Annotated in this window: 161 protein-coding genes, 6 tRNA genes, 1 other RNA gene and 2 pseudogenes (1 of these 170 cut by a window edge); 57 read left to right on the top strand and 113 right to left on the bottom strand. The window is 37.3% G+C overall.

All coding sequences use genetic code 11. The features are described from left to right. The 3 genes from ABN212_RS05980 to ABN212_RS05970 all read right to left on the bottom strand — a co-directional run bounded on the left by ABN212_RS05980 (position 1) and on the right by ABN212_RS05970 (position 311). Positions 1-76 (bottom strand) — tRNA-Val (locus tag ABN212_RS05980). 43 nt (positions 77-119) lie between these two features. Next, positions 120-195 (bottom strand) — tRNA-Val (locus ABN212_RS05975). Positions 196-235: 40 nt separating this feature from the next. Continuing rightward, positions 236-311: transfer RNA gene (locus ABN212_RS05970), tRNA-Val, on the bottom strand. 319 nt (positions 312-630) lie between these two features. On the opposite strand from ABN212_RS05970, the gene gltX reads away from it, so the two are divergent. From gltX to ABN212_RS05955, 3 genes are all read left to right on the top strand, one after another. Beyond that, positions 631-2,049: a glutamate--tRNA ligase gene (gltX, locus tag ABN212_RS05965; protein WP_109370941.1), complete on the top strand. Its 1,419-nt coding sequence runs from the start codon at positions 631-633 to the stop codon at positions 2,047-2,049. A gap of 157 nt (positions 2,050-2,206) precedes the next feature. Then, positions 2,207-2,282, top strand: a tRNA-Ala gene (locus ABN212_RS05960). Between the two features lie 27 nt (positions 2,283-2,309). Next, positions 2,310-2,385: transfer RNA gene (locus tag ABN212_RS05955), tRNA-Ala, on the top strand. Between the two features lie 261 nt (positions 2,386-2,646). Here the strand turns inward: ABN212_RS05955 and ABN212_RS05950 are convergent. The 4 genes from ABN212_RS05950 to zipA form a co-directional block, all read right to left on the bottom strand. Further along, positions 2,647-2,862: a DUF3820 family protein gene (locus ABN212_RS05950; protein WP_023581656.1), complete on the bottom strand. Its 216-nt coding sequence runs from the start codon at positions 2,860-2,862 to the stop codon at positions 2,647-2,649. A gap of 166 nt (positions 2,863-3,028) precedes the next feature. Continuing rightward, complete coding sequence (locus tag ABN212_RS05945; RefSeq protein WP_099073755.1) at positions 3,029-4,213, bottom strand: NupC/NupG family nucleoside CNT transporter; 1,185 nt, start codon at positions 4,211-4,213, stop codon at positions 3,029-3,031. Between the two features lie 228 nt (positions 4,214-4,441). Then, positions 4,442-6,469: an NAD-dependent DNA ligase LigA gene (ligA, locus tag ABN212_RS05940; RefSeq protein ID WP_349442992.1), complete on the bottom strand. Its 2,028-nt coding sequence runs from the start codon at positions 6,467-6,469 to the stop codon at positions 4,442-4,444. 58 nt (positions 6,470-6,527) lie between these two features. Beyond that, positions 6,528-7,553, bottom strand: a complete 1,026-nt coding sequence (gene zipA, locus ABN212_RS05935; RefSeq protein ID WP_432807462.1) for a cell division protein ZipA — start codon at positions 7,551-7,553, stop codon at positions 6,528-6,530. 226 nt (positions 7,554-7,779) lie between these two features. Here zipA and cysZ point away from each other — a divergent pair, with 226 nt between their 5' ends. Then, positions 7,780-8,550 carry a sulfate transporter CysZ gene (gene cysZ, locus ABN212_RS05930; RefSeq protein ID WP_198619742.1) on the top strand — a complete coding sequence of 257 codons (771 nt, stop codon included), beginning with the start codon at positions 7,780-7,782 and terminating at the stop codon, positions 8,548-8,550. Between the two features lie 117 nt (positions 8,551-8,667). On the opposite strand, the gene ABN212_RS05925 is transcribed toward cysZ, so the two are convergent. Continuing rightward, positions 8,668-9,198, bottom strand: coding sequence for a hypothetical protein (locus ABN212_RS05925; protein ID WP_232797507.1), 531 nt, complete (start codon positions 9,196-9,198; stop codon positions 8,668-8,670). 235 nt (positions 9,199-9,433) lie between these two features. Here ABN212_RS05925 and cysK point away from each other — a divergent pair, with 235 nt between their 5' ends. The 4 genes from cysK to crr all read left to right on the top strand — a co-directional run bounded on the left by cysK (position 9,434) and on the right by crr (position 13,399). Next, positions 9,434-10,387, top strand: coding sequence for a cysteine synthase A (cysK, locus tag ABN212_RS05920; protein WP_349442990.1), 954 nt, complete (start codon positions 9,434-9,436; stop codon positions 10,385-10,387). Between the two features lie 330 nt (positions 10,388-10,717). Next, positions 10,718-10,975 (top strand): phosphocarrier protein Hpr, encoded by a 258-nt coding sequence (ptsH, locus tag ABN212_RS05915; protein ID WP_006533407.1) that lies wholly within the window; start codon positions 10,718-10,720, stop codon positions 10,973-10,975. Between the two features lie 137 nt (positions 10,976-11,112). Continuing rightward, on the top strand, positions 11,113-12,840 hold the full coding sequence (gene ptsI / locus ABN212_RS05910) for a phosphoenolpyruvate-protein phosphotransferase PtsI (RefSeq protein ID WP_198619741.1): 1,728 nt from the start codon (positions 11,113-11,115) through the stop codon (positions 12,838-12,840). Positions 12,841-12,889: 49 nt separating this feature from the next. Beyond that, positions 12,890-13,399 (top strand): PTS glucose transporter subunit IIA, encoded by a 510-nt coding sequence (gene crr / locus ABN212_RS05905; RefSeq protein WP_036935451.1) that lies wholly within the window; start codon positions 12,890-12,892, stop codon positions 13,397-13,399. Between the two features lie 215 nt (positions 13,400-13,614). On the opposite strand, the gene cysM is transcribed toward crr, so the two are convergent. The 8 genes from cysM to ABN212_RS05865 all read right to left on the bottom strand — a co-directional run bounded on the left by cysM (position 13,615) and on the right by ABN212_RS05865 (position 21,160). Then, entirely contained in the window at positions 13,615-14,499 is an 885-nt protein-coding gene (cysM, locus tag ABN212_RS05900; RefSeq protein ID WP_349442989.1) for a cysteine synthase CysM, read from the bottom strand. Between the two features lie 174 nt (positions 14,500-14,673). Beyond that, positions 14,674-15,762, bottom strand: coding sequence for a sulfate/thiosulfate ABC transporter ATP-binding protein CysA (cysA, locus tag ABN212_RS05895; protein WP_198619739.1), 1,089 nt, complete (start codon positions 15,760-15,762; stop codon positions 14,674-14,676). Between the two features lie 32 nt (positions 15,763-15,794). Then, positions 15,795-16,637: a sulfate/thiosulfate ABC transporter permease CysW gene (gene cysW / locus ABN212_RS05890; protein ID WP_196534097.1), complete on the bottom strand. Its 843-nt coding sequence runs from the start codon at positions 16,635-16,637 to the stop codon at positions 15,795-15,797. After that, positions 16,637-17,470: a sulfate/thiosulfate ABC transporter permease CysT gene (gene cysT / locus ABN212_RS05885; RefSeq protein WP_072068681.1), complete on the bottom strand. Its 834-nt coding sequence runs from the start codon at positions 17,468-17,470 to the stop codon at positions 16,637-16,639. The genes cysW and cysT overlap by 1 nt, the downstream gene beginning before the upstream one ends. Continuing rightward, complete coding sequence (gene cysP, locus ABN212_RS05880) at positions 17,470-18,489, bottom strand: thiosulfate ABC transporter substrate-binding protein CysP (RefSeq protein ID WP_349442988.1); 1,020 nt, start codon at positions 18,487-18,489, stop codon at positions 17,470-17,472. The genes cysT and cysP overlap by 1 nt, the downstream gene beginning before the upstream one ends. Positions 18,490-18,725: 236 nt before the next feature. Continuing rightward, a complete protein-coding gene (locus ABN212_RS05875) occupies positions 18,726-19,622 on the bottom strand; it encodes a Dyp-type peroxidase (protein ID WP_109370951.1) in 897 nt (298 codons plus the stop codon). A gap of 153 nt (positions 19,623-19,775) precedes the next feature. Next, positions 19,776-20,372: an RpoE-regulated lipoprotein gene (locus ABN212_RS05870; protein ID WP_232797508.1), complete on the bottom strand. Its 597-nt coding sequence runs from the start codon at positions 20,370-20,372 to the stop codon at positions 19,776-19,778. 350 nt (positions 20,373-20,722) lie between these two features. Continuing rightward, entirely contained in the window at positions 20,723-21,160 is a 438-nt protein-coding gene (locus ABN212_RS05865; protein WP_109371471.1) for a GNAT family acetyltransferase, read from the bottom strand. Positions 21,161-21,293: 133 nt separating this feature from the next. Here ABN212_RS05865 and hemF point away from each other — a divergent pair, with 133 nt between their 5' ends. Further along, the gene (gene hemF, locus ABN212_RS05860) at positions 21,294-22,202 is read left to right on the top strand and encodes an oxygen-dependent coproporphyrinogen oxidase (RefSeq protein ID WP_198619736.1); all 909 of its coding nucleotides are present in this window, start codon (positions 21,294-21,296) and stop codon (positions 22,200-22,202) included. An 89-nt stretch (positions 22,203-22,291) separates the two neighbouring features. On the opposite strand, the gene ABN212_RS05855 is transcribed toward hemF, so the two are convergent. Continuing rightward, the gene (locus tag ABN212_RS05855; RefSeq protein ID WP_232797509.1) at positions 22,292-22,639 is read right to left on the bottom strand and encodes a hypothetical protein; all 348 of its coding nucleotides are present in this window, start codon (positions 22,637-22,639) and stop codon (positions 22,292-22,294) included. 306 nt (positions 22,640-22,945) lie between these two features. Here ABN212_RS05855 and ABN212_RS05850 point away from each other — a divergent pair, with 306 nt between their 5' ends. Further along, complete coding sequence (locus tag ABN212_RS05850) at positions 22,946-23,860, top strand: Gfo/Idh/MocA family protein (RefSeq protein WP_349442987.1); 915 nt, start codon at positions 22,946-22,948, stop codon at positions 23,858-23,860. Positions 23,861-23,930: 70 nt separating this feature from the next. Here ABN212_RS05850 and der read toward each other — a convergent pair whose 3' ends face one another. From der to trmJ, 22 genes are all read right to left on the bottom strand, one after another. Further along, positions 23,931-25,421 (bottom strand): ribosome biogenesis GTPase Der, encoded by a 1,491-nt coding sequence (gene der, locus ABN212_RS05845; protein WP_098942308.1) that lies wholly within the window; start codon positions 25,419-25,421, stop codon positions 23,931-23,933. A 119-nt stretch (positions 25,422-25,540) separates the two neighbouring features. Beyond that, positions 25,541-26,713 (bottom strand): outer membrane protein assembly factor BamB, encoded by a 1,173-nt coding sequence (gene bamB, locus ABN212_RS05840; protein WP_109370955.1) that lies wholly within the window; start codon positions 26,711-26,713, stop codon positions 25,541-25,543. A 14-nt stretch (positions 26,714-26,727) separates the two neighbouring features. Continuing rightward, the gene (locus ABN212_RS05835) at positions 26,728-27,348 is read right to left on the bottom strand and encodes a YfgM family protein (protein WP_109370956.1); all 621 of its coding nucleotides are present in this window, start codon (positions 27,346-27,348) and stop codon (positions 26,728-26,730) included. Positions 27,349-27,358: 10 nt separating this feature from the next. Further along, positions 27,359-28,642 (bottom strand): histidine--tRNA ligase, encoded by a 1,284-nt coding sequence (gene hisS, locus ABN212_RS05830; protein WP_036912557.1) that lies wholly within the window; start codon positions 28,640-28,642, stop codon positions 27,359-27,361. 122 nt (positions 28,643-28,764) lie between these two features. Then, complete coding sequence (gene ispG / locus ABN212_RS05825) at positions 28,765-29,886, bottom strand: flavodoxin-dependent (E)-4-hydroxy-3-methylbut-2-enyl-diphosphate synthase (protein WP_196534106.1); 1,122 nt, start codon at positions 29,884-29,886, stop codon at positions 28,765-28,767. A 47-nt stretch (positions 29,887-29,933) separates the two neighbouring features. Next, the gene (gene rodZ / locus ABN212_RS05820; RefSeq protein WP_198619734.1) at positions 29,934-30,917 is read right to left on the bottom strand and encodes a cytoskeleton protein RodZ; all 984 of its coding nucleotides are present in this window, start codon (positions 30,915-30,917) and stop codon (positions 29,934-29,936) included. A 76-nt stretch (positions 30,918-30,993) separates the two neighbouring features. After that, a complete protein-coding gene (locus tag ABN212_RS05815; RefSeq protein ID WP_198619733.1) occupies positions 30,994-31,428 on the bottom strand; it encodes a hypothetical protein in 435 nt (144 codons plus the stop codon). An 88-nt stretch (positions 31,429-31,516) separates the two neighbouring features. Continuing rightward, positions 31,517-32,698 (bottom strand): bifunctional tRNA (adenosine(37)-C2)-methyltransferase TrmG/ribosomal RNA large subunit methyltransferase RlmN, encoded by a 1,182-nt coding sequence (locus ABN212_RS05810; protein WP_023581631.1) that lies wholly within the window; start codon positions 32,696-32,698, stop codon positions 31,517-31,519. Between the two features lie 155 nt (positions 32,699-32,853). Then, a complete protein-coding gene (ndk, locus tag ABN212_RS05805; protein WP_023581630.1) occupies positions 32,854-33,279 on the bottom strand; it encodes a nucleoside-diphosphate kinase in 426 nt (141 codons plus the stop codon). A 343-nt stretch (positions 33,280-33,622) separates the two neighbouring features. Continuing rightward, the gene (gene pbpC, locus ABN212_RS05800) at positions 33,623-35,944 is read right to left on the bottom strand and encodes a peptidoglycan glycosyltransferase PbpC (RefSeq protein WP_198632666.1); all 2,322 of its coding nucleotides are present in this window, start codon (positions 35,942-35,944) and stop codon (positions 33,623-33,625) included. A gap of 48 nt (positions 35,945-35,992) precedes the next feature. Next, positions 35,993-41,086: an alpha-2-macroglobulin gene (locus ABN212_RS05795; RefSeq protein WP_198632667.1), complete on the bottom strand. Its 5,094-nt coding sequence runs from the start codon at positions 41,084-41,086 to the stop codon at positions 35,993-35,995. A 288-nt stretch (positions 41,087-41,374) separates the two neighbouring features. After that, a complete protein-coding gene (locus tag ABN212_RS05790; protein WP_349442986.1) occupies positions 41,375-41,800 on the bottom strand; it encodes an enhanced serine sensitivity protein SseB C-terminal domain-containing protein in 426 nt (141 codons plus the stop codon). Positions 41,801-41,827: 27 nt separating this feature from the next. Further along, entirely contained in the window at positions 41,828-43,123 is a 1,296-nt protein-coding gene (gene pepB / locus ABN212_RS05785; protein WP_109370964.1) for an aminopeptidase PepB, read from the bottom strand. A gap of 280 nt (positions 43,124-43,403) precedes the next feature. Beyond that, positions 43,404-43,598 (bottom strand): Fe-S cluster assembly protein IscX, encoded by a 195-nt coding sequence (gene iscX, locus ABN212_RS05780; RefSeq protein ID WP_006533441.1) that lies wholly within the window; start codon positions 43,596-43,598, stop codon positions 43,404-43,406. A gap of 15 nt (positions 43,599-43,613) precedes the next feature. Next, entirely contained in the window at positions 43,614-43,949 is a 336-nt protein-coding gene (gene fdx / locus ABN212_RS05775) for an ISC system 2Fe-2S type ferredoxin (RefSeq protein WP_198619730.1), read from the bottom strand. A gap of 2 nt (positions 43,950-43,951) precedes the next feature. After that, the gene (hscA, locus tag ABN212_RS05770; RefSeq protein WP_349442985.1) at positions 43,952-45,802 is read right to left on the bottom strand and encodes a Fe-S protein assembly chaperone HscA; all 1,851 of its coding nucleotides are present in this window, start codon (positions 45,800-45,802) and stop codon (positions 43,952-43,954) included. Between the two features lie 11 nt (positions 45,803-45,813). Beyond that, positions 45,814-46,335 (bottom strand): co-chaperone HscB, encoded by a 522-nt coding sequence (gene hscB / locus ABN212_RS05765; RefSeq protein WP_349442984.1) that lies wholly within the window; start codon positions 46,333-46,335, stop codon positions 45,814-45,816. A 48-nt stretch (positions 46,336-46,383) separates the two neighbouring features. Beyond that, on the bottom strand, positions 46,384-46,707 hold the full coding sequence (gene iscA / locus ABN212_RS05760; RefSeq protein ID WP_006533446.1) for an iron-sulfur cluster assembly protein IscA: 324 nt from the start codon (positions 46,705-46,707) through the stop codon (positions 46,384-46,386). Between the two features lie 89 nt (positions 46,708-46,796). Continuing rightward, positions 46,797-47,183 carry a Fe-S cluster assembly scaffold IscU gene (iscU, locus tag ABN212_RS05755; RefSeq protein ID WP_006533447.1) on the bottom strand — a complete coding sequence of 129 codons (387 nt, stop codon included), beginning with the start codon at positions 47,181-47,183 and terminating at the stop codon, positions 46,797-46,799. Between the two features lie 24 nt (positions 47,184-47,207). Then, on the bottom strand, positions 47,208-48,422 hold the full coding sequence (locus ABN212_RS05750; RefSeq protein WP_100158398.1) for an IscS subfamily cysteine desulfurase: 1,215 nt from the start codon (positions 48,420-48,422) through the stop codon (positions 47,208-47,210). Positions 48,423-48,490: 68 nt separating this feature from the next. Continuing rightward, positions 48,491-48,985 (bottom strand): Fe-S cluster assembly transcriptional regulator IscR, encoded by a 495-nt coding sequence (iscR, locus tag ABN212_RS05745; protein ID WP_006533450.1) that lies wholly within the window; start codon positions 48,983-48,985, stop codon positions 48,491-48,493. 131 nt (positions 48,986-49,116) lie between these two features. After that, positions 49,117-49,845 carry a tRNA (cytosine(32)/uridine(32)-2'-O)-methyltransferase TrmJ gene (gene trmJ, locus ABN212_RS05740; protein WP_109370966.1) on the bottom strand — a complete coding sequence of 243 codons (729 nt, stop codon included), beginning with the start codon at positions 49,843-49,845 and terminating at the stop codon, positions 49,117-49,119. A gap of 124 nt (positions 49,846-49,969) precedes the next feature. Between trmJ and suhB the strand changes: the two genes are divergently transcribed. Continuing rightward, the gene (gene suhB, locus ABN212_RS05735) at positions 49,970-50,773 is read left to right on the top strand and encodes an inositol-1-monophosphatase (RefSeq protein ID WP_023581619.1); all 804 of its coding nucleotides are present in this window, start codon (positions 49,970-49,972) and stop codon (positions 50,771-50,773) included. A gap of 86 nt (positions 50,774-50,859) precedes the next feature. On the opposite strand, the gene ABN212_RS05730 is transcribed toward suhB, so the two are convergent. After that, positions 50,860-52,014: a 3-phenylpropionate MFS transporter gene (locus ABN212_RS05730; RefSeq protein WP_196569567.1), complete on the bottom strand. Its 1,155-nt coding sequence runs from the start codon at positions 52,012-52,014 to the stop codon at positions 50,860-50,862. Positions 52,015-52,106: 92 nt separating this feature from the next. Next, positions 52,107-53,360: a serine hydroxymethyltransferase gene (glyA, locus tag ABN212_RS05725; protein ID WP_088495048.1), complete on the bottom strand. Its 1,254-nt coding sequence runs from the start codon at positions 53,358-53,360 to the stop codon at positions 52,107-52,109. A 366-nt stretch (positions 53,361-53,726) separates the two neighbouring features. On the opposite strand from glyA, the gene hmpA reads away from it, so the two are divergent. Next, the gene (gene hmpA, locus ABN212_RS05720) at positions 53,727-54,926 is read left to right on the top strand and encodes an NO-inducible flavohemoprotein (protein WP_349442983.1); all 1,200 of its coding nucleotides are present in this window, start codon (positions 53,727-53,729) and stop codon (positions 54,924-54,926) included. Between the two features lie 95 nt (positions 54,927-55,021). On the opposite strand, the gene ABN212_RS05715 is transcribed toward hmpA, so the two are convergent. The 7 genes from ABN212_RS05715 to purL all read right to left on the bottom strand — a co-directional run bounded on the left by ABN212_RS05715 (position 55,022) and on the right by purL (position 66,400). Continuing rightward, positions 55,022-55,669, bottom strand: a complete 648-nt coding sequence (locus tag ABN212_RS05715) for a hypothetical protein (RefSeq protein ID WP_198619728.1) — start codon at positions 55,667-55,669, stop codon at positions 55,022-55,024. A 265-nt stretch (positions 55,670-55,934) separates the two neighbouring features. Beyond that, entirely contained in the window at positions 55,935-56,273 is a 339-nt protein-coding gene (glnB, locus tag ABN212_RS05710; RefSeq protein WP_006533462.1) for a nitrogen regulatory protein P-II, read from the bottom strand. 15 nt (positions 56,274-56,288) lie between these two features. Further along, positions 56,289-57,905, bottom strand: coding sequence for an NAD+ synthase (locus ABN212_RS05705; protein ID WP_349442982.1), 1,617 nt, complete (start codon positions 57,903-57,905; stop codon positions 56,289-56,291). A gap of 73 nt (positions 57,906-57,978) precedes the next feature. Further along, complete coding sequence (glrR, locus tag ABN212_RS05700; protein ID WP_023581612.1) at positions 57,979-59,316, bottom strand: two-component system response regulator GlrR; 1,338 nt, start codon at positions 59,314-59,316, stop codon at positions 57,979-57,981. Between the two features lie 11 nt (positions 59,317-59,327). Next, positions 59,328-60,371: a two-component system QseEF-associated lipoprotein QseG gene (qseG, locus tag ABN212_RS05695; protein ID WP_349442981.1), complete on the bottom strand. Its 1,044-nt coding sequence runs from the start codon at positions 60,369-60,371 to the stop codon at positions 59,328-59,330. Beyond that, positions 60,371-61,819 (bottom strand): sensor histidine kinase, encoded by a 1,449-nt coding sequence (locus ABN212_RS05690; RefSeq protein WP_196534119.1) that lies wholly within the window; start codon positions 61,817-61,819, stop codon positions 60,371-60,373. Before ABN212_RS05690 ends, qseG begins: the two co-directional genes overlap by 1 nt. A 690-nt stretch (positions 61,820-62,509) precedes the next feature. After that, complete coding sequence (gene purL / locus ABN212_RS05685; protein WP_198632670.1) at positions 62,510-66,400, bottom strand: phosphoribosylformylglycinamidine synthase; 3,891 nt, start codon at positions 66,398-66,400, stop codon at positions 62,510-62,512. Positions 66,401-66,664: 264 nt separating this feature from the next. Between purL and mltF the strand changes: the two genes are divergently transcribed. The 6 genes from mltF (at position 66,665) to ABN212_RS05655 (ending at position 74,601) form a co-directional block, all read left to right on the top strand. Continuing rightward, complete coding sequence (gene mltF, locus ABN212_RS05680; RefSeq protein ID WP_109370972.1) at positions 66,665-68,137, top strand: membrane-bound lytic murein transglycosylase MltF; 1,473 nt, start codon at positions 66,665-66,667, stop codon at positions 68,135-68,137. A gap of 811 nt (positions 68,138-68,948) precedes the next feature. Then, positions 68,949-69,497: a fimbrial protein gene (locus ABN212_RS05675; protein WP_109370973.1), complete on the top strand. Its 549-nt coding sequence runs from the start codon at positions 68,949-68,951 to the stop codon at positions 69,495-69,497. Positions 69,498-69,675: 178 nt separating this feature from the next. Continuing rightward, a complete protein-coding gene (locus ABN212_RS05670) occupies positions 69,676-72,162 on the top strand; it encodes a fimbria/pilus outer membrane usher protein (protein ID WP_349442980.1) in 2,487 nt (828 codons plus the stop codon). A 30-nt stretch (positions 72,163-72,192) separates the two neighbouring features. Continuing rightward, entirely contained in the window at positions 72,193-72,957 is a 765-nt protein-coding gene (locus ABN212_RS05665) for a fimbrial biogenesis chaperone (protein ID WP_198619724.1), read from the top strand. A 25-nt stretch (positions 72,958-72,982) separates the two neighbouring features. Next, positions 72,983-74,053 carry a fimbrial protein gene (locus ABN212_RS05660; protein WP_198619723.1) on the top strand — a complete coding sequence of 357 codons (1,071 nt, stop codon included), beginning with the start codon at positions 72,983-72,985 and terminating at the stop codon, positions 74,051-74,053. Beyond that, positions 74,053-74,601: a fimbrial protein gene (locus tag ABN212_RS05655; RefSeq protein ID WP_109370977.1), complete on the top strand. Its 549-nt coding sequence runs from the start codon at positions 74,053-74,055 to the stop codon at positions 74,599-74,601. The genes ABN212_RS05660 and ABN212_RS05655 overlap by 1 nt, the downstream gene beginning before the upstream one ends. A 7-nt stretch (positions 74,602-74,608) precedes the next feature. Here the strand turns inward: ABN212_RS05655 and tadA are convergent, their stop codons facing one another. Beyond that, the gene (gene tadA / locus ABN212_RS05650; protein ID WP_196735119.1) at positions 74,609-75,139 is read right to left on the bottom strand and encodes a tRNA adenosine(34) deaminase TadA; all 531 of its coding nucleotides are present in this window, start codon (positions 75,137-75,139) and stop codon (positions 74,609-74,611) included. A 107-nt stretch (positions 75,140-75,246) separates the two neighbouring features. Further along, positions 75,247-75,882, bottom strand: a complete 636-nt coding sequence (locus ABN212_RS05645; protein ID WP_198619722.1) for a LysE family translocator — start codon at positions 75,880-75,882, stop codon at positions 75,247-75,249. A gap of 206 nt (positions 75,883-76,088) precedes the next feature. Between ABN212_RS05645 and ABN212_RS05640 the strand changes: the two genes are divergently transcribed. The 3 genes from ABN212_RS05640 (at position 76,089) to ABN212_RS05630 (ending at position 77,221) form a co-directional block, all read left to right on the top strand. Beyond that, a complete protein-coding gene (locus tag ABN212_RS05640) occupies positions 76,089-76,406 on the top strand; it encodes a type II toxin-antitoxin system RelE/ParE family toxin (RefSeq protein ID WP_115350077.1) in 318 nt (105 codons plus the stop codon). A 3-nt stretch (positions 76,407-76,409) separates the two neighbouring features. Beyond that, positions 76,410-76,718, top strand: coding sequence for an addiction module antidote protein (locus tag ABN212_RS05635; protein ID WP_196569581.1), 309 nt, complete (start codon positions 76,410-76,412; stop codon positions 76,716-76,718). A gap of 242 nt (positions 76,719-76,960) precedes the next feature. Then, positions 76,961-77,221 carry a YfhL family 4Fe-4S dicluster ferredoxin gene (locus ABN212_RS05630; RefSeq protein ID WP_198619721.1) on the top strand — a complete coding sequence of 87 codons (261 nt, stop codon included), beginning with the start codon at positions 76,961-76,963 and terminating at the stop codon, positions 77,219-77,221. Between the two features lie 40 nt (positions 77,222-77,261). Here the strand turns inward: ABN212_RS05630 and acpS are convergent, their stop codons facing one another. From acpS to trmN, 12 genes are all read right to left on the bottom strand, one after another. After that, positions 77,262-77,642: a holo-ACP synthase gene (gene acpS / locus ABN212_RS05625; protein WP_069367826.1), complete on the bottom strand. Its 381-nt coding sequence runs from the start codon at positions 77,640-77,642 to the stop codon at positions 77,262-77,264. After that, a complete protein-coding gene (gene pdxJ / locus ABN212_RS05620) occupies positions 77,642-78,373 on the bottom strand; it encodes a pyridoxine 5'-phosphate synthase (protein ID WP_075673670.1) in 732 nt (243 codons plus the stop codon). The genes acpS and pdxJ overlap by 1 nt, the downstream gene beginning before the upstream one ends. A gap of 69 nt (positions 78,374-78,442) precedes the next feature. Continuing rightward, a complete protein-coding gene (recO, locus tag ABN212_RS05615; RefSeq protein WP_099073674.1) occupies positions 78,443-79,183 on the bottom strand; it encodes a DNA repair protein RecO in 741 nt (246 codons plus the stop codon). Positions 79,184-79,192: 9 nt separating this feature from the next. Continuing rightward, positions 79,193-80,101, bottom strand: coding sequence for a GTPase Era (gene era, locus ABN212_RS05610; RefSeq protein WP_023581601.1), 909 nt, complete (start codon positions 80,099-80,101; stop codon positions 79,193-79,195). Then, positions 80,098-80,778 carry a ribonuclease III gene (gene rnc, locus ABN212_RS05605; protein ID WP_075673668.1) on the bottom strand — a complete coding sequence of 227 codons (681 nt, stop codon included), beginning with the start codon at positions 80,776-80,778 and terminating at the stop codon, positions 80,098-80,100. Before rnc ends, era begins: the two co-directional genes overlap by 4 nt. A gap of 195 nt (positions 80,779-80,973) precedes the next feature. Further along, positions 80,974-81,945, bottom strand: coding sequence for a signal peptidase I (lepB, locus tag ABN212_RS05600; protein ID WP_198619720.1), 972 nt, complete (start codon positions 81,943-81,945; stop codon positions 80,974-80,976). Positions 81,946-81,959: 14 nt separating this feature from the next. Continuing rightward, entirely contained in the window at positions 81,960-83,756 is a 1,797-nt protein-coding gene (gene lepA / locus ABN212_RS05595; protein WP_109370984.1) for a translation elongation factor 4, read from the bottom strand. A 301-nt stretch (positions 83,757-84,057) separates the two neighbouring features. Beyond that, a complete protein-coding gene (gene rseC, locus ABN212_RS05590; RefSeq protein WP_165122850.1) occupies positions 84,058-84,522 on the bottom strand; it encodes a SoxR-reducing system protein RseC in 465 nt (154 codons plus the stop codon). Between the two features lie 13 nt (positions 84,523-84,535). Further along, a complete protein-coding gene (rseB, locus tag ABN212_RS05585; protein ID WP_198619718.1) occupies positions 84,536-85,504 on the bottom strand; it encodes a sigma-E factor regulatory protein RseB in 969 nt (322 codons plus the stop codon). 44 nt (positions 85,505-85,548) lie between these two features. Next, positions 85,549-86,175, bottom strand: a complete 627-nt coding sequence (gene rseA / locus ABN212_RS05580; RefSeq protein ID WP_232797511.1) for an anti-sigma-E factor RseA — start codon at positions 86,173-86,175, stop codon at positions 85,549-85,551. A gap of 38 nt (positions 86,176-86,213) precedes the next feature. Next, positions 86,214-86,792 (bottom strand): RNA polymerase sigma factor RpoE, encoded by a 579-nt coding sequence (gene rpoE / locus ABN212_RS05575; protein WP_006533574.1) that lies wholly within the window; start codon positions 86,790-86,792, stop codon positions 86,214-86,216. Between the two features lie 296 nt (positions 86,793-87,088). Continuing rightward, entirely contained in the window at positions 87,089-87,844 is a 756-nt protein-coding gene (gene trmN / locus ABN212_RS05570) for a tRNA(1)(Val) (adenine(37)-N(6))-methyltransferase TrmN (protein WP_198625827.1), read from the bottom strand. Positions 87,845-88,108: 264 nt separating this feature from the next. Between trmN and srmB the strand changes: the two genes are divergently transcribed. Next, positions 88,109-89,473 carry an ATP-dependent RNA helicase SrmB gene (srmB, locus tag ABN212_RS05565; RefSeq protein ID WP_232805398.1) on the top strand — a complete coding sequence of 455 codons (1,365 nt, stop codon included), beginning with the start codon at positions 88,109-88,111 and terminating at the stop codon, positions 89,471-89,473. 137 nt (positions 89,474-89,610) lie between these two features. On the opposite strand, the gene grcA is transcribed toward srmB, so the two are convergent. Continuing rightward, complete coding sequence (grcA, locus tag ABN212_RS05560; protein WP_023581591.1) at positions 89,611-89,994, bottom strand: autonomous glycyl radical cofactor GrcA; 384 nt, start codon at positions 89,992-89,994, stop codon at positions 89,611-89,613. Positions 89,995-90,328: 334 nt separating this feature from the next. Between grcA and ung the strand changes: the two genes are divergently transcribed. Continuing rightward, complete coding sequence (ung, locus tag ABN212_RS05555) at positions 90,329-91,009, top strand: uracil-DNA glycosylase (protein ID WP_196534132.1); 681 nt, start codon at positions 90,329-90,331, stop codon at positions 91,007-91,009. 118 nt (positions 91,010-91,127) lie between these two features. On the opposite strand, the gene grpE is transcribed toward ung, so the two are convergent. Continuing rightward, positions 91,128-91,739 carry a nucleotide exchange factor GrpE gene (gene grpE / locus ABN212_RS05550; protein WP_160230558.1) on the bottom strand — a complete coding sequence of 204 codons (612 nt, stop codon included), beginning with the start codon at positions 91,737-91,739 and terminating at the stop codon, positions 91,128-91,130. Between the two features lie 100 nt (positions 91,740-91,839). Here grpE and nadK point away from each other — a divergent pair, with 100 nt between their 5' ends. The 3 genes from nadK to bamE all read left to right on the top strand — a co-directional run bounded on the left by nadK (position 91,840) and on the right by bamE (position 94,964). Next, positions 91,840-92,739 (top strand): NAD(+) kinase, encoded by a 900-nt coding sequence (gene nadK, locus ABN212_RS05545; protein WP_109370993.1) that lies wholly within the window; start codon positions 91,840-91,842, stop codon positions 92,737-92,739. An 87-nt stretch (positions 92,740-92,826) separates the two neighbouring features. After that, positions 92,827-94,488, top strand: a complete 1,662-nt coding sequence (recN, locus tag ABN212_RS05540) for a DNA repair protein RecN (RefSeq protein WP_349442979.1) — start codon at positions 92,827-92,829, stop codon at positions 94,486-94,488. A 113-nt stretch (positions 94,489-94,601) separates the two neighbouring features. Continuing rightward, positions 94,602-94,964, top strand: coding sequence for an outer membrane protein assembly factor BamE (gene bamE, locus ABN212_RS05535; RefSeq protein ID WP_198619714.1), 363 nt, complete (start codon positions 94,602-94,604; stop codon positions 94,962-94,964). 205 nt (positions 94,965-95,169) lie between these two features. Here the strand turns inward: bamE and ABN212_RS05530 are convergent, their stop codons facing one another. Next, positions 95,170-95,463 (bottom strand): RnfH family protein, encoded by a 294-nt coding sequence (locus ABN212_RS05530; protein ID WP_349442978.1) that lies wholly within the window; start codon positions 95,461-95,463, stop codon positions 95,170-95,172. After that, on the bottom strand, positions 95,456-95,890 hold the full coding sequence (locus ABN212_RS05525) for an SRPBCC family protein (protein ID WP_006533588.1): 435 nt from the start codon (positions 95,888-95,890) through the stop codon (positions 95,456-95,458). The genes ABN212_RS05530 and ABN212_RS05525 overlap by 8 nt, the downstream gene beginning before the upstream one ends. Before the next feature lie 155 nt (positions 95,891-96,045). Between ABN212_RS05525 and smpB the strand changes: the two genes are divergently transcribed. From smpB to ABN212_RS05510, 3 genes are all read left to right on the top strand, one after another. After that, on the top strand, positions 96,046-96,528 hold the full coding sequence (gene smpB / locus ABN212_RS05520) for an SsrA-binding protein SmpB (RefSeq protein ID WP_109370996.1): 483 nt from the start codon (positions 96,046-96,048) through the stop codon (positions 96,526-96,528). 59 nt (positions 96,529-96,587) lie between these two features. After that, positions 96,588-96,954: a transfer-messenger RNA gene (ssrA, locus tag ABN212_RS05515) on the top strand. 236 nt (positions 96,955-97,190) lie between these two features. Further along, positions 97,191-97,415, top strand: a complete 225-nt coding sequence (locus ABN212_RS05510) for a hypothetical protein (RefSeq protein ID WP_311747474.1) — start codon at positions 97,191-97,193, stop codon at positions 97,413-97,415. Positions 97,416-97,949: 534 nt separating this feature from the next. Here the strand turns inward: ABN212_RS05510 and ABN212_RS05505 are convergent. From ABN212_RS05505 to ABN212_RS05485, 5 genes are all read right to left on the bottom strand, one after another. Beyond that, the gene (locus ABN212_RS05505; RefSeq protein ID WP_311747475.1) at positions 97,950-98,558 is read right to left on the bottom strand and encodes a BRO-N domain-containing protein; all 609 of its coding nucleotides are present in this window, start codon (positions 98,556-98,558) and stop codon (positions 97,950-97,952) included. A 320-nt stretch (positions 98,559-98,878) separates the two neighbouring features. Next, positions 98,879-100,525: a hypothetical protein gene (locus tag ABN212_RS05500; protein ID WP_349442977.1), complete on the bottom strand. Its 1,647-nt coding sequence runs from the start codon at positions 100,523-100,525 to the stop codon at positions 98,879-98,881. Continuing rightward, positions 100,522-101,115 (bottom strand): hypothetical protein, encoded by a 594-nt coding sequence (locus ABN212_RS05495; protein WP_349442976.1) that lies wholly within the window; start codon positions 101,113-101,115, stop codon positions 100,522-100,524. The genes ABN212_RS05500 and ABN212_RS05495 overlap by 4 nt, the downstream gene beginning before the upstream one ends. A 368-nt stretch (positions 101,116-101,483) precedes the next feature. Next, the gene (locus ABN212_RS05490; protein ID WP_198619710.1) at positions 101,484-101,843 is read right to left on the bottom strand and encodes a hypothetical protein; all 360 of its coding nucleotides are present in this window, start codon (positions 101,841-101,843) and stop codon (positions 101,484-101,486) included. Between the two features lie 32 nt (positions 101,844-101,875). Beyond that, on the bottom strand, positions 101,876-102,046 hold the full coding sequence (locus ABN212_RS05485) for a hypothetical protein (protein ID WP_156171085.1): 171 nt from the start codon (positions 102,044-102,046) through the stop codon (positions 101,876-101,878). A gap of 107 nt (positions 102,047-102,153) precedes the next feature. On the opposite strand from ABN212_RS05485, the gene ABN212_RS05480 reads away from it, so the two are divergent. From ABN212_RS05480 to ABN212_RS05470, 3 genes and pseudogenes are all read left to right on the top strand, one after another. After that, on the top strand, positions 102,154-102,465 hold the full coding sequence (locus ABN212_RS05480) for a helix-turn-helix domain-containing protein (protein ID WP_198619709.1): 312 nt from the start codon (positions 102,154-102,156) through the stop codon (positions 102,463-102,465). Between the two features lie 460 nt (positions 102,466-102,925). Beyond that, positions 102,926-104,065 carry a DNA cytosine methyltransferase gene (locus ABN212_RS05475; protein WP_198619708.1) on the top strand — a complete coding sequence of 380 codons (1,140 nt, stop codon included), beginning with the start codon at positions 102,926-102,928 and terminating at the stop codon, positions 104,063-104,065. Beyond that, positions 104,016-105,077: pseudogene (locus ABN212_RS05470) on the top strand (restriction endonuclease). The gene ABN212_RS05475 and the pseudogene ABN212_RS05470 overlap by 50 nt, the downstream one beginning before the upstream one ends. 302 nt (positions 105,078-105,379) lie before the next feature. Here ABN212_RS05470 and ABN212_RS18860 read toward each other — a convergent pair. Then, entirely contained in the window at positions 105,380-107,587 is a 2,208-nt protein-coding gene (locus tag ABN212_RS18860; protein ID WP_409339351.1) for an SEC-C metal-binding domain-containing protein, read from the bottom strand. Between the two features lie 1,068 nt (positions 107,588-108,655). On the opposite strand from ABN212_RS18860, the gene hprR reads away from it, so the two are divergent. The 4 genes from hprR to ABN212_RS05440 all read left to right on the top strand — a co-directional run bounded on the left by hprR (position 108,656) and on the right by ABN212_RS05440 (position 112,411). Further along, positions 108,656-109,348: a response regulator transcription factor HprR gene (hprR, locus tag ABN212_RS05455; RefSeq protein WP_099074890.1), complete on the top strand. Its 693-nt coding sequence runs from the start codon at positions 108,656-108,658 to the stop codon at positions 109,346-109,348. Continuing rightward, positions 109,323-110,681: a heavy metal sensor histidine kinase gene (locus ABN212_RS05450; protein ID WP_198632673.1), complete on the top strand. Its 1,359-nt coding sequence runs from the start codon at positions 109,323-109,325 to the stop codon at positions 110,679-110,681. Before hprR ends, ABN212_RS05450 begins: the two co-directional genes overlap by 26 nt. 108 nt (positions 110,682-110,789) lie before the next feature. After that, positions 110,790-111,800, top strand: a complete 1,011-nt coding sequence (gene msrP / locus ABN212_RS05445; RefSeq protein WP_098942268.1) for a protein-methionine-sulfoxide reductase catalytic subunit MsrP — start codon at positions 110,790-110,792, stop codon at positions 111,798-111,800. Then, positions 111,800-112,411, top strand: a complete 612-nt coding sequence (locus tag ABN212_RS05440) for a protein-methionine-sulfoxide reductase heme-binding subunit MsrQ (protein WP_311747478.1) — start codon at positions 111,800-111,802, stop codon at positions 112,409-112,411. Before msrP ends, ABN212_RS05440 begins: the two co-directional genes overlap by 1 nt. 113 nt (positions 112,412-112,524) lie before the next feature. On the opposite strand, the gene ABN212_RS05435 is transcribed toward ABN212_RS05440, so the two are convergent. The 4 genes and pseudogenes from ABN212_RS05435 to ABN212_RS05420 form a co-directional block, all read right to left on the bottom strand. Beyond that, positions 112,525-114,762, bottom strand: coding sequence for a TonB-dependent hemoglobin/transferrin/lactoferrin family receptor (locus ABN212_RS05435; protein WP_196534134.1), 2,238 nt, complete (start codon positions 114,760-114,762; stop codon positions 112,525-112,527). 174 nt (positions 114,763-114,936) lie between these two features. Further along, positions 114,937-115,026 (bottom strand): annotated as a pseudogene (locus ABN212_RS05430) (hypothetical protein); the annotation flags it as partial. Between the two features lie 773 nt (positions 115,027-115,799). Beyond that, positions 115,800-116,687, bottom strand: coding sequence for a PhzF family phenazine biosynthesis protein (locus tag ABN212_RS05425; RefSeq protein WP_198619705.1), 888 nt, complete (start codon positions 116,685-116,687; stop codon positions 115,800-115,802). 67 nt (positions 116,688-116,754) lie between these two features. Further along, positions 116,755-117,336 (bottom strand): histidine phosphatase family protein, encoded by a 582-nt coding sequence (locus tag ABN212_RS05420; RefSeq protein WP_198619704.1) that lies wholly within the window; start codon positions 117,334-117,336, stop codon positions 116,755-116,757. 506 nt (positions 117,337-117,842) lie between these two features. On the opposite strand from ABN212_RS05420, the gene ABN212_RS05415 reads away from it, so the two are divergent. Then, positions 117,843-119,393, top strand: a complete 1,551-nt coding sequence (locus ABN212_RS05415) for a methyl-accepting chemotaxis protein (RefSeq protein ID WP_198632675.1) — start codon at positions 117,843-117,845, stop codon at positions 119,391-119,393. Positions 119,394-119,502: 109 nt separating this feature from the next. On the opposite strand, the gene ABN212_RS05410 is transcribed toward ABN212_RS05415, so the two are convergent. The 3 genes from ABN212_RS05410 to ABN212_RS05400 all read right to left on the bottom strand — a co-directional run bounded on the left by ABN212_RS05410 (position 119,503) and on the right by ABN212_RS05400 (position 121,875). Continuing rightward, a complete protein-coding gene (locus ABN212_RS05410) occupies positions 119,503-120,081 on the bottom strand; it encodes an NAD(P)H-dependent oxidoreductase (protein ID WP_198619702.1) in 579 nt (192 codons plus the stop codon). 357 nt (positions 120,082-120,438) lie between these two features. Beyond that, positions 120,439-121,338: a DNA-binding transcriptional regulator YafC gene (gene yafC / locus ABN212_RS05405; RefSeq protein ID WP_349442975.1), complete on the bottom strand. Its 900-nt coding sequence runs from the start codon at positions 121,336-121,338 to the stop codon at positions 120,439-120,441. 246 nt (positions 121,339-121,584) lie between these two features. Then, positions 121,585-121,875: a putative quinol monooxygenase gene (locus tag ABN212_RS05400; protein WP_196533439.1), complete on the bottom strand. Its 291-nt coding sequence runs from the start codon at positions 121,873-121,875 to the stop codon at positions 121,585-121,587. A gap of 299 nt (positions 121,876-122,174) precedes the next feature. On the opposite strand from ABN212_RS05400, the gene ABN212_RS05395 reads away from it, so the two are divergent. The 5 genes from ABN212_RS05395 to ABN212_RS05375 all read left to right on the top strand — a co-directional run bounded on the left by ABN212_RS05395 (position 122,175) and on the right by ABN212_RS05375 (position 129,602). Continuing rightward, positions 122,175-123,335, top strand: coding sequence for an MFS transporter (locus ABN212_RS05395; protein WP_198619700.1), 1,161 nt, complete (start codon positions 122,175-122,177; stop codon positions 123,333-123,335). 1,761 nt (positions 123,336-125,096) lie between these two features. Then, entirely contained in the window at positions 125,097-126,623 is a 1,527-nt protein-coding gene (locus tag ABN212_RS05390; protein ID WP_196533437.1) for an L-lactate permease, read from the top strand. A gap of 119 nt (positions 126,624-126,742) precedes the next feature. Next, positions 126,743-127,462: a (Fe-S)-binding protein gene (locus tag ABN212_RS05385; protein WP_099659343.1), complete on the top strand. Its 720-nt coding sequence runs from the start codon at positions 126,743-126,745 to the stop codon at positions 127,460-127,462. Positions 127,463-127,474: 12 nt separating this feature from the next. Continuing rightward, positions 127,475-128,896 (top strand): LutB/LldF family L-lactate oxidation iron-sulfur protein, encoded by a 1,422-nt coding sequence (locus ABN212_RS05380; RefSeq protein ID WP_198620775.1) that lies wholly within the window; start codon positions 127,475-127,477, stop codon positions 128,894-128,896. A 1-nt stretch (position 128,897) separates the two neighbouring features. Then, positions 128,898-129,602, top strand: a complete 705-nt coding sequence (locus ABN212_RS05375) for a LutC/YkgG family protein (RefSeq protein ID WP_198620776.1) — start codon at positions 128,898-128,900, stop codon at positions 129,600-129,602. Positions 129,603-129,725: 123 nt separating this feature from the next. Here the strand turns inward: ABN212_RS05375 and umoC are convergent, their stop codons facing one another. Continuing rightward, positions 129,726-130,130, bottom strand: coding sequence for a lysozyme inhibitor LprI family protein (umoC, locus tag ABN212_RS05370; protein ID WP_100159051.1), 405 nt, complete (start codon positions 130,128-130,130; stop codon positions 129,726-129,728). A gap of 398 nt (positions 130,131-130,528) precedes the next feature. Between umoC and ABN212_RS05365 the strand changes: the two genes are divergently transcribed. Together ABN212_RS05365 and ABN212_RS05360 are read left to right on the top strand one after the other, a co-directional pair. Then, the gene (locus ABN212_RS05365; protein ID WP_075670926.1) at positions 130,529-130,873 is read left to right on the top strand and encodes a DMT family protein; all 345 of its coding nucleotides are present in this window, start codon (positions 130,529-130,531) and stop codon (positions 130,871-130,873) included. A gap of 406 nt (positions 130,874-131,279) precedes the next feature. Then, complete coding sequence (locus ABN212_RS05360) at positions 131,280-131,663, top strand: YkgJ family cysteine cluster protein (RefSeq protein WP_109371014.1); 384 nt, start codon at positions 131,280-131,282, stop codon at positions 131,661-131,663. 476 nt (positions 131,664-132,139) lie between these two features. Here ABN212_RS05360 and ABN212_RS05355 read toward each other — a convergent pair whose 3' ends face one another. From ABN212_RS05355 to galE, 10 genes are all read right to left on the bottom strand, one after another. Beyond that, positions 132,140-132,718: a DUF1287 domain-containing protein gene (locus ABN212_RS05355; protein ID WP_232797532.1), complete on the bottom strand. Its 579-nt coding sequence runs from the start codon at positions 132,716-132,718 to the stop codon at positions 132,140-132,142. A gap of 228 nt (positions 132,719-132,946) precedes the next feature. Beyond that, positions 132,947-134,113 carry an MFS transporter gene (locus tag ABN212_RS05350; RefSeq protein WP_109371020.1) on the bottom strand — a complete coding sequence of 389 codons (1,167 nt, stop codon included), beginning with the start codon at positions 134,111-134,113 and terminating at the stop codon, positions 132,947-132,949. Between the two features lie 398 nt (positions 134,114-134,511). Further along, positions 134,512-135,369 (bottom strand): alpha/beta hydrolase, encoded by an 858-nt coding sequence (locus ABN212_RS05345; RefSeq protein WP_232797514.1) that lies wholly within the window; start codon positions 135,367-135,369, stop codon positions 134,512-134,514. A gap of 113 nt (positions 135,370-135,482) precedes the next feature. Continuing rightward, positions 135,483-137,519, bottom strand: coding sequence for an IreA family TonB-dependent siderophore receptor (locus ABN212_RS05340; RefSeq protein WP_198620778.1), 2,037 nt, complete (start codon positions 137,517-137,519; stop codon positions 135,483-135,485). 257 nt (positions 137,520-137,776) lie between these two features. Continuing rightward, entirely contained in the window at positions 137,777-139,411 is a 1,635-nt protein-coding gene (locus ABN212_RS05335; protein ID WP_198629858.1) for a sodium/sugar symporter, read from the bottom strand. 322 nt (positions 139,412-139,733) lie between these two features. Continuing rightward, positions 139,734-140,744 carry a substrate-binding domain-containing protein gene (locus ABN212_RS05330; RefSeq protein WP_198620780.1) on the bottom strand — a complete coding sequence of 337 codons (1,011 nt, stop codon included), beginning with the start codon at positions 140,742-140,744 and terminating at the stop codon, positions 139,734-139,736. Positions 140,745-140,927: 183 nt separating this feature from the next. Beyond that, positions 140,928-141,998, bottom strand: a complete 1,071-nt coding sequence (gene galM, locus ABN212_RS05325) for a galactose-1-epimerase (protein WP_198620781.1) — start codon at positions 141,996-141,998, stop codon at positions 140,928-140,930. Beyond that, positions 141,998-143,158 carry a galactokinase gene (gene galK, locus ABN212_RS05320; protein WP_198620782.1) on the bottom strand — a complete coding sequence of 387 codons (1,161 nt, stop codon included), beginning with the start codon at positions 143,156-143,158 and terminating at the stop codon, positions 141,998-142,000. The genes galM and galK overlap by 1 nt, the downstream gene beginning before the upstream one ends. 258 nt (positions 143,159-143,416) lie before the next feature. Continuing rightward, positions 143,417-144,472, bottom strand: a complete 1,056-nt coding sequence (locus ABN212_RS05315) for a UDP-glucose--hexose-1-phosphate uridylyltransferase (protein ID WP_349442974.1) — start codon at positions 144,470-144,472, stop codon at positions 143,417-143,419. 45 nt (positions 144,473-144,517) lie between these two features. Next, positions 144,518-145,534, bottom strand: coding sequence for a UDP-glucose 4-epimerase GalE (gene galE, locus ABN212_RS05310; protein WP_198620784.1), 1,017 nt, complete (start codon positions 145,532-145,534; stop codon positions 144,518-144,520). A 585-nt stretch (positions 145,535-146,119) separates the two neighbouring features. Here galE and ghrB point away from each other — a divergent pair. Further along, complete coding sequence (gene ghrB, locus ABN212_RS05305) at positions 146,120-147,079, top strand: glyoxylate/hydroxypyruvate reductase GhrB (protein ID WP_349442973.1); 960 nt, start codon at positions 146,120-146,122, stop codon at positions 147,077-147,079. A gap of 82 nt (positions 147,080-147,161) precedes the next feature. On the opposite strand, the gene ABN212_RS05300 is transcribed toward ghrB, so the two are convergent. Beyond that, positions 147,162-148,076, bottom strand: a complete 915-nt coding sequence (locus ABN212_RS05300) for a cation diffusion facilitator family transporter (RefSeq protein ID WP_349442972.1) — start codon at positions 148,074-148,076, stop codon at positions 147,162-147,164. A gap of 534 nt (positions 148,077-148,610) precedes the next feature. Between ABN212_RS05300 and ABN212_RS05295 the strand changes: the two genes are divergently transcribed. Then, a complete protein-coding gene (locus ABN212_RS05295; protein ID WP_151435692.1) occupies positions 148,611-149,048 on the top strand; it encodes a universal stress protein in 438 nt (145 codons plus the stop codon). Between the two features lie 88 nt (positions 149,049-149,136). On the opposite strand, the gene eco is transcribed toward ABN212_RS05295, so the two are convergent. Further along, positions 149,137-149,628 (bottom strand): serine protease inhibitor ecotin, encoded by a 492-nt coding sequence (eco, locus tag ABN212_RS05290; protein WP_255311068.1) that lies wholly within the window; start codon positions 149,626-149,628, stop codon positions 149,137-149,139. 252 nt (positions 149,629-149,880) lie between these two features. Here eco and ABN212_RS05285 point away from each other — a divergent pair, with 252 nt between their 5' ends. Both ABN212_RS05285 and ABN212_RS05280 read left to right on the top strand, forming a co-directional pair. Beyond that, the gene (locus tag ABN212_RS05285; protein ID WP_023581560.1) at positions 149,881-150,096 is read left to right on the top strand and encodes a DUF465 domain-containing protein; all 216 of its coding nucleotides are present in this window, start codon (positions 149,881-149,883) and stop codon (positions 150,094-150,096) included. A gap of 110 nt (positions 150,097-150,206) precedes the next feature. Continuing rightward, entirely contained in the window at positions 150,207-150,446 is a 240-nt protein-coding gene (locus ABN212_RS05280; RefSeq protein ID WP_023581559.1) for a YecH family metal-binding protein, read from the top strand. A 121-nt stretch (positions 150,447-150,567) separates the two neighbouring features. On the opposite strand, the gene ABN212_RS05275 is transcribed toward ABN212_RS05280, so the two are convergent. Then, a complete protein-coding gene (locus ABN212_RS05275; RefSeq protein ID WP_036934877.1) occupies positions 150,568-150,813 on the bottom strand; it encodes a DinI-like family protein in 246 nt (81 codons plus the stop codon). A 178-nt stretch (positions 150,814-150,991) separates the two neighbouring features. Between ABN212_RS05275 and ABN212_RS05270 the strand changes: the two genes are divergently transcribed. Continuing rightward, positions 150,992-151,342 (top strand): nitrous oxide-stimulated promoter family protein, encoded by a 351-nt coding sequence (locus ABN212_RS05270; RefSeq protein ID WP_098942243.1) that lies wholly within the window; start codon positions 150,992-150,994, stop codon positions 151,340-151,342. Here ABN212_RS05270 and ABN212_RS05265 read toward each other — a convergent pair. Then, positions 151,320-151,877 (bottom strand): GNAT family N-acetyltransferase, encoded by a 558-nt coding sequence (locus ABN212_RS05265; protein WP_349442971.1) that lies wholly within the window; start codon positions 151,875-151,877, stop codon positions 151,320-151,322. The two genes, ABN212_RS05270 and ABN212_RS05265, sit on opposite strands and share 23 nt — an antisense overlap. An 81-nt stretch (positions 151,878-151,958) precedes the next feature. After that, positions 151,959-152,474, bottom strand: a complete 516-nt coding sequence (locus tag ABN212_RS05260) for a bactofilin family protein (protein WP_232805401.1) — start codon at positions 152,472-152,474, stop codon at positions 151,959-151,961. A 1,165-nt stretch (positions 152,475-153,639) separates the two neighbouring features. On the opposite strand from ABN212_RS05260, the gene ABN212_RS05255 reads away from it, so the two are divergent. Together ABN212_RS05255 and ABN212_RS05250 are read left to right on the top strand one after the other, a co-directional pair. Continuing rightward, the gene (locus ABN212_RS05255) at positions 153,640-154,476 is read left to right on the top strand and encodes a helix-turn-helix transcriptional regulator (protein WP_198620787.1); all 837 of its coding nucleotides are present in this window, start codon (positions 153,640-153,642) and stop codon (positions 154,474-154,476) included. Positions 154,477-154,560: 84 nt separating this feature from the next. Then, a complete protein-coding gene (locus ABN212_RS05250) occupies positions 154,561-155,436 on the top strand; it encodes a T3SS regulon anti-activator ExsD domain-containing protein (RefSeq protein ID WP_311747484.1) in 876 nt (291 codons plus the stop codon). A gap of 59 nt (positions 155,437-155,495) precedes the next feature. Here ABN212_RS05250 and ABN212_RS05245 read toward each other — a convergent pair whose 3' ends face one another. Together ABN212_RS05245 and ABN212_RS05240 are read right to left on the bottom strand one after the other, a co-directional pair. Next, on the bottom strand, positions 155,496-158,198 hold the full coding sequence (locus tag ABN212_RS05245) for a sugar transporter (RefSeq protein ID WP_311747485.1): 2,703 nt from the start codon (positions 158,196-158,198) through the stop codon (positions 155,496-155,498). A gap of 5 nt (positions 158,199-158,203) precedes the next feature. After that, on the bottom strand, positions 158,204-158,695 hold the full coding sequence (locus ABN212_RS05240) for a hypothetical protein (RefSeq protein WP_232797516.1): 492 nt from the start codon (positions 158,693-158,695) through the stop codon (positions 158,204-158,206). A gap of 438 nt (positions 158,696-159,133) precedes the next feature. Between ABN212_RS05240 and ABN212_RS05235 the strand changes: the two genes are divergently transcribed. The 3 genes from ABN212_RS05235 to ABN212_RS05225 all read left to right on the top strand — a co-directional run bounded on the left by ABN212_RS05235 (position 159,134) and on the right by ABN212_RS05225 (position 160,906). Continuing rightward, positions 159,134-159,682, top strand: a complete 549-nt coding sequence (locus tag ABN212_RS05235) for an NADPH-dependent FMN reductase (RefSeq protein WP_198620791.1) — start codon at positions 159,134-159,136, stop codon at positions 159,680-159,682. 501 nt (positions 159,683-160,183) lie between these two features. Beyond that, positions 160,184-160,393, top strand: coding sequence for a sigma-S stabilization anti-adapter protein IraP (locus tag ABN212_RS05230; protein ID WP_109371058.1), 210 nt, complete (start codon positions 160,184-160,186; stop codon positions 160,391-160,393). Between the two features lie 309 nt (positions 160,394-160,702). Next, positions 160,703-160,906 (top strand): hypothetical protein, encoded by a 204-nt coding sequence (locus ABN212_RS05225; protein WP_198620792.1) that lies wholly within the window; start codon positions 160,703-160,705, stop codon positions 160,904-160,906. A 396-nt stretch (positions 160,907-161,302) separates the two neighbouring features. Here the strand turns inward: ABN212_RS05225 and ABN212_RS05220 are convergent, their stop codons facing one another. The 9 genes from ABN212_RS05220 to xerD form a co-directional block, all read right to left on the bottom strand. After that, the gene (locus ABN212_RS05220) at positions 161,303-162,853 is read right to left on the bottom strand and encodes a methyl-accepting chemotaxis protein (RefSeq protein ID WP_198620793.1); all 1,551 of its coding nucleotides are present in this window, start codon (positions 162,851-162,853) and stop codon (positions 161,303-161,305) included. A gap of 347 nt (positions 162,854-163,200) precedes the next feature. After that, entirely contained in the window at positions 163,201-163,602 is a 402-nt protein-coding gene (locus ABN212_RS05215; protein WP_232797517.1) for a GNAT family N-acetyltransferase, read from the bottom strand. A gap of 204 nt (positions 163,603-163,806) precedes the next feature. Continuing rightward, on the bottom strand, positions 163,807-163,965 hold the full coding sequence (locus ABN212_RS05210; RefSeq protein WP_196554920.1) for a hypothetical protein: 159 nt from the start codon (positions 163,963-163,965) through the stop codon (positions 163,807-163,809). A 112-nt stretch (positions 163,966-164,077) separates the two neighbouring features. Next, a tRNA-Gly gene (locus tag ABN212_RS05205) sits at positions 164,078-164,151 on the bottom strand. A gap of 207 nt (positions 164,152-164,358) precedes the next feature. Next, positions 164,359-165,873: a lysine--tRNA ligase gene (gene lysS / locus ABN212_RS05200; RefSeq protein WP_198620795.1), complete on the bottom strand. Its 1,515-nt coding sequence runs from the start codon at positions 165,871-165,873 to the stop codon at positions 164,359-164,361. An 8-nt stretch (positions 165,874-165,881) separates the two neighbouring features. Then, positions 165,882-166,980, bottom strand: a protein-coding gene (prfB, locus tag ABN212_RS05195; protein WP_109371064.1) for a peptide chain release factor 2 whose coding sequence is annotated in 2 segments (ribosomal slippage) — positions 165,882-166,904 and positions 166,906-166,980 — 1,098 coding nt in all. Because the reading frame shifts where the segments join, the coding sequence is not laid out codon by codon here. Positions 166,981-167,151: 171 nt separating this feature from the next. Then, positions 167,152-168,885 carry a single-stranded-DNA-specific exonuclease RecJ gene (gene recJ, locus ABN212_RS05190; RefSeq protein ID WP_198620797.1) on the bottom strand — a complete coding sequence of 578 codons (1,734 nt, stop codon included), beginning with the start codon at positions 168,883-168,885 and terminating at the stop codon, positions 167,152-167,154. Between the two features lie 9 nt (positions 168,886-168,894). Next, positions 168,895-169,602, bottom strand: a complete 708-nt coding sequence (dsbC, locus tag ABN212_RS05185; protein ID WP_196533415.1) for a bifunctional protein-disulfide isomerase/oxidoreductase DsbC — start codon at positions 169,600-169,602, stop codon at positions 168,895-168,897. Positions 169,603-169,635: 33 nt separating this feature from the next. Further along, positions 169,636-170,574 carry a site-specific tyrosine recombinase XerD gene (gene xerD, locus ABN212_RS05180; RefSeq protein WP_198632510.1) on the bottom strand — a complete coding sequence of 313 codons (939 nt, stop codon included), beginning with the start codon at positions 170,572-170,574 and terminating at the stop codon, positions 169,636-169,638. Positions 170,575-170,682: 108 nt separating this feature from the next. On the opposite strand from xerD, the gene fldB reads away from it, so the two are divergent. Beyond that, a complete protein-coding gene (fldB, locus tag ABN212_RS05175) occupies positions 170,683-171,201 on the top strand; it encodes a flavodoxin FldB (protein ID WP_088495999.1) in 519 nt (172 codons plus the stop codon). Positions 171,202-171,217: 16 nt separating this feature from the next. On the opposite strand, the gene ABN212_RS05170 is transcribed toward fldB, so the two are convergent. Together ABN212_RS05170 and sdhE are read right to left on the bottom strand one after the other, a co-directional pair. Continuing rightward, entirely contained in the window at positions 171,218-171,625 is a 408-nt protein-coding gene (locus ABN212_RS05170; protein WP_198620799.1) for a protein YgfX, read from the bottom strand. A 481-nt stretch (positions 171,626-172,106) separates the two neighbouring features. After that, on the bottom strand, positions 172,107-172,382 hold the full coding sequence (gene sdhE, locus ABN212_RS05165) for an FAD assembly factor SdhE (RefSeq protein ID WP_036913402.1): 276 nt from the start codon (positions 172,380-172,382) through the stop codon (positions 172,107-172,109). Between the two features lie 264 nt (positions 172,383-172,646). Here sdhE and ygfZ point away from each other — a divergent pair, with 264 nt between their 5' ends. Together ygfZ and ABN212_RS05155 are read left to right on the top strand one after the other, a co-directional pair. Further along, complete coding sequence (gene ygfZ / locus ABN212_RS05160) at positions 172,647-173,633, top strand: tRNA-modifying protein YgfZ (protein WP_198620800.1); 987 nt, start codon at positions 172,647-172,649, stop codon at positions 173,631-173,633. A gap of 31 nt (positions 173,634-173,664) precedes the next feature. Further along, positions 173,665-174,267, top strand: coding sequence for an HD domain-containing protein (locus ABN212_RS05155; protein ID WP_198620801.1), 603 nt, complete (start codon positions 173,665-173,667; stop codon positions 174,265-174,267). Between the two features lie 90 nt (positions 174,268-174,357). Here the strand turns inward: ABN212_RS05155 and gcvP are convergent, their stop codons facing one another. The 5 genes from gcvP to ubiH form a co-directional block, all read right to left on the bottom strand. After that, positions 174,358-177,234: an aminomethyl-transferring glycine dehydrogenase gene (gene gcvP, locus ABN212_RS05150; protein ID WP_198629866.1), complete on the bottom strand. Its 2,877-nt coding sequence runs from the start codon at positions 177,232-177,234 to the stop codon at positions 174,358-174,360. A gap of 133 nt (positions 177,235-177,367) precedes the next feature. After that, complete coding sequence (gcvH, locus tag ABN212_RS05145) at positions 177,368-177,760, bottom strand: glycine cleavage system protein GcvH (protein WP_100159082.1); 393 nt, start codon at positions 177,758-177,760, stop codon at positions 177,368-177,370. Between the two features lie 34 nt (positions 177,761-177,794). Continuing rightward, positions 177,795-178,889 carry a glycine cleavage system aminomethyltransferase GcvT gene (gene gcvT / locus ABN212_RS05140; protein WP_196570298.1) on the bottom strand — a complete coding sequence of 365 codons (1,095 nt, stop codon included), beginning with the start codon at positions 178,887-178,889 and terminating at the stop codon, positions 177,795-177,797. Between the two features lie 414 nt (positions 178,890-179,303). After that, positions 179,304-180,539, bottom strand: coding sequence for an FAD-dependent 2-octaprenylphenol hydroxylase (gene ubiI, locus ABN212_RS05135; protein WP_109371080.1), 1,236 nt, complete (start codon positions 180,537-180,539; stop codon positions 179,304-179,306). A gap of 69 nt (positions 180,540-180,608) precedes the next feature. After that, on the bottom strand, positions 180,609-181,697 hold the 3' portion of the coding sequence (ubiH, locus tag ABN212_RS05130) for a 2-octaprenyl-6-methoxyphenyl hydroxylase (protein WP_198620802.1). 84 nt of this gene lie beyond the right edge of the window; the window shows 1,089 of its 1,173 coding nt (coding positions 85-1,173); the start codon falls outside the window, past its right edge; it ends in the stop codon at positions 180,609-180,611.

The raw sequence follows: 181,697 nt of genomic DNA, 5'->3' as shown, positions 1-181,697 counted from the left end.
TGGTGGGCGGTATTGGGCTCGAACCAACGACCTCCTCCTTGTAAGGGAGATGCTCTACCAACTGAGCTAACCGCCCACTTCATGATGACTAAATTCTCACTACCACGCTTTAATGTAATTGGTGGGCGGTATTGGGCTCGAACCAACGACCTCCTCCTTGTAAGGGAGATGCTCTACCAACTGAGCTAACCGCCCAATTACACTAAATCATACAACTTATCACAACGAAAAATAATGGTGGGCGGTATTGGGCTCGAACCAACGACCTCCTCCTTGTAAGGGAGATGCTCTACCAACTGAGCTAACCGCCCGTCGTGATGGGGTGCATTATAGGGATACTGCGCTATGAGTCAACGATTTTTATCAGTTTTTTATCGTGAAAATGATCGTTCGTTTTATTTTTAGTCAAGATGCTTTTTTTAGCACCATAAGTGACACAGCAATTAATCAAAGTAATCCTACGGATACTCTTCGTCAAACAAAAAATCATCAATTTGAAAAATTTATCTCTGTTAAAAGCTTAATGCCATTGAGGAATTAGCATCCAGTGATAAAATAAGGCAACCATTTCGTTTTTTTGATAATCACGATTACTTATCTATATAAGTAAGACGTACAAAGGCAATCCCAATGAGTAAAATAAAAACCCGTTTTGCACCAAGTCCTACTGGCTATCTACATGTTGGTGGTGCGCGTACCGCACTTTATTCCTGGTTATATAGCCGTCACAATAAGGGCGAATTTGTACTGCGTATAGAAGACACCGACTTAGAACGCTCTACACAGCCAGCCATCGATGCAATCATGGACGGTATGAATTGGTTAAATCTGAATTGGGATGAAGGTCCTTATTATCAGACTAAACGCTTCGATCGCTATAACCAAGTGATTGATCAAATGTTATCTGCGGGTACTGCATACCGTTGCTATTGTTCTAAAGAGCGTTTAGAACAACTACGCGAAGATCAAATGGCGAAAGGTGAAAAACCTCGTTACGATGGTTGTTGCCGTGGCGGTAACCATAATCACAGCGCTGATGAGCCTCATGTTGTGCGTTTCTTAAACCCACAAGAAGGTTCTGTTATTTTTGATGACAAAATTCGTGGCCCGATAGAATTTAGTAACCAAGAGCTTGACGATCTGATTATTCGCCGTACTGATGGCTCTCCAACTTATAACTTCTGTGTTGTTATTGATGACTGGGATATGGAAATCACTCACGTTATTCGTGGTGAAGATCATATCAATAACACACCTCGCCAAATCAATATTCTCAAAGCATTAGGTGCGCCTGTACCTGAATATGCTCACGTATCAATGATTTTAGGTGACGATGGTAAAAAACTATCTAAACGTTATAACGCAGTCAGCGTAATGCAATATCGTGATGACGGCTATTTACCAGAAGCACTATTAAACTACTTAGTACGTTTAGGCTGGTCCCACGGTGACCAAGAGATCTTTACTATTGATGAAATGATTGAACACTTCACTTTAGAAGCTATCAGTAAATCAGCAAGTGCATTTAATACTGATAAATTACTTTGGTTAAACCATCATTACATCAATACACTGCCAGCAGAGAAAGTTGCAGTTCATTTAGATTGGCATATCAAACAACAAAATATTGATACCAGTAATGGTCCATCATTGGTTGAACTGATCAAATTATTAGGCGAACGTTGCAAAACATTAAAAGAGATGGCTGAAAGTTGCCATTACTTCTATGTTGATTTCGAAACCTTTGAAGAAGCTGCCGCGAAAAAACATTTACGCCCAGTAGCTCGTCAACCATTAGAAGTTGTTCGTGATAAGTTATCAGCAATTACAGAGTGGACGGCTGAAAATGTTCACCAAGCCATTCAAGATACTGCTGATGAATTAGAAGTGGGTATGGGTAAAGTGGGCATGCCATTACGAGTTGCTGTAACAGGTGCAGGTCAATCTCCTGGCTTAGATGTTACCGTTCACGCTATTGGTAAAACGCGTAGCATTGCACGTATTAATAAAGCATTAGACTTTATTACTGAAAGAGAAAACCAAGCTTAATTGCCACGTTAATCTTGCTTATTAAGAAAGATACATTCCTAAAATGGGGAATGTATCTTTTTTTTGTACTCTTTTTCAGCAATCAATAAATAATGTGAGATTAACTGATTGACAGTATTGTGCTTGTTGCCTATTATCAAGCCCGTTCCAGTATGTTGGGGCTATAGCTCAGTTGGGAGAGCGCTTGCATGGCATGCAAGAGGTCAGCGGTTCGATCCCGCTTAGCTCCACCAATATACTTCTAGAACAATCTAATATGTGGGGTTATAGCTCAGTTGGGAGAGCGCTTGCATGGCATGCAAGAGGTCAACGGTTCGATCCCGTTTAGCTCCACCAGAATTTTAAGATCCTGAAGAGAAATCTTCGGGATTTTTTGTTTTCTACTCCCTCTACTTTTTAATATTGCGGGTAAGCCCATATTCAAGCCATAAAAAATGAATGGCCCGATAATATTAACTTTAGTTAACATAATTCATGAGATGGCATATTTATGAAAAAGAGTGAATTAGAAAATGTATTGTCATTATTTATTGCATTAAGCCAAAAAATTATTAATGCATTACCACCTGAAAAATCAGGTATAAACAATAATTAGCATCACCGCTTTAATGGCTTTAATAACCCTTCTAGACCTTCAATTTTAATTGCTAAGGTCATCTCCATAAGTTGACCAAGCTTACCTTCAGGAAACTCGCCTTTCTTTGCAAACCACAATAAATATTCTTCAGGTAAATCAACCAACATACGCCCTTTGTACTTACCAAATGGCATTTGAGTGTTTGCTATATCGATAAGATGCTGTTTCTCTAGCATGTTTTCTACCACGTTGTCATTGAAGGAATAGAACCGATTATAGGGCAATTTAAAGATAAAAAAAGCAGTACCCAAAGGTACTGCTTTATTTTCTGTTACTTGATTAACAAGTGACGCTGTTTACATTGTTATTTTATTCACATGCTATCTGTTTTATCTTCAGAGATTAAACAAACAGACCTGCGATAGCGGCTGATAAGAAGCTTACTAATGTAGAGCCGAACAGTAATTTCAGACCGAAACGAGAAACAACGTTACCTTGTACTTCATTCAGACCTTTAATCGCACCTGCTACAATCCCGATTGAAGAGAAGTTAGCAAATGAGACTAAGAATACAGATAAGATCCCCACAGAGCGTGGTGTTAACTCAGAAGCGATATCTTGTAAGCTACCCATTGCAACGAATTCATTAGACACTAATTTTGTTGCCATCACACTACCAACACGTAATGCATCTTGTTCTGGCACACCAATTACCCATGCTAATGGATAGAAAACGTAACCTAAACAATCTTGGAAGCTGATACCAAAAATCATGCTGAAAATCGCATTCACAGCAGCGATTAATGCAATGAAACCAATCAACATTGCAGCAACGATTAATGCAACTTTGAAACCCGCTAAGATGTATTCACCTAACATCTCAAAGAAGCTTTGGCCTTCATGCAGACTACCCATTTGAATATCTTCTTCATTTTCAACAGAATATGGGTTAATCACAGAAAGAACGATAAATGTACTGAACATATTCAGTACCAGAGCAGCAACAACGTATTTTGGATCTAACATTGTCATGTATGCACCAACAATTGACATAGATACTGTCGACATTGCTGTTGCAGCCATAGTGTACATACGACGCTGAGACATTTTGCCTAATACATCTTTATAGGCAATAAAGTTCTCTGATTGGCCAAGAACCAGTGAGCTCACCGCGTTGAATGATTCCAGTTTCCCCATACCGTTCACTTTAGAAAGCACAGTACCGATAATGCGGATCACGAAAGGTAATACTTTGATATGTTGAAGAATACCAATTAATGCAGAAATAAAGATAATTGGACATAAAACATTCAAGAAGAAGAATGCTAAACCACCTTTCATCATGCCACCGAATACAAACTCAGTACCCTGTGCGGCGTAGCCTAATAAGTGATCAAATAATCCAGCGAAGCCACGAACAAAGCCTTCACCAACATCAGAGTTGAGGAAGAACCATGCTAATGCGATTTCAATAACTAATAACTGCACGATATAACGCAGACGGATCCCTTTGCGGTTGTTACTCGCAACGAATGCTAATGCGCCAATAACGGCGAGTGCTAAAACGAAGTGAATGATAGAGGACATGCATGCTCCAAAAATAAAAATAAATCTTGTAGAGCATTTTATGTAACGCGTAACATTACGATGTGACTACTGTCACAATCTCATGAAACCGCATACACACTATTTATTAAATAAGATAGGTTGATCACACTTTGAAAGTTACTTAAGAAACATTAAATGTGAATTTAGCTTAAGTGAAAATGCCACTGAGAAGATTTCCCCAGTAGCATTTATTAAATATTAGGATGATTATTTCGATTGATCAAGTAATCGTATCATTTCATCTTCATCGATAACAGTTATCCCTAATTCGTTAGCTTTCACTAACTTAGAGCCTGCTGCTTCACCCGCAATGACCATGTCAGTTTTTTTAGAAACACTTCCACTTACTTTTGCGCCTAACGCCATTAATCTGTCTTTTGCTTCATCACGCGTTAACTGTGCAAGTGACCCAGTTAACACAACGGTTTTACCCGCAAAAGGATTATCACCCGCTTCATGAGTCACAATAACAGGCGCTTGCCATGTAATACCGGCATCATTGATCAATTGATCTATAACCGTTCTATTGTGTTCCTCTTGGAAGAAATTAACGACATGTTTAGCGACGACATCACCCACATCAGGGACTAATTTTAGCGCTTCTACATCTGCATTTCGTAATTCATCAAGGGTTGAGAAATGTGTTGTCAATCCACTTGCTGTTGCTTCACCGACTTCTCGAATACCAAGTGCATAAATAAAACGTGCAAATGTCGTTGATTTAGCCTTATCTAAAGCAGTGATCAATTTTTTAGCTGATTTTTCACCCATTCTCTCTAAACCAGATAGAATTTTTTCATCTAAACGGAAGAGATCTGCTGGTGTTTTGACATATTCTTTCTCAACCAGTTGGTCGATAATTTTATCGCCCATTCCATCGACATCCATAGCTCGACGTGAAACAAAATGTTTAAGTGCTTCTTTACGTTGCGCTCCACAAATTAAGCCACCAGTACAACGAGCAACCGCTTCGCCTTCAATGCGCTCAATATCAGAATCACAAATAGGACAATGTGTCGGAAAGACAATTTCTTTAGCATCATCAGGGCGCTTTTCTTCAATCACACTGACAACCTGAGGAATAACATCACCAGCTCGACGAATAACGACCGTATCGCCAATGCGTATTCCTAAGCGTTCAATTTCATCAGCATTGTGTAACGTTGCATTACTCACAACAACACCTGCAACTTGAACAGGATCTAAACGTGCAACAGGTGTAATCGCTCCAGTGCGCCCTACTTGGAATTCGACATCTTTGATAATCGTCATTTGCTCTTGAGCTTGGAATTTATAAGCAATAGCCCAGCGTGGTGCTCTTGATACGAAACCCAGTTCCTCTTGCAATGCAATATCATCAACCTTGATAACAACCCCATCAATATCAAAACCTAAATTGGGGCGAACTTCTTCTACATGGTGATAAAAATCAAGTACTGCTTTGCTACCAGTGCAAAGTTTTACAGCATCGCTAACAGGCAACCCCCACTTTTTAAATTGTTGTAGGCGCTCATAGTGACTTGTAGGTAATTCGCCACCTTCAAGTACACCGACACCATAACAGAAAAAGGTTAATGGACGTTTTGCTGTAATACGAGGATCAAGCTGTCTTAATGAACCAGCTGCGGCATTGCGAGGATTAGCAAAAACTTTTCCGCCTGTGCGGCGCGCTTCTTCGTTTAAATATTCAAAGCCTTTTTCATTCATAAAGACTTCGCCACGAATTTCAATACGAGCAGGAATATCTTCACCATATAAACGCAGTGGAATAGCTTTGATTGTTCTCACATTCTCAGTGATATTTTCCCCTGTTGTGCCATCACCACGCGTTGCAGCTTGTACTAATACTCCATTTTCATAAAGTAAACTCACTGCCAATCCATCTAATTTTAATTCACAACAGAAAGTGATCTCTTCACTATTTTTTAAACGATCACGTAAACGCTTATCAAAAGCCAGATAGCTTGTTTCATCAAAAGCATTATCTAAGGAGAGCATCGGAATTTCATGTCTCACTTGCTCAAATGCCGTTAGGGGTAAAGCACCAACTCGCTGTGTAGGCGAATCAGAGGTAATTAATTCAGGGTGTTCAGCTTCTAATGCTTTTAGCTCATTCATTAAGCGATCGTATTCAGCATCAGGTATTTCAGGTGCGTCCATGACATGATAGAGATATTCATGGTGACGTAGAGTAACGCGAAGTTTATCAATTTTTTGTTGAGTGTTTTTATTCATGATTATCACCAAAGAAGAAAAACCCCCGCAAGCGGGGGCTTTTTTTACAGATATAAAGCTATTGATTTAAATCCAGCGTCCTGCGAATTCTAGATTTATAAAGCTCGATTTTTTGTGGCGTTAAGAGTTTGCGTTCATCATCCAGCACAACACCACCTACATCAGATGCTATTCGTTGAGCCGTAAGTAACATCAATTTAAAGTTTTGATTAGCATCACCATAAGATGGCACCATCATAAACATCGATACACCTGGTGTCGTTAATTCAGCCATCGTATCAATGTTAAATGTTCCTGGTTTCACCATATTCGCTAAACTAAACAACACAGGCCCATTGGCTGTTGGGTTGAGATGTCGATGGAAAATATTCATTTCGCCAAACTGGAATCCAGCTTGAATGATACTTTGCATCAACACTTCACCATCCAGCATTTGACCATGATGTGCACTTACGTTTAGAACAATAACCAGCTCTTTCTCTGCTTCTGTTGCTTGCGGAGCAGATTCAACTTTTGGCTCTTCAGCCGGAGCATGATGCGAAGCCTCAGTTTCAACAGGAGTCACATGAGCCGTTGTCTCTGAAATTGAAGGCTCAAAACTCGCTGATGGGCTTACTGTATTAACGTGTGATTTTATTTCACTCGCAACATTAACCACAGGAGCTTTTTTTGGCTCATCCCTAACAATCGGTACAGGCTCATTTTCAATAACATCAAAAACACCAAGACTTGGCTCTTGCTGTAATGAAGTGTCGTGAGAATTCCCTTTTGTTTGGTTTTCAGACATTAATGGATCTCTATCTACCACTGAAATTTCAGGTTCATGTAGAGGCTCCGATTTTATCGGTGGCTCACTCTCCCGCTTTTCAGTAGAGGATAAAGTTGATGTCTGATGACTAACCTCAGCATATTGTGGTTCGTCATCGTTCTCATCTGACTGATAATTCTGTTTCTGACGTTTTACTGGGCGATTACGGAAAAGCTTAGAACGCTCTTTTCGACCAATCCATAAGCCGTGTAATAACAAAGCTATGATTAAAATCGCACCAACAACGATTAATATCAGACGCAAATTTTGCTGCATCATTTCTATCTCTGTTGTCTTGAGGTTTAATAGCCACGTTGGCAAATATTACTTTTTACTAAGAGTATTTGCCAATGCTCATAAGTGCAAGCCAATACTTAATTTTCTTGTCACAAAGATACACACTTCAATCTCTTATGCGCGTTTTTTAGACAATTCATGACTAGTAAGGCTGATTATCTCCCTATATGATACTAGCTTGCCCTCATTGGAGAGAATAGGAAGTATGACAAATTTGACAGAAACGAATAAAAATTTAAATGGATTTCATTATTTTGCTCTTGGTTGGCGTTTAATTACACGCAAAGGGCTGAAGCGTTTTGTTATCTTACCCTTACTTGCCAACATTATTATTCTCGGAAGCGCTTTTTGGTGGTTATATGGTCAAATTGATGGCATGGTCAATTGGATGATGGAAAAAATTCCTGATTGGTTACAGTGGTTGAGTTATTTGATCTGGCCATTATCCGTTATTTTTATCTTATTAGTGTTCACTTATTTCTTTAGCACCTTAGCCAACATTATTGCTTCTCCGTTTAATGGATTATTGGCTGAAAAATTAGAAGGCCAAATAACTGGCATTGCCCCACCAGATACGGGTGTTGCAGGTATATTGAAAGATGTTCCACGTATTTTAAAGCGTGAGTTAACTAAAATAGCTTATTATTTACCTCGCGCTATTGTTTTGTTATTGCTCTATTTTATTCCTGCTATCGGACAAACCGTTGCGCCTGTTTTATGGTTTGCTTTTGGTGCTTGGATGATGGCAATTCAATATAATGACTTTCCATTTGATAACCATAAAATTTCATTTGCAGAGATGAAATCTTCGCTTAAACAGGATAAATGGAATAATCTTCAATTTGGTATGATTATTAATATTTTTACCATGATCCCTATTCTAAATTTAGTCATCATGCCAGTTGCGATCTGTGGTGCAACAGCAATGTGGTGCGATCGTTATCGTAAACAACATGTGCAAGATGGGCAGTGGTAAACCTAATTTAGCGACATATCGATAAATATAAAAAAACCCCGTTTTATTCTTCTTAGACGGGGTTTTATTTTATGGTTTTTCTAAAATGTGATTTAGCTTATTTTGTTATTAACCAGACTACTCAATTAATGAACGAATATAATCTTTCGTTTCTTCTCTATCCATCGGCTCACGCTCATTAATACCCATTTCAAAGATATTTAATGCGCCATCTAGTTTTTCAATAATCTCTTCATCATCTCGAATGCAGAGAATATAAGCATTTTCAAACGGTGTAAGATCGACCAATCGTAACCCTTTTTCTGTCAAAAAGTGGTTAATATATTCCAAATAAGGTAGTTCATAAGGCAACATATAAGGATCTACACTCACCTCATCCCAGTCAATATTTTCAACTTGAGATAAAATCAACGCACTCGGTGATTCAGGCAAAGAGATGTGCTCTAACGATTTTAGATCAGGAATATCACCGAAATATTCTGTCCACTCCACATAGTCCATTAATCCTTGAGCTGAGAGTGATTCATATAGCCAATTAAGGACATCTTCTTGAGCATCTGACTCGGGTAAATTTTCACGCAAAGCTTGCGCATCTAATTCAGGTACGGCGAGTTCAAGCGCACTAATCAACTCTTCAATGGTTTCCATTATGACCCCTGTATTTGCAGTAAATGTGGTTAAAAATAGATTATCAGCCATCAATATACTGTACATCTCTTGATTTATTAATTTGTGAATCGTCTCACTGACTCTTGATTAGAACCTTTTGGAATAAAAAGAGAAAAAAGTTATAAGTATATTCATAAAGCTTATTTCCATCTTTAGCTTGATGGCGTATGGTAATTTCATCTGACCTTATAAAAATTATGTACCGAGGATAAAAATGAGCAAGATTTTCGAAGACAACTCGCAAACTATTGGGCACACTCCCTTAATTCGCTTAAAACATTTCGGAAATGGCAACATTCTGGCTAAAGTGGAATCTCGTAACCCAAGCTTCAGTGTAAAATGCCGTATCGGTGCCAACATGATTTGGGATGCAGAAAAAAAAGGCATTCTTAAAGAAGGCGTTGAGCTTGTAGAACCTACCAGTGGTAATACTGGGATTGCTCTGGCTTATGTTGCAGCAGCTCGTGGCTACAAATTAACACTGACGATGCCAGATACCATGAGTGTAGAACGCCGTAAATTACTCAAAGCATTAGGTGCTAATTTAGTGCTGACTGAAGGCGCAAAAGGCATGAAAGGTGCCATTGATAAAGCCAATGAAATTCGTGATAGCGAGCCTAAGCGTTACCTTTTACTACAACAATTTAGTAATCCAGCTAACCCTGAAATTCATGAAAAAACCACAGGTCCTGAAATCTGGAATGATACTGATGGTGAAGTAGGTGCTGTTATTGCTGGCGTCGGCACTGGTGGTACTATTACGGGTATTGGTCGCTATTTGAAAAAGACACAAGGTAAAGCGGTAACAATGGTTGCTGTTGAACCAGTAGGCTCCCCTGTTATAACTCAAGCTCTCGCAGGTGAAGAAATAAAACCGGGTCCACATAAAATCCAAGGTATCGGAGCTGGCTTTATTCCTGAAAACCTAGATTTATCGTTACTGGATCGTGTTATTCAAATCACTAACGAAGAAGCCTTTGATACTGCTCGTGAACTGATGACTAAAGAAGGTATTCTTGCGGGTATTTCTTCAGGTGCAGCTATTGCAGCTGCAGTAAAACTCGCAAAAGAACCAGAATTTGCAAATAAAGAAATTGTGGTTATTTTACCTTCTTCAGGTGAACGTTATTTAAGCACTCCACTTTTTGCTGACATTTCTGACAGCTAAATCGCGTCATCTCAATTGTAAAATATTTATTAAAAAAGCACCTCAATGGTGCTTTTTTTGTGGTAGAGATCAAAGTTTGTTATCCAGACAGGTGATTTATTTCTTCGAGTTTAGTATTTAATCAATTAATTATTTCGAAGGTCGAAATTAATCAGAAAATAACCGAGATGACAAAACGAACTCTTTTATCTTTCTGAACACTATTTTTATCAGATGACGCTTTACGGCTTAATATTATCTGATATTGCTACGCAAAGCAGGACAAATTCATCTACACTTACTAAGTCCTGACTTAATGTGAACAATTGAGTTATAAAAGGAAAAAATCCTATGTACCAGCAAGAAGTTACTATTACAGCACCAAACGGCTTACATACTCGTCCTGCGGCACAATTTGTAAAAGAAGCCAAAACATTTTCTTCTGATATCACGCTTATCTCTAGCGGTAAATCTGCCAGCGCTAAGAGCCTTTTCAAATTACAAACTTTAGGCTTAACCCAAGGTACTGTTGTAACTATCTCTGCTGAAGGCGAAGATGAAAAACAAGCTGTTGAAGCATTGGTAAAATTAATGGCGGAATTAGAGTAATTCGCAATTAAGCATTAACGCACTATTTATTCCCCTGAAACCATTCAGGGGAGTTAATTTCAATGATGATTTTAAAACAACAGTATTTTGCAATCCTATTCTTTTAAGATTATCACCAGCAAGTCGTAGGATAAATTATGATTTCAGGAATTTTAGCGTCACCCGGTATCGCATTTGGTCAAACCCTTCTCCTCAAAGAAGAACCTATCATCATTAGCCAACGTAAGATCCAAAGTGATGAAATTGAAAATCAAATCGAACGCTTTAAAGACGGTCGTAACAAATCTGCACAACAACTAGAAATTATTAAAGAGCGTGCTGAAAAGAACCTTGGTGCGGATAAAGCCGAAATCTTTGAAGGCCATATCATGTTGCTAGAAGATGAAGAGTTAGAACAAGAAATTGTTACTCTTATCAAAAGTGACAAAAAAACCGCTGAAGCTGCGGTTCAATCTGTTATTGAAGATCAAGCAACCGCATTAGAAGCGTTAGATGACGAATATCTAAAAGAACGTGCAGCTGACGTTCGTGATATTGGAAAACGCTTAATGCGCAATATCTTAGAGATGCCAATTATCGATTTAAGTGCTATCTCAGAAAAAGTTATTTTAGTTGCAACTGACCTTACCCCTTCTGAAACTGCGCAATTAAGCTTAGACAACGTATTAGGTTTTATCACTGACTTAGGTGGCAGAACATCTCACACATCTATCATGGCTCGTTCATTAGAAATTCCAGCTATCGTGGGAACATCTAATGCGACACAAACAATTAAAAAAGACGATTATCTTGTTCTTGATGCGATTAATAACAAAATCATTATTAATCCATCAGATGAGGAACTCGAAGCATTAAAAGCTATCAAAGAAGAGTATCTACACGAAAAAGAAGAATTAGCAAAACTCAAAGACTTACCTGCTATTACACTTGATGGGCATCAAGTCGAAGTTTGCGCTAATATTGGTACAGTTCGAGATGTTGCTGGTGCTGAACGTAACGGTGCTGAAGGTGTTGGTCTGTATCGTACAGAGTTCTTATTTATGGATAGAGACTCTTTACCAACAGAAGATGAGCAATTCCAAGCCTATAAAGCGGTAGCTGAAGCTGTAGGAAGCCCAGCGGTCATTATTCGTACTATGGATATTGGTGGCGATAAAGACTTACCTTACATGAACCTACCAAAAGAAGAGAACCCATTCTTAGGCTGGCGTGCAATTCGTATTTGTCTTGACCGTAAAGAGATCCTTCATCCACAATTACGTGCTATCTTAAGAGCATCTGCTTTTGGTAAACTACGCATTATGTTTCCAATGATTATCTCTGTTGAAGAGATCCGTGCATTGAAAGCAGAACTTGAAATACTGAAAAGCCAGCTTCGTGAAGAAAAGAAAGCTTTTGATGAATCTATTGAAGTCGGTGTGATGGTAGAAACCCCAGCCGCAGCAGTGATGGCTCGTCATATGGCAAAAGAAGTTGACTTTTTTAGTATTGGGACTAACGATCTAACACAATATACTCTGGCTGTAGACCGTGGAAATGAGCTGATATCTCATCTATATAATCCAATGTCACCTGCAGTACTCAACCTGATAAAACAGGTGATTGATGCATCACATGCTGAAGGTAAATGGACTGGAATGTGTGGTGAACTTGCTGGAGATGAACGAGCAACATTGCTCCTTCTCGGCATGGGATTAGATGAGTTTAGTATGAGTGCGATTTCAATTCCTCGCATCAAAAAAGTGATCCGTAATGCGAATTACGATGATGCAAGAGCACTAGCAGAGCAAGCACTTGCTCAGCCAACTGCAAAAGAATTGATGGACTTAGTAGAAACTTTTACTAAAGAAAAGACACTATGCTAATCGCATTAGCCAGAGCCCGGTCCCAACTACAATAATTAGGAGAAGATTCATGGGTCTGTTTGATAAATTAAAATCACTGGTTTCAGAGGAAAAGAAAGGCAGTGGCACGATTGATATTGTTGCACCACTTTCTGGTGAAATCGTCAATATCGAAGATGTTCCTGATGTTGTTTTCGCTGAAAAAATCGTAGGTGACGGTATTGCTATCAAACCTGCTGGTAATAAAATTGTTGCGCCAGTCGATGGTACTATCGGTAAAATTTTCGAGACTAACCATGCTTTCTCTATTGAGTCTGACAACGGTATCGAGTTGTTTGTCCACTTCGGTATCGACACTGTTGAACTGAAAGGTGAAGGGTTTAAACGTATCGCTGAAGAAGGTCAGCAAGTAAAAGTAGGTGATACGATTTTAGAATTTGACTTAGCTGTATTAGAAGAAAAAGCAAAATCAGTTCTAACTCCGGTTGTTATCTCTAATATGGATGAAATTCAAGGTTTAACCAAAATGACAGGCCCAGTTACTGTTGGTGAAACCGTTATTATTCAGATTAAAAAATAATCTTCTGTGATGTTCTCTATTTAAACCGCCACCAATAATGTGGCGGTTTTTTATATTTAAAAAACACAAACTAAAAACTACTCTAACTCATTCGACGATGTTCTTACTCTAAATAATTCAAGGTGTAGCTAGGCGACAAGTGAATAAGTCCCTAGGAGCATACATTAGTATGTGACTAGGGTGAATGAACGCAGTCAACAACGCTATAACTTGAATTATGACGAGAAAACGCCCGTAGATAAATAACGATCACCCCTATCACACACAATCGCAACAATCACCGCACCAGGATTCTCTTTTGCAACGCGCAGAGCGCCAGCAACAGCCCCTCCAGAACTTACGCCACAGAAGATACCCTCTTGGCTAGCTAAAAGGCGCATCGTCTCTTCTGCTTCGATTTGAGACATATCTATCACACTATCCACCAGCTCTTTTTTAAAGATACCCGGCAAGTAAGCTGGTGACCAACGACGAATACCTGGAATTTGGCTTTTTTCTTCAGGCTGAAGGCCTATCACTTGCACACTATTAGATTGTGTTTTTAAGTAACTTCCCACACCTGTGATTGTACCCGTTGTTCCCATACTCGAAACAAAATGCGTAATACGACCTTGTGTTTGTTGCCAAATTTCAGGGCCTGTTGACATAAAATGTGCTCTTGGATTATCGGGGTTATTAAATTGGTCTAATACCTTACCTTCGCCCTGTTGTTCCATTTGTTGTGCGAGATCTCGCGCACCTTCCATACCGATTTCACGACTCACTAAAATCAATTCTGCGCCATAAGCTTGCATTGATGCTTGACGCTCTTTACTCATATTCTCAGGCATTAGCAGCTTTAAACGGTAACCTTTTACCGCCGCAATCATCGCTAAGGCAATCCCCGTATTACCACTGGTTGCTTCAATCAACGTATCACCTGGCTTTATTTCACCGCGTAATTCCGCTTGTTCAATCATCGATAATGCAGCTCTGTCTTTTACTGAACCTGCGGGATTATTACCTTCAAGCTTAACCCATATTTCAGCGTCTACCTCTTGTGTAAGTCGTTGTAGTTTTACTAATGGTGTATTACCAATAAATTGTTCTAACCCTGCCACAATAAGTCCCTGCTCATTTGTTTGTCTGTATTAATGAAGAAATCACATTTAACTTATTAACGCAATAACATTAACGTTAATTCGATAAGTCTCTACACTTTCGTAAAAACCAAAACACCCACGCTAAAAATAAGCATGGGTGAGAAATAATAAAAGGCTATGCTATTAATAAAATTAAGCGGTATAAGCTAACGATACTGTATTTAAGGGAGTATCTCCCGTATATAAACGGGCTTGAGCACCTCCCATATAATAGGTATTTCCTTTTGCTGGCGCCGAAGAAATATCATTCCAAATTGCAGTAATAGGTGTTTCACTCCATCCTAATGGCTGTAAAATTAACTGCCAATAATGCCCTTTGGGTGATACCTCAATAACCTTAACGGGTAATCTGCAAACACTATTGGCATGTGCACTTAATGCAATTTCCCACGGACGTAAGAACACATCTACCGAACCTTGATAAAGCGGTGTCACAGATAATGGCAAGTGATATCCCCCGATCTGTAATTGAGCGCCATTAATTTCACCTTTTAGGTGGTTCACATCACCTAAAAATTCTAAAACAAAGCGACTTTTTGGTGATTGCCACACTTCTTGTGGTGTTCCTACTTGCTCTATTTTGCCATTTCCCATAATCACAATGCGATCAGCTACTTCCATCGCTTCTTGTTGATCATGAGTGACGAAGACACTGGTAAATTTAAGCTCTTCATGCAATTCACGTAACCAACGGCGTAATTCGGTTCTCACCTTGGCATCTAAAGCACCAAAAGGCTCATCTAATAACAAAATTTGAGGTTCAACGGCCAATGCTCTTGCTAAGGCTACACGCTGTTTCTGTCCGCCTGACAATTGTGCAGGATAACGTTGAGCTAAATGAGGCAATTGGATCATCTCTAATAACTGCTCAACTTTTTTATGAATTGCGTCTTTGCTAGGGCGCTCACGACGGGGCAATACGGTTAAACCAAAAGCGATATTCTCAAATACGGTCATATGACGAAACAATGCATAATGCTGAAAAACAAAACCGACTTTGCGATCTCTCGCATGTAATCGGCTAACATCCTGCCCTTCGAAACGAATACTTCCTTGGGTTTGATGTTCAAGACCTGCAATAATACGTAAAAGTGTCGTTTTCCCCGATCCTGAAGGCCCTAACAGCGCCACCATTTCACCTGAAGCCACATCAAGACTGACATCATGCAACACTTCAGTGCGATCAAAATATTTTGTGACACTATTAATTTCAATACTCATATTTTGCCTCTACTTTTGTGTAAATAATGATGTCATTGCTGACGAGCTAAGTGCCATTGCAATGCACTTTTAAACATTAAAGTGAATATTGCCATCATGGCGAGTAATGCAGCCGCCGTAAATGCACCAACGGTATTGTAATCTTGATGAAGTAATTCCACTTGTAACGGTAGTGAATAGGTTTCGCCACGAATAGCACCAGACACCACAGAAACCGCACCAAATTCACCAATTGCTCTAGCATTCGTTAATACAACACCATAGAGCAATGCCCAGCGAATATTAGGCAACGTCACTCGCCAAAACATCTTCCAACCACTCGCTCCTAATAACACGGCGGCTTCATCTTCTTGGCTACCTTGGCTCATCATCACTGGCACCAGTTCTCTGACTACGAAAGGGCAAGTGACAAACACCGTAACTAATACCATTCCCGGCCATGAGAACATAAGCTGGATATCAAATTGCGATAACCACTGCCCAGCCCAGCCATTACTACCGTAAAAAAGCAGATAAAGTAATCCAGCAACCACTGGAGATACTGCAAATGGAATATCTATCAACGTCATTAACAGTTGACGCCCCGGAAAACGAAAGCGCGTGACAAGCCATGCCATACTGACACCGAACAACATATTGACAGGTACAGTGATTAGCGCGATGAGAACCGTTAACCAGACAGCATGTAACATATCGCTGTCTAATAAATTCTCAGTAAATATTTCAACGCCTTTTGAAAACGCGGTCATAAAGATCCACGCAATAGGCACAACTAAAAATAAAATGGATAACACAACGCCAGTAAAGATTAACCCCCACTTTACCCAATCAATTTGGCGACGATATACCGAGCGTTGTTGCATAATATCTGACATCAATGCCCCCTTAACCGTTGACCAAATCGGCTTTGTAATCCATTAATTGAAAACAGTAAGACTAATGAAACAAGTAAAATTACAGAAGCAACGGCACTTGCCGCAGGATAATCAAATTCTTGCAATCGAATAAAAATCATCAAAGAAACGACTTCTGTTTGCCATGCAATATTGCCAGCAATAAAAATAACGGCGCCAAACTCACCTAAACTGCGCGTAAAAGAGAGCGCGGTTCCCGCTATTAGTGCCGGTGATAACTCAGGTAATACAACCTTACGAAAAGTCTGCCAACGACTCGCTCCTAGCGTCTCAGCCGCTTCTTCATACTCAGGGCCTAACTCTTCAAGAACTGGCTGAACCGTTCTTACAACAAAAGGTAAACTGGTAAAAGCCATAGCAACGGCAATGCCAATCCATGTATTAATGACTTTTATATCAAATTTATCCAATACAAAACCGTACCAGCCTTGTGTTGAAAAAAGCGTTGCGAGTGTCAAACCAGCAACAGCCGTAGGTAAAGCGAAAGGCAAATCCATTAAACCATCAAGCAGTTGTCTACCTGGAAAACGGTAACGAGTAATGATCCACGCAAGCAACATACCGAAAATAGCATTAAAAATGCTGGCAACTGCCGCCGCTAATAGCGTGACTTTATAAGCGGCCACAATTTGTGGATGCGTGATTACTGCCCAATATTGAGCCCAACTCATATCAGAAAGTTGCACAACCAGCGCACTCATTGGTAACAGTAAGATCAAGCAGGTATAAAACAGTGTTCCACCTAAACTTAATCCAAATCCCGGTAAAACCCGTTTGCTGGTTGTGGTAAACATTATTGACGTCCTTGCGCTAATAACTTGTCAAGCATGCCATCTGTCGTGAAATGTGTTTTCATCACGTTATTCCAGTCACCAAATACTTCTTCAACCGTAAATAGTGACGTTTCTGGGAACTGTGCTATTTTTTCAGCCATGACCGCTTTATCATTTACGCGATAATTAAATTGCGTGATGATCTCTTGTGCTCTCGGGCTGTATAAATAGTTTAGATAAGCTTTTGCCAGTGCTTCGGTGTCGTTACGTTGAACATTTTTATCAATCCAAGCGACTGGAAATTCAGCTAAAATATCAACAGGTGGCACAATGGCTTGATATTCATCTTCACCATATTGTTGACGAATATTATTAACTTCAGATTCAAAGCTTATTAATACATCTCCGAGTCCACGTTCAATAAAAGAAGTCGTTGCACCACGGCCTCCTGTATCAAACACCTCAACATTCTTGAGGAATTTCTTCATCGCTTCTTGTGTTTTCTCATCGTTACCATAAGCTTTTTCAAAAGCGCCCCACGCGGCTAAATAGGTATAGCGACCATTACCCGATGTTTTAGGATTAGGGAAAACCACTTTGACATCTTCACGGGTTAAATCTTCCCATGAAGTAATGTTCTTGGGATTTCCTTTGCGTACTAAATACGCCATGGTGGAATAATAAGGTGAACTATTATTAGGAAGACGTTGTTGCCAATCAGCAGGAATTAATTTGCCTTTATCATGCAAAATTTGCACATCGGTAACTTGGTTATAGGTCACTACATCCGCAGGTAAACCTTGCAATATTGCAAGTGCTTGCTTAGAAGAGCCTGCATGTGATTGTTTGATGGTGACTTTATCGTCAGGATGTTGTGCATCCCATTGCGTTTTAAAGTCGCTGTTTAGCTGTGTGAATAACTCTCTGGCGATATCATAAGAGCTATTAAGTAATTGAGCCGCCCCTGCATAACTACTAACCACCAAAGACAATGCTGCGGTTGCTTGTAATGCAAAGGTTCTGATCATGTTTTTCTTCATTAAAAGTACCCATCATTGTAAGTTTTATTCTAATGGTTACTCTATCGACTTTATTTATAACAGTGTAGTTAGCTTTTGTTATTTGATATAACTATAAGATATTAAAAATGAATAAAACTCAGGCTAATTAATTAAATTTGCATCAATTACTCTTTATATGAAAAAAATTCAGACAAAAATGCCCGCTTTTAAAGCAGGCATTTCATTAATAAAGCGTATTTAACACTAGATAATAATCACAGTGATTTTAATACTTCATAAGAAGGAGCGAAGTAATAACTTCCCGTTACAGGTTTACTCATACGTAATAGGTCATCATGTTTGCCGTCTAATTCACCAAACATGCTCAATAGTTGCTGCTCGATGTTATATAAACGACCACAGTAAGCTAAGAAATATAAACCATGTTTACCGCTTGCAGTACCGTAAGGCAGGCTGTGGCGTAAAATTGCTAGCTCTTCACCATCTTCTTCAATCACAACACGAGAAACATGAGATGTCACATTACGCTCAGATTCATCAAGTTCAACACTGTCTTTTTTAGTGCGACCGATCATTTTTTCTTGGTCTGATTCACTAAAACGAGCCCATTTTTTCAGGTTATGCTCATAACGTTGCACTAAAACATAACTACCACCAGCATCAATGCCGTCATTAATTAGTGCAACACCATAACGTTCATCATCCTGTGGATTTTCTGTGCCATCAATGAAACCACTTAAATCGCGCTCTTCTATCCAACGGAAACCATGAATTTCTTCTTCAACTTTGATTGCATCACCAAAAGCAGCAATTGCGGCTTGTGCTAGTGAGAAATTCACATCATGACGCATAGATTGGATATGAATAAGAAGATCGCGCTGTGTTGCAGGCGCTAAACCTTTACCTAGAGGGCGAAAAGGTTTGAGCTCTGGTGCGCTATTTTCATCGGAAAGTTTTTTCCAGAGATCAGAACCAAATGCAACAACTGCGCCTAGTGATGCATCAGGAAATTGCTTTTGTAAATCAGATAATGATTGCATGAATTTCTGACATCCTTCACGCAGAGCCTCTAATTCACCGACAACCATTGCTTCGATAAAAAGACCAAATTTACTATGTGCGACTAAAATGCCACTTTGTGCATGAGACATATTGCTTTCCTAATCAATAATCAAAACACCTAGAATGATGTTAATTATATCGAATATTTTTTTCTGAAGATTTGCCTTTTAACAAAAATCGGACAGTCTGATTATAAAATCTTCCTTGTTTTATAAGGAATAGCATAAGGAATAGCGTGAAGGCTATTTGTTCTGCCAAATAATTTGCGTTAACGTCCAGTTAGATAGAACTTCATCAGGTGGCATTAATCCATCAGGACCATCCCATTGACCACTAAAGACATAACTCACCGATTTAGCTTCTGTGGATTGACATAAAATAGTTCTCTGTTTTTCATCTTTAGAACCTTTGCTGCACACACCAAATGCTTTTTTATAGATATCTTTAAATGGTGTACCCATCGTTGTACCCCAATCTGTCGTAGCCTTGGCATCAAAGACTTCTATTTTCTCAACAGTGCCTTTTTCTTTGCCATAGAAAGCTACTTGAACTTTATTATCTTCAAGCGCTTGGACTACAACAATAATATCGCTACCTTGCATCTCCATGCCTTCACGATAATTGAAGCTACTCCCTAGCTCATTTTTTATTTCACTTTCTGCTATTTTGGTTGAGCTGGTAATATTTCCTAATCCATTGGCAGAAATTGTTAACGTATCATTTGAAAACCAATTCATCGGATTTAGTGCAGAAAAAGACATTCCTCCCATGGATGAACAGCCACTTAATAGCAAAACACTTGTGCTTAAACACAAGGGTAACCAAAACTTAGGCATCATTTATTTCTCCATTAAACTTTTTCGTCACACATTAAAATAGATATTGAGGTTATTAAGTACACCTTATCTTACTCTTTGTATCGTCTCAATCATCAGACTAAAACTGTCGCAATAAGTCAGCATAACAAAATATTTACTGATTTGATCTTAGATAACCACATGAAAAGAAAGCCTAGTTACGACCATCAACATAACATTTTGTTCCACAGAAAAGGCAATATCAGATTTTACGCATAAAATAAGAAGTACAAATGTAAGAATAGAAACAAAGAAAAAAGAGATAAGCATAAAGGGAAGAATAGAAAGGGAAGAGAAATAACCCCTAAAGATATCAGGGGTTTTAAACACAATTAAAGATCAAAATCCTGATCAACAATTAATCGTTTAGTATAAGTTGTGCTTTCTTGGTTTTGATCTTCATACAATAACTTCTCAAACATACAAATTGTTGCATCATTTTCTTCTGGTACAACTAATGTAATTTGAGGACACCCTTTCGCGATCAGCTTTTTCTCTAACCGAGAGATCAATGCATTCGCAATGCCTCTTCCTCGAAAATCTGGATGAACACCTAAATAGTATAAAGAACCACGATGACCATCATAGCCCCCCATCACACTACCCACGAGTTCACCCGCGACTTCGGCGATCAGAAACAAATCTGGTGAGTGGTTTATTTTTCTTTCAATATCAATTTCAGGATCGTTATCAGGCGATATCAAATCGCAACGCTCCCAAAGTGTAATAATTGCCTCAAAATCATCTTGGCGAAATACACGTATTTCCATGGTTTTGCCCATTATCGGTCACATAAATCTGAATTTATTATCGCTTGTTTAGTTTATGAATCAACTTGAAAATGAGAACATAGACAATATGGAGTTCTATTTTTAATAAATATGATAAAAATTGTAGGTTATTATGAATTTGCCTGATATTCATCGCGTTAAAGAATTTTTCTTATCACTACAAGATACGATTTGTCGCTCTCTTGAAAACATAGACCAAAAAGCCACTTTTCAGCAAGATAACTGGGAAAGAAAAGAAGGAGGCGGTGGTCGTACTCGCGTTTTAACCAATGGCGCTCTTTTTGAACAAGCTGGCGTCAATTTCTCGCATGTTTATGGCGACACATTACCGAAATCTGCCACTGCACATCGCCCTGAATTAGCAGGACGTCGTTTTCAAGCAATGGGTGTTTCATTAGTAATTCATCCTCTTAATCCTTATATTCCAACTTCTCATGCTAACGTGCGTTTTTTTATTGCTGAAAAAGAGGGAGAAGATCCTGTTTGGTGGTTTGGTGGTGGCTTTGACTTAACACCTTATTATGGGTTTGAAGAAGATGTTATTCATTGGCATAAAGTAGCTAAATCGGTTTGTACTCCTTTTAGTGAAGATTATTACCCTCGTTATAAAAAATGGTGTGATGATTATTTTTATATTAAACACCGCAATGAACCTCGTGGTGTAGGTGGCCTTTTCTTTGATGATTTAAATACTCCAGATTTTGACCATTGTTTCGAATTTGTCCAACAGGTTGGGCTTGGTTATCTTGATGCCTATTTGCCTATTGTTGAAAAGCGCAAATCAATGCCTTGGGGAGAGCGTGAACGCCAGTTCCAACTCTATCGCCGTGGCCGCTATGTTGAATTCAATTTAGTGTGGGATAGAGGTACATTATTTGGCTTACAAAGCGGCGGAAGAACAGAGTCCATTTTAATGTCGATGCCTCCCTTAGTCCGTTTTCAGTACAATTACTCGCCCGAACCGAATACCCCAGAAGCAAAGTTATACAGTGACTTTTTGATCCAAAAAGAGTGGGTATAAAATACTTCATTCATTGAGAGTAAAGCCACATTAAAAATGTGGCTTTACTAGAATCAAACGAGAAGTTTAATAACAAATATTTCCTAAAATCAATTAAACAAAAAAGCCAGTAAACCTGTCACTTTATTTTTGTTTTCCCACCCTTCTGCTCTCATACAGGTATTGAAATAGTCTTTACGTTCCCATTCATTAGCATCGGAAGGAAGAGATGCTCCTGCGCCTGAATTAGGAATATCTTTACCATTTATACTCATAGGAGCAAAAGAAGGCTGGCTTGAAGCCACATATCTCGCGGGATATCGCGCTTTAGCTTCTTGCATACACATATTCTTAGCAATATCTAACGGTGATGGATTTGTAGTTTTTGCTTCCCATTTTTCAGGTGTTGCACATGCAGAAAGCGTAAAAATTGATGCAATGATGATCGTTTTTTTCAAAGTAATAGCTCATTAAGACGAATGGGAATCAATTGCATTTTAGCTATTTTTTTAAAGAAATAATTAATTTTTTATGAAGCTTAATCTCATTGAATAATTATTGAGCATAAAAAACGACAAATTAAATGTTAAATAAGCTGTGACACCTCATTTAAGACAGTGATATCTATTTTTCATAATTTATCTCACTAAAATATATCAAAGCTCCCATCATGCAAGTATGTTGAAAAAATATAAAATTGAAAAATTTATCATTTTTCTTGTCTTAAACTAATCATGCGATCTAAGAAATAAGGAAGGTAAATAATGAGAAAATTACGTATTGGTATGGTCGGTTTAGGATCAATTGCACAAAAAGTTTATCTACCTATTTTAAGTAAAGCTTCTAAGTGGGAATTTATAGGCGCATTTTCACCTAATCAGGAAAAAGGGAATATAATTTGTGCCACTTATCGTATCCCTTTATTCACTAGCTTAAGTGCTTTAGCTCAACAGTGTGATGCGATATTTGTACATAGTACAACTTCAAGTCATTTCGAAGTTATAGACTATTTATTAAACGCAGGTGTACATGTTTATGTTGATAAACCCTTAACAGAACATATTCACCAATCTGAGGCACTTATTGAGCTTGCTGCCAAGAAAAATAAAAAAATCATGGTGGGTTTTAATCGCCGCTTTGCCCCCTTTTATCATCAGTTGAAACAAAATATTACCCACCTTTCTTCTTTAAGAATTGATAAACATCGATGTGATAGTGTCGGCCCTAAAGAGACTCGTTTTACCTTGTTTGATGACTATTTACATGTTGTTGATACGGCACTTTGGTTAGCAGGTTCAAACGCTAAATTATTAAGTGGTAGTATTATCCAAACAAAAGAAAATGCACTTTTTTATGCTGAACATCATTTAAAAATCAACGATTGCTGGATAACAACATCAATGCACAGAAAAGCAGGAAGCCAGCAAGAGCAGATTATTGCCGTTGATGAAGATGCAATCCATCAAATTACAAATATGAATTTATGGCGCAGTGAAAGCAGAAGTAGGCTCACTGAAAAACATCCAGAAAATTGGGACCCCATTTTATTACAACGAGGTTTTATTGGGGCGGTGGAACACTTTATTGAATGTGTTACGAATAATACAGAGCCATCGACAAGTGGAGAGCAAGCCATTGTTGCTCAACTCATGATAGAAAAAATGTTAGCTAATCAATAAATTCCAGGTATAAAAAAACTGAGTTCATTATAAATTGAACTCAGTTTTTATTTTTTGACGTTAAATTAACTTATTTCGATTTCTTCAAATGTGACATTAAACGCTTACGTTTACGCAACTGAGATTGTGTTAATTTATTTTTCTTATCCGCATAAGGGTTTTCACCCTCTTTAAATTGAATACGGATTGGCGTACCCATCACTTGCAGAGTACGGCGGAAATAGTTCATCAAATAGCGCTTATAGCTATCTGGTAAATCAGTGACCTGATTACCATGAATAACTACAACAGGTGGATTATAACCACCAGCATGTGCATATTTCATTTTTACACGACGTCCACGAACAATTGGTGGCTGATGATCATCTTCTGCCATCTTCATGATGCGAGTTAGCATAGAAGTTCCTACGCGACGCGTTGCACAGACATAGGCTTCTTGAATTGATTCAAAAAGATTACCCACGCCACTACCATGTAATGCAGAAATAAAGTGAACACGCGCAAAGTCAACAAAGCCTAGTTTAAGATCAAGCATGGCTTTTACTTGTTCGCGATCGTCTTGTGTCATGCCATCCCATTTATTAACAGCAATGACTAATGAACGACCTGCATTCAAGATATAACCTAATAATGAAAGATCCTGATCTGAAATACCTTCACGGGCATCAATAACCAGCAATGCAACGTTAGAGTCTTCAATGGCTTGTAATGTTTTGATAACAGAGAATTTTTCTACTGTTTCTTTTACTTTACCACGTTTACGAACACCCGCTGTATCGATGATGATATATTCTTTTTCATCACGTTCCATTGGAATATAGATACTGTCACGGGTTGTACCTGGCATATCGTAAACAACCACACGATCTTCACCAAGCATACGGTTTGTCAATGTTGATTTACCGACATTAGGACGACCAACAATCGCTAATTTTACCGGTAATGTAGAAGGATCAAAGTCGTCTTCTTCCTCTTCTAACGCTTGTGCTTCTTGTTCTGCTTCTAATGCAGCCCAATAAGCCGCATTTTCTTCTTCTTCAGTCAGCTCTAGCTCTTCTTCCACTACTTTACCCGTAATTGGTAAGAGTGCTTGTTCAATCAATTGAGCAACACCACGACCATGAGATGCAGCAATTGGGAAGATTTCGCCTAATCCTAAAGAGTAAAAATCAGCTAATGCAGTATCAATATCGATACCGTCAGTTTTATTCGCAACTAAATACGTTTTTTTCTCAACACCACGAAGGTGTTTTGCAATACCTTGGTCTGCTGGCATCAAGCCCGCACGAGCATCAACTAAAAACAGTACGATATCGGCTTCTTGAATAGCCTGTAGCGATTGTGATGCCATATGGGTTTCAACACCCTCTTCAGCACCATCAATACCACCGGTATCAATAATAATAAATTCTTCGCCTTCTAACTCTGCTCGACCATATTTACGGTCACGGGTGAGGCCTGGAAAATCGGCAACTAAAGCGTCTCTTGTGCGTGTTAGTCGATTAAATAACGTGGATTTACCCACGTTAGGGCGCCCTACTAAGGCAATAACGGGTATCATTTTTTGATGCCTCATAAAAATACAATCACAAACCTGATTGTATTTTACATGTAATTACTAAAAAGACGAAACGGCTCCTTTAAAGGAGCCGTAAAATAAATAGATTTGTCAGCAATTAATTACCGACTATAAAGATAAAGCTTACCGTCGCGAGCTTGGATCATCAGTTTATCTTGTACCGCTTGAGGGCGACTTAATAAGCCTGAACTGTTCACTTGGTTTTGTGCAATAAATTTACCTGTATTGGTATCAATCCAATGGAGATAACCTTCTGCATCACCAACCACTAAATAACCATCAAAAATAGCCGGAGCAGTTAAATTGCGATGCAATAAATCTTCTTGTGTCCATAATGTCACACCATCAGATTTACGAACAGATAAAACTCTGTCATTTTGGTCAACAAGGTAAAGATTATCACCCAACAGCACCATATCATTGACTGAGCCTAACTCACGTTTCCAAAGAATTTGTCCAGAACGCATATCAAGGCTAACTAAATTACCGTTATACGCCATTGCGTAAACAGTATTTTCATCAATAATCGGTGTGATATCCACATCATTTAATCGGCTAATTTCAGTAGAGCCTTTAATTTGTGAAATATTTTGTTGCCAAATCAACTGCCCTTGAGAAAGAACAACTGCACTGACACGGCCATTATCTGCACCAATAATAGCTGCGCCATAAGCAACAGCAGGTGCAGACTCGCCACGAAGAGATAATGATGGAGTATCTAAGTTAATAGTCCAAGAAATCTCACCACTTAACAAGTCGAGTCCTTGCAACATACCATTACTGGTATGAATAAGTACTAAACCATCACTAACAACAGGTTTTGAAATGGCTTCACCAGCAACATCTGCTTCCCAATCAATGGAGCCATCTTCAGTGTTCAGTGCGTATACTTTCGCTTTTTCAGTTCCCACAAAAACGCGAGTGCCTGAAACTGTTAACCCACCAGAAAGTAATGCGGACTCATTGGATGAAAGAAAACCTGTTTTAATAGAGAGATCTTGCGACCAAAGCTCTTTACCTGTTTCTACATCTAATGCTTTCACTAAACCATGGCGATCAGCGACATAAACAACTGCGCCATCCCATGTTGGTGACAAGTGAGAATAGTATTTACCAATACCATTTCCAACTGATTTGTCCCAAACAGCTCTAGGTGTAAATTGGCTTTGCACCTCAGGCAATGGAGACATTGTCACATTATCCTGTTCACTAGAACATCCTGCCAACAAAGCAGATGCTAGTAGACCAACCAGGAGAGTTTTACGCAGTTGCATGTCTGAAGATCCCTTTAATTGGATAAATTATTGAGTTTAAGTTCAACCAGTGAGCGAATAGCACCCGCATTTTCATCAGTTAATGCGCTACGATAAGCGGTTGTAGCACCCGTGTTATCGCCTTTTTTCGCTAAGACATCGCCACGGATATAATTTTTCATTCCATTCCATGCTTTGCCTTTCACTTGCTCTAACGAAACTAAAGCAGCATCTGTTTTATCTAATGCTAATTGTACACGAGCTAAACGAAGATTAAGCATATCTGCAAATGCGTCATTTTTTACTTTTGCCACAGCATTCGTTAGATGGCGTTCACCACTGACTAAATCATTAGCATCAATAGCGATTTGGGCTAGCTCTAATGAAGCTAAAGCGCCATAAATATCATTCGTTTCAGTAACAAATTTTTCAGCTAATGCAATATTTTCAGGCGTAGGCTTAGCAAGTGCCTCGCTGACTGTTGCAAAAGCACCTGCACTTTCTTGCAGACGATTTGTTTGATGTGATTGCCAATATTTCCAACCAAACACACCACCAAAACCAATAACAGCGGCTAAAACGATAGTTAAACCGTAGTTTTTAAAGAACTGTTTAATTGCATCAACTTGTTCGTTTTCGGTGCTATAAACTTCCACAAGTCTCTCCTTAACCTAATAACAGAGTCAATTGCTGAGCGAGCTCATTGCGAGCAACGATTGTTTGTTCCCCTGAACGCAAATCTTTCACTGCAACAGTACCGGCATTAATTTCATCTTCGCCTAAAATCAGAGCAATTTTAGCGCCTTGTTTATCAGCACGCCCTAACTGCTTTTTAAAGTTACCATTACCATGATTCGTCATTAAACGTAATGTTGGTAATTGATCACGAATTTCTTCAGCCAGCATTAATGCTGCGCTTTGACTCTTTTCGCCAAATGAAGCAAGGTAAACATCAGCGACATTAGTATCTGCAACAAATTCAGGGTTAACCGCTTGAACTAATAAGATCATGCGTTCCATCCCCATAGCAAAACCAACTGCTGGTGTTGGGTGTCCACCAAGTTGCTTCACAAGGCCATCGTAACGGCCGCCCGCACACACGGTTCCCTGTGAACCTAATGCGCTAGTTACCCACTCAAAAACAGTACGGTTATAATAGTCTAAACCACGAACTAAACGCTGATTAACACGATATGTAATACCGACAGCATCCAATAAAGCACAAAGACCATCAAAGTGCGCTCTTGATTCGTCATCAAGATAATCGAAAAGTTCAGGCGCATCATTCAATAAAGTCTGAATTTCTGGATTTTTTGAGTCTAAAACACGTAATGGGTTAGAATACATACGACGTTTGCAGTCTTCATCTAACTTATCTACGTGCTGCTCTAAGAAAGCAACTAACGCTTCACGATATTTAGCACGCGCTTCTAATGAACCAATAGAGTTAAGTTCTAATGTTACGTGTTCTGCAATACCTAACGCTTTCCACCAACGCGCAGTTAGCATAATTAATTCCGCATCAATATCTGGGCCTTGTAGACCAAAGACCTCTGCACCTAACTGGTGGAATTGACGATAACGACCTTTTTGAGGGCGCTCATAACGGAACATTGGTCCTAAATACCATAAACGTTGTTCTTGGTTATAAAGCAAACCATGCTCGATACCCGCACGAACACAACCTGCTGTGTTTTCTGGGCGTAATGTCAGACTTTGAGCATCTTCGCCACGATCGGTAAAAGTATACATTTCTTTTTCAACAACATCGGTCACTTCACCAATTGCTCGCTGAAATAGAGGGGTATGCTCTACGATAGGTGTTCTGATTTCACTAAAGCCGTAACCCGCTAAAATTTGTTTTAGCGTATTTTCAATTTTCTGCCATACACGAGTGTCAGCAGGTAGATAGTCGTTCATACCACGAATGGCTTGGATTTTTTGTGCCACTTTTCTTCTCTAATAGTTATTAATTGATTGTTAGGCTGATTATAGAAGCGAAATCAATCAGTATTCAATGTGAAATCAATAGTAAAACTGGCTCATTGATTAATGAGCCAGTTTTTTGAGTATTATTTGTCCAGCTGATTTATATTTATACGCATACTATCATCAAGCATTGATGCTTTAGCTCGAATTTTCGCTTCTAATAAATCAATCATATTAACGTTATCAAGACGCTCTTTTTGTCTCACACCATCTTCATAAAAACCACTTCGTGTTTTAGCGCCAGTTACACCTAGCGTTGAAACTTCAGCTTCGCCTGGTCCATTAACAACACAACCAATAATAGAAACATCCATAGGTGTGATGATATCTTCCAAACGTTGCTCTAATTCGTTGACTGTTCCAATAACATCAAATTCTTGACGAGAACACGTTGGGCAAGCAATAAAGTTAATTCCGCGAGAACGAATACGTAAGGATTTGAGAATATCAAAACCGACTTTAACTTCTTCAACCGGATCTGCAGCTAATGAGATCCTTAATGTATCGCCGATACCTTCTGATAATAAGATCCCAAGACCAATCGCAGATTTAACAGATCCCGCTCTTGCACCACCCGCTTCGGTGATCCCAAGATGCAATGGTTGATCTATTTTTTTTGCTAGCAAACGGTAAGAATCAACAGCAAGGAAAACATCAGAAGCTTTTACACTGACTTTAAATTGTTCAAAATTCAGCTTATCAAGGATATCCACATGGCGCATCGCCGATTCAACTAACGCCTCAGGTGTTGGCTCTCCGTATTTCTCTTGAATATCTTTCTCAAGTGAACCGCCGTTTACGCCAATACGAATAGGAATATTGTTGTGACGGGCGCAATCAACAACTTGGCGAATGCGTTCTTCACTACCAATATTACCTGGATTGATACGTAAACAATCAACACCATATTCAGCGACTTTTAATGCGATACGGTAGTCAAAATGAATATCAGCGACTAAAGGCACATTAACTTGTTGCTTAATTAATTTGAATGCTTCCGCAGCATCCATTGTGGGTACAGAAACTCGAACAATATCCACCCCTACACGTTCCAGAGATTTTATCTGGCGAACAGTCGCTTCTACGTCTGTTGTTCGTGTATTCGTCATCGACTGTACCGCGATAGGAGCGCCATCGCCAACAGGTACATTGCCCACATAAATTCGTGTCGATTTGCGACGAATAATAGGTGATTCTTTATGCATTGATTAATTCTCCCATGCTTCCATGCTTGCTCAAAGGTGTAGTCAGATTAAGCGCTCGGTACTGTTATTTTCGCTATTTTCCCAGTAAAACGGCTTAAATCAACAGATTCACCATTAAACTGTAAGCGAGTAACAGAAGGTGCGCCTATTTTTAGTTTATAAGGTTGCTCACCATCAAATTCCAAACGATCACCCGCTTTCTTAATACCATTAAATAAGACTTTATTTTGAGCATTACGAACTTCTAACCAACATTCACCATCAAACATAAGAACCAATTGATTCGCAATAGCAGGAGCTTCCGATGAAGTAGATTCTTGCGTTGAATTTGCTCGAGAAGTTGTTGATGTTGTTAGTGGTGAGACTGGTAATGGAACCGTTCTCACTTCTGTTGGTACTGGTACTGTTGGTGCTGGTGACGTCGTTTCAGCCGTTGGTGATGTAGCGACATTATTCGCCTGATTATCAACTAATGGCGACGCAGGTACTTGTAAATTATCACCTTCAGATGTTGACGTATTATCTAAGGTTGCTAAAGGAGAATCTATCGTGTTGGTGTTTTCTTGTGTACTATTTTGCCCTACGTCTTGAGATGCCATAGAGACTAATTCTTGTTGATCCGCCTGATGACCTTGCCACCACCAAACACCTACTAATGCAATCATAACAATCAAAATCACCCAAGTGATTTTCATCAGCCAACCTTCACGTTTTTTATGACGTTTGCCTAATGAGTAATTTTGTGTGGTTGTCATTCTAATTTGTTTAACAGGCGCTTGTTGGTCGATAAAACCAAGGATGTCTTTTTCAGGAACACCAACGAGCTTGGCATAAGAACGCATATATCCGCGTAAAAATGTGGGTGCAATATCAGAAGAAACAGAATCTGTTTCAATGTCGCGCACTGTTGATAACTTCAAACAAAGTCGATCAGCAACAGTTTGTTGTGTTAGCCCTACTTTTTCTCGTGCCTGACGTAAAAGTTGACCTGCTGTTAATTTCACTTCTTCGGTTTTGTTTTCAGTATTCATTAGCAATCTAGGCACTGTGGCTATTGGATGTTTAACATTGATGAACTCGCAAAAGCACAAAGTACCTTAACGTATATCACCGCGAATTTTTTGATATTTTATTATCACTTTGCTGACAGACCAAATAATCTGGCGGTATATCCTCAATTAACACACTATTATTGTTTAATAGTTTTTGTTCACAAAGGAAATTACCATAAAGCCTTAATACATTAACATTTACTGGCTTCGAGTTCATCGCTAATTTGTAATAATCTAACGCTTGAATAGAATTTCCTAATAACTGCGATGTTAATGCCATTCCTAAATTTGCATCAGGATGATTTGGCATCACTGATAACACTTTTTGGAAATGATATTGCGCTATTTGATATTGTCTTTCAGCTAAATAAGCATCACCTAATTGTAAACGTGTAGACACTGCAACACGTTCTTGATTGGCTGATGATTGACAACCAAGTGTCAATAGCATCAAGCCAATAGTTATAACTACTGATGATATCCTTATCATCGTTTTATTCCTCAAATATATTCATCCTTGTTCTCTCTACATTGTAATTATGTAATACACTTCACAAAGAAAGAGATATCCAACTGTATCAGACTGCTTTTACTGAAATTAGTTCACCTTGTTGGCGTTTTTTCAGTGTACGTTTTGTACGGTCAATAACATCACCTGCTAATTGTCCACAAGCCGCATCAATATCATCGCCACGGGTTTTACGTACAATCGTCGTAAAGCCATATTCCATTAATACTTTAGAGAAACGGTCAATACGGCTATTAGAACTACGTCCATATGGCGCACCTGGGAACGGGTTCCATGGAATTAAGTTAATTTTACACGGCGTGTCTTTTAAAAGCTCAGCTAATTGGTGTGCTTGGTCTGTGCTGTCATTAATATGATCAAGCATGACATATTCAATAGTCACTCGCCCTTGGTTCGCGTTTGATTTAGCAATATAACGGCGAACACCTTCAAGAAACATTTCAATATTGTATTTCTTGTTAATTGGAACGATTTCATCACGAATTTCATCAGTTGGTGCATGCAATGAAATAGCTAAAGCCACGTCCACAGCATCACCTAATTTATCTAATGCAGGTACAACACCTGATGTAGAGACAGTGACACGACGTTTAGATAAACCAAAACCAAAATCATCCATCATGATTTCAAGTGCTGGAATAACATTATTTAAATTTAGTAATGGCTCACCCATTCCCATCATCACGACATTAGTAATAGGACGACGGCCTGTCTCTTTTAATGAGCCGATAATTTTAGCTGCACGCCAAACTTGCCCAATAATTTCAGACACTTTCAAGTTACGGTTAAAACCTTGCTGTGCAGTTGAACAGAACTTGCACTCTAAAGCACAACCCACTTGTGAAGAAACACATAATGTTGCGCGATCATCTTCTGGAATGTACACAGTTTCTACTTGTTGATCGCCAACTTTAATTGCCCACTTAATCGTGCCATCTGTTGAACGTTGTTCTTCAGAAACTTCAGGTGCTTTAATTTCAGCAATTTCTTTTAATTTATTGCGTAACACCTTGTTGATATCTGTCATTTGATCAAAATCGTCATAACAGTAGTGGTACATCCACTTCATAATTTGGTCAGCACGGAAAGGTTTTTCGCCCATAGAGACAAAAAGCTCACGCATCTGTTTACGATTTAAATCTAACAGATTAATTTTAGTTTTTTGATTCACAGTATTTTCTTTAGAAACAGCGACAGAAGCGCTTGGCGCTGGAGTGGTAGATTGGGTCATGACATTGCCTCGTTGTTACACTATGCGGCCTGCATTAGCATTGATGCTAATGGGATACTTATATATTTGTATAATAAACAATAATAAAAAACGCCCTGTTAATTATCAAACAGGGCGTCGCATTGTACTGTTTTTCGCGTAGAGATGCTAATAAATTAGCGCGCGCAAACTTCGTTTTCAGTGAAGAAGTATGCGATTTCACGAGCAGCAGAAGCTTCTGAATCTGAACCGTGTACCGCGTTTTCAGTAAAGCTATCAGCGTAGTCAGCACGTAATGTACCTGCTAATGCGTTGTCTGGGTTAGTTGCGCCCATCAGATCACGGTGACGTTGAATCGCATTTTCACCTTCTAACACTTGAACCATGATTGGACCAGAAGTCATAAATTCAACTAGACCGTCAAAGAAAGGGCGGCCTTTGTGTTCTTCATAAAAGCCTTCAGCTTGTTCGCGCGTTAAATGCAACATTTTAGCGCCAATGATGCTAAAACCTGCACTTTCAAAACGGTGATAGATAGCGCCGATAACATTTTTTTTCACTGCGTTTGGTTTGATAATAGAAAATGTGCGCTGAATAGCCATGTCTTACCTCTAAATTATTTTATTAATGATAACTTTTGTTATTTCTTTTATCGCAGATCATGGAAAAACGAATCAAAAACCGCATTCCCTGCAAAAAATAGGGCTCGATTATAGGAGGATAAAAATAAATTGCACAGATTGAATATCCTTTTTTTTAAGAAACTGTGGCAAAAAAGTTATAAATTATCGATCTAATCACATTTTTGACGTATTCCATGTTCAAACTTGAAAATAAAAATAAAAAAGAACCGAAATGACACTCGATAAATAGTCTAATTATCTTTATTAAAAAACCTATTTTAGTGAAAAATCTCTCAGTTCTCATTTATTCCATTGATTTAGTTTAACGAAATATAAAATTAACCATATCCGTTTGACCACTTAGATCAAGCACAGAAAGTTGATATTTACCTCGTTTCTCTAATAAATAAGAGAATGTTTCTCCGTTTTCTGTTTTACCTATTTGCTCACCATTTAAAAACCACCATTGCATACCACTTCCTCCTTGCGTAGAAACTGTTATTTCGAGATTAGTTTCACCAGGTAATGGCCTTAATAAATCACCCGCACGAATACCCGAGATAAACAAGGGAATAATATCTTCTTTAATTGGTGGGCAAGTTTCAGAAATCGGTGGCAGTCGTTTTACTCTGCGCTCTTTTTCAGGCAACCATGCTTCTAATGCTATCGGCCATAAAGCAATATCTTTTAACTCTGCATTAGGACAATTAGGCCCAGTGCGTTTACCTTCATCATCTAACCAAATTTTTTCGTTGATCCCCAAAATACCTTCTTGGCTATCATTCAATAAAGTTGGTGGAATAGTGTTATCTAAGATCCAGCTTCGACGACTAACTCGACAGTTACTATCTTCTTTAGGTAATGCCTTACCTGTCGGCCAACAGATTGTTGCTGCTGTTACACTATTAGGACGTAAATCAGTAGGTGGTCTTTGTTTATTTTGATAGAAATAGCCAGTTAATAAGTTATTGACCTGATTCATAATAGGGACAGCCGTTGCAAAGCCAAATTGCCCTGCAACAGGTGTTCCATCAGGTCTGCCCACCCAAACACCAATGGTGTAGCGAGCATTCACACCGATAGACCACGCATCCCGATAGCCATAACTTGTCCCTGTTTTCCAAGCTAAAGGAACAACGGGTGAAATTGCACTATCTGGGCGAGGTCTGGCTTCTCCGGCTAATATGCGTCTGACAATCCATGCCGCGCCTTGTGACATCAACACTCGGTTTTCTATTATTTGTTCCGGCTTAAAACGCAACGGTGCTGTTTTTCCTTGCCTTGCTAATGCACTGAAGGCGGAAACGAGCTCATCCATTCGTGTTGCAGTTCCTCCTAAGATCAGCGCTAAATTTGGCTCTGAACCATAAGGAAAGCGCATTTCAAGATGGTTATGACGCAATTTCGCTGCAAATTTCTTTGCACCATACACTTCGATAAGTTGTACTGCTGGCAAATTCAAAGAACGACTTAGTGCTTCACTGGCACTGACCGCACCATTAAAATCAGAGTCAAAATTACCAGGACGATAATTATCAAATCGACGAGGAACATCTTGTAAGAGTGATTCTGCATGAATAAGCCCTTCATCTAATGCGAGTGCATAAATAAATGGCTTTAATGTTGAACCTGGCGAACGCCATGCGCTAATCATATCGACATGACCAAAGCGCGAATTGTCATTAAAATCAGCAGAACCAACATACCCTTTCACACTCATATCCGTATGATCAACAACTAGGATGGCTAAGGATGTTTTATCCGCTAATTGATACTTCCATTGATTCGCAATATCTTCGAGTTGTCGTTGAATATTGATATCAATCGTGGTGGTAATAACAGGCTCTCGCTTTTCGTTATACATACGGCGAGCCAGCAGTGGTGCTAATTGCGGTGTTTGCCTTGGCGCTAATAAAACCTGCTCTTCTTTGATTTCATCAACTTTTTCTTGTGGCCATATTTGATACTCAGCCAATCTATCTAATACTTTATCTCTGGCAGCTTGAGCACGTTCAGGATATCTATCTGGTCGTAAACGACTTGGTGCTTGTGGCAATACAGCCATTAATGTCGCCTCTCCCGCAGATAAATCAGCGGGTGATTTGCCTAAATAAGCCCAACTTGCAGCACCAATGCCCTCTAACGTACCGCCAAAGGGTGCTCTATTGAGGTAAATTTCCAGAATTTCATCTTTTGAGTAATACCACTCTAATTGCAAGGTGCGCCAAAGCTGTTTGATTTTTCCCCCTAAAGTACGGGAGTGAGGATCAATAAGGCGAGCCACTTGCATTGATAATGTGCTTCCGCCTGACACAATTCTTCCTGAACTTAGATCTTGCCACGCCGCACGTAATATCGCCATCGGGTTAACACCAGGATGCTGATAAAACCAGCGATCTTCATAAGTGATTAAAGCTTCTAAATATTCAGGAGAGACATCAGCGAGTTTGACATGATAACGCCATACCCCTTCTTTATCGGCAAAGCGCCAAAGAGGAGTACCATCTTGCGCTGTAACAATCGTCGCAATTTGAGGTTCAGGATCAGGGAGAGGCCAAATTTTATCTGCGATCCAGACTAAAATTGGCGTTGTTAGCAAAAAAATAATGATAACAGCAATAAGCCGTTTATATCCTAGTTTCATTCAATCACTCAAAGGAAAAAGCCCTTTCCGAAGAAAGGGCTACAAGATTTAAGGAACAACGTCAATCTTGGTTTCTGTTGATCCTATTGCACGCCAATAAGGCACATACATGGATTCAACTTGTGGTGGTGGTACTTGATAGTTACCTGGTGTTACAGCTCTTGCTAAATAGAGCAATGTCGTAGGGCGATATTTATCAACAGAGATAGCAGCAACAAAGCGATCATCTCGATACTCAAGATGTTTGATATTCGCTTGTCCCATATCGTCGATAAATTCCTGCAAGTCTGCAGCACTATCACTTAAGCTTGCACTACTTGATGCTAAGTTTTGGTTTTCGATTTCAAGACCAGCTGGTAATAAATCAACAACTAATGCATCAGGTACGTCTCTATCAGCAGAAACTTCCAGTTTAACCACCAGCATTTCACCACTTTGTAAGCGATTAGGATGAACGCGGTTTCCTTTCAAATCATAATAACTGCGATGGATATTTAATATATTACTATAAGGAGCAGGAGCCACTTTAGGATAGCCCACGATATTCATACGAGAATAAATCGCGGCACCACCACGATTATTTAGCTCTAAGCCTTCTTGTAATTGTGCTGATGTTAATGTCTCATTGACTGCACGATCGCTACTGATTGCGGGAACTTGACGATTAACAGCAACTTCCCAAGGCTGTTCTGCCATATTAATAAAGAAGCGCCCAGCAAGGTATAACGAGTTACTTTCTTGGGTTGAGAACCATTCACGGCTTGTTAAGTTATCAGATAGTGTCATCACACTTGCATCACGAGATTGTGTTTCAAGGTTATTTTCACTTAACAATGCAATAATTAATGCTTGGTCACGAATGGTGCTACCGTAGTCGCCCAATCCATAATTATATTTACGCGTTGTTGTCACACCTTCAGCAATCAAGCTTTCAGCGCGGCTGCCATCCCCCATCAGTTTTAATGCGATACCTAACTGAACTAAGGCTAAACCACTTCCTGCTTGATTACGCTCAAGATAGAGACGACGTAATTCACCTAAAGGTGCTTTTTGCTGATTAGCTAATACTAACGCGGCATAAGCCCTTGCTGAGAAACGTGCTGCATCTTGATTAACCGCATATTCATAGTTAACTAAGCTTTTATCTTGTAAATAACGTAATAAACGATCATTCGCACGTTTTAATGAATCAGTTGGAACTGAATAACCTTGTTGTGACGCACGGAATAAGAAGTCAGTCGCATAAGCGGTTAACCAATATTCTTCACGTCCCCCCTGATCCCATAAAGAGAATCCGCCTTCTGACTTTTGCATCGTCAGCAGATGAGCAATACCTTTATCAATAGCCGCTTTTCTATCAGCATCAGTTTGCGTTTTAATTCCCAACTGTTTCAACTCTTTTTCTGTTGAATACAGTGAAGGATAAAGCCCGCTGACTGTTTGTTCTAAGCAACCATAAGGATAAGCAAATAGCTCTCTAACATAACGCGCCACTTGTAACGGAGGACGGCTTGTTAGTAATAACTCACCTTCAAGCGTTGAGCTATTAAAGCGACTTAAAATTTCTGATGGTAAGCGCCAAGTATCACCATCTTGCAATGTGCTTGCATAATGAATAGTTTCTGCTGGGAATGCAGGGCGAACACCAATATTCCATGTATTGTGATAAGGTTTAATCTCTTCACCTGGTACTTTAATACCATAAATAGACAGTGAGAATTCCCCCTGACCAAAGCCATGTTTCGCTTTTACTGGGATTTGAATTTGAGTACGTTCACCTTTCGTTAGCGAGACAGTTTTGCTTTCAGCGCCACCTAACCCCACCAACCCTGAAGCGGTATAATTTAAGGTAATAGATTGTGCATCATCTGTCAGATTGGTTAAATCTAACGATAAAAGTGCATTATCACCACCAGCCATAAAGCGAGGTAATGAAAGCTGAGTCACTAAAGGTGCAGCAATAACAACTTTACCTTCCTGACTACCAAATTTATCCGCAGTCCAAGCTTGCGCCATTAAACGAACTTCACCATTAAACTCTGGAATAGGCAAAGAAACTTCGCCCTCACCTTGAGCATTTAATTTTACAGGAGCTGTTTGTTGAGCAATAATTTGCACATCAGTTAATGGCTTTTTGCCACCACGAGATAATGCGGCAGCTTCACCACCATCACCACCAAAACGCAAGTTAGCTAAACGACCTTGCCCTTCAATTAATTGACCGTAAACATCATATTGGTCAATGCTATAACGTTTACGACCAAAGAAGGCATCGTAAGGATCAGGGGTTTTATACTCTGTGATATTCAATACACCAGTATCAACCGCAGAAACTAATACATTAATATTTTCAGGTAATGGCTGACCAGCAACTGGATTCGCTTTAATACGAATTTTTAAATCTTGGTTAGGGCGAATTTTTTCAGGTGCATCAAGTGAAATATCAATCCGACGGTTTTTATCCTGTAATGGTAAATGCAAAATACCCACAGCACGTTTTACTGTCGCTTGTTTTGAAGTATCTCCTGGTCTTACAACAACAGAAGTCAGATAGAGATCGTGTCTTGCCCACTCTTTATTAATAGGCACTTCAACATCAAGCCCTTTTTCTGGTACATCAATTTCCTGCCACCATAAAGGTCCATTACTTGATTCAAGTAACACATAACCTTTACCCGGATGAGGTGCAACAATGTTTAACTTAACTTTTTCGCCCGGTAAATAACCATCTTTATCCAGTTTCAATTTAACTTGGTCTGGTCTTACCGCGCCTGTTCCACCAGTGTTATCCATCCAAGAATAACCTGCCCAGAAACGTAGGCTACTAACTAATTCTGTTTTAGGATCAACAACTTCAATACGATAAGAGCCCCACTCAACAGGGAATGCCACTTTTGCGGTGCCATCTTTCGCAATCTTAATTGTTTGCTCATCCATTTGCAGATCTTTTTCGTTATAGCCAGATTCCCAGCCATTCGAACTAGACCAACGCCAGTAATAATCATGGCGTTCATAGATAAACTTCACTTTCAGATCATTAGCAGGTAGTTTTTTGCCGTCTTGGTCTGTATAGACAATTTCAAATTCAGCCATTGAGTTTTCATCAACGCTATAACCTGATTTATATTTGTCTGTACGATAATCGTAGACTTCTTTTTTAGGAAAGACAGGACGAATACCCGCAAGATGAGTGGCAGGCCAAACTGCTTGTTGATAACGACGAGTAACAGGACGTCCACCCGCTTCAAGTAAGCTTGCTTGTAGAATAATATTGATAGGTGATTTCAACTCAGCGTAGCGTTCACTATCAACACTTAACTCACCTTCACCATCAGAGTCTAAATTAAGTTCAAACTCATCCAGTAGACGGCTGAAGTTTTCATCTTTTACAGTACCAAATTCATATCCAGGTAATTTACTGACAGCTTCACGAGAGGCTTTTAAGAAGACTTGCCCTTGTAAGCGATTATCGGCAGCTGGTGCGCCATAAAGATAGCGACCCTTAATGTCAAAATAAGCGTCATTACCACTCAATAAAATGCCTTTCTTACCAGTGATTTCTAATGCCATACGTTCTGGCATAAAATCTTCGACCTGAAACTCATAGAAACGAGGTGTACCATCGCCTACATCAAAACGTAAGGTACGTGTACCAGTATTTTCATCCGCAGGAATAACTAATTTTAATTGGTAAAGCCCCTTTTCAGGTTGCCAAACAAAACTACGAGACACTTGCCCGTCTGTTTTAAGCAGATCGACTTTAACAGGTTGCTCTTTAATAGGATTACCATCACCGTCACGTAGCAATGCGTTAACGATCAATGTTTCACCGGGACGATAGAGATCACGTGGGCCGAAAGCAAAAAACTGTTTGCTATAACCTTGTGGGCCACCAATATCAAATTCAGACAGATCAAGCGCAGGTTTACGCAAGTCAATCATACTGGTTTGCCCATCACGAATAGCCATTAATAAACGTGCTTTATCACTTTTCTCAAGTGTGGCATGCCCTTGGCTATCTGTCTGTGCTTTAGAAATCAATCCACCTTTTTCATCTAATAGGCGAATTTCTACTTTATCTAATGCAGAACCATTTTTAAGTGATTGGGTAAAGATATCTAACGTATCAAGATAACTGTGCATCGACAGTCCGATATCACTAAATGTAAATACCGTTGCTGGCACCGTATAAGAATACTTACCCGCTTGTTGCATAACCGCAATGTAGGCACCCTCTTTTTTCAGGGCATCTATTGATTTTAGCGGTAACAACACGTTTTCACGGGTATTTGTTTCTGTGTTTAATTCAAAGCGACCGGTATAAACCAGATCAGCTTGAGATAAAAACTCATCTGATTCCCAATAGTTAATATTAGAACGGCTTTCCCATTGCGTTAAGAATTGGGCTAATTGCTCATCTTTAACACGGAAAAAGTTTACGTCAACTTGCCCCACATTTAACGCAATGATGGGTAGACCTTCAGCCGCTTCAAGTGGCAGTAACGATCCTTTACTGGTAAAGCCAACAGATGGGAAAATTTCTTCTGTTGTTAGTTTCTGGCTAAAAGGTGTCGTTAATGTACGTTCATTAATACCTTTTATTTTTTCATCAATAGTTAAATTTAATTCTGTTGATGGTGGTAAATGACGGAAACGTAGTTCCATTAGGTTATCAGATAGCTCCCACGCACCTTCTAATTTCCCTTTTTTGGTATCAACAAGATGAATAACATCATCAAACTTTTGGTCAGGATCAAGCGGTACAGAGAAAGTCACAACCATTGTGCTCGCACCATCACGCTGTAATTCTGATGCATCTAATACGGTGACTTCTTTTCCAGCAAAACGCATTGCCAACTCATCACGGACTTCTTTACTTTTTAATGCAGTTTCGTTATTCGTTTTTGTTGTAACTGCTGGTTTTTCGCTTATTTGAGTTGCAGTACCTGATGTGCTCTGAGCGGTATCTTTTTGCTCTGTCACTTGTGTATTTTGCGTCTTATCAGCAGATGATGTGTTTTCATCCGTTTTATCATCACAACCTGTAAGAGCCAATGCTGATGCCAATACAACAGCAAGAGAGCTCCAACGATAGCCTCTCTTTTCTGTATATTGTCTAAATTGGTTTTGGTTCATATCCATTTCCTTTAATTCAACCCCTGAATAATGCGATGTTCTATGCAGGCAGAGATAATATATGTATTTTTTTATACTAATAAGATAAAGAATAACTTAATAAGCTATCTTTTACCGCGTAAGACGAAATAAATTACAACACAAAGTCGTCTTATTTTTACTTTAAAAACAAAGCCTAGCTAAAACAAAGCGTTATATAAAAATGCAAACAATTTGCTAATTTAGTCAATTTTCTATTATAAGATAAAAAAAAGCGATATCTGATGAGATATCGCCTAAATTTAGAGGGCTGTATTAACTATCCAAATTAACTATTGGGATGCCTTTTCTTAAGAATCCCCCTAGTTTGCGTTGATAAAAAGGTGATACATGGTGGATCATAAAATGACTCACGCCTTTTTCATCTTTATTCACAAAGCAAAAATCTAGAGATTGTCCTTCTTCTAAATATTCAAAAGCCGATTCAGCCGCTTGTGGGAGTATCTGCATGATCACATCTTCTTCACCCGTTATTTCTAAACCAATAAGATAAAATGACTCTTCATCATCTTGCTCCTGAGCATTAACAATAAAGGCGCGGCGGATCGGTTTATGTTCACCAAAAAACTCGCTAAGCGCGGTTATTAATTTTTCAGGTTGTGGCTCTAGAACACTCAACTTTAAAGAAGAACCTTCAACAGAAACAATTTCTTGTGTCTCAAATTGTTCAGATACACCCATTACAAACTCCAAATCAAATAACGTTTATTATTTTGCTTTTGCTAATAACAAATTCGCGATAGAACGTACACCGTAACCCGTAGCACCTGCCGCCCATTGCTCTACAGAAGATTTTCTGTACGTTGCTGAACAGTCGATATGTACCCAACCTTTTTTGTAGTTAGTGACAAAGTGCGATAAGAATGCAGCCGCAGTACTTGCACCTGCAGTATGAGAAGGTGCTGCGATATTATTTAAATCAGCGAAGCTAGAAGGTAATTGACTACGATGGAAATCCGCTAATGGTAGACGCCAGAACAATTCATTTTCTTGTTCAGCGCTAGTCAGTAGCTCTGCTGCTAATTTATCATCAAAACTTAATACAGAGTGGTAGTCATTACCTACTGCAACTTTAGCTGCACCCGTTAATGTTGCTGCATCGATAATCAGCTCTGGTGCAATATTGCTTGCATCAATTAAACCATCAGCTAAAACTAAACGGCCTTCAGCATCTGTATTCATGATTTCAACTGATTTGCCATTACGGTAACGAATAATATCACCTAATTTAAAGGCATTACCGCTGACCATATTATCTGCGATGCAGAGCAGTAGTTTTACGCGTTTATTTAAACCACGAGTAACCGCTAATGCTAAAGCACCTGCTAAGGTTGCTGCACCACCCATATCGGCTTTCATTGAATTCATGGATGATGAAGGTTTGATGCTATAACCACCTGAGTCAAAAGTAATACCTTTGCCGACTAAACAAGCAAATACAGGGGCATTGCTATCTTTTGTTGGATTGAAATCTAATGCTAAATAGACAGGATCACGAGAAGAGCCTCGTCCTACTGTATAAATACCGGCATAGTTTTGATCGCGCAGATCAACACCTTTGGTAATCTTATAGCTAATATCTTCTTTATCAAGACCACAGAACAGATCAACTGTGCGTTGTGCTAGTTGTTCAGGCCCTAATTCTTCAGCTGGTGTATTGATGGTATCTCTAACCCAATCAACGATGCGAATACGTGATTCTAGTTCGTGTTTATCTGCATCCTTTAATTGTGGCCATTCGATTGAACGAGCGCCTTTAGGTGCTCTAAATCCTAACCAGAAAGCCCAACTACGTTCTAAATCCCAGCCTTCGCCAACAAGTGCAACATTACGAATACCTTGGCCATCAACTTTACGTCCACCACGCTGAATAGCGCCTAAACGGTTTTCTTCCGTTAAGTGGATTGTCATGCCGGTTTCGCTAGTGCTAATTAGTGCTTTTTCACCCCAACATGCAGCAGCAGGTTCATTTGACAGCATGATAGGCATAATTTGTTTATTCATTTATTGTCTCACTTATTATTACTGGTGGCAGTTAACCTATTCAGACTACCAGATATTTACCGTTTAGCGTGATCAATTTACTGCAAAAACAAAGAGGTCACCATTATCATCCAGTGATCTTACGTATTTACATGATATTCCTCGAAGAAGATCGCACAATAAAATCCCCATACTTCCCTCTTTATGGTTATTTTTAAATCACTGATAAAGCAAAGTGAGAAAGGCCATAATGCAAAAAGACCAGCAATTAGCTAGTCTTTTAAATTTACGATGTCAGCAATTATTCAAATTCATCAAGCCAAACAAGTAAAATAGCCTCAAGAATTTTTTCATTGGATTTCTGTGGATCATCATCAAAATCTTCTAAATCACAAATCCACTGATGCATATCAGTAAAGCGTACCGTTTTAGGATCAGTGTCAGGGTAAAGATCAAATAATGCTTCCCCTATTTCACGCGTGTCACTCCATTTCATGCTCGGCTCCTAAAATTAATGCTCTCTTGCGTGATTAATCGAATATTTAGGGATCTCAACAACTAAATCTTCGTCAGTCACTTTTGCTTGGCAACTCAAGCGGCTTTCTGGCTCTAAACCCCATGCTTTATCTAACATGTCGTCTTCAAGCTCAGAGCTCTCTTCTAGTGAATCAAAACCTTCACGCACTACACAGTGACAAGTTGTACATGCACAAGACATTTCACAAGCATGTTCAATCTCAATGCCGTTGCGTAATGCAACATCTAGAATAGACTCACCTTCTGTTGCCTCAACAACAGCACCTTCAGGGCACAGTGTGCTATGGGGTAAAAATACAATTTTAGGCATAGTTATATCTCATCCACAGAATGACCTGCCAACGCTTGTCGAATAGATGAATCCATACGACGCGCTGCAAAATCCTGAGTTTGCTTATCCAGTAGTTTAATCGCGTTTTCAATAGCAACAGGATCTGTTCCTTCAACGCTCTCTATTAAGGTATCTACAACTTTGTCGATAGCCATTTTCTCATCTTCATTTAACAGATGAGCATCTTCTTCTAATGCTGCAGTTAAACTTTCTAACACGCGAGCTGCTTCGACTTTTTGCTCGGCTAAACGGCGAGCTTGTAAATCTTCTTGGGCATTTTCCATCGAAGATTGGATCATCTTAGCGATTTCAGTATCACTAAGACCATAAGACGGTTTGACTTGTACTGAGGCTTCAACACCCGTTGATTTTTCCATTGCACTGACACTGAGTAAACCATCAGCATCAACTTGGAAAGTGACACGAATATGTGCGCCACCCGCAGCCATTGGAGGAATTCCACGTAATGTGAAACGTGCTAAAGAACGACAATCACTCACCATTTCACGTTCACCTTGAACAACGTGAACACTCATTGCCGTTTGACCATCTTTGAATGTCGTAAATTCTTGCGCTCGGGCAACAGGAATAGTGGTATTGCGAGGGATCACTTTTTCAACTAATCCGCCCATTGTTTCAAGACCAAGAGAAAGTGGAATAACATCTAGCAATAGCATTTCGCTATCCGGTTTATTGCCCACCAAAATATCAGCTTGGATTGAAGCACCAATGGCAACCACTTTATCTGGATCGATAGAGGTTAACGGTTCTCGTTTAAAATAATCACCCACCATTTGACGAACTAATGGCACTCGTGTTGAACCACCAACCATAACCACTTCTAGAACTTCATCTATTTCAACATCCGCGTCTTTTAATGCACGGCGAACAGATAATAATGTACGTTTCACTAATGATTGAATTAATGATTCAAACTCAGCACGAGTGATCTCACCTTTCCATCCATTAATGTTGATATCTGCAACATCGTTATCACTCAATGCAATTTTGGTTTCTGATGCAACATCTAGTAATTGACGTTGTAATACAGCATCTTTTTGATGTCCAAAACCAGCACGTTCTCTTATCCAGTCTGCCAGCATCATATCAAAATCATCGCCACCTAAGGCAGTATCACCGCCAGTCGCTAAGACTTCAAAAACGCCTTTAGTTAAACGCAGAACAGAGATATCAAAAGTACCACCACCTAAATCATAAACAACGATGGTGCCTTCTTTTCCTGAATCTAGACCATAAGCAATAGCTGCCGCTGTTGGTTCATTTAATAAACGTAGAACATGTAAACCCGCACGACGAGCCGCTTCTTTTGTGCCTTGACGTTGAGCATCATCAAAATAAGCAGGCACAGTAACAACAACACCATCAAGTTCGCCACCTAATGATTGTATCGCGCGCTCTGCTAATGTTTTTAATATGTCAGAGGAGACTTGGATAGGATCGACAATACCTGCTGCGGTTTTAATTAATGGCAGATCGTTGTCATTTTCATGAAAATGATAAGGAAGGTTTGGATAACGGCTTGTCACATCACTCAGTGAGCGACCCACCATTCTTTTTATTGAGCTTATCGTGTTAGCAGGATCTTTTTCTGCTTCTTTTTTAGCATTCCAACCAACATTGATATTATCAACTTGATACTGCACAACAGATGGCAATAAATAGCGACCGTCGCTGTCTGAAAGCGCTTCGGCTTGCCCACTACGTACAGTGGCAACTAATGAGTGTGTCGTACCTAAATCAATACCCGCTGCAAGTCGGCGCTGGTGCGGTGCAGGCGTTTGACCCGGTTCACTAATTTGTAATAATGACATAACTATTTCCCTTAAAAACCATCAAACAAGCGTTCTTCAAGTTGCTCTACTTGCTCTTTTAATTTTGCGAGAAAACGCAATTTTCTCACATTATCTGCAGCAATATCCCAAGTTTGATTATCTAACGTTTTGACCATTTCATCATGGCGTACTGTGTACATTTTTTCTAAACGCGCAGAAAAATCGGCTAACAAACTTTCGGCTTCAGCACTGTGTTCGATGTTATCCAGCTCTTCACGTAATGTGAGTTGCTCCATTAAAAATGCAGTATCGTGCATCGTTCGTTGCTCATTAGCAATATCGATACCGTGTAATGAGAGCATGTATTCAGCTCTTGAGAGTGGATTTTTTAAGGTCTGATAAGCCTGATTGATGGTTGAAGCAAGCGAGATTGCTTGAGCCTGTTCTTTTTCAGACTGACCTGCAAAACGATCTGGGTGATATTGACGCTGCATATCTTGATAACGTGTAGCAAGTTGCTGTTTATCAATATCAAAACGATTAGGCATGCCTAATAGTGTGAAATAGTCCATACATCTACTCTTGGATTAATTAACGTTAATACTGTGTTTTAACACAAATTACACAGTGAAGCTCTCACCACAACCACACTCATTCGATACATTTGGGTTGTTAAATTTAAAGCCTTCGTTTAATCCTTCTTTGACGAAATCAAGCTCTGTTCCATCTAAATAGACCATGCTTTTACCATCAACGATAACTTTCACACCTTTGTCTTCAAAAACAGTATCTTCGTCATTGATGACATCAGCAAACTCAAGAACATAAGCCATTCCAGAACAACCAGATGTTCTTACGCCTAAACGCAAACCTTCACCTTTTCCACGATTAGATAGGAAAGAGCGAACTCGATTAGCGGCGGATTCTGTAAGGGAAATTGACATGGCACACCTCACTCATAAAGAACGAAAGCGGATACTGAAAAAAAGTTTCAGCATCCGCCAATATTTTATTTTTTTATTATAAAAGACAATTACTTGCCTTGGCGTTTGCTTTTATAGTCTGCAATCGCTGCTTTTATTGCATCTTCTGCAAGAATTGAACAGTGAATTTTCACTGGTGGTAATTCTAATTCTTCTGCAATTGCTGTGTTCTTAATAGATTCGGCTTCATCTAATGTTTTGCCTTTCATCCATTCTGTTACCAGTGAACTTGATGCAATTGCTGAACCACAACCATAAGTTTTAAAACGCGCATCTTCAATTACGCCATTATCGTCAACTTTGATTTGCAGTTTCATAACGTCACCACAAGCAGGTGCGCCAACCATACCACTCCCTACAGTAGGGTCATTATTATCAAATGATCCCACATTACGAGGGTTTTCATAATGATCAATTACTTTTTCGCTGTAAGCCATGATTTAACTCCTGAAAACGTCTGATTAATGGTGAGACCATTCGATGCTGTTGATATCAACACCTTGTTTATGCATATCCCAAAGTGGCGAAAGATCACGTAAGCGACCAATGGCACTGTGGATTTGTTCAATTGCATAATCTATTTCTTCTTCAGTGGTGAAACGACCCAGAGAGAAGCGAATAGAACTGTGTGCAAGTTCATCAGTTAAACCTAAAGCACGCAATACATAAGAAGGTTCTAAACTAGCTGAAGTACAGGCAGAGCCTGAAGATACAGCAAGATCTTTCAGTGCCATCATTAATGATTCGCCTTCAACATAGTTGAAGCTCACATTAAGAATATTTGGCGCAGTATGTTCTAAAGAACCGTTGATATAAACTTCTTCGATATCTTTAATGCCATTCCATAAACGTAAACGTAATTCGTTTAAGCGTTTAGTTTCATCAGCCATTTCTTCTTTCAAAATACGGTAAGCTTCGCCCATACCTACAATTTGGTGAACGGCTAATGTACCTGAACGCATACCACGCTCATGTCCGCCACCATGCATTTGAGCTTCTAAACGAATGCGTGGTTTACGACGAACATAAAGCGCACCAATACCCATAGGGCCGTAAACTTTATGCGCAGAAAGAGAAAGTAAATCAACTTTTAACTTAGAGAGATCAATCGGTAGTTTACCCACGCTTTGTGTTGCATCTACGTGGTAAACAATACCTTTGCTACGGCATAATTCACCGATAGCAGCAATATCTTGAACAACACCAATTTCGTTATTTACATGCATGATAGAAACTAAAATAGTGTCTTCACGCATCGCTTCTTCAAGCTCTTTCAGGTCAATCAGACCATCACTTTTTGGTGCTAAATAAGTCACTTCAAAACCTTCACGCTCAAGTTGACGACAAGTGTCTAAAATGGCTTTATGTTCAGTTTTTGAAGTGATGATGTGCTTACCTTTTTTCTGGTAAAAGTTAGCAACACCTTTTAGTGCGAGGTTATCAGCTTCAGTTGCGCCTGATGTGAATACGATTTCACGAGGATCTGCACCGATTAAATCAGCAATCTGATTACGTGCAATATCGATAGCTTCTTCTGCTTGCCAACCAAAACGGTGTGAACGAGAGGCTGGGTTACCAAAAATGCCATCAATAGTCAGGCATTGCATCATTTTTTCAGCAACTCGTGGATCAACGGGAGTGGTTGCCGAATAATCTAGATAAATGGGTAATTTCATTGCTCACTAACTCCAAAGACGACGGATCTTCTTTAATAATTTTGTTTTTGCCTACCTAGAGATCGCCGTTAAACTCGCATATTAACAATGGTTTCTTGTAAACGACCATTGATAGCATGGCGTTTTTCATTGTCTTGACGATCGGCGACATCCATAACCTCTTCGTTATTGACTAACTCTTCAAGGCTGATACTGCTTAGGAAACTGGTTATACGATCACTTAAATCACGCCACAAAGTATGAGTCAGGCAACGATCGCCACCTTGACAACCTTCTTTGTTACCCTGACAACGGGTAGCATCGACAGATTCATCAACCGCAGAAATAACTTGAGCAACAAAAATTTGCCCTGCATCACGACCTAATAAATAGCCGCCACCAGGACCACGAACACTTGCGACTAATTCATTTTTGCGCAAACGTGAGAAAAGCTGCTCAAGATAAGAAAGGGAAATCCCTTGACGCTCTGAAATATCAGCGAGGGGGACAGGGCCTTGCTGTGAATGCAATGCAACATCAAGCATTGCAGTAACTGCGTAACGCCCTTTTGATGTCAGTCTCATAACAAATACTCCGTGGTGAACAATAATCAAATTGTGTCATTCCCGAGTAATTTAGTCAACTATTTATCCGAGTGTTTTAGTCAAGTATTATACTCAGCCCAAAGTTGACTTAAGTTAATCAACTTTGCCCTCTATTTCTTAGCCCATTTCTCAACTGACGTCAGAATACCACGTAAGATATGAAGCTCTTGTGTTTCTGGGCGCGCACGCGTAAATAGACGGCGTAAACGGCTCATCACTTGTCCCGGATGTTTAGGGCGAATAAAGCCAGATTCATTAAGCACCTGTTCTAAGTGAACGTAAAAACGTTCTATATCATCAGCTGGTGGATAATCAATCTCTGATGGGTTATTTTCCTCTTGTTTTTCTTCTTGGGCAAGTGCTGCCATACGAATTTCATAACTAACAAGCTGAACAGCCATTGCTAAATTTAAAGAACCATATTCTGGATTAGTCGGAACATACAGATGAAAATCACATTTTTGTAATTCTTCATTGGTTAAACCTGTGCGTTCACGACCAAAAATAATAGCAACAGGCTTATTTTTAGCTTCCATGACACAGCGCTCACCACATTCACGCGGTGCAAGCATTGGCCAAGAAAGTGTACGGCTACGGGCACTTGTTCCTATGACTAAACCACAGCCTTCAATCGCTTCATCGATACTATTAACAATATGTGCATTGCCAATAACATCACTTGCACCCGCGGATAGGGCAATAGAATGCGAATCTGGTTTTTCTTTTGGATTAACAAAATAAAGATTGGTTAATCCCATAGTTTTCATAGCTCGAGCTGTAGAGCCCATATTGCCTGTATGCGAGGTTTCTACAAGGATGATGCGAATATTTTCTAACATTGATTTCTTGTTAATTGCTTTGTGATCTATCTATTTTATCACAATTGTAGCCAGAAACACGAATGCCTGTTATACTCTGGCACGTTTTTTATCCCCGTTCTTTAACATCTTGTGGAAGATAACCATGCATCCGATGCTGAATATTGCCATACGTGCCGCACGTAAGGCTGGTAATTTAATCGCCAAAAATTACGAAAATCCTGAATCTGTAGAAACTAATCAGAAAGGTACCAATGATTTTGTCACTAACGTTGACCGTGACGCAGAACAAGCAATCATTGAAATCATCCGTAAATCTTATCCAAAACACACCATTATTACGGAAGAAAGTGGCGAGTTACTCGGTGAAGATCACGACATACAATGGGTTATTGATCCACTTGATGGCACGACTAACTTCATTAAACGTCTTCCACACTTCTCTGTTTCTATTGCTGTACGCATTAAAGGCCGTACTGAAGTGGCTGTTGTTTACGATCCTATGCGTAACGAATTATTCTCAGCCGTTCGTGGTCAAGGCGCACAATTAAATGGTTATCGTCTGCGTGGCTCTAATGCTCGCGATTTAGACGGTGCTGTTCTTGCGACTGGTTTTCCATTCAAAAGCAAGCAACATTCAGCTGCTTACATGAACATGTTAGGCAAACTGTTTGTACCTTGTGCTGATTTCCGTCGCACAGGCTCAGCGGCATTAGATTTAGCTTATGTTGCCGCAGGTCGTGTTGATGGTTTCTTTGAGATTGGCTTAAAACCTTGGGATTTCTTAGGTGGCGAATTAATCGCTCGTGAAGCAGGTGCTATCGTTTCTGACTTTACAGGTAACCATGGCTACCTACAAACAGGTAATATTGTTGCAGGTAACCCTCGTGTTGTCAGAGCATTATTAGCTGAAATTCGTAGCGAATTAACAGATGCATTAAAACGTTAATTTCGTTGATACGAATAAAAAATATAAACGAAAAAGACCATAATATTATGGTCTTTTTTATTGCACTTTTTCTTATGTAGAACAAGTTAACTATTTTGAGGTTTAACTTGAGGTCTTATAAACATCGCAGGAATAGTTAATGCCGCCATTAACCAGAAAATTAATGATTCTTGATTTGGCAGTTTCTCATATAGCCAACCTGATACTATCGTCATAATCGCAATACTTCCTCCCATTGCTAAAGCAGAATAAACGGCTTGCAGGCGAATAATTTCATGCTCTTGACGCGCACTAATAAAGCGCATAGCGGCTAAATGGCACACTGTAAACGTACCACTATGTAAGATTTGAACAACAATAAGCGCAGGTAATGCGGTAAAACTCCCCATTAATCCCCAACGTAAAAATCCAGCAAAAGCAGAAAGCAAAAGTAAATTTCTTGCGCTCCAACGACGGAATAAACGATGGCTCAGCATAAAAACAACTACCTCTGAAACCACACCTAATGACCAAAGATAGCCGATTGTTGCAGTGTCATACCCTGCTTTTTCCCAATAAAGTGCGCTAAAACCGTAATAAGCTGCGTGTGCGCCTTGCAGTAAAGAGACACATAACAGAAAACGCCAAACTGGCCCATCTGAAATGAGTTTCATAAAGGACACATTGCTGTGTTCTGCTTTTTTTACTTTACCCTGTGGCATAACTTTAGGGCGGAGCATAGATGTCAGGAATAGAGCAAAAGTACTGGCAATCAATCCATAAAGAATAATGGGATGCCCAAAAGCATCAATTAAAACACCTAGCAATGATGAGCTAATAATAAAAGCGATTGAACCCCAAACGCGAATTTTTCCATAATCAAAAGGAAACTGTTTTTGCCACGTTCCCGCTAGGGAATCCCCTAAAGGCACCATTGGTGAAAAGAAAACGTTAAATCCTGTCATTACAAAGAATAACCATGCCCAATGGCTACCCATCATAAATGCAACAGTAAAAAGTAATGAGAGAAAAGCAAATAATCTCAATGCAGTGATAAGTTTTGACGGATCCTTTACCGCAGGCGTTAAAATTAGGCTACCAACAAAACGTGCAGTTAAACCTACACCTAATAACAGACCTATCATTGCCGGATCGACACCCTCTCCTTTTAGCCATATGGACCAAAAAGGTAAAAAAATGCCGTATGAAAAGAAATAAGTAAAATAATCTAAGGCAAGCCACAATGTTGATGGAATAACCATCCAATCCCCCATTTTTAAGATGCAAAAAAACCCGCCAAGAACAAGTTCTCGAAGCGGGCTTGTACAACGGGTTTTATTATATCGTTACAAACTTATGCGTAAACTGGAAATTTAGCGCAGATATCCAAGACTTTTTGTTTCACTTTCTCAATGTTCGCTTCATCATTGATATTATCAAGGACATCACACATCCAACCGGCTAATTCACGAGCTTCCGCTTCTTTAAAACCACGACGTGTAATCGCTGGAGAACCGATACGAACACCAGAAGTGACAAATGGGCTACGTGGATCATTTGGTACGCTGTTTTTGTTAACAGTGATATTTGCACGACCCAGTGCAGCATCTGCATCTTTACCTGTAATATCTTTATCGACTAAATCTAATAAAAACAGGTGGTTTTCAGTTCCGCCAGACACTACTTTATAACCGCGATCTAAGAAAACTTCTACCATTGCTTTCGAGTTTTTCGCAACTTGTTGCTGATAAACTTTAAATTCTGGCTCCATAGCTTCTTTTAATGCAACCGCTTTACCTGCAATAACATGCATTAAAGGGCCACCTTGAGAGCCAGGGAATACAGCAGAGTTCAGTTTTTTATAAAACTCTTCGTCGCCACCTTTAGCAAGGATAAGACCACCACGTGGACCCGCTAAAGTTTTGTGGGTTGTTGTTGTAACAACATGTGCATGAGGAACTGGGTTAGGATAAACACCCGCTGCAACCATACCTGCTACGTGTGCCATATCAACAAATAAGAATGCACCAATGCTATCTGCAATTTCGCGCATTTTAGCCCAATCAACCAGACCAGAATAAGCAGAGAAACCACCGATGATCATTTTTGGTTGATGTTTTTTAGCCTGAATAGCGATATCTTCGTAATCAATTTTACCTGATTCATCAATACCATAAGGTACGATATTATACAGTTTACCAGAAAAGTTAACTGGTGAACCATGAGTTAAGTGACCGCCTTGCGCTAGGTTCATACCTAAAACGGTATCACCTGGTTTTAATAATGCCATATAGACAGCGGCATTCGCTTGAGAGCCTGAGTGAGGCTGTACGTTAGCGTAATCTGCACCAAATAATGCTTTTGCACGATCGATAGCCAGTTGCTCTACAACATCCACATACTCACAACCACCGTAGTAACGTTTACCCGGATAGCCTTCAGCATATTTATTTGTCAGCTGAGATCCCTGCGCCTGCATAACACGAGGGCTGGTATAGTTTTCAGAAGCAATAAGTTCGATGTGCTCTTCTTGACGAGTCACTTCACCTTCCATTGCATTCCATAATTCTGGATCGTAATCAGCAATATTCATTTCACGTTTTAACATTCACATCTCCTGACTCAGCTAACTTCACTAAAGACAAACTCCCATGCGGGAGAAAGAATGGCATACAGTGTAAACTCTTTTTCTTCATTGAGATAGCCCCTAATGAAAAAATACGCAATCGTTTGCCATCCAACTATAACAGCATATTATTACTTTTTAACAACCTCATTTTATCCTGTACTTATTCCTCTTTTTGAGGTGCATCTCGCCTTATTTTGCAAACACCCCGCATCATTCTCTAAGAATTGAGATTTTTTGTTAAAAAATAAAAACAGAGATTTACAAAATACTCAAAAAGAGATAAGTTGCATATAAAATGCAATTTATAAAAATTCACAATAAACTGAAAATTTTTCAGGAGCAATTATGTTAGATGCACAAACTATCGCGACAATTAAATCAACAATTCCCCTCATTGCTAAAACAGGCCCTGCGTTAACTGCCCATTTTTATGATCGAATGTTTTCTCGCCACCCAGAATTAAAAGATATTTTCACCATGAGCCATCAAAGCAGTGGTGCGCAACGTGAAGCCTTATTTAATGCAATATGCGCTTATGCGACGAATATTGAAAACTTAGCCACTATTTTGCCTGTCGTTGAAAAAATTGCACAAAAACACACCAGTTTAAATATTCTTCCTGAACACTATCCCATCGTCGGTGAAAATTTATTAGCAACAATTGATGAGATGTTTAGTCCTGGGCAAGAAGTGCTAGATGCTTGGGGGGAGGCTTATCAAATATTGGCTGATGTCTTTATCAATCGCGAAGAACAAATTTATCAACAAAAAGAACAAACAAATGGAGGTTGGAGAGGATTACGAAACTTTAAAGTTAAACATAAAGTAAAACAAAGTGATGTAATTACCAGTTTTGAATTAGAGCCTGAAGATGGACTTGCGGTTACTCCTTATCAAGCAGGGCAATATTTAAGCCTTTATATCCGTGATGAACATCTTGAAAACCAAGAAATACGTCAATATTCATTAACTCACTCTTCAAATAATAAAACCTATCGCATCGCAGTAAAACGCGAAGATAAAGGTATTTTATCGAATTTTCTGCATGACCATATTCAAGAAGGTGATACTTTACACGTCGCCGCACCAGGGGGCGATTTCTATTTAGATGTGTCACCAACAACACCTGTAACCTTAATTTCAGCAGGTGTGGGTTTAACGCCAATGCTATCTATGTTACACACACTTTCAGCTCATAAAGCTAATATCAATTGGTTACATGCGGCTGAACATGGTGGTGTTCATGCTTTTAAAGATGAAGTTAATCAAGTCGGTAATCAACTTTCACATTATCAACAAGCGATATGGTATCGCACGCCACGAGCGGAAGACGTGCAAAATAAAGATTATCAATTCGAAGGCTTAATGACATTAAAACAAGTTGAAGATTGGTTAACTATTCCTGATATGCATTTCTATTTTTGTGGTCCATTACCTTTTATGCAATCTGTTGCTAAGCAACTTATTGAATTAGGTATTAATAGTGACAAACTTCATTATGAATGTTTTGGTCCTCATGCTGTTATTACACAAGATTTACAATAAAAATACTTTCATTAAAGTTCGATTTTAAATTGAATAAAAAAAACGCTGATAGAGTTATATTTATCGGCGTTTTTATTAGCTATTTCACTGCCTTTTTATGATCGATATTTATTTTCAATCGCCGCAGGAATAACATGCTCTTTAGCAGAAAGACCATACCAAATAACACTAATTAAACAAAGCGTATAACCAAATAATTCACTGCCCTCTTCCACCATGTTTTTAACAGCACGGTTATAATCCTCACCCAATAATTTATGCCAAAGTATTCCCATGCCAAATAAACGAGAGAACAGTAAAACACATAATAAACCAGCAACTAACATTCCATGGCTTGGATGAGTAATAAAGTGAATTAAGCCTTTTAACGTTCTTTTGCCTTCTCTAATTGCAATAGCAATACAAATAAACGTAACCGTTAGAGCAAACCAAACCCAAGAGCCGTGTGCAATCTGATCAAATACACCATCTAACTCACGAATTAAAATACATAGAAAAAAGCCCAGAATAAGTGTGAATGCTCCCTGTTGTTCACATCCTTGGCACGCTTTAACAAAAAAGAATAAACAGATAATGGCAACGATAATTTCTTGACCTAATTCAGTTACCGACGTTTCAGAAATACCATTATCAAGAACCAAAATATCAAGAAAAATAAATCCCGTAGTGATAGCGATTAACACTGCTGCACATAAAAATAAAGCGAGACGCTTTAATAAATAATTAAACACTATTTTGCCCATACCTTAATGATTTTTTAATATTGATGATAATAACTTTCCTTAAAAGTTATTGAATAACATTTTGTGCCTTAAAGTTTATAAAAAATAGTAAAATAAATTGCTCAGTATCATCAATAGACTTGTATAAGATATAAATAGCATTATAGGCAAAACATTAAAAAATTAATTATGCGCAAAAAAAGAAAAAGCCCGATATCTTGATTAAAAAATATCGGGCTTTAATAAAAATGAAAAATATAATTATTTGGCTTAAATTAATTAATAACTAAATAGCCTCTTCGTCTTGTTCGCCAGTACGAATACGAATAACGCGATTCACATCAAAGACAAAAATCTTACCATCACCAATTTTACCTGTTTGTGCCGTTGTCATAATTGTATCTACACAGGTTTCAACAATTTCATCAGAGACAACAATTTCAATCTTCACTTTAGGTAAAAAATCGACCATGTATTCAGCACCGCGGTAAAGCTCAGTATGCCCTTTTTGGCGACCAAAGCCTTTCACTTCTGTTACAGTCATTCCCGTGATACCCACTTCGCCGAGCGCTTCTCTTACATCATCTAATTTAAACGGCTTAATTATCGCTTCAATTTTTTTCATCGTATTATCCTGCTATTACCAGTTGTGGCGACCAAAACCGCTTGTAATTGGGTATCTGCGATCTTTACCAAAATTACGACTTGTAATACGTGGCCCTACAGGGGCTTGACGTCGCTTGTATTCATTAATATCGACTAATTTTATCACTTTACGGACTGTCGCTTCATCAAATCCTGCTGCAACTAAATCAGATACAGATTTATCTTGCTCAACATAACCTTCAAGAATAGCATCCAGAATGTCATAAGGAGGTAAATTATCTTGGTCTGTTTGCCCCGGTGCAAGTTCTGCTGATGGTGGTCTATCAATAACACGCTGAGGAATAGCAGGTGAAAGTGTATTACGATATTTAGAAAGCTCGAAAACTAATGTTTTAGGTACATCTTTTAGTACATCAAAACCACCCGCCATATCGCCATACAATGTGGAATACCCCACTGCTGATTCACTTTTATTGCTTGTGGTTAACACTAAACGACGGCGTTTATTCGACATTGCCATCAAAATAACAGCGCGGCAACGTGCTTGTAGATTTTCTTCTGTGGTATCTGCGGCAGTATCTTTAAACATAGGCGCAAGCTGAGCCATAAAAACATCAAACATAGGTTCAATAGAAACCGTATCAAACTCAACACCTAATAAATCAGCCTGTTCTTTTGCGTCATGAATGCTCATTTCTGAAGTATAACGAAATGGCATCATAACAGCCTGAACACTCTCTTTGCCTAAGGCATCAGCTGCGATAGCAACTGTTAGTCCAGAGTCAATACCACCAGATAACCCTAGAATTGCCCCTTTAAAGCCGTTTTTAATTACATAATCACGCGTTGCAAGCACTAACGCTTGATAAACTTGCGCTAAAGGCGAAAGTTCCGGAGCAGGATCTGCCATCGGAATAATATTTAATTCATCGAACTCAACGATAGTGGTTTGTTCATCAAATGCAGCTAGACGATGCGTAATAGTACCGCGTTCATCAAATACTTTTGAACAACCATCAAATACCAACTCATCTTGGCCACCAATTTGGTTAAGATAAATCACGGGAAGATGTGTTCTTTGGCAATGTTCTTTAATTAGCTGTGTACGAACATGAGGTTTTTCACGGTTATAAGGTGATGCATTAATAGATAGAACAAGATCAGCACCCGCTTGTTTTAATGCATCGATAGGCTCATTGATCCAGATATCTTCACAAATTAACAAGCCTAAGTGGTAACCTTTAAATGGCACCACACAGCGCTCATTTCCTTGTTGGAAATAACGCTTTTCATCAAACACACCATAATTAGGCAATTGCTGTTTGAAATAACGCGCTTGTAATTCACCTTTATAGAAAAATGAAAGTGCGTTGTAAATTTTGCCGTTTTGCCACCAAGGATGCCCAACAACAATCGCCGTTTTTTTACTTGCTTGTTCTAAACGCGTAAGTTGTGTTTCACAACGCTGTTGGAAATCAGGACGAAATAGCAGATCTTCAGGAGAGTAACCGCATAAAGCCAACTCAGAAAACATGACCAAATCGGTATCTTCTTGTGCTTTTACGGTAGATAACATGCGTTCGCAGTTACCTTCAATATCGCCAACAACCCAATTAAGTTGAGCCATGGTGAGTTTTAGTTTACGACTCATAAAAATTAGTCTCTCCGCTATCTTCCGCATAAAAGGAAAGTTAGTTTAAAAATATATTCGTTATCTGAAAAGGTTATTCTTTAAAATCATTCGCATCTAGCTCATGACGAGATAACAATTTATAAAACTCAGTTCGATTGCGCCCAGCCATACGTGCGGCTTGGGTCACATTGCCTTTTGTCATTTGCAAAAGCTTTCTCAAATAGGTCATTTCAAAATGCCCTCTCGCTTCTGCAAATGTGGGCAGTGCCGTATTTTCACCTTGTAATGCCTGTGTTACAAGCGCTTCACTGATCACAGGTGCTGTTGTTAACGCAACACATTGCTCAATAACGTTAACCAATTGACGCACATTACCCGGCCAACTTGCTGTCATTAAGCATTTCATCGCATCGGTTGAAAAACTTCGAACAAAAGGTTTATGGCGTTTAGCAGACTCTCTCAATAAGTGATTAGCAAGAATAGGAATATCTTCTGCTCTCTCACTTAATGTCGGAATACGTAAGTTAACCACATTTAAACGATAGAACAGATCTTCTCGAAATTCATTACGTTCCATCGCTTTAGGTAAATCACGATGCGTTGCAGAAAGAATTCGTACATCAATATCAATATCTCGATTACTGCCTAATGGGCGAACTTTTCGCTCTTGTAAAACACGTAATAACTTAACTTGCAATGCCATTGGCATATCGCCAATTTCATCTAAAAATAATGTGCCGCCTTCAGCTGCCTGAAATAGACCTTCACGGCTACTCACCGCGCCTGTAAAAGCGCCTTTCGCATGGCCAAATAATTCAGACTCTAGAAGTTGCTCAGGTAAAGCACCACAGTTAATGGCAATAAAAGGTTTTTTCGCTCTAGGGCTTGCGCGATGGATAGCTTGAGCAAGGACTTCTTTACCCGTACCACTTTGGCCATTGATAAGTACACTGACATCAGATTGGGCGACTAGCTTTGCTTGCTCTAATAAACGTAACATTTGCGGGCTACGTGTCACGATATCTTTTGACCACTCTTCATCTGAAACAATAGTCACAAGCTCAAGTGCTTCATCAATCGCTTTATAAAGTGCGTCTCTATCAACGGGTTTGGTTAAAAAGCTAAATACGCCTTGCTGAGTTGCGGCCACTGCATCAGGAATAGAGCCATGAGCCGTAAGAATGATAACGGGCATGCCCGGCTGCTGACGTTGTATTTCAGCAAACAGCGCCATACCATCCATTTCATCCATTCGGAGATCACTAATAACAAGGTCTATTTTTTCTTTTAAGAGAAGTTTTAGTGCTTCTTGTCCACTTTCAGCGGTGAAGATATGAAAACCCTCACTTGTTAATCGCATACCAAGTAACTTTAATAACCCAGGATCGTCATCGACAAGTAAAAGATTTGCTGATTTATGGCCAGCCATGCACATTCTCCTTATTTAGAACCTGCTTCAGTCGGTTTTGAGCCTTGTGTGTCAGTATCTGTTTTGACAGGTTCTGGTTTTACCGCCTCAGTTTTCGTAGATTCGGTTTTTGTAGATTCTGGTTTGGAAGGCTCTGGTTTAACCACTATTGCAGGCGGTTGTTTTTCCTCACCTTTTGACTTCTCTGTTATCGATTGCGTCGAAACGGGTTTTTCATTCGTTTTTTCAACTGCTGGTTTTTCAGCAACAGGTTTCTCTGCATTCACTTTTTCTGTTTCCGTTACGCTCTCAGCTAAATCTTCATTTTGCGATAGCGAATCAACAGAGCCACTCTGTTTTCTATTCGATAACTGCCGTTCAATTTGGGTAAGGCTTTCAAGCTTTTTCAGGGTGACACTCAGTTCATTCTGTAACGCATTATTCTCTTTTCTTAGTGCATCAATTCTATTATCTGTATCTGTGATTAAACGGCGATAACGACTCTTTTCTTCTGCTAAAGAGAGAATAAGCGTTTGGTTCTCAATCCATGTTGATAATAGAACTCGCATAGAACTTGGAAATTGTAATTGATAGCTTTCTAATAATACTAATTGTGTTCGACGATCGGCAATCGTCATTCCAGCACGCTCTAATAGAATACTTTTATAAAATGCATCATCCCAACCAGTGACGACAACACTGCTGGCTTGGCGTTGTGCTTCGGTCGTCATTATGCGGTTTGTACATTCAATGGCACGTAACCAATAAAGCGCGTTATTGATGCCTTCATCATAAAATGAGCTTAATGTTTTACATTCAGCCCAACGATAATCAATCGTTTTTTGCTTAACAACGGGGATTTCTGGCTCAGGCTCTTGTGTCTCAGTGAGCGACTTTGGTGTACACCCTGAAAGAACCAGTGGAAACATAATAAACAAGAAACACTGCTTCCAATTTAATGCAATTTTTCTAGTTGATGCAGGGGCCATAGATAACAATTCAATACCAAGCATCTTCTTATTTATTTTTTTATACTCATGATGAGGAGATGCTTGTTTTTGTGACCTGATTTGCATTATTTAATCTCAGAAAGTAGCGGTAATTCAATACGAAAACAGACATCGGCATAGTCAGAAGGAACAACACTTAGTTCACCTTCCATTCTTTTGATACAGTCATGAGCAATACTTAAACCTAAACCACTTCCTTTGACAGCCCCTTTGCGTAGCAAAGATCCTTGGAAAAAGGGTTCAAAAATCATTTTTTGTTCAGATTCAGGAATAGGTGTTCCTTTATTGGCTATATCAATAACTATTTTCTGTTCAACTTGATAACTAGAGATCCAGATATTACCTGATTCAGCACCATAGTGCACCGCATTCGAGTAGAGATTGTCGATAACTCGCGATAATAACGTCGCTTCTGCTCGACATGTGGTTAGATTAAGTGAAATTATCGTTTTAATATCTTTTGCTCTCGCGGGTAAACTGTGGGCTAATACCACATCATTTACTAAATCAGTCAAGTTAATTTCTTCGATTTGTTGAGGAACTTCAGAAAGTTTGCGATTGTAATCAAGTAGTTGTTCAATTAATAACTGTAACTGCTTACTGCTATTATCGAGAATTGAAACGACTTCTTTTTGATCAAGAGTTAAAGGGCCCGCAACTTCATCAGCTAATAATTCCGTACCTTCTCGCATACTCGCTAACGGTGTTTTTAACTCATGAGAAATATGACGCAAAAATTCATGTCGTTGTGACTCAAGCCATGCTAAACGCTCACTTAACCAAATAATACGTTGTGCTAATGAACGAAGTTCTCGTGGCCCTTGAAAAGTATCTAAATTATTACTCAGTGTTCGACCTTCACCTAATCGATTGATCATCTTCTCAATCCCTTTAACAGGGCCAATAATCATTCGAGTAAATAGCGCAATGAGGATCAAACTGAAAACAAAAACGATAAGACTTTGCCAACCAAAATAGCGCCCTTTCTCAGCGATTGCCATTTGAAGTTGTTCACCACGGCTAAAAATAATCTCTTTAGTTAATACAACGATACGGTTATTGGCATAAGAGAATTGCTCTAAAGCTTGTTGCATCTCTTTTGTGGGTTCACTGCTTTCACATTGAATCGATTTTAGTTTTTCAAGTGAGGTATTAAGTACATCGGCTTCTTTAGATGCCGAAAGAGGAATAATGGTTTGCTGTAATGTTGAGAAGAGTTTGGTGTATTGCTGGTAGCGTTGCTGATACATATCATCATCAGTTTTATCTCTTAAAACACAATACCGACGATAGTTTCCTTCCATTTCAATCGCAAGATTTCGCATTACTTCACTGCGTTCAGTATCTGCGAGTGCATTTTTATTGGTAATAGCAGCCTGATTACTTAATTGATCGAGACTTTGATAAGCCTGATAAGCAAGCACAAGTAAAGGTAATAGCACCATCCAAAATGCCATTATCACGAGCTGTCTTAAAGAACGGGGGAAAACACGCCACTTTTTCAATGAAATCATCTCAACACCTATTAGAGTAATGCGATGCTACATGACTTGATAACAAGAAAAAAGTCCGACATTGGGAAAATTAGGTAAGAGAACAAACACAAACGAGGAAATGCGACAGGCTCTAGAAGTGGGAGAGCGGAATATCTTATTGAGATATTCCGCTCGTCAATATTTCATCTCTTTTTTCTCTAAAAGAGAATGAAGGTGGTGCCTCACTCCACGTGTCGCCCTGTGTTTGATAAGGTCCGAAGACGAGTATCATGATGTTGGACGGTAGGCACCTTACTCTGGCGTCATTCCTGGCTTATGTGGTATGTTCCCACCCATATTGTGGACCGACATAAAAAGTTGAATGAGCAACTGATTTATATGATGCACAAGGCGTGCCAACTTTTCAAAAAATCTTCTAACAAACTGAAAATAAACAAAAAATAAAAATACCTCTCTGATATTTTATTTATAACTCTTTTTTATCTAGTTATAAAACAACCAAGCTGTCTCCATATCCAGACAGAGTTACCCTAAATTTAATAATTACTTATATTTCAATAAATTAAATGTCGCCAAAAAGAGACAAGCAAACTAGTAAGTGTCGCCGTTTTTACACAACAAAAAATAATTCTTTTATTATCAATAAAATAAAGCCTCTAACAATGTAGAGGCTTTATGTATTTATCTCTAAGATAATATTACATTTGATTAATCAAATTGTTTTCTTGCATTGCGGAATAAACGCATCCAAGGGCTGTCTTCACCCCAATTATCTGGATGCCAAGAATTACTGACTGTTCTAAACACACGTTCTGGGTGAGGCATCATAATGGTTGAGCGACCATCTTTTGTAGTGACAGCCGTGATCCCTTTTACAGAGCCATTAGGATTTAATGGATATTGTTCTGTTGGATTACCGTAGTGATCCACAAAACGTAATCCCACTAAATTTTGTGCTTCTAGTTGTGCTAGTTGCTCAGCATTACGGAATTCAGCAAAACCCTCACCATGAGAAACTGCGATAGGCATTTGTGAACCCACCATACCTTGTAGTAATAATGATGGGCTTTCTGTCACTTTCACTAAACTAAAGCGCGCTTCAAAACGCTCAGAACGATTGCGAACAAAACGAGGCCACAAATCTGCACCTGGAATAAGTTCTGATAATGTCGACATCATTTGGCAACCATTACAGACCCCGAGAGATAAGGTATCTTGACGTTCAAAGAATTGAGCAAATTCATCGCGTAAGCGAGAATTAAATAAGATGGACTTCGCCCAGCCTTCCCCCGCACCTAATACGTCACCGTAAGAGAATCCACCACAAGCCACCAGCACATCAAAATCACTGAGTGAACGTCGTGATGAATGTAAGTCACTCATATGAACGTCGATAGCATCAAAACCAGCCCTGTCAAAAGCAGCCGCCATTTCAACATGAGAGTTAACACCTTGCTCTCTTAAAACTGCAATACGAGGGCGACTCCCTGTTGCAATATAAGGTGCAGCAATATCTTCATTTGGATCAAAGGTTAACTTCACATTTAACCCAGGATCGTTGAGATCTTGTTTTGCTTGATGCTCTTCATCCGCACACTCTGGATTATCACGTAAGCGTTGCATTTGCCATGTTGTTTCTGCCCACCAAAGACGCAATGTGCTGCGTTTTTCGTTGTAAACTTCCGTTTCACGGCTTTGGATAATAATGGCATCATTTTCTGTTGCTTGACCTAAATAATGTAAACAATCCGATAAACCATATTCGGCAAATAATGCTTCGACAACTTCTTGATGTTCAGCACGAATTTGGATCACACCACCGAGCTCTTCATTAAAGAGTCCAGCTAAAATATCTTCATCATAAGCACTGATATCAACGTGTAAGCCACAATGGCCTGTAAATGCCATTTCTGCAAGAGTGACAAATAACCCACCATCAGAGCGATCGTGATAGGCCAACAATTTGCCTTCATTGACCAATTGTTGCATCACATTGAAGAACTGTTTCAACTGTTCAACATCTCGAAGATCAGCCGCTTTTTGACCTAATTGGCGATAAACTTGCGCTAGTGCCGTTGCACCTAATGCATTATGACCATTACCCAAATCAATTAAATACAAGCGGTTTCCAGCTTGTGTTGATAATTCAGGCGTCACTGTTTTACGCACATCTTCAACACGAGAGAATGCTGTAATAACTAAAGATAGTGGAGAAGTAACCTCTTTGGTTTTCCCATCTTTATCTTGCCAGCGCGTCTTCATTGACATCGAATCTTTGCCCACAGGAATAGTAATACCTAGCTTTGGACATAACTCTTCACCAATGGCTTTCACTGCGTCATATAAACCTGCATCTTCACCCGGATGACCTGCTGCTGACATCCAGTTAGCCGAAAGCTTAATGCGATTAAGTGCTTCTACATCACAACCCGCCATATTTGTTAGTGCTTCACCGACAGCCATACGTGCAGATGCAGCAAAATCTAACAGCGCGATAGGTGCTCGTTCACCAATAGACATCGCTTCGCCATAATAGCTATCTAATGTTGCTGTGGTAACGGCACAATTGGCAACAGGAATTTGCCAAGGCCCGACCATTTGATCACGCGCAACCATTCCCGTTACAGTACGGTCACCAATGGTAATTAAGAAGGTTTTTTCAGCAATGGCTGGTAAATGAAGAACACGATAGACGGCATCTTTTAAATCGATATCTTTACGGGAGAGATACTCACCTTCTGTTTTAAGTGATTTTACATCACGCAACATTTTAGGTGCTTTACCTAATAATATGTCTAATGGCATATCAATCGGCTTATTATCAAAGTGTGTATCATTGAGCACTAATTCACGCTCTTGCGTTGCTTCACCGATCACAGCATAAGGTGCTCTTTCACGCTGACATAACGCATCAAAAAGAGGCATTTTTTCAGGCGATACCGCCAATACATAACGCTCTTGAGATTCATTACACCAGATCTCAAGTGGGCTCATACCAGGTTCATCATTAAGAACATCACGTAATTCAAAACGACCACCACGACCACCATCATTAACTAATTCAGGCATTGCATTAGAAAGACCACCAGCACCAACATCATGAATAAATAAGATCGGGTTATCGTCACCTAATTGCCAGCAACGGTCGATAACTTCTTGGCAACGACGTTCCATTTCTGGGTTATCACGCTGAACAGAGGCGAAATCTAAATCAGCATCTGATTGACCTGATGTCATAGAAGAAGCGGCACCACCACCAAGACCGATGTTCATAGAGGGTCCACCAAGTACAATTAACTTAGCGCCAACAGTGATTTCGCCTTTTTGTACGTGATCTTCACGAATATTACCGATACCCCCAGCTAACATGATGGGTTTATGGTAACCGCGAATTTCAACACCATTGTGGCTATTTACTTGTTCTTCATAGGTTCTGAAATAACCTAATAATGCCGGACGACCGAATTCATTATTAAATGCCGCACCACCTAGTGGACCTTCAGTCATGATGTCTAATGCATTAACAATACGCTCTGGTTTGCCAAAATCTTCTTCCCAAGGCTGTTCAAATCCCGGAATACGTAAGTTAGAAACCGAAAATCCAACTAGACCAGCTTTAGGTTTTGCACCGCGCCCCGTTGCGCCTTCATCTCGAATTTCACCGCCTGAACCCGTTGCAGCCCCTGGCCAAGGTGAAATTGCTGTTGGGTGGTTATGTGTTTCTACTTTCATCAAGATATGTACGGGCTCTTGATGATAGTGATAATGCCCTTTTTCTGTATCAGGATAAAAACGCCCCGCCACAGAGCCTTCCATTACTGCCGCATTATCTTTATAAGCTGACATGACATAATCAGGCGTTTGCTCAAACGTATTTTTAATCATTTTAAATAATGATTTATCTTGAGCTTTACCATCAATTATCCAATCAGCATTAAATATTTTGTGGCGACAGTGTTCAGAGTTAGCTTGTGCAAACATATAAAGCTCAACATCTGTTGGATTACGCTGTAAGCGGTTAAAAGCATCGACTAAGTAATCAACTTCATCGTCTGCCAGCGCTAATCCCATTTCGATATTCGCTTTTACTAGTGCATCTTTGCCTTTTGCAAGCACATCAATCGTTTTTAGTGGTGCTGGCGTTTGCTCGGCAAAAAGTGCATTTACATCTTGATAATTTAAGAAGATGGTTTCCATCATTCGATCATGAATAAAACCATAAAGCTGTTGCCACTGATTGTCTGTCATCGTATCGCACTCAATAAAGTAGGCGATACCACGTTCAATTCGGACAACCTTGGCTAAACCACAGTTATGTGCAATATCTGTCGCTTTAGAAGACCAAGGTGAAATTGTTCCCGGGCGAGGTGTAACAACTCGCATTTCCCCAACAGGCTCATGTTCTGTTAATGAAGGTCCATAATGCAGTAGTTGACGTAATTTAGTTTGATCATCTTCAGATAACTGCCCTTCCACTTTCGCGAAATGGACAAATTCCGCGTATATACCTTGTACAGGAAGATCATTTTCCTGACATAGAGTGAGTAATTTATTAATACGAAACGCGGATAAAGCGGGGGAGCCACGCAGGATTTCCATAGTATTGAGTTCTCTCTTTTAGCAGCTAACCTGACCAATCATTCAGGGGAAACGCGCCTAGTATAATAGAATAACCGCCCAGACGAAACCGTTTGCGTGAACAAAATAACGGCATTTAACTTAGAGTGTTTTAATGATTAATTGGTGTAATCAAGTTGCGTCTTGCCAATATGTTAAGCAAAATGCTCGATTACTGGAAATTTATCCATGTTAAAATGACGATTTTACACACAACAATAAACAACGTTAACGAGAACCAACCTATTGAATAATATAAGGATAAACTATTTCGTTATCGTTATCATAGCGCTCTTTTCAGCGGCTATTATCGCGTTGAATATTACATGGCCAGATAGGCAAAAAGCGCAGATAAATAAGATTTTATCTCGTGGTGAGTTAAGAATTAGTACGATACCTTCACCATTGATAACGATGAACGATAAAAAGGACCCCGTAGGTTTCGATTATGAATTAGTGAAACGCTTTGCAGATTACCTAGGCGTGAAACTTGTCGTTAATATGCGGACAAATATCAACCAAATGTTTGATGATCTGGAGAATAATAAAGCTGACTTTATCGCCGCCGGATTACTTTATAATAAAGAGAGATTAGATACGACACGCAGTGGCCCTGCTTATTTTTCAGTTTCTCAACAGCTGATTTACCGTAAAGGGACATTAAGACCACGTAGTTTTGATTCGTTAGATGGGCGGCTTGTTGTCACTGCTGGCTCAGCTCATGCAAGTTTATTGCGAACATTAAAAGAGACGCAATACCCCGAGCTTGAATGGGAAGAATCAGATAATCAGACGACCTCGCAACTGCTAGAAGCATTATCAGAAGGTAAAATAACCTATGTTTTAGCAGATTCCATCAGTGTTGCAGTACAACAACGCATTCATCCTAATGTTGCCGTAGGGTTTGAAGTCACTGAAAGCCGTCCACTAACGTGGTATTTGCCAGATGGTGAAGATAATAGCTTATATGCAGCGATGCTCGATTACTTTAATCAATTATCTCAAGAAGATGTGTTAGCAAGACTTGAAGAAAAATATTTTGGCCATGTAGGTACATTTGATTACTTCGATACTATCTCTTTTATTACAGCGATAGATTCTATTTTGCCAAACTATCAACCTCTTTTTGAAAAGTATGCAGATACTTTCGATTGGCGGTTATTGGCAGCTATGGCATGGCAAGAATCACATTGGGACCCTCATGCTACATCACCAACTGGAGTTAGAGGATTGATGATGTTAACTCGCCCTACTGCATCAAGTATGGGCGTTACTGACAGGCTTGATCCCGAAGAGAGTGTTCGAGGAGGAGCACAATATCTTAAGCATCTCCTTTCGCGCTTACCAGATTCTATTCCAGAAGATGAAAAAATTTGGTTTGCATTGGCAGCATATAATATGGGATTTGGTCATATGCTTGATGCCAGAAGGCTTACGGAGCAACAAAATGCCGATCCTGATAGTTGGCTAGATGTAAAATCAAGATTACCTCTACTTAGCCAAAAGAAATATTATGCAGACCTCCCTTATGGCTATGCCAGAGGCCATGAGGCTTATCGCTACGTTGAAAACATTCGACGATATCAACTTAGCCTTGTCGGTTACCTTCAAGCCAAAGAGAGCAAAAATAAAATATTATCTAAAGATAAAGAGAATGATAACGATGAAGAGCAAGAAAGCTCATCATTATCATTGACTCAAGATATGGCTTATCAATAATTTTTGTACTTAAAAACAGCCTATTAAACAACATAGCCTCTTTTATAGAGGCTTATTTATTTCATTTCTACTATTCAAAAATCACTCCAACCAATTAAAGCAATCCCTAAATTAATATTTTCTTAATATTAAAAATTGTTACATTTTGTCATGCCATTTTTTACCCAAAATAGGGAAAATTCATGTGTTAAAAAATGTAACACTCATTAGCCAAAACACTCACCCAATGAGTAAACTGTGTTTAAAATGATCCAATTAGTCATTTTAAGACTATCAGAATAGGTGAAACATAAGAAAAAATTAACTTAAATACGTAGGAATTATCTCATGTGTTATTATTCATTTTATGATTGTTATTTTTGGAGAAACTTTTTTCACGATAAAAATTAACCTAAAGGTGTCATTATTAACATCTAACTTATTGAATTATATACATTGCGATAATCTATAATTGATTTTATTAATTTTTCTAACCTAATGTTAATAACATTACTTTTTGTAAAGTTAAAATAATGTTAATTGCATTGTCTATTAAATTTATCTGCCTGATAAACTTTTTCACCCATAAATTGAGTAATAAAAAGAATAAACCTACATAAAACTCTATTAATATGGAATAGGCAAGATTAAATATGAAAATTGAGTAAATCAACAAAATGTTATATCAAATAGAATGCCTTTGTTGATATCATATAAACCAGTCATTATTCGAAACAACTCGAAATATAATGCAAATCAATTTTTATATTCCGACACTAATATTATTTTTCTATAAATAATAATACGCACGATCTTCAAGGGATTATCTATAATGAAACTGAGTAAAATTGCTTTAGCTGCTGCTTTAGTATTTGGTATTAATTCTGTTGCAACTGCTGAAACTTCTGCACCAAAAGTTGGCGCAACTAAAGGCGAAATTCAATTAAAAGGTGAAATTGTTAATTCAGCTTGTGGATTAGCAGCTTCTTCAAGTCCTGTTATTGTTGATTTCAGTGAAATCCCAACTTCTGCATTAGCAAATATGCAGAAAGCAGGTAACGTTAAAAAAGATATCGAATTACAAGACTGTGATACTACCGTAGCAAAAACAGCTACTGTTAGCTATACACCAAGTGTTGTTAATGCAACAAATAAAGACTTAGCATCTTTCGTATCTGGCTCAGCTTCTGGTGCAGGTATCGGCTTAATGGATGCTGGCAGCAAATCAGTAAAATGGAACACAGCAACAACACCAGTACAATTAGTTAATGGTGTTTCTAAGATCCCATTCGTTGCTTACGTTCAAGCTGAATCAGCAGACGCAACTGTAACTCCAGGTGAATTCCAAGCCGTAATCAACTTCCAAGTTGATTATCAGTAATCGTTTTATTTATTTAAATTAATTAAATAATAAATTAATTACTGCATTAACGCAGGGGACTTCCTCTGCGTTAAATTTGATAAAACACTTCAATTTAATAAGAATAAAATAAAAAGTAATAAAATAAATATTCATTATTTAATTACTTTTTATTTTATTAATAATTAGGCGTTTATTCATGTTAATTTCTTTTTTTCACAGCACAATATGGAAAAACATTTGTGCCATTTTGCTATTGTGCTTAGCGCTTTTCGCTCAAGCCGAGCCTGATGATTCTGTGGAATTTAACATTCATATGCTAGATGCCGAAGACAGAGATAATGTCGATTTATCTCGTTTTGCAACCTCTAACTACATTATTCCGGGTATGTACTACTTAGATATCCGTATAAATGGTCGTGACTTCCCTCGCCAAAACATTAATTATGTTGAAGTAAAACCCAATTACTCCATCGCTTGTATTGACCCTACTCTTCTAAAAAAGTTAACAGTTAACGAAGAAAATCAAAAATTTATCGAAGAAATCTCACCAGATTGTTTCAATATTAGTCAATTACCAGGTATCTCTATCAAAAATGATGGCGGTATTCTCGATATTGTTATGCCTCGCTCACTAATGAAATATGAAGATGCGGATTGGACACCACCTGAATTGTGGGACCCAGGTGTATCTGGGTTATTAGTTGACTATACCCTAACAGGTACATCAACTCGCCCAAATCAAGGCAATAATAACAACTCATTAACAGGATATGGGCAAGCTGGAATTAACCTTGGTGAATGGCGACTACGTGCTGAATATCAAGGAAACTATTCATCTGAATATTCATCAAATAATAGCTTTGATTGGAATCAGATATACGCCTATAAACCATTACCTAGCCTAGCTGCAAAATTAACGCTTGGTGAAACTTATTTAAACTCTCAAGTTTTTGATAGTTTTCGTTTTACAGGTGCCAATATACAAAGTGATGAAAGAATGTTGCCCCCTTCTTTGCAAGGTTATGCACCTGAAATTCATGGCATCGCAAACACTAATGCCAAAGTGACTGTAACGCAAAACGGTCGCTTAATTTATGAAACTACGGTACCTGCGGGCCCTTTTGCTATTAAACATTTACAAGATACAGTACAAGGCCAATTAAATGTCAGAGTCGAAGAGCAAAACGGTAAAGTAAGCGAATTCCAAGTACAAACAGCCAATCTACCTTATATGACTCGCCCAGGCTCAGTGCGTTATAACACATCAATGGGTCAGTCGTCGCTCAACAACCATAAAATGCAAGGCCCTGTTTTTTATCAAGGCGATTTTTCATGGGGTATGAACAACACATGGTCGCTGTATGGTGGGGTTTTGTTGACAGCTAAAGATTACAATGCGTGGTCATTAGGTTTAGGTCACGATATAGGGCGTTTAGGTACGCTTTCAGGTGATATTACTCAGTCTTATAGCAAAACCTATGATAATGAAAATATCAATGGGATGTCATTCAAACTGAACTACGCTAAAACCTTTGATGAGTACCATAGTACGATTACTTTTGCGGGTTATCGCTTTTCAGAGAAAACATTCCGATCTTTCTCTCAATATATGGATGAGCGTTACAACGATATTAATAACAATGGTTATGAAAAAGAGATGTATACCATTACAGGTAACAAAACTTTTTGGGCTGATGATATTGAAAAATCGACAACACTTTATCTCTCTTATCGACACCAAAACTATTGGGATAAAAAGACACAAGAACAGTATGGTGTTACGGTAAGCCGTAATTTTTCTATTATGGGTATAGAGCAGATTAATACTAACTTATCTGCCTTCCGTACTCAGCATAAAGATAATACTGATGACAGTATTTCTTTTAATATTTCAGTTCCATTAGGAAGTGGTAAAAGCATTGGTTATAGCTTGCAAGACAGTAACGGAAAAGTGAACCAAATGGCCTCTTATTCTGATAATAGCAATTATAATAATCTATGGCGTGTCCGTGCAGGTTTAAGCTCAGACAATAAAGCCAATACTGATGGTTATTATCAACACCGTTCGCAATATGCAGAAATTAATGCCAATGCGAGCTATCAACAAGATAATTATGTTGCACTAGGTGCAACAGTTAAAGGCGGATTTACTGCAACACGCCACGGCGCTGCATTACATAGCAGTAGCATGACATCAAGTACTGCTCGCATGATGGTTGATACTGATGGCGTTGCAGGCGTACCATTTAATAATCAAAGCACAACGACAAACCTATTCGGTATTGGGGTATTAACTGACTTAACTAGTTATAACAATGTTGATGCTCGTATTGATGTTGATAAAATGGATTCAGATATTGAAACACACAAAGCCATTACTTCTGCCACATTAACTGAAGGCGCAATTGGCTACTATAAATTCCCTGTTCGCCAAGGTGAGCGCCTAATGGCCATCTTACAAACAGTCGATCAAAAACACCCACCATTTGGTGCCGAAATCACCAATAAAAACGGTGAAAATATGGGAATGGTGATGGAAGATGGTTTAGTTTATATCGCCGGTGTTAACCTTAATGAATCATTAAACGTGATCTGGGGTGGTAAAACCCAGTGTACGATTACAATCCCAGCTGCAATTAACGATCCACTAAAACATGAATTGTTATTATGTCAGGGATTTTAATGAATAAAATGAATTACTAGAGATAATTGTATGAACTCATTCAACACACTTAAAACGCTTTTTTGTGGCTCATTAATTGCACTTAGCATTGTGAGTACGACTCAAGCGGGCGTGTCATTAGATAGAACTCGCATTGTACTAATGGGCAACGAAAACTCAGCTAGCGTAAACCTAAAAAATACTAGCCCTGATATTCCTTTCTTAGCACAATCATGGGTTGAAAATGAACACGGACAAAAAATCGCTTCTCCTTTAGTCGCATTGCCACCTTTACAGCGTCTTGATGGTGATCAAAAAGGCGTGGTTAGAATTACCAAAACAGCAGAAATTGGTCTTTTGCCACAAGATAGAGAATCACTGTTTTATTTAAATGTGCGTGAAATTCCACCAGCACCAAAACAAGCTAACGTGTTGCAAATGGCAATGCAGTCTCGCATTAAATTATTCTACCGCCCAACAGCCATTATTCCTGAAAAGCCAGGCATGGTTTGGCAAGATCAATTAGTGTTTAAAAAACAAGGCAATCAATTTATTGCAGAAAATCCGACACCTTATTACATCACAATTATCGGGCTTTCTAATAAGTTGAATGGTGAGGATAGCGATAAGTTAACTACCTTCCCTGGTTTAATGGTTGCGCCTAAAGCATCACTGGAAATTCCAGTTAAAAGCAGTAACGTCAATCAATTTTACATGATGTATGTAAATGATTACGGCGGACATCCAGAATTAAAATTTGCTTGCCAACAAAATAGCTGTAAAGCAGCACCTAAAGAACAACAACCCAAATATTAATTAACTTGACGCCGGTAGGAATAAAATGAAATTAACAACAGCAAATTTTTATTTCAATACGCTAAAATTACTTTTTACTGGCGCAATGTTATGTACTCCAGTTGTGGCATCTGCTTATATTCATGGTGAAGTTCGCACTGTTGGAGGCCCTAATATTTTTAGAGTTGCATTAAATAACGCAACATTTCCTAATAACCGACCTGGCGAAACGGCCACAGTAAACTTTTCTTTGCCTGACAGATATTTAGCAACGGTTTATTGTCCTAAAGATCCTTTAGTTCCGAATTCTCGCACTTATTATATGGCAAATTCTGACCTACGCTATTTAGGCAATAATTACTATGAACTGAATGAATATGTCGATGTTCAGATCAAGTTTTCTATTTGGGGTCCTGAATCACTTCCTACTGTTCCTTTTATTGAAAAACCGAACAATCGAAATGGGCAACAAGGCTGCAGTGTCCCTGAATCACCAAAACCCAACATGTCATCAGGAAGTAGTGGTGTATTAGTCTTTCGCTTGAAAAAACCGATTATTAATGGGGTTTCATTAACAGGACAAGCTGTAGCTCAAATGTATGCACGTGTAGGTAATGGCTTATATCAAGAATATGGCCCTGAGCCAATTTCAAAATTAGTGATTAGTTCAGGAATATTAACCACGGAAGATAGATGTACATTTAATAATGGCTCTCCAATTACCTTTGATTTTGGCAATGTCGGTAATACCTCTGACTATTTAAATGGTCAAAACTACAAGATCACGCGCAATATTCCCATCAAGTGTGAAGGTGGTAGTTTTACTAACCCTAACAGTAGAATTATGTTCAAAATTCAAACTGGGAGCTCAGGTATCGCTAGTTTTAACCCTAATTATCTTGGCACAACAGGACCTGTAGATAGAACTAATTTAGGTATTGTTTTAAGAGACAAATCAGGAGCGATTGTGCCACCTAATCAATATTTTTCTGTCGGGAAACTGAATAATTTTAAAGGAAACTGGGAAGTCACAGCAGCTCCTATCGCAAAAACAGGTAGCAAAATTACAGAAGGTGAATTTTCAGCACATGCCACATTAGTTGCGGAGTTTATGTAATGGAAAACCCAATAACAAAATCTGCTATTTCTCTTTTATTATTACTTTCACCTTCCGCTTTTGCTGTGACCGAGCTTATTGGTGGTGATATGGAATTTAAAGGTGTTGTGGTTGCACATGGTTGTACTATTGTTGCTGGTGATGAAAATAAAGTAATTGATTTCAAACAGATATCAGCAAAAGATCTCTATACTTTTCAAAAAAGTGAACCTGTTGCTTTTAGTATTAGTTTAGAAAATTGCAGTCAGGATATTTATAAAAGCGTCACGATTACGTTAGATGGGAAAGAGCATCCTACAATGCCCGATCACCTTGCTGTTGTTGGCACAGGATCTGAAGATCCTAAAAGTATCGGGATTGTATTTACAGATGTTCAACGCAATGTTATTCAATTAAAAAAGCCGAGCTCAACTCGACTTCTTAATAATAAACGTATTCAGTTTAATTTTATGACATATGTTGAGGCATCACCCTCTGCACTGAAAAATCAAACATTGCTCACTGGCCCATTCCAAGCACAAGCAACGTATACCCTTAATTATCAGTAAACAGGTATTATTCTTTTATGGCTGGTTCAGTATTGATTATAACTGGACTGGTTTTTTGCTTTTTAAGTTGTTTCTTTTCAGCCCTTCTCATTTTAAAAAATTGGCTTAAAAGCTGTGAACACTCCTCACCTAATACACCTGATGTTATCTCAACTTTATGGTTCATTCCGGGGTGCTGTAAAATATCAATAAATGAACCAGCTGCACCTGTTTTTAAATCTGAGGCGCCATAAACTACGCGTTTTACCCGACTATGCACAATCGCTCCTGCACACATCACACAAGGTTCTAGGGTAATATAAAGAGTTGCATCGAGTAGACGATAATTTTGTAAATGCTTTCCCCCTTTGCGTAATGCCATAATTTCTGCATGTGCAGTGGGGTCGTTATCGATAATTGAATGATTCCATCCTTTAGCAATGATTTTATTATCAACGACTAATACTGCGCCCACTGGTATTTCACCGATTTCTTGTGCTTTTTGCGCTTGCTCAATCGCTTTATGCATCCAATAAATATCATCTTTAACTTTATTCACAAGGATATCTCTTCATGATCATATAGCGGGATATTGTACCCTGTTTTCTATTGATAACTAAAGAGATTGTCTTGAATTGTTTATGACAAAGATAGCAAGATGAAACTTTAGTTTACGCGCGCTTCTGTGGCTAATTTGATAGCTAAAGCCCCTAAGATTGTTGCCATAAACCAACGTTGAATGAGTGCCCAACGAGGCCTTTGCATAAAGAACCCTGCAATAGAGCCAGCGGCAATAACAATCAATGCATTTACTGCGATGCTAATAATAATTTGAATACTCCCTAACACTAATGATTGATTTAAAACGCTGCCATTTTGAATGCTAATAAATTGAGGCAACAGTGATAAATACATCAATGCAATCTTAGGATTCAATAGATTGGTAACAAACCCCATAACAAAGAGCTTTGTTGTATTACCTGAAAGCAATTTTTTGGGATGAAAGATAGAACGCCCACCAGGTTTAATAGATTGCCAAGCTATATAAAAAAGGTAAATCGCACCACAAATCTTCAACGCATCATAAGCATAAGGTACAGCCATAAAAATGGCCGTAATACCAAATGCCGCTAATAACATATAAAAAATATAGCCGACAGCCACACCGATTAGTGAAATAAATCCGGCTTTTTTCCCTTGAGAGATTGAACGTGAAATCAGGTAAATCATATTAGGACCTGGAGTTAATACTAATCCCAAAGATAAAAGCGCAAACGTCCACATATTAAACAGTGTTGGCATAGAATACCCCTTATGTTATTGCATTATTTAACATCAATAACAGAGTATTAGGTGTGCGGAATACCACAAAACATACTCTTTATAATTAATATTTACTCGCTTCTACCTAGGATTTTTGATTTTTATATATATTACTGATAAATTATCGTAGCTTATAAGCTACAAATATAGTTGTTGATTCGTAGCTTTTAAGCTACATTTTGCCAATGAAAACGATCAAACATTACTTAACAATAGATGGCAAAGACTTATATGCTGACTATTTCAAAAAAATACGCGATCCTGTTGCTAAAGCAAAAATTGCATCAAGAGTAAATAGAATGGCAAGTGAGCATTTTGGCGATCATAAACCTTGCCGTGATAGTGTTTGGGAATTACGAATTGATCAAGGAGCTGGATATCGGGTTTACTATAGTTTAATCGATGGCGAAATTATATTGCTACTTCTAGCTGGAGATAAGCGAACTCAGGATACTGATATTAATAAAGCTATCCTATGTCTAAAAGATTATTTGAAGAGGTAGATTATGCCAAATTCTCGTTTGCATGATGATGCAATGGTCGAAATTTTACGTGAAGACCCCGATTTTGCTAAAGCTTATTTACATCAAGCCTTCCTTGATATAGATGAAGATGGTGGGCAAGAAGCTTTTCTTATGGCATTACGCCATGTCGTAGAAGCCCGTGGAGGCATGGCAACCATTGCAAAAAAAGCAGGTGTTTCACGTGAAACACTTTACCGAACACTATCACCAACAGGTAACCCTACATTAAAAACACTACGCCATGTCATTAATGCTACTGGTTTTCATTTCTCCTCATTGGCAAGCGCTTAATATTTTATTTATATAATCTGATAAGCCATTTGAGTGATGTTACTTTAGGAAATGTCATATAAATGGTAATCTTACCCTCCCTTGCTTATCTCTCATCAAGCAAGAAGATTTGGGCGATATCCCCATTTGAATGATAAAACGCTATTTTATCGGATATAGCTACATAAAACTGATAGATGGTAACATATAAGTGCAAGATATAAGTTACTGAAATTTAATAATTTATATATTAAGTGACTGATATGGCTTTACTAATTACGAAGAAATGCATCAACTGTGATATGTGTGAACCCGAATGTCCTAATGATGCTATTTCAATGGGGGATGAAATTTATGAAATTAATCCTGATCTTTGCACTGAATGCGTAGGACATTACGATAAACCGACTTGCCAATCGGTTTGTCCGATTACTAACACGATCATCACTGATCCTACTCATACTGAATCTCAAGATGAATTATGGGAAAAATTTGTGTTGATCCACCATGCAGATAAGCTCTAAACCTTAGTCAATGATTTTGTGGGTGATAAATCTAAGAGAGCTATTTTTCTAAAATAACTGTCGCACAGGCATAACGCTGTTCATCAGCAAGTGTTACGTGAATAGAGTTTATCCCCGCTTTCTCTGCCATCTCTTTTGCAACCGCTAAAAAATGCAGTGTAGGTTTGCCTAACTCATCATTACGCACTTCAAAATGATTAAAAGCCAATCCTAAACGGATCCCTGTTCCTAATGCTTTTGCCGCCGCCTCTTTTACTGCAAACCGTTTAGCTAAAAAGCGTATTGGCTGTTTATGGGATTGATAGATTTCCCATTCGGTATCAGTAAGAATGCGACGAGCAAGGCGTTCACCAGAACGCCCTATAATATCTTCGATACGCGATATCTCGACGATATCCATACCTAAGCCAACAATAGCCATTAGCGACGCGCTTCTCGCATTAAGCGTTTCATTTCTTCAACCGCTGGTGCTAATCCACTAAATACGGCTCTACCAATAATTGCATGACCAATATTCAGTTCATAAAGTTCAGGTAATGCGGCAATACGTTGTACGTTGTGGTAATGCAAACCATGTCCCGCATTCACTTTTAAGCCTTTAGATGCGGCGTAAGTCACTGCATCACGAATACGGACAAACTCTTTTTCTTGAGCCATTTCATCTTCAGCGTCAGCATAAGCACCAGTGTGGATCTCAATAAAAGGTGCACCAACACGATCGGCTGCGTTAATTTGCTCATGGTCAGGGTCAATAAACAGAGAAACTTTGATACCCGCTAAAGATAAGCGTTTAATTGCATCAGCAACTTTTGCTTCATTGCCAACAACGTCTAAACCACCTTCCGTTGTCACTTCTTGGCGTTTTTCAGGTACTAAGCAGCAAAAATCAGGCTGAGTTTGACAAGCTATCTCAATCATCTCTTCAGTAACTGCCATTTCCAGATTTAATCTTGTCTGAACCGTTTGGCTTATCAACATTAAATCGCGATCAGTGATATGACGCCTATCTTCACGTAAATGGATAGTAATACCATCAGCACCAGCTTGTTCTGCAATAAAAGCCGCTTGAACAGGATCGGGATACGTTGTGCCTCGGGCATTACGAAGGGTGGCGATATGGTCAATATTAACGCCAAGTAGAATATCAGACATGCTCTTCTCCTGAAAAATAACGTTGCATTACCTTAGTTTACACATTCCATAGAGAAGAAAAAGACAATATTACTGTTCTGCCATCAATGCTCTTTTCTTTGGGGATTTTTTAATAGCAAATTGTCTAAAAAGTTCTCTACTTTTTAATGGTTTTCCGCCTAAATAGGGCTTCAATGCCATTCGAGTAAACCTTTTCGCCGCTTTTAATGTTTCAACAGTAGGAAATTCGCGACTGGCTAAGGATTTTAATTCAAATCCCGTAAAACTATTATGATCAACCACTAAACTCGCAATAAAACCTTTTTCTTCCCGATAACGATAGGTCATCGAATCTGAAACAGGCTCTCCACTTCCGGCACAATGCAGAAAATCTAATCCATAGCCAAGTTGTGTTAATAACGCAAGTTCAAAGCGTCTTAGTGCCGCTTCGGGTGTGGTATCGCTAGCAGCAAGAATTTGCAAACAGGAGAGGTATTCAAAAAAAAGTACACTATAAGACGTACCATTTTCTAAAACGCGAGACAATAACTCATTAAGATACAAGCCACTGTATAGTACAGAGCCTGTCAGTGGTAATGCTAAAGAGATAGGTTCAGCATCACGAAGTGTTTTAACTTCTCCTCGCCCACTCCAACGAATGAGCAAAGGAGTAAAAGGTTGAAGTGCCCCTTTTAAGGGTGAACGACGGCCTCGCGCACCTTTTGACAATATGCGTACTCGCCCTTCATTTTCAGTGAAAAAATCGAGTAATAAACTCGTTTCACTGTAAGGTCGAGCATGGATAACGAATGCACGTTGCCAGCCATCCACTTCAGTTACCTACTTTAAATCGTCCACATAGCCAAGGCTACGTAAAGCACGTTCATCATCAGCCCAGCCCGCTTTGACTTTCACCCAAAGTTCTAAGTGAACTTTGTTTTCAAATAAGTCTTCCATATCCATACGGGCTTCAGTACCAATTTTCTTGATTTTCGCACCTTTATTACCAATAACCATTTTCTTCTGGCCTTCACGTTCAACCAGAATTAATCCGTGGATATCATAGCCACCACGCTCATTGGTAACGAATTGCTCAATTTCAACAGTGACAGAATAAGGTAATTCTTCACCTAAAAAGCGCATCAATTTTTCACGAATAATTTCTGATGCCATAAAACGCTGAGAGCGATCAGTAATATAATCTTCAGGGAAATGATGAGTCGCTTCTGGTAAACATTTACGTACGATTTTCGCTATCGTATCTATATTCATGTCTTTTTCAGCACTAATTGGCACAACATCAAGAAAATCCATTTGTTGGCTTAAAAAGCCAATATGTGGAAGTAACTTGGTTTTATCAGTCACGTTATCCACTTTATTAATTGCTAATAAAACAGGGCAACGTAATGATTTTAATTTATTTAACACCATTTCGTCATCAGGCGTCCAATTGGTGCCTTCAACAACGAAAATAACCAATTCAACATCACCAATTGAACTGCTTGCTGCGCGATTCATTAGTCTGTTGATTGCTCGCTTTTCTTCGATATGCAAGCCCGGTGTATCCACATAAATCGCTTGGTAAGCACCATCTGTATCAATACCCATGATACGGTGACGCGTAGTTTGCGGTTTACGTGATGTAATAGAAACTTTCTGCCCCAGTAATTGGTTCAGTAGTGTTGATTTTCCCACATTTGGGCGACCGACTATCGCAATAAATCCGCAATAGGTTTGTTCTTCGCTCATTCAAGCTCCAGTTGTATTAATGCCTGTTCAGCAGCGGCCTGTTCAGCTTTACGACGGCTTGTACCCATCCCTTTGACAGGTTGTTCGATACCGCTTATCTGACAATGGATCGTAAACTCTTGATCATGGGCTTCGCCACGAACCTGTACCACAATATAAGAAGGTAATGGTAAATGACGGCCTTGCAGATACTCTTGCAAACGAGTTTTAGGATCTTTTTGCTTATCGCCTGGACTAATTTCAGCCAAACGATTCTCATACCAGTTTAAAATAATTTTTTCGATATTTTGAATATCACTATCGAGGAAAATTGCACCAATTAAAGCTTCCACCGTATCCGCTAAAATTGATTCGCGACGAAAGCCACCGCTTTTTAATTCCCCTGGGCCTAAACGTAGACATTCACCTAATTCAAATTCACGCGCTAATTCAGCGAGTGTATTTCCACGAACAAGTGTTGCTCTCATTCGGCTCATATCACCTTCATCAACACGAGGAAAGCGATGATAAAGTGCGTTAGCAATTACATAGCTTAGAATTGAATCACCTAAAAATTCTAAACGTTCATTATGTTTACTGCTGGCACTGCGATGCGTTAAAGCCTGTAGTAATAATTCATTTTGCGTAAAAGTATAGCCCAGTTTCTTTTGTAACTGGTTTATTAATAAAGTATTCATGTGCGATCAATTTCCATAACTTAATTTGAAGCACACGCAACAAATCTGTTTAAGACAACGAGAAATTATCGAGTTGGATAACAGAACTGTTGCGTTTGCACTGGCTCCTGTCAATAACAGGAGCCAATCATATTTAAAGAAGCGACACATTCTACACTTAGATAAGAAGGAATGCTGTCGCTATTTTGTTAATAATTACTTAATGCCACCGATACGGCTAAAACGAACGCCTGTTGGCCATTCATTCTCTACTTTTTCAAAGCTCATCCAAATTGTTGTCGCTTTACCTACTAAATTTTTCTCAGGAACAAAGCCCCAGAAGCGACTATCTGAACTACCGTCTCGATTATCACCCATCATAAAGTAATGACCTTCAGGAACAATCCACGTACCGACAGGTAATCCAGGTTGGATAAACTCAGGCATCGTCATATCACCAGGTATTGTCATAATACGGTGAGAGACTTTATCAATAGTTTCTACTCTTTCTTCTTCACGTAATTGAGTTGCTGTTGAAATAGGCTCCTCAATTGGAATAGATTTCATACCATTAATACGCTGACCACCCGGTACATTTTGTAATAATAACGTCCATTCACTTGGATAAGCAGTACCATAATTTACTGATATTTCCTCATTACAAATGGCTTTATCACAATTTGGATAGATATGAAGTTTTTTCGACACCATATCATAAACAATTTTATCGCCCGGTAATCCAATAACACGTTTAATAAAGTCAGTAGAAGGATCACGAGGATATTTAAATACAGCGATATCGCCTCGTTTAGGTTTCCCTGTATTAATTAACGTGGTTTGTGTAATTGGATCTTTTAATCCATAAGCAAACTTTTCAACCAAGATAAAATCACCAACCAACAAAGTTGGCATCATGGAGCGAGAAGGTATTTGAAACGGCTCATACACAAATGAACGCAGAACCAAAACAATAATCAAAACTGGGAATAAAGAGCCTAATGTCTCTGCCCAGCTTGGTTTATTAATTGATTTTGCTAACTCTTGCTGATCCTCGGTCCCTTGCGTCATCTCTTGAAGACGCTTTAGTTTTGCTTTTCGGGCTGGCTTGAGCTTAAAGCGCTCAATTCCCCAAAAAACTCCCGTTATTAGCGTTGCCAGTGTTAGGATCAAGGCAAACGTGTTAGCCATGTTTTCTCCTTAAATTATTTATCTTTACCAACATGAAGAATGGCTAAAAACGCTTCTTGTGGTAGCTCTACGTTACCAATTTGCTTCATACGTTTTTTACCATCTTTCTGTTTCTGTAACAGTTTTTTCTTACGGCTAACGTCACCGCCATAACATTTGGCTAATACGTTTTTACGTAACTGTTTAACAGTTGAACGAGCAATAATATGGTTACCAATTGCCGCTTGGATAGCGATATCAAACTGTTGGCGTGGAATAAATTCTTTCATTTTTTCCACCAGCTCACGACCACGATAAGGTGCATTATCGTTATGTGTAATCAATGCTAAAGCATCAACGCGATCACCATTAATCAAGACATCGACACGTACCATGTTAGAGCCTTGGAAACGAATAAAGTTATAGTCTAAAGAAGCATAACCGCGTGATGTTGATTTTAAACGGTCAAAGAAATCTAATACTACTTCAGCCATCGGAATTTCATAAGTTAATGAAACCTGATTACCATGATAGACCATATTGGTTTGAACGCCGCGTTTTTCGATACATAAAGTAATTACGTTACCTAAGTATTCTTGCGGTAATAACATATGACATTCAGCAATAGGTTCTCTGATTTCTTCGATATTATTCAGTGGTGGTAATTTAGACGGGCTATCCACTAACACAATATCACCGTTAGTCATTTCAACTTCATAAACTACGGTTGGAGCTGTTGTGATCAGGTCGAGGTCATATTCACGTTCTAAACGTTCTTGAATAATCTCCATATGAAGAAGACCCAAGAAACCACAACGGAAACCGAAACCTAACGCTGTTGAGCTTTCTGGCTCATAGAATAATGAAGCATCGTTCAGGCTTAATTTGCCTAATGCATCACGGAATGATTCATAGTCGTCAGAGCTAATTGGGAATAAACCCGCATAAACTTGTGGCTTAACTTTTTTAAAGCCAGGCAATGGCTTATCTGCTGGTTTTTGCGCTGCTGTTAAAGTATCCCCAACAGGTGCACCTAAAATATCTTTAATACCACAAACAACCCAGCCTACTTCACCACAATTAAGCGTGGTTGTATCAATTTGTTTTGGCGTAAAAATACCAATACGGTCAATGTTATAAACCTGTCCCGTACTCATTACCTTGATTTTATCGTTTTTGCTGACTTTACCGTTTTTAACACGGATCAGTGAAACAACACCAAGGTAATTATCAAACCAAGAGTCAATAATCAGTGCTTGTAATGGAGCGTCTGCATCACCTTCAGGTGCTGGAATTTCTTTAACAAGACGTTCGATAACTTCTTTAACACCAATACCTGTTTTTGCAGAGCAACGCACTGCATCTGTGGCATCGATGCCCACAATGTCTTCAATCTCTTCAGCAACACGCTCAGGCTCTGCTGCTGGTAAGTCTATTTTATTTAAAACAGGAACGACGGTGAGATCCATATCCATCGCGGTATAGCAGTTTGCTAATGTTTGCGCTTCAACCCCTTGCCCAGCATCTACGACCAATAACGCGCCTTCACACGCAGCGAGTGAACGAGATACTTCATAAGAGAAGTCAACGTGTCCTGGGGTATCGATAAAGTTAAGCTGATAAACTTCACCGTCATCAGCGGTGTAATTCAAGGTTACGCTTTGCGCTTTGATTGTAATACCACGTTCACGCTCAAGATCCATAGAATCAAGAACCTGCGCAGCCATTTCACGATCTGATAAGCCACCACAAATTTGAATAATTCGATCTGATAACGTCGATTTACCGTGGTCAATATGTGCGATAATGGAAAAGTTACGTATGTTTTTCATTCTGAAATTATTTTTCTCTATTGCTTTGCTCTATAAATCTGGCTTTGGCGTCATTCATGGACACAAAGCGAAAACTCTATATTGCAGGAGTTATTATTGATGACGCATTCTACACACTAGAGACATTATACTCAAAGAAACGTTCATCAAACACAAACATTTATGCTAAGACTTGCATTTATTTGTAATTTTTTGCGGGTAATTTCCAGATATAGAAACGTGTTAATTTAAGATAGATATTATTACAAAAGCAGCATGACAAGAATAATGGGGCAGATGCCCCATTATTTTAATCAACTCATTATTCTTGAAATTGAACTTTAAGTTCATGAGGTGGAAGCCCTATTTGCAATACAATAGGTTCAAAACCTTCATCTTTGCTCCACCAAGTCGCCACTTTTTTGGCAAATAAAAAACCAAGAGCACCACCCACAAGTCCACTGCAAAAAATAGCAAATTCACTCGAAAGCCAAAGGCTCGCAATGCCTGCGACAATAAATAAGCCAATAAGTGGCGTTAAATACACTAGCATTGCGGAAAGAAGTAGATTATTTTCAGGAATACCGACTTCCACTTTTTGCCCTTCAACTAAAGGTTGTGCAACGGGAAGTTCGAGTTGATGAACTGTCTCTGGCCCTATTTTATTTAATAAATAAGAGCCACACGCAGCGCGAGCTTGGCAACTACCACAGCCAGAAGAAGATCCGTAGCGTAATAACGCCCGTCCTTCATGCCAATGTATAACTGTTGCCCACTCTTTAACCATAACTTATACCCTTTTACTTTTTCGTAAATACAACACTATTAACTATTGCTTGTGCCGTAGGAAATGGTAGCTGACCAATAAAGGTAATTTCATTACCTTCTTTGTCATAGGTATAAATTGTATTACGACCATACCTCAACATTTTATCGCGTTCGGGCGAATTAACGTGTTGACCACTTTTATTAACATAAATAGAGAAGTCAAATAATCCATCACTAAATAAAATAGACTGACTAAACTCAGTCTCAGAAATTTGATGATTACTGCGTTTTACCTCTTTAAAACCTTCAGGCAATTGGCTAACCGACCAGTTATAAACCAAGGGCTTAGCTTTTGGTACAAGTAATAAAGGTGGCATATTGACGGTACGTAACGAATTAAGTTCTGCTCCGACTTCACTCCCTTCATTAACTGTAATCACTCGAAATTGTTCAATGATGTCATTATTCTTATCTAGTAGATCGACTCTTAAAGGTAGATATCTTTCTTCATCTATAAACAAGACATAATCATAACGGTCATTATTTTTTGATAGCACGCGAACAACTCGGCTTGGAATATCACCAATATGCGTTCTACCTGCATCAATAAAATTATAATAACCTGATAATTCATTGAAATCTTGGTAAATGATAGAAGGGATATAATCAACGATATGATCATTTCTTAAGCTGAAAGCATCTAAGCCTGGCTCAAAATAGCTGATCTCATCACCACGTTGAACTATTTCACGGCGAGTACTATCCATTTGCATTAATTGTGCAAGCGGTTTGCCATCGATAAGAGTGTGGCGGTAGCGAATAGGAACAATACCTTGAGAATTGATATTGATAAAAGATAATTCATAGGTAGAGCTTTGACTTGTCTGACCCATCTTTTGCAACAAAGCCTCGACACTACCTGTTTGAGGTTGCGCCAAGGCTTGTATCGGCATTGACAGGCTGCCCACCAGCAATAAGGTGGATAACCATGATTTTTTCATTACGACTATTTCATTCCCACACGTTATTTATACATTCACATCTATTACTGTGCAGCTACGGGTTGAGTTTCACCTTGAGCGCTAACTGGCGCTTCATTTTGTGGTGCATTATAAATGCGACGATCTAACTCATACTGTTGCAACATTAATCCAAGGCGCTGATTACGCTCTTGTAAACGTGTTTGCTGGTCTTTACCTAAAGTATCATTTTGAAGATTTAAGCTTACTGGTGAACCTGAACCCATAATAGGTTGAGTATTAAATACAGGTGTATCTACTTGGAAATCTTCAGAACCACTTTTTCCATTATATTGCTGAACACCAACAATAACAGCTAATGAAACACAAGCCGCGACACCGATTTGAGTTAACTGACTTGCCCAAGGACGTAACGTTTGTAAGAAAGAGTGCTGACGCCATTGTGATGGCGCAGGTTGCTGCTCTTGTTGTTGTTCAGGACTTATGCGAACAGGTTCATTCTCTAAAGCGAGCGCAACGCGACTTGCGATATCGAAGTGGACTACTTCACCTACATCACCACGCATTGTGTCACGAATTAAATGGTAGCGTTGCCATGTCTCTTTCATGGAGTCATCACGAGCAATTGTACCCATTAATTCTTTATCAAGAACTTCGCCATCCATAAATGCAGAAAGTTTTTCTTTTTGCATGTAAAAGTACCCTTCAGTCAATGATGGTTCACCCACAATTAAAACTCTTGTATTAATGGTTGAACCTTATTATCAATAGCTTCTCGCGCCCTAAAAATACGTGAACGTACTGTTCCGACAGGGCAATCCATAATGACCGCTATCTCTTCATAGCTTAGCCCGTCAAGTTCCCGAAGTGTAATAGCAACCCTTAAATCTTCAGGTAATGACTCTATGGTGTGAAAAACCACTCTCCGTAACTCTTCAGACAACATTAAATTCTCAGGGTTCGAAATTTCTTTTAGTGCATTGGGTGATTCGAAATTTTCAACATCACTCGCATCTAAATCATTCGAAGGCGGACGTCGCCCCTGTGCGACCAGATAATTTTTTGCTGTATTCACAGCAATGCGATAAAGCCATGTATAAAAAGCACTATCTCCACGGAAAGAACCGATGGCACGATAAGCTTTAATAAAGGCTTCTTGCGAAACATCTGGTACATCGCCCTGTGGTACATAACGGGAAATCAGGCTTGCTACCTTGTGTTGATAGCGGATAACCAGCAAATTAAAGGCTTTCTGGTCACCATTTTGTACCTTTTCAACCAACATTTGGTCCGTTAACTGCTCGCTCATTAGAGATGGACTCTCCCGAAGTCAAGCTTCGCACTATTTTTAAATGACTCCGTCATATTTACTCTCGTTATTCCTTCTCGTTTTTATGAGCTACAAGACTTAGAGCGCAAAAATAGTATGAAGTTCAATTCAATCATTATTTTAAGAGATGAATCACAAAAAAATCATCATGATGATCACCCAACCAAAATGCAATCTGCCAATAAAAAAACGATAACACAATGATATTATTTGAATATATACGATTACTTACAACAATATATATTATCTTAAACAAGATATTATTAAATATAGATTTAATAATATAAATAAAAGTCAGTCACCCAAGATTGGAACTTGTCGGTATAATGCCCTTCATTATTACGAATAATAAGTTCATCTATACTACATGCAACACTGCCTTGATTTTGTCTTTGAAATGCTAACAAAACTCGATGATAAGGCTTATCTGCACTGTCTTTAATATTAACGCGTTTCGCAACATTCCACTCTTTTTTTTCTGCAATTTCAATAAATTGCTCACCAATAGAATAAGGTAATACAACACAGAACAAACCATCTTCGGTGATAAGTGATTGCGCACTATCCAGTAATCCCTCATGCGTTAAAGTTTTGGTATAACGCGCTTGCTCACGAACATCATTACGACAAGCAATTGCTGGCTCAAAATAAGGAGGATTACTAACAATCAAATCATACTTATTTTGCGTTTGCTCTGCATAATGATGAATATCACTATGATGGATATGAATAAATGAATGCCATTGTGACTCCTGAGCATTTTCCGTCGCTTGTAATGCGGCTTTCTCATCAAGTTCAATGCCATCAATACACTCAATTTTAGTCGCTCGTTGAGCTAGCATTAATGCAATTAGTCCACTTCCTGTACCAATATCAAGTGCTCTTTTTACATTATCGATAGGCGCCCAAGCCCCTAATAAAACACCATCTGTACCCACTTTCATTTCACACTTATCATGAGCAACAAAAAATTGTTTAAATGTAAAACCACCTTTGCGTAATCCTGCTTTTTTCACTTTCTTTTGATTCATCTATTGGCTCTATTGATTTGTACAGCAATCTCTTTTTTATTGCTTATCAATCATGTCACGGAAAAAGAGATATATGATAAGATAACGTTTCTACAACCCCTATCTTAACATTAAACTATTTGTATACGATGCACGCTTATTTAGATTAAGCCTAAAAACAACGAATACCTTCGTCTATCGGTAATATATAATGTGATAGCGGTAAATCCTCTGGCTTTTAGCGGGGGATAATGTCAAAATCCGCGCCCTAAACAGAGGTATACAATGACAGCCACGACATTTTCCAGTCTTGAACTTGATGAAAGTTTATTGACCGCATTAGAAGAAAAAGGATATCAACGTCCTACAGCTATTCAAGCAGATGCAATTCCTGCTGCAATGGATGGACGCGATATTTTAGGCTCTGCGCCAACAGGCACAGGGAAAACTGCGGCCTTTTTGCTTCCGGCAATTCAACACTTGCTTGATTATCCACGTAAAAAATCAGGCCCGCCGCGTATTCTTATCCTGACACCAACACGCGAACTTGCTATGCAAGTTGCCGAGCAGGCAAAAGAATTATGTGCGCACACACATTTAGATATCGCCACAATCACGGGCGGTGTTGCTTATATGAATCACGCTGAAGTCTTCAGTGAGAACCAAGATATCGTTGTTGCGACAACAGGTCGTTTATTACAGTACATCAAAGAAGAAAATTTTGACTGCCGCGCAGTGGAAATGCTGATTTTAGATGAAGCAGACCGTATGTTAGATATGGGTTTCGCTAACGATATCGAAACTATTGCAGGCGAAACTCGCTGGCGCAAACAGACATTACTGTTCTCTGCAACACTGGAAGGTAATGCGGTTATTGATTTTGCACAGCGCATCCTCAACGAACCTGTTGAGCTTAATGCCGATCCTTCTCGCCGTGAACGTAAAAAAATTCAGCAGTTCTATTATCATGCTGATAATCTTGAACATAAAACAGCGTTACTTGCTGCATTACTTAAGCAAGACGATGTTAAAAAATCGATTGTCTTTGTTCGTAAAAGAGAGCGTGTAAGAGAGCTTGTCACTGCGTTAGAAAAACAAGGTATTAAATGCAGCTACCTTGAAGGTGAAATGGCGCAAACACAGCGTAACGATGCAATCAAACGTTTAGAATCAGGCAAAATGAATGTGCTTGTTGCCACAGACGTTGCTTCTCGTGGTCTTGATCTAGATGATATCACACACGTTTTCAACTTTGACTTACCTCGTACTGCGGATGTTTACTTGCATCGTATTGGTCGAACAGGACGTGCGGGCCGTAAAGGTATCGCAATTTCATTAGTTGAAGCTCATGATCACCCATTATTAGGGAAAATTGGCCGTTACGTTCAAGAGCCAATTAAATATCGTGTTGTTGCTGAACTACGTCCAGAAACCAAAGCACCAAGCCTGAAAGCAACATTCAAACCTTCTAAAAAAGTACTTGCTAAACGCAAAGCGAAAAAAGAAGAAGAGAAAAAAGCAGTTAAAGAAAAAGTGCGAACTCGCGATCGTAAAAATATTGGTAAACGTCGCAAAGCAGTTGCTGAACATACAGAAAAAAATGTTGCACCTACTGCACCAGTAAAAGAAACGAATACTAATAACGAATAATCTGTGCTCTTTCTGAACCTATAAAAAAACCGTAGCTATATAATATAGTTACGGTTTTTTATTTTTTTCTTTTGTATAGAAAAAAAGCCCGATATTTTCATATCGAGCTTATTATTAACTTATTACTTTAGTGAAAATTACAGACTTTCTGTGAAAGTACGAGTAATAACATCACGTTGTTGTTCTGGAGTCAGTGAGTTAAAACGCACAGCATAACCAGAAACACGAATAGTTAATTGAGGATATTTCTCAGGATTGTTAACAGCATCTTCCAGTGTTTCACGGCTTAATACGTTAACGTTAAGGTGTTGACCACCTTCTACACGAACAACCGGTTTAGATTCTACAGGCACTTCACGATATTCGATATTGCCTAACTCTTTACGGTTAATCACTTGGCCTTCTTCAAAACCTTTTTTAGCACAGATGCAACGAGCTTCGCCGTTTTCATCATCTAATAACCAGAAAGAGTGTAATAAATCGTCGTTATCAGCTTTAGTAATTTGGATACCAGTAATCATTTCGACCTCCAATTTGGGCACAAAATCAAATTCCAATCTCATATCAGAACTTGGGTATTTGGTCTAACCAATGTTTCTGTCTACTTATATACCAGTATAAATGGCGCCATTCTTTGATAAATATCAACAAAATTCATAAGCACTTTATCCAAGAGGGTGCAAAGTGTTGTTTTAAATCAATAATCATTCATCACTGATTTGCAATTTTTTTTGTAAATTTTCAAATAAAAGTTGATGGCTCAATTAATTTTTATTTTTAGCCCGTAATATTTTCATTCCCTTGATGAAATCGGTAAGCTTAGACACTATAAGATATCAACAAGGATTTTAGGTTATGACTACACCATTAACTTGGCATGATGTGATAGGCGCTGAAAAAGAAAAGCCTTACTTTCATCAAATTATGTTTCAAGTCGCACAACAAAGAGCCGCTGGTAAAATTGTTTATCCTCCTCAAGAAGATATTTTTAATGCTTTTCGTTTTACGCCTTTTGATAATGTGAATGTAGTTATTTTGGGGCAAGATCCTTATCACGGCCCTAATCAAGCACATGGACTCTCTTTTTCAGTACGACCAGGCGTGCCAGCACCACCTTCATTAGTCAATATGTATAAAGAACTAGAAAAAGAATACCCTGATTTTAAACGCCCTAACCACGGCTATTTAGAAAGCTGGGCAAAACAAGGTGTTTTATTACTTAATACCGTATTGACGGTAGAGAAAGGCCAAGCACATTCTCACGCTAACTATGGTTGGGAGATCTTTACTGACGCAGTAATCGAACAGATCAATCAGCGTAGAGATGGGGTTATTTTCTTACTTTGGGGCGCTCATGCTCAGAAAAAAGGACGTTTTATTGATACAAATAAACACGTTATTTTAAAAGCACCTCATCCATCCCCGCTTTCTGCTCATAGAGGCTTTTTAGGTTGTGGTCATTTTAAACAAGCCAACGATATTTTACAGCAGCAAGGCCGCAAACCAATCAATTGGCATCTTGATCCCATTGAATAAAATTCCCCTATAAAACATAAAACCGCACAATAACAAGAATATTGAATAATCTTCGTATTGTGCGGTTTACTTTATCTACATGTAATAACTCATGTGATAACGAATGTTTTAATCAATGTTATTTAGAAACGATAACCATAGCTGGGCGCAGTAAACGGCCGTTTAAGGTGTATCCTTTTTGCATAACATCAACAACATGATTAGAGTCATGTGCTGGGCTATCAATTAATGTCATCGCTTGGTGAACTTCAGGGTTAAATACCACATTTTTTTCTTCAACCACTTCAATGCCAAATTTATGAACAGCATCTAAGAATGATTTCAGCGTTAACTCTAACCCTTCAATCATAGGTTTTAGCGATTCATTTTCATGATCAGCCGCAGATAAAGCACGCTCTAAATTATCAAGTACAGGCAGTAACTCATTAGAAAATTTCTCAAGCGCAAATTTATGTGCTTTCTCAACATCTTGTTGAGTACGGCGACGAATGTTCTCAACTTCAGCTTGAGCGCGGATCATTGCTTCACGCTCTGTCTTTTGAGATTGCTCAAGTTGTTTTTCAAGAGAATCAACACGCGCTAATGCTTCCACTAATTCAGCTTGAGCATTAAAGTCCGCTTGTGCTTCTTCGGTCATTGTTGGCTCTTGAGACTCATTCATTGCAGATCCCATTCCTTCTTTTTCTTTTGAGGCTTGCTCTTCATGTACATTTTGTTCTTTACTACTCATGAACATCTCCGCGTAGTTTTGGTATTCATCTTCATATTTAGTTTATTATGGGGATCAATAAACGGGTTTCAAGGAATTGGCGCAAAACGAGGGTAAAAAAATGCCAGATAATACCGTAACAGAAGAAAAACACTTTAAATGCATTGGCATTGTCGGCCATCCCCGTCATCCTGAAGCAATTTCAACGCATGAAATGCTCTATCATTGGCTATTGGCTCAAGGTTATGACGTTATTATTGATACACAAGTTGCTCAAGAACTAAAACTAGAAAATGCACAAACAGGTGATTTAACACAAGTGGGCAAAGTTGCTGATCTTGTCATTGTTGTTGGTGGTGATGGCAATATGCTTGGCGCTGCGCGCGTTTTATCTCGCTATAACATTAAAGTAATTGGCGTTAACCGAGGTAATTTAGGTTTTCTTACCGATCTCGACCCTGATAATGCCTTACAGCAATTAACCAATGTGTTAGCTGGGCACTATCATGAAGAAAAGCGTTTTTTACTTGAAGCACGCGTCTATGCTGAAGGTCAAAGAAATCGCATTGGTACAGCAATCAATGAAGTCGTGCTTCATCCTGGCAAAGTTGCTCATATGATCGAGTTTGAAGTTTACATTGATGATCGTTTTGCTTTCTCTCAACGTTCTGATGGCTTAATTATCGCAACACCAACAGGATCAACGGCCTATTCACTCTCTGCCGGTGGTCCTATTTTAACACCCAATCTTGATGCTATTGCGCTTGTGCCTATGTTTCCACATACCTTGTCAGCACGCCCTTTAGTTATCAGCAGTGATAGCCAAATTCGCTTAAAATTCTCACAAACAAATATCGATTATGAAGTCAGTTGCGATAGCCAATTAGTGTTACCCATTAAAGAAGGTGATGAAGTTATTATTAAGAGAAGTCGTCAAAAACTCAATTTAGTTCATCCGACTGATTACAATTATTTTAATACGCTCAGCTCAAAATTAGGTTGGTCGAAAAAAATGTTTTAATTTTTGTGCCTCACTACTTTACTGTATAAAAAACCAGTTTATACTGTATGTAATTACAGATATGTTTTTATACACAGGAGAGGCACTATGCTGACTCAATTAACCATTAGTCATTTTGCCATAGTCCGTGAACTTGAAATCGATTTTTCTGGTGGCATGACCACCATTACAGGCGAAACTGGCGCAGGTAAGTCTATTGCAATTGATGCACTAGGTTTATGTTTAGGTAACCGTGGTGATGCCAATATGGTGCGCCCAGGTGCAACTAGAGCCGATTTATGTGCACGATTCTCACTCTCTGACACGCCATCAGCACAACGTTGGCTTGAAGAACATCATCTTGATGATCATAATGAATGCCTATTAAGAAGAACTATCTCTGCTGATGGGCGTTCTCGTGGTTTTATCAACGGCACTTCCGTACCACTTTCACAATTAAGAGAGCTTGGTTCTTTACTTATCCAGATCCATGGACAACATGCTCACCAACAACTTCTAGAGCCTCGCTATCAAAAACAACTGCTTGATATCTATGCCCATGAACCGGCTTTATTAAAAAGCATGAAGTCGGCTTATCAAACATGGCATCAAAGTTACCAAACTTTAGCCGCTTTTCAACAACTCTCTTTAGAACGAGAAGCAAGACAGCAACTGGTTGATTACCATTTAAAAGAACTCAATGAATTTCAACCAGTACAAGGCGAATACCCAGAATTAGATCAAGAATATAAACGTCTTTCTAACTGCGGGCAATTTTTGACTTTAAGCCAAAATAGCTTACAAATTTTAAGCGATAACGAAGAGCAAAATATTTTAAGTATGCTCAATGTGGCTAAACATGAAATTGCTGAACTGACCTCTATGGAAAGTCAGTTCAATTCACTATTAGAGATGCTGGAAGAAGCTACTATTCAAATTAGTGAAGTGAGTGATGAACTTCGTCATTATAGCGATCGCTTAGAGATGGATCCTAATCGCTTATTTGAAGTTGAAAAACGCATGTCTAAGTACATTAGTTTGTCACGTAAACATCGCGTTGCACCTGAAGAATTATACGATCTTCATCAGCAATTAATTGAAGAAAAAAATGCCCTACTTCGTCAAAATGATGATTGTGACGCTTTAATAGAACAAGTTAAAGCTGACCATTTAATTGCATTAGATGTCGCAAAACAGTTACATCAGGTTCGCCAGCAGTATGCGAATGAATTAAGCCAGCTTATCACCAACAGTATGCATCAATTATCAATGCCTCATGGCTATTTTACTGTTGATACTCATTTTGATGATAGCTCACTGCAAATCGATGGTGCCACAAAAGTTGAATTTAATGTCACTACAAACCCAGGACAACCGCATCAAGCCCTTTCTAAAGTTGCTTCTGGTGGTGAATTATCACGTATTGCACTTGCAATCCAAGTGATCACGGCGAAGAAAATGGATACGCCTGCTCTTATTTTCGATGAAGTTGATGTTGGTATCAGTGGTCCTACTGCTGCTATTGTGGGTAAATTATTACGCGAATTGGGTGAATCAACTCAAGTAATGTGTGTCACTCACTTACCTCAAGTCGCGGGTTGTGGTCATCAACACTATTTTGTCAATAAAGAGACAAATGGTGAAGAAACTGAAACAACCATGAAACTATTATCGAAAAAAGAACGTCTACAAGAGCTAGCTCGTTTATTAGCAGGTAGTGAAGTCACCAAAAATACCTTAGCAAATGCGAAAGATTTGTTGGCTGCATAACGATTAACAAACTTTTATTGATATTTAGGGTCATAGGCAGAGTGTGAAAGGTTTTCAATTGCTGCGTTGTCGATTATCATCGTCACTATGACCCTAAAAGGAATGTAATAACCATGCGTTTTAAACTGTTAAAAGTTGCCGCCTTATCTTTAGTCGTAATGACTTCAGGTTGCTCTATGTTCGAGAGACTGGTTTATCACCCAGATATCAATCAGGGAAATTATTTAACGCCAGCCGAAGTCGCAAAAGTTCAGCAAGGAATGACACAGCAGCAAGTTCAATTTGCCCTTGGTACGCCAATGCTAAAAGATCCTTTCGGAAGCCAGACTTGGTATTATGTTTTCCGTGAAGAGCCTGGTCATCAGAAAGTACGTCAAGAGACTCTTACCCTGACTTTTGATAGCAATGGCATACTGACTAAGATTGATAAACAAGGCAATATGCCTAACTTCTCAGCACCTGAAACAAAATCGTAATGCGATAACAGCGCTAAGAAAGCTTAGTTTTGTATAGATTGGCAAAAACGGATTGCACCCCATACGTTAGATTTGACGTTGGGGTGTGTTTTTATAAAGAGAAATTGCTTTATAACAGTGTTGTCTTGTATTGTGTCTGTCTGTAATCAAACGGCCTATCAATGCAATATATGATGCTCACCCCTATTGGGCAAAAAGCATAATATTAATCTGCTTTTTGTCGTGCTTTCTCAGCACGTTTACGACGCATTTCTTTAGGATCGGCAATTAAAGGTCGATAAATTTCAACTCTATCACCGTCTCGCACATTATCGCTTAACTTTGCTGGTCGACTATAAATACCCACTTTATTCTTAGTCAAATCAATATCATTACAAATCGTTAAGATATTTGAAGCAATAATGGCTTGTTCAACAGTATCCCCTAATGTTACTTCCACAGGGATAAGGTACTGTTTGTCAGGTAACGCATAGGTTACCTCTACCCATATTTTAGTCACGATAGATCTCTTTCGCTCTGTGAGTAAACGCCTGCACCATATTGTTCGTTAAATCCTTAAAAATACGACCAAAGGCTAACTCAATTAATTTATTGGTAAACTCAAAGTCTAGCTGAAACTCTATCTTACACGCATTATCATCAAGTGCGGTAAACACCCATCCCCCAGTTAATTTACGAAAGGGACCATCAACAAGACGCATATCCACACGTTCATTTGTCTTTAAAAAATTATGGGTAGTAAATGTTTTACTGATCCCTGCTTTAGAGACATTTATTGATGCAATCATTTCTTCTGGTGTGCTTTTGATCAGTTTACTTCCAACGCATCCTGGTAGAAAATCAGGATAAGTAAGAACATCATTAACCAGTTTAAACATTTGCTCTGTACTAAAAGGGACAAGAGCAGATCGACTAATCTGAGGCATAGTTATTCCTGTACGACAACACTGCGCGGATCATATCATTGAACAGTGACTAATTAAAAATCTAATGGAATATAGCTTAAGTTTTATGCAATTGAAAAGAAAACAGTCGGTTAAATGATTTCTTTCTATTGCTCATACAGTATAATGTGGACATTATGACAAAGAAAAAATCACACAAACCTGGTTCTGCGACCATTGCGTTAAACAAACGTGCTCGCCATGAATATTTCATCGAAGATGAGATAGAAGCGGGCTTGGCGCTCCAAGGCTGGGAAGTTAAATCACTGCGAGCCGGTAAAGCAAACATCAGTGATAGCTATGTTATCATGCGTGATGGCGAAGCTTATCTTTTTGGTGCAACTATTACTCCTTTAAATGTTGCATCAAGCCATGTCGTTTGTGATCCGACACGTACCCGTAAACTATTATTAAAACAGCGTGAACTTGATAACCTTTATGGTCAAATCAACCGTGATGGTTATACCGTTGTTGCACTTTCTCTTTATTGGAAAAACGCTTGGTGCAAAATCAAAATTGGTGTTGCAAAAGGTAAAAAAGATCACGATAAACGTGAAACCATTAAAGATCGTGAGTGGAAATTAGACAAAGCACGTATTATGAAAAATGCTAACCGCTAAATTGCGTTAAGTACTAGCAATGACAAGTATTTTTCTGATATACTCGCTGTCAACAACTTGGGGCTGATTCTGGATTCGACGGGATTTGCGAAACCCAAGGTGCATGCCGAGGGGCGGTTGGCCTCGTAAAAAGCCGCAAAAAAGATAGTCGCAAACGACAATCAATATAAAGCACTAGCAGCTTAATAACCTGCTTTGAGCCCTCTCTCCCTAGCTTCCGCTCTTAAGACGGGGATAAAGAGAGGTCAAACCCAAAAGAGATCGCGTGGATGCCTAGCTTGGGGTTGAAGCGTTAAACTTAATCAAGCTAGCTTATTCATGGCGCGTCTGTCCGCAGTGGGTAAGTGAAATTAAAGATAGACTAAGCATGTAGTACCGAGGATGTAGAAATTTCGGACGCGGGTTCAACTCCCGCCAGCTCCACCAAATAAAACAAGGGGTTACGTGAAAACGTAGCCCCCTTAATTTTTAGAATGTCCACATTACGTCCACACAGAAAATCTTCACATCGATATCAGTTACTGTTTCATTTCCGTTCTAACAAATATTATTTAATTCTTCTTAAGTAATCTATTTTCTTTTGTTGGCAAATTGAAATATCATTTTTATACTTATAGCAAAAGACTTATTTAATTATTCAAAAATAAACTGAGGATAGGATAATGAGAAAAGTTATTATTATTAAATCAGATAGCACAACAGAAACCATGATGGTCGATAAAGAGATCACCGCACTGGCAATACCTGATATTACTTTAGTTCCTAAAGATATTAGAGTAAGACCTATTGAAGAATTTCTATATAAAGATAAATTGTATTTTTTCGTGCGTGATTGTGAGCTAGTCAGTGATGATAGAGTTTTATGTGTTATTTCTGGCATCGACTAAATTTTCTGAATCATTTCAATTTCAAAAATCTATAACTCACTGAAAAATAAATATTCTCTAAAATGCTCTCGCGTAAAATGTGGATCATCAATCCCACGTAAAGTATGAAATTTCTTTTACTATCAATGCATTAAGTTTTTATCGAGATCCTTTTTCTATCCCTCAAACTGAAATAACCTGAAATCTTTTACAATCATTTCAGTTTGACGCCTACGCAAAGAACCCAATCCCCGCGCGCCCTCACGATATGTTTTGTAAAAATTTCAAACTGAAATATTTTTTTGATCTAAATTGTGCAGGCGGGTGCGGATTAGTGCGTTTTACGTGGTGAATGATTTTATTTCGTGGGGATTATGCGCCCGCAGTCGCACGCTATCGATGCGATCCATTTTGAGCTATGCAGGGGATGTATTATGAGAATTGAACGCCTTAGAATGGCGTAGAGATGGGAATTTATAGGTACAAAAAAGCCAACTGGTAAGGTTGGCCTTTTACGATTTGATATTCTCATTCAACTAACATTAGTAATATAGACTAATCAGATAATAACTCAATCAAAGCTAATCGTTTTTTATATGATAGTTTATCTAAAACCCCTTTATTATCTCTTTCTATTTTATCTTTTAACTCAATGTAGTATGAGAAATTTAAATCATATTTTAAAGCATCTTGCTGACAAGCATGGCTATTACATATAGCGATTATTTCAGTGTGATGTCTATGATGCTGATGTATTTTTATTACTTCTAAGGGTTTATGGCAACAAGGGCAAGAAAGGGGAATATTCGTGGTTATATTTCGTTTTGATAATTGATACCCACCTGTTTTACGAATAGATGGTAATACCTCGTTTGTAACCCACTTTCTAAACCTGTGAGCAATAGAACCATTTTTAATGGCATCACGGCAACGTAGTATCAATGTATACATTCCAGACTCATTGATAATATTGACCTTCCCTTGACGCCCTAAGTTTAACTTAGACCGTTCGTCATCATCTAAAGATTTTAATGACATTGTAGGATTACTTAGATTTAGAGCACTACAAACATCTTCCGCTACAAACCACGGCATGTCTTTTATTGTTAGTGTTCTTATTGAAAATGATTCAAAAGCGAATGGTACAACAGAATATTTAGCCATTACTGACCCCTTGTATTTTTTTGAGATTTTGATGTCACCATAAAATGGTGTCAGGAGGCTCAAAACGGCTACAAGAGACCGCGGACTTATTTCCCTTTCGGGTGTTGTATTCGTCGCCCTCCCGACATTATTCGGGGTATGGTCGCGCAATGCGCCCACTAAATGATAGGCATAAAAAATCCAACACTGACGGGGTTGGTCTGACCGCTTGTATGAGGTTTTGAGTCCTCGTGAGTAAGACAATAATTAATAATGATTTAAAGGTCAACAAGATAATATAAAAAAGCCCGCAATCGCGGGCAAGGATGGTAACAATTTTATCACCCAATGACAGGTGAATACTTCTGCTTAAGTCCTGTTGATTTAGTGCCTGTGTTGCTAATGGCTGAGGCATTTAATGGACTGCCCGTGTTGTTATGAGTATGGTTTGCCGTGAGTGTAGCCAACTCATTCACCACATCTAGCGTATCTAACATGCACTGCATCACATTCAATTGTTCATTACCCAAATAAACAACGGGTGCCATGATTTTTTGCATCGCGCCTGCAATACTCGAACGCACTGCCCCGATTTTTTCCTCCAGTTTCTGACCAACATCAATCGTCATATTTTGCCCCACAGCAATAACTCTATTGGCTTGCGTCGCTTGGCTAAAGTCACCTTCAGCAATTTGCATAATGGCACCCGCCATTAACGTGCTTGTGCCAATGACTGTCGTTTTATCGGTAGCTTGTACAGTGGTTTCTCTGGCGATAACGGTGCGATTTTCCGTATTAGTTTTCACCTCACGATGCATCGACTCTTCAATGATTTTTTGGTCAGTTTGCCGATGCCATGTGCCGTCCTGCGTAACCCGTTGTGATACCTCTTGACGTTGCTGTTGCAGTTGTTCGCCTGGCTTAATATCGGGCAAGGTATTGCCATGACTTAACACTTGACGAATAAAGGGCTTATCTGCACGGCCATTTTCAAATGCAATTTCAACCATTGAACCCACAGGCGGATATTGAAACATCCCCGACTCATTGCCTGCCATCGGCAACGGTAACGGCACCGCGTGATAAACGGGTGCCACATCATTGCCGTCGGCATCAACCATTTGCACATCAACCGCATATTTTGGTCTGAATGGATCAGAAATATCCCCCGCGGTAGTATTTTCGGTGGGTGCTTCAACACGGGCAAATTTCGGCAAGTGCAATCCTGCCGAAAGCTCGGGGTAAGCATTATCAATGTGTTGCTGGGCTATGGTGCGGTTTTCGGCTCGCCCTGTAATCGCATCGGGGCTGATCCACGTTAACGTCATATTGTCGTTATCCAGCGCCACACGCTCTAAGCGTTTATCATTCACTTTCACACCAGGGCGTAAACTTTGCACCATCGGGATGGTCATTTGATTACCGGCACGTTGTTCAGAAGAAAACTGATTGTCTATTTCAATCTCTTTATCTTTCCAAAATGAATCATTCCAGCTTCCTACGAACACGTCACCGTCTGGCGTTTGATACCAAACATAATCGGGAATATTGAAGACTTTTCCCAGGCTATTTAATAATTGATAACCCGTACCGTTATGAGTGTAATGTGGAATAGGGGTATTCACATATTCGGCATCCGGTAACACAAAATGTAATCCGCTGTGCTCTTTTAGATAATCGGTGATCTGTTTTAAGGTGGGATGCTGAAAAGAGCATGGCCACATTCTGTCGAATACGCCAACCAATTCGCGCACGAACAATTTTTGAAAACCATTTTGTGACGGTTGCGAGCGCTCCACGTAACCCGTGAAATACCGTAATAGTAAATCCGTGTAGCCAATATCAAGACGCACCAATTTACCTGTGTAATCAGTATCGGTTTTAGCAGTAATAAATCCACGTCCACATTGGGATAATTCCAGCACCATTTTCACGTCAACAAGGTGCGTTTCATCACCCGATAAATAAAGTCGATTAATTGATTTCATTTAAATACCCCACCGAGTCCGTCGTTAATTGGTTTTAACACTTCTTTTTCAAACCGACTCAATTCCTGCTCTTGTTCTGGCGTTCCTTCGCCATTGGCTTTTGGCTTATCACTCATACTTTGTATTTTGGCTTTAACTTGCCCTGCTGAACGACTTTCGCGTTTTTCGGGCACCGATAAATGCTCACGTAAGGTAAAGGTGACTTGCCAGGCTTGTTTACCGTCCATCTTTGACGCATCAATGCCGTTAGTGAATGTGCCAAGACGAAAATTAATCGCGCTAGCCATGCAGTTGGCGACACGGTAGCGTTTTAGTAGTCCGTTATCTTTGGCTTCTGCCAAGGCAAATAAACGGGTTAGCGTTTTTTCTTCGGTGAAAGGAATCGTGCCCGTGATGCGTAGCTCTTTGGGTTTAATCCCCTGCTCACTGTTTACCGTGCTTGATGACTGCCCCGACTGGTCTTTGTCTTGATACATCATCGAGGGTGTGACGGTCAGGTTTTTTAATAAGATAGCTTCACCATCCAGCGCCAACGTAATGATTTGACTGACTTGAGGTGTGTTATTTTCGTTGAGTGGTGTCTGTGTCATGCATCATTCCTTTGATTGCATCATTTACTTGTTTACAAAGAGGTTATGTTTTTGACTCTCAAAAAACTTGGAAATCAGTTATTCTGTCCAGTAATTTTTTTGAGTTGTTCTTAAGCTATGAAAAGTATGATGGAACGAGTAGAACAGTTTTTGGGCGAACAATTTCAAAGATAGGAATAGGTAAATCTATACTATTTGGCAATCCACCAAATAGATTTAGAGCTTTTAAATTAAAACCACTAGATGAGGCAAGATTAATATTCGCAACGAATGTACTAAATAATGTTAATTACAATTGGAATTAAAAACTCACTATATGGGATTTATTATTGCATAGCATATATTATAAATCCCATTGGAACAGCGCATTAAATATCATAATCCATTGCTAAATATGCTCCAACAAGTGATGGTAAACAATATAAAGCAGCGATTCTTTCTCCTAGCTGCCAATTAAAAATAAATAAGCCAGCTAACACGACGATACCAATATAGAACAATATTTTACCTACTCTTTCTTTGTTACTTGGTGCTATTAGTTTTCCTACAGAAACAAACGTAGCCCCCATCACCACAGAAGTAGCCAGCTCTATATAGAAAGGTAATGGTTCTTCCCCCCTGTAATTAAAAAAACCTATATTTGTTAGAACTCTCAACAGTACAGGCAAAGCTATAGCTGATACAAAAGCTATAGGAAGGAGCCCTACCCATCTAAAAAAATTATTCATTTAGTGACATCTCCATATAAAAGCTATAATTATCAATCCTCTGATTTATTTTCATCAGGAACGCCATAACACCTAACAAAACTTCCTGATACAGCCGCTGAAATTGGGTCGGCATCCGCAATACAGCTTTGCCCTTTATCATTTGTATAGCTAATGCACCCGCTTAACATTATGGCGACAATAGTTAATAGTAACGGTTTCATGTAAAACTCCTTATAAATTATTACACTCATACAATACTACGTTATTCGTAGTATCCAGAGCAAGCTAAAACTACGATTCTCGTAACTCCATATTACTGAGAGTTATTATGAATCCTATTGAAAATCACAAAGATATCTTTTGCAGACGCTTAAAAGAAGCCAGATTAGCTGCTGGGTTATCACAAAAGAACTTAGGTATCGCAGCGGGAATCGACGAGTTTGTAGCTAGTACACGTATCAATCGTTATGAAAAAGGTGTTCATGAGGTAGATATTGGCACGGCTCAAAAGTTAGCTGATGTGCTAGATATCCCGTTAGCTTATTTTTATGCTCAAGATGACCAGTTAGCTTGTCTGATTAAATGTTTTCACAAACTGCCAAGAGCACTACAAGAAGAACTCATATTAAAAATAAAATAGTAATACAACCTTAATTTAATTAGATAGCGCCATCTATATAGCGATTCTGTTAAAATTTCAGTGTTCCTCCCCCCTCTCCTCTCTCGGATTGACTTTGCTGGTTTTCGCTTTTCATTTAGTAGCTGTAAAGAGTTTTTAACAACGAAACAGTGCAAAAGATCATATTGGGGCGATGATTCATCACTCAAAAAATTATCTTCCTTATACCACATCGTATATTGAATTCTCATTTAGCATAGGAATATCTATAGTTTATAATCCTTAATTAAATAAGTGATAAATAGTGTTTAAAAAACATATGATTAAATAAAATTCTTATCATCTAATTTCGCTATTTTACTCTTTTTATTTTTTACTAATATACCGCCATAGCTAATCCGAGATCCGTTGCAATAGCCCCCTCATCTGTTAAGATATGGTGGAATTTCCGCATAACCCAATGATTGATAATAGGTAAAAAATGTCCACACTTAAACCCGCCATCTTCTCTTTCTTTTCTGGCTCTGGATTCTTAGACCTTGGCTTTGAAAATTCTGGCTACGAAGTGGTTTTTGTGAATGAATATCACCCGCCATTTATGGATGCTTACAAACACTCTCGAAAGGTTATGAACAAAGCTATACCTCGCTTTGGCTATGCTGAAAAGAGTATCGAGACAATCGATCATAAACACTTGAAAGATTCAATTAAAACTCTAAAAAAAGAACACAGACTTGTCGGTTTCATTGGAGGACCTCCTTGCCCAGACTTTTCAGTTGCAGGTAAGAATAAAGGGCGCGATGGAGAAAACGGTAAGCTATCTCAAAGCTATATAAATATTATTGTAGAGATGAAACCTGATTTCTTCTTATTTGAGAACGTCAAGGGGTTATATCGCACACTTAAACACCGAGAATTTTTTGAGCATCTAAAAGAACAGTTGGTAACTGCTGGTTATAACCTACATGAAAAATTAATAAATTCAATTGAATATAGTGCACCACAAGATCGAGAGCGCATCATTTTGCTCGGTTTCAAAAGTAAAGAATTATCTAAGAACTTTATCTGGAGCGGTAGAACTTACCCAGATCGTAGTGCTTTTGAATATAAATGGCCGACAACTAATGAATTTGCCGAAAATTCAATATTGGATATACCCAAGCATCTTCCTGAAGAGCTAACAGTTGATTACTGGTTTACTAAAAATGATGTTTCTGCACATGTAAATTCAAAACATGTATTCACTCCCAGAGCAGGATTAACTCGCTTCAAAACTGTTGAAGAAGGTGACGACAGTAAAAAATCTTACAAGCGCCTCCATCGTTGGAGGTATTCCCCAACGGCAGCTTATGGTAATAATGAAGTACACTTACATCCATATAAACCGCGCAGAATAACGGTTGCAGAAGCACTTGCTATTCAATCTCTACCAAAAGAATTTGAACTACCTAGTTATATGACCCTTTCAAACATGTTCAAAACTGTTGGTAATGGTGTCCCTTATCTTGCCGCATTAGGAATAGCAGCATCTATATTAGAGCATTTAGGAATAAAAGATGAATTTAACAGCAATGAATCTGGTGAATGCAATAGCGAACCTACCCAAAAACAGGCAATTTGATTATGTAAATGGCAGAAATGCTGGCAAAATAGTTATCGACTCGATTACTCAACCAGAAGGTCCTATTCGTATAAAACGTTTCAACCCAACAAAGGGAGAAACGTTAAAAGCCGCTCGAACAGAAAGTATATCTAGTCAAATGATTTGGCGTCTAGCAAATGCGATTCAAGAGGATTCCCCGATCAATTTAGATCGAGTATTTGGTGCAAGCTATAATACCCGTTCCGTTATTGAAAGTTTACTTGCTCATACTCCTCTATTTTACTAGTGTAAACTTGACCGTTTAGAAGTTATTAATACTAAACAAACAATCACTAAAGGTCACAAACATCTTATCTATTTACCTAATTCACCACATGAAAACGGAATTCTTTCTGAATATAAAACTAATATTGTTATTTCGGAGATGAAAACTGAAGTTATTTACCAAAGTGTTGATTTAGATACCATCCGCGCAGTTGATGGGTTATCGATTGAAGAAAAAAGAAGACATGCGCAGATCCAAATAGCATTAGTAAAAATTGGTAACTACTTAGGCTATAGAACATGGGTTGCAGCAAATGATCGAGGGCTTAAGTATAACGGAAAAGCTATTGCGCAAATGGATGGTGTAATCGATAGCCTTTCCAATGAAAAGGTCTTAAGTTCATACAGTGAAGCTATCAATGGCGCAAAATTAATAGACTGTATATGGTTCAGAAATGGTAAGTTAATGCCAGCAGTAATGGAAATTGAACACAGTACTGGAATAATAAGTGGCTTAACTCGTATGAAAAATTTTTGTGATTATGCCCCCCGCTTACAAGATATCAGATGGACAATTGTTGCTCCTGATGAATATCGAGCAAAAGTTATTGAATTTGCAAATAGACCACAATTTCGCGAGTTAGATGCAAAATTTTTTCCTTACTCGGCAGTAGAAGAATTATATTCTCTTTGTGAACGCCGTAAGCCAAAAGGAATTACAGATCAGTTTCTTGATTCATTTATGGAAAATTGTGTAACTCACTAACCACTAATTTAAGAATCATGCCGAGTTAATCTCGGCTATTTTAATCTTCATGATAAAAAATAGCTCCTTTTAACTTGAGCTGATTACATATGATATTTTTTCATTTTATATCACAATAATCGCCAACAAAAAATCATCATATCTTATTGATTCTACTTCTGTATGTAGCCAGCTGTTATCAGTAGATTACTCTTATGCAAATGCAAAAGCCCAAGAAACAACAAAAACAATATAGAATCAGCCCCTCATTGATGAAGAAGCCCATAACCTGATGAATTATTATTACTAAATCTAAGTTAAATTTATAAGGCGCAACAGCGTTTATATTTCTTACCACTACCGCATGAACATGGTTCATTTCTTCCAATTTTATTTCGTTTTATTTGCGGTTTTTCACCAAACGAAAACGTTTTTGCATCTTTTATATGATTACTCGACGAAATAGGTTTTAAACTAGCCGTTAGTCTGTCCATTCTATCCGATTGTTTCCACTTACTTTCATGATATGAAGCAAATCGGAGTTTACCTTTAGTTGGACTAATACAGCATCCTACCCAATTCTCTGCTTGGGTTGTATATTTTCTTTTTTCACAATGTGCAACCAGTTTGTTATAGGCCGTATCATTATCATCTTCATTGCAGTGAATAGTTAAACCCGTTTTTTCCTTTAGCAAGGGAAGAGTTATATCATGGTGTTGATTATCTATTTTAAACTGAGCAATCATCTTTGAAATCGCGTCATTGAGTAGATCTATACTTTCACCATCCAATGATAAAAGGTGTAATCCTAGTTTCTGAAGACAAAAATCTGCTGAAAACTCAATATCATTGATAATATCACCAACAAAACCTTTTTTGTGAGAAGTTATAAACCCCTCAGGTGTTTTCTCTCCATCGTAACCATCCCTTCTGGCTAACATTGCTAATTCAAGATCTGTAGATATATCATCATCAAGCATAACTAATGTCGATTCTTCCCCAAAATATAAGTTTTGCATGATGTAAGCTGAAAGAATTACTAGCTCATGATTAGAAAGAATTGAATCACCATAGTCACTCCGTTTAACAAGATAGTCTAAGACTCGTAAAGGTGATGGCAGCATTTCGGTAATCATATCTATTAAAAACACATCCATTACATAAGGATGTTTTATTACATTAGTCGTTTGATATTGAAGAAAATGTCGAGCTTGAGCAGCAAGAGCAGGAAAATAGTCTGATACTATACAAATAGGTAATATCGTCTTGAAATTAGATTGAATTTTAACTTCATTGCCAAATTCATTTTTAAAAATACACCCTTCTTTTTGTAGTAGTTGGCTACATAAATAAGCTTGATCATAGGCATCTTGAATTGCTTTTTTAAAATCTCCTTCTAATTGTTTACTATTACCCTTACGAGCCTCGATAGTGAGTTTTTTAGACTTAGCTTGTACGACTATCGCAAAAACGCCGAATGTGACCAAAACATCAATTTCACCTGCTTTATTTTTACCATCGAAAATATCAATATTGGTTAAAACATTATCGTCACCAAACACTAGAGCTAAGCGTTCAGCTGTAAAGTTTTCTGTAAAAGCACCTCGATGCTTACTTGCTATAACCTTATATGTTCTGTCTTCGTTAAACCAAAAAAATGGGCTTTCATAAAGTGCCTCCCATAAGCTGTAACCTTGAAAACTGACGAATGCCCCCTCTACAGTTTTTATTATTGGAAACGCATTTTTATGATTAAAATCATCCACAGATTTAAAACAGCTCATTCCGTCTTCGGGCTTAGCTGATAACGCCGCAATCACAGCCTCTACAACCTTTTCATTTAAACTACTTTGTGCCACGACTTCAGAAATAGTAAACATGAACATAGGCAAATGATATGGCAATGGCAGGAACTTTACTGAAGATACTAATTGATTGGCTTTCTCTAGTTGAATTTGTTCTATGGCCGAAATAACTTCAGCTGCTTGAGAAACGTTAAAGCCTTTATTTGCTTCAATCCAACCATCATCAAGAGAATAGCGACGTTTGGCTAAGTCCCTATATTGATGCTTGAAAACTCCATCCCCGCCATAAAAGATAGCTTCTCGCATAAAATAATTTTTATCGCTACTTGGAATTACTTCTCGAATAAATTCACTAAAACTAGGGATGTCATTACTATTTTTAGGATCAAATTTTTTCAACAATAGAGCACTGTCTAATGGCGGGCAAAAACTATAATGTAGCTCTTCAAAAAGTTGCCAGACACGATCTGCTATTTTTTTTAATTCTTCTAATTCTAATTGCCTATTATTAAATCCACTTTTACACGCTAAACCAATAAGTGTTGAAAGCTCAGTTCTGGATAAACGCGTCCGATCAAATGCTTGTGCAAATGATTCCTTATCCAATTTTTCACCTGAAAAGTGAATAAAGGTATCTTTCCAACAGAAAAATGCTACAACTTCCCAAAAACCTTCTACACAACTAAGTTTCTCTAGTTCATCAAAAATTTCTTGCTCGGTTCTCATAATATTCACTATTATTCAAGATTGTTTATACTCAACTTAACACACTCTAAGTTGCATCAACTAGCAACAAATCTTGCTTCGCGACTTAACTATTGATTATCCCATAATAAAGTTAGTCATGTAGTTAGTGATAATAATTTACTATCTCTATTAATAATGTCATACGATTAATAGCTAGATTGTATGTTGTATTTTTCTAAAAAATTTTAACCCACTTCTTTCCTATTTACCCAAGGTATTAGCTAGGTACTCAAAAGTCACTAGTCCAGACCCTACCCCCTATGTGAAATTTTATTACTACATTAAATGTGACACTAAAATTACTCTTGTCATAAAGTGTGACTCAAAAAAGTAATCTAACATATTGATATTAAATAGCATAACGTGAGTGACACTTGTGACGCATATTTTTATTTAATACATTATTTTTATTTGCATGCTTCTTGGGTTGCTAAATACTTAGATATAACCACATCTATTACTCCAGCTTAATGGCACTCATCAATTACTCAATTTAATAAATATTCATTAAATACAGATAAATACACAACCAATTCAGACTCCGCCAGCTTGGGTCAGTGATAGGACAACGGTTTCAAAAACAAGAAGTTAGCGAAATCATCAAGACTACACACTGACAACAAAAGGACTATAAATGACACGCAAATGACACGCGGATCATTTAAAGTATAGAAAAGCTCACTTAGGTGGGCTTTTTTAGTTTCAATGACCAAGCAAATACATTCTTCCTCTTCAACTTTTATAGCATATTCATCATAAATTATTGCTAAACCCTAGCCGCATACATATAAGTTTTACAATTTTTTCTTAAGAATGAAAATACAAAAACGAGTGAATCTACTGACATAAAAAATTTCTGGAATAAAATTAGTTACTTACTCTTTTACATAAAAGCTATTTAATAACAATGTTATGAATCTCTAAAATCTATTATTACAAGGTCATTTTTAGTAAAAACTATCATATTTAATTAGCTCTATTAATCCTATATATGACTGGTTTAAAATAATACAAAATACCTATTCTAAAGAGTTTAAGAGGATCATAATGAAAATACTCTTAATTGAAGATCACGAAAAAACAGCCAATTGGGTTAAAAAAGGGCTAGAAGAAGCTGGATATACTATTGATATTACGAATGATGGTCGTGATGGCCTCTATTTAGCATTAGAAAATGATTACAAATTGATTATTCTTGATATCATGCTTCCCGGAATGAACGGTTGGAATATTTTAAAAATATTACGCACATCAAAGTCAGTCCCTGTGATTTGTTTAACAGCAAGGGATGCTATAGATGACCGAGTTAAAGGATTAGAATTAGGTGCAAACGATTATTTAGTAAAACCTTTCTCATTTTCAGAATTATTGGCAAGGGTCAAAAATCAATTAAGAGTTCAAAAAAATATTTCAACAATTATTGAAATTGCTGACTTAAAAATCAATTTATCTCGTCATGAAGTGGAGCGTAATAATATACAGATCCCAATGACTCGCCAAGAATATTCTTTATTACTTTTTTTTGCTTTACATATTAATGAAATATTACCAAGGACATTAATTGCAAGCGAGATTTGGGGAATTAACTTTGATAGTGATACTAATATTGTAGATGTTGCTATCCGTCGTTTACGAAAAAAAATTGATGATGGATTTGAAATCAAATTAATCGAAACGGTTAGAGGAATGGGATATAGGTTAAATGGAGTCAATAATGAAAACAAAATCACTGAGATTTAAAATTATCTTTTTATTTATCATATTGATGATTGCAAATGCAGGTTTTATGTCTTTAACGCTTTATCAATCGCTTAAAAATGAATTAATATCTCGTGATAATAACTTACTTGTAAATCGTGCAGACCAATTAGTAAAGTTAATTAATAGTGGAATTGATATCAAAACATTACCTATCTATTTTCAACGTATGATGGATATGCAACAAGATATTATTTATATTACGGATGCTAATAATAAAATTTTAGTTGATACTAATTCAGATATTTTATTTGCAGATCATCTAAAAACCACTGATACAAAGAATATAGATTTAAACATGATTACCTCCTGGGAAACAGAATCAGGTATTCCTGTTTCGGCTATTAACTTTACAATAGAATCACCAATAGGTGTGCTAAATGTAGTGATTGCCAAAGCATCCTTTGTGCGCATCAGTATGCTAAGCGAATATTTAAGTAAAATATTGATTATCTCATTAGCTTCTATTTTATTTATGGGAATATTAAGTTTTTGGTTAATTAAACATGGATTGAGGGATATCCGTTTTCTTAGCCAAATTACGGCTAAAACAGACATACATACTCTTAGCCAAACCATAAATATCTCACAACTTCCCAATGAACTGAAAAGTTTAGGTGACTCATTAAATATAATGAGAAAAAGGTTAAAAAATGATTTTGTAAAGCTAACTCAATTAGCCGATGACTTGGCTCATGAACTCAGAACCCCCATTAACGCTATAAAAGTTCAAAATGAAATTATGTTACAACGCTCTCGTAGCGTAGAAGAATATGAATCAATTATTATTAGTAATATTGAAGAACTGGATAAACTTGCAAAAATAATTGAAAATATTTTATTTATCGCTCGTGCTGAAAATAAAAATATCATTTTAAATAGAGAAAGCTTGGATTTATCGGATCTAATTGATGAAATTTATAACCTATTTTCATTTTATGCAGAAGAAAAACAGATTACCTTATTAAAAGAGCCTACAACATTAACAGTTAGTGCAGATCACTTACTTTTTACTCGCATATTAATGAACCTCATATCAAATGCAATTAAATATTCTCCCGCTAATACACAAGTCGTCACTCAATGTAAAAAAGAAAAAAATCAGTTACTGATTTGTATCAGTAATATTGGTGATGAATTGAATCAACATGAACAAATATTTACTCGTTTTTGGCGTGGTGATAATGCAAGAACAACAGATGGAAATGGCTTAGGCTTATCAATTGTGCAAGCGATTATGACATTACATGAGGGTAAAGTCAGTTACGAGCGTATTGGAAAACATAATGTATTTATTTTAACCTTTCCATGCTAATTACGCGATATGACAAAATTGTCATCTTTTTGTCAGCTTTTTTATAAAACATCTCTGCATAATTAATTTATCAATCAAATATCTTCTTAATTATGTAGAGGTAACATCATGAAAAAAAACAGGAAAAATAACCTATCAGAAATTACACCTGAATCTGTTTTTATGATGAAACGACGTAATTTACTAAAATTATTAGGCATCGGCGCTGCTGGAATAGCGGTTTCATCCACTGTAAAAGCCGATTTATTTTCATGGCTTACTGAAGATAACAAACCAACAACACCAAAATCATCCCGTAAAGAATTACAATTTATTCAACCTGAAGAATATCAATCTTCATTACAATTAACTCATGAAGATAAGGTAATTGGATATAACAATTTCTATGAATTTGGCCTTAATAAATCCGATCCTGCTAAGTATGCACACACAATGAAAACAGAAGAATGGACATTAACTATTGATGGTGAAGTTAATCGCCCACTTACTTTAAACTTAGACGATATTAATCATAAATTTCAATTAGAAGAACGTATCTATCGTATGCGTTGTGTTGAAGCATGGTCGATGGTCATTCCCTGGGTCGGTTTTCCATTAGCGAGCTTACTTTCTTTGGTTGAGCCCAATAGTCGTGCAAAATATGTTGCCTTTGAAACGCGTTATGCACCACAGGAGATGCGCGGACAAGATAGTCGCTTCATTGGCGGCGGTTTACAATACCCGTATGTCGAGGGATTAAGACTCGATGAAGCGATGAATCCACTCACATTATTGGCGACAGGGGTATATGGAAAATCCTTGCCAAACCAAAATGGTGCACCTATTCGCCTTGTTGTTCCGTGGAAATATGGATTTAAGGGGATCAAATCCATTGTCAAAATTCGTTTAACTGAGTCAATCCCACCAACAACGTGGAATCTTTCAGCACCGCATGAATATGGTTTTTATGCAAATGTTAATCCAGATGTTAGCCATCCTCGTTGGTCACAAGCAACAGAACGCTTTATAGGCACAGGTGGATTAGGTCAAGTTACAAGACAACCAACATTATTGTTCAATGGCTATGGCGACCAAGTCGCACATTTATATAAAGATTTAGATTTGCGGAGAAATTTTTAATGCAACCAATATATGGAATAAAAGTTAAGTTATTAAAAACCATATTCCATCTTATTGGTTTATTGGCTTTCACTTGGCTTATTTATACAATTTATACGCAAAATTTCAGCGCAGATCCTTCAAAAGATATTCAGCATTTTACTGGAATTACAACGTTACGTTTATTAATTATATTAGCTCTGATCCCTATGGTTGCCTTTTACTTAAAATTAAACACATTATTTCAAGTAAGAAAACTATTAGGATTATGGTGTTTTTTTTGGGCTAATTTACATTTAGCAAGTTATCTGCTACTTGAAATAGGTTGGGGAAATATTACTTTCTTTTTTAGCGAAGTTTTTTCCCGTATTTATCTTATTATAGGCGCTTTATGTTGGATAATTTTATTATTGATGGCTATAAGTTCATTTGATTGGTTAAAAAATAAATTTAATCAAGAATGGAAAAGAATACATAATCTGTTTTATCCACTCTTATTATTAGTCTGTATTCATTATTTTTTATCATTAAAATCGCCAACACCAGAGCCTATTATTTATCTAATTATTATTGGATTAACTTACCTTTTTCGCTTTTGGCAACAGAAAAAAAACAAATCAACTAATATATAAAATAGCCTACCCACCAATTTAATTCTAATATTATATAAATGATCTTGTTAAAGCCTCATTTAAGAGGCTTTAACAAATTGTAATAAACTAAATAGTTGCCTATCAATTCAGTATTAGAAATACAATGATATATCCATAGAAAAATTACGCCCAGGAGCAGTAAAACGTTGTAAACCAAGACGATCACGATCTATTTGATTTGTTGTACCAAATTCTGGCAGACTTCTTAATGCATCCCAAGTACTATATTTTCTATTAAATAAATTAAAAACCCCAGCACGTAATACAATATTTTTATTTACATTATAGTAAGCTGTTGTGTCAAATATAGTATAAGAATCACTAAGATATGGCCATTCACGACCATTCCGTATTGCTTGATTACCTTCTTTTCGTGCTGAATAAGTCATAAATATCCCTGCACCATATTTTTTATCCGCATTATCATAAGATAAGGAAGAAACCCATTTAAAAGGTTGTACAGAAAGTAATGAATCTCCAGAAGCATCTTTTCCGCGTGTATAATTAAATGTATTACGCAATATATATGTATTATCTAAGCCGAATATTTTAGAAAGCCGAATTTCATTCGTTAGCTCAAAACCATAAACGTATGCTGAGGCAACATTACTATATTGAAGATGATTTTGTGGTAATGTTGGCTTATTCCAATAACTATCGCCCATATTAGGATCATACCACGGATTAGGAACTTGTTTTTCGCTCTGCTTAAGATCAATAAAGTTATTGTATTTAGTATAATATACATTTACTTTATTAAATAATTTATCATTATTATAACTTAATGATATTTCATTACTTAATCCTTTTTCTTGCTTTAAATTAGGGTTAGGCTCTAAGCGATTACGAGCATCATTACCTCCATAATCAAAATAAAGCTCTTGAGCTGTTGGAATACGAAAACCCTGCCCAATTTTATATTGGAAAGTATAATTTGGTGTTATGTTATAACTGGTTGATAATGCCAAAGATAAAGCCTGATAATGATTATCAGTGAGATCGCTATCTTTCGCTAAAGATAATTTAGCATTATCTGTATGATGAGAAACATTATCATATCTACTGCCTAAAACTACATTTAATTTGTCATCAAACATTTTTATTTCATCAACAAAAGCAATACTAATATCTTGAGTATATACAGGTCTGATGATGCTATAATTAGATTGATAAGGAACTTTAGGCTTTCCTAGATATTTAGTATCTATATTTTTATTGTTAAGTGTTTTTGTAGAATATGAAGTTCGTAGTGCTAATGAGTGCGTTGTATTAAATAAAGATAATGGCATTAATACTATTTCATTATTAATAAACCTACCATATTGAATGATATTCCTACTATTTTCTTCAAAAATATCATAATAATGACCATTATAATGTTCATCAAACGTAGAGCTAAATGCTTTTTGTTCTATTTTTTGCCAATTAAAGCTTGTCGTCATACTGTCAATATATCTTTCTGGAGTCCACGTATCAGAGAGTGTATATCTAATTCTTTTTGATAAATCATCACCAGTACGATAATAGGAAGAAAATAAGTACCAAGATTTTTCATCTGTATATGTTTTACCCTCACTGTATTCAAAAGTAGCACCTATTTTATGGTTTTGAATACCTAATAGATTAATTTTTGATAGTAAAGAATGACGCGTTTTTTCTTGAGGATCTGGTGTTCCCCTAGCAGAACCGAATATATCATTTTCATGTTTATAATTATTAGTTTCATGCCCATTACGATAAACATATAAGAGCATCCCTTCTACATCTTGTTGGGAAGTTGCAATACCTATCGTTTGCATTTTTTCATTATTTTTAGAAGTATAAACACTACGAGAAACAAATCCCCAATTACCTTCACTAATCAAATCAGCAGGATCTTTAGTAACGTATTTTACAGCCCCTCCTAATGCTCCACTACCTGAAAATATAGAATCAGCACCCTTAGATATAATTACAGACTTTAAATGTTCTGTTTCGATATCATTCATACTTCCATTAAAATAACCATAACCTTTATAAATGGTATTATCGAAGGTTTCTGCTTGAGGGATATCATCAACCTGTATAGCAACACGATCTTTATCAACACCTCTTATTGCATATCCATTATTACCAAAACGTCCTTCGGATGAGACACCGACACCAGGAAGATGGCGAACAATATCTTCCATGCTAAATATTAAATTTTTTTCCAATTGTTCTGAATTTAATGTTTTTTCATTAATTTTTTCTTCTTTTTTTTCAATCACATAAAGAACATCTTCAGATATAGCTTTATTATTAAAAAAAACTATCGAGGTAACAACTAGATAGAGTAACGTTTTTTTCATAAACACTCCTTAATTAATGTATTGAATGATAATTATAATCATTATCATTCAATTCAATAAAAGGAATTGTAATACAATTGAAAATTTAGTTGTTTTATCTAATTAATAACAAATTAATTATATTTATGTTTACATATATTAATTTAAATGCATTCTTTAAGAATAAAAAAGCACAAAATCATAAGTTGCAGTCTTAACCTCAATTGCCTCTTCCATACCTTTAATAATTAAATCAGCTAATTCACTCCAACTCATATGGCGTAGCCATTATATATCGCCATTACTTTTAACTATCTGTTTATGTTGTTTTATGAAAATCACTGGTAAGCCTATTACAAACGTCAAGATATGTCTGATAAACGGGCTTATCATCGAACAACTCTCTATCACCATCATTGAAACCATCAATCTCATTACTTGCGAAAAGGAGAGAACTGGTAATCAACAATATATACCCCCATAGACCCTGTTTTTACTGTTACCCATACTGTTCCTTGGTTTTCGATTTTGAATTGCTAATACAAAGTAATTTCCACCGTTCTGTAGAAATTTCTTTTATCCATATACCGTAGTCACATCGGCCAAATTGGTTAGTGCTAAAGCCCGGTGATGTGATCTCATATTCAGTTTGAATATCAAAATACCCACAATGATATTTCTTTATGGCAGAAAAATAGGTACTGCAAAGGTAATGTAACGACATCTAAAGCTAATGTCACAGGAAGTAATACTCGGGCAATTTTTTCCCCAAACGAGTTTAATTTAGTATGATTAATTTAACACAACTCACCAAACTAGATTTACGTTGGAACAACTTCACCAAAGAACCATCAATAATAAAAAAATTAAGAAATAATGGATGTATTGTTTTTATATAAAATTAACTAATTAATTATATATCTATTCTCGACTATAAAAATAATTTTCCAGTGCTTCTTCCTATTTTAGGATAGATACACTGGATTTATTTTATAGCTAGGATCAAATCGGATTTCAATTTTAAATAAGTTTTCGAAATTAAAAATCTTTTATTTTCTCTAAAGAGTAATAATCTTCGTGCCTATCATTGTCGCTTTTCCACCTACTCTCACTCGACTAATCGTATTTTCTGTTGAATCAATAATAACGTGAATAAGAGAGGAACATTGCATTGCACGCCCTTGCTCTAATAAAAAATGTGTTTGATGAGGGAAAACATGCTTAACAAGATAGCAGCCTAAAGCGCCACTAGAACTCCCTGTCGCAGATTCTTCATTGATGCCATATAAAGGTGCAAAATTACGGCAATGAGCAGTAATTTCTTTATCTTGACTAAGTTCAAAAACATGAAAACCGATAGTATTAAATTCACGGCTTAAGTTTGCAATCGCTTCAAAATTAGGTTTTAGCGTATCTAATTTCCCAAATTGTACAGGGATCAAAATATCAGGTAGTCCCGTTGAAAATATCTCAATGGGTAAGCCTGTTTCTGAAATAGTTTCGCAATTTATTCCCAGTGCTGCAGCCACTGCATCGATATTTGGAGCTTGACGTGAAACAGGTAGTGTTTGCTCCATAACGATATTTTCAGCATTAATTGCGACACTTAGAATACCTGCTTTCGTTTTTTGTGTGTAATGACCAGAAGCCAATAAGTTGAGTGAAGATAAAGTGAAAAATACCGCTAATGTCGCATGACCGCAAAAATCGACCTCACCTTCAGGAGTGAAAAAATCAACCTTAAAATCCGTCTCTTCACCTTGATAAACAAAAGCTGTTTCAGAAAATCCGACTTCTTTAGCGATGGTAATTTTCTGTTCATCACTTAATTTAGGAGGATTAAGTACCACGCCAGCAGGATTGCCACCTTTATTATTTCGAGTAAATGAGTTTATAAGGTGTACTTTGATCTCGTGCTCTACTGAGCGTATAGCTTCATTTTGCATATATTTCCCGCATTGCTTCGAATAGCATTAAATCTGTGTGTAAAAATAGAGTGTTATAAAATACGCATTAATTAGGGCAAACTTCTGACACGCCATCTAGCCCTTGTTGTCTTTGTTCAAATACGACGTTTTTTTTATCCCCTTCTCGGATAATTTTTAAGATATAAATACTATCAAAATCACTACTTTTCCATTTAGGAATTAATTTAGGATCGCCTCCCTCTTGTTTCATAATATCTCGCGCAACCTTGGTTAAATTATCATGCTCCCAGGCAATAAAAATAACCGAGTTTTCATACTGTCGACTTAACAGTTCCTCTCGTAATGCTTTTATCTCTTTAGCGTGATATTGAAGATGAATAGGCAATGAGGTTTTAATAGCGATAGGTGAAATCGTTTGGAGTGAACGCAATGAATTCCCTAACTTACTCTGTTTAGGTGCCGCGGCGAATAATGCATCAGGTTTGCCAAATTGATTTATAAGCACATCGGGTAGGGCTAATGCTCTATTTAACCCTTTACAGGTCAGTTGCCCACTATCATTATCAGGTTTTTCACCATGTCTTATAAAAACCAGTGTTTGATCGGAATACGCCATATGACTAAATCCTAGAATAAATACGCTCAAAAATATAAATACACTGCGCATACAGCGTTACCTTTAAGTCAATTGAGTATAAGAAATATGGGAAATTAAAACACATCTAATATTAACCATAAACTCACTGAGTTTAAGTCACTCAGTCTATCATAGCCAAAAGTGTTTCAGCGGTGAGCAAATCTTAGATAGCGCATATTTAGCCACTTTTATACTCTATTGACCTTTATTCTACCTTCTAAACGCCTCAAAACTAATTAACAAATATTAAAATCAATCAAACAATTGTTAACAAAAAATAAAGGATTTTTTTAATTTTTCATTACTTTACACCCAATTTTATAAAGCTAAATGAAACTTAAATACTCAGTACATTTAGATAAAAAATGGAAGAGATCTCTTTTTAATAGAAAAAATAATGTATTAAAAATCAATACAAGCCTTTTTATCTCCCTCTATTTAGTTTAATGACTAAAGTTCTTCCTCTGCTTACCGATACTGTTTGTTCTTAAATAAGTTACCAATACTTATTAATTATTATTTATCCAGGGTTAAGCATGTTCTTTAAAAACTTTAAAATTCGTACAAAGTTAACCATCGCATTTACAACTTTTGTGATGCTAATTATGTTGGGTTCCAGTTTCGCATTAATGGGTTTAAATAGTGCGAATCAAGATATTCATGATGTCGTTGATGATATCTATCCAGCCACAGTCAGAGCCAACTTACTGATTAATAATTTCAATGAATTTATTATATTTCAGCAACTTACTATGCTTGATGAGCAAGGAAGTTTAGCGGCTGAGCAAGAGAGCAAAAAAGCAGAGATCACCGCTAAAGTTGCGCAATTACTGAAAGAATTAGACGAAACCACACACGATGCTGAATCAAAAAAAATCTTAGCTGAGGTTTATGAGATCCGTCAGCAATATATAAACTCTCAAAACTTTGTGGTGAAGGCATTTAATGAAAATAACAAACACGCCGCTGTCAATGAACTGATCACAAAAACTTCCGCTATTCAGTTAAAGTATCGCGATAAAATATTAGAGTTTATCAAATTACAAGACAAAAAAATGGAAGAGGCAGGTGACGCTGTTGAACGTGATTTTATTGAGAAAAGGATCTTTTTAGTCTTATTAACCCTCATCAGTATTATTGTGGGTAGTATTTTAGGATGGTTTATTACTAAAGGCATTACTCTTCCATTAGAGAAAGCAATAAATTTTGCTAAAGCGATTGCCAATGGTGATTTAACACAAGAAGTGAATATTGATTATCATGATGAAGCAGGAATATTATTACAAGCCCTTGCTGAAATGAAAACGCACCTATTAGAAGTTGTTCAAAATGTACAAAACAGCGCTGAAAATATTTCGTCAGCAGCAGAGCAAATTACAGCTGGTAGCCAAAATTTAGCAGCAAGAACAGAAGAACAAGCAACATCAGTAGAAGAAACGGCAAGCTCAATGGAGCAAATGACATCAACTGTTAAAAACACCGCAGATCATACTCATGATGCGATTAATGTTGCTGAAAAAACTGAAATCGCCGTACATCATAATGGCGAAATAATGCTTCAGCTAACTGAAAAAATGAGAGCCATTAATAGCTCATCATCTCAAATGACAGATATTATTAACTTAATTAATGCCATTGCATTCCAAACTAATATTCTTGCACTAAATGCCGCTGTTGAAGCCGCTAGAGCGGGTGAACATGGTAAAGGTTTTGCAGTTGTTGCTGGTGAAGTCAGACTACTGGCACAAAAAAGTGCAGACTCCGCTAATGATATACGCACTCTTATCGATAATTCATCAACTCAAACACAAGAAGGAATGGAATTAGTTGAACAAGCCGGCTCACAAATCCAAAAAATGATCGCTGATGTCGAAGAGATCAGTGCGCTATTGCGTGAAATTGGGCAGGCAAGTAATGAACAAAGTGATGGTATATCGCAAATCAATAACGCTATAAGTCAGCTTGATTCAACAACTCAACAGAATGCGGGATTAGTTGAGGAATCGGTAGCTGCTGCAAGTTCACTTAATGAACAAGCACTTAATCTGAATAAATTAGTGAATTACTTTCAGATTAAAAGTATCTAATATTTAGTTGAATAAGTTTATTGAAAAAATAAAGGTCACTAGTCTTCTATCATAGTGACCTTTAAACGTGTTTTATGTATGTTCCAAACGGCTATACGAATAAATAAACTCAACCAAAGACGTGAGTTAAATGTGCTTTATATTCAGCAATATCATTCTCAACCGTTGGCTCTTTAATAACATCATTGACCATAAAAGTCGGTAATTGAGATAATCCTAAAAATTGTTGTGACTTGTGGAAAGCGAAATAAACACCATCAACACCTCTGCCATCAAAAAAATTACCAAATTCATTAAAGGCTTCAACAGGCGCATTCCACGTTACAGAGATCATGTATTTCTTACCTTGTAACAGCCCCCCTGTACCGTATTGCTTTTTAGGATCACGACGCGTACGCCCATCGTTCTCATATAACTTGCCATGACCAAATGTATACACATCATCCATATATTTTTTTACTTTCCACGGCATCATCATCCACCAGCCAGGCATTTGATAAATAATGGTGTCTGCCCATAGAAATTTCTCGATTTCGTCGTCAATATCATAGCCATCTTCTATTTGGGTTTCTTTAACGCTATGACCTAATGTAACTAAATGCTCAGCAGCAACATCATGTAGTGTACGGTTTAATTGACCAGCAGAATGACCGAAGTTTTGACCACCATTAATCAATAAAATATTCATGCCAACTCCTAAATTTTCTCTTGCGATACGTTTAATAGAGTTAATTTAACAGGAAATAAAAAAATTCGCACACAACATCAAAATCTATAGAAAATTAAAATTCAGGATTATTTTCTTATTATTAAAAATTAACAAAGATAATTAAGAATAAAAAACCAAAATAGACCACTTTTACGATTGGGTATATTAATAATAGAGATTATTGCTTTTTAGGCAAAAGTCTATTGTTGCTCAGGCTATTTTGTTAAACCGTTGGCTGTTATAACATTAATAAGAATATCTTCTAATCTGATAGGATCGTCTTACTATCACACTAAGATAAACTGTAAGAAATTAAGGACATTAGTGCGCTAAAAGTTACAGCTTTAATGTGTCAGATAAATATTGAGTTAAACTATCAATAAAAACGCGGATACGTTGGCTCACCACGCGATCACTATAATAAACAGCATGAAAAGGTAATGGTATAGATTGTAATTTATCGCTAAATAGCTCAACTAGTTTGCCTTCTTGAATATCTTTATTCACCATAAAATCAGATAAACAAGCAATCCCTTCACCACTCACGCATAATTGCCTTAATGTTTCGCCACTGTTTGAAGATATCCCTTCTGTTACCGTAATTAATGCATTTTTTTCGATTTCTAAAGGCCATGTATTTAATGAAACTGGCTCAGTAAATGTTAAACAAGTATGTTCGCTCAATGCTTGCGCTGTTGTCGGAATTCCTTTTCGCTCTATATATTTTGGCGAAGCAATAATTTTACGATAGCTATTAAATAAAGGGCGAGCACGTAAACTTGAGTCTGTTAAATGGCCAACTCGTATGGCCACATCCACTTTACGCTCAATTAAATTCACAAAAGTTTCTGATGAGACTAATGACAAAATAATATCAGGGTATTGTTGGCGAAAAATAGAAATAAAAGGGATCAACAAATGTAATACAACAGGAGTTGCCGCATCGATACGCAGTAAACCTTTAGGTGAATTTTGTGTGCCATATAACTCATTTTCAGCGGCTTGCATTTCCTGCAAAATAACTTTCATTCGCTGAAAATAAAGTTCACCTTCTACGGTAAGATCAATTTGGCGGGTCGTTCTATTCAGTAAATTAACACCTAATTTATCTTCTAATTTCTTCACTGTTCGGCTGACGGCTGAATTAGCCAGATTCAGTTTATCAGCTGCTTTTGTAAAGCTTTTATGTTCAACAACTTCAACGAATACTCTCGCTTCTTCTGACGTTGCTTTCATACAATAAGTCCCAGTGCTATTAGGTAGTATATTGGGATTTAAGGATACGGACATTTTTTTATTATTGCAATTAAGTTAATAATCAGGGGAGAATAGTGAGTTATTGTAAATAGTGTGAATGGTATAAATAAGCGTTACTACTTAAAAAATAAGCAGATATACATAATGTACATCTGCTTAAATCATGGTTTAAACATAAAATTTTTATTTAAAATAATAAGACACATTAACGGAGGGTAAATAAAATCAGGCTAATTTTTCAATAAATTTGATATCTAATAATTCAATTTTATCTTTTAGGTTTTCAACAAACGCTTTCATATGTGCTGTTTCATTGTGTTTATCGATAGCGCTCTGGTTTTCCCATATTTCAAAGAAAATAAAGGTTCTTGGTTGAGTGGTATCCTTATGAAGTTCATACTGGATACATCCTTCATCTTTATGGCTTGGTTTTATCATTGCTTTGCAAGCAGATAACACTTCATTTTCATGATTTTCTTTTGCCACAATTGTGGCAATTAATCTGACATTATTCATATGAAATCCTATATTCCAACATAAGTGTAAATGACAAATAAATAACAACCTGAAATTACTCTAGCATAATTCTTTATTTCATTATTTACATTTAGGCAAAAATAAGTTGCTGAGATTGTTATTGTCATAATGATTATTATTTTTATTAAAAAGCAATTCAATAATATAAACACCACAATCATTATTGCCATTAAAGCAATAGTCTATTGTTTTTTTCATTATTTATTGCATTTTTTTACTTCATTACACTAGCACCCTATTAAATTTCAAATTTATTATTCACCTTATTAGGATGCGCTATGAAAACCTTTCTCCCTTTATTAGCTCTGGCTACTGGGGCATTTGCAATAGGAGCCTCTGAATTTACACCAATGGGATTACTACCTAATATTGCTTCAGGGCTAGATATCTCGATCACAACAGCAGGTGGCCTCATTACAGGTTATGCTGTCGGTGTTATGGTTGGCGCTCCTATTATGACATTGGGCTTAGGTCGATTAACAAAACGACATGCTTTAATTTTCCTATTATTGCTCTTTATTGCAGGCAATTTATTCGCCTCACAATCTGATAGCTATTGGGGATTAATGGTTGCAAGGCTAATAACGAGTCTTAATCATGGTGCTTTTTTTGGTATTGGATCAGTAGTAGCCGCAAGTCTTGTTGAAAAACATAAACAAGCTGCTGCCGTTGCCGCTATGTTTATGGGATTAACTCTTTCAAACTTGATCGGTGTTCCTTTTATTACTTGGATTGGTCAAGTTTATGGCTGGCGTTTAGCCTTTGTTCTTATTTCTGGATTAGGTGTTGTGACACTGATGGGTTTATTAATGCTGCTCCCTACGATCCCTAAAGGAAACAAGCCTAATATCAAGTATGAATTAAAAGTACTCACTCGTTTACCTGTTGTGTTAGCACTACTGACTACCGTATTTGGCGCCTCTGCTCTTTTTGCTCTTTATACATACATCGCCCCTTTCCTTATTAATATTGTTCATATCAGCGAAAGCGATGTCGCAATGCTACTTGTTGTGATTGGATTAGGATTTACCGTAGGTAATTACTTAGGGGGTAAGTTATCGGCAAAAGGAATTGATAGAACATTAGTGATGTTTTTTATATTACTGATTTTATCAATGATCCTTTTACCCTTAGTTTCAAATCATTTGTTCTTAACGATTATCACTCTTTTTATTTGGAGTGTGGCGAGCTTCGCCCTTGTTCCACCACTGCAAATAAAAACAATGCAGATAGCCCATGATGCGCCGGGTTTAGTTTCATCAGTAAATATCGGTGCATTTAATTTAGGCAACGCTATTGGAGCCGTTATTGGCGGAGTTGCTTTAAAATACAGTTACAACATTGTCCCTTTAAGTGCGGCCTTAGTTGGGATCATTGGTTTATTACTGGTTTTTGCTCAATATAAAGTGAAAAGAGAACCACAAAGAAGCTTGGCTTAGTCTTTAACGCCCTATTCATACTCACTAAAAAATGAACCTAGTTCACACTTTGGTTCTTTTTTTTCATGTGTAACAACGTCGACAATAAAATGTAAACAATTTTACCAATATCAGACAAACTGTTTGTTTTTGCCAACTTATTTCAACGTTTATGGATGGCGTCAAATGTTAAATCCTAAAACATCGCTAACATAATCGCTGATTTCCATTATCAAAACAGAGCTATTTAATGATGAAAATAATCTTTTCACTATTAATACTCCCATAATAATCTCAGGATAATGTCACTTATTGTGAGATAAGCTTATAGAGCTAAAACAGGCAGCAACACATTTACACACTAAAGAAAATATTCCGTTAGAGATTATTACGTAGCTGAATCGAAAATAATTATCTGTAAACTCACTTTTCAATCACCTTTTTTACTTTGAATATTTGTATGACAATTATCTAGATGAAATTAATATTTCACCTAAAAATGAGACTATTACTTCAAAAATATTTCATATCTTATCTTTGTTCTATAACAGTCAACTTAAACACTTTTAAAAAGGTAAGAAATCCCCTTAAATAAATATTTTCCTATTATTAAATAGAATTTATTTCACGTTTTCTTATTTATAAAGAATAAAAAAAATAGACTTTTTACTTTTATCAATACGATCAAGATCACTTCAATCATATCTTTAATTGAGGAACATTAGGAAGAACCATTCTCATTTATTATTTACTTTTCTTATCATGGTTCCATTATCCCACTGATTTGTATTACAATTAAATATAGTTTGAAAGCGAGTAATTGTGCGCCTCTGGATACAAAAAGAAGTTAATCATTGATGAGAAAATCATATTAAAGTCCATTTAAACAGTTAATATAATAATATTAATTTTGTATAATTAAAATTATTATATTAAGAATAAATAAAAACAAATCAATGATAACAATTTATTTTCACACTAGATAAAAATAGATATAAATTAGAAATAAAAAAATAAATATATTTTAATAAATAAAAAACACGTAAAGAATAGGCAAGAAATAAAAAAAAACAAAATAAAGAAAACACTAAACATTAAAACAAGATAGAAAAAACAAAATAAAATATTAAAAATACAAAGTAAAATATTATTGATAATGAAATAAAGTATTATAAAAATAAAAAAACGATAATTTAAATTATTAAGACAACAAAATTTATAACAATAAAATATCGAAATAAAAAATTTTTAGTTTATTTGTTAATAAAATAGGTAAAAAAGTAATTCATTAATTTAATTTATGTTTATTTTGGGGGTTGATGGTCTTTTTTTACCCTAAAAATGGCATTTTAGACTTCAATTTATCTTTTTATTACATAGCTAAAACCATCAATATCGTTCTTTTTTTCATCAAAAACCAATTTTACAACAACATTAGCAATGCAATTACATTGATGAGCGTCAAAAAACACGACAATTAACAAGCAAATAATGAGAAAAAAGGAATTTTTTTATATTTGTCACACAATTGATTTTATTCTATTACATATCAATAAATATTCCCTACAATAGCCAACTAATCTAACCTGACAATTTCCTAAGTGATGATATCTTTCATTGTTTAGGTTAGTAACTATCTTTTTTTATTTATGATTTATCGTTTCAGCAAAGTAGAGCATTAATAAAACCTAGTACCCTACACAATTATATAATGACCAACTTATAGGTTTGCCAACGCAGTTATAAACGATAACAATTGCAAACTTAAGGATAAAAATAATCATGTCAGACTATCTATCATTCTTATTAGGCATTGTGCCTTTAGCGGTTTTGATTTTTATGATTTTAAAAATGAAATCAGCCGTTCACCATGCCGTGCTTGTATCTTTAGTGATAACTGTTGCACTTGCTATTTTCCATTGGAACAACACCATTCAATTTGCTTCAGTCTCTGTCCTTTATGGCGCAGTTAAAGGATTGTGGCCAATCATCATCGTTATTCTTGCTGCCATTTATAGCTATAACTTAATGCTAAAAACAGGTGGCATGGATGTCCTTAAAGATGTACTGGCTGGCATAAGTGATGATAAGCGAGTGCAAGTTCTGCTTATCTCATGGTGTTTTGGTGGCTTTCTTGAAGCTGTTGCGGGTTATGGTACTGCGGTTGCCATTCCTATCGGTATTTTAATTGCACTTGGATTTGATCCTTTTAAAGCAGCAGTTGCCTCTTTAGTTGCCAATACAGTTCCTACTGCTTTTGGTGCAGTCGGTATTCCAGTTTCAATTTTGGCGCAAAATACTGGGCTTGATGTATTAGTACTGAGTAAAACGATTATTATTCAGTTGGGATTATTTAATATCGTATTGCCTTTTGTCATCGTTGCCATTGCTGGTGGCGGAATTAAAGCGATTAAAGGTGTCGGATTTATTACCTTAATGTGTGGTATCAGTACACTGATCCCTCAATATATCGTTGCAGCTAATTTAGGTGCTGAATTACCAGCGTTTGCAGGTAGCTTAGTCAGCTTAATTGTGGTTATTTTCCTTGCTAAACGCATGAAAAATAGTGGTGATAAACAGAAAAATGTCAAAAAACATACTGGCAAAGAGTTGTTAGTAGCAAGTTCTATTTATCTGTTTACTTTTATATTTATTTTAGCGTGTTCACCTTTATTCCCTACGCTCCAAAGCATGGCGAGTGCGATTTCCACAAAGATCCCATTTGTATTAAGTGAAACACAAACGGAATATCAAACCATTGCTTGGTTAAGTACACCGGGGGTATTAATTATTCTCGCCAGCTTTGTGGGGGGAACCATTCAAGGCGCAAGTATTTCAACACTTATCTCTGTTCTGGTTAAAACGACTATCCAACTGAAAAACTCAATTATTGCCATCACAGCAATCGTAGCGATGGCAACTGTCATGGATTTCAGTGGCATGATTGGCAGTATCGCTGAAACCTTAGTCGATTTCACAGGTGCAGGATTTATCTTTATTGCCCCAGTGATCGGTGCGTTAGGAACGTTCGTAACAGGTAGTGACACCAACTCTAACGTACTGTTTGGTAAGTTACAAACCAGTGCAGCCGCTAAACTTAATATTGACCCATTCATTCTGGCCGCTGCCAATACCTCTGGTGCAACGGGCGGTAAAATGATTTCACCTCAAAGTATCGCCATTGCTGTTTCAGCGACAAAAATGGATGGCCAAAGCAGTGCCATTATGCGTGAAACCTTAAAATACTGTATTGCCTACATTGTTATTCTTGGGGCGAAGATCGGTATTATTTATCATCTAATGAACTAATTAATAAGGAGAAGTGAGCGTGTTTATTCCATTCACTTCTCCTCTTATAACGAAGCAATAAAAGAATTTTATCTTTAGTAAAAATAATAACATCTGAGCGATGTTTTGGAGTTCGATTAATGAAAGTTAATTTTTATGCGACCTGTCTTGGTGATGTGCTGAAAGCAGATTCAGCCCGAGACACCGTCTTGTTACTTGAAAAATTAGGCTGCGAAGTCTTATTTCAGGAACGCCAAGGTTGCTGTGGTCAGCCTGCGCTTAATAGCGGTTATGTTAATAACGCAAAACCCGCCATGAAATCGTTAATTGAAACATTGGAAGTGAACGACTATCCCATTATTTCACCCGCAGGCTCCTGTACTTATGCCATTAAAGGTTACCCAACTTATCTTGCTGATGAACCACAATGGGCATTACGGGCACAAGGTGTTGCCGATCGCCTTATTGATTTAACCAGCTTTATTGTTAACACCCTTGGTGTTGTCGATGTTGGGGCTCGTCTGCCAGGTAAAGCGGTTTATCACCCATCTTGCAGTTTAACCAGAAAATTAGGTGTCGTAAGTGAGCCTTTAACGCTGTTAAAACATGTTGAAGGTCTTGAAATGTTACCTTTTGCAAACTCAGAAACCTGCTGTGGCTTTGGGGGAACTTTCTCCGTGAAGATGTCTGAAATTTCAGGCGAAATGGTGACTGAAAAAGTCAAACATATTATGGATGTGAGTCCTGATTATGTCATTGGTGCCGATACAAGCTGCTTAATCAACATTCAAGGTCGTTTAAGTCGTGAAAAACGTCCTGTAAAAGTGTTGCATATTGCACAAGTTTTAATGAGCCAATAAGGGAGCCTGCTTATGTCTATCAAAACCAGTGATATAGATTTCAGACCTCGTCTAGAACATGAAATGAAAGACACAATCATGCGTAATGCGGTTGTTATGGCGCAAGAACGCATTGGGGCTAACCGTCAAATCATGGTGAAGGAGCTAGGTAATTGGGAAGAGTGGCGTGATCGCGCTGAACAAATCCGTAACCATGTTCTTGAAAACTTAGATGCTTATCTCTATCAATTATCCGAAAAAGTGACTGAAAACGGAGGCCATGTTTATTTTGCTAAAACAGCAGAAGATGCCTCTCGTTATATTTGTGAAGTTGCCAAAAAGAAAAATGCGAAGAAGATTGTAAAATCTAAATCGATGGTCACCGAAGAAATTGGGATGAATAAAGCCTTACAAAATGAAGGCATTGAAATCATCGAAACTGACCTTGGTGAATATATTCTTCAGTTAGATAATGATCCACCGTCTCATATCGTGGTTCCAGCGATCCACAAAGATCGTTATCAAATTCGCAAAGTCTTAAATGAAAAACTCAATTATGAAGGCAGTGAAACGCCAGAAGATATGACGCTTTTCATTAGACAACGTATAAGACAAGATTTCCTTTCTGCTGATATTGGTATCACTGGCTGTAACTTTGCCGTGGCTGAAACAGGTACTGTCTGTTTAGTCACCAATGAAGGTAATGCAAGAATGACCACAACACTACCTAAAACCCATATAGCGGTTATGGGTATGGAACGTGTGGCTCCTACCTTTGAAGAAGTTGATCCGTTGATAACCATGTTATGTCGTAGTGCCGTTGGCTCACGTTTAACCAGTTATAACACTTGGGTGACAGGTCCACGTGAAGCAGGCAATGTTGATGGCCCTGAAGAGTTCCATTTAGTAATTGTCGATAATGGTCGTTCTGAAATTTTAGGCTCACAATTTAAAGATATTTTACGTTGTATTCGTTGTGGTGCTTGCCTAAATACATGCCCTGCTTATCGTAATATTGGTGGTCATGCTTATGGATCAATTTATCCTGGTCCAATTGGTGCGGTAATTTCACCATTATTAGGGGGTTATAAAGATTTCCACGATCTCCCTTATGCATGTTCGCTATGTAACGCTTGTAATGTAGTTTGCCCAGTCAAAATTCCTTTAGCACAACTGATTTTAAAACATCGCCGTGTGATGGCAGAAACAGGCCTTACACCAAAAGCAGAACGTCGAGTGACAGGTATGTTTAACTACCTCAATTCACACCCTGCCCTTTGGAAAGTGGGTATGAATGTCGGTGCAAAAATGGCGGGATTAATGATCAAAAATGGTTCTACACCAATCAAAATTAGTGTTCTTAATGATTGGATGGAATCACGTGATCTCCCTAAACCAGATGGTTATAGCTTCCGTAGTTGGTTTAAACGCCATAAAGCAGAAGGAAAAAAATAATATGTTAAACGAACAAAATCGTAATGAATTTCTGCAAACTATTGCTGAAAAATTAGGACGTCCTATTGCGCATAAGCCACAGCCGCAGCCTACACCAGTGAATGATTTGGCGAAAACACGCTTAACTAATTTAACTCAAGATGAACTGTGCAAAGAGTTTACGGACTTTGCACAGACTCAAATGGTGAAATGTGTTGTTAGCAAACCGAATGAAGTTATTAATAGCCTAATTGAGCTATGTGAAAGTTATGATTGTAAAGGCTCGGTGGTAATAAGTGGTGATGAGCGTTTAGATGCACTTGGCATCACAAAAGCGGTTAGCGAAAAATACGAAACTTATATTTGGGATCCTACACTTGGGCGTGAAAATATTGTTCATGCTGAACGCTCTCAAATCGGAATTGTTTTTGCTGAAGCGGGATTAACGGAATCTGGTGGAATTGTTTTATTTTCGTCTCCAGAGAAAGGACGTGCCGTGAGTTTATTACCTGAAACCTCAATTGTGATCCTACGTAAAAGCGATATTTTGCCTCGTGTGGCTCAAATTGCTGAGCGTTTACATAAGATGGCTCAAGAAGGTGTGAGAATGCCGTCTTGTATCAATTTAATTGGTGGTGCAAGTTCCACTGCTGACATTGAATTGATTAAAGTATGGGGGGTTCATGGCCCTGTTCATGCAGCTTATCTTATTATTGAAGATTGCTAATTCAAGATAAAATAACGTTAAAACGATAACAAAATAGCTAACAGTCAGAGTCGATCATCGACGCCTAAATCAAACCCAAAAGATAAGTTAATGGCTTTTGGGTTTTTCTCTATTATTTACCAATTAATTATTTAATAAAACTTTTGCTCTCCATTGATTTAATTTTATTTCACATGCGAGTAAAACATCTCCTGCCCCAGAACCGCCCATTAATAATGCGGATTGTCGTTGACATTCAGCGCTTCTAAATTGAATAAAATGCTGCTGAGAACTGGCTAATGCATCAATGGCACTTTTCGCTGCAACAGAATCAGTATCTTCAAGATCACTCTTACTTTTGTCATAAATGACATTCATTTGCTGTTCTGTCAGTTTTAACTCATCCAATAAACAAGCTTGCACAGCGGTTCTTGGCTCGTTTGCGGTCACTTCATAACATTTCGCTAAAGGATCGTATTTACCTTGTGCTGAAGAAAAAAAGCTCACTGTAAGTAAACTACAAGAGATCAGAAATAAACTTATCTTCACGCGAATTCCTTATAGATATTTATAATAAAATTTATGTTTAACATAATGTATAAAATAACTAATATCATATCTATTAGTGCGAATAGCTTCATTTTAGGACATATCGCATCTTACTTGATAAATTTAAATTTCAATCGATTAATAATAAGAAAATATTATTTAACACAATATCAATAGATTGAAATTCAGCCAATAATTTTAAAAATAGCCATTTACTACTTTAACTTTGCATTTAATTGATAAAATAACAAACTTTCTTATATCGAAAAAAGTCTGCCATTTTAGTTTTCACTATTTTTTTTCTTAGCATAGCAATAGAAAACCCTCTTTTTTTGCAGTAATCTCATACTATTCTTATTGGCAATTTTTGCCTAAAAACGACCAGTGGTACCACTAATATGTTCTACAAATTTACCCCTATTATTCTTCTTATAATTTCCAACGTTTTTATGACATTTGCTTGGTATGGACATCTAAAATATGGCAATAAACCCCTTATTGTTGTCATTATTTTAAGCTGGTTGATTGCATTTGTTGAATACTGCTTTGCTGTACCCGCAAATCGCATTGGTCATAATTATTACAGTGCAGCAGAATTAAAAACCATACAAGAAGTGATCACATTAACTATTTTCGCTATTTTTTCTGTCACTTACTTGGGAGAAAATTTTACATTAAATCATTTTATTGGTTTTCTTTTAATTGGTGCAGGTGCTTTATTTATTTTTAAAGGCCCTTTTTAGAAAAACCGATTAGTAGATATCATTAGCTCATTTTTACAGCATGTTATCTACGCTTATTTTGTTATCGCCTTATCAAAACTGATAAGGCTTTTTTTATTCGAAATCTCATTTTCTGATTACTTTTAATACTATTTATAGTGTGATTTTTACGGAGGATTAAATAACATCATCACTTACCATTAAGTTATATAGTCTACTCAGATTTTTTTTCCAAAATAATAGTCTGTTTTGTAATAAAAATATTCTATATATAGAAACATTTCTCTTGAAAAATATTTTTCATTCGGCGCATAATGATTGCTCTAAGAGAAGCATCGTTTCTCTGTCTTTTTTTGCCTCTCTTAAACTACCGCACCCTTAAAACGTGCGTTTTGTCACTTTAACGTCAGATAAAATGGTATCTGGTATGAGCAAACATTCTAACGATTTTATTTATATGCAGGATAATCCCTGTATGCATTGTGGTGCTTGTTGCGCCTATTTTAGAGTTTCGTTCTATTGGGCTGAAATGGTAAGTGGTGGCGGTGTGGTTCCAGATGAATTAACAGAACCATTAACGCCTTTTCTCTCTTGCATGAAAGGAACAAATTCTAAAAAACCACGCTGTGACAAACTGATTGGTGAAGTTGGAGAGTGTGTAAGCTGTTCTATCTACGAACAACGTCCTTCTCCTTGTCGTGAGTTTCAACAATCTTGGGTAAATGGCATTCCTAATGAAGCTTGTGATCGTGCGAGAGCGGCTTATGGTTTACCGCCATTAACTCATATCACCTTACCTCACAGCGCGTAAGACATCAGAGGGGTTAAGCCCCTCCTGATTATTTAGTAATACCCAACACGCTTTTTTATAAAAAATAAAATAACAGTGCAAAAAATTGTTATTAAATAATACGTTAGTTTGACTTTATTTTTAAATAACCTAGTATATAAGGTAATGAATTAATAACGTGTGTTTAGCGAGGTTTTTTATTTAAAAATAGCGATATATTTGGAGGGTATTATGATCAGTAGCTCTTTTTTTATCCTTTTCCTTTCTTTTATCTGTTCTACTGCTGTCGTTAGTATGTTACTCGGTGGCTTAGAGGAATGATTATGAATATTTCTGATGAAAATATTCTTCCCCAGAAATAATGCCCATACTTTACATAAAATCAGTATGGGCATTATTTTACTTGTCGTTTAAATTCTAGATTTATTTTTCCTGTTATTATTTTTATTCTATTTTTTATAAAAAACCAGATACCCAAACTTTCCTCGTTTATCTATTTAGTAAGTAAAATGCCCCGTTATTTTCCATGAAAATAAGACATCCTCTGCGACTTGTCCAAACCCAATATTATGCATAACTAGATAGCGTTGGTTATCCCCGCTTTTCTTATTTACTACAATTCCAATATGAGGCCGCCCATTATCTAAACGCCAGCTAACAATATCGCCTGGCACATAATCTTCGGCATTTTTTGTAATCGGTTTTACTTTTCCTTTTCGTGTGAAAAAGACCTCTAAATTGGGAACTCTACGGTGATCAATATTCGTATCGGGTTTATTCAATCCCCACATTCGTTTACTTGGGTAAGCAGAAAAATTTGCTTTAATATCTTCATGTAATAATTTTTGTAAATCGATATCAATCCCACGATAACTACGAATAATCACATCACTACAGACTCCTTTATAAGCAGGCACGTCCCCCATTGGGTAGTCTATTTTACGATAATCAGAGTCGTAAAATACGGCTCTTGGTAAGTTAGCCGCATACTCCACCAGCTTTTTATTTTGTTCTGAAGTTAGCGCTTGTGCACTTGAAAAGGGAGTAATGAGTAAGAGTAAAACAGTAATTCCCATTATTTTCACTGTATGTTCTCCATGAAAAAGTTAAATCCATTATTTAAGAAAGAAATAACATTATCTGTTTATACTGATAAAGCACAGCATAAAAATATCAGGGAAGTCTTAATTCGTTTTTAGAGCCGTTTTTAGAGTAGAGATAAAAAAACCGAGCCACCTTTAGGGTAAGCTCGGCTGATAAATAAGGGAAAAAAATAAGAAAGAGAAAAAGTAAGAGAATACAGTTTAGTTCAACACAATATGACTTTTACGGCGTAAACTTGCAAACAGCATGTAAACTGCCGTCACTAATAACACCACAAAGAAGAAATTCATAATGCCGTTATTGGCTTGCGCCATAAACATTCCCGCCCCTAAAGGCCCAATAGCGGAGCCAATGCTATAACTTAATAGCATCACTTGTGTAATAGCGACAATGTAACTCGCGTTCACATGATCGCATGCCAATGTAATAGCGATAGGATAAAGTGCAAAAGAAGACATTCCCAATAGCGCTAGTGCAATAATAAGCACCATATAATCGCTAGAAAGATAAGTCAGTCCCATGGCAAAAACGCCCACTAAACACATCATCGCTAATAACAGTGTCTTGCTGATCATCACAGACAATTTGCTAATAATAGGCTGGATCACCATTCCGCCTAAAATAATTGCTGCCATCAACACACCTATTTGGTCTGTTGTAAATTGCCCTTGATTTAAAGCCAATGGCATCATGCCATAAATACTACCCATCACAACGCCAGATACCATACAGCCCACTAAAGCGGCTTTATTTAATCGGCTCATCTGCTTGAGTGATAAACTTTTATGAGAGTGCCCTTGTGGTTGCCCTTGTTTAAAAAGTAGAGGCGGTAATACGGCAATGAGTAATAAAACTAATATCGCCATAAACGGGATAGCGCCTTGCGTACCAATTGCACCAATCGCCAATTGTCCTAATGTTGTGCCGCCATAAAGCGAGGTCATATAAAAACCTAAGCGTTTAGCTCGCTCTTTAGGATTATCGCCAATTAATAACCATGACTCGACAACAACAAATATACCTGCAACCGCCATACCACCAATAAAACGGAAAACCATCCATGCTGATAAATAAGGCATTAAAGGCAACACACCGACAGTCACTGCCAACAATAATAAAAATACAACGAAAGAAAGACTGTGCCCTATTCTTGCAATAATAGGTTCTATCATGACTGAACCTATTAATAATCCAATAAAATAAATACTTGCTAACCAACTGGCATAGAGCGTATCCATTCCAAAACTGCTCATAGACAGTGGAATTAAACTCATTAAATAGCCTGACGCGATAGCAAATACCGTTAACCCAGCCACAGGTACTAATGTACTGTCGCCTTTGCGTACCAAAGTAGTGTTCTGTTTCACTACCCTCGTCTCCACAGTCAAAACGGTTGATGATGCGCTGTTTTCTCGATGCCTGATAGAGGCGGTTCTTTTATCTAGGAAAGATAAAAGAAACAAAGGTGAAAACAGTGGATGGCGTTCCTAAATTCAGGAGACGCGAATATAGCGTTTAAATGATGATAAATAAAATTATAAAATCTAATGTCAGAAAACAATTTTATTTATATCAATCATGATTATCGTCTTTTTCCACCAAAAAGAAATAGCGCTAATCTAATATTTATTTTTATTAAATGATAAGTATTTTTTATTAAGAAGACTATGAGTAAATACGTGCTAAATAAAATAAAAATAATAAACATTCATTACTATCCTATCGTTACTCGATAGGATAGCTAAAAATGAAGAGATACTTTTGTTTATTCCACACTTTTCTCTAAAGCAATTTTAATGGCATCAGGAATTGAACCACCGTGACCTTTGCCCTCAAACAGATAAAACTCACACTGTTTTCCCGCTTCCGATAAATATTGACATAACTGACGTTGCGTTAACCAGCTACTACGCTTTTGATAATTTTTCTGTTGTTCTTCACTTAATTGGCTTAAATCTGGTTTTTCTTCTTTTTCCCCCAAGGTTATTGCAATAGAAATATCATTAGGAATAGCTTGCCATTGCTCTTGTTTCACCCATTCGCCTTTTCCCCACCATAATGATGGGCTTGCTGCGATATAACGTTGAAATGTTTCTGGATGATTGAATAAAACATAGAGGGTAAACACGCCACCAAAGGAGTGACCAAACAAAGATTGCTGAGTGATCGAAACGTGTTCTTTAGCGAGTTGCTCTAACGCATAAGGCCTTACTTGCGTTAAGAAGAACTGATAAAAATTTTCTGCATTTCCACCTCGGCTAAATGCTTCTCCTTTTACACTCGGCGTGTAGTCATGCGTTCTCTCTGTAATAAAATAAGCTCTATCCCCCACATACCCCACACTGATAATCGCAGGCAACGGTTTGTTTTTCTGCTTTATGGCTTCGTTTATCATCAACGGAAACTGGGCATTTCCATCAACACTATAAATTAGCGTTGTCTTAGTGGTGTTTTTAGGAATAGCAAGAAAGAGGCGATATTGTTTTCCTTCATATGCCACTTCTTTATTTGTAATTTGATAATAAGAGTGAGCCTGAGACTCAATTTCAGGAACTTCTTGGTTAGGTCTAGCTTGAGCCACCGCAGATAACATAAGCATTCCACATAACATTAGTATTCGCATAAATCAGATACTCTGTCGGTAATTTAAAAAGTGAGCCATTAAGATGAAAATAATAGAGAGGCATAAAAAAATAAACCCCATACTTAACGGGGTTTATTTAAATTTAGGCTCGATTAGAAGCTATATTTAATATTTGCCCAATAACGACGACCTTCATCGACAACCCAGTTGCCACCTTTATCATTTACAGCAGGACCTGTTTCATCTGTAATATTTAATACTGCAAAATTAAACATCGTGTTTTTATTAAAGTTGTAGGTCATTCCTAAATCAAAGGTTGTGTACCCACTACGATAACGTGCCCCAGTGTAACCATTACGTTGTGCCGCCCAAACTTGCTTACCAGTATAAGCGGTATTGGCATAAAAACTGGTTGCTTCGTCAAACTGCCAATCAACTCGTGCATTGGCGCTGTGTTTTGGTGTTAAATCTAATGGATAGCCTTTTAAGGATTCACCTGATGCTAATTTTTCATCATCACTTTTACGTTCTGAATCGATATAAGTGTAGTTTGCATTGACATGCCAACTTTCTGTAATTGGGAAACCAACCGCGGTTTCAATCCCTTTAATATTCGCTTTACCGACATTATCGTATTGATACAGTTTTAAACCCGTAATTGGGTCTATTTCGCCTGTATCGTAGTTAGTTAGCTTATCTTTAAAATCAGTATTAAAGAACGTCACACTTGCAGTAACACCATCTCCATTATCATAGCCAATACCAATTTCTTGGCTAACAGACGTTTCAGGTTTTAAATCACGATTACCGTACATAATCGCGCGACCTTTCTCTGTTGAAGTGCCATATTCTGGGCTAATTTCACGTAAGCTTGGTGCTTTAAAGGCTTTAGCTACACCACCTTTTAAGGTGAATTCATCCGTTAAATGATAAACGGCGTACGCTCTTGGGCTCCAGTGATTACCGTAATATTCGTGATCATCAAGACGCACACCGCCAGTTAATGCGAGGTTGTCTGTTACGCTATATTCATCTTCAAGGAATAACGCTTTTTGATCTGCGGTAATGGTGGATTGTTTAATACCAGAGCCAGTGGATGATTCATCTTTTAAACGTGAATATTGATATTGACCACCAAAAGTCATCACGTTATCAGGCAAGAATGCAGTAAATTTCGCATCAAAAACAGTATTGGTAATTTCAGGGCGGCGATCTTCATAATACTTCTCGCGCTCTTTTGTCACCTTATCAATCATTTCTGTTTTGGTGATGCGTTTAGTCTGTTCTTGATAAACACTTAATTCTGAATGCAGAATATCAAACTGATTTTTATAGGTTAATGCCCAGTGATTACGGTCATTATTGGTTTCCAGCATTTTATTTTCATCCGCTTTTCCACCACGGATAGTAAATTCACTCATGGATTTACCTGGTGTCGTTGTACGTTGTAACGTATTGCGACCCGCTTCTAATAAAATGGTTTGATTATCAGTCGGTGTGAAAGCCAATTTTGCCGTAATATTTTTATTGTCATTACGACCTTGGCCATAAGTGATTTTATCTTCAGCACGTAAATAGCTACTGCCATAAAGCTGTAAGCCTAATTTATCTTCAATTAAAGGTCCTGAAAGATAAAAATCACCATTAATGGAATCGCCTGCATCACGGTTATGTTGCAATGTACCGCCAAGTGCAACAGAGCCATGCCACTCTTTTGTTACTGGTTTCGTGATGATATTGATAACACCACCCATTGCATCTGAACCATACAGAGATGACATTGGTCCACGAATAACTTCTATACGTTCAATCGCCTCTGCTGGTGGAATAAAACCACCTTCATAACCACCACTCCCATTAGGACGTGACTCACGGCTATTTTGGCGACGACCATCAACAAGAATAAGGGTGTAGTCACCCGGTAAACCACGCATGGTGATTTCTTGTTTATTAGCATTACCATTAATGCTAACACCTTCAACACCTTTTACGGCGTCGGCTAAATCATGAACGGGCTTTTTAGCGAGTTGTTCTTTGCTGATCACGGTGATACTTGCTGGTGCATCTGTAATTTGTTGAGCAAACCCTGATGCTGATACTACAAGTTTTTCTTCTTTGTTTTCTTGTGCATACAGCGGATAAGAGGCAGATAAAATACAGGCTGTTAAAACACCCATTTTAAAGTTCATAGCAGTTCCCTGAATTAATAACGGTTATGGTAATGAGAATGATTAATATTATCTTAATCAAATATTCATGAGAATGATTTTCTTTTCATATTTAGTGTTTTTTTTTAATCTGCATCAAAGCAAATTAGTGCTATTCCGATTAAGTACAGAAATAGCGGATCTTGAGCACAAAAAAAGCAGATGGCATAACCATCTGCTTTGTATCGTTTTGTAGGGTATTTTTAGATTTAGAAAATTAACAAATTACACTCTTGCTATTACCAGAATACGGCGTAAAGCACACACAAAATGACCATAATGGCGTAAGAAGCAATATTGAATCCGCTTTGTGTTTTAAAGGTTTTATCTGTTAATGCAATCGCCCCTACACTGTCATCAGTTTTAGTCGAGGTTAAACTCACTAAAGCAATCACAACAGTAGTAAACATAAAGGTGTACATCATTTGATCAAGGAATGGCATACCTAATGGCATTAATTTTAGAAATAATGCAAACGGTATAGATAAAACCACACCAATGATTGCGCCTTTTGCATTCGTTTTTTTCCAGAACAAACCTAACAGGAATACCGCTAAAATTCCTGGGCTGACTAAGCCTGTATATTCTTGAATATATTGGAATGCCTGATCGATACCACCTAATAATGGTGCAATAAAGCAAGCAATAATTAAAGCAACAACTGCACTAATACGACCCACGTTCACTAAACGGGTTTCAGAAGCTTTTGGCCCAATATACTCTTTATAGATATCCATCGTGAAAATAGTCGCGATAGAGTTAAGCATAGATGCCAAAGATGAAACTATTGCAGCGGCAAGTGCAGCAAAAACAACACCTTTTGCACCTACTGGTAAGAACTGAGTTAACCAAGGATAAGCTTTATCTGCTTGTGATAACGTTGGAATATGCTGTTGTGCCATTGTACCTAAACCTGCCATTAATTCAGGGTTAGTCGTAATAACAAATGCAGCAATACCCGGCACAACCACAAGAACAGGCACTATCAGTTTTAAGAATGCAGCAAACACTAACCCTTTTTGTGCTTCATTAATGGATTTAGCTGCTAAAGCACGCTGAATAATGTATTGGTTAAAGCCCCAATAATAAAGGTTAGCCACCCATAAGCCACCAATCAGCACCGCGATACCCGGCAAGTTCATAAACTGCGGATTATCTTTTTCTAAGATCATTTTAAAGTGATCAGGTGCGGCTTGTGTCATTTTGCTCAAACCTTCCATAATCCCGCCATCTCCACCGATATAGCTGACTGCTAATACAGTGGTAAATAAGCCACCAAGGATAAGGAAAAATACTTGTACCACGTCTGTCCACGCAACAGCAGAGAGTCCGCCATAGAGTGAATAGACAACAGCAAATAATGCTAAACCAATAATGGCATACATCATTGGTACACCAAGGATGGTTTCTAATGCCAATGAACCTAAATATAGTACCGATGTTAAGTTAACAAAGATAAATAATGCCAGCCAGAATACGGCAAGAATGGTTTTTAAGTTACGGCTTTTAAAACGATTCTCGACAAATTCTGGAATGGTATAAATACCTTTTTCGATAAAAACAGGTAAAAAGTATTTAGCAACAATAATTAATGTCAGTGCAGCCATCCATTCATAAGAAGCGATAGCAAGACCAATGGAAAAACCAGAACCAGACATACCAATGAATTGTTCTGCTGAAATATTAGCAGCAATAAGCGAAGAACCAATTGCCCACCAAGGAAGGGTTTTACCTGCTAAGAAATAGTCCTTTGTTCCTTTTTTCTCACCATCCTTTGAACGAGAAACCCATAATCCTAGACTAATAATGATGACGACATAGAGGGCAAAAATTGCATAGTCTATTGTGCTTAACCCAACACCTTCTGTATGCATAATATTTTCCTTTCAGACCCATAGAGAGAATAGGATTTTAATGTAAACGTTTTCACAATCTTTTTCCGTTACTCTGTTCACAAATTTATCGCTTATGTTACGTAAATGGATCATAAAACAGGAAAACAAACAATTAGCATAACGAGCAAAGCAAAATTTAAGCTTAAAATACGATGATAGTTTTATTTTATAAATTTCAGATATTAAAATAATCGTTGAAAAAACCCTACAAATGATAACGATTACACAAATTAATTAAGTATGACCTCTTAATGTAAAAACCATTAAGAGGATCGATTAAATTAAAAAGCAAATGAGGTAATTAAGAGAGGTGACTAAGATTAAAAACGGAATTACGTTGAACTAATGTTGGCGAAAAAATACGTTGTTTTTGTTCAAGCACTTCACCTTTAGAAAGCCTGATAGCGAGTGTTGCGGCTTGTTCTGCCATCATTTGTACGGGATAACGCACCGTGGTTAAACGAGGGTGAATATAGCGTGCAATTAATACGTCATCAAAGCCAATAACTGAGATTTTTTCAGGCACAGGGATTTCATTTTCATCAAGAACAGATAAAGCCCCAGCGGCCATAAAATCGTTGTAAGTCACTACGGCTGTAAAATCGATAGATTTCGTTAGTAGATGCATCATTGCTTTTTCACCGCCTTCACCTTCAGGCTCACCATACTCAATATAGCTTTCTGGCAATGAGATATTATTAGCATCTAAAGCAGCTTTATAACCAGCAAGACGCTGAGTTGTATCTTCAATATGATGAGTAGATGAAATATATGCGATTTTAGTATGACCTTGGCGAATAAGATGCTCTGTTGCCATCCATGCCCCTTTATAATTATCTAAAGCGACACAACGTTCGGCAATTTCAGGAATAAAACGGTTAATCAATACCATGCTTTTAACTTCTTGAGCATAAGCCAGCAACTCTTCATCAGAGAGTGCTTTTGAATGGATCACCAGACCATCACAGCGACTATTAATCAATAACTCGATAGATTGTCGCTCATCTTGAGCATCATGATAACCATTACAGACCAAGATGTGTTTCCCTGATTGTCTTGCAACGTTATCAACCGCTTTAACGAGTGTACCAAAAAAGGGATCAGAAACGTCATGCACTAAAACACCCAAAGTTTGCGTACTTTGGCTAACCAAAGCCCTTGCTGCTGCATTAGGTCGATAGCCTAGCTTTTGCATCGCCGCATTAACGGTTTCAATAGATGTCTGACTTGCTTTCGGCGAGTTATTAATGACTCTAGATACAGTCGCGACAGAAACACCCGCTTCTTTCGCTACATCTTTGATAGTCGCCATATCCACCCCTTATGGATCACCTTTATTCATGGTTAAGAAATAACGAACCGTTAATCTACAAACAAAGAAAAAAGAGAGTAATAGAATTTAAGTGGCTTGATTATCAGCGAAGAAGGGAAATTTAAAAAGTAAAAAGATCAAATAAATAGTGAAAAGGAAAGCGTTTACACTTTCCTTTTGTTGTTACGAGTAAAACTTATAGATTGTTTGGCTATTCCACGCGGTATTTGCAGGTAAAATACCTTGGTTTTCATGCCATTCTGGATGATTAGGGCCATCTGGGAAATATTGTGTTTCTAATGCCAACCCTGAGTAATTGCCGTAATGACGACTCTTTCCTCTTGTTCCTACCAGAAAGTTACCTGTATAGAACTGCACAGAAGGCATGGTTGTAAAAACATCCATTTTAAGTTCGCCTTCAGGAGCAATCACCGTCGCAACAGGGGTTTTATCATCAATCGCTTTCTTATCTAAAATAAACGCATGATCGTAACCATTTGCGGCTTTTTGGCACTCATCTGCCATAAAATCAAGGCCAACACGCTTTAATTTACGAAAATCAAACCCTGTCCCTATGACGCTTGCAAACTCACCTGTAGGAATATTGCCTTTACCATTTTTTAAATAATGAGTCGCACAGATTTTTAAATCATGCTCAAGTGCAGTGCGCGCAGTATGTTCACCCGCAAGATTGAAATAAGCATGATTAGTTAAACTTAATGGTGTCGTTTTATCACTCATCGCCTGATAATCGATACACACTTCATTATTATCTGTCAGTGTATAGGTCACGCTTACTTTTACAGTGCCGGGAAAACCTTGGTCACCATCATTTGAAATTAGTGAAAAAGTGACAGATTGAGAAGATTGCGCGGTGATCCCCCAGCGAAGATGGCTAAAGTTTTGCTTACCACCATGTAAGGTATTTTTACCTTCATTCGCACTAATTTTATATTCTTGCCCCTCTAATACAAACTTTGCCCCTGCAATGCGATTAGCAAAACGCCCAACCGTTGCACCTAAATATGCAGTTTGTTGTTTATGGGCATTCATATCCGCCGAGCCTAATAACACATCTCGACGATATCCATTAACTGGTACAATACAGGTTAACCAAGTCGCACCAATATCCATTAAAGAGATAGACATACCAAAACGATTTTTAAGCACTACTATTTGCGCAGGTTTTCCATCTGATGCGGGTTGTGCTGTCATTTGTTCAGGTTCAAGAAAACGAAGCTCATTAGTCGCCATTATTTTGCCTCCGAATAGCCCGCTCCTTGGCTTGCAGAGCAGACATAGATAGTTTCTTTTAATCCCGTTTTAGCTTCGTATTGCGCCTTAACAGAGTCAATGACTTTATCAACTAAATCTGGTGTCACTAATGCTACGACACAACCGCCAAATCCACCACCAGTCATTCTTACACCACCACGATCACCAATCACCGATTTCACAATTTCAACCAATGAATCAACCTCTTTGACTGTAATTTCAAAATCATCACGCATTGAGTGATGTGATTGCATCATCAGTTGACTCAATGTTGTTAAATCACCTTCACGCAAGGCGTCAGCCGCTTCTAATGTACGGCTATTTTCAGTAATAACATGGCGTGCCCGACGATAAACCACGTCGCTCATTAATGCTTTTTTTGCAAGTAGATCCTCTAATGTGGCATCTCTTAATGCAGTCACATTTAAAATCTGAGCGGCTTCTTCACACTGTTGGCGACGAGTATTGTATTCACTATCAACTAACCCACGCTTTTTATTAGTATTGATAATCATCACAACCATATTTTCGGGCATTGTCACTGCCGACGTTTCTAATGAACGACAATCAATTAATAGTGCATGATTCTCTTCACCACAAGCCGAAATAAGCTGATCCATAATGCCGCAGTTACAACCAACAAATTGGTTTTCTGCTTTTTGACCATTTAATGCAATCTCTTTTTGGCTAATAGGTAATTGATAAAGTGTTTTAAGCGTTTGACCAATGGCGACTTCTAACGCAGCAGAAGAACTTAACCCTGCGCCTTGAGGGACATTTCCGGATATCGCAATATCCATACCATGAAAAGAATAGTTATCTTGTTGTAGAAAATGAATAACACCCCGAACGTAGTTAGCCCACATTTTATTAGGTAAAAACTCAATGGTATTATCGAGGCTAAATTCATCAACTTCATTTTGGTAATCAACAGCAATGACACGAATAATATTATCTTCTCGTTTTGCTGCGGCAACGACCATTTGATAGTTAATTGCACAAGGTAAAACAAACCCATCATTATAATCAGTGTGTTCGCCAATAAGATTTACCCTACCAGGCGCTTGAATAAAATGTGTAGGTGCGTAACCAAAAATAGATGAAAATGAACGAGTCACATTATTAATAAGTGCCTGCATAATAAATCCTTAGCTTAAAATTAAGTAATATATTCTAAATCATTTGAGTTGCAGGTAGGCGGCAAGCAAAGATATCCCAATGAGAATACTCATGTATGTGATTCGGGTAGCTGAGCGTAGCCAATACCTCTGCAACTTGAAGGATGAGGAGTATAAAAAACCCACCACATCATTATGTAAATAATAAGATGCTTGATTTAATTTATTTCGTGCGCAAAAAGCAGATTAATTAAAATACCTTGCTATATTGCATGGCCATTAACGTTGCTCTTTATAATGAATGTCACTTACTTGACGTAAATTATTCGCGGCTTGTTCTGGCGTTAGATCTCTTTGCGATTCTGCCAGCATTTCATATCCCACCATAAATTTACGCACAGTGGCTGAACGTAATAATGGCGGATAATAAAGCGCATGTAATTGCCAATGATCGATATTTCTATCATCTTTAAAAGAAGGCGCAAAATGCCATCCCATTGAATAAGGGAAAGAACAGTGGAATAAATTATCATAACGACTTGTTAATTTTTTCATTGCAATAGCAAGATCATCTCGCTGAGCACTATTTAATTCACTCATTCTTCGAATATGCGCTTTAGGTAATAACATCGTTTCATAAGGCCAAGAAGCCCAATAAGGTACTACCGCCAGCCAATGCTCAGTTTCAACTACGGTACGACTTGCATCTTTACATTCAGCATCGACATAATCGATTAATAGATTGCGCCCGTATTTTTCAAAATAAGCTTTTAATTGCGCATCTTTTCGCGCTAATTCATTAGGTAAAAAATCACTCGCCCAAATTTGCCCATGAGGATGAGGTTGAGAACATCCCATCGTTTCGCCTTTATTCTCAAATACTTGAACCCAAAGATATTCTTTGCTGAGTTCTTCTATTTGATTATCCCAAGTATCAACGATTTTACGTAAGCTACTGACGGATAATTCAGGAATAGTTTTTCCATGATCAGGTGAGAAACAGACAACTCGACTAATTCCTCTTACTGCTTGAGTTTGAAATAAAGGATTTGATGAAGGCTCAATATGATATTCGTCTTGCAACAACGCAGAATGGTCATTATTAAAGACATACGTTCCTGTGTAATCTGGATTTTTATCGCCAGAGACACGGGTGTTATTTGGACACAAATAACAGTGATGATCATAAGAGGGAAGTGTCGCAATCTGAGGCTTTTCATCTTTGCCATTCCAAGGTCGTTTCGCTCTATGTGGTGAAACTAAAATCCACTGGCCAGTTAACGGATTATAACGACGATGAGGATGTTCAACAGGATCAAAAATCAGTTTCGACATAGCCTTCTCTCTTATTTATTCAAGATTATCTGAATACTTTACGTCTTATTTCAGATAACCATTTGGGTTTTGTAACTGCCAACGCCAAGCATCCGCAGCCATATCATCAATTGAACGAATGGCTTTCCAGTGTAAATCTTTCTCTGCTTTTGCAGGGCTTGACCAACATTCTGCAATATCACCAGGACGACGAGCTTGTAATTGATAAGGAATAGGTTTACCGCTAGCTTTACGAAATGCTTCAATCATTTCAATCACGCTAGTACCGTTACCTGTTCCCAAATTATAAATATGTAAGCCCGCTTTTTTACCTAATGCATTTAATGCTGCGATATGACCATCTGCCAGATCCATAACATGGATATAATCACGAACACCGGTACCGTCTTTTGTTGGGTAATCATCGCCAAAAACAGCCACTTGTTCACGACGACCAATTGCCACTTGAGCAATATAAGGGGTTAAGTTATTTGGAATACCTTTAGGATCTTCCCCCATCGTACCTGATGGATGCGCCCCTACTGGGTTAAAATAACGCAACAAACTAATAGACCAACTTTCATCAGCAATAAATAAGTCAGATAAAATGCGCTCAACCATATATTTACTGGTGCCATAAGGGTTAGTCGTGCCCCCTACTGGCGAATCTTCAGTGATAGGAACCGCTTGCGGATCACCATAAACAGTTGCAGATGAGCTAAAAATAATGCTTTTTACGCCCGCATCACGCATACAACGTACGAGCACCAATGTGCCATTAACATTGTTGTCATAATATTCAATTGGCTTCTGGACGGATTCACCAACCGCTTTTAATCCCGCGAAATGAATAACAGACTGAATAGAATGCTTAGCAAAAATTGATGCTAATAGCTGCTCATCACGAATATCACCGTTATAAAACAGAGGGCGTTTACCTGTTAGGGCTTCAACACGATTAAGTACTTCTTCATTCGCATTGCTAAGATTATCGTAAATAATCGGTGTCATGCCTGCTTCAATCATTTGTACGCAAGTATGACTACCGATATATCCCATACCACCTGTCACTAATATTTCCACATTCACCTCTTTTGATTCAAAGGAAAAGCGCAAGACGGTTTCTGTTCACTGACACAGAGTTTAGCAAGATCAACAAAATCATTTCGTGATCAAACCGACATTTAGTGTAAACGTTTACACTCTTTTTGTGCGCTTTAAATTTTTATACAACATCCTAATTTAGAATTGTATTACAGTAATTCAATAGAATAAGTAACACTATATCTCGCCTTAACACTAAAAATAATACACATTAAAAGTAAACGATTACATCTCATTTAATGCGCTAATTATATGATAAAACTGACATTCAATGGGTTTTATCATACCTTATTAACTTCCTCGCTAATATGTTTAAGCGTAGTAAGAACACTCTCAATAATTCTACGAAAAGTGAGCCTACACTACATCTACTTGAGTAAATGCTATAAACATCTTATTAAATAGATATTCTAATGATTAAATAGATACTCTAAATAATTCAAGGCACAGCTAGGCGACAAGTAAATGAGTCGCTAGGAGCATACATTAGTATGTGACTAATGCGAGTGAACCAAGTCAACAACGCTGTGGTTTGAAGTATGACGAGTATATAAGGAAAATATAATGAAACCGATTGTCGTGCTATATCAAGATCTTCCTGAAAAACTGTACAAAAAATTAGCTAATTTTGCTGATATCAAACAATTTAAAACGCTCTCTTTAGACTCTAATGATTTTCGTTCAGCACTTGCCAATGCCTCTGGATTACTAGGTGCTGGTGGCAACATCGATGAAAATTTTATTAACCAAGCACCTCATTTAAAAGCCGTTTCAACGGTTTCTGTTGGCTATGACAATGTTGACGTTAATGCACTCACTAAACGTAATATTAAACTAATGCATACTCCAACCGTATTAACAGACACCGTCGCAGATACCATGATGGGATTAGTACTTGCCGTAGCAAGACGCATTCCTGAACTTGCTGATAATATTAAACAAGGCTTATGGATTAAAGGTATCACACCTGATTGGTATGGTACTGATGTTCATCATAAAACCATGGGTATTATTGGAATAGGGCGAATAGGAAAAGCTTTAGCACAGCGCGCACACTTTGGTTTTAATATGAATATTCTTTATCACTCACGTACAGAATATACAGAAGTAAATGATAAATTTACTGCAAAGCATTGCACTTTAGAGACCTTATTACAGCAATCTGATTTCGTCTGTATCACGTTACCATTAACACCAGAAACGCATCATTTAATGGGACAGAAACAATTTTCGATGATGAAACCTGACGCTTATTTAATTAATGCAGGGCGCGGAGCTGTGGTGGACGAATTGGCACTAATCCATGCATTAGAACAAAAAGAGATCGCAGGTGCTGGACTTGATGTTTTTGAAAAAGAACCTCTATCTTCATCTTCACCTTTATTAACGATGAAGAATGTCGTTGCTGTTCCACATATAGGCTCTGCAACAAAAGAGACTCGCTATGCGATGGCTGAATGTGCAGTAGATAATCTGATTGCGGCGCTAAGTGATCACGTAAAAGAAAACTGCGTCAATTTCTAAAATAGTAAATAGCGTTTTTTTAGATACAAAAAAAGGTAATGAAAATCTATCATTACCTTTTTTATTAGATGTGCAAATCAGTTTAAGCAGGATCAACGTGAGCCATCACACTCAAGATCTGTTTATTTTGCAAAACCTTATTACGTGCATTAACAACAATCTCGTGACTTTCATTAACGGTGAGATCACCTTTAATTTCAAGATGTACATCTACGAGTAAATAATCACCTGAACGACGCGTCTTTAAATCATGAACGCCTTGCACGCCTGGTGTTGAAACCAGCATCTGTTTAATCTCTTCCAGCGTCTCTTTATCAGCCCCTCTGTCCATTAAATCCTGTAGAGCTTGATAAGTAAAACGCCATCCCATACGACCGACAAATAATCCGACAATTAATGCTGCTAATGGGTCAAAAAATTTAAATCCAGCCAAACTTCCGATAATACCAATTGCAACAACTAATGAAGAAGCTGCATCAGAACGCGCATGCCAAGCATTTGCGACTAACATATTTGAGTCCACTTTTTTTGCAACAGCAAGCATATAGCGAAATAATCCTTCTTTAGCAGCTAATGCAAGTAAAGCCACATATAAAGCAACACTATGAACTTCAGGAATAGTAGAGGGATCTAAAATTTTATGAATGGCAGAAAACACCATTCCTAAACCAACAATTAATAAAATCGTCCCAAGAATAAGTGATGCCACATTTTCATAACGAAAATGCCCATAAGGATGATCAGCATCAGGTTGTTTCTGACTACCTTTATTGGCAATTAAAACAACAAAGTCAGCAATAAGATCAGAGAGTGAGTGAATGCCATCGGCAATTAAACCTTGAGAGTGTGAAAAAAAGCCCACTGTAATTTGCCAAATGGATAAAATGATATTGACAAAAACACTCACTAACGTGCTTTTCTTAGCTGCCTTAAATTTTTCAGACTGCTTATTATCAGCCCGATCCAACTCAATATCATCAATGTGATTATGTGTCATAATAATAATCTTATTTGGTTTTAAATAGCCTACTCTATTGCCATAAATAAATAGAGTTCCATAGGTTATTTCAGGTTCCATAACTCATTGGTGAGGATAAAGGACGACTCTGAATAACAATCCAGTTTAGGGACTAAGATTGCTGTCCAGACATCATATTGAGATGTCATTGTCTATTAATATGCCATATTTAAATCTTTCTGTCTCTTATTTTTATCAATAAAATCTTATAGATACAGAACAATAATATAATTGATAATCATTCTTTTATGCATTTTCTATTTTTAATGAGAAAAAGAGAAATTTATTTTTAACATGACATTATTAATTGCTTCCCTGTCAACGAGTTAAGGTATATAACTTATTTTCATTATATTGTTAATATTATTTCAGCCTGTTTTTAATTTTTAATGCTTAATAATGTAAAGTAGTAAATAATCATTCTCACTCTTATTTAAAACACAGATCACAGCTATTTTTTACTATTAGGCGATAATGGTAAATATTTTAAACTAACGCTAAGTGAGGTTTGTAATGTATAAGAAAATCCTAGTTCCCATTGATATTTTAGAAGATGAACTTTCTCAGGAACTAATCGCTCACATTGAACAAATAGCAAAGGTGGGTAAACCTGAGATCCACTTCCTCACCGTTATTCCTAATGCTGAACTTTTCTTTGGTATCGAGTTTGCTGCTATTCCTGAAAAATTCAAAGACTCGTCAGAACGTACTCGTCTTGCTTTTGTTGCACTACAAGACATGATTAAAGATGCAAAAATTCCTGATGAGCAAATTATATGTAATGTTGGTGTTGGTAACGCAAAAGATGAAATTTTAGAATATGCCCGCCACATTGATGCTGATTTAATTGCGATTGCGTCACATAGACCTAATGTTTCCTCTTATTTATTAGGCTCAACAGCATCATCAATTGTACGCCATGCCAAAATGTCAGTTTTAGTTATACGCTAATATTTAGCTTAAATAACAACAAAGCCCTTTATCTCAACAACAAAGGGCTTTTTAGCAAATGATGGTTTATTTAAAATCAGGTTGACTGTTATTTTTTAACTGAATCTTGAGTAGTCTCAGCCGCTGACCAAATACGATATTTCACATCAACATCTTTTGGTGCATAAACAACGATAGGTAATTTGCTGTTATAGCGGATAAAGGCATCTGATCCTATATTTGCCTGTACAAAGGCATCTTTTTTCGTATTGTCAGCACATCCCATCATTGTTGACATTGGACCATTTAAATCGCCAACAACATAATAGCTATAACCCCAACCTTCTAAATTCTTTTCATCTAAATCCGCACCAAACCACTGATGGTTGCAATCTACTTTAAGTTCTTTACCAATAATTAATTCAACTTGGTAATTGCTTTCATTATCTTTTTTCTCTAATTCGATAACATGACGAACTTGATTTTCTTGAGCCTTAGGATAAGGTGCAACTTTATCTAAACTGTCAGTAGCTTGTGCACACGCAGATAAAGACATTGCTGCTACTAAAGATAATATTACTTTGTTCATCACTCTCTCCATTTTTACAGCGAACACTTCGCCGTTAACAAAATTAGTCAGATGTTTTTATTGCTCATTATCTGAATACTAATATTTTTAGTGATTGAATGCTAACATCTTAGTAAATAGTACTATGAGTGGATAATTCTGAATGTTTTAAAAAGAAAAATCACGTTTTTTCATGAAATGTAAATTTGTGATACATCACCGTGCAGATAAGCTATCTATGATTATACTGAAATAGAGACCCAATTTCTTTTCATAGGAGGTTATATGTTCTCAGATCAACAAGCCCTTGTTTCTCAATTAAGAAATAGTGATCCCCGCTTTGAAGCTCTCTACGATAAACATCATCGACTCGATCAAGAAATTGCTAAATTAGAAGGCCCTAACGGAGCTGGCTATAACGATGAAGTTGCCAAACTAAAAAAAGAAAAGCTTCATCTTAAAGATGAAATGCAAAAAATACTTCAACGAAGTGAAAAATAAGGCTCTTTTTAAGCGATGATAATCTGTCATCGCTTTTTATGATTAAAAACAAAGATACTACCCCATAAAGATGCATAATTAATGTATCTTTTATTTTTTAGGGGCTCAATATGTCATCAATACATGGTCATGAAGTTTTGCAAATGATCCTTTCTTCAGAGACTGCATTTACTAAAACATCGCTAATTGATGCTATCCATAAACAATTCGGCAATGACTCACGTTTTCATACTTGTTCAGCTGAAAATATGACAGCGACTGAATTAGTTGATTTCTTAGAAAGGAAAGGTAAATTTATTCCAGCAGAAGGTGGATTTACAACGAGTGAAAATAAGATTTGTCATCATTGATAGATATACAGTTTTAAAGCTCGATTGCCAGTGATTTCCTTTTCTATGTCATTGGCTTTTTATATAAACAAATAAAAAGCCAATTCGTTCTGACAATCGTAATTACTTTATTTACTACATTTTATTCATCGTCTGTTTGCAACCAGCCATCATCTTCCCAAACACTTTGAATAAGTTCCATTATGTGTTCATGCTTAGTTTCATCTTTTATGCCTGTAACTTGAATCGAATTCATGCTACTAAAGGCGATACGAAACTGCATATCTGGATATTCTGGAATGATCTTTTTTCTCAGTTCGTGTTCTAAGAGCGGAAATAATGAGTCGGTTATCTTAGATTGTTTATTAAATAAAATTTCCACACGCATTGGTTTCACCATTTAAAGGCAAATAAACTGTATATAAATACAGTAGTATATTCTAAGAAAAAAGAAAAGTCTTTTTAGTAAAATTTTTATTATTACGCATTAAATAATATTTTAGCGTCTCTATCTGCTTAATGATAAGATGCATAATAAATACAACATACAACTAAGAGAGAAAGGTATGTCAGGAAAAAGAATAAATCGTGAAAAAAAAACCATTCAAAAAATGGTTCACCTTTATGCTCATTCACATCCTGAAGCTGACTCAGATTATTATCAACAATTAATCAATTATTCCTATAACCGATTAGATAAATGTCGTTATGGTGAAGATAAACCCGCTTGTAAACAATGCCCTATCCATTGTTACCAACCAGCAAAACGAGAAACGATGAAACAAATCATGCGTTGGGCTGGTCCACGAATGTTAATTTATCATCCAATCTTAGCAATACGCCATCTTATTGACGATAAAAAACCTGTTCCTCCACTTCCTGAAAAAAAACGCACTATTCGTTCGACTGAAAAGTAAAGTTGGATTTCTTCAAGCGGTATAAAACATGCTCAGCGAGAGGATGGGTTTTATCTAATGCTGGATGAAAGAAATTATCAGACTGATGCATACCTAGTTTTTGCATTACACCTTGAGATGGAAGGTTTGAAACTGCGGTAAAAGCAACAACTTCCTCTAACTCCAAAGTCTCAAAAGCAAATTTAAATACAGCTAAAGCCGCTTCATAAGTATAACCTTTTCGCCAAAACTTTTTCGCAATACGCCAACCAATCTCTATGCAGGGATTAAATGGCAAAGGCGCGGCTGGAATATTTAATCCAACAAAACCAATAAACTCTTGAGTCTCTTTTAATTCAACTGCCCACATTCCCCATCCATTTTGTTGAACAAATTTTTCACGGATAACCTCAACCATATTATCACTTTCTAATTGAGATAAAGTGCAAGGAAAATAGCGCATCACTTCAGGTGAAGAGTTGATTTCAGAAAAAAATGGCGCTTTATCACTCTCACGCCATTCTCTTAGGTGTAGTCTGGGAGTATCTAAATTCATCGTTATTCTCTGTTTATATAAAATTAAGACAATAGCGATAAAATAGGATAAACAACGAACAATGAAAAGAAAAATGGTACTTTATTTTTTGTTTTCTTTTAGTTGGTTTTCTACTGGAGCAGCAACTTTATCTTTATTTGCATTAGCGCTTTCTTTTATTGAAACAACGCGTTGTTGAGCAACTGATTTTGCTTGATGTTCAACTTGCTCTGATTGCCCAGTAAATATACCGCCACGCTTAATAGACATACTGCCACAACGGCTCGTACCACGTAATTCACCATGCTCTAAGATATCTAGGTTATTAGCAGCACAAATTCCTTTTACAAAACCGTCAATAATAATATCTGGTGCTGTTAATTCGCCTTCAACTTGCCCCGCATGCATAACACGAATAACGCCATCTTTGACATTAATATTACCAGCTACTTTCCCCCAAATTTGGATATCGCCTTCAACATTAATATCGCCTTGGAATACCGTTCCTTTTGCAATAATCGTGTATAGTTTTTGCTCTGGCATCGGTTTTTTCTCTTCTGTTATTACTGGTGCAACAGGCTCTGCTGCTTTTGGTGTTTCAGTTTTACGACTAAACATAGCGGCTTTTTTTAACCTCAACGTCATATAATAAATAATAATGCTAAAAATTAGGATTAGAATAATCAAAAATTCGCCTGCCATCTGATAACGCCAAAAAGCAATTAAGGCAAGAGTCCAAATTATCCATATCCCGCTGAATATAATATTTCGCAGTGTTCGCTTATTCTCCATAATTAGCTATATCCTTACCTCCCTGACAATAAATACACTTATGCATTCACCATTCTAATAAACAGATGGCAAGCATAATGCCAGCAATAAGCCTATTATTACCTTTTAGTTTTTTGATTTGTTCCTTAGGCTAAAAAATATTTAATTAAACACAAAGATTATCTATTTTAATCACCAAACTTTAATGTAAATAAATTATGAGTAGCAAACACTTATCTAGACAAATATTTCGCATTAAAAATTAACATTTTATACTTATATTCTTTTTTATAAAAATATTGTTCAAAAATATTTATTTTAAAACCGCAGAACAATCTAATTTTTCAAAAATAAAAATATGAGACATCAGTCACAGTAAAAATGAAAATGAAAAATCACCAAGAAAAAATTAGATTTAAATGTGAGATTTGTGTTTATTTTTTGTTAAAATCAATCTTTATTTATCTATTTTTATAACTTATGTTAATATAACAGGGAAAACTAGTTTTCTTTTTTAGTTTTAACTTTCATTTTATGAACTTTATCTTTTCAAATAAAACACAACAATAAAACAACAAAACAACCACAATAAAAAAACAATGATTATACCTATCTTTTAAATGCATCTATTATTTATTTACACTGTAAAGAAAACTAAGTAAGAATAACTCCATGTTATATATAAACTTTAACACTTGAAAAAATAAGTGTAAATTATTGATTACACAAATGCACTTACCATTCTTTATGGTCTCAAATAAAAATTTTTTCTTATTTAATTTTCTTTTGCAATTTATACCAAACCCCATTAAATTAACAAAATGACTTATCTTAAATTAGCAAAACAAAATGCAGTGTCTAATATCTAAAAAAAAACATCATCAAATTAAAGAAAATAGTCTCCTTTTTATTTTTAATAGCACTCAATAATAAAGAAGTGTTTTTATAAATGTACTTATATTTATCATTATAAAAATACAGTGATACTCATATAATAATTTTTGGGCGAATTATGAATACAATGCAATGTGACAAAAATAATCAAAACAATTGTGCGATTCAAAAAAAATCTTTTTTCTATCCACAATATCAAATACTAGAAAATGAACAAAAAGCTCTCTTCCTTATTCGGAAAAATGCACTTATTTTGCAAAACTGTACGGATACAATCACAGCAAACCAAGATCAAGTTCTTTTTTTACAACAGGGCAATTACACATTAAAAACACAAGGCGCCGATCCTGTAGAGATTATTGCGATACCCCTTTCAGATGATTTCTTAAGAGATTTCATGTCAAAATACAACGATATTTTGTGTAATATAGAAAGGGATGAAGAATTTTCTAGTGCCTTTATTTGTTTTCAAAACTCTCCTCTTATTCACTTTTGTAGCAATGGTTTTGAATATCTCACCGCCCAATCCTGCCCTGAAGCGTTCACACGGTTACGAATTGAAGAGCTTTTAATTCTTTTACTGTCAACGGAACAAGGTTCAGATTTAATGGCATTATTGCGTCAACTCAGTCATCGCCAAGTTGATCGCTTGAAAATATTTATGGAAAAAAACCATTTAAAAAGTTGGAAGCTAAAACAATTTGCCCGTGAATTTGGTATGGGGTTAACAACATTTAAAGAGCTTTTTAACCACGTCTATGGCACATCACCAAGAACATGGATCTGCGAAAGAAGAATTATTTACGCACATCAACTATTGCTGACTACTGAAATGAGTATTGTTGATATTTCAATGGAGTCAGGCTTTTCAAGCCAATCTTACTTTACGCAAAGTTACCATCGTCGTTTTAATATGACACCAAGTAAAGCGAGAAACATCAGATTAAAATTATAAAAAATCCGACCGAATATCATAATATCTAAAAGTCATTCATAGTTAGAATACTTGAAATTTATTCTTATGAGTGAGTTCTATATCGTGATCAAAGAAAATAAACATACCCCACAAGCCCATTATTATGACTATTTAGCTTTACTAAAAAAAATGATGGCAACCAGTGATAAAAAAACTGTAGATGATTTGTTTGATCTACAGTTTTCTTTGCAGTCTAATAAAAACGGCGACACTGAATGTGATGTTAATGCACATCAGATAAAAATATTATCTCGAGTATTATGTCGTGAAAGCTTAGACAATTTATTGCAATCCACTTGGTTTTTACGAAAAAAATACTGTTTTGTTGATATCACTAAAGAAGAAATTCGTGATGTTGTTGGCTTAGCAAGTTCATTTCATACGCAACAAGCAAATTCTACGTTAACCCCAATGGATTGGGATAAATCATTGAGAGCTACTGTCAATATCAATGAACATATGCGCTTAATTCAAGCTGTTATAAAGCCTCTATTTATTTGGTGGGTTCAGCATCTTGCCCCTCAACTATTCACACTTTATAAAACTAAAAGAGAGCTAGAGTCTCAAATTAAGCAGTGTGAAAATATTAAGTCATTCGAAAGAAAACAGCTATCAAATACAAGTGATTCTTTTTTATCTTTAGATGACATTAATATCAAACTAAATTCAGATAAAGTCCGACTCATTGTGATTAATGATCTACTACAAAAAGATATTAAGTTACTTTTAGAGAATTGGAAAAATGAACCAGTATTTAATTTTGAAATAAATAACACACTAGATTACATCCAAGGTGTAACACCACGTTCAGAATTGATAAAACCGCTATGGAAGATTTTAAACAGTATTCCAAAAAATCCTGAAAATTGTCAAAATTTAAAAATTTGGTTATTAGAAAGAGATCTTTGCTTAAAGAACGATGAATTTTTATGGCAATAATAAAATTTCAGCTCTTCTCTAAATAAAAAGAGAAGAGCTGATGTTAACTTTTAATTATTCTATTTAATATCTAAGATCTCAATTGTAACAATAGACATGGACTCTGGAGGCACTTGCCCTGGAACACCATTTTTCCCATAACCACCACCTGGTTTTATATAAATTTTAGCTTTACCATTGATACCTGCTTTGGCAATAAAGGTATTCAATGGTAGTGGTAATTGGCGATAAGGTAAAATAAGAGGCTTAGCTTTATCATAATTAAGCGTCACAGTGCCATCTGTTAGCTCTTCATGCATAGTAAATACAACTGTTTTGCCCGCAATTGATGTAACGGGTTTACCCTGTTTTAAAATTTTAAAATAGGTATTGTCGTCATATTGTACGTAATTCTGTTTTTGGATCTCAGATAAAATGGATTTATTACGCTGGGCATTATCTTTTCCAATAATCGAATAAGCATAAGCAAGTTGTCCTGCAATCATTTGCCCTTCGCCCGCCATTTTCTCAAGCTGCTCTTTTAGCGTTTTATTTTCTTTTAAAATATTACTAGTATCTGTATTAACTTTCGCTAATTCAGCATCTTTTGCTTTAATTTGCTCATTTAATTTAGCAATAGATTCTGTTTGCTGTTGCTTTAATGTACTAATTTGCTGTGTACTTTCTGTATTTTGTTTTTCTAATTGTACTTTCGCTTCAGCTAATTGAGCGCTCAATTTATCTGTCGTATTTTGCTTTTCAGAGAGTTGTTTTTCTAGCAATGCTAACGTTTTCTCACTTTCTATTTTGCTCGTGGTGACTTGAGCTAATGCGATATTATTCTCTTTAAATTGTGTATCTAATGTTTGATATTTATTCGATAGCTCACTTTGCGCTTTCTCTAACTTAGCTATCAGATTATTTTTATCAGTAATTAAACTATCAACGGCTTTTTCACCCGCAGATAAGCTCTTTTTCAGATCAGCTAATTCAGTTATTTTATTATCTAACTGTAATTTTAATTCTGGAATTGCTTTTAGTTTTTCATCTGCCTGCTCTTTTTGTTGCTGGACAGCTAAAAGCGTTTTATTAAGTTGAGTTTGTTCCTGATTATTTTTTTCAACCTGTGTTTGTAATTGTGCTATTTCTTTACGTTGTTCCTCAACAAGTTTGCTATTAGCATCTTGTTGCTTTTCTGCTTCTGCCACTTTTAATGCAAGTTCTTTAGATAAATCTTCACGTTCTGACGTGATCTTCAATAATGTGCTTTGTAATTTATCTATCTCTTTTTTCGCAGAGTCATCTTTTAGCAAAAGTTGAGCCTGTGCAAATTGAGTCTGCACATCTTCTTTCTCTTTCTTTATTGTTGCTAATTGATTTTGTACATCTGTGAGTTGTTTCGTTAATTTATCTTGCTCATTCGTTATTGTTGATAACGAATTTTCTAATGTTGCTATCTCTTTATTTTTTGCTGCTTCTAAATTAGCTAATTCTTGTTCTTTTTGCTTATTGTTACTATTTAGCAATTGCTGAGATTCGACATACTGAGCTTGTATAGCTTCTTTTTCTTGTTCAATTTTAGCGAGTAGTGTCTGCTTTTCATTTAATTGGCTAATTAACTTCTCTTGCTCTAATTTTATGCTTTCAAGTGAACTTTGTAATTTATCAATCTCTTTTTTGGCGCTATCATCTTTTAACAGAGCCTGAGCCTGTTGATACTGAGATTCTAATTGCTCTTTGTCTTGCTCAAGCTGAGTATATTTCGCCTCTAAGCTTTTAAGTATCCCTGCTTGTTTTTCAAAATCTTGTTGCTGTTTTGCTAATTCTGTATTTTTTACTGTTGTAGCCTGTAATACGTTCTCTTTTTCGGCTAATTGCTTAACTAATAAGTCACGCTCTTTTTTTATTGTTTCCAAATCACTTTGTAGCTTGGAAACAGCTTGTTTTAACGTGTCATCAGTAAGTAAGTTATTCGCCGTAGCTAATTTTTCTTCTGTTTCAGCCAGCGTCAATTCGAGTTGTTTAATTTGGTTATTGGCATTTTGAAGTTTTTCCAAATGCTCTTTTGTTATAGCTACCTGTTCAGTGTATTTTTGATACAACGTTTGGTATTTATTTCTCGTATCAGCTAAACGATTTAATAGCTCTTTATTAAAAAGAGGTTGTTTATGATCGAGTACAGAGCGATTGAACTGATATGCAAAGTGAAAAGGGATGGCCGTAACAGAATAAAATGTTCCTGGAATAATATCTAACAAGAAGTTGTCATTACGTTGAGGCCTTGTATAACTCTCTTTTGAATAAAGAGCTAACGGGTTATAAACCGTTGCATTATTTCGGTAGCTATAACGATTAAGATCCTCTGGTGTAAATTGTGGTTTAATCGGAACAAATGAAAGCAACGGCGTTAAATAACGAGTGTAATCACTCTTTAATTTTGAATAACTGGCGGGTAACACAGGGCAATTTTCTGCCAGCGTGATATCAGGAGTCTTAACAGGTTCGACTGCCTGATTATCTATTTTAGCTGGCGTAGAAGGTTTAACTCGTTGCTCTGGTTTTGTTTGTTGAGTCGCTGTTGTGGTGCGGTTTACTCCACGATTAGCCTGACCAGCTCTCGTTGACGATGAAATTGTAGCAGATGTTTTAGGCTCAATTTTAATTGGCTCTTGCGTTTCAAAATAACGGTCAAAATCTTCAATAACAGAATTAAACTCATTATTGGCAAACGATAGTGTTGGAAACAGCATAAAAGCGAGACAAACACTCTGCTTTAATTTCATAGTAATTATTCACCTAATTTTTTTAATGTCGAATTAACTGACATAATCGACAAATAGCGAACTTTTGCACATAAAACTTCTGTTTTTGATTCAATACTCATTTTCAATAAATCTAAGCTATCTTTACTTGCTGTACCTTGAACACTACGGTACATCGCATTGATTTCGCTAATTTCTTTAAATGAACTCATCATGGATTGATAGTCAGATGGAGAAAAAGTTTTCAAAGAATCAAGTTGTTTGATGCAAGCACTTTGTGGTGCTAGCCCCAATTTTCTTGCATCTACGCCACTATCAGCAGGCTCTGCTGCAGGTGCCATAGAAAGCGGTTGTGCAACAGCCACTGGTTGAGTAGTTGCTACAGGCTGTGTGGTTTGTGTTGGCGCTGGCGTTTCAATTGGACGAGTGTGATCAGTCCACGCACACCCAGATAGGGCGAGGACGCTGGTTGCCATAAATACAGCGAGGACATTCTTTTTATTTTGTAATAAGGACATCATTTTTCCTTAATTCCGATCAGACTTAAATAAGAGCATATGAGTTGTCGCATTTTAAGCCATTTTATTATAATTTTCTATTACCTACTGCATACTAAATAAATAGGCTAACACCCTTGGTTGCAATGAGTGTTCCTATCATTTCATTTATTTTTTCTTAAAACACTACTTACATCACACTAAATACATCAAATATTGAATATCGGATTTATTTAGTAAAAATGTTGTCATATAAACTGATCGTTTTTTATATTGATGGAATAATACCAGATAATAATAAAAATAATAATACTAATTTTATCATTTATTTACGTAATTTACGTGTAAAAAATACCCTTATATTTTGTTGCTGTTTTTTAATACCGAGATAAAATCAAAAAATGAATATCTAATATCGGTATTGATATTCATTTTATCCTTCCAAATAGGAGAACTAAGATGAGTCATTTTAAAATTGGTATCGTTGTCGGTAGTTTAAGAAAAGATTCGTTTAATAGACAAACAGCACATGCTTTAATTAAGTTATTTCCTCAAGAATTTACCTGTCAGTTTATCGATATTAGTGCTCTTCCTCTCTATAACCAAGATGATGACAGTCATACCCCTTCTTCTGTTATCGATTTCAAACAACAAATAAAAGCGTGCCAAGGCATCATCTTTGTCACACCAGAATATAACCGCTCAATACCTGGTGTACTTAAAAATGCGATTGACCAAGCTTCTCGCCCTTATGGAACGAATGCTTGGAATGAAATTCCAGCCGGTATTATTGGTGTTTCAATTGGTAATATTAGTACGGCAATAGCTCAACAGCATTTACGTAATTCGTTAGCCTTCTTAAATATGCCGACGCTAAATCAACCTGAATGTTATCTAAAATGGTATGACGGAATGGTTGAGAATGGGCAGTTTTCAGAGAAAACAGCAACTTTTATGCAAAACTGGGTTGATGCCTACGTGGCTTTTGTGAAGCAAAATAATCAATAATCAAATAGACTAAAAAGAGCTTTATGTGAAAAACATAAGCTCTTTTTTTGAACATCAAAGTTAATTTAATTTATTTGGTTATAATATCTCTACTGACAAATAAAAGTTTTAACATTTTATAGATAAAAAGTGATAATAATCTTGCTCACTTCAACATTTAATAACAAAAGACAAAAATAGATTATCTTTAAGAGATATACTTTATTATTACAATTAAAAACTGTTTGTTATATAACCAAAAATAAAGTGATTTAAATAGAATCGGGCTTGAGATCAAATTTAATCATTTATCTTATTCGTTCTAAAGTCAGAAAATATCAATAGACTTCAATCTACTACCACATATAAAACTTAAAATTTGATAATTATTTTTAATAATTTATATTAGGTAAGAACGTTAGCCATAATGTGCGATACATATCTAAATAATATGCTTCTATAATTGTGATAAACAAAAAAATTATCTATATTATTCATCCATTAAATACTGGCAGGTAAGTCATGGATAAAAATTTAAAAGAAATTGAATGTGAAATCGCTGCTCTAAAAATTGTTATCAAATCTTTACTTTCCACGCTAAATGATAAACAACGAAGAGATATGTTGGGCAATATATCTATAGTGCTTGAGGATACATCTAACAAATACCCTCAGCTTAATGAAGTTATTAACTTAACTGAGCAATATGTGAAAAAGCTTATTCAAACCTAATGAAAACGATATTTTCTATTGCTATTAAATTTATCCCCTAATTCTTATAGGGTACTAATAGTATCCTATTGATTATTTTGTATAGGATATACTGTGATTTTTCTTTCATTCACACAACGCTAAGTTAAATTTACTGAGTGTCTATTTCCTACATCTCAAATATCCTCACAGTTACTGTTCTAACGAAAAATGCGATAAAGTTGTATATTCTTTTATCAATTTAATTTTTTCTTGGATTTAAATAAACAATTAATTAATATAAAAATAATTTATCACACAGCAATAAATTGTCGTTCTTTTGAGGATCTTATGGAAAAAAAAGTTGTCAATATAGAGTATGAAATTGCAGCAGTAAAAGTAGTTCTAAAAGCCTTGTTATTGACTTTGACAGATAAACAAAAAGAAATAGTGATCCACGATATAAATAAGACCATCAATGATGCTTATATCGATCATCCTCAATACCAAAATATTATAAGCAAGACCGAACAGTATATAAAAAAAATACTCTAAACATTAAAGCTACATTCTTCATCGCCCTCTCTATTATTATTTATATTAGAGAGGATTTATATCTATATCTTTAAAAATCAAATCGATTTAAACTTTAACATAATCACTGATTGATTATGAAAGTTGAAATAAAAAGTACTTTTTAATTGATTGAGTATAAACGAAATAATATTATTATTTATGGCTCACTTAATTTGAATAATGATTTTCTGTTCCTTATGAAAAAAATTATAAACCATTACTGTTTCAATACTCGATCAATGATTAAGTTAAACTTATTTCTAATTTTAAATAAAAGCACGAATAATAAGAATTTAAACTTTAGATTTATTATGTTTATGCGTCTAAAGAGTAAAAACTTACCACCTTAGACACACTTTATGAATATTCTCTATATCAACGATGAGCAAGATTGAATTTTTGTACCGATAACTGTAATTCTTCGGTTTGTCTTTCTAATGAAATAGCTGCCGCTGAAACTTGTTCAACTAAAGAAGCATTCTGTTGTGTTACACCATCCATTTGAGTAATAGCTACACTCACTTGACCAATACCTTTACTTTGCTCTTCAGATGCAATAGTGATTTCTTTCATTATTGACGTTACCTGCTTAACTCCCATCAAAATGTCTTCCATCGTGTTTTCCATATCACTCACTAATTTTGCACCTTTTTTTACACGCGCAGTGGAATCAGCAATAAGGACTTCAATCTCTTTAGCTGCTTTGGCACTATCTCCTGCTAAATTACGCACTTCATTAGCGACAACCATAAATCCTCGACCATGAGCCCCTGCTCTTGCCGCTTCCACTGACGCATTTAAGGCGAGTATATTTGTTTGAAACGCAATGTTGTTAATGACATTGATGATATCTGCAATCTTACTTGAACTATTAGATATCCCGTCCATTGTTGTCACAACAGATTCAGCTAATTCATTGCCTTTTTCAACAGTCACTGATGCAACTTCAGCCAACTCTCTCGCTTGATAAGCGTGTTCCATATTCTGGTTAACGGCAGCTGTTATCTCTTCCATACTTGCTGCTGTTTGCTCTAATGCTGTTGCTTGCTCTTCTGTACGAGAAGCTAAATCGTTATTCCCTTTGGCTATTTCAGATGCGCCACGATAAATACTATCACTTCCCATTCGGATCGTACTTACCGCTTCATGCAAACTATTTTGCATATCATTTAATAACGGTATTAATCGCCCAGCACAGTTATTACCAAAAGGTTCTAGTGACTGACTCAGATCACCTTCTGTAATTTTCACAAAATGTTGGCGAATATTTTCGAGTGGTTTTTGTAACATAGCGACTAAATAACGATCAGTGAGGAGCAGAATAATTCCCCCTAAAATGACACTAATAATAATAACAATTTGTGTCACCTCAATAAGGTTATCCACTTCTTCAATCGTACTATCAATTTTTATATTTGCGGCATTATTAAAGTTTTCACTCACATTACCTAATTCGCGACTCAACGCAGGTGTTACATTTTTTGCATGATGTACATATTGCTCGATAGTGCCATTGAGCGCTAATTCCATCTGCTTTTTTACGCCTTGTTCAAAAAGTGCTTGCCATACGTCCATTAGTTCTTTTGATACTTTTTCATCCATCGGCCCTGGAGAAACAGATTTCATATACGTGATCTGTTTTTCCATATTTTCCATCGCCAATTGTACTTGTGTAAAATCGACGTCTTTGCCTTCTGCTTTTTCCTCAACGAGACGATTTAATCGAGAAGTGAATCGAAAATACTGATCATTTCCCTGACTGAGTGCAGCCATTTGTTTTATTATTTGATTATCAGATTGATTACCTTTGGATATTTGCTCTAGCGCCCATGCGCTATAAAGACTGACACCGCCAAATAGCACACATAAAGTCCCCAGTATGACTAACATCATCAGACGAATAGTAATGTTACGAAGTTTCCGCATCGAATTTCTCAACTAACAAGATAAAGTAAGCCCAATAGGGCGTAATGTACTTTTATCGACACTTTTTCAATTTATTTTAATTTTTTACTAAAGTTTTTTATAAATTGGTTTTTTATTTTCTATACATAAAAAGAGTTAGATGGAGGAAGCAAAAATGTTACTTATCTATCATTTTTTATAATTTGACATGAGAATAACAAATTCATTTAAAATCAACAAACTATAAAATTAGTGACTTGAAAAACAAATAAGAAGTATTAAAGAGATAAAAGGATAATTGAAGGGGAAAATAAGGTTTGGAATATTCTTAAATTAGCTAAAAGTAGAGCAAGGATAGAATGACGCAATTAACTTTCAATCAACGTAAACAAATCAATAAACATAATTGGGTGATCTGCACTCTTATTTTCTTCAGTATCAAGCAATTCCATTCCCTTTTTAGAATAAAATTCCATAGCACTTTTTTTAGCATCTGTTATCAAAAACCTACATCCAACCATAGGACGAATATCATCCAGTGACATTAACAATGCATATTCAAAAAGCATTGAACCAATTCCTGAAGTCCGATTATTAGAATCAACAGCTAAACGTGCGATTTTAACAGCTGGTAAAAATTCATATGAACTAGCACGAACACAATCACCTAAATCATATTCTTTAAGGTTAACCTGACTACAAGTTAATGTAATGTAGCCTAGTATTTTAAAAGGAAAAGTGTCGATAGGCTTATTTTTGTCTTCTCGCATATTGTCATCAGCTACAATATATGTTTGAGCGATACAACCATCTTGGAATAATAAGGCATCTTTTTGAATGAAAGATTTTAGCGGTTGATATTCTTTTGAACCACCACTAAAATTTTTATGTTTATGATATTGATTTAAAGGAAGGATGATTAGGTTAGGTTATAATAATTCCATTTTAGTTCAACAACCTACCCTAAATTTAAACTATGCATTTTTTACTGTTTTTTGGCGATTCTGACGTGCATTTTCTAAAGAACGTTTAGCATTAGCATTAGGCTTAGAATTCTTTATTTGCTTAAGCATTTGTTCTGCATCTTTTCCCGTCAGGATGGTGCGACCGAACGTACTACTTGTAATAGCCATTTTAACCTCCTGCGTTAAGATTAGTATATTAGATATGTAAAATATCAACTTAATGTTGTATACAGATTACGCAATCAAATTTATGGAGCCAAGAAAATTCACGATGAAAAATTGGAGCGGGCGAAGGGAATCGAACCCTCGTATAGAGCTTGGGAAGCTCTCGTTCTACCATTGAACTACGCCCGCATTAGATTTTTTTGATTATACGCCTCCTTGATTGAACGACAATCCCCTTTTTATTTAAATGATTATTTAATCATCAAAAAAAAGATAACCATTTGTTTTAAAAAACAATAAAGCCACCTTTCGGTGGCTTTATAACTATATTGATATTCGTTAATGCTATTCGTTAATTAACCATTTATTTAAAATAACAGTTATTTAAAATAACAATTATTTATTAGGGCGCATTGCTGGGAATAAAATAACATCACGAATAGTATGACTGTTAGTAAATAACATCACCATACGGTCAATACCAATACCTAAACCTGCAGTTGGCGGTAAGCCGTGTTCTAATGCCGTGATATAGTCATGGTCGAAGAACATTGCTTCTGCATCACCCGCTTCTTTTTGGCGAACTTGATCTTCAAAACGCTCTGCTTGGTCTTGTGCATCATTGAGTTCTGAGAAACCATTACCAATTTCACGACCACCAATAAAGAATTCGAAGCGGTCAGTAATAAATGGATTATCATCGTTACGACGAGCCAGTGGAGAAACTTCTGCTGGGTATTCAATAATGAATGTTGGTTGAATTAAGTGGCTTTCTGCAACTTCTTCAAAAATTTCACACTGAACACGGCCTAAGCCCCAGCTTTTCTCAATCTTAATACCAATAGATTGAGCAATAGCAACCGCTTTATCCATATCATCAAGATCAGCCATTACGGTTTCTGGGCGATATTTGCAGATAGCTTCTTTCATGGTTAATTTGGCAAAAGGTTTACCAAAGTCAAACTCTTGATCACCATATTTCACTAATGAAGAACCAAGTACATTTTCAGTTAATGTACGGAATAATTCTTCAGTTAATTCAATCAAGTCGCGGTAATCTGCATACGCCATATAGAGTTCCATCATGGTGAACTCTGGGTTATGACGTGGTGATACACCTTCGTTACGGAAGTTACGGTTGATTTCGAATACACGATCAAAACCACCCACAACTAAACGTTTTAAATATAATTCAGGTGCAATACGTAGATACATATCGATATCTAACGCATTATGATGGGTAATGAACGGACGCGCACTTGCTCCACCAGGAATGGTTTGCATCATTGGCGTTTCAACTTCCATAAAGCCTTTGTTCACCATAAATTGACGGATACCCGCCATGACTTGTGAACGAATTTGGAAAGTTTTACGCGATTCTTCATTAGAAATCAGATCTAAATAACGCTGACGATAACGCATTTCTTGGTCAGCTAAACCGTGGAATTTATCTGGTAATGGGCGTAGTGCTTTCGTTAATAAACGCACTTCTGTACAGTGAACACTTAATTCACCCGTTTTCGTTTTGAAAACACGACCGCGAGCACCTAAGATATCGCCGAGATCCCATTTTTTAAATTGCTCGTTATAGATACCTTCTGGTAAATCATCACGAGAAACATAAAGCTGAATACGACCACCCATGTCTTGCAATGTAGCGAAAGATGCCTTGCCCATAATACGGCGAGTCATCATACGACCTGCAATAGAAACTTCCACATTTGCTGCTTCTAACTCTTCTGCACTCATTGCATCATACTTTTGATGTAATTCGTCAGACAGCGCATCTCTGCGGAAATCATTTGGGAATGCGTTACCATTATCCCGTAAAGCGGATAATTTTTCGCGGCGTGTTTGCAGTTCGTTATTTAAATCAGGTGCCTGCTCCGCACCTTGTTGCTGTTGCGACATGTTTTTCCTCACAGGCCCGCTTTTAAGCTAGCTTCAATAAATTTATCAAGATCACCGTCTAATACTGCTTGTGTATTACGCGTTTCCACACCAGTACGTAAATCTTTAATACGTGAATCATCAAGAACATAAGAACGAATTTGACTACCCCAGCCAATATCGGACTTGTTATCTTCCATTACTTGCTTATCTGCATTTTTCTTCTGCATTTCCAGCTCGTATAACTTCGCTTTCATCTGCTTCATTGCCTGATCTTTGTTCTTATGCTGAGAGCGATCGTTTTGGCATTGAGTAACAAGACCTGTTGGAACGTGGGTAATACGAACCGCAGATTCTGTTTTGTTAACGTGCTGTCCACCCGCACCCGAAGCGCGATAAACGTCAATACGTAAATCAGCTGGATTGATTTCAATATCAATATTGTCATCAACTTCAGGGTAAATAAAGGCAGAACTAAATGAGGTATGGCGACGGCCGCCTGAGTCAAATGGGCTTTTACGAACTAGGCGATGAACACCTGTTTCTGTACGTAACCAACCATAAGCGTACTCACCAATAATTTTGATAGTCGCTGATTTTAATCCTGCAACATCACCGTCAGATTCTTCAATAATTTCTGTTTTAAAGCCTCTTGATTCAGCCCAACGTAAGTACATGCGCATCAGCATACTTGCCCAATCTTGCGCTTCTGTACCACCAGAGCCCGCTTGTAAATCAAGGTAGCAATCCGCACTGTCATATTCACCAGAGAACATGCGACGGAATTCTAATTGCTCAAGCTTTTTATTTAAACCATCTAACTCTGCAATAGCTTCGTTAAATGTTTCTTCGTCATCAGCTTCAACCGCTAATTCAAGTAAACCAGAAACATCTTCTAGTCCTTGCTCTAACTGATCGATTGTTTCTACGATAGCCTCAAGAGATGAACGCTCTTTGCCTAATGCTTGTGCCCTTTCTGGCTCGTTCCATACATCAGGTTGTTCTAATTCAGCGTTAACTTCTTCTAAACGCTCTTTCTTGGCATCATAGTCAAAGATACCCCCTGAGAACATTCGTTCTTTCAGAGACTTCTTCAATTTGGTGTTTTACGGGGTTGATTTCAAACATATTTTTTCGTCTTTATGTTGTTTTCAAAAACAATTGGAATAAATTTTGAACCGCATATTGTAACGGATATATCAGCGGGTTTATAGCATTTATATACAACTGTCTATCAGATAGTTGTTACCATAACAACGTGACTCTCTATATCACGGTAAATTGTTTAATTTATTCGCATTAACAAGGCCAAATATGCTCAACAAGCAATTGAGCATTACGTTGCCCTCTAAATTCATTCACATCTAATCGATACGCTAGCTCAACCATTTTAATGCTGTTATCAGGCCACATATTAATATCAACATTAAAGGCAATAGCATCAATCATAAGATGGCTATTTACGGGCTGAAGCATCATTTTTAAATGCTTACTACCCACAATACGTTGCTGTAATAACGTGAATTTACCGTCAAATAAAGGCTCTGGAAAAGCTTGTCCCCACGGACCTGCTTCTCTTAGCATTTCCGCAATTGGTAGTGATAGCTGGTTTTCTGTTAGCTCACCATCAGATAAAATAACGCCTTGCAATTGCTCGTCAGAAACCAACTCTGCCATTAAAGACGAAAAATGACGCTGAAATAAAGGGAATTTATCTTCTTCAAGTGAAAGCCCTGCTGCCATTGCATGCCCACCAAATTTCACCATCAACCCCGGATTTAATGTATTTAACCGCTCTAAGGCATCTCGCAAATGTACGCCACTAATTGAACGACCAGAGCCTTTTAACAGACCATCACCACTAGGTGCGAACGCAATAACAGGACGATGCAATTTCTCTTTAATACGAGAGGCTAAAATACCCACAACGCCTTGATGCCATTCGGGATGATATATCGCTAAACCATTAGGTAAATCATGTTGAGTGCCCATAAACTGGCGAAAAATGGTTGAGGCTTCTTCTTGCATTCCCGCTTCAATTTCACGCCGAGTTTGATTTAATCCATCAAGTTCATTGGCAATTTCACGAGCAGTACCAATATTGTCAGTTAAGAGTAAAGCAACCCCCACCGACATATCATCTAGACGCCCTGCTGCATTTAAGCGAGGCCCTAAAGAAAAACCTAAGTCACTACTAACCAATTGAGATAGTTCTTTACGAGACACTTCTGTTAACGCTTTAATACCCACACAACAACGTCCAGCTCTAATTCGGCGTAATCCTTCATAAACAAAAATACGGTTATTTTCATCAAGAGGAACAACGTCTGCCACTGTGCCTAGTGCAACTAAATCGAGAAAATCCGCCATATTTGGGCGAGTTAAGTTTTGTTGCTCGAACCAGCCTTGTTTTTCTAATTCAGCTCTTAATGCCGTCATTAAATAAAAAGTAACGCCAACACCTGCTAATGATTTAGATAAAAAAGAACAATCTGTCAGATTAGGATTAATAATCGCATCAGCGGCAGGTAAGGTTTGTCCCGGTAGATGGTGATCGGTAACGAGGACACGAATACCATATTCATGAGCCGCATCTACACCTTCAAAAGAGGAAATTCCATTATCCACAGTGATAATGAGATCAACCCCTTTTTTAGCAACGTCATGAACAACTTGAGGGCTTAAACCATAACCATCATCAAAGCGATTAGGAATATGATAGCTAACCTGCTTAAATCCCATTTGGCGTAATGCTTTAATCGCAAGTGCGGTACTTGTTGCACCATCAGCATCAAAATCGCCAACAATAACAATACGAGATTGTTGCTGTAATGCATCAATCAGTAATGAAATTGCCGTTTCTATTCCTGTTAATGCTTGATAATGAAGTAAGCCTTTTAACGATCGTTCTAGTTGAACTTCAGAGGTTATTCCACGATTAGCATAAATTTGTCGTAATAAGGGATCTAAGTTATCTGGTAATTGAGTTGCCTGTGCAATTCGACGACGCAATGTCGGTTCAATAGTGACCATAAAACGTAATTACTTCTCTTTTTTATCTAATAATTCAACAAGGTTTTGTGCAGAAATATATCCACCATAAATACTAGCATTAGGTAATACAATAGCAGGTGTGCCTTGGATCCCCATCATAGTGCCTAATTTAAAATGTTCATTGATATTGATTTTTTTGCAATCATCAATCGCAATAATTTTGTCACCTTTAAATGCACTGTCTAATGATTTATTAGGGAAGCCACTACACCACACAGCATTCATTTCTTTGCTCACAATATTGTTGCTAATGCCATTACGAGGAAACGCTAAATAGCGTACTGTCACTCCTTGTTTATTCAATTCGGGTACTTCTTGATGAAGTTTTTGGCAATAGGGGCAACTAATATCAGTAAAAATAGTGATCACATGGCGTTCATTTTGTGCTTTATAGACAATCATTTCATTTTTAAGTGAATCTACTTTTTTCATAATAATTTGATTGGCAATACTGACTGGCTCACCATTACTGATATTATAAATAGGGCCCGCTGTTAGATACTTACCATCATCCGTAATATAAAAAATACCTTTGTCTGATAACACCGCATTTAACCCAACAATCGGTGTAGGTTGGATACTTTCTGCTTTAATTTGCATTTTAGCCAGTTGCGCTTCAATTGAGGCATTGTCAGCAAGCACAGGCATTGACACCATGCTTAATAATATTGGCAACCAGAATAATTTCTTTTTCATTTGAATTCCTATTTAACGCCTGCTCTTTAGCGGCTATCCCCTTGGATGATGTTGCTGATGAAGCGCTTTCAAGCGTTCTGTTGCAACATGGGTATAAATCTGTGTTGTAGAGAGGTCACTGTGCCCCAATAACATCTGTACAACACGCAAGTCTGCTCCATGATTTAAGAGATGTGTCGCAAATGCATGACGCAACACATGAGGTGATAGTTTTTCCGTATCGATCCCTGCTATCACTGCATAATGTTTTATCCGATGCCAAAATGTTTGGCGTGTCATTTTTTGCCCTCTTAAGCTAGGAAAAACAATATCGTCTGTTTTTCCTTGCATTAAAGTGGGTCTTCCATATTGCAGATATTGCTCCAGCCAGTAAATAGCTTCTTCACCTAAAGGAACTAATCGTTCTTTATCGCCCTTACCAATAACACGTAGTACGCCTTGTCGTAAGCTGATATCAGAGAGGGATAATCCCACTAATTCAGAAACACGAAGCCCACATGCATAAAGGACTTCAAGCATTGCTTTATCGCGCAATTCAAGTGGCTCATCAATACAAGGGGCATTGAGTAAATCATCAACTTGTCGCTCACTTAAATCTTTTGGTAAACGCTTAGGAAGCTTAGGTGTTGACAGTAATGAGCTTGGGTCATCTAAACGTAATTTTTCACGATACAGATACTGGAATAATCGACGCATTGTGCTGAGTAGACGCGCGGCACTACTGGCTTTATAGCCTTCATCTAAACGCGTTGCGAGAAAGGATTGCAAATCCAAAGTAGTGACTGATAACCAGTCTAATTGGTGATGTGCAAGCCATTGCCCTAATGCTTGTAAGTCTAAGCGATAAGAGCTGAGCGTATTTGCAGATAAGCCTTGCTCTAACCAAATATTGTCGAGAAATTGTTCAATGATAATATCAGTATCTTCATTGATATAAGTTGTCTTTTTTGTCGATAATTTGGTTTGTGACACAGTCTTACTCTCCCTCTCTTTAGCTTATCGCCTTTACATTATGCCTTATAAAAAAATTTTTCTGGTACAATAGTGACCTTTATTGGCAAAAATATCCTAAAAACCTTTATGAAAATTGGTCTATTTTACGGTTCCAGCACTTGTTACACCGAAATGGCAGCAGAAAAAATTCGTGATATTCTCGGTGAAGAGTTCGTTGATCTTCATAATGTTCAAGAGTGTGATATCACGCTTATGGAACAATATGACATCCTTATTTTAGGTATTCCAACTTGGGATTTTGGTGAGATCCAAGAAGATTGGCTCAATATTTGGGATACATTGCCGACATTAAATTTAAAAAATAAGCTTATTGCAATGTATGGGATGGGTGATCAAGTTGATTACAGCGAATGGTTTCTTGATGCGCTGGGTATGCTCTACCATCATTTATTACCAAGTGGTGTTAAGTTTATTGGGTTCTGGCCTGTTGATGGGTATGAATTTGTCAGCCCAAAACCTTTATCTGATGATGGTAAACATTTTGTTGGTCTTGCATTAGATGACGTAAACCAATTTGAAGAAACTGATGAACGTTTATCACAATGGTGTATGCAAATTCTACGTGAAGTAGAAGAAAATTTATAAATTTAATATCCAGATATTAAATATCTGGATATTGCATCAATAACTGAGAAAAGTTACGCCACTCATTTTCAGTCATACTATCAAAAGCAACCCATAACGTGATTTGCTTTTTATTTAGAATAGAGGTTAACGTTATTCGAGCACCAAAACGGCTGATCCAAGGGCGTTTTGTTATTTGCCATTCATGCAGTTTCCATTGAATTCGGTTGCCATTCAATAAAATAAAATCCCCTTTGATACGACTAATATTCTTTTGTGTGAAATACCAACCACCTATCAAGAAAAGTAACAATGGAACCCAAACATAAATAAAATCAGGAGGCCATGGATACAACAGTAAACCGATCTCAAAGGCAACATAAGCAACTGTTGAGAAGAGTTGAGTAAACCATGATACTGTGAGGTGCGATTTCCATAAAATCACGAGTTATATTAACTCCTGCTATAATTCTATACGAATATAAATAAGTTAAAGATAATAAAGACCAATCTATTTATAATGTAACTTCTTCCTTAACCTTGCAAATAGTTTATCTTATATTTTAGCTTAATTATTTATTGTTACTTTTTCGATTTAATATGTATTAAAAAAATATAACTTAATAATAAGTACGAAATTTCTATTCTTTCTTAATCGCTGTTTTAATAAAGTCAGCATACCTGATTTATTAAGTATAAAGCGAAAAACATCAAAAAAAGACGATTTAAGCGATCATTTTTAGAGGTAGTGCGCAAATTTAACGCAACTACATTTTTTATTTCAGTAAATTTTAGAGTATCCTTAATATTATTAAATTTTCACATAAAAAATGAAAACGCCTTTATTTGATGAGAAAATAAAGGCGTCATTTTTAATCAATCTTAATTACTATTTAATCCTATCGTTGATTTGATAATCTATTTTATTAATATTTATCAACGATCTCCGCCATTCTAGCTTTATTGCGATCTTGGATTAATTTCACCATATAATAGAGCGCATCATCATCAGGGCGCCCATGATTCATTAACCAGTTAAATAAATCAGGATCTGCACACTCTAGTAAACGAACAAAAAGTGCTTTATCGTTATCAGATAGCGTATCGTACTCATTCTCGAAAAAAGGCATGATAGAAATATCCAGTTCACGCATTCCACGACGACATGCCCAGTTAATTCGTGCTTTATTCTCTATATCGATAGTCATACTCTGCTCTTTACATTGTTCAAATCAAGAAATACCACTATTTCTTCCTAGCATTGATAATAGTCTTATCGCAAAATTTTTAACATCAAAATGATCACAGTTTGCAGGTTTAGTCTCATAGACAACCTATTGAACATGCTTTCATTTGTTATTTATCAAGTTCATTTTCTGTGCGTTAAAAATAATAATGACTTGCATTGTCTTGCCACTCTTTTACCATAACTGATGTATCTGATTAATTTAATAGCTGGTGACATCATGACTCAAAATTCTACTCAGGCTAAACGCCCTCATGCAGCAATCAATTTGCCATTAACACTGGTTTCTTTAGATGAATGGTCACTGATAACAGCAACAGGTGCTGACAGTGAAAAATATCTACAAGGTCAACTAACAACGGATATTGCAGCACTTCCAACAACAACACATACATTGTCTGCACACTGTGAAGCAAAAGGTAAAATGTGGAGTACACTTCGCTTATTCCACCAGCAAGAGGGTTTTGCTTATATTTTGCGTAAAAATGTCGCACAAAAACAACTTGCTGAATTAAAAAAATATGCTGTATTTTCAAAAGTAACCTTAGCTGAAAATACAGATAGCGTTTTATTAGGATTAGCAGGGCAAGGTGCTGCTCTTGCATTAGCAGATTACTTTCCAAATATCCCTCGTAAAGCAAACGAAGTGGTTAATCACGATAATACTTATATTCTGCAATTACCTTTACCTACTGAACGCTTTTTAATCGTAACAGACGAAGAAACAGCAAAAAATCTTGCAACAACATTAAAAGCAGAAACCAGTAATAGTGAGCAATGGTTAGCCTTAGATATTGAGGCTGGATATCCTATTATTGATACTCCAAATATTGAGCAATTCTTACCTCAAGCAACAAATCTGCAAGCATTACCGCTGAGTATCTGCTTTAAAAAAGGCTGTTATACTGGGCAAGAGATGGTATCTCGTGCGAAATTCAGAGGCGCAAATAAACGTGCTATGTATTTGTTATCAGGTGGTGGTACTGAATTGCCAGAGATTGGTGGTAGCGTTGAATGGCAATTAGGCGAAGATAAATGGCGTAAAACAGGAACGGTATTAAGCGCTGTACGTATGGCTGATAATACTATTTTGGCTGAAGTTGTTATGAATAACGATATGGAGCCAGATAGTGTATTTCGAGTTCAAGACGATAACATCAGTCGTTTATCCATTAAACCACTGCCTTATTCTTTAGAAGAAGAGTAATTCTTATTTATCATAACCAATACGGACTTTTATGACACAATTACCAAAAGGGGCATTTGGCCCCTTCTCTGATACTATTAACTTTATTATGGAGTTAGATAAACTAAAACGTGTTTATCGTAAAAATAATGTATTAGACAATAGTCGTTCCGAAAATACCGCAGAACATAGTTGGCACTTTGCCGTTGCAGCAATGAGTTTTCAGCCTTACGCGGGTGACATTGATATGGGACGAGCTATTCAATTAGCCCTTGTTCACGATATCGTCGAAATAGATGCTGGCGATGTGATGGTTTATGACGTTGCCGCTCGCGAAGCGATTAAAGAGCACGAGCAAAAAGCCGCAAAACGTATTTTCTCTTTATTGCCTTCCCCACAAAGTGAATATTTCCTCAATTTATGGCTGGAATATGATGCGGCTGAAACACCTGAATCTCAGTTTGCTAATATTCTTGATCGCACCATGCCGATGCTGATGAATTTACATAATAAAGGTCAAAGCTGGGTCGAAAATAATATCCGCTTAGAGCAAGTATTAGCACGTAATCTGTTTATTGAAAAACAGTGGCCTGAATTTTGGCAATATCTCTACCCTCAATTATTAGAGGCACAGAAAAAAGGCTGGCTGAAGTAATCTATTCAATGCTGAATTTGTTAAATAAAAAATACCGATGGCTAACTTAACCATCGGTATTTAAATTTAAGAATATAGCTAGATTAAAGCTTATTCATAGTCACTAATTGGCGCACATGAACAATGTAAATGGCGGTCGCCATATACATCATCCAGACGTTTAACCGCTGGCCAATACTTGCTTTGTTTCGTTGCTTCACTTGGGAACACCGCACATTCACGACTATAACTATGTGACCACTCTTGCACTAATTCATATTGTGTGTGAGGTGCATTAACTAATGGATTGTCATCAATTGGCCATACACCTTTATCTACTTGTGCAATTTCAGCACGAATAGAAAGCAGAGCTTCAATAAAGCGATCAATTTCAACTTTACTTTCAGACTCTGTTGGCTCAATCATTAATGTGCCCGCAACAGGGAATGACATAGTTGGAGCGTGGAATCCATAGTCAATTAAACGCTTAGCCACATCCATTTCACTGATACCGTAATTCGCTTTTAATGGGCGAATATCGATAATACATTCATGTGCGACATAACCATCAGCGCCAGCATAAAGAATGTCATAATCATTTTTCAAACGTTGTGCGATATAGTTCGCATTTAAGATTGCCACTTGGCTTGCTTGTTTAAGCCCTTGTGCGCCCATCATACGAATATACATCCAACTAATCGGTAGTATTGAAGCGCTACCAAATTGAGCCGCAGAAACAGCACCTTGTGTAGTGACATTTTCCATTTCAACAACAGAATGACCTGGTACAAATGGCGCTAAATGTGATTTCACGCCAATAGGCCCCATTCCTGGACCACCTCCACCATGAGGAATACAGAAGGTTTTATGTAAGTTTAAGTGAGAAACATCAGAACCAATAAAGCCCGGTGTTGTGATCCCCACTTGCGCATTCATATTGGCACCATCAAGATAAACTTGTCCGCCATATTGATGAATGATTTCACAAACTTCACGAATACCTTCTTCATAAACACCATGCGTTGATGGGTATGTCACCATCACACAAGAGAGTTCAGCTTGATGTTTTTCTGCTTTGGCTTTTAAGTCTGCAATATCGATATTGCCGTTATCATCACAACCGACCACCACCACTGTCATGCCAGCCATATGAGCAGAAGCAGGGTTAGTACCGTGTGCTGAACTTGGGATCAAGCAGATATGTCGCGCACCTTCACCACGGCTTTGGTGATAACGACGAATCGCTAATAAGCCCGCATATTCACCTTGCGCACCCGAGTTTGGTTGCATACACATCGCATCATAACCCGTTAATGCAGCAAGCCAATTGGACAGTTGTCCAATCATCACTTGATAGCCTTTCGCTTGATAGGCTGGGCAGAATGGATGTAGCTCTGTAAATTCAGGCCATGTAATAGGGATCATTTCAGCAGCAGCATTAAGTTTCATCGTACATGATCCTAATGGGATCATCGCTTGATTCAATGCTAAGTCTTTATTTTCTAAACGATGCATATAGCGCATCATTTCTGTTTCACTGTGATACTGATGAAAGTTTTCATGTGTCAGCACAGTGTCTTTACGTTGCATAGAAGCAGGAATTGATACTGATGAGGAGGCAACTTGTTTATCAAGTGCATCAATATCACCAGTGAATGCTTTACCACTGATAATTTCAACAAGCTTTAATACATCTTCACGCGTTGTAATTTCGCTTAGTGTTACACCTACAGCACCCACAATATCGGTACGTAAGTTAATTTCGGCATCTTTAGCACGTTGTAATACAGCGGCTTTATCTGCGGTATCAATCGTTAATGTATCAAACCAAGTTTTATGGCGTAATACCATACCGTTTTGTTGTAAACCCGCAGCTAAAATATCCGTTAAACGATGAATACGTTGAGCGATGGTTTTTAACCCCTCTGGCCCATGATAAACCGCATACATAGCCGCGATATTGGCAAGTAAAACTTGGGATGTGCAAATATTCGAGTTCGCTTTTTCACGACGAATATGCTGTTCACGCGTTTGCATCGCCATACGTAATGCACGATTACCCGCAGCATCGCGAGAGACACCAATAATACGACCCGGCATCGCACGTTTATATTCATCACGACAAGCAAAGAATGCCGCATGTGGGCCACCGTAACCCATAGGGACACCAAAACGTTGCGCTGAACCTAATACGATATCAGCACCTTGATGACCTGGCGCAGTGAGAACCACCAGCGCCATTAAATCAGCGGCAACACTGGTAATTATTTTGCGCTCTTTTAGTGCGGCTAATAACTTGCTGTGATCATGAACTTCGCCCGTTGTGCCGACTTGTTGTAATAGCACACCAAAGACACCTTCAAGCTCTAATACTTTTTCAGCTTTATCAACAACAACCTCAAAACCAAAAGTATCTGCACGCGTTCTGACAACATCTAAGGTTTGAGGGTGAATATCATCAGCGACAAAGAAACGATCCGCATTTTTCAATTTGCTTACACGTTTTGCCATTGCCATTGCTTCAGCTGCGGCCGTTGCTTCATCTAGCAACGATGCGGAAGCGAGATCCATTCCCGTGTAATCAATTGTAACCTGTTGGAAATTCAATAGTGATTCTAGACGACCTTGAGAAACTTCTGGCTGATAAGGTGTATAAGCGGTATACCAACCTGGATTTTCTAATAAATTACGTAAAATCACAGGAGGCAATACAGAAGGTGCGTAACCCATTCCAATGTAAGAAGTAAAACGTTTATTTTGGCTGGCGATCGCTTTTAATTCAGCCAAGGCTTCTTGCTCTGTTGCCCCTGCACCCACATTCGGTGGTGTTTCTAATTGAATATTATCTGGAACAATTTTTTGAGTTAATTCATTTAATGAGGAGACGCCAACAGCACTGAGCATCTCTTTAATCTGTTCTGGTGATGAGCCAATATGGCGATGAATAAATTCATCGCGATACTCTAACTGATTTAAAGTCTGTGTCATTGCAAGTAATTTCCTGAATTCACTATGAATGGATAGGTAAATAGCACAAGGCTTAAAGCGCGTTGAGATAGCATTACGATAACAAGCTAACAAATAAAAACGCCCCGACATTGATTTGACGGGGCGCTTCGTTTTACTCTTCGCTATCTACCAGCTCTTGATAACCGGCGGCATCAAGTAAGTCATCTAATTCGCTTTCATTATTTGCTTTAATGCGAAATAACCAACCTTCTCCGTAAGGCGCACTGTTCACCAGTTCTGGAGAACCATCTAACTCTTCATTTACTGCGATAATTTCACCCGATAATGGTGCGTAAATATCTGATGCTGCTTTTACTGATTCCGCTACCGCACAATCATCACCAGCTGCGACTTCTCTACCCACTTCTGGTAGATCAACAAACACCATGTCACCTAATAATTCCTGTGCATGTTCAGTAATACCGATAGTGTATTCACCATTGCCTTCTGAACGGATCCACTCATGAGATTGTGCGTATTTTAATTCACTAGGTATTTGACTCATTGACCTTACTCTCCATTTAAAATAATTGTACGTGTTATACCAATGCTTTACCTGAACGAACAAAACCAGGTTTTACCACTTCTACTGGCATCTCACGATTACGCATTAATACAATTGCGCTATCTTTTATACCTGCTGGAACTCTTGCTAATGCAATACTAAAGCCTAATGTAGGCGAAAAAGTACCACTTGTAATAATACCTTCTCTTAACTCGCCTAAATCATCAGTAAAGTGTACGGCAGTGCCAGCACGCAACACACCTTTCTCTCGCATTACAAGACCAACAAGTTTATCTGTGCCTGTTGCGCGTAATTTTTCTAATGCTTCTCTACCAATAAATTGACGATCTTCTGGTGCCCATGCAATCGTCCATCCCATATTTGCTTCAAGTGGATTAATCGTTTCATCCATCTCTTGGCTATAGAGGTTCATTCCCGCTTCTAGGCGTAATGTGTCTCTTGCACCTAATCCTGCGGGTTTAACTCCCACAGCTAATAATTTTTTCCAAAAATCGACTGCTTGCTCTTTTGGCATTGCGATTTCATAGCCAGCTTCACCGGTATAGCCCGTTGTCGCAATAAACAAGTCTCCAAGCTCTACACCATAGAAAGGCTTCATAGCAGAAACGACTTGGCGTTGCGCTTCGCTTAATAAGCTTTGTACTTTCTCTTGTGCATGAGGACCTTGAACAGCGATTAATGCTAAGTCGTCACGAACAGTGATATCAACCACATAATCTGAAGCATGTTGTTCAATCCACGCGAGATCTTTTTCACGAGTGGCAGAATTCACAACGAGACGATAGAAAGAGTCATCAAAGTAATAGACGATAAGATCATCAATTACACCACCTGATGCATTTAGCATACCGGTATAAAGCGCCTTACCTTTTTCGGTGAGTTTAGCGATATCATTCGCTAATAAATAACGTAGAAAATCTTTAACTTGTGAGCCATGTAAGTCAACAATGGTCATATGAGAAACATCAAACATACCTGCATCACGACGTACAATATGATGTTCATCTATTTGGGAGCCATAATGCAAAGGCATCATCCAACCATGAAAATCGACCATACGAGCACCGCAGGCTACGTGCTCATCATACAACGGAGTCTGTTTTGCCATTCTTCCCTCTTTCTACTTTTACTTTAGATTATTCAGAGAACGTAATTTGTTAAATATAAAATTAAACTTGATTTGAAATCATAGTGTTAATCTCAAACTTAAGTTTATTTTTAAACATTGATTTAACAAATACGAGCAATTAACGTACAACGCAAACGATACCATCCCCTTGAACTTAGCATTGTGAGAAAAAATAAACCATAAGTTAAAATAGGGTATTGTGTCTCTTAATCATAATGTAGACATATGGGTATGCAGAACTAATGATTGCAATTATGCGTATCAGCGCTCATTTTTAGCGAGGAATTACTGAAAAAAGGGAATTAGTGCAAAGAATAGACTGAAAAAATAGATTTTTTTAGTTCTATTTCTTCAGTCAGATATAAATAAAAGTAATGTGAAATAAGAGAGAAATTAGATTTTTTCAACTGAAGTGAAATTTTTATTACTTAACCACTCAGGTAAATCAGAAAGTCCCATTGCTTGCTCAAGTAACTTAGGTTTTACCCCCGGTAAACTATCCGCTAACGAAAGACCGATATCTCGAACCAGTTTTTTAACGGGGTTATTGCCAGCAAAAAGTTCACGAAATCCTTGCATACTTGCCAACATCACCGCGGCTGCATGTTTGCGGCGACGTTCAAATCGTCTCAAATAGAGATATTCACCAAAATCTTTACCTTCAGCTTTTAAGCGGCGAATTTCACCAATTAACTCTGCAACATCCATAAAACCAAGGTTAACACCTTGTCCAGCTAAAGGGTGGATTGTATGAGCAGCATCGCCTAGTAACGCTAAGCGAGGAGCGGCAAATTGGCGAGCATAACGACCTGTTAATGGTATGGTCATGCGATCACTTATTAATTCACATTGACCTAAACGCATATCAAAGGTCACACCCAATGTGCGCTCAAATAAGCTTTTTTCTGCGCTTTTATAACGTTCAGCAAGGTTGCTTGGTAAAGACCAAACAATAGAACAAGTATGAGGATCAGAAAGAGGCAGAAATGCCAAAATACCTTCGCCATGAAAAACTTGGCGCGCAACATTTTCATGAGGTTGTTCGGTACGAATAGTGGCAACTAATGCGTGATGTTCATAGTCCCAAAACGTCAGTGGAATATCAGCATGTTTACGTAGCCATGAATTAGCACCATCAGCGCCCACAACAAGTCTTGCGGTTAACATTTCACCATCATTAAGGGTAATGAAAGCATCGTTTTCCCCCCACACCACACGCTCAATTTGCGTTGATGAATAGAAGGTAATATCACTATGGCTTTCACATTTTTGCCAAAGCACTTCACGAATAAGGTTATTTTCGATAATAGAGCCTAAGTGGCTGAATCCTTCTTTTTGTGCTGAAAACTCAATACGGCCAAAGCTATCTTGATCCCAAACTTCCATACCTTGATAAGGTGCTGTTCGTAATGCTTGCAAATTTTCCCAAACACCTAATTTTTTCAGCAGCATTTCACTGGCTGTATTAATAGCAGATACGCGTAATGAAAAATCATCTTGTGGGTGAAAAAGCGTCGTTACTGGGTGATTTTCTATTATCGCTATACGTAATCCACACCCGTGTAATCCGCTGGCTAATGCAAGCCCAACCATTCCACCACCAGCAATAACAACATCAAATGATTTCATAATAAAAGTATCCTAAAAAGCGACTATATTTAATTCGAATAAAAATTGACCATCAAAGATCAACACGCTCTAGTCTGTCCAGCCAAGTGTTTGATGCGCCAATTTATCTCTCATCATTGGGAGTAATTCCATCGTCATTAGCCCTAAGTTGCGAGAAACAATCAGTGGCACACAACGATTTGCAAACACTTTCACCAACCCATCAGTAATAGAGATTGTTTTTTCTCTATCTTGTTGGCGAAGTTGTTGATATTGAGAGAGTACTCGATAACTACCAATATCAGTATTGGCATTAATCGCTTGGGTGATCGTATTGGCAAGTGCCATAACATCACGTAAACCAAGGTTAAAACCTTGTCCTGCAATAGGATGAAGTGTTTGCGAGGCATTTCCAACTAACGCTAAACGATGACCAATAATTTGATTGGCTTTTTGTAGCGCTAAAGGGTAGCAATTTCGCTTACCAATATGCTCTATCTTTCCTAAACGCCAGCCAAAGTCACGCTGTAAATGCGCGATAGTTGTTTCATCATCCCACTGTGAAACTTCATCCAATTTTTCAATAGGATGACACCATACTAATGAGCTACGCCCTTCACTCATTGGTAACATGGCTAATGGACCAAACTCCGTAAAACGCTCAAAAGCTTTGCCTTGAGGATCAATTTCTGTTTTGACATTAGCGATCACAGCCACTTGATGATAAGGCTCTCGTTGCCATTGAATATGGCACTGGTGACCAATAGGTGAATGAGTACCATCAGCAGCAATCAGTAAATCACCCGATAATTGCGTACCATCATCAAGTGTTACCTCAACAGAATCGATATTACGTTGAACTTGTTCAACTTTAGCAGGGCAATAAAGCGTGATATTAGATTGTTTTTTTAACTTAGCAAAAAGCTGACGCCCAGCATCATGCAATTCAATAACATAACCCAGTGCTAAGATATCATAGTCTTGTGCATGAATATTAACAAAACCACAATGACCTTTATCAGAGACATGAACATGATTAATGGGAGTGACAAAAGGTTTTAATGTTGACCAAAGCCCGATTTGCTCTAACCGTTTCGCTGTTCCATGTGCTAATGCGATCGCTCTTGCATCAAACCCAGGGTGCCCATTGTCAGGCTCTCTTGCTTCAATTAACGAAAT

It is taken from the genome of Proteus genomosp. 6, assembly GCF_040139785.1.
GTDB lineage: Bacteria > Pseudomonadota > Gammaproteobacteria > Enterobacterales > Enterobacteriaceae > Proteus.
The sequence above is the reverse complement of the archived record's forward strand: the minus strand, read 5'-3'. Positions and strand labels throughout refer to the sequence as shown.

Bases quoted from the DNA above. Each gene is read 5' to 3' on its own strand.
- ptsH (WP_006533407.1), top strand. From the start codon at position 10,718: ATGTACCAGCAAGAAGTTACTATTACAGCACCAAACGGCTTACATACT.
- iscX (WP_006533441.1), bottom strand. From the start codon at position 43,598: ATGAAATGGAGTGACACGCGTGAAATAGGGGAAGCATTATTTGATCTT.
- iscU (WP_006533447.1), bottom strand. From the start codon at position 47,183: ATGGCTTACAGCGAAAAAGTAATTGATCATTATGAAAACCCTCGTAAT.
- trmJ (WP_109370966.1), bottom strand. From the start codon at position 49,845: ATGTTAGAAAATATTCGCATCATCCTTGTAGAAACCTCGCATACAGGC.
- galK (WP_198620782.1), bottom strand. From the start codon at position 143,158: ATGCAGGCACTTATTAATAATGTGACTCGTTCATTTTCATCTATTTTT.
- glyA (WP_088495048.1), bottom strand. From the start codon at position 53,360: ATGTTAAAACGTGAAATGAATATTGCTGATTACGATCCAGAATTATGG.
- rpoE (WP_006533574.1), bottom strand. From the start codon at position 86,792: ATGAGCGAGCAGTTAACGGACCAAATGTTGGTTGAAAAGGTACAAAAT.
- ABN212_RS05490 (WP_198619710.1), bottom strand. From the start codon at position 101,843: ATGAATAATTTTTTTAGATGGGTAGGGCTCCTTCCTATAGCTTTTGTA.
- rnc (WP_075673668.1), bottom strand. From the start codon at position 80,778: ATGAATACTTTATTAATAAACCAGTTACAAAAGAAACTGGGCTATACT.
- ABN212_RS05400 (WP_196533439.1), bottom strand. From the start codon at position 121,875: ATGAATAATGTCAGATTAATTGCCACAATTGTGGCAAAAGAAAATCAT.
- ABN212_RS05420 (WP_198619704.1), bottom strand. From the start codon at position 117,336: ATGCGCAGTGTATTTATATTTTTGAGCGTATTTATTCTAGGATTTAGT.
- ABN212_RS05365 (WP_075670926.1), top strand. From the start codon at position 130,529: ATGTTCTACAAATTTACCCCTATTATTCTTCTTATAATTTCCAACGTT.
- ung (WP_196534132.1), top strand. From the start codon at position 90,329: ATGACTACACCATTAACTTGGCATGATGTGATAGGCGCTGAAAAAGAA.
- gcvT (WP_196570298.1), bottom strand. From the start codon at position 178,889: ATGGCAAAACAGACTCCGTTGTATGATGAGCACGTAGCCTGCGGTGCT.
- ABN212_RS05945 (WP_099073755.1), bottom strand. From the start codon at position 4,213: ATGTCCTCTATCATTCACTTCGTTTTAGCACTCGCCGTTATTGGCGCA.
- fldB (WP_088495999.1), top strand. From the start codon at position 170,683: ATGAAAATTGGTCTATTTTACGGTTCCAGCACTTGTTACACCGAAATG.
- pbpC (WP_198632666.1), bottom strand. From the start codon at position 35,944: ATGAAACTAGGATATAAACGGCTTATTGCTGTTATCATTATTTTTTTG.
- pepB (WP_109370964.1), bottom strand. From the start codon at position 43,123: ATGAATAAACAAATTATGCCTATCATGCTGTCAAATGAACCTGCTGCT.
- lepB (WP_198619720.1), bottom strand. From the start codon at position 81,945: ATGGCTAACACGTTTGCCTTGATCCTAACACTGGCAACGCTAATAACG.
- cysA (WP_198619739.1), bottom strand. From the start codon at position 15,762: ATGAGTATTGAAATTAATAGTGTCACAAAATATTTTGATCGCACTGAA.
- eco (WP_255311068.1), bottom strand. From the start codon at position 149,628: ATGGAGAGAGTGATGAACAAAGTAATATTATCTTTAGTAGCAGCAATG.
- ABN212_RS05345 (WP_232797514.1), bottom strand. From the start codon at position 135,369: ATGCGAATACTAATGTTATGTGGAATGCTTATGTTATCTGCGGTGGCT.
- ABN212_RS05715 (WP_198619728.1), bottom strand. From the start codon at position 55,669: ATGGGCAAAATAGTGTTTAATTATTTATTAAAGCGTCTCGCTTTATTT.
- nadK (WP_109370993.1), top strand. From the start codon at position 91,840: ATGCCAGATAATACCGTAACAGAAGAAAAACACTTTAAATGCATTGGC.
- rseA (WP_232797511.1), bottom strand. From the start codon at position 86,175: ATGCAAAAAGAAAAACTTTCTGCATTTATGGATGGCGAAGTTCTTGAT.
- qseG (WP_349442981.1), bottom strand. From the start codon at position 60,371: ATGCAAATCAGGTCACAAAAACAAGCATCTCCTCATCATGAGTATAAA.
- ABN212_RS05485 (WP_156171085.1), bottom strand. From the start codon at position 102,046: ATGAAACCGTTACTATTAACTATTGTCGCCATAATGTTAAGCGGGTGC.
- ABN212_RS05255 (WP_198620787.1), top strand. From the start codon at position 153,640: ATGAATACAATGCAATGTGACAAAAATAATCAAAACAATTGTGCGATT.
- der (WP_098942308.1), bottom strand. From the start codon at position 25,421: ATGATACCCGTTATTGCCTTAGTAGGGCGCCCTAACGTGGGTAAATCC.
- ygfZ (WP_198620800.1), top strand. From the start codon at position 172,647: ATGACTCAAAATTCTACTCAGGCTAAACGCCCTCATGCAGCAATCAAT.
- ndk (WP_023581630.1), bottom strand. From the start codon at position 33,279: ATGGCTATTCAGCGCACATTTTCTATTATCAAACCAAACGCAGTGAAA.
- ABN212_RS05815 (WP_198619733.1), bottom strand. From the start codon at position 31,428: ATGATAAGGATATCATCAGTAGTTATAACTATTGGCTTGATGCTATTG.
- ABN212_RS05865 (WP_109371471.1), bottom strand. From the start codon at position 21,160: ATGGAAATACGTGTATTTCGCCAAGATGATTTTGAGGCAATTATTACA.
- gcvH (WP_100159082.1), bottom strand. From the start codon at position 177,760: ATGAGTCAAATACCTAGTGAATTAAAATACGCACAATCTCATGAGTGG.
- ABN212_RS05730 (WP_196569567.1), bottom strand. From the start codon at position 52,014: ATGGTTATTCCATCAACATTGTGGCTTGCCTTAGATTATTTTACTTAT.
- crr (WP_036935451.1), top strand. From the start codon at position 12,890: ATGGGTCTGTTTGATAAATTAAAATCACTGGTTTCAGAGGAAAAGAAA.
- ABN212_RS05790 (WP_349442986.1), bottom strand. From the start codon at position 41,800: ATGGGTGTATCTGAACAATTTGAGACACAAGAAATTGTTTCTGTTGAA.
- ABN212_RS05265 (WP_349442971.1), bottom strand. From the start codon at position 151,877: ATGAATTTAGATACTCCCAGACTACACCTAAGAGAATGGCGTGAGAGT.
- ABN212_RS05510 (WP_311747474.1), top strand. From the start codon at position 97,191: ATGAGAAAAGTTATTATTATTAAATCAGATAGCACAACAGAAACCATG.
- ABN212_RS05335 (WP_198629858.1), bottom strand. From the start codon at position 139,411: ATGCATACAGAAGGTGTTGGGTTAAGCACAATAGACTATGCAATTTTT.
- ABN212_RS18860 (WP_409339351.1), bottom strand. From the start codon at position 107,587: ATGAGAACCGAGCAAGAAATTTTTGATGAACTAGAGAAACTTAGTTGT.
- ABN212_RS05870 (WP_232797508.1), bottom strand. From the start codon at position 20,372: ATGATGCCTAAGTTTTGGTTACCCTTGTGTTTAAGCACAAGTGTTTTG.
- ABN212_RS05480 (WP_198619709.1), top strand. From the start codon at position 102,154: ATGAATCCTATTGAAAATCACAAAGATATCTTTTGCAGACGCTTAAAA.
- acpS (WP_069367826.1), bottom strand. From the start codon at position 77,642: ATGGCTATTGTTGGCTTAGGTATGGATATCGTCGAGATATCGCGTATC.
- hscA (WP_349442985.1), bottom strand. From the start codon at position 45,802: ATGTCATTATTACAAATTAGTGAACCGGGTCAAACGCCTGCACCGCAC.
- gltX (WP_109370941.1), top strand. From the start codon at position 631: ATGAGTAAAATAAAAACCCGTTTTGCACCAAGTCCTACTGGCTATCTA.
- ABN212_RS05665 (WP_198619724.1), top strand. From the start codon at position 72,193: ATGAACTCATTCAACACACTTAAAACGCTTTTTTGTGGCTCATTAATT.
- ABN212_RS05390 (WP_196533437.1), top strand. From the start codon at position 125,097: ATGTCAGACTATCTATCATTCTTATTAGGCATTGTGCCTTTAGCGGTT.
- ABN212_RS05525 (WP_006533588.1), bottom strand. From the start codon at position 95,890: ATGCCTCAGATTAGTCGATCTGCTCTTGTCCCTTTTAGTACAGAGCAA.
- ABN212_RS05705 (WP_349442982.1), bottom strand. From the start codon at position 57,905: ATGAGTCGTAAACTAAAACTCACCATGGCTCAACTTAATTGGGTTGTT.
- recN (WP_349442979.1), top strand. From the start codon at position 92,827: ATGCTGACTCAATTAACCATTAGTCATTTTGCCATAGTCCGTGAACTT.
- ABN212_RS05270 (WP_098942243.1), top strand. From the start codon at position 150,992: ATGTCAGGAAAAAGAATAAATCGTGAAAAAAAAACCATTCAAAAAATG.
- ABN212_RS05285 (WP_023581560.1), top strand. From the start codon at position 149,881: ATGTTCTCAGATCAACAAGCCCTTGTTTCTCAATTAAGAAATAGTGAT.
- iscR (WP_006533450.1), bottom strand. From the start codon at position 48,985: ATGAGACTGACATCAAAAGGGCGTTACGCAGTTACTGCAATGCTTGAT.
- srmB (WP_232805398.1), top strand. From the start codon at position 88,109: ATGACAGCCACGACATTTTCCAGTCTTGAACTTGATGAAAGTTTATTG.
- ABN212_RS05330 (WP_198620780.1), bottom strand. From the start codon at position 140,744: ATGGCGACTATCAAAGATGTAGCGAAAGAAGCGGGTGTTTCTGTCGCG.
- msrP (WP_098942268.1), top strand. From the start codon at position 110,790: ATGAAAAAAAACAGGAAAAATAACCTATCAGAAATTACACCTGAATCT.
- dsbC (WP_196533415.1), bottom strand. From the start codon at position 169,602: ATGAAAAAGAAATTATTCTGGTTGCCAATATTATTAAGCATGGTGTCA.
- cysP (WP_349442988.1), bottom strand. From the start codon at position 18,489: ATGAAGAAAAACATGATCAGAACCTTTGCATTACAAGCAACCGCAGCA.
- yafC (WP_349442975.1), bottom strand. From the start codon at position 121,338: ATGAAAGCAACGTCAGAAGAAGCGAGAGTATTCGTTGAAGTTGTTGAA.
- ABN212_RS05635 (WP_196569581.1), top strand. From the start codon at position 76,410: ATGCCAAATTCTCGTTTGCATGATGATGCAATGGTCGAAATTTTACGT.
- ABN212_RS05475 (WP_198619708.1), top strand. From the start codon at position 102,926: ATGTCCACACTTAAACCCGCCATCTTCTCTTTCTTTTCTGGCTCTGGA.
- ABN212_RS05450 (WP_198632673.1), top strand. From the start codon at position 109,323: ATGAAAACAAAATCACTGAGATTTAAAATTATCTTTTTATTTATCATA.
- lepA (WP_109370984.1), bottom strand. From the start codon at position 83,756: ATGAAAAACATACGTAACTTTTCCATTATCGCACATATTGACCACGGT.
- ABN212_RS05690 (WP_196534119.1), bottom strand. From the start codon at position 61,819: ATGATTTCATTGAAAAAGTGGCGTGTTTTCCCCCGTTCTTTAAGACAG.
- ABN212_RS05655 (WP_109370977.1), top strand. From the start codon at position 74,053: ATGGAAAACCCAATAACAAAATCTGCTATTTCTCTTTTATTATTACTT.
- ligA (WP_349442992.1), bottom strand. From the start codon at position 6,469: ATGAATAAAAACACTCAACAAAAAATTGATAAACTTCGCGTTACTCTA.
- ABN212_RS05850 (WP_349442987.1), top strand. From the start codon at position 22,946: ATGAGAAAATTACGTATTGGTATGGTCGGTTTAGGATCAATTGCACAA.
- ABN212_RS05155 (WP_198620801.1), top strand. From the start codon at position 173,665: ATGACACAATTACCAAAAGGGGCATTTGGCCCCTTCTCTGATACTATT.
- smpB (WP_109370996.1), top strand. From the start codon at position 96,046: ATGACAAAGAAAAAATCACACAAACCTGGTTCTGCGACCATTGCGTTA.
- gcvP (WP_198629866.1), bottom strand. From the start codon at position 177,234: ATGACACAGACTTTAAATCAGTTAGAGTATCGCGATGAATTTATTCAT.
- ABN212_RS05210 (WP_196554920.1), bottom strand. From the start codon at position 163,965: ATGGCTATTACAAGTAGTACGTTCGGTCGCACCATCCTGACGGGAAAA.
- ABN212_RS05875 (WP_109370951.1), bottom strand. From the start codon at position 19,622: ATGTCTCATGCACAAAGTGGCATTTTAGTCGCACATAGTAAATTTGGT.
- ABN212_RS05395 (WP_198619700.1), top strand. From the start codon at position 122,175: ATGAAAACCTTTCTCCCTTTATTAGCTCTGGCTACTGGGGCATTTGCA.
- ABN212_RS05660 (WP_198619723.1), top strand. From the start codon at position 72,983: ATGAAATTAACAACAGCAAATTTTTATTTCAATACGCTAAAATTACTT.
- ABN212_RS05505 (WP_311747475.1), bottom strand. From the start codon at position 98,558: ATGGCTAAATATTCTGTTGTACCATTCGCTTTTGAATCATTTTCAATA.
- era (WP_023581601.1), bottom strand. From the start codon at position 80,101: ATGAGCGAAGAACAAACCTATTGCGGATTTATTGCGATAGTCGGTCGC.
- iscA (WP_006533446.1), bottom strand. From the start codon at position 46,707: ATGTCAATTTCCCTTACAGAATCCGCCGCTAATCGAGTTCGCTCTTTC.
- bamB (WP_109370955.1), bottom strand. From the start codon at position 26,713: ATGCAACTGCGTAAAACTCTCCTGGTTGGTCTACTAGCATCTGCTTTG.
- galM (WP_198620781.1), bottom strand. From the start codon at position 141,998: ATGGCGACTAATGAGCTTCGTTTTCTTGAACCTGAACAAATGACAGCA.
- rseC (WP_165122850.1), bottom strand. From the start codon at position 84,522: ATGGTTAAAGAGTGGGCAACAGTTATACATTGGCATGAAGGACGGGCG.
- rseB (WP_198619718.1), bottom strand. From the start codon at position 85,504: ATGAAAAAATCATGGTTATCCACCTTATTGCTGGTGGGCAGCCTGTCA.
- ABN212_RS05220 (WP_198620793.1), bottom strand. From the start codon at position 162,853: ATGCGGAAACTTCGTAACATTACTATTCGTCTGATGATGTTAGTCATA.
- ABN212_RS05215 (WP_232797517.1), bottom strand. From the start codon at position 163,602: ATGCGAGAAGACAAAAATAAGCCTATCGACACTTTTCCTTTTAAAATA.
- hemF (WP_198619736.1), top strand. From the start codon at position 21,294: ATGAATTTGCCTGATATTCATCGCGTTAAAGAATTTTTCTTATCACTA.
- suhB (WP_023581619.1), top strand. From the start codon at position 49,970: ATGCATCCGATGCTGAATATTGCCATACGTGCCGCACGTAAGGCTGGT.
- trmN (WP_198625827.1), bottom strand. From the start codon at position 87,844: ATGAATCAAAAGAAAGTGAAAAAAGCAGGATTACGCAAAGGTGGTTTT.
- bamE (WP_198619714.1), top strand. From the start codon at position 94,602: ATGCGTTTTAAACTGTTAAAAGTTGCCGCCTTATCTTTAGTCGTAATG.
- purL (WP_198632670.1), bottom strand. From the start codon at position 66,400: ATGGAAATCCTGCGTGGCTCCCCCGCTTTATCCGCGTTTCGTATTAAT.
- ptsI (WP_198619741.1), top strand. From the start codon at position 11,113: ATGATTTCAGGAATTTTAGCGTCACCCGGTATCGCATTTGGTCAAACC.
- ABN212_RS05295 (WP_151435692.1), top strand. From the start codon at position 148,611: ATGTATAAGAAAATCCTAGTTCCCATTGATATTTTAGAAGATGAACTT.
- grpE (WP_160230558.1), bottom strand. From the start codon at position 91,739: ATGAGTAGTAAAGAACAAAATGTACATGAAGAGCAAGCCTCAAAAGAA.
- ABN212_RS05240 (WP_232797516.1), bottom strand. From the start codon at position 158,695: ATGTCCTTATTACAAAATAAAAAGAATGTCCTCGCTGTATTTATGGCA.
- ABN212_RS05230 (WP_109371058.1), top strand. From the start codon at position 160,184: ATGGATAAAAATTTAAAAGAAATTGAATGTGAAATCGCTGCTCTAAAA.
- ispG (WP_196534106.1), bottom strand. From the start codon at position 29,886: ATGCATAAAGAATCACCTATTATTCGTCGCAAATCGACACGAATTTAT.
- glnB (WP_006533462.1), bottom strand. From the start codon at position 56,273: ATGAAAAAAATTGAAGCGATAATTAAGCCGTTTAAATTAGATGATGTA.
- cysZ (WP_198619742.1), top strand. From the start codon at position 7,780: ATGACAAATTTGACAGAAACGAATAAAAATTTAAATGGATTTCATTAT.
- glrR (WP_023581612.1), bottom strand. From the start codon at position 59,316: ATGGCTGGCCATAAATCAGCAAATCTTTTACTTGTCGATGACGATCCT.
- ABN212_RS05355 (WP_232797532.1), bottom strand. From the start codon at position 132,718: ATGGGAATTACTGTTTTACTCTTACTCATTACTCCCTTTTCAAGTGCA.
- ABN212_RS05280 (WP_023581559.1), top strand. From the start codon at position 150,207: ATGTCATCAATACATGGTCATGAAGTTTTGCAAATGATCCTTTCTTCA.
- ABN212_RS05435 (WP_196534134.1), bottom strand. From the start codon at position 114,762: ATGAAAAAAACGTTACTCTATCTAGTTGTTACCTCGATAGTTTTTTTT.
- hmpA (WP_349442983.1), top strand. From the start codon at position 53,727: ATGTTAGATGCACAAACTATCGCGACAATTAAATCAACAATTCCCCTC.
- ABN212_RS05385 (WP_099659343.1), top strand. From the start codon at position 126,743: ATGAAAGTTAATTTTTATGCGACCTGTCTTGGTGATGTGCTGAAAGCA.
- ABN212_RS05675 (WP_109370973.1), top strand. From the start codon at position 68,949: ATGAAACTGAGTAAAATTGCTTTAGCTGCTGCTTTAGTATTTGGTATT.
- zipA (WP_432807462.1), bottom strand. From the start codon at position 7,553: ATGCAGCAAAATTTGCGTCTGATATTAATCGTTGTTGGTGCGATTTTA.
- ABN212_RS05315 (WP_349442974.1), bottom strand. From the start codon at position 144,472: ATGTCGAAACTGATTTTTGATCCTGTTGAACATCCTCATCGTCGTTAT.
- ABN212_RS05260 (WP_232805401.1), bottom strand. From the start codon at position 152,474: ATGTTTAGTCGTAAAACTGAAACACCAAAAGCAGCAGAGCCTGTTGCA.
- hscB (WP_349442984.1), bottom strand. From the start codon at position 46,335: ATGGACTATTTCACACTATTAGGCATGCCTAATCGTTTTGATATTGAT.
- ghrB (WP_349442973.1), top strand. From the start codon at position 146,120: ATGAAACCGATTGTCGTGCTATATCAAGATCTTCCTGAAAAACTGTAC.
- ABN212_RS05630 (WP_198619721.1), top strand. From the start codon at position 76,961: ATGGCTTTACTAATTACGAAGAAATGCATCAACTGTGATATGTGTGAA.
- ABN212_RS05300 (WP_349442972.1), bottom strand. From the start codon at position 148,076: ATGACACATAATCACATTGATGATATTGAGTTGGATCGGGCTGATAAT.
- ABN212_RS05235 (WP_198620791.1), top strand. From the start codon at position 159,134: ATGAGTCATTTTAAAATTGGTATCGTTGTCGGTAGTTTAAGAAAAGAT.
- ABN212_RS05375 (WP_198620776.1), top strand. From the start codon at position 128,898: ATGTTAAACGAACAAAATCGTAATGAATTTCTGCAAACTATTGCTGAA.
- ABN212_RS05925 (WP_232797507.1), bottom strand. From the start codon at position 9,198: ATGGAAACCATTGAAGAGTTGATTAGTGCGCTTGAACTCGCCGTACCT.
- ABN212_RS05425 (WP_198619705.1), bottom strand. From the start codon at position 116,687: ATGCAAAATGAAGCTATACGCTCAGTAGAGCACGAGATCAAAGTACAC.
- ABN212_RS05245 (WP_311747485.1), bottom strand. From the start codon at position 158,198: ATGAAATTAAAGCAGAGTGTTTGTCTCGCTTTTATGCTGTTTCCAACA.
- ubiI (WP_109371080.1), bottom strand. From the start codon at position 180,539: ATGAAATCATTTGATGTTGTTATTGCTGGTGGTGGAATGGTTGGGCTT.
- ABN212_RS05810 (WP_023581631.1), bottom strand. From the start codon at position 32,698: ATGACCCAATCTACCACTCCAGCGCCAAGCGCTTCTGTCGCTGTTTCT.
- rodZ (WP_198619734.1), bottom strand. From the start codon at position 30,917: ATGAATACTGAAAACAAAACCGAAGAAGTGAAATTAACAGCAGGTCAA.
- ABN212_RS05640 (WP_115350077.1), top strand. From the start codon at position 76,089: ATGAAAACGATCAAACATTACTTAACAATAGATGGCAAAGACTTATAT.
- ABN212_RS05225 (WP_198620792.1), top strand. From the start codon at position 160,703: ATGGAAAAAAAAGTTGTCAATATAGAGTATGAAATTGCAGCAGTAAAA.
- ABN212_RS05645 (WP_198619722.1), bottom strand. From the start codon at position 75,882: ATGCCAACACTGTTTAATATGTGGACGTTTGCGCTTTTATCTTTGGGA.
- cysW (WP_196534097.1), bottom strand. From the start codon at position 16,637: ATGTCAGATATTATGCAACAACGCTCGGTATATCGTCGCCAAATTGAT.
- grcA (WP_023581591.1), bottom strand. From the start codon at position 89,994: ATGATTACTGGTATCCAAATTACTAAAGCTGATAACGACGATTTATTA.
- cysK (WP_349442990.1), top strand. From the start codon at position 9,434: ATGAGCAAGATTTTCGAAGACAACTCGCAAACTATTGGGCACACTCCC.
- ABN212_RS05380 (WP_198620775.1), top strand. From the start codon at position 127,475: ATGTCTATCAAAACCAGTGATATAGATTTCAGACCTCGTCTAGAACAT.
- recJ (WP_198620797.1), bottom strand. From the start codon at position 168,885: ATGGTCACTATTGAACCGACATTGCGTCGTCGAATTGCACAGGCAACT.
- fdx (WP_198619730.1), bottom strand. From the start codon at position 43,949: ATGCCTAAAATTGTATTTTTACCCCATAGCACACTGTGCCCTGAAGGT.
- ABN212_RS05415 (WP_198632675.1), top strand. From the start codon at position 117,843: ATGTTCTTTAAAAACTTTAAAATTCGTACAAAGTTAACCATCGCATTT.
- ABN212_RS05360 (WP_109371014.1), top strand. From the start codon at position 131,280: ATGAGCAAACATTCTAACGATTTTATTTATATGCAGGATAATCCCTGT.
- ABN212_RS05340 (WP_198620778.1), bottom strand. From the start codon at position 137,519: ATGAACTTTAAAATGGGTGTTTTAACAGCCTGTATTTTATCTGCCTCT.
- ABN212_RS05440 (WP_311747478.1), top strand. From the start codon at position 111,800: ATGCAACCAATATATGGAATAAAAGTTAAGTTATTAAAAACCATATTC.
- ABN212_RS05410 (WP_198619702.1), bottom strand. From the start codon at position 120,081: ATGAATATTTTATTGATTAATGGTGGTCAAAACTTCGGTCATTCTGCT.
- cysT (WP_072068681.1), bottom strand. From the start codon at position 17,470: ATGTTTACCACAACCAGCAAACGGGTTTTACCGGGATTTGGATTAAGT.
- ABN212_RS05495 (WP_349442976.1), bottom strand. From the start codon at position 101,115: ATGACACAGACACCACTCAACGAAAATAACACACCTCAAGTCAGTCAA.
- pdxJ (WP_075673670.1), bottom strand. From the start codon at position 78,373: ATGTCTGATATTCTACTTGGCGTTAATATTGACCATATCGCCACCCTT.
- ABN212_RS05795 (WP_198632667.1), bottom strand. From the start codon at position 41,086: ATGGATATGAACCAAAACCAATTTAGACAATATACAGAAAAGAGAGGC.
- lysS (WP_198620795.1), bottom strand. From the start codon at position 165,873: ATGTCGCAACAGCAACAAGGTGCGGAGCAGGCACCTGATTTAAATAAC.
- ABN212_RS05500 (WP_349442977.1), bottom strand. From the start codon at position 100,525: ATGAAATCAATTAATCGACTTTATTTATCGGGTGATGAAACGCACCTT.
- ABN212_RS05670 (WP_349442980.1), top strand. From the start codon at position 69,676: ATGTTAATTTCTTTTTTTCACAGCACAATATGGAAAAACATTTGTGCC.
- ABN212_RS05275 (WP_036934877.1), bottom strand. From the start codon at position 150,813: ATGCGTGTGGAAATTTTATTTAATAAACAATCTAAGATAACCGACTCA.
- hprR (WP_099074890.1), top strand. From the start codon at position 108,656: ATGAAAATACTCTTAATTGAAGATCACGAAAAAACAGCCAATTGGGTT.
- ABN212_RS05950 (WP_023581656.1), bottom strand. From the start codon at position 2,862: ATGCTAGAGAAACAGCATCTTATCGATATAGCAAACACTCAAATGCCA.
- ABN212_RS05750 (WP_100158398.1), bottom strand. From the start codon at position 48,422: ATGAAATTACCCATTTATCTAGATTATTCGGCAACCACTCCCGTTGAT.